The organism is Comamonas sp. 7D-2 (assembly GCF_022749555.1).
Lineage (GTDB): Bacteria > Pseudomonadota > Gammaproteobacteria > Burkholderiales > Burkholderiaceae_C > Comamonas > Comamonas thiooxydans.
Map to the genome: position 1 here is coordinate 4,678,438 of NZ_CP094238.1, position 227,472 is coordinate 4,905,909.

206 protein-coding genes, 2 tRNA genes, 1 other RNA gene and 1 pseudogene (1 of these 210 only partly in view) are annotated in these 227,472 nt (G+C 61.7%); 81 read left to right on the forward strand and 129 right to left on the reverse strand.

The genetic code is table 11. The annotated features are described in order from the left end of the window. Positions 1-8 precede the first annotated feature (8 nt). From ftsA to MPZ60_RS21655, 29 genes are all read right to left on the reverse strand, one after another. Positions 9-1,238 carry a cell division protein FtsA gene (gene ftsA / locus MPZ60_RS21515; protein ID WP_003051293.1) on the reverse strand — a complete coding sequence of 410 codons (1,230 nt, stop codon included), beginning with the start codon at positions 1,236-1,238 and terminating at the stop codon, positions 9-11. A gap of 72 nt (positions 1,239-1,310) precedes the next feature. Then, positions 1,311-2,120 carry a cell division protein FtsQ/DivIB gene (locus tag MPZ60_RS21520; protein ID WP_034354328.1) on the reverse strand — a complete coding sequence of 270 codons (810 nt, stop codon included), beginning with the start codon at positions 2,118-2,120 and terminating at the stop codon, positions 1,311-1,313. Next, positions 2,117-3,088 (reverse strand): D-alanine--D-alanine ligase, encoded by a 972-nt coding sequence (locus MPZ60_RS21525; RefSeq protein WP_034354331.1) that lies wholly within the window; start codon positions 3,086-3,088, stop codon positions 2,117-2,119. The genes MPZ60_RS21520 and MPZ60_RS21525 overlap by 4 nt, the downstream gene beginning before the upstream one ends. Next, on the reverse strand, positions 3,085-4,518 hold the full coding sequence (gene murC / locus MPZ60_RS21530; protein WP_003081129.1) for a UDP-N-acetylmuramate--L-alanine ligase: 1,434 nt from the start codon (positions 4,516-4,518) through the stop codon (positions 3,085-3,087). Before murC ends, MPZ60_RS21525 begins: the two co-directional genes overlap by 4 nt. After that, positions 4,515-5,600 carry an undecaprenyldiphospho-muramoylpentapeptide beta-N-acetylglucosaminyltransferase gene (gene murG / locus MPZ60_RS21535; RefSeq protein ID WP_034354334.1) on the reverse strand — a complete coding sequence of 362 codons (1,086 nt, stop codon included), beginning with the start codon at positions 5,598-5,600 and terminating at the stop codon, positions 4,515-4,517. The genes murC and murG overlap by 4 nt, the downstream gene beginning before the upstream one ends. After that, the gene (ftsW, locus tag MPZ60_RS21540) at positions 5,597-6,868 is read right to left on the reverse strand and encodes a putative lipid II flippase FtsW (RefSeq protein ID WP_012839829.1); all 1,272 of its coding nucleotides are present in this window, start codon (positions 6,866-6,868) and stop codon (positions 5,597-5,599) included. Before ftsW ends, murG begins: the two co-directional genes overlap by 4 nt. Continuing rightward, positions 6,865-8,769, reverse strand: coding sequence for a UDP-N-acetylmuramoyl-L-alanine--D-glutamate ligase (gene murD / locus MPZ60_RS21545; protein WP_034354338.1), 1,905 nt, complete (start codon positions 8,767-8,769; stop codon positions 6,865-6,867). Before murD ends, ftsW begins: the two co-directional genes overlap by 4 nt. Positions 8,770-8,774: 5 nt before the next feature. Further along, positions 8,775-9,953, reverse strand: a complete 1,179-nt coding sequence (gene mraY / locus MPZ60_RS21550) for a phospho-N-acetylmuramoyl-pentapeptide-transferase (RefSeq protein ID WP_012839831.1) — start codon at positions 9,951-9,953, stop codon at positions 8,775-8,777. Then, positions 9,944-11,371, reverse strand: coding sequence for a UDP-N-acetylmuramoyl-tripeptide--D-alanyl-D-alanine ligase (murF, locus tag MPZ60_RS21555; protein ID WP_034354340.1), 1,428 nt, complete (start codon positions 11,369-11,371; stop codon positions 9,944-9,946). The genes mraY and murF overlap by 10 nt, the downstream gene beginning before the upstream one ends. Further along, positions 11,368-12,873 (reverse strand): UDP-N-acetylmuramoyl-L-alanyl-D-glutamate--2,6-diaminopimelate ligase, encoded by a 1,506-nt coding sequence (locus MPZ60_RS21560; protein WP_034354343.1) that lies wholly within the window; start codon positions 12,871-12,873, stop codon positions 11,368-11,370. Before MPZ60_RS21560 ends, murF begins: the two co-directional genes overlap by 4 nt. Next, positions 12,870-14,618, reverse strand: coding sequence for a penicillin-binding protein 2 (locus MPZ60_RS21565; protein ID WP_003068995.1), 1,749 nt, complete (start codon positions 14,616-14,618; stop codon positions 12,870-12,872). Before MPZ60_RS21565 ends, MPZ60_RS21560 begins: the two co-directional genes overlap by 4 nt. Continuing rightward, the gene (gene ftsL, locus MPZ60_RS21570; protein WP_003068998.1) at positions 14,615-14,896 is read right to left on the reverse strand and encodes a cell division protein FtsL; all 282 of its coding nucleotides are present in this window, start codon (positions 14,894-14,896) and stop codon (positions 14,615-14,617) included. The genes MPZ60_RS21565 and ftsL overlap by 4 nt, the downstream gene beginning before the upstream one ends. A gap of 43 nt (positions 14,897-14,939) precedes the next feature. Then, positions 14,940-15,869 (reverse strand): 16S rRNA (cytosine(1402)-N(4))-methyltransferase RsmH, encoded by a 930-nt coding sequence (rsmH, locus tag MPZ60_RS21575; RefSeq protein ID WP_034354347.1) that lies wholly within the window; start codon positions 15,867-15,869, stop codon positions 14,940-14,942. A gap of 9 nt (positions 15,870-15,878) precedes the next feature. Beyond that, entirely contained in the window at positions 15,879-16,307 is a 429-nt protein-coding gene (gene mraZ, locus MPZ60_RS21580; RefSeq protein ID WP_003051254.1) for a division/cell wall cluster transcriptional repressor MraZ, read from the reverse strand. A 354-nt stretch (positions 16,308-16,661) separates the two neighbouring features. After that, positions 16,662-17,981: an ATP-dependent protease ATPase subunit HslU gene (gene hslU / locus MPZ60_RS21585; protein ID WP_003051251.1), complete on the reverse strand. Its 1,320-nt coding sequence runs from the start codon at positions 17,979-17,981 to the stop codon at positions 16,662-16,664. Positions 17,982-18,057: 76 nt separating this feature from the next. Beyond that, the gene (hslV, locus tag MPZ60_RS21590; RefSeq protein ID WP_003051248.1) at positions 18,058-18,603 is read right to left on the reverse strand and encodes an ATP-dependent protease subunit HslV; all 546 of its coding nucleotides are present in this window, start codon (positions 18,601-18,603) and stop codon (positions 18,058-18,060) included. Positions 18,604-18,750: 147 nt separating this feature from the next. Further along, complete coding sequence (locus MPZ60_RS21595; RefSeq protein WP_034354349.1) at positions 18,751-20,478, reverse strand: STAS domain-containing protein; 1,728 nt, start codon at positions 20,476-20,478, stop codon at positions 18,751-18,753. A 46-nt stretch (positions 20,479-20,524) separates the two neighbouring features. Further along, complete coding sequence (gene dksA / locus MPZ60_RS21600; RefSeq protein ID WP_187771826.1) at positions 20,525-21,268, reverse strand: RNA polymerase-binding protein DksA; 744 nt, start codon at positions 21,266-21,268, stop codon at positions 20,525-20,527. A 254-nt stretch (positions 21,269-21,522) separates the two neighbouring features. Beyond that, positions 21,523-22,638, reverse strand: a complete 1,116-nt coding sequence (locus MPZ60_RS21605) for a GTP-binding protein (RefSeq protein ID WP_034354351.1) — start codon at positions 22,636-22,638, stop codon at positions 21,523-21,525. A gap of 210 nt (positions 22,639-22,848) precedes the next feature. Then, entirely contained in the window at positions 22,849-23,895 is a 1,047-nt protein-coding gene (locus MPZ60_RS21610) for a tyrosine recombinase XerC (protein ID WP_034354353.1), read from the reverse strand. A 24-nt stretch (positions 23,896-23,919) separates the two neighbouring features. Further along, positions 23,920-24,633, reverse strand: coding sequence for a DUF484 family protein (locus MPZ60_RS21615; RefSeq protein WP_034354355.1), 714 nt, complete (start codon positions 24,631-24,633; stop codon positions 23,920-23,922). Next, positions 24,630-25,508, reverse strand: coding sequence for a diaminopimelate epimerase (gene dapF / locus MPZ60_RS21620; protein WP_034355269.1), 879 nt, complete (start codon positions 25,506-25,508; stop codon positions 24,630-24,632). The genes MPZ60_RS21615 and dapF overlap by 4 nt, the downstream gene beginning before the upstream one ends. A gap of 50 nt (positions 25,509-25,558) precedes the next feature. After that, positions 25,559-26,119 (reverse strand): MarR family winged helix-turn-helix transcriptional regulator, encoded by a 561-nt coding sequence (locus MPZ60_RS21625; RefSeq protein WP_034354357.1) that lies wholly within the window; start codon positions 26,117-26,119, stop codon positions 25,559-25,561. Between the two features lie 96 nt (positions 26,120-26,215). Further along, positions 26,216-27,979: an acyl-CoA dehydrogenase family protein gene (locus MPZ60_RS21630; RefSeq protein ID WP_034354358.1), complete on the reverse strand. Its 1,764-nt coding sequence runs from the start codon at positions 27,977-27,979 to the stop codon at positions 26,216-26,218. 151 nt (positions 27,980-28,130) lie between these two features. After that, entirely contained in the window at positions 28,131-29,138 is a 1,008-nt protein-coding gene (locus MPZ60_RS21635) for a Bug family tripartite tricarboxylate transporter substrate binding protein (RefSeq protein WP_034354360.1), read from the reverse strand. Positions 29,139-29,228: 90 nt separating this feature from the next. Beyond that, a complete protein-coding gene (locus tag MPZ60_RS21640) occupies positions 29,229-30,233 on the reverse strand; it encodes a Bug family tripartite tricarboxylate transporter substrate binding protein (RefSeq protein WP_034354362.1) in 1,005 nt (334 codons plus the stop codon). 96 nt (positions 30,234-30,329) lie between these two features. Continuing rightward, positions 30,330-31,097, reverse strand: coding sequence for an SDR family NAD(P)-dependent oxidoreductase (locus MPZ60_RS21645; protein WP_003081161.1), 768 nt, complete (start codon positions 31,095-31,097; stop codon positions 30,330-30,332). A 60-nt stretch (positions 31,098-31,157) separates the two neighbouring features. Continuing rightward, complete coding sequence (locus tag MPZ60_RS21650) at positions 31,158-33,062, reverse strand: feruloyl-CoA synthase (protein WP_034354364.1); 1,905 nt, start codon at positions 33,060-33,062, stop codon at positions 31,158-31,160. A 38-nt stretch (positions 33,063-33,100) separates the two neighbouring features. Next, positions 33,101-33,883 carry a crotonase/enoyl-CoA hydratase family protein gene (locus tag MPZ60_RS21655; protein ID WP_003069038.1) on the reverse strand — a complete coding sequence of 261 codons (783 nt, stop codon included), beginning with the start codon at positions 33,881-33,883 and terminating at the stop codon, positions 33,101-33,103. Positions 33,884-34,042: 159 nt separating this feature from the next. Here MPZ60_RS21655 and MPZ60_RS21660 point away from each other — a divergent pair, with 159 nt between their 5' ends. Further along, positions 34,043-35,737 (forward strand): MBL fold metallo-hydrolase, encoded by a 1,695-nt coding sequence (locus tag MPZ60_RS21660; RefSeq protein ID WP_034354367.1) that lies wholly within the window; start codon positions 34,043-34,045, stop codon positions 35,735-35,737. A gap of 66 nt (positions 35,738-35,803) precedes the next feature. Beyond that, positions 35,804-36,571: a pseudouridine synthase gene (locus MPZ60_RS21665; RefSeq protein ID WP_034354370.1), complete on the forward strand. Its 768-nt coding sequence runs from the start codon at positions 35,804-35,806 to the stop codon at positions 36,569-36,571. Positions 36,572-36,628: 57 nt separating this feature from the next. On the opposite strand, the gene MPZ60_RS21670 is transcribed toward MPZ60_RS21665, so the two are convergent. Together MPZ60_RS21670 and MPZ60_RS21675 are read right to left on the reverse strand one after the other, a co-directional pair. Then, on the reverse strand, positions 36,629-37,657 hold the full coding sequence (locus MPZ60_RS21670) for a tripartite tricarboxylate transporter substrate binding protein (RefSeq protein WP_187771827.1): 1,029 nt from the start codon (positions 37,655-37,657) through the stop codon (positions 36,629-36,631). 27 nt (positions 37,658-37,684) lie between these two features. Further along, a complete protein-coding gene (locus MPZ60_RS21675) occupies positions 37,685-38,170 on the reverse strand; it encodes a DUF3237 domain-containing protein (RefSeq protein WP_034354376.1) in 486 nt (161 codons plus the stop codon). Between the two features lie 136 nt (positions 38,171-38,306). Here MPZ60_RS21675 and MPZ60_RS21680 point away from each other — a divergent pair, with 136 nt between their 5' ends. Beyond that, the gene (locus MPZ60_RS21680) at positions 38,307-39,089 is read left to right on the forward strand and encodes a LuxR family transcriptional regulator (RefSeq protein WP_034354380.1); all 783 of its coding nucleotides are present in this window, start codon (positions 38,307-38,309) and stop codon (positions 39,087-39,089) included. Positions 39,090-39,130: 41 nt separating this feature from the next. Here MPZ60_RS21680 and rnpB read toward each other — a convergent pair. Both rnpB and MPZ60_RS21690 read right to left on the reverse strand, forming a co-directional pair. Next, an RNA gene (gene rnpB, locus MPZ60_RS21685) (RNase P RNA component class A) lies at positions 39,131-39,491 on the reverse strand. 21 nt (positions 39,492-39,512) lie between these two features. Beyond that, positions 39,513-40,337 carry a helix-turn-helix domain-containing protein gene (locus MPZ60_RS21690; protein WP_045838703.1) on the reverse strand — a complete coding sequence of 275 codons (825 nt, stop codon included), beginning with the start codon at positions 40,335-40,337 and terminating at the stop codon, positions 39,513-39,515. 91 nt (positions 40,338-40,428) lie between these two features. Between MPZ60_RS21690 and MPZ60_RS21695 the strand changes: the two genes are divergently transcribed. Then, entirely contained in the window at positions 40,429-41,343 is a 915-nt protein-coding gene (locus MPZ60_RS21695; RefSeq protein ID WP_034355274.1) for a DMT family transporter, read from the forward strand. On the opposite strand, the gene MPZ60_RS21700 is transcribed toward MPZ60_RS21695, so the two are convergent. Continuing rightward, positions 41,327-41,491 carry a hypothetical protein gene (locus MPZ60_RS21700; protein WP_223305621.1) on the reverse strand — a complete coding sequence of 55 codons (165 nt, stop codon included), beginning with the start codon at positions 41,489-41,491 and terminating at the stop codon, positions 41,327-41,329. The genes MPZ60_RS21695 and MPZ60_RS21700 overlap by 17 nt on opposite strands. A gap of 404 nt (positions 41,492-41,895) precedes the next feature. Between MPZ60_RS21700 and MPZ60_RS21705 the strand changes: the two genes are divergently transcribed. The 3 genes from MPZ60_RS21705 (at position 41,896) to MPZ60_RS21715 (ending at position 45,350) form a co-directional block, all read left to right on the forward strand. Further along, positions 41,896-43,215: an MFS transporter gene (locus tag MPZ60_RS21705; protein WP_034354383.1), complete on the forward strand. Its 1,320-nt coding sequence runs from the start codon at positions 41,896-41,898 to the stop codon at positions 43,213-43,215. 77 nt (positions 43,216-43,292) lie between these two features. Continuing rightward, positions 43,293-43,970, forward strand: a complete 678-nt coding sequence (locus MPZ60_RS21710; protein ID WP_034354386.1) for a DUF2848 domain-containing protein — start codon at positions 43,293-43,295, stop codon at positions 43,968-43,970. Positions 43,971-43,985: 15 nt separating this feature from the next. Beyond that, complete coding sequence (locus MPZ60_RS21715; protein WP_034354389.1) at positions 43,986-45,350, forward strand: amidase; 1,365 nt, start codon at positions 43,986-43,988, stop codon at positions 45,348-45,350. Positions 45,351-45,522: 172 nt separating this feature from the next. Here MPZ60_RS21715 and MPZ60_RS21720 read toward each other — a convergent pair whose 3' ends face one another. Then, positions 45,523-46,464: a LysR family transcriptional regulator gene (locus MPZ60_RS21720; RefSeq protein ID WP_034354390.1), complete on the reverse strand. Its 942-nt coding sequence runs from the start codon at positions 46,462-46,464 to the stop codon at positions 45,523-45,525. A gap of 156 nt (positions 46,465-46,620) precedes the next feature. Between MPZ60_RS21720 and cysK the strand changes: the two genes are divergently transcribed. From cysK to MPZ60_RS21735, 3 genes are all read left to right on the forward strand, one after another. Continuing rightward, positions 46,621-47,541, forward strand: a complete 921-nt coding sequence (cysK, locus tag MPZ60_RS21725; RefSeq protein ID WP_034354392.1) for a cysteine synthase A — start codon at positions 46,621-46,623, stop codon at positions 47,539-47,541. 256 nt (positions 47,542-47,797) lie between these two features. Beyond that, positions 47,798-49,642, forward strand: coding sequence for an ABC transporter ATP-binding protein (locus MPZ60_RS21730; protein ID WP_034354395.1), 1,845 nt, complete (start codon positions 47,798-47,800; stop codon positions 49,640-49,642). Positions 49,643-50,028: 386 nt separating this feature from the next. Next, on the forward strand, positions 50,029-51,270 hold the full coding sequence (locus MPZ60_RS21735) for a helix-turn-helix transcriptional regulator (protein ID WP_034354399.1): 1,242 nt from the start codon (positions 50,029-50,031) through the stop codon (positions 51,268-51,270). 78 nt (positions 51,271-51,348) lie between these two features. On the opposite strand, the gene MPZ60_RS21740 is transcribed toward MPZ60_RS21735, so the two are convergent. Both MPZ60_RS21740 and MPZ60_RS21745 read right to left on the reverse strand, forming a co-directional pair. Further along, complete coding sequence (locus tag MPZ60_RS21740; RefSeq protein ID WP_034354401.1) at positions 51,349-52,293, reverse strand: LysR family transcriptional regulator; 945 nt, start codon at positions 52,291-52,293, stop codon at positions 51,349-51,351. Positions 52,294-52,308: 15 nt separating this feature from the next. Next, positions 52,309-53,283, reverse strand: a complete 975-nt coding sequence (locus tag MPZ60_RS21745; protein ID WP_034354403.1) for a quinone oxidoreductase — start codon at positions 53,281-53,283, stop codon at positions 52,309-52,311. Between the two features lie 241 nt (positions 53,284-53,524). On the opposite strand from MPZ60_RS21745, the gene MPZ60_RS21750 reads away from it, so the two are divergent. From MPZ60_RS21750 to MPZ60_RS21765, 4 genes are read left to right on the forward strand one after another with little or no spacing between them, the layout of a single operon-like run. Next, complete coding sequence (locus MPZ60_RS21750) at positions 53,525-53,791, forward strand: DUF2164 domain-containing protein (RefSeq protein ID WP_012839864.1); 267 nt, start codon at positions 53,525-53,527, stop codon at positions 53,789-53,791. Position 53,792: 1 nt separating this feature from the next. After that, positions 53,793-54,071 (forward strand): hypothetical protein, encoded by a 279-nt coding sequence (locus MPZ60_RS21755; protein WP_034354406.1) that lies wholly within the window; start codon positions 53,793-53,795, stop codon positions 54,069-54,071. 30 nt (positions 54,072-54,101) lie between these two features. Next, a complete protein-coding gene (gene sbcD / locus MPZ60_RS21760) occupies positions 54,102-55,346 on the forward strand; it encodes an exonuclease subunit SbcD (RefSeq protein ID WP_034354409.1) in 1,245 nt (414 codons plus the stop codon). Then, complete coding sequence (locus tag MPZ60_RS21765) at positions 55,343-58,774, forward strand: SbcC/MukB-like Walker B domain-containing protein (protein ID WP_034354413.1); 3,432 nt, start codon at positions 55,343-55,345, stop codon at positions 58,772-58,774. The genes sbcD and MPZ60_RS21765 overlap by 4 nt, the downstream gene beginning before the upstream one ends. A gap of 8 nt (positions 58,775-58,782) precedes the next feature. Here the strand turns inward: MPZ60_RS21765 and MPZ60_RS21770 are convergent, their stop codons facing one another. Then, on the reverse strand, positions 58,783-59,748 hold the full coding sequence (locus MPZ60_RS21770) for an intradiol ring-cleavage dioxygenase (RefSeq protein WP_242607062.1): 966 nt from the start codon (positions 59,746-59,748) through the stop codon (positions 58,783-58,785). Positions 59,749-60,088: 340 nt separating this feature from the next. On the opposite strand from MPZ60_RS21770, the gene MPZ60_RS21775 reads away from it, so the two are divergent. The 5 genes from MPZ60_RS21775 to MPZ60_RS21795 all read left to right on the forward strand — a co-directional run bounded on the left by MPZ60_RS21775 (position 60,089) and on the right by MPZ60_RS21795 (position 66,602). Continuing rightward, positions 60,089-61,204 carry a TRAP transporter substrate-binding protein gene (locus MPZ60_RS21775; RefSeq protein ID WP_034354417.1) on the forward strand — a complete coding sequence of 372 codons (1,116 nt, stop codon included), beginning with the start codon at positions 60,089-60,091 and terminating at the stop codon, positions 61,202-61,204. A gap of 116 nt (positions 61,205-61,320) precedes the next feature. After that, positions 61,321-61,893, forward strand: coding sequence for a TRAP transporter small permease subunit (locus MPZ60_RS21780; protein ID WP_003068125.1), 573 nt, complete (start codon positions 61,321-61,323; stop codon positions 61,891-61,893). Beyond that, positions 61,890-63,854 (forward strand): TRAP transporter large permease subunit, encoded by a 1,965-nt coding sequence (locus MPZ60_RS21785; RefSeq protein ID WP_034354421.1) that lies wholly within the window; start codon positions 61,890-61,892, stop codon positions 63,852-63,854. Before MPZ60_RS21780 ends, MPZ60_RS21785 begins: the two co-directional genes overlap by 4 nt. 220 nt (positions 63,855-64,074) lie before the next feature. After that, positions 64,075-65,859, forward strand: a complete 1,785-nt coding sequence (locus tag MPZ60_RS21790) for an NAD(P)/FAD-dependent oxidoreductase (protein WP_034354424.1) — start codon at positions 64,075-64,077, stop codon at positions 65,857-65,859. Between the two features lie 173 nt (positions 65,860-66,032). Then, on the forward strand, positions 66,033-66,602 hold the full coding sequence (locus MPZ60_RS21795) for a hypothetical protein (RefSeq protein WP_034354426.1): 570 nt from the start codon (positions 66,033-66,035) through the stop codon (positions 66,600-66,602). An 18-nt stretch (positions 66,603-66,620) separates the two neighbouring features. Here MPZ60_RS21795 and MPZ60_RS21800 read toward each other — a convergent pair whose 3' ends face one another. From MPZ60_RS21800 to pyrC, 6 genes are all read right to left on the reverse strand, one after another. Beyond that, positions 66,621-67,415 (reverse strand): oxepin-CoA hydrolase, alternative type, encoded by a 795-nt coding sequence (locus MPZ60_RS21800; RefSeq protein WP_034354429.1) that lies wholly within the window; start codon positions 67,413-67,415, stop codon positions 66,621-66,623. Positions 67,416-67,501: 86 nt separating this feature from the next. Then, complete coding sequence (locus MPZ60_RS21805) at positions 67,502-67,870, reverse strand: YXWGXW repeat-containing protein (protein ID WP_003068115.1); 369 nt, start codon at positions 67,868-67,870, stop codon at positions 67,502-67,504. Positions 67,871-67,994: 124 nt separating this feature from the next. After that, complete coding sequence (gene htpX / locus MPZ60_RS21810; protein ID WP_003068113.1) at positions 67,995-68,867, reverse strand: protease HtpX; 873 nt, start codon at positions 68,865-68,867, stop codon at positions 67,995-67,997. A gap of 73 nt (positions 68,868-68,940) precedes the next feature. After that, positions 68,941-69,759: a DUF3025 domain-containing protein gene (locus MPZ60_RS21815; protein WP_080746139.1), complete on the reverse strand. Its 819-nt coding sequence runs from the start codon at positions 69,757-69,759 to the stop codon at positions 68,941-68,943. 14 nt (positions 69,760-69,773) lie between these two features. Then, the gene (locus MPZ60_RS21820) at positions 69,774-70,655 is read right to left on the reverse strand and encodes an NYN domain-containing protein (protein ID WP_034354431.1); all 882 of its coding nucleotides are present in this window, start codon (positions 70,653-70,655) and stop codon (positions 69,774-69,776) included. A 149-nt stretch (positions 70,656-70,804) separates the two neighbouring features. Continuing rightward, positions 70,805-71,851, reverse strand: a complete 1,047-nt coding sequence (gene pyrC, locus MPZ60_RS21825; protein WP_034354441.1) for a dihydroorotase — start codon at positions 71,849-71,851, stop codon at positions 70,805-70,807. A gap of 129 nt (positions 71,852-71,980) precedes the next feature. Between pyrC and MPZ60_RS21830 the strand changes: the two genes are divergently transcribed. Together MPZ60_RS21830 and rocF are read left to right on the forward strand one after the other, a co-directional pair. After that, complete coding sequence (locus tag MPZ60_RS21830) at positions 71,981-73,087, forward strand: ornithine cyclodeaminase (protein WP_034354445.1); 1,107 nt, start codon at positions 71,981-71,983, stop codon at positions 73,085-73,087. A 13-nt stretch (positions 73,088-73,100) separates the two neighbouring features. Then, entirely contained in the window at positions 73,101-74,054 is a 954-nt protein-coding gene (gene rocF / locus MPZ60_RS21835; RefSeq protein ID WP_034354450.1) for an arginase, read from the forward strand. A 71-nt stretch (positions 74,055-74,125) separates the two neighbouring features. Here the strand turns inward: rocF and MPZ60_RS21840 are convergent, their stop codons facing one another. The 5 genes from MPZ60_RS21840 to MPZ60_RS21860 form a co-directional block, all read right to left on the reverse strand. Further along, positions 74,126-74,863, reverse strand: a complete 738-nt coding sequence (locus tag MPZ60_RS21840; RefSeq protein ID WP_034354453.1) for an amino acid ABC transporter ATP-binding protein — start codon at positions 74,861-74,863, stop codon at positions 74,126-74,128. Between the two features lie 143 nt (positions 74,864-75,006). Further along, positions 75,007-75,678, reverse strand: a complete 672-nt coding sequence (locus MPZ60_RS21845; protein ID WP_003068096.1) for an amino acid ABC transporter permease — start codon at positions 75,676-75,678, stop codon at positions 75,007-75,009. Between the two features lies 1 nt (position 75,679). Further along, positions 75,680-76,432, reverse strand: a complete 753-nt coding sequence (locus MPZ60_RS21850) for an amino acid ABC transporter permease (RefSeq protein WP_003068095.1) — start codon at positions 76,430-76,432, stop codon at positions 75,680-75,682. Positions 76,433-76,545: 113 nt separating this feature from the next. Then, positions 76,546-77,445, reverse strand: a complete 900-nt coding sequence (locus tag MPZ60_RS21855) for a transporter substrate-binding domain-containing protein (RefSeq protein ID WP_003051113.1) — start codon at positions 77,443-77,445, stop codon at positions 76,546-76,548. A gap of 430 nt (positions 77,446-77,875) precedes the next feature. Then, on the reverse strand, positions 77,876-78,826 hold the full coding sequence (locus MPZ60_RS21860; protein WP_034354456.1) for a LysR substrate-binding domain-containing protein: 951 nt from the start codon (positions 78,824-78,826) through the stop codon (positions 77,876-77,878). 425 nt (positions 78,827-79,251) lie between these two features. Here MPZ60_RS21860 and MPZ60_RS21865 point away from each other — a divergent pair, with 425 nt between their 5' ends. The 3 genes from MPZ60_RS21865 to MPZ60_RS21875 all read left to right on the forward strand — a co-directional run bounded on the left by MPZ60_RS21865 (position 79,252) and on the right by MPZ60_RS21875 (position 82,331). Further along, positions 79,252-79,815, forward strand: a complete 564-nt coding sequence (locus MPZ60_RS21865; protein ID WP_003068089.1) for a TRAP transporter small permease — start codon at positions 79,252-79,254, stop codon at positions 79,813-79,815. Further along, positions 79,812-81,110, forward strand: a complete 1,299-nt coding sequence (locus tag MPZ60_RS21870) for a TRAP transporter large permease (protein WP_034354459.1) — start codon at positions 79,812-79,814, stop codon at positions 81,108-81,110. The genes MPZ60_RS21865 and MPZ60_RS21870 overlap by 4 nt, the downstream gene beginning before the upstream one ends. Before the next feature lie 183 nt (positions 81,111-81,293). After that, complete coding sequence (locus tag MPZ60_RS21875; RefSeq protein ID WP_034354463.1) at positions 81,294-82,331, forward strand: DctP family TRAP transporter solute-binding subunit; 1,038 nt, start codon at positions 81,294-81,296, stop codon at positions 82,329-82,331. A 288-nt stretch (positions 82,332-82,619) separates the two neighbouring features. Here MPZ60_RS21875 and MPZ60_RS21880 read toward each other — a convergent pair whose 3' ends face one another. The 9 genes from MPZ60_RS21880 to MPZ60_RS21920 form a co-directional block, all read right to left on the reverse strand. Beyond that, on the reverse strand, positions 82,620-83,561 hold the full coding sequence (locus tag MPZ60_RS21880) for a 2-hydroxyacid dehydrogenase (RefSeq protein ID WP_034354467.1): 942 nt from the start codon (positions 83,559-83,561) through the stop codon (positions 82,620-82,622). 93 nt (positions 83,562-83,654) lie between these two features. Further along, positions 83,655-84,623: a PDR/VanB family oxidoreductase gene (locus MPZ60_RS21885; RefSeq protein WP_034354470.1), complete on the reverse strand. Its 969-nt coding sequence runs from the start codon at positions 84,621-84,623 to the stop codon at positions 83,655-83,657. 30 nt (positions 84,624-84,653) lie between these two features. Next, positions 84,654-85,733, reverse strand: coding sequence for a Rieske 2Fe-2S domain-containing protein (locus tag MPZ60_RS21890; RefSeq protein WP_034354474.1), 1,080 nt, complete (start codon positions 85,731-85,733; stop codon positions 84,654-84,656). A 14-nt stretch (positions 85,734-85,747) separates the two neighbouring features. Further along, positions 85,748-87,106 carry an MFS transporter gene (locus tag MPZ60_RS21895; RefSeq protein ID WP_034354478.1) on the reverse strand — a complete coding sequence of 453 codons (1,359 nt, stop codon included), beginning with the start codon at positions 87,104-87,106 and terminating at the stop codon, positions 85,748-85,750. Between the two features lie 161 nt (positions 87,107-87,267). Beyond that, a complete protein-coding gene (locus MPZ60_RS21900) occupies positions 87,268-87,747 on the reverse strand; it encodes a MarR family winged helix-turn-helix transcriptional regulator (RefSeq protein ID WP_034354480.1) in 480 nt (159 codons plus the stop codon). Positions 87,748-87,854: 107 nt separating this feature from the next. After that, positions 87,855-88,931, reverse strand: coding sequence for an aromatic ring-hydroxylating dioxygenase subunit alpha (locus MPZ60_RS21905; protein WP_034354483.1), 1,077 nt, complete (start codon positions 88,929-88,931; stop codon positions 87,855-87,857). Between the two features lie 71 nt (positions 88,932-89,002). Then, on the reverse strand, positions 89,003-89,767 hold the full coding sequence (locus MPZ60_RS21910) for a GntR family transcriptional regulator (RefSeq protein ID WP_034354486.1): 765 nt from the start codon (positions 89,765-89,767) through the stop codon (positions 89,003-89,005). Between the two features lie 181 nt (positions 89,768-89,948). Next, a complete protein-coding gene (locus MPZ60_RS21915; protein WP_003081285.1) occupies positions 89,949-91,778 on the reverse strand; it encodes an ABC transporter ATP-binding protein/permease in 1,830 nt (609 codons plus the stop codon). After that, positions 91,736-92,122, reverse strand: coding sequence for a hypothetical protein (locus MPZ60_RS21920; RefSeq protein WP_242607063.1), 387 nt, complete (start codon positions 92,120-92,122; stop codon positions 91,736-91,738). Before MPZ60_RS21920 ends, MPZ60_RS21915 begins: the two co-directional genes overlap by 43 nt. A gap of 317 nt (positions 92,123-92,439) precedes the next feature. Between MPZ60_RS21920 and MPZ60_RS21925 the strand changes: the two genes are divergently transcribed. Continuing rightward, positions 92,440-92,907, forward strand: a complete 468-nt coding sequence (locus MPZ60_RS21925) for an acyl-CoA thioesterase (RefSeq protein ID WP_003068067.1) — start codon at positions 92,440-92,442, stop codon at positions 92,905-92,907. A gap of 67 nt (positions 92,908-92,974) precedes the next feature. Here the strand turns inward: MPZ60_RS21925 and MPZ60_RS21930 are convergent, their stop codons facing one another. From MPZ60_RS21930 to argB, 15 genes are all read right to left on the reverse strand, one after another. After that, positions 92,975-93,619, reverse strand: a complete 645-nt coding sequence (locus tag MPZ60_RS21930; RefSeq protein ID WP_034354490.1) for a polymer-forming cytoskeletal protein — start codon at positions 93,617-93,619, stop codon at positions 92,975-92,977. 241 nt (positions 93,620-93,860) lie between these two features. Beyond that, the gene (locus tag MPZ60_RS21935) at positions 93,861-94,373 is read right to left on the reverse strand and encodes a thioesterase family protein (protein ID WP_034354492.1); all 513 of its coding nucleotides are present in this window, start codon (positions 94,371-94,373) and stop codon (positions 93,861-93,863) included. Between the two features lie 19 nt (positions 94,374-94,392). After that, positions 94,393-94,779 (reverse strand): hypothetical protein, encoded by a 387-nt coding sequence (locus MPZ60_RS21940; protein WP_149353962.1) that lies wholly within the window; start codon positions 94,777-94,779, stop codon positions 94,393-94,395. A 22-nt stretch (positions 94,780-94,801) separates the two neighbouring features. Further along, positions 94,802-95,596, reverse strand: a complete 795-nt coding sequence (locus tag MPZ60_RS21945) for an enoyl-CoA hydratase (protein ID WP_003068064.1) — start codon at positions 95,594-95,596, stop codon at positions 94,802-94,804. Positions 95,597-95,642: 46 nt separating this feature from the next. Next, positions 95,643-96,476 carry an acyl-CoA thioesterase II gene (locus MPZ60_RS21950; RefSeq protein ID WP_034354498.1) on the reverse strand — a complete coding sequence of 278 codons (834 nt, stop codon included), beginning with the start codon at positions 96,474-96,476 and terminating at the stop codon, positions 95,643-95,645. Positions 96,477-96,513: 37 nt separating this feature from the next. Then, positions 96,514-97,479 (reverse strand): alpha/beta fold hydrolase, encoded by a 966-nt coding sequence (locus tag MPZ60_RS21955; protein WP_034354501.1) that lies wholly within the window; start codon positions 97,477-97,479, stop codon positions 96,514-96,516. Positions 97,480-97,493: 14 nt separating this feature from the next. Then, positions 97,494-98,690 carry an acetyl-CoA C-acyltransferase gene (locus MPZ60_RS21960; RefSeq protein ID WP_034354504.1) on the reverse strand — a complete coding sequence of 399 codons (1,197 nt, stop codon included), beginning with the start codon at positions 98,688-98,690 and terminating at the stop codon, positions 97,494-97,496. Positions 98,691-98,712: 22 nt separating this feature from the next. Continuing rightward, positions 98,713-101,136 carry a 3-hydroxyacyl-CoA dehydrogenase/enoyl-CoA hydratase family protein gene (locus tag MPZ60_RS21965; protein ID WP_034354508.1) on the reverse strand — a complete coding sequence of 808 codons (2,424 nt, stop codon included), beginning with the start codon at positions 101,134-101,136 and terminating at the stop codon, positions 98,713-98,715. Positions 101,137-101,218: 82 nt separating this feature from the next. Beyond that, on the reverse strand, positions 101,219-101,662 hold the full coding sequence (locus MPZ60_RS21970; protein WP_034354512.1) for a DUF2147 domain-containing protein: 444 nt from the start codon (positions 101,660-101,662) through the stop codon (positions 101,219-101,221). A gap of 87 nt (positions 101,663-101,749) precedes the next feature. Further along, complete coding sequence (locus tag MPZ60_RS21975) at positions 101,750-103,546, reverse strand: acyl-CoA dehydrogenase C-terminal domain-containing protein (RefSeq protein WP_034354516.1); 1,797 nt, start codon at positions 103,544-103,546, stop codon at positions 101,750-101,752. A gap of 77 nt (positions 103,547-103,623) precedes the next feature. After that, positions 103,624-104,418: a TetR/AcrR family transcriptional regulator gene (locus MPZ60_RS21980; protein WP_174447024.1), complete on the reverse strand. Its 795-nt coding sequence runs from the start codon at positions 104,416-104,418 to the stop codon at positions 103,624-103,626. A 187-nt stretch (positions 104,419-104,605) separates the two neighbouring features. Continuing rightward, on the reverse strand, positions 104,606-105,301 hold the full coding sequence (gene slmA / locus MPZ60_RS21985; RefSeq protein ID WP_034354520.1) for a nucleoid occlusion factor SlmA: 696 nt from the start codon (positions 105,299-105,301) through the stop codon (positions 104,606-104,608). A gap of 176 nt (positions 105,302-105,477) precedes the next feature. Next, positions 105,478-106,977: a sensor histidine kinase gene (locus tag MPZ60_RS21990; protein ID WP_034354523.1), complete on the reverse strand. Its 1,500-nt coding sequence runs from the start codon at positions 106,975-106,977 to the stop codon at positions 105,478-105,480. 130 nt (positions 106,978-107,107) lie between these two features. Continuing rightward, complete coding sequence (locus tag MPZ60_RS21995; RefSeq protein ID WP_003068054.1) at positions 107,108-107,827, reverse strand: response regulator transcription factor; 720 nt, start codon at positions 107,825-107,827, stop codon at positions 107,108-107,110. 157 nt (positions 107,828-107,984) lie between these two features. Further along, positions 107,985-108,884: an acetylglutamate kinase gene (gene argB / locus MPZ60_RS22000; RefSeq protein ID WP_003068053.1), complete on the reverse strand. Its 900-nt coding sequence runs from the start codon at positions 108,882-108,884 to the stop codon at positions 107,985-107,987. A 141-nt stretch (positions 108,885-109,025) separates the two neighbouring features. On the opposite strand from argB, the gene MPZ60_RS22005 reads away from it, so the two are divergent. Then, positions 109,026-110,135, forward strand: coding sequence for a glycosyltransferase (locus MPZ60_RS22005; protein ID WP_052057597.1), 1,110 nt, complete (start codon positions 109,026-109,028; stop codon positions 110,133-110,135). Here the strand turns inward: MPZ60_RS22005 and MPZ60_RS22010 are convergent. The 8 genes from MPZ60_RS22010 to MPZ60_RS22045 are packed head-to-tail and all read right to left on the reverse strand — an operon-like array spanning position 110,121 to position 118,488. Then, complete coding sequence (locus MPZ60_RS22010; RefSeq protein ID WP_052057598.1) at positions 110,121-110,621, reverse strand: WbuC family cupin fold metalloprotein; 501 nt, start codon at positions 110,619-110,621, stop codon at positions 110,121-110,123. The genes MPZ60_RS22005 and MPZ60_RS22010 overlap by 15 nt on opposite strands. 2 nt (positions 110,622-110,623) lie before the next feature. Then, entirely contained in the window at positions 110,624-111,814 is a 1,191-nt protein-coding gene (locus MPZ60_RS22015; RefSeq protein ID WP_034354526.1) for a glycosyltransferase family 4 protein, read from the reverse strand. Positions 111,815-111,829: 15 nt separating this feature from the next. Continuing rightward, complete coding sequence (wecB, locus tag MPZ60_RS22020) at positions 111,830-112,960, reverse strand: non-hydrolyzing UDP-N-acetylglucosamine 2-epimerase (RefSeq protein ID WP_034355292.1); 1,131 nt, start codon at positions 112,958-112,960, stop codon at positions 111,830-111,832. 4 nt (positions 112,961-112,964) lie between these two features. Continuing rightward, positions 112,965-114,008: a polysaccharide biosynthesis protein gene (locus MPZ60_RS22025; protein ID WP_034354530.1), complete on the reverse strand. Its 1,044-nt coding sequence runs from the start codon at positions 114,006-114,008 to the stop codon at positions 112,965-112,967. A gap of 24 nt (positions 114,009-114,032) precedes the next feature. Beyond that, positions 114,033-114,893, reverse strand: a complete 861-nt coding sequence (locus MPZ60_RS22030) for an SDR family oxidoreductase (protein ID WP_080746141.1) — start codon at positions 114,891-114,893, stop codon at positions 114,033-114,035. Continuing rightward, a complete protein-coding gene (locus MPZ60_RS22035; RefSeq protein WP_080746142.1) occupies positions 114,883-115,920 on the reverse strand; it encodes a glycosyltransferase in 1,038 nt (345 codons plus the stop codon). Before MPZ60_RS22035 ends, MPZ60_RS22030 begins: the two co-directional genes overlap by 11 nt. Next, a complete protein-coding gene (locus tag MPZ60_RS22040; protein ID WP_080746143.1) occupies positions 115,910-117,094 on the reverse strand; it encodes a glycosyltransferase family 4 protein in 1,185 nt (394 codons plus the stop codon). The genes MPZ60_RS22035 and MPZ60_RS22040 overlap by 11 nt, the downstream gene beginning before the upstream one ends. Continuing rightward, a complete protein-coding gene (locus MPZ60_RS22045; RefSeq protein WP_242881962.1) occupies positions 117,091-118,488 on the reverse strand; it encodes a hypothetical protein in 1,398 nt (465 codons plus the stop codon). Before MPZ60_RS22045 ends, MPZ60_RS22040 begins: the two co-directional genes overlap by 4 nt. Positions 118,489-118,511: 23 nt before the next feature. Here MPZ60_RS22045 and MPZ60_RS22050 point away from each other — a divergent pair. Continuing rightward, positions 118,512-120,064, forward strand: a pseudogene (locus MPZ60_RS22050) (IS3 family transposase). A 1-nt stretch (position 120,065) separates the two neighbouring features. On the opposite strand, the gene MPZ60_RS22055 reads toward MPZ60_RS22050, so the two are convergent. The 4 genes from MPZ60_RS22055 to glyQ form a co-directional block, all read right to left on the reverse strand. After that, positions 120,066-121,361, reverse strand: coding sequence for a lipopolysaccharide biosynthesis protein (locus MPZ60_RS22055; RefSeq protein WP_242881961.1), 1,296 nt, complete (start codon positions 121,359-121,361; stop codon positions 120,066-120,068). Then, positions 121,362-122,789: a mannose-1-phosphate guanylyltransferase/mannose-6-phosphate isomerase gene (locus MPZ60_RS22060; RefSeq protein WP_034355294.1), complete on the reverse strand. Its 1,428-nt coding sequence runs from the start codon at positions 122,787-122,789 to the stop codon at positions 121,362-121,364. It abuts the gene before it with no gap. A gap of 81 nt (positions 122,790-122,870) precedes the next feature. Next, positions 122,871-124,985: a glycine--tRNA ligase subunit beta gene (glyS, locus tag MPZ60_RS22065; protein ID WP_034354541.1), complete on the reverse strand. Its 2,115-nt coding sequence runs from the start codon at positions 124,983-124,985 to the stop codon at positions 122,871-122,873. Positions 124,986-125,072: 87 nt separating this feature from the next. Then, positions 125,073-126,011, reverse strand: coding sequence for a glycine--tRNA ligase subunit alpha (gene glyQ, locus MPZ60_RS22070; protein WP_034354544.1), 939 nt, complete (start codon positions 126,009-126,011; stop codon positions 125,073-125,075). A gap of 389 nt (positions 126,012-126,400) precedes the next feature. Here glyQ and MPZ60_RS22075 point away from each other — a divergent pair, with 389 nt between their 5' ends. From MPZ60_RS22075 to MPZ60_RS22085, 3 genes are all read left to right on the forward strand, one after another. After that, entirely contained in the window at positions 126,401-127,510 is a 1,110-nt protein-coding gene (locus MPZ60_RS22075) for an SPFH and helix-turn-helix domain-containing protein (RefSeq protein WP_012839909.1), read from the forward strand. A 29-nt stretch (positions 127,511-127,539) separates the two neighbouring features. Continuing rightward, complete coding sequence (locus MPZ60_RS22080; protein ID WP_034354548.1) at positions 127,540-127,917, forward strand: VOC family protein; 378 nt, start codon at positions 127,540-127,542, stop codon at positions 127,915-127,917. Between the two features lie 88 nt (positions 127,918-128,005). Beyond that, positions 128,006-129,100: a TFIIB-type zinc ribbon-containing protein gene (locus tag MPZ60_RS22085; RefSeq protein WP_034354551.1), complete on the forward strand. Its 1,095-nt coding sequence runs from the start codon at positions 128,006-128,008 to the stop codon at positions 129,098-129,100. 106 nt (positions 129,101-129,206) lie between these two features. Here MPZ60_RS22085 and MPZ60_RS22090 read toward each other — a convergent pair whose 3' ends face one another. The 4 genes from MPZ60_RS22090 to MPZ60_RS22105 form a co-directional block, all read right to left on the reverse strand. Beyond that, entirely contained in the window at positions 129,207-130,322 is a 1,116-nt protein-coding gene (locus tag MPZ60_RS22090) for a TIGR03364 family FAD-dependent oxidoreductase (RefSeq protein ID WP_034354555.1), read from the reverse strand. Positions 130,323-130,419: 97 nt separating this feature from the next. Next, entirely contained in the window at positions 130,420-132,177 is a 1,758-nt protein-coding gene (locus tag MPZ60_RS22095; RefSeq protein ID WP_034354558.1) for a putative 2-aminoethylphosphonate ABC transporter permease subunit, read from the reverse strand. 2 nt (positions 132,178-132,179) lie between these two features. Next, positions 132,180-133,256 (reverse strand): ABC transporter ATP-binding protein, encoded by a 1,077-nt coding sequence (locus MPZ60_RS22100; protein ID WP_034354561.1) that lies wholly within the window; start codon positions 133,254-133,256, stop codon positions 132,180-132,182. 187 nt (positions 133,257-133,443) lie between these two features. Next, positions 133,444-134,493 carry a putative 2-aminoethylphosphonate ABC transporter substrate-binding protein gene (locus MPZ60_RS22105; RefSeq protein WP_034354564.1) on the reverse strand — a complete coding sequence of 350 codons (1,050 nt, stop codon included), beginning with the start codon at positions 134,491-134,493 and terminating at the stop codon, positions 133,444-133,446. A gap of 346 nt (positions 134,494-134,839) precedes the next feature. Here MPZ60_RS22105 and MPZ60_RS22110 point away from each other — a divergent pair, with 346 nt between their 5' ends. Next, positions 134,840-135,706 carry a LysR substrate-binding domain-containing protein gene (locus tag MPZ60_RS22110; RefSeq protein ID WP_034354568.1) on the forward strand — a complete coding sequence of 289 codons (867 nt, stop codon included), beginning with the start codon at positions 134,840-134,842 and terminating at the stop codon, positions 135,704-135,706. Here the strand turns inward: MPZ60_RS22110 and rfbC are convergent. The 5 genes from rfbC to MPZ60_RS22135 all read right to left on the reverse strand — a co-directional run bounded on the left by rfbC (position 135,703) and on the right by MPZ60_RS22135 (position 140,017). Beyond that, positions 135,703-136,254 (reverse strand): dTDP-4-dehydrorhamnose 3,5-epimerase, encoded by a 552-nt coding sequence (rfbC, locus tag MPZ60_RS22115; RefSeq protein WP_034354572.1) that lies wholly within the window; start codon positions 136,252-136,254, stop codon positions 135,703-135,705. The genes MPZ60_RS22110 and rfbC overlap by 4 nt on opposite strands. Continuing rightward, positions 136,251-137,138, reverse strand: a complete 888-nt coding sequence (gene rfbA / locus MPZ60_RS22120) for a glucose-1-phosphate thymidylyltransferase RfbA (protein WP_034354574.1) — start codon at positions 137,136-137,138, stop codon at positions 136,251-136,253. Before rfbA ends, rfbC begins: the two co-directional genes overlap by 4 nt. 63 nt (positions 137,139-137,201) lie before the next feature. Further along, entirely contained in the window at positions 137,202-138,107 is a 906-nt protein-coding gene (gene rfbD / locus MPZ60_RS22125) for a dTDP-4-dehydrorhamnose reductase (RefSeq protein ID WP_034354577.1), read from the reverse strand. A 2-nt stretch (positions 138,108-138,109) separates the two neighbouring features. Further along, a complete protein-coding gene (rfbB, locus tag MPZ60_RS22130; RefSeq protein WP_034354580.1) occupies positions 138,110-139,174 on the reverse strand; it encodes a dTDP-glucose 4,6-dehydratase in 1,065 nt (354 codons plus the stop codon). A gap of 69 nt (positions 139,175-139,243) precedes the next feature. Beyond that, positions 139,244-140,017: a type III pantothenate kinase gene (locus MPZ60_RS22135; RefSeq protein ID WP_034354584.1), complete on the reverse strand. Its 774-nt coding sequence runs from the start codon at positions 140,015-140,017 to the stop codon at positions 139,244-139,246. A 170-nt stretch (positions 140,018-140,187) separates the two neighbouring features. Here MPZ60_RS22135 and lysM point away from each other — a divergent pair, with 170 nt between their 5' ends. After that, positions 140,188-140,658 carry a peptidoglycan-binding protein LysM gene (lysM, locus tag MPZ60_RS22140; protein ID WP_034354587.1) on the forward strand — a complete coding sequence of 157 codons (471 nt, stop codon included), beginning with the start codon at positions 140,188-140,190 and terminating at the stop codon, positions 140,656-140,658. A gap of 79 nt (positions 140,659-140,737) precedes the next feature. Continuing rightward, the gene (galE, locus tag MPZ60_RS22145; protein ID WP_034354590.1) at positions 140,738-141,760 is read left to right on the forward strand and encodes a UDP-glucose 4-epimerase GalE; all 1,023 of its coding nucleotides are present in this window, start codon (positions 140,738-140,740) and stop codon (positions 141,758-141,760) included. Positions 141,761-141,784: 24 nt separating this feature from the next. Here the strand turns inward: galE and MPZ60_RS22150 are convergent, their stop codons facing one another. The 10 genes from MPZ60_RS22150 to MPZ60_RS22195 all read right to left on the reverse strand — a co-directional run bounded on the left by MPZ60_RS22150 (position 141,785) and on the right by MPZ60_RS22195 (position 150,951). Continuing rightward, positions 141,785-142,201: a rhodanese-like domain-containing protein gene (locus MPZ60_RS22150; RefSeq protein ID WP_003068022.1), complete on the reverse strand. Its 417-nt coding sequence runs from the start codon at positions 142,199-142,201 to the stop codon at positions 141,785-141,787. Positions 142,202-142,227: 26 nt separating this feature from the next. Beyond that, positions 142,228-143,220, reverse strand: a complete 993-nt coding sequence (locus MPZ60_RS22155; RefSeq protein ID WP_034354593.1) for a M48 family metallopeptidase — start codon at positions 143,218-143,220, stop codon at positions 142,228-142,230. A 13-nt stretch (positions 143,221-143,233) separates the two neighbouring features. Beyond that, entirely contained in the window at positions 143,234-143,974 is a 741-nt protein-coding gene (locus MPZ60_RS22160; RefSeq protein ID WP_034354597.1) for a 1-acyl-sn-glycerol-3-phosphate acyltransferase, read from the reverse strand. Positions 143,975-144,104: 130 nt separating this feature from the next. Then, on the reverse strand, positions 144,105-144,692 hold the full coding sequence (locus MPZ60_RS22165) for an HAD-IIIA family hydrolase (protein WP_034354600.1): 588 nt from the start codon (positions 144,690-144,692) through the stop codon (positions 144,105-144,107). Positions 144,693-144,771: 79 nt separating this feature from the next. Continuing rightward, complete coding sequence (gene fabB, locus MPZ60_RS22170; protein ID WP_034354603.1) at positions 144,772-145,995, reverse strand: beta-ketoacyl-ACP synthase I; 1,224 nt, start codon at positions 145,993-145,995, stop codon at positions 144,772-144,774. Beyond that, positions 145,992-146,516, reverse strand: coding sequence for a bifunctional 3-hydroxydecanoyl-ACP dehydratase/trans-2-decenoyl-ACP isomerase (gene fabA, locus MPZ60_RS22175; RefSeq protein ID WP_003068017.1), 525 nt, complete (start codon positions 146,514-146,516; stop codon positions 145,992-145,994). Before fabA ends, fabB begins: the two co-directional genes overlap by 4 nt. 202 nt (positions 146,517-146,718) lie before the next feature. Continuing rightward, positions 146,719-148,380 (reverse strand): apolipoprotein N-acyltransferase, encoded by a 1,662-nt coding sequence (gene lnt, locus MPZ60_RS22180; RefSeq protein ID WP_034354607.1) that lies wholly within the window; start codon positions 148,378-148,380, stop codon positions 146,719-146,721. 152 nt (positions 148,381-148,532) lie between these two features. Continuing rightward, positions 148,533-149,414, reverse strand: coding sequence for an HlyC/CorC family transporter (locus MPZ60_RS22185; RefSeq protein ID WP_003068015.1), 882 nt, complete (start codon positions 149,412-149,414; stop codon positions 148,533-148,535). Positions 149,415-149,602: 188 nt separating this feature from the next. Then, positions 149,603-150,325 carry a GNAT family N-acetyltransferase gene (locus MPZ60_RS22190; RefSeq protein WP_034354611.1) on the reverse strand — a complete coding sequence of 241 codons (723 nt, stop codon included), beginning with the start codon at positions 150,323-150,325 and terminating at the stop codon, positions 149,603-149,605. A 143-nt stretch (positions 150,326-150,468) separates the two neighbouring features. Next, positions 150,469-150,951: an Lrp/AsnC family transcriptional regulator gene (locus MPZ60_RS22195; RefSeq protein WP_034354614.1), complete on the reverse strand. Its 483-nt coding sequence runs from the start codon at positions 150,949-150,951 to the stop codon at positions 150,469-150,471. 219 nt (positions 150,952-151,170) lie between these two features. Here MPZ60_RS22195 and hppD point away from each other — a divergent pair, with 219 nt between their 5' ends. The 4 genes from hppD (at position 151,171) to MPZ60_RS22215 (ending at position 157,296) form a co-directional block, all read left to right on the forward strand. Beyond that, on the forward strand, positions 151,171-152,292 hold the full coding sequence (hppD, locus tag MPZ60_RS22200; protein ID WP_012839929.1) for a 4-hydroxyphenylpyruvate dioxygenase: 1,122 nt from the start codon (positions 151,171-151,173) through the stop codon (positions 152,290-152,292). 301 nt (positions 152,293-152,593) lie between these two features. Beyond that, positions 152,594-153,628 (forward strand): tripartite tricarboxylate transporter substrate binding protein, encoded by a 1,035-nt coding sequence (locus MPZ60_RS22205; protein WP_034355296.1) that lies wholly within the window; start codon positions 152,594-152,596, stop codon positions 153,626-153,628. Positions 153,629-153,722: 94 nt separating this feature from the next. After that, the gene (phhA, locus tag MPZ60_RS22210; protein WP_052057599.1) at positions 153,723-154,607 is read left to right on the forward strand and encodes a phenylalanine 4-monooxygenase; all 885 of its coding nucleotides are present in this window, start codon (positions 153,723-153,725) and stop codon (positions 154,605-154,607) included. Positions 154,608-154,806: 199 nt separating this feature from the next. Continuing rightward, entirely contained in the window at positions 154,807-157,296 is a 2,490-nt protein-coding gene (locus tag MPZ60_RS22215; RefSeq protein ID WP_238585744.1) for a DUF3772 domain-containing protein, read from the forward strand. Here MPZ60_RS22215 and MPZ60_RS22220 read toward each other — a convergent pair. Then, complete coding sequence (locus MPZ60_RS22220; protein WP_052057600.1) at positions 157,236-158,219, reverse strand: triacylglycerol lipase; 984 nt, start codon at positions 158,217-158,219, stop codon at positions 157,236-157,238. The genes MPZ60_RS22215 and MPZ60_RS22220 overlap by 61 nt on opposite strands. Positions 158,220-158,423: 204 nt before the next feature. On the opposite strand from MPZ60_RS22220, the gene MPZ60_RS22225 reads away from it, so the two are divergent. From MPZ60_RS22225 to MPZ60_RS22245, 5 genes are all read left to right on the forward strand, one after another. Next, positions 158,424-160,133, forward strand: coding sequence for an AMP-binding protein (locus MPZ60_RS22225; protein ID WP_003067999.1), 1,710 nt, complete (start codon positions 158,424-158,426; stop codon positions 160,131-160,133). 66 nt (positions 160,134-160,199) lie between these two features. Further along, positions 160,200-160,274: transfer RNA gene (locus MPZ60_RS22230), tRNA-Val, on the forward strand. A 6-nt stretch (positions 160,275-160,280) separates the two neighbouring features. Continuing rightward, a tRNA-Val gene (locus MPZ60_RS22235) sits at positions 160,281-160,355 on the forward strand. Positions 160,356-160,515: 160 nt separating this feature from the next. Next, positions 160,516-160,968, forward strand: a complete 453-nt coding sequence (locus MPZ60_RS22240; RefSeq protein WP_034354624.1) for a bacteriohemerythrin — start codon at positions 160,516-160,518, stop codon at positions 160,966-160,968. Between the two features lie 94 nt (positions 160,969-161,062). Continuing rightward, positions 161,063-162,025, forward strand: coding sequence for an MBL fold metallo-hydrolase (locus MPZ60_RS22245; protein ID WP_034354627.1), 963 nt, complete (start codon positions 161,063-161,065; stop codon positions 162,023-162,025). Positions 162,026-162,032: 7 nt separating this feature from the next. On the opposite strand, the gene MPZ60_RS22250 is transcribed toward MPZ60_RS22245, so the two are convergent. Then, entirely contained in the window at positions 162,033-162,308 is a 276-nt protein-coding gene (locus MPZ60_RS22250; RefSeq protein ID WP_034354630.1) for a DUF2798 domain-containing protein, read from the reverse strand. Continuing rightward, on the reverse strand, positions 162,301-163,101 hold the full coding sequence (locus tag MPZ60_RS22255) for a siderophore-interacting protein (protein ID WP_034354633.1): 801 nt from the start codon (positions 163,099-163,101) through the stop codon (positions 162,301-162,303). The genes MPZ60_RS22250 and MPZ60_RS22255 overlap by 8 nt, the downstream gene beginning before the upstream one ends. A 67-nt stretch (positions 163,102-163,168) precedes the next feature. Between MPZ60_RS22255 and MPZ60_RS22260 the strand changes: the two genes are divergently transcribed. The 3 genes from MPZ60_RS22260 (at position 163,169) to MPZ60_RS22270 (ending at position 167,189) form a co-directional block, all read left to right on the forward strand. Continuing rightward, positions 163,169-163,612, forward strand: a complete 444-nt coding sequence (locus MPZ60_RS22260) for a MarR family winged helix-turn-helix transcriptional regulator (protein WP_034354637.1) — start codon at positions 163,169-163,171, stop codon at positions 163,610-163,612. Positions 163,613-163,950: 338 nt separating this feature from the next. Beyond that, positions 163,951-166,308, forward strand: a complete 2,358-nt coding sequence (locus MPZ60_RS22265) for a catecholate siderophore receptor Fiu (RefSeq protein ID WP_034354640.1) — start codon at positions 163,951-163,953, stop codon at positions 166,306-166,308. A gap of 200 nt (positions 166,309-166,508) precedes the next feature. Beyond that, entirely contained in the window at positions 166,509-167,189 is a 681-nt protein-coding gene (locus tag MPZ60_RS22270; protein ID WP_034354643.1) for a Fe2+-dependent dioxygenase, read from the forward strand. 27 nt (positions 167,190-167,216) lie between these two features. Here MPZ60_RS22270 and MPZ60_RS22275 read toward each other — a convergent pair whose 3' ends face one another. The 3 genes from MPZ60_RS22275 to MPZ60_RS22285 all read right to left on the reverse strand — a co-directional run bounded on the left by MPZ60_RS22275 (position 167,217) and on the right by MPZ60_RS22285 (position 172,528). Beyond that, the gene (locus MPZ60_RS22275; protein ID WP_034354646.1) at positions 167,217-167,789 is read right to left on the reverse strand and encodes a DUF4124 domain-containing protein; all 573 of its coding nucleotides are present in this window, start codon (positions 167,787-167,789) and stop codon (positions 167,217-167,219) included. A 208-nt stretch (positions 167,790-167,997) separates the two neighbouring features. Further along, positions 167,998-170,193: a TonB-dependent receptor domain-containing protein gene (locus MPZ60_RS22280; RefSeq protein WP_034355302.1), complete on the reverse strand. Its 2,196-nt coding sequence runs from the start codon at positions 170,191-170,193 to the stop codon at positions 167,998-168,000. Positions 170,194-170,548: 355 nt separating this feature from the next. Further along, positions 170,549-172,528, reverse strand: coding sequence for a lytic transglycosylase domain-containing protein (locus MPZ60_RS22285; protein WP_034354648.1), 1,980 nt, complete (start codon positions 172,526-172,528; stop codon positions 170,549-170,551). A gap of 15 nt (positions 172,529-172,543) precedes the next feature. Between MPZ60_RS22285 and MPZ60_RS22290 the strand changes: the two genes are divergently transcribed. Further along, positions 172,544-173,116 carry a 5-formyltetrahydrofolate cyclo-ligase gene (locus tag MPZ60_RS22290; protein WP_003067985.1) on the forward strand — a complete coding sequence of 191 codons (573 nt, stop codon included), beginning with the start codon at positions 172,544-172,546 and terminating at the stop codon, positions 173,114-173,116. An 18-nt stretch (positions 173,117-173,134) separates the two neighbouring features. Continuing rightward, positions 173,135-173,395, forward strand: coding sequence for a hypothetical protein (locus tag MPZ60_RS22295; RefSeq protein WP_034354650.1), 261 nt, complete (start codon positions 173,135-173,137; stop codon positions 173,393-173,395). A 117-nt stretch (positions 173,396-173,512) separates the two neighbouring features. On the opposite strand, the gene queC is transcribed toward MPZ60_RS22295, so the two are convergent. Beyond that, positions 173,513-174,277 (reverse strand): 7-cyano-7-deazaguanine synthase QueC, encoded by a 765-nt coding sequence (queC, locus tag MPZ60_RS22300; protein ID WP_034354653.1) that lies wholly within the window; start codon positions 174,275-174,277, stop codon positions 173,513-173,515. Positions 174,278-174,392: 115 nt separating this feature from the next. On the opposite strand from queC, the gene MPZ60_RS22305 reads away from it, so the two are divergent. From MPZ60_RS22305 to adhP, 3 genes are all read left to right on the forward strand, one after another. Further along, positions 174,393-175,073 (forward strand): glutathione S-transferase family protein, encoded by a 681-nt coding sequence (locus tag MPZ60_RS22305; RefSeq protein WP_003050937.1) that lies wholly within the window; start codon positions 174,393-174,395, stop codon positions 175,071-175,073. A gap of 59 nt (positions 175,074-175,132) precedes the next feature. After that, positions 175,133-176,395 (forward strand): multifunctional CCA addition/repair protein, encoded by a 1,263-nt coding sequence (locus tag MPZ60_RS22310; protein ID WP_034354656.1) that lies wholly within the window; start codon positions 175,133-175,135, stop codon positions 176,393-176,395. A gap of 237 nt (positions 176,396-176,632) precedes the next feature. Then, entirely contained in the window at positions 176,633-177,667 is a 1,035-nt protein-coding gene (gene adhP, locus MPZ60_RS22315; protein WP_034354660.1) for an alcohol dehydrogenase AdhP, read from the forward strand. A gap of 62 nt (positions 177,668-177,729) precedes the next feature. Here the strand turns inward: adhP and trxC are convergent, their stop codons facing one another. Continuing rightward, positions 177,730-178,164: a thioredoxin TrxC gene (trxC, locus tag MPZ60_RS22320; protein WP_034354663.1), complete on the reverse strand. Its 435-nt coding sequence runs from the start codon at positions 178,162-178,164 to the stop codon at positions 177,730-177,732. A 209-nt stretch (positions 178,165-178,373) separates the two neighbouring features. After that, on the reverse strand, positions 178,374-178,574 hold the full coding sequence (locus MPZ60_RS22325; protein ID WP_012839950.1) for a DUF2905 domain-containing protein: 201 nt from the start codon (positions 178,572-178,574) through the stop codon (positions 178,374-178,376). A gap of 208 nt (positions 178,575-178,782) precedes the next feature. On the opposite strand from MPZ60_RS22325, the gene MPZ60_RS22330 reads away from it, so the two are divergent. Continuing rightward, positions 178,783-179,769, forward strand: coding sequence for a tripartite tricarboxylate transporter substrate binding protein (locus tag MPZ60_RS22330; protein ID WP_034354668.1), 987 nt, complete (start codon positions 178,783-178,785; stop codon positions 179,767-179,769). A 20-nt stretch (positions 179,770-179,789) separates the two neighbouring features. Here the strand turns inward: MPZ60_RS22330 and MPZ60_RS22335 are convergent, their stop codons facing one another. After that, complete coding sequence (locus MPZ60_RS22335; RefSeq protein ID WP_242881960.1) at positions 179,790-180,917, reverse strand: class I SAM-dependent methyltransferase; 1,128 nt, start codon at positions 180,915-180,917, stop codon at positions 179,790-179,792. A 9-nt stretch (positions 180,918-180,926) separates the two neighbouring features. Between MPZ60_RS22335 and MPZ60_RS22340 the strand changes: the two genes are divergently transcribed. The 7 genes from MPZ60_RS22340 to MPZ60_RS22370 all read left to right on the forward strand — a co-directional run bounded on the left by MPZ60_RS22340 (position 180,927) and on the right by MPZ60_RS22370 (position 186,560). Beyond that, positions 180,927-181,712 carry an SDR family oxidoreductase gene (locus MPZ60_RS22340; protein WP_034354673.1) on the forward strand — a complete coding sequence of 262 codons (786 nt, stop codon included), beginning with the start codon at positions 180,927-180,929 and terminating at the stop codon, positions 181,710-181,712. 25 nt (positions 181,713-181,737) lie between these two features. After that, positions 181,738-182,109 carry a dihydroneopterin aldolase gene (locus tag MPZ60_RS22345; RefSeq protein ID WP_003050921.1) on the forward strand — a complete coding sequence of 124 codons (372 nt, stop codon included), beginning with the start codon at positions 181,738-181,740 and terminating at the stop codon, positions 182,107-182,109. Continuing rightward, positions 182,103-183,098: a tRNA 2-thiocytidine(32) synthetase TtcA gene (gene ttcA / locus MPZ60_RS22350; RefSeq protein ID WP_034354676.1), complete on the forward strand. Its 996-nt coding sequence runs from the start codon at positions 182,103-182,105 to the stop codon at positions 183,096-183,098. The genes MPZ60_RS22345 and ttcA overlap by 7 nt, the downstream gene beginning before the upstream one ends. 83 nt (positions 183,099-183,181) lie before the next feature. Continuing rightward, positions 183,182-183,913 (forward strand): DUF4136 domain-containing protein, encoded by a 732-nt coding sequence (locus MPZ60_RS22355; RefSeq protein ID WP_034354681.1) that lies wholly within the window; start codon positions 183,182-183,184, stop codon positions 183,911-183,913. A gap of 102 nt (positions 183,914-184,015) precedes the next feature. Further along, a complete protein-coding gene (locus tag MPZ60_RS22360; RefSeq protein ID WP_034354684.1) occupies positions 184,016-184,498 on the forward strand; it encodes a DUF2501 domain-containing protein in 483 nt (160 codons plus the stop codon). A gap of 252 nt (positions 184,499-184,750) precedes the next feature. Further along, positions 184,751-185,392, forward strand: a complete 642-nt coding sequence (locus tag MPZ60_RS22365; protein WP_034354687.1) for a histidine phosphatase family protein — start codon at positions 184,751-184,753, stop codon at positions 185,390-185,392. Continuing rightward, the gene (locus MPZ60_RS22370; protein ID WP_034354690.1) at positions 185,376-186,560 is read left to right on the forward strand and encodes a DSD1 family PLP-dependent enzyme; all 1,185 of its coding nucleotides are present in this window, start codon (positions 185,376-185,378) and stop codon (positions 186,558-186,560) included. Before MPZ60_RS22365 ends, MPZ60_RS22370 begins: the two co-directional genes overlap by 17 nt. 121 nt (positions 186,561-186,681) lie before the next feature. Here the strand turns inward: MPZ60_RS22370 and MPZ60_RS22375 are convergent, their stop codons facing one another. Genes MPZ60_RS22375 through MPZ60_RS22385 form a run of 3 tightly spaced genes read right to left on the reverse strand, consistent with a single transcriptional unit; the run spans position 186,682 to position 189,670 of the window. Further along, positions 186,682-187,437: a phosphoribosyltransferase gene (locus MPZ60_RS22375; RefSeq protein ID WP_034354693.1), complete on the reverse strand. Its 756-nt coding sequence runs from the start codon at positions 187,435-187,437 to the stop codon at positions 186,682-186,684. A gap of 7 nt (positions 187,438-187,444) precedes the next feature. Further along, a complete protein-coding gene (locus MPZ60_RS22380; protein ID WP_034354696.1) occupies positions 187,445-188,674 on the reverse strand; it encodes a M20 aminoacylase family protein in 1,230 nt (409 codons plus the stop codon). A 3-nt stretch (positions 188,675-188,677) separates the two neighbouring features. Beyond that, a complete protein-coding gene (locus tag MPZ60_RS22385) occupies positions 188,678-189,670 on the reverse strand; it encodes a tripartite tricarboxylate transporter substrate binding protein (RefSeq protein WP_187771830.1) in 993 nt (330 codons plus the stop codon). A 262-nt stretch (positions 189,671-189,932) separates the two neighbouring features. Here MPZ60_RS22385 and MPZ60_RS22390 point away from each other — a divergent pair, with 262 nt between their 5' ends. The 5 genes from MPZ60_RS22390 to MPZ60_RS22410 all read left to right on the forward strand — a co-directional run bounded on the left by MPZ60_RS22390 (position 189,933) and on the right by MPZ60_RS22410 (position 196,426). Further along, positions 189,933-191,735, forward strand: a complete 1,803-nt coding sequence (locus MPZ60_RS22390; protein ID WP_034354702.1) for a lysoplasmalogenase family protein — start codon at positions 189,933-189,935, stop codon at positions 191,733-191,735. A 389-nt stretch (positions 191,736-192,124) separates the two neighbouring features. Then, a complete protein-coding gene (locus MPZ60_RS22395; protein ID WP_034354705.1) occupies positions 192,125-192,322 on the forward strand; it encodes a hypothetical protein in 198 nt (65 codons plus the stop codon). A 237-nt stretch (positions 192,323-192,559) separates the two neighbouring features. Continuing rightward, positions 192,560-192,883 carry a hypothetical protein gene (locus MPZ60_RS22400; RefSeq protein ID WP_034354709.1) on the forward strand — a complete coding sequence of 108 codons (324 nt, stop codon included), beginning with the start codon at positions 192,560-192,562 and terminating at the stop codon, positions 192,881-192,883. A gap of 12 nt (positions 192,884-192,895) precedes the next feature. Next, positions 192,896-195,643, forward strand: coding sequence for a magnesium-translocating P-type ATPase (gene mgtA, locus MPZ60_RS22405; RefSeq protein ID WP_034354712.1), 2,748 nt, complete (start codon positions 192,896-192,898; stop codon positions 195,641-195,643). Positions 195,644-195,706: 63 nt separating this feature from the next. Further along, positions 195,707-196,426 carry an MgtC/SapB family protein gene (locus MPZ60_RS22410; protein ID WP_034354715.1) on the forward strand — a complete coding sequence of 240 codons (720 nt, stop codon included), beginning with the start codon at positions 195,707-195,709 and terminating at the stop codon, positions 196,424-196,426. 96 nt (positions 196,427-196,522) lie between these two features. Here MPZ60_RS22410 and ruvB read toward each other — a convergent pair whose 3' ends face one another. Beyond that, a complete protein-coding gene (ruvB, locus tag MPZ60_RS22415) occupies positions 196,523-197,617 on the reverse strand; it encodes a Holliday junction branch migration DNA helicase RuvB (protein ID WP_012839966.1) in 1,095 nt (364 codons plus the stop codon). Between the two features lie 141 nt (positions 197,618-197,758). Here ruvB and MPZ60_RS22420 point away from each other — a divergent pair, with 141 nt between their 5' ends. Then, the gene (locus MPZ60_RS22420; RefSeq protein ID WP_003068738.1) at positions 197,759-198,292 is read left to right on the forward strand and encodes a peroxiredoxin; all 534 of its coding nucleotides are present in this window, start codon (positions 197,759-197,761) and stop codon (positions 198,290-198,292) included. A 13-nt stretch (positions 198,293-198,305) separates the two neighbouring features. On the opposite strand, the gene MPZ60_RS22425 is transcribed toward MPZ60_RS22420, so the two are convergent. Together MPZ60_RS22425 and ruvA are read right to left on the reverse strand one after the other, a co-directional pair. Next, positions 198,306-199,856, reverse strand: coding sequence for a serine protease (locus tag MPZ60_RS22425; protein ID WP_034354718.1), 1,551 nt, complete (start codon positions 199,854-199,856; stop codon positions 198,306-198,308). A gap of 49 nt (positions 199,857-199,905) precedes the next feature. After that, positions 199,906-200,481 (reverse strand): Holliday junction branch migration protein RuvA, encoded by a 576-nt coding sequence (gene ruvA / locus MPZ60_RS22430; RefSeq protein WP_012839968.1) that lies wholly within the window; start codon positions 200,479-200,481, stop codon positions 199,906-199,908. A gap of 49 nt (positions 200,482-200,530) precedes the next feature. Between ruvA and MPZ60_RS22435 the strand changes: the two genes are divergently transcribed. The 6 genes from MPZ60_RS22435 (at position 200,531) to MPZ60_RS22460 (ending at position 205,492) form a co-directional block, all read left to right on the forward strand. Next, positions 200,531-201,541: a PhoH family protein gene (locus MPZ60_RS22435; RefSeq protein ID WP_034354721.1), complete on the forward strand. Its 1,011-nt coding sequence runs from the start codon at positions 200,531-200,533 to the stop codon at positions 201,539-201,541. 49 nt (positions 201,542-201,590) lie between these two features. After that, complete coding sequence (ybeY, locus tag MPZ60_RS22440) at positions 201,591-202,049, forward strand: rRNA maturation RNase YbeY (RefSeq protein ID WP_012839969.1); 459 nt, start codon at positions 201,591-201,593, stop codon at positions 202,047-202,049. A gap of 18 nt (positions 202,050-202,067) precedes the next feature. Continuing rightward, entirely contained in the window at positions 202,068-203,582 is a 1,515-nt protein-coding gene (locus MPZ60_RS22445; protein ID WP_034354724.1) for a sensor histidine kinase, read from the forward strand. A 7-nt stretch (positions 203,583-203,589) separates the two neighbouring features. Further along, positions 203,590-204,216 carry a response regulator transcription factor gene (locus tag MPZ60_RS22450; RefSeq protein WP_034354728.1) on the forward strand — a complete coding sequence of 209 codons (627 nt, stop codon included), beginning with the start codon at positions 203,590-203,592 and terminating at the stop codon, positions 204,214-204,216. A 91-nt stretch (positions 204,217-204,307) separates the two neighbouring features. Continuing rightward, positions 204,308-204,802: a heme-binding protein gene (locus tag MPZ60_RS22455; protein ID WP_034354731.1), complete on the forward strand. Its 495-nt coding sequence runs from the start codon at positions 204,308-204,310 to the stop codon at positions 204,800-204,802. 18 nt (positions 204,803-204,820) lie between these two features. Beyond that, a complete protein-coding gene (locus MPZ60_RS22460; RefSeq protein WP_034354734.1) occupies positions 204,821-205,492 on the forward strand; it encodes an outer membrane protein in 672 nt (223 codons plus the stop codon). Between the two features lie 65 nt (positions 205,493-205,557). On the opposite strand, the gene MPZ60_RS22465 is transcribed toward MPZ60_RS22460, so the two are convergent. Next, a complete protein-coding gene (locus tag MPZ60_RS22465; protein WP_242881959.1) occupies positions 205,558-206,541 on the reverse strand; it encodes a tripartite tricarboxylate transporter substrate binding protein in 984 nt (327 codons plus the stop codon). A gap of 192 nt (positions 206,542-206,733) precedes the next feature. Between MPZ60_RS22465 and MPZ60_RS22470 the strand changes: the two genes are divergently transcribed. After that, entirely contained in the window at positions 206,734-207,498 is a 765-nt protein-coding gene (locus MPZ60_RS22470) for a sulfite exporter TauE/SafE family protein (RefSeq protein ID WP_034354738.1), read from the forward strand. Between the two features lie 100 nt (positions 207,499-207,598). On the opposite strand, the gene dbpA is transcribed toward MPZ60_RS22470, so the two are convergent. Further along, positions 207,599-209,008, reverse strand: coding sequence for an ATP-dependent RNA helicase DbpA (dbpA, locus tag MPZ60_RS22475; protein ID WP_034354741.1), 1,410 nt, complete (start codon positions 209,006-209,008; stop codon positions 207,599-207,601). Between the two features lie 162 nt (positions 209,009-209,170). Between dbpA and MPZ60_RS22480 the strand changes: the two genes are divergently transcribed. Next, positions 209,171-210,496 (forward strand): amidohydrolase, encoded by a 1,326-nt coding sequence (locus tag MPZ60_RS22480; protein WP_242881958.1) that lies wholly within the window; start codon positions 209,171-209,173, stop codon positions 210,494-210,496. A 46-nt stretch (positions 210,497-210,542) separates the two neighbouring features. On the opposite strand, the gene MPZ60_RS22485 is transcribed toward MPZ60_RS22480, so the two are convergent. From MPZ60_RS22485 to MPZ60_RS22495, 3 genes are read right to left on the reverse strand one after another with little or no spacing between them, the layout of a single operon-like run. Then, on the reverse strand, positions 210,543-212,324 hold the full coding sequence (locus MPZ60_RS22485; RefSeq protein WP_034354748.1) for a dipeptidase: 1,782 nt from the start codon (positions 212,322-212,324) through the stop codon (positions 210,543-210,545). A 54-nt stretch (positions 212,325-212,378) separates the two neighbouring features. Continuing rightward, complete coding sequence (gene dtd, locus MPZ60_RS22490) at positions 212,379-212,828, reverse strand: D-aminoacyl-tRNA deacylase (protein WP_034354751.1); 450 nt, start codon at positions 212,826-212,828, stop codon at positions 212,379-212,381. Next, positions 212,825-213,799 (reverse strand): cation diffusion facilitator family transporter, encoded by a 975-nt coding sequence (locus tag MPZ60_RS22495; RefSeq protein ID WP_034354754.1) that lies wholly within the window; start codon positions 213,797-213,799, stop codon positions 212,825-212,827. Before MPZ60_RS22495 ends, dtd begins: the two co-directional genes overlap by 4 nt. Before the next feature lie 160 nt (positions 213,800-213,959). Here MPZ60_RS22495 and MPZ60_RS22500 point away from each other — a divergent pair, with 160 nt between their 5' ends. From MPZ60_RS22500 to MPZ60_RS22510, 3 genes are read left to right on the forward strand one after another with little or no spacing between them, the layout of a single operon-like run. Next, positions 213,960-216,038, forward strand: coding sequence for a bifunctional diguanylate cyclase/phosphodiesterase (locus tag MPZ60_RS22500; RefSeq protein ID WP_034354757.1), 2,079 nt, complete (start codon positions 213,960-213,962; stop codon positions 216,036-216,038). Between the two features lie 45 nt (positions 216,039-216,083). Further along, on the forward strand, positions 216,084-217,535 hold the full coding sequence (locus MPZ60_RS22505) for an AMP nucleosidase (RefSeq protein WP_034354761.1): 1,452 nt from the start codon (positions 216,084-216,086) through the stop codon (positions 217,533-217,535). 9 nt (positions 217,536-217,544) lie between these two features. After that, a complete protein-coding gene (locus tag MPZ60_RS22510) occupies positions 217,545-218,759 on the forward strand; it encodes a GGDEF domain-containing protein (RefSeq protein WP_034354763.1) in 1,215 nt (404 codons plus the stop codon). Position 218,760: 1 nt separating this feature from the next. Here MPZ60_RS22510 and MPZ60_RS22515 read toward each other — a convergent pair whose 3' ends face one another. Next, positions 218,761-220,353: a GMC family oxidoreductase gene (locus tag MPZ60_RS22515; RefSeq protein WP_242881957.1), complete on the reverse strand. Its 1,593-nt coding sequence runs from the start codon at positions 220,351-220,353 to the stop codon at positions 218,761-218,763. Between the two features lie 196 nt (positions 220,354-220,549). Between MPZ60_RS22515 and MPZ60_RS22520 the strand changes: the two genes are divergently transcribed. The 5 genes from MPZ60_RS22520 (at position 220,550) to MPZ60_RS22540 (ending at position 224,718) form a co-directional block, all read left to right on the forward strand. Further along, positions 220,550-221,398, forward strand: coding sequence for a 3-hydroxybutyryl-CoA dehydrogenase (locus MPZ60_RS22520; protein ID WP_003068696.1), 849 nt, complete (start codon positions 220,550-220,552; stop codon positions 221,396-221,398). A 75-nt stretch (positions 221,399-221,473) separates the two neighbouring features. Further along, positions 221,474-222,289, forward strand: a complete 816-nt coding sequence (locus MPZ60_RS22525; RefSeq protein WP_034354769.1) for a crotonase/enoyl-CoA hydratase family protein — start codon at positions 221,474-221,476, stop codon at positions 222,287-222,289. A gap of 21 nt (positions 222,290-222,310) precedes the next feature. Further along, entirely contained in the window at positions 222,311-223,636 is a 1,326-nt protein-coding gene (locus MPZ60_RS22530) for a serine hydrolase (RefSeq protein WP_187771831.1), read from the forward strand. A gap of 139 nt (positions 223,637-223,775) precedes the next feature. Then, complete coding sequence (locus MPZ60_RS22535) at positions 223,776-224,249, forward strand: MarR family winged helix-turn-helix transcriptional regulator (RefSeq protein WP_034354775.1); 474 nt, start codon at positions 223,776-223,778, stop codon at positions 224,247-224,249. A gap of 52 nt (positions 224,250-224,301) precedes the next feature. Further along, positions 224,302-224,718, forward strand: coding sequence for an organic hydroperoxide resistance protein (locus MPZ60_RS22540; RefSeq protein ID WP_034354779.1), 417 nt, complete (start codon positions 224,302-224,304; stop codon positions 224,716-224,718). On the opposite strand, the gene MPZ60_RS22545 is transcribed toward MPZ60_RS22540, so the two are convergent. Next, positions 224,715-225,380, reverse strand: a complete 666-nt coding sequence (locus tag MPZ60_RS22545; RefSeq protein WP_034354782.1) for a 2'-5' RNA ligase family protein — start codon at positions 225,378-225,380, stop codon at positions 224,715-224,717. The two genes, MPZ60_RS22540 and MPZ60_RS22545, sit on opposite strands and share 4 nt — an antisense overlap. A 176-nt stretch (positions 225,381-225,556) precedes the next feature. On the opposite strand from MPZ60_RS22545, the gene MPZ60_RS22550 reads away from it, so the two are divergent. After that, positions 225,557-226,591: a serine/threonine protein kinase gene (locus tag MPZ60_RS22550; RefSeq protein WP_034354785.1), complete on the forward strand. Its 1,035-nt coding sequence runs from the start codon at positions 225,557-225,559 to the stop codon at positions 226,589-226,591. 22 nt (positions 226,592-226,613) lie between these two features. Here the strand turns inward: MPZ60_RS22550 and MPZ60_RS22555 are convergent, their stop codons facing one another. Together MPZ60_RS22555 and MPZ60_RS22560 are read right to left on the reverse strand one after the other, a co-directional pair. Further along, positions 226,614-227,066 carry a hypothetical protein gene (locus tag MPZ60_RS22555; protein ID WP_165571702.1) on the reverse strand — a complete coding sequence of 151 codons (453 nt, stop codon included), beginning with the start codon at positions 227,064-227,066 and terminating at the stop codon, positions 226,614-226,616. A 20-nt stretch (positions 227,067-227,086) separates the two neighbouring features. Further along, positions 227,087-227,472: the 3' portion of a TetR/AcrR family transcriptional regulator gene (locus tag MPZ60_RS22560; protein ID WP_034354790.1), read on the reverse strand. Its footprint extends 322 nt past the window's final position; the window shows 386 of its 708 coding nt (coding positions 323-708); the start codon falls outside the window, past its right edge — the gene reads right to left on this strand; the stop codon is at positions 227,087-227,089.

Here is a 227,472-nt window from a genome sequence, read left to right on the forward strand (position 1 = left end):
TGCTCATATCAGAAGTTCCCCACGATGAAGTCTTTGAACCGGCCAAAAGCGGTCTTCATGGAACCGCTCTTCTGGGCCACCTTGTAACCACGCAGACGTGCCAGACGTGCTTCATCGAGCAGGCCCATCACCGTGGCGGCACGGGGCTGGGCGACCATGTCGGCCAGCGCACCGGAATATTTGGGAAGCCCGCGGCGCACGGGCTTGAGGAAGATGTCTTCGCCAAGCTCGATCATCCCGGGCATGACGGCGCTACCGCCCGTAAGCACGATGCCCGAGGACAGCACTTCTTCGTAGCCCGATTCGCGGATGACCTGCTGCACCAGCGAGAAGATCTCTTCCACGCGGGGCTCGATCACGCCGGCCAAGGCCTGCTTGCTGATCATGCGCGGGCTGCGGTCGCCCAGACCCGGCACCTCGACCTGGGCATCGGGATCGGCCAGCAACTGCTTGGCATAGCCGCTCTCGACCTTGATGTCCTCGGCATCCTTGGTGGGAGTACGCAGGGCCATGGCGATGTCGCTGGTGATCAGGTCACCGGCAATCGGGATCACGGCCGTGTGGCGAATCGCACCGCCGGTGAAGATGGCCACATCGGTCGCACCCGCACCGATGTCCACCACGGCCACGCCCAGCTCGCGCTCGTCATCGGTCAGCACGGCCTGGGCCGACGCCAGCGGGTTGAGCAGCAACTGCTCGACTTCCAGGCCGCAGCGGCGCACGCATTTGATGATGTTCTCGGCCGCACTCTGGGCGCCGGTCACGATATGGATCTTGGCTTCAAGGCGAATGCCGCTCATGCCGATGGGCTCGCGCACCTCGTGGCCGTCAATGACGAACTCCTGCGCCTCGACCAGCAGCAGGCGCTGGTCGGACGAGATATTGATGGCCTTGGCGGTTTCCATCACGCGAGCCATATCGGTGGATGAGACTTCCTTGTCCTTGATGGCCACCATGCCGCTGGAATTCAGACCGCGGATATGACTGCCCGTAATGCCGGTACACACTCGCTGGATCTTGCAATCCGCCATCAGCTCGGCCTCTTTGAGCGCCTGCTGGATGCTTTGCACGGTCGCATCGATATTCACGACCACGCCGCGCTTCAAGCCGTTGCTGGGGGCCACGCCCAGGCCCGCCAGCTTGAGCTCGCCATTGGACATGACCTCGGCCACCACCGCCATGACCTTGGCCGTGCCGATATCCAGCCCAACAATCACATCCTTGTATTCTCTTGCCATATCAGCTTCCGCCCCCGGTAGGTTCTGTCTTGTCTTTGTGTGCGCCTTGCATGTCTGCTCCCCTGCTCCTGCTCATCGTCTGGCCCTGGCAGCAGCTGCCGGCGCGGAGGTTCCAGTGGTCACGCCCTTGAGTCGCAAGGCATAGCCGTCTTCGTAACGCAGGTCTGCAGACTCCAGTGCCGCAGCCGAGCGCTTGTATTGAGAGGTGATCTGAGGCAGCGTGCGCACAAAGCGCTGCACGCGCTGCAATATGTCTTCGGTCGTGCCGCCGCCCAGTTCCAGCAGCGCATCGTTGTCCAGCACCAGCGTCCAACTGCCACGCGCATCCAGAGTCAGGCTGTCCAGCGCCACATCGAGCGGCTTCAAGGCCGGCTCCAGCGCTCGATACATCTGCAGAACACGCGGTGCCGAGCCCTCGGGGCCTTGCAGACGCGGCAGACCTTCGCGGTCCAGTTCGCCCAGATTGGCTTCAAACACTTCGCCGGCCTTGTTGACCAGACCGGTACCAGTCTCAGCCCCCCAGAAGGCTTCGGCCACATGCTCCTTGAGCGCAACGCGCAAGCCGTTCGGATATTCGCGGCGCACCTGCGCCTCCTGCACCCAGGGCACTTGCTCGAATGCATGCTGGGCCGCCTTCAGGTCCACCGTGAAGAAGTTGCCTTTGAGCACTGGCGCCACATTGGCGCGCAGCGTCACGGCGTTGTTATGCACCAGCTCGCCTTCCACCACGATGCGACCGATATTGAAGGCCGGAGTTCGCATCAACCACCACCCCACGGCCATCACGCACGCCGTCAAGCAGCCCATGAACATCACCGTGGCAGTGATGTTCATGAGCTTGACGTCGAACGGGACGACGGCTGTGGGCTGGTTGCGGTTCATGGCTGCTCCGCTTCTCCATCCAGCGTGCTCATGGCCAGGATGCCAAGGCACAGGTTTTCGTAGCTCACGCCGGAAGCGCGCGCAGCCATGGGGACGAGAGAATGCCCCGTCATGCCTGGCGAGGTATTGATCTCCAGCAAGAAAGGCTTGCGGTCGCTGGCGCGAATCATGATGTCGGCACGCGCCCAGCCACGGCAGCCCAGCGTGCGGAAGGCTTTTTCCACAATGCGCTGGATCTCGGCCTCCTCGACAGCCGGCAGGCCGCTAGGGCAGTGGTACTGCGTGGTATCTGTGAAGTACTTGTTCTGGTAGTCGTAGTTGCCTTCGGGCGCAACGATTCGGATCACCGGCAGTGCACCGGCATGGGCACCCGTGCCCAGCACGGGGCAGGTGGTCTCGTCACCGGCAATGAACTGCTCGCACAGCACTTCTGCGTCGTACTGGGCAGCCAGCTCGTAGGCCTTGGCGCATTCGTCGGCATTCATCACCTTGGTCAGGCCGATGCTGGAGCCGTCGCGTGCGGGCTTGACGATCATGGGAGCGCCCAGGGCTTCCAGTGCGGCGCGGGTTTCAGCGGCCGAGGCGACCATGCGCCAGTCCGGCGTGGGCAGGCCTTCAAAGCGCCAGATGCGCTTGGTCATGATCTTGTCCATGGCGATGCTGGAAGCCATCACCCCCGAACCCGTATAGGGGATGTCCAGCAACTCCAGTGCACCCTGCACCGTGCCGTCCTCACCGTAGCGGCCGTGCAGCGCGATGAAGCAGCGGTCAAAGCCTTGCACCTTGAGCTGTTCCAGCCCCTGTTCGGCAGGGTCGAACTTGTGGGCATCGACACCCTTGGACTGCAGTGCGGCCAGCACACCAGCGCCGGACATCAGCGAGACCTCGCGCTCGGACGAGCGACCGCCCATGAGCACGGCGACCTTGCCCAGTGCCTTCACGTCGATATTTGTACCAAACATGCTCATTGCGCGCTCCCTGCGGGCGCGGCCAGCTCTTGTTTCTGAAGCATTTCAACCAATTTCCCAGGCACGGCGCCAATCGATCCGGCCCCCATGCACAGCAATACATCGCCCGCTTGCGCATTGGCAGCGATGGCTGCCGGCATATCGGCAATGTTTTCCACAAATACAGGCTCGACCTTGCCGGCCACACGCAAGGCGCGAGCCAGGGATCGACCGTCGGCAGCCACGATGGGTGCCTCGCCCGCGGCATAGACCTCGGCCAGCAGCACCGAGTCGGCGCTGCCGATGACCTTCACAAAGTCCTCGAAACAGTCGCGTGTGCGGCTGTAGCGGTGTGGCTGGAAGGCCAGCACCAGGCGCTGCCCCGGGAAGGCACCGCGTGCCGCAGCCAGCGTGGCTGCCATTTCCACGGGGTGATGACCGTAGTCGTCGATGACGGTGAACGTGCCGCCATTGGCAGCCGGCAGTTCGCCATAGCGCTGGAAACGCCGTCCCACGCCCTTGAAGCCTTCCAAGGCGCGCAGCAGCGCCTCGTCGGAAATCTCGAGTTCCATGGCCACCGCCACGGCAGACAGGGCGTTGAGCACGTTGTGCTCGCCGGGCAGGCTCAGCACAACCTCCAGATCGGGGTAGCTCTGGCCGTTCTGGCGGCGCACGGTAAAGCGCATGCGACCGGCTTCGGCACGCACGTTCACGGCGCGCACCTGGGCATCTTCGGCAAAGCCGTAGGTCGTGACCGGACGCGCCAGCTTGGGCAGGATCTCGCGCACGGCAGGGCTGTCGACGCAGAGGATGGCGCGCCCGTAAAACGGCATGCGATGCAGGAAATCGACAAAGGCCTGCTTGAGGCGTCCGAAGTCATGACCGTAGGTTTCCATGTGATCGGCGTCGATATTGGTGACGACGGCCATCACAGGCAGCAGATTCAGGAAGGAGGCATCGGACTCGTCGGCCTCGACCACGATGTAGTCGCCCTGGCCCAGCTTGGCATTCGCACCGGCGCTGTTGAGCTTGCCGCCGATCACGAAGGTGGGGTCCAGACCGGCTTCAGCCAGCACACTGGTCACCAGGCTGGTGGTGGTGGTCTTGCCGTGCGCGCCAGCAATGGCGATGCCCTGCTTGAAACGCATCAGCTCGGCGAGCATCAGCGCACGGGGAACCACAGGAATCTTTTTCTCGCGCGCAGCCAGGACCTCGGGGTTGTCGCCCTGCACGGCCGTGGATGTCACCACGGCATCGCTGCCAACAACGTTCTCGGCCGCGTGACCGACAAAGGTCTTGATGCCCAGGCCCGCCAGGCGGCGCAGCGTGGCGCTGTCGGCCAGATCCGAGCCTGAAATGGCGTAACCCAGGTTGTGCAGAACCTCTGCAATACCGCTCATGCCGGCGCCGCCAATACCGACAAAGTGAATGTGATGAATGGCGTGTTTCATGCTGCCAACTCCTCACAAGCGGCGACCACCTTCGCGGTGGCATCAGTCTTTTGCATTTTCTTCGCGAGTTCAGCGCGCTCCAACAGCGTCGCACGCTGCATATTTTGTAGCATTTCCGCCAACCCTTGGGCGCTCAAAGTACTTTGCGGCTGTAACCAACCGCCACCGGCGTCCACCAGGAAGCGCGCATTGCTGGTCTGGTGGTCATCCACCGCAGCAGGGAAGGGCACATAGACCGCTGCCGCCCCTACAGCGGCTATCTCGGTCACGGTGCTGGCACCGGCACGGCAGACGACGAGATCGGCATCCGCAAAAGCCTTGGCCGTGTCATCGATGAAGGGAGTCAGCTCGGCCTGTACGCCTGCAGCCTGATAGTTGGCACGCAACGCATCGATCTGGGCCGTACCGCTCTGGTGCAGCACCACGGGGCGCTGATCGGCAGGCATCAGGGCCAGAGCCTGGGGCACGATCTCATTGAGCGCCCTGGCTCCCAGGCTGCCGCCCACCACCAGCAGCTTGAGCGGGCCGCTGCGGCCGGCAAAGCGCTGGGCGGGCTCGGCCTGCTCCAGGAAAGCCTGACGCAGCGGATTGCCCACCCATTCGCCCTTGGCAAATACCTTGGGGAAAGCCGTGAACACTCGCTTGGCCACCTTGGCCACGACCTTGTTGGCCATGCCGGCCACGGAGTTCTGCTCGTGCAGCACCACGGGCACGCCCGAAGCCGCAGCCATCAGGCCACCGGGCACGGTGAGGTATCCGCCCAGGCCGATGACCACATCGGGCTGCACGCGCTTCATCACGGCACGCGCCTGCGAGAAGGCCTTCGCCAGCCTGAACGGCAGTTGCACCAGGGTCTTGAGCCCCTTGCCGCGCACGCCGCCAAATTCGATCAGCTCCAGTGCAAAGCCCTGGGGCGGCACGATGCGCGACTCCATGGAGCCGGGCGCTCCCAGCCAGTGCACATTCCAGCCGCGCGCACGCAACTCCTGTGCCACGGCCAGACCGGGGAAGATATGACCGCCGGTACCACCGGCCATCACCAGTGCCGTGCGCGGCTTGCTTGGCTTGATGAGCAGGCTCATGCGTGGCCTCCCTTCATCAGCAGCTTGTTTTCGTAATCGACTCTGAGCACCACAGCTATCGCAATCAAATTCATCAAAATGGCCGAACCGCCAAAACTCATTAACGGCAGAGTCAGGCCTTTGGTTGGCAAGGCGCCCAGATTCACACCCATGTTGATAAAGGCCTGGAAGCCCATCCAGATCGCCACGCCCTCGGCCACCAGCCCGGCAAAGACACGGTCCAGCGCGATGGCCTGACGGCCGATCAGCATGATGCGGCGGGTCAACCAGAAGAAGACGGCAGCAATCAGCAGCAGGCCGACCAGACCAAATTCTTCGCCGATCACGGCCAGCAGGAAGTCGGTATGCGCTTCGGGCAGCCAGTGCAACTTTTCCACGCTGCGGCCCAGTCCCACGCCAAAGATCTCGCCCCGCCCGATGGCAATCAGCGCATGCGAGAGCTGGTAGCCCTTGCCCAGCGCATGCTTCTCATCCCAGGGATCAAGGTAGGCAAAAATACGTTCGCGGCGCCACTCCGAGGTGGCGATGATCATGCCGAAGGCCAGCACCACCAGCAGTGCGATGATGAAGAACATGCGCGCATTCACGCCGCCCAGAAACAGAATGCCCATGGAGATCACGACGATCACCATGAAAGCCCCCATGTCTGGCTCGGCCAGCAGCAGCACGCCCACCACGACCACAGCCAGGCCCATGGGCAGCACGGCGCGGAAGAAGCGCTCCTTGACCTCCATCTTGCGCACCATGTAGTCGGCCGCGTAGATCAGGATGGAGAACTTGGCCAGCTCGGAAGGCTGGAAGTTCATGATGCCCAGCGACAGCCAGCGCCGCGCGCCGTTGACCACCGTGCCCACATGCGGGATCAGCACCGCCACAAGCAACACGATGGAGATCAAAAACAGCTTGCGCGCCACCTTCTCCCAGACATTCATGGGCACCTGGAAGGCCAGCAGCGCGGCCACAAAGGCCATGCCTATCGACATGGTGTGGCGCAGCAGAAAGTGATAGGGCTCGATCTTGCCGAAGCGCGGGTTGTCGGGCATCGCAATCGATGCCGAATACACCATGACCAGACTCCAGGACAGCAAGGCGATGACGACCCAGATCAATGCCTGATCCAGCCCCAGTACGCTGGCCGGAGTACGGGTGGGACGGTCGTACAGCGGCCCGCCTACGCGCACAGGCAGCACGTCGATGGGCCTTTCCTCTGCGCTGCGGAACCACGAGCGCATGCGGCCGGAGAGGCTGGTCAGGAAGGCGGCTGTCATGCGCCGTCCTCCAGTTGCTGGCCGGCTTCAAGCGCCAGCTCACGCACCGCTTCCACAAACTGGTGGGCGCGGTCCGCATAGTCCTTGAACATGTCCATGCTCGCGCAGGCCGGCGAGAGCAGCACCGCATCATTGGCATGGGCCAGACGCGCGGCCTGCTGCACGGCGTCCTGCATGCTTGCGGCATCGACCAGGGTCACGCCTGTGTCGCCAAGCGCCTCGCGAATCAGCGACGCATCCTGGCCGATCAGCACGGCCGCGCGCACATAGCGCGAGACGGGAGCGGCCAGCGGCGTAAAGTCCTGGCCCTTGCCCAGACCGCCCAGAATCACCACGATGCGGTGGTCCGGCCCCAGGCCCATAAGGGCCGCCACGGTGGCGCCCACATTCGTGCCCTTGCTGTCATCAAAGTATTCGACATCGCCCACCCGGCCCACGGGCTGCACACGGTGCGGCTCGCCCCGGTATTCGCGCAGGCCGTAGAGCAGCGGTGCCAGCGTGCATCCCGCACCGGTCGCCAGCGCCAGGGCCGACAGCGCATTGATGGCGTTGTGGCGGCCGCGGATGCGCAGCGCATCGGCGGGCATCAGGCGCACGATGTGCAGATCGTCGGCGTTCTTGCCCTTGCTGGTTTCGTCGGCCTCATGGGCGCGCACCAGCCAGGTCATGCCGTTGACCACCTCCAGACCGAAGTCTCCGGGGCGGCGCGGCATGTCGCCGCCAAAGCTGACATGGGCACGCTGGAAAGTCTTGCCGCGCTTGCCGGGCACCGCCACGGGCGCTGGCAGCATGGCCATGACGACGGGGTCTTCGCGGTTGAGGACCATCAGAGCCTGCTCGCCAAAGACATGGGCCTTGGCATCGGCATAGGCCTGCATGCCACCATGCCAGTCCAGATGGTCCTGGGTGATATTGAGCACCGTGGCTGCCGTGGGCTCGAAGCCGCAGCAGTCGTCGAGCTGGAAGCTGGACAGCTCCAGCACCCAGGCCTGAGGCAGAGTCTCTGCATCGATGCGAGCGGACAGAGTGTCGAGCAGCGAAGGACCGATATTGCCGGCCACGCCCACGCTCAATCCGCCATGCTCCAGCAGCTGACCGGTCAGCGAGGTGACCGTAGTCTTGCCGTTGGTGCCGGTGATGCCCAGCACCTTGGGCGCATAGCCATGGGCTTCGCGCAGACCCTTGAGCGCAAAGGCAAACAGATCCAGTTCGCCGCCCGTAGGCAGGCCGATGCTGCGTGCTGCATCGAAGACCGGGGCAACGCTGGCCGGGCTCAGGCCCGGCGAACGATAGACGGAACTCAGGCTCTGGCCATCGACCAGAGCAGCCGTGAATGCGCCGGCAACAAAGCGCACGCCGGGCAGTTCGGCCTGCAGCGCAGGCAGATAGGGCGGGGCTTCGCGCGTGTCGGCCACCGTGACCTCGGCACCGGCACGCACGCACCAGCGTGCCATGGCGATGCCCGAGATGCCCAGACCCAGAATCAGCACGCGCTGGCCCTGCAGGTGCTGGGCCGCGCCTTGCGGCCAGTGCACGGGGACAGGTGGCAGCTCCACCACTGCTTCCAGCTCGGCTTCGGGCTGCGACTCGACCTCGGTCACTTCGGCATCGGCCGCATCGGAGATGCTGGGGTCGGCAAAAATCTGTGCCACGAAGGCGGCCGCGTCCCTGGCTGCCGTCAAGGTGGAGATATCGGGCACCGGCTCGGCGTCCAGCGTCTTGGCGATGATGGCAGGCGCTTGCATTTCAGGAGCTTCTGGCGCTTGCTCCTGAATCATTTCAGACATATTTCCATCTGAAATGCTTTGCATATCAGCGATAGGCGCTTGCGTTTGCATAGCATCCACAACCGCATCCGGCTGCAGAACCTGATCATCGAGCTTGAGGTCTTCGTCTTGCATGGCGACTACCTCAGCTTCAGGGTGGACAGACCCAGCAGGCACAGCAGCATGGTGATGATCCAGAAGCGGATCACGACCTGTGTCTCCTTCCAGCCGCTCTTCTCGAAGTGGTGGTGCAGCGGTGCCATCTTCAGCAGACGGCGGCCCTCGCCATAACGCTTCTTGGTGTACTTGAAGTAAGTCACCTGCAGCATCACCGAGATGGCTTCCGCCACAAAGATACCGCCCATCACGGCCAGCACGATTTCCTGGCGCACGATCACGGCAATCGTTCCCAGAGCAGCGCCCAGCGCCAGCGCGCCCACGTCGCCCATGAAGACCTGGGCGGGATGTGCGTTGAACCAGAGAAAAGCCAGACCGGCACCCGCCATGGCGCCGCAGAACACCATCAACTCGCCCGTGCCGGGGATGCTGGGAAACAGCAGGTAGCGCGCATAGGTGGCGTTGCCGGTCACATAGGCGAAGATGCCCAGCGCCGTGCCCACCATGATGACGGGCATGATGGCCAGGCCGTCAAGGCCGTCGGTCAGGTTCACGGCATTGCTGGCGCCCACGATGACCAGATAGGTCATGACGATGAAGCCCAGCACGCCCAGCGGGTAGCTGACTTCCTTGAAGAAGGGCACCATCAGGCCGGCCTTGGGCGGCAGATCCATGGAAAAGCCCGACTGCACCCAGGAGATGAACAGCGCGAAGACCTCGGCGTTGCTGTTCTCGGAGATGCAGAACACCAGATACAGGGCTGCCAGCAGACCGATGACGGACTGCCAGAAATATTTCTCGCCCGAGCGCATGCCCTCGGGGTCCTTGTTGACGACCTTGCGCCAGTCGTCCACCCAGCCAATCGCGCCAAAGCCCAGCGTGACCAGCAGCACGATCCAGACAAAGCGGTTGGACAGGTCGAACCACAGCAGGGTGGATACGGCAATCGAGAACAGAATCAGCACGCCGCCCATGGTCGGCGTGCCGCTCTTGACCAGATGGGTCTCCATGGCATAGCCCCGCACGGGCTGGCCGATCTTGAGCGCGGTCAGCATGCGGATGGCCTTGGGACCTATCCACAGGCCGATCAGCAAGGCGGTGACGGCAGCCAGCACGGCGCGCAGCGTCAGGTACTGGAAGACGCGCAGAAAGCCGAACTCCGGCGAGATACCCTGCAGCCATTGAGCCAGCATCAGCAGCATGCGGCCTCCTCGCAGTTGCCCTGCTTCTTGTCTGCACAGGCCTCAATGCTCTGCACCACTTGCTCCATCTTCATGAACCGCGAACCCTTGACCAACACGCTACCTACCTTGGGTAAAACTGCGCACACCGCCTGCTCAAGGGCGGACATGCTATCAAAATGCCGAGCTCCGCTGCCAAAGGCAGAGGCCGCAAACGCGCTCTGGTCACCCAGAGCAAAGAAATGGGCAATACCTGCCTGCTGCGCCAGCGCACCGGCCTCGGCATGGAACTGCGGGCCGTCATCGCCCACCTCCCCCATGTCGCCCAGCACCAGCAACTGCGGTGCGGGCAGCTCGGCCAGCACGGCAATGGCGGCGGCCACCGAGTCGGGGTTGGCGTTATAGCTGTCATCGACCACCGTGACGCCTTGACCATTGATCTGCACGGCCAGTGCACGCGAGCGGCCCGTCACAGGCTCGAAGCCCGAGAGTCCTTGTGCAATGGCAGGCAAAGGCACACCAGCGGCATGGGCGCAGGCAGCCGCAGCCAGTGCGTTACGCACGTTGTGGCGGCCGGCAATATGCAGCTGCACGGCTGCCACGCCTTGCGGGGTGTTCAGCGCAAAACTCCAGGCTCCGTTGGCCCAGACCACATCGCTGGCAAAAACCTGAGCCCCATCAGCGGCCTCGCCAAACATCAGGCTGGGGCGGCCAGCGCTCAGCTCGGTCCACAGCGGCGTGTATTCATCTCCGGCAGGGAAGATGGCCACGCCGTCCTTGGGCAGAAAGCCCAGCACCGATCCGTTCTCGCGCGCCACCGCCTCCACCGTGCCCATGAACTCCTGGTGTTCACGCTGGGCGTTGTTGACCAGGGCCACCGTAGGCTGACCGATGGCAGCCAGCTCGGCAATCTCGCCGGGGTGGTTCATGCCCATCTCCAGCACCGCAATGCGATGCGCGTCCGTCATGCGCAGCAGGTTCAGCGGCATGCCTATGGAGTTGTTGAAATTGCCGCGCGTGGCCAGTGCTGCCTCGCCCTGCCCGCCCACATGCGCGCGCAGGATGGACGCGATCATCTGCGTGACCGTGGTCTTGCCATTGCTGCCGGTCACGGCAATCAAGGGTAGATCGAACTGTGCACGCCATGCTCGTGCCAGCGCACCCAATGCCAGCAACGTATCCGGCACTTCGATGCCGGCCATGCCTGCAGCCTCCAGCCCATGGCTGGCAATGGCCGCCACAGCACCAGCGGCCTGCGCCTGAGGCAGAAAATCATGGGCGTCAAAACGCTCGCCCTTCAGGGCCACGAACAAGTCCCCGTTCTGCAACGTGCGCGTATCGGTGTGCACGCGTGTCAGCTCCAGCTGGCCGTTGCCGACCAGACGGGCTTGGGGGATATGCGTCTGGATCAGCTCCAGCGCTTTTGCCAGGGTCATCATGACCGAATCTTTCCTTCGCGGGCTGCGAGCGCCTTCTGCGCCTCAGCCATGTCGGAGAACGGATGGCGCACGCCCTTCGTCTCCTGATAGTCCTCATGTCCCTTGCCGGCAATCAGCACCACGTCGCGCGCATCGGCACGGGCAATGGCTTGGGCAATGGCCGCCGCGCGGTCGGCCTGAACATGCAATGCCTGGCCCGCCTGCATGCCGGCCAGGATCTGGTCGATGATGCTTTCGGGCACTTCACTGCGCGGGTTGTCGCTGGTGACGAAAACGCCGTCGGCATGCGCCTGGGCGGCCTGCCCCATCAGCGGACGCTTGCTGTTGTCCCGGTCGCCGCCACAGCCGAACACGCACCACAGCTTGCCCTGGCGCTGCCGCGCGGCGGGCTGCAGCGCGCGCAAGGCTTTTTCCAGCGCGTCGGGCGTATGGGCATAGTCCACGGCCACCAGAGGCTGACCGGGCTTGACGATCTGCTGCATGCGACCGGGCACGGGCTCCAGATCGGCGCAGGCCTGTACGGCCTGCTCCAGCGTCAGGCCCAGGCAGCGCAGGGTGGCCAGCACCCCGAGCAGATTGGAGACGTTGTACTGACCGACCAGACGCGTATTCATGCGCAGGCTGTGACCGGCTTCCAGCACGGTAAAGCTCAGACCCTCGTCGCCCAGACCGATGTCCTTGGCCTGCAGGCGAGCCGGTCCCTGGATGGAAACGCTCCACACATCCATGGCGCGGCCCTGCAGCCTGGCCCAGAGTCTGGCGCCATGCGCATCGTCGATATTGACCACGGCAGCCGGCAGGCCGGGCCAGTCGAACAGCTGGGCCTTGGCCTGCCAGTAGGCATCCATGCTGCCGTGGTAGTCCAGGTGGTCCTGCGTGAAATTGGTGAACAACGCCACGCGAATCTTGCTGCCGTCCAGACGGTGCTCGACGATGCCGATGGACGATGCCTCGATGGCACAGGCGGCAAGACCCTGGTCGGCGTAGCTGCGGAACGCACGCTGCAGCAACACCGGGTCCGGCGTGGTCATGCCTGTCGACTCCAGCGCAGGCGGCACGCCCACACCCAGGGTGCCCACCAGCGCACAGCCGGTGCGTGTGTTCAGCGTCACTTTCGAGAGCGCATGCGCCAGCCACCAGGCTGTGGTGGTCTTGCCGTTGGTGCCGGTCACGGCCAGCACGTCGAGCTCACCACTGGGATGTGCAAACCATTGGTCGGCAATCAGTCCCGTCGCAGCCTTCAGTCCCTTGAGCGCGGCAATGCTGTCGCCACTCAGATCGAAGGCCTGCAGACCATCGGCCTCCACCAGCACGGCGGCGGCGCCCTGCTCCAGAGCCTTGCCCACATAGGCTCGGCCATCAGTGGCAGCTCCAGGCCAGGCGACAAAGGCATCGCCGGCCTTGACCTTGCGGCTATCGGTCTGCAGGTCACCCTGCACGCGGCTGCGCAGCCAGGCAACGGCCTCGGCTGCATTGTTCAGGATTTGAATGGGGGTGCTCATAGCACAGGCTCCTCAGCGGGTGCAGCCACGATCTGAGGCTTGACTTCCTTGTCGGGCTGAACGCCCATGAAACGCAATGTCTGCTGGACCACGTCCGCAAACACCGGGCCGGCCACCGTGCCACCGTAGTAGGAACCTGCCGTCGGCTCGTCCACCATCACGGCCACGATGATGCGCGGCTTGTCGATGGGAGCAATGCCCGTGAACCAGGCCCGGTACTTGCCAGCGGCATAGCTCTTGCCCACCTGCTTGCGGGCAGTGCCCGACTTGCCGCCGATGGTGTAGCCCTCGGCCTGGGCCTTCTGGCCGGTACCGCCTGGGCCTGCAGCAAGACGCAGCATGTGCAGCACCGCCTCGGCGTTTTCCTTGGAGATCACACGCACGCCCACAGGAGGCTCGTTCGTTTTCAGAATCGTCGAGGGAATGACATTGCCGTCGTTGGAGAACACGGTGTAGGAACGTGCCATCTGGAACAGCGAGGCCGACAGGCCATAGCCATAGGACATGGTGGCCTGCTCGATAGGCTTCCAGGTCTTCCAGGCACGCAGACGACCCGAGACCGCGCCCGGGAATTGAATCTGCGGCTTCTGGCCGAAGCCCAGCGCACTGAAGTACTCCCACATTTCCTGAGGTGAGAGCTTTTGCGCCACCTTGGTCGCGCCCACGTTGCTGGACTTCTGGATCACGCCCTCCACCGTCAGCGCGCCGTAGTTGTGCGTATCGGTGATGGTGGAGCCCGTCACCGTGTAGCGGCCGGGTGCGGTATCGATGATGGTGCTCGGCTTGACACGTTTGAGCTCCAGGGCTGCGGCCACTGTGATGGGTTTCATGGTCGAACCCGGCTCGAAGGTATCGGTCAGCGCGCGGTTGCGCAGCTGCTCGCCCGTCAGATTCTTGCGATGCCCCGGGTCGTAGCTCGGATAGTTCGCCAGGGCCAGCAGCTCGCCGGTGTGCGCATCCATCACCACCACGCTGCCTGCCTTGGCCTTGAAGGTCTCGACCTGCTGCTTGAGTTTCTGGTAGGCGTAGTACTGGACCTTGCTGTCGATGGACAACTGAATATCTTGCCCATCCTGCGGCGGCACTTCATCGCCCACGCCCTCCACCACGCGGCCCAGACGATCCTTGATCACACGACGCGAGCCAGCCTTGCCGGCTAGTTCCTTGTCGAACGCCAGCTCCATGCCTTCCTGACCATGGTCTTCCACATTGGTGAAGCCCACGATATGCGCCGCAGACTCCCCTTCGGGATACTGGCGCTTGTATTCCTTGCGGTTATAGATGCCCTTGATATTGAGCGCCACGATCTTCTGGCCCACATCCCAGTCCAGCTGACGCTTTACCCAGACAAAGGTCTTGTCCTCGACATCCAGCTTCTCCATCAGGGAGCGCAGCGGCATGTCCATGAGGCGCGCCACTTCCTTGAGCTTTTGCTGGACCTCAGGGTCCTTCAGATCCACGTCCTCGGGAATGGCCCAGATACTGGCCGCAGGCACGCTGGACGCAAGAATCAGGCCATTGCGATCCAGCAAACGGCCACGGTTGGCCGGCAGCTCCAGAGTACGCGCAAAGCGCACCAGGCCCTGACGCTTGAAGAAGTCGTTGCCGAAGACCTGCACATAGGCTGCACGCGCGCCCAGGCCCACAAAACCCAGCGCCAGCGCAGCCACGATGAACTTGCTGCGCCACAGCGGTGTTTTCGAAGCCAGCAAAGGGCTGGTGGTATAGAGCACGCTGCGTGTCATTGCGCAGTTCCTGCAGCCGTTTCATGCACGTACTGCGTAATGGCCTGAGAAGCCTGCTTCATCTGCAGCTTTTCGCGCGCCAAGGTCTCGATGCGCTGAGGCGCGGCCTGGGCACGCTTTTCCACCTGCAGGCGCAGTTGATCCGTCGCCAGCCGACGCGCCTCTGCCTCGGCGCGGTCCAGCTCGGTGAACAGACGACGCGACTCATACTGGGTATGCACCAGAAAGATGGCGCTGGTCATGACCGCCAGCAGCAGCAGCAGGTTTATGCGCAGCATGGCAGCCCTCCCGCAGCCATGCTCGGAGCGGCATGGCGATGCATCATGCATGCACCTCGGTGCGCTCGGCGACGCGCATCACGGCGGAACGCGAACGAGGATTGGCATCCACCTCGGCAGCACTGGGCTTGATGCGCTCCAGCGCCTTCAGACGCATGGGCGTGGGAGGCGCAAACGGTGCACGGCGGTCGTAGACCTCCTTGGAATGCTTGGCAATGAACTGCTTGACGATGCGATCTTCCAGCGAATGGAAGCTGATCACGGCCAGACGGCCGCCGGGAGCCAGCACGCGCAGACTGGCTTCTAGCGCTTGCTCAAGCTCCTGAAGTTCGGCATTGATGAAAATCCGAAGAGCCTGGAAGGTCCGTGTTGCCGGGTTTTGCCCAGCCTCGCGGGTCTTGACCGCGCCAGCCACGAGTTGGGCCAGCTCGGCAGTGGTGCGTAATGGGCCCTGGCTTTCGCGCCGAGCAACAATCGCCTTTGCAATGGGGCCAGCAAACCGTTCTTCGCCGTAGTCACGTATCACCTCCGCAATCTGCTGCACTTCCGCATCTTCGAGCCACTCGGCCACGCTCTGACCACGCGTGGTGTCCATGCGCATGTCGAGGGGGCCGTCAAAGCGGAAGCTGAAGCCCCGGTCCGGGTTGTCGATCTGGGGCGAGCTCACCCCCAGGTCCATCAACACCCCCTGCACACTGCCTTCGGGCAGTTCGCCAAGATGGCGAAATCCTTCATGCCGAATCGAAAAACGCGCATCGGTGATGCGCGCCGCCTCAGCAATTGCGTCCGGGTCTTTGTCGAACGCGATCAAGCGCCCGTCCGGCCCCAGCCTTTGCAAAATGAGCCGGGAATGACCGCCTCGACCGAACGTCGCATCGACCCACTGGCCAGCGGGCGGCTCGGCGGCACCACCCAGCAGGGCGTCCACGGCCTCGTCCAGCAAGACGGTGATATGTTGCAACGGCTGATTCACAAGCACTTCCTACAAAACAAAATCCTGGAAAGCCGCCGGCATCGGTTGCTGGCGCGCTTCCGCTTCGCGCATTTCATATGTGGCCTTGTCCCAGACCTCGAAATGCGCCCCCATGCCCAGCATCAAGACCTCTTTGGTCAGACCTGTGGCCTCACGCAACTCGGGCGAAATCAGCAGCCGACCGGTTGCATCCATCTCCGCATCCATGGCATTGCCCAGAAAAATCCGCTTCCACCACTGAGCCGTGATCGGCAGTTGCGCGACGCGTTCGCGAAACTGCAGCCACTCGGGGCGCGGAAACAGCAACAGACAGCCATCGGGATGCTTGGTGAAAGTGACCTGCCCCTCCGCCAAGGACAAAAGGGCGTCACGATGCCGGGTCGGCACTGAGAGCCGCCCCTTTCCATCGAGATTCAGCGAAGACGCCCCTTGAAACACGGCAAGTTACTCCGGTCATCTGGAGCCGCTCGTTCCCCAAAAATGGGCACGAGGGCAGCTTTCACCACTTAATTGCACTTTTTTGCACTGTATCAGCAATTTAAGGTGAATCCAAACCCGAAGGAACAATTATTTGCAATGAAATCAAGCACTTAGAGAGAAAAAGAAAAGCCTTATTCTGAAAATACCTTTCCTTTACAAGCACTTAGCAAAGTCAATGCAAGTGGACTCTCATTAGGAGGCGTCAATTGCAACCATTCAATTCAATGGAAAGAACTGATTTAAGTCTCGACCTTCTCCTACAAACGCAAACTGCCCGCACAGGCGGGCAGCTCGCTTCAAGCGCTCGGTTCTTCAAAGGATGAAGCGCGACAGATCCTCATCCTTGCTCAGCACCTGCAGGCGCTGATCCACATAGGCTGCATCGATCACCACGGTCTGACCCGAAAGCTTGGCCGCATCGAAGCTGACTTCGTCAAGCAGACGCTCCATCACTGTGGACAGACGCCGTGCACCGATGTTTTCGGTACTCTCGTTGACGTCAAAGGCAATCGTTGCCAGACGCGTGATGCCCTCGGGCTTGAACTCCAGAGTCACGCCTTCGGTCGCCAGCAGCGCCTGATATTGCTTGACCAGGGAGGCGTGAGTCTGCATCAGAATCGCCTCGAAGTCCTGTACCGACAGAGATTCCAGTTCCACGCGAATGGGAAAGCGCCCCTGCAGCTCGGGAATCAGATCGCTGGGCTTGGACAGGTGGAAAGCACCCGAGGCGATGAACAGAATGTGGTCTGTCTTGACCACGCCGTACTTGGTCGAGACGCTGGTACCTTCGACCAAGGGCAGCAGGTCGCGCTGCACACCCTGACGCGATACATCGGAGCCACTGGTTTCCTGGCGCGTCGCCACCTTGTCGATTTCGTCGATGAAGACAATGCCGTTTTGCTCGGCATTGGCAATGGCGCGGGTCTTGACGTCTTCCTCATTGACCATCTTTGCTGCTTCCTCATCGGTCAGCAGCTTCAGGGCCTCGGCGATCTTGAGCTTGCGCGTCTTGCGCTTTTCCTGGCCCATATGGCTGAACATGCCACGCAGCTGCTCGGCCATCTCTTCCATGCCCTGGGGGCCCATGATCTGCACCTGAGGCATCTGCTCGGCGATGTCGATCTCGATCTCCTTGTCGTCAAGCTGACCTTCGCGCAACTTCTTGCGGAAAACCTGACGCGCCGTGTTGTCCGCGGGTACTTCGCCGGTGCGGGCCTGCGGGATCAGCACATCGAGAATGCGCTCCTCGGCAGCATCTTCGGCGCGGGCACGCATCTTCTTCATGTCCGACTCGCGCGTCTGCTTGACGGCAACTTCAGCCAGATCGCGGATGATGGCGTCCACATCCTTGCCCACATAGCCCACTTCGGTGAACTTGGTCGCCTCGACCTTGATGAAGGGAGCATCGGCAAGTTTTGCCAGACGGCGGGCAATCTCCGTCTTGCCCACGCCCGTGGGGCCGATCATCAGAATGTTCTTCGGTGTGATTTCCTGGCGCAGGCCCTCGGGCACCTGCTGACGGCGCCAGCGATTGCGCAATGCAATCGACACCGCGCGCTTGGCACCATGCTGGCCGACGATGTGCTTGTCAAGCTCGGAGACGATCTCCTGGGGAGTCATGGCAGAAGACATGTGAATTCTCAGTCAAATATGCCCCTAGCGCCCATCCATAAAGCGCCAGCAGCTATCAATTCGGATAGACGAGTGCTTACAGCGTCTCGATCGTGTGATTCATATTGGTGTAGATGCACAGCTCGCCGGCAATCGCCAGGGATTTGCGCACCACATCTTCGGCCGACAGCTCGGTGTTGTTGAGCAAGGCCTTGGCTGCGGAATGCGCATAGGCGCCGCCGGAGCCGATGGCCACAATGCCCTGCTCGGGCTCCAGAACGTCGCCATTGCCGGTAATGATGAGCGAGGTAGTCGCATCGGCCACGGCCAGCATGGCTTCAAGCTTGCGCAGCACGCGGTCGGTACGCCACTCCTTGGTCAGCTCGATCGCGGCGCGGGTCAGGTTGCCCTGGTGTTTTTCCAGCTTGGCCTCGAAGCGCTCGAACAGCGTGAAGGCATCTGCGGTTGCCCCCGCAAAGCCCGCCAGCACCTTGCCGTGATAGAGCTTGCGCACCTTGCGCGCCGTGCCCTTGATGACGATATTGCCCAATGTGACCTGACCATCACCGCCGATGGCGACTTGCACGCCCTCGGGAGTCTGGCGGCGCACGCTCAAAATGGTGGTGCCGTGAAACTGTTCCATCTGGAGCAGATGGGGACAGACAAGATCGACCTCAAGAGGCCCAGAAAAATTAAATTTGCAGCGCTTGCTGTGGACAAGGCCTCAAACGGCCCGATTCCAGCCGGAGACGCGGTCTCTTGGGGGAAGGCGGCATAGCCTCTCAGGGAGCTAGTCCCTCCTTGGGATCACCTGTGCATGTTCCTGAATGCCAACAACATTGAAGAACACCGCCAGCAACTGGTGCAACTGACTGAACTGCAACACATGACCCAGCTCCTGCATCTGCGCAGCCCAGTTCAGCACCGAGCCTGCGGCAGCAAAGTCCATGCGCACCAGGCGCGCACAGTCAATGGCGATGGCTTCGCCAAGCTTGGCCTTTTCCTGAACCTCGGCCAGCCAGGGCAATGCATCGCCGTCGATCACGCCTTGCAGAGCAAAACGCGGCTGATGCTCCTTCCAGAGCATGCCGGGCTGAATCGTCTCCGGCCCCAAGAGCCGGCTATCCTTGGCACGCAGGTTCTGCGCCTGCCCTTCATTCGAATACGCACAGACCGGATCGTCCCACGAGGGTGGCGACAGCTCGTAGGTCACGCAATAGTCCAGCGCCGTCAGCTCAAATTCGTCCTGCAGATGCATCAGGCGCTGCATGGCCAGACGCAAATACCACCAGTCCTGATCGACGGCTCGATCACCGGAAGGGGTGTGCTTGCTGAGCACGGCCTGCAATCTTTCATGACCGGCAAAAACCAGTGATCCCTTTTCGTCGGCCCATCGATGTGCCGCATCCAGCAGCGGCTTCTTCACGCCGGGGTCGAGGCTCTCCAGAACGCTCCAGTCCATGACCGAGCTGCCGACGCTGCGCGCCTTGCTGGCCAGCAGCGCCTTGAAGCCAGGCTCATCCAAATGCACAGGAGCCTGCCAGCGAAAACCGGTCTGCACTGCTGCGGCATCCGGCGCGGTTTCGCTAAGCCTGCCCGCCTGCTGCGGCATCACAAACCATTGCGGTGCCGAACGACCGAAGCGCGCCACAAAGTCCATGGCAGCGTCTTCAAACTGAGCCTGCATGCCTGCTGCGCGGTACATGTCCAGCAGTGCCAGCCAGACCTGCAACTGCGCCGGCGTATCCTGAGCACGCTCGGCAATCAAGGCCTTGAGGCTGGTCTCGGCTGCGACGCTGTCACCGCTGGCAAAGACAATCGCAGCATCCTCCAGCGCGGCATCATGCTCGAAGCGCGCAAAGGACGGCGGAACCATGTTGATATCGGTTGGAGCGGAGACCTCGGTCGTGGCAAACGCTGGTGAAAAGTCTGTCTCGCCACGCAGGCCCGGCAAAGCAACAGGATTGCCCTGCCGCCCCGATTGCGGCAGCTCCAGATCGCCTGGCAACACATCCTGAAGCAGCGGCAACGTGCTGATCGAAAGCGGCTGGCTTTTAAATACCGAAGGCATGCTGCCTCCGCCCTCGGGCAGTTGCAGCGGCATGGTGGCGGCATCAGCGGCCAGCTTGCCGCGCCACCATTGCTGGGCCATCTGCGCTTCGATCTCGTCGATCTTCTTGATGGTTTCTGCGCGCTCGCCCGGCACGGAACTTTGGGCAGTCTGCAAAAAAGAGGAAGGTGCCAGTGGGGTCGGCGTCTCGAGCGGAGCCCTGGCAGTCACCGCCGTCTTGGACAGCTGAGCCTGACGCAGCTTGCGCAGCTGGTCAAACTCGCGCTTTCGCACAAAGTCGTTCTGGCGCTTGCGCTCCAGCATCTCCTTTAGCGCCTGCTTGCTGTACTGGCTTTCTTCGCTTTCCTGGTTCAGATTCTCCAAATCGGACCAATTCACGGTCGGGTGGCGCACGAAACGCACCACCTTGGACAGCAACCCTCCCGACTTGTTTTCTTCTTTCACCATGGTCCTCTACTTTGCTGCCTGCAGCCCCGCCAACGCCTGACGCAGATCAATCGCCGTACATCTTCTGCTTGAGTTCACGGCGCTGCTGGGCTTCCAGCGACAGTGTAGCCGTGGGGCGAGCCAGCAGCCGTCCCACCCCGATGGGCTCGCCGGTTTCGTCGCAGTAGCCGTAGTCGCCGGCATCAATGCGGGCAATGGACTGGTCGATCTTCTTGAGCAGCTTGCGCTCGCGGTCACGGGTGCGCAGCTCGAGAGCGTGCTCTTCCTCGATGGTGGCACGATCAGCAGGATCGGGCACCACGACGGTGTCTTCACGCAGGTTTTCTGCAGTCTCACCCGCGTTCACATGCATATCGTTCTTGAGCGCGACCAGCTTGCGACGGAAGTAGGCCAACTGGGCGTCGTTCATGTAATCGTCATCAGACATGGCCAGCACTTCAGCATCGGTCAGCTCCTCTACCGACTTGGTCTTCCAGGCGTTGGCCAGCTTGGGATCTTTCTTGGGCACAGCTTGCTTTGTGTTGGTCATTGCTTTCGTATCTCTCATGGTTGCCGCAGCCTTGACTGCCGAAGCTGCCAAGGACGGAACATCTGTTTCAGGCTGCCGCGCTGGAGGCGATGCAGAACGCTTGGATCTGGACGATTTGGAAGATTCTCCCGCTGCTGCAGGTACCAGCACCGGGTTGTTCAACGCGGCGTCCACCAAAGAGGTCTCGACGCTGCGGGGGTGCACAGCCGCTGCCGCAGCTTTGGCTGCAGCCTTGGGCAGATTACTTTTCACAGCGGTCACGTCCTGTCTCCTTACAGTACAGAGCCCTTGCAGGGCCGGATTGCTCCAACACCCTCTTTAGGGCCGGCATTGTAGCCACGCCAGTCCCCCCAGCCCGGCTCCGTTGCACATACCCCACAATTTGCAACAAAGCCTGCGCCTGTTTCGGTCAGTTTGCGAGAAATAACAGACAAACAAAACGGCCTGCTTGGCAGGCCGTCAGTCATTGTCAGCAAACCGTTAGCTTTCGCCGAAACAGCCCCCAAACCCAGGGTTTACACCAAACATTGATCCAGTCCCTGGCGAAGAATGTCCTGCGGCAGGTCGATGCCGATGAAGACCATTTTGCTGACTCGCTTTTCATCGACTTCCCACTCGGGGCCCAGATCGCTGCCCATGAGTTGGTGCACGCCCTGGAAGATGACCTTGCGGCTGGTGCCCTTCATGTCGAGCACGCCCTTGTAGCGCAGCATCTTGGGGCCGTAGATATTGACGATGGCGCCCAGGAAGTCTTCCAGCTTGGCCGGGTCGAACGCGCGATCGGCGCGGTAGACAAAGCTCTTCACGTCATCGTCGTGATGATGGTGATGCGGGTGATTGCAGTGCTCGCCATGCTCGTGGTCATGGTGGTCGTGGCCGCAATGCTCGTCGTGCTGGTGTTCATGATCGTGTTCGCATTGGCCATGGTCATGGTCGCAAGCGCTGTGGTCGTGATGATCGTGGTCGTGATCATCTTCCTTGAGGAAATCAGGGTCGATGTCCAGCTTGGCGTTCAGGTTGAAGCCACGCAGGTCGAACACTTCGCTCAGGGGCACATCGCCAAAATGAACGGCACGGATGGGCGCGCGCGGGTTCATGTGCTTGAGGCGGTGGATCAGCGCCTCCTTTTCCGCATCCGTCACCAGATCGGTCTTGGACAGGAACATCTGGTCGGCAAAGCCCACCTGACGGCGCGCTTCCTGGCGATCGTCGAGTTGCTGATTGGCATGCTTGGCATCCACCAGAGTGATGATGGAGTCGATCAGGTAGGTCTCGGCGATCTCGTCATCCATGAAGAAGGTCTGGGCCACGGGACCGGGATCGGCCAGGCCGGTGGTCTCGATCACGATGCGGTCGAAGTCCACCTGCCCCTTGCGGCGCTTGGCGGCCAGCAACTGCAAAGCCTCACGCAGGTCTTCGCGGATGGTGCAGCAGATGCAGCCGTTGCTCATCTGCAGGATCTGTTCTTTGGATTCGGTCTTGAGAATGTCGGTGTCGATGTTCTCCTCGCCGAACTCGTTCTCGATCACGGCAATCTTCATGCCGTGGGATTCGTGCAGCACGCGCTTGAGCAGCGTGGTCTTGCCCGAGCCCAGAAAGCCCGTGAGGATGGTGACAGGAATGAGAGCCATGCGTTGAAACCTCTTGCTGCGGCCAGCCGCCACATGCGGCTGTCCAAAAAACACGGGCGGCGCATCCCTATGCGCGCTCCGGTGATAACAGCTGGGGAGTGTAGCGGTGCTTTCAAGCGCGCATGGGCAGCAGGGATGGCAGAAATTTCAGCAAAAAATCACCTCCATCACATACTCAACAATCACTTCAAGCTATCAAATCAGGACTCTTCAGTTTTGCTCTTCGTCGTCCGGCACGCGCAATGGAGCGGGCGTCTCTCCGACGCTGCTGCGCTGCGCACGCGGGTGGGCTTTTTCATAAGCCTGGGCCAGATGCTGGAAATCCAGCCGCGTATATATCTGCGTGGTGGCAATGCTGGAATGCCCGAGCAGCTCCTGCACGGCACGCAGATCGCCACTGGACTGCAGCATATGACTGGCAAAGGAGTGACGCAGCACATGCGGGTGCACGCCAGTCGCAAGCCCCGCCTGCTGGCCTCGCTGCTTGAGACGTGACCAGACCGACTGGGCGGCGAGCCGCTCGCCCCGGCGGCCGACGAACAAGGCCGCTTCATCTTGTGCCTTGAGCTGTGCGGTCCCGACCAGCGCGCTGCTGCGCAGCGCCAGCCAGCGCTGCAAGGCCTCGATCGCCATGCGCCCCACGGGCACAATGCGGCGCTTGCTGCCCTTGCCCTGAACATGGGCGTCACCCGCCTCCAGATCAATCCAGCCTCTGCCTTCATGCCGGCTCTGCTGGTCGGGCCGTAGATCCAGCCCCACCAGTTCGGCCACACGCAGGCCACAGCTGTAGAGCAGCTCGGTCATGGCGACGTCACGCGCCTCCATCCATGGATCAGCTTCGGGGTTCTGAAAACTGGCCAGTTGCACGGCATCGTCCACAGCCAGTGCCTTGGGAAGAGGCTTGGCAGCTTTGGGGCCGCGCACGCCCTCCACGGGGTTGAAAGGCACCAGCTCCCGCTGGGCCGCCCAGCGGAAAAAGCTGCGCCAGCCCGAAAGAATCAGTGCGATACCGCGTGCACTGCGGCCGGCGCCATGCATTTGCGCAGCAAAGCGGCGAATATGCGAGGGTTGCAGTGTCAAAAGCTCCTGAGCTGCCGCCTGTGCAAAGCTCTGCAGCTTGATCAGGTCCAGCGCATACAGCGTATGCGTGCGCTCGGCCAGGCGCTTTTGCACACGCACATGCTCCAGATAACTGTGGACAACTTCCGGAAGCTGCGCGTACTGCTCCTCAAAAGAGGGCTGCTCGCGCTCTTGCATCGGTATCTACCCCCTTTTGCAGCCTCAGCCGTGCGCCAGCGTCAGCGCAGGAGCGCGCATGCGCGAGAGCGAGGCACTGGCCAGCTCGGAGATGCGTGAAAGGAATTCAAGACCCATGGTGGCATCGAAGCGCAGCGGGTCGGGCGATCCCAGCACCAGCATGCCAAAGGCGTTGGAAGTGCTGTCCATGGCACCGTCATGCAGGGTCAGCAGCGCGACCGACTGCACCGCATTGGGGTTGGGCAGCCAGGTCACGGGTTCGAAGCCCATATTGGGGCCGCAGAACGGCATGGTCAGCGACGAAGCAAAGGCCTTGGCATCATCGCTCACTCCCATGGTGTAGACGGTGCCGCTGTGCGCACCCGCCACATTCCACAGACGCAGTGCGACCTGGGGGACATCAAACGTGTGCTGCAGGCTGGCGGTGAGCGCATGGGGCAGCTCGCGCAGGTCCTGCACCCTGACCAGGGCATGGGTCCACTGATGAATCTTGTTGGCGATGGAAGCGTTCTCGCTGCCATGGCGCACCATGTCCATGATGCGATGCTCCAGACCCTTGATCTTTTCGCGCAGCATCTCGGCCTGACGTTCCTGCAGGCTGACGGCACGTGGGCCATGGCCGCTGATCAAACGCACGCCTGTCAGCATCTCGGCATGGCGCTCGAAGAAATCGGGGTTTTCCTGGAGGTAGTCGGCAATCGACTCTTCGGTCATGGCGGTATCGGTCAAGCTGTTCATAAGGTATCAGGTATGTCGATCTGGCCTTCAAAAACAAATTCGGCAGGGCCGGTCATGCGCACGCGATCGTGCGCACCGCCAGTCCATTCAATGGTCAGCAGACCGCCGCGGGTATGCACATCGACGCGCTGGTCGAGCAGGCCCCAGCCAATGCCGGCCACCACGGCGGCACAAGCCCCCGTACCGCAGGCCAGGGTCTCGCCGGCACCACGTTCATAGACACGCAAGCGGACCTCACCGCGGTTGAGTATCTGCATGAAGCCGGCGTTCACACGCTGAGGAAAACGGGCATGGTTCTCGATCAACGGGCCATGCAACTCCACCAAAGCGGCATTCACATCGTCCACCAGCTGCACCGCATGCGGATTGCCCATGGAAACGGCTGCTATCCAGACTGTAGCCGGCTGCAAAGGCGTATCAAGCGTCAGAGGCCATTTTTGCGTCGAGCCCAGAGTCTCGGCCTGCAGACCGTCGGTCGTGAACGGCACCTTGGACGGATCCAGCTGAGGCGCACCCATATCGACCGTGACGCGGCCATTGCCATGAATTTCGGGGGCGATGACGCCCGAGAGGGTCTGTACGCGGATCACGCTCTTGTTGGTCAGACCCTTGTCATGCACATAGCGCGCAAAACAGCGTGCGCCGTTTCCGCACTGCTCGACCTCGCCACCGTCGGCGTTGTGGATGACATATTCAAAGTCCACGCCCTCTGCGGGTGCCGGGCGCACCGTCAGGATCTGGTCGGCGCCCACGCCAAAGTGACGATTGGCCAGGTAGCGGTACTGGGCGGTGCTCAAGCCCAGGCGAGCCTGGGTTTCGTCGAGCACGACAAAGTCGTTGCCCGCACCTTGCATCTTGGTAAAGCGAATCTGCATGATGCCGCACATTATCGCGCCGGGCGCAGGATCTGCGCCATGCCATGGGATCAGCGATACAGCTTTTGCAACAACTCCATGAGCTGCACCTGCTCGGCAGCACTCAGATGCCCGATGGCACGGGTCTCGCTGCTCTTGAGCTCGGGCTCGGCCGTATCCACCAGTTCGCGCCCTGCCCCGGTCAGGTACAGACCCGTGGCGCGGCCGTCTCGCGGGTGCGGACGCCGTTCCAGAAAGCCGCGTTTGCCCAGCGCATCGATCATGCCCACCATATTCGGCGGCAGCACGGCCAGTTGCTGACAGAGCTGGCGCGAGGTGATACCCGGATTGCTGCCCACCAGAGACAGCACGGAGAATTCGACGATCTTGAGGTCAAAACGCTCCATGCAGCGCATGAAAACACCCACCAGAGCCAGCGAGGCGCGCCTGGCGTTGTAGCCCAGCAGGGACTCCAGAAAGCTGGCATCGACCTGATCGACGGCAAAAACCTCGGCACTGTCCCTGGGCTCCTGCCCCGAGCCTGGGAGATCCAAGCCAGCTTCTCTGGAGCGCGTGCCGCGCAAAGAGCGTGCAGGTTTGGAGTCTGGTTCAGCAGTCTTGTGAGCGAGCATTGGCGATGTCAACTTCGAAGGCAAAAGAGCAATCCAGGAGCGCGATGAAAAGACCGCAATTGTGCCGGTATTGCTCGCATCTTGCAGCCATTTTGATCAATGCGCAGAGGTGAACAGCTGGTTGCCGTGTACGACGGAAGCCTGCGCCCACTGCGCCTTCATCAGAGTCAGACGCCAGTCCATTTCGGGCAATATGCGCTGCTGCACCTGCTTGCAGGGGCCTCGCCAGCGCTCACTATCGCCCCCCGCTGTGGCCGCAACACGTGCCCACGCCCAGCCCAGCAGCACCACGGCCACGCAGCGCAGATAGTCGTCGGCCACGCGCCAGGCCAGGGTGTCATCTTCCTTGCAGGCCTGCGCCAGCACCTTGGTGAAGTAGCGCAGCTGGGCCAGGCAGCGCAGCACTTCTGCATCCAGCGCCCGACCTGCATCCAGGCTGTTGCGCAAAGTCAGCAGCCATTGCCCCATGGCCTGACCACCGTCCGGCAGCACCTTGCGCACCAGCAGATCGATGGCCTGAATTTCATTCGTGCCTTCGTAAATCATGGCCACGCGCGAATCACGCACGATCTGCTCTATGCCCCACTCGCGGATGTAGCCATGGCCGCCGAACACCTGCAGGCAGGCGCTTGAGCCCTCGAACGCCTGCTGGGTCCAGGCGGCCTTGAGCACGGGCGTGATCAGGCTGCACCACTTCTGGGCCTGCTCGCGCTCGCGGGCGCTTTCGGCATGTCGCGCCACATCGAGATAAATACCGGTCTGGTAGGCGAGCACACGCCCCCCATCCACCCAGGCACGCTGCAGATCGAGCGTGCGGCGAATGGCCGGATGCTCGATGATCAGATCTGCTGCATCGCCTGCGCCACGCGAGGCCGGCACCGCCCCTGGCGCTCGCATCTGACGGCGCTCCAGCGCATAGGCATGGGCCCTCTGCCATGCCGCGTCCAGCAGGCCTATGCCCTGCAGCGCCACATGCAGGCGCGCGGCATTCATCATGATGAACATGGCGTTCAGGCCCGCTCCGGGCTGGCCTATCAACCAGCCTGCAGCCCCATCAAAGCGCATCACGCAGGTGGGGCTGCCATGCAGGCCCATTTTTTCCTCGATGCGCTCACAGACCACGCGGTTGCGCTCGCCGCCTGGCAGCAGCTTGGGCACGAGAAACAGCGACAGGCCCTTGGGCCCTGCCGGAGCCCCGGGCAGACGCGCCAGTACCAGATGCACGATGTTATCGGTCAGATCATGCTCGCCGCCCGAAATGAAAATCTTGCTGCCGCTGATCTCGAAGCGCTCGCCCTGCTCGGATTCGCCAACCGGAACGGCTTGCGTGCGCACCTGCCCCAGGTCGCTGCCCGCATGGGCCTCCGTCAGACACATGGTCGCCAGCCATTCACCGCTGGCAACCTTGGGCAGATAGGCGGCCTTGAGCGCATCGCTGCCATGGTGCTTGAGGCACTCATAAGCACCATGCAGCAAGCCCGGCGCCATGGTCCAGCCATGGTTGGCGGCACTCAGCCATTCGTACAGCACGCCTTCCAGCACCCAGGGCAGCCCCTGGCCGCCATCCTCCTCGGCACAGGCCAGTGCAGGCCAGCCGGCCTGCCAGAAGTCCTGATATGCCTGGGCAAATCCAGGCGGCGTGGTGACCTTGCCCGCTGCAAACTGCACGCCGACCTCATCGCCTTCGCGCGACAGCGGCGCCACCACCTCGCCCACCCATTTGCCGGCCTCCTCCAGCACCTGCTGCATCAGCCCCCGGTCCGTTGCCGCATGCGCCGGCAGGCGCTGCAATTGCTCATCGGCCTTGAGCACATCAAATAGAAGAAACGCGTTATCGGCACTGAGGGGCAAATAGGACATACAAAACCGGCTGCGTTTGCAGCAAAAACTCAACCAAAACGCGGGCTATGCAAGAAGCGCAACCCTATAGTCAGAGGCGCCCAGCAAGAGCCGCCTCGCGGCGATGGCGCCGTCCCCCTCAGGGGGAAACGGCGCAGCCGTTCAGGGGGTCTCAAGTATCCGCAGTAAAGCCAATCTGCTTGACCAGCGGTCCCCATCGCTCAAATTCGGACTGCTGCGAACGGGCCATCTCCTCAGGCGTGGAACTGGTGGCAATCAGGCCGACCACACCCACGCTTTCCTTGAGCGCGTCGCTCTTGAGCGCCGCCGTGATGGCCGCATGGGCGCGTGCACGCACATCGGCAGGCGTCTTGGCATTGGCATAGAAGCCAAACCACTCTTCGGCCGTCAAATCGGCAAAGCCCTGCTCGGCAAAGGTAGGGACATTGGGCAGATAGGGGTTGCGCTGCGGGCCGCTGGTGGCCAGCACGCGCAGCTTGCCGGCCTTGTAGTAGCTCAGGAAGTCGCCGCTGGGGCCCATCACGGCTGCAATCTGACCACCAGCCAGGTCGGACACCGCAGGCGCCGTGCCGCGGTAAGGCACATGGCTGAGCTTGATGCCCGAACGCAGGCTGAGCAGGGAGCCGATCAGATGCGGCTGGGTGCCCGCACCGGGGCTGCCGAAGCTGGCCTTGTCGGGGTTGTTCTTGCACCAGGCCAGAAAATCCTTGAGGGTCTTGACCTCGGCCGGCACGGCAGGGCCGACAGCCAGCCCATGGTGCATGATGGCTCCAATCGAAATTGGCTCGAAATCCTTGGCCTGATAGGTCAGCTTGCTATAGATATGCGGGTAGATGGAGAAGGCCGAAACCTGGGACAGCACGATGACCGAGCCGTCGCCCACGGAATTGCGCAGATTCTCCAGTGCGATGCGGCCGCCGGCACCAGGCTTGTTCTCCACCACGCCCATGTTCTTGGAGTAGCTGGTGCCGCCGATCTTTTCCGCCACACGGCGGGCCACCGAGTCACCGGCACTGCCTGCGGGAAAGCCGTAAAGGATGCGCACCTGCTCCAGTGGCCCGCTGCCCTGGGCATAGGCGCTACGGCCGGCGATGCCGCCGAATGCGGCCAGGGCGGCTCCAGCGCCCAGGCCTTTGACGAAATTGCGACGATCTTGCATGTTTGTCTCCTCTATTGTTCGATCGCTATGTGCAGGCTTGAGCCTGTCTGAAAAATCCCGACCCGAATGCTATTCGATACCGAGGGGTCATCAGGAATCGCCCGTAAAACCGATCTGCTTGACCAGCGGACCCCAGCGCTCGAACTCGGCCTGCTGCGAACGGGCCATTTCCTCGGGCGTGGAGCTGGTGGCAATCAGGCCGACCACACCCAGGCTTTCCTTGAGTGCCTCGCTCTTGAGCGCTGCCGTGATGGCCGCATGGGCGCGTGCACGCACGTCGACCGGTGTCCTGGCATTGGCATAGAAGCCAAACCACTCTTCGGCCGTCAGATCGGCAAAGCCCTGCTCGGCAAAGGTGGGGACATTGGGCAGATAGGGGTTGCGCTGCGGGCCGCTGGTGGCCAGCACGCGCAGCTTGCCGGCCTTGTAGTAGCTCAGATAGTCGCCGCACGTGCCCATGATGGCCGCGATCTGACCGCCCACGACGTCCGAGACGCCGGGTGCCATGCCGCGATATGGCGCATGGCTGAGCCTGACGCCGGAGCGCAGACTCAGCAGCGCCCCCAGCAGATGCGGCTGACTGCCGGCACCGGGGCTGCCGAAGCTGGCCTTGTCGGGGTTGTTCTTGCACCAGGCCAGAAAATCCTTGAGCGTCTTCACCTCGGCCGGCACGGCAGGGCCGACAGCCAGACCGTGGTGCATGATGGCTCCAATCGAAATCGGCTCGAAATCCTTGGCCTGATAGCTCAGCTTGCTGTAGATGTGCGGGTAGATGGAGAAGGCCGAGACCTGGGACAGTGCAATCACCGAGCCGTCCCCCACGGCATTGCGCAGATTCTCCAGTGCGATGCGGCCGCCGGCACCGGGCTTGTTTTCCACCACGCCCATGTTCTTGGAGTAGCTGCTGCCGCCCATTTTTTCGGCCACGCGGCGGGCAACCGAGTCACCAGCACTGCCTGCGGGAAAGCCATAAAGAATGCGCACCTGCTCCAGCGGGCCACCGCCCTGGGCATAGGCGCTGCGGCTGATACCACCGAATGCGGCCAGCGCTGCACCAGCGCCCAGGCCTTTGACGAAATTGCGACGACCTTGCATGACTTGTCTCCTGCTTGAAATACGGACTCTTCGGTCCTGTGGAATCAATACACGTCTCGATAGCAAACCAGCGGGCTGTCGCCAGCCCGCCCTGCCTCAGCGCGGAGCCATGCGCAGCGCGCCATCCAGGCGAATCACCTCGCCATTGAGATGATCGTTGTGCACGATATGCACGGCCAGATCGGCAAACTCGGAAGGCTTGCCCAGGCGCGAAGGAAAGGGAATGGATGCCGCCAGCGACTGCTGCACGGGCTCGGGCAGCTCCTTCATCAACGGTGTGGCGAACAAGCCTGGCGCCACGGTGCAGACACGAATGCCGTGCTGTGCCAGATCACGCGCCATGGGCAGCGTCATGCCGACCAGGCCGCCCTTGGATGCGCTGTAAGCCTGCTGTCCCACCTGGCCATCGAAGGCTGCCACCGAGGCGGTGTAAAGAATCACGCCGCGCGCGCCATCCTCCAGCGCCGCCAGCTTGGCGCAGCGTGCGGCAAACAGCCGCGTCATGTTGTAGCTGCCGACAAGGTTGACGCGAATCACTCGCTCAAAGTCTTCCAGCGGTGCGGGCTCGCCATCGCGGCCGATCACGCGCTTGGCCGTGCCGATGCCGGCCACATTCATGAGAATGCGCGCATCGCCGCCCCATTGCTCGCGAACGGCATCCAGCGCGGCCGTGACGCTGGCCGCATCGCAGATATCGCACTCCAGCGCCAGTCCGCCGATCTCGGCAGCCACCACCTTGGCCTTGTCGAGCTGGCGATCCAGCACTGCAACCCTGGCGCCTGCGGCAGCCAGCGCACGCGCCGTAGCTTCGCCAAGGCCCGAGGCTCCTCCGGTGACGATGGCAATCTGATCCTGAACTTGCATATCACTATCCTTTTAAAAGCTGCTTGCGCTTTCTGTCATTGGGCTCAAGCCTGTTCTGGCTCAGAGATTGGGCTTCAGGATCAGGGCCAGCGTTTCGTCATAGAGGCCTGCCACCACATCGGCGCGATGCTGGAGCACGGCACGCTGGTTGATGGAGCCCTTGTCCGTGACTTCGCCCAGGTCCAGCGAGGGCGGCCTGATCGCCGCCACTGCCCGCGCAATGCGAGTGGCACTGCCGGTGGCCGTCTGCGCCAGCTGGTTCAGAACCGTCTGCAGATGCTGCTGCACGGGTTGGCTGTGCATGATCTGCTCCAGCGTCGCCCCCGCGTCCAGGCCGCTTAAGGCCGCACAGGCCGGGGTCCCGAAAATGATGGCACCGACCTCCTTGCGATCCAGGCCGGTCAACACCACATCCTGGATATAGGGCGCGCCGGCATGGATGATCCTGGCCCGCAGCGGCCCCACGTTGACGAATGTGCCCGTGGCCAGCTTGAAGTCTTCGGCAATGCGGCCGTCAAAGCGCAGACCCTGGTTGCGATCCTGCGGGTCGCGCCACTGCACGGCGTCTCCGGTGCGGAAAAATCCGTCCTCGTCAAACGCCTCTGCCGTGGCTTCGGGCGCACGCCAGTAGCCGGGCGTGACGTTCGGCCCGCGGTAGCGCACCTCCAACTTGCCATCCACAGGCGCCAGCTTGAGCTCCAGACCCGGCACCGGTACGCCCAGGTCTCCCGAGCGCACGTCGGGACGGTTGATGAACAGGGCCGATGGCGAGGACTCGGTCATGCCCAGGCCCGTTCCCATCACGATGCGCTCGCCGCACTCGGCCTCCTGCGTGCGGTGCAGGCTATCCCAGACGGGCTGCGCCAGAGAGGCTCCGGCGTAGAAGAACATCTTGACGCGCTTGAGCAGGCTGCTGCGCAACTGCGCATCGCTCTCCATGGCACGGGCGATGTATTCGAATCCCGTGGGTACGTTGAAGTAAACGGTGGGAGAGATCTCGCGCAGATTGCGCAGCGTCTCGGCAATGCCCGCCGCCGTAGGCTTGCCCTCGTCGATATAGACAGTGCCGCCGTGATAGAGCGCGAGGCCGATGTTCTTGTTGCCTCCGAAAGTGTGATTCCAGGGCAGCCAGTCCACCAGCACGGGCGGGCCTTTGACCATATCGGGCATGGTCTGGGCAATCTGCTGCTGGTTGGCGCACCACATTCCATGGGTGTTGATCACGGCCTTGGGCAGCTTGGTCGATCCCGAGGTGAACAGGAACTTGGTGATGGTGTCGGGCCCGGTGGCCTGCATGGCGGCATCCACCGCAGCTGTAGGCTCGGTTGCCAGCAGGTCGGCAAACAAGGTGCAGGTCCGGGCATCGACGGCCGGCTTGCGGTAAACCACCTCACAGCCCTCGGGCAGCACGGCGCGTACCGCCTTGTCATAACGCGCCGCATCGGCAGCAAAGATCAGGCCTGGCGTGAGCGTATCGACCACATGGCGCAGCTTGGCGTAATCGGTGCTGACCAGTGAATAGGCCGTGGAAACCGAGCAATAGGGCACGCCTGCATACAGGCAACCCATGGCCAGCATGGCATGGTCGAGATCGTTCTCGCTGAGGATGATGACGGGACGCTCTGCCGAGAGCTTTCTGTCCAGCAAGGACTGCGCAATGCTGCGCGCCGCTGCCAGCGTCTGGGCATAGTCGATGCGTTGCCAATCACCGGTGCTGCCGTCGGCCAGTCGTTGCCGCTGGGCAATGAAGGTCTGCTGCGGCGTGGTCTGCGCCCAGTGCACCAGCCTGTCAGTCATGCGTGCTGCGTGCTCTGCCAGCTCCCGGTCGGAGCGCACGTAGAAAGTGCCGTCGCCTGCCTCCCTGACCTGGATGCTGCGCACGCCGAACTCCAGCTCACGGTAGCGAGGCCTACCCCCCTCTACCACCTGGCCGAGGGCCTGCATGGCTGTGTTTGTCTCCTGCATTGTCTTTGTCTCCACAGCGTTGTTTCTTGAGAGTGCTTTCAGTCCTTGCTGACCTTGGCGGCCCGCCCGGACAGAAACTCCTGCAAACGGAACTTGGCTTCTGGCGCGCTCTGCGCCACGGCAGCCATCAGAGCTTCTGTCATCAGCCCCTGATCGGCGGGCTGATCGGCAATCCTGGGCAACGCGTGCATCAGGGCGTAATTGGTCATGGGGGCGTTTTCGGCAATGCGCAGCGCCAGCTCCACGGCCTTGTCCAATGCATGTCCTTCGGGCACCAGATATTGCGACAGTCCAATGCGCTCACCCTCTTCGGCCTTGTACACACGGCCCGTGAACATCATGTCGGCCATGCGTGCGGCTCCGATCAGGCGCGGGATGCGCACCGAGCCGCCACCGCCGACGAAAATGCCGCGCGAACCTTCGGGCAAGGCATAGAAGGTACTGCTGTCGGCCACACGGATATGGCAGGCGCTGGCCAGCTCCAGGCCGCCCCCCACCACGGCACCATGCAGGGCGGCGACAACGGGCACCGCGCCGAACTGCACCTGGCGCAGCGCCTCATGCCACATGCGTGAGTGCAGAACGCCCTGGGCCGCATCGCGTTCGCTGAGCTCGCTCAGATCCAGGCCGGCGCAGAAATGCGGTCCATCGCCATCCACCACTGCAGCGCGCACGCTGGCGGGCAGATTCATGAACACATCGCGCAGACCCAGCACCAGCCCATCGGACAAGGCGTTGCGCTTGGCGGCACGCATCAGGCGAATGACGGCAACCTGTTCGGCTTCGCCACGGAACTCAACTGCAATTTCTTTATGAGTCATAACCATTCCTTTTGCATCATTATTGTTATTTAAAATAACTAAATGCAAGACATCCTCGGCCGTTTGCTCTCAGTGCTTTCCCCGATTCGCGCAGCAGGAGTGCACAACTAGTCCAGGTGTGACATTCACGAACGCGGCGACTTCGCATAATGTGACCTCATGACATCACCCAGCCAGCCCCGCCCCAGCCAGTTGCTTCAGCCCCAGCGCGCGCCAGTTCCCGCGCGCGATGCTTCCACGCTTTTGTTGCTGCGCGACTGCGCCGATGGCAATGGTTTTGAAGTGCTGATGACAAGGCGTGCAGATCAAGGCATCTTTGCCAATGCCTATGTTTTCCCCGGCGGCGGCCAGGAAGATGAAGATGCAGCCCCAGCCAGTCATGCGCTGGCGCGCGTGCGCCCCAGCATGATCGCCGAGGCGGGACATGAACGCATTACCCAGGCTCTGGCAGGCATTCGCGAGACTTTTGAGGAACTGGGCATCCTGCTGGCCTATGACCAGGCCGGCCAACCCGTTCCACCGGCCCAGGTTCAGCAACTGGACCGCAAGGCATCGCTGTATGAGCAATGCCGCGCGCGCGGCTGGACGCTGGCCGTGGACCAGCTCTGGTATCTGGCCCACTGGACCGCACCACTGGACCTGCCCAAGCGCTTTAACGTGCCGTTCTTTGTAGCCCGCATGCCCGAAGGCCAGACGGCGGTGGCCGACGAAACCGAGCAGTTCGAGCCCACCTGGATTTCTCCGCAGGATGCGATTGCGCGCTTTGAAGAGAAAAAGCTGTTCATCCTCTTTCCCACCCAGCGTACATTGCAGCGCATCGCTCACCAGCCCGATACCCAGGCCGTGATCAATGCCCTGCTAAGCGAGAAGCCGCTGTGGCAGGCCTGCCCCCGTGGCGGCCACCTGAAAGGCAAAGACACACGCCATACCGAAACCGATATGGCCTATGGCGAACTGGAAATGGTGCTGCCCGACGGCCACGGCATTCACCATCTGGACTGGCAGCCTGAAAAAGCCGTGCCGCTGCGCAAGAACCTGCTGCGCCTGACGGCCCCCAACTCCGGCATGATGACCGGCCCCGGCACCAACAGCTATCTGGTCGGCGATGCGCATACTGGCTATATCGCCATCGACCCCGGCCCGGACGATGCCGAACATCTGCAGCGCCTGCACGATGCCGCCGGCGGCGATATCCGCTACATCGTCTGCACCCATTCCCACCCCGATCACTCGCCGGGCGCCGCGCCGCTGCAGGCCATGGTCCTGCTCTCCGGCCATGCCAGGCCTCCCATCATGGGCCTGCCGTCGGCGCCCACAGCGCGTGCCAACAGTCGCTTTAGACCCGAGGTGACGCTACGGGACGGAGAGCGCATCACGCTTGCCGGACAAGGGGCAGAAGGCGAGATCACGCATACGCTGCAAGCCATCTTCACGCCCGGCCACGCGACCAACCACCTGTGCTTTCTGCTGGAGGAGGACGCGCTGCTATTCAGCGGCGATCACATCCTCAATGGCAGCACCACCGTCATCAGCCCGCCGGACGGCAATATGATCGATTACCTCGATTCGCTGGACAGGCTCCACTCCATGTGCCTGGAGCACGACATTCGCTACATCCTGCCCGCCCATGGCTATGTGCTGGGCTTTGCGCGACATCAGATCACCCGCCTCAAGGCCCACCGCCTGGCACGCGAGGCCAAGGTGCACCAAGCCATGCGCACCAAGCCGGACGGCAGCATTCAGGACTGGGTTGCGATTGCCTACGCCGACACACCGCAAGCCCTGTGGCCTGTGGCCCAGCAATCGCTGCTGGCGCATGTGGAGCGCATTCAAAAGCTCTGCCTTGGCAGATAGCGCGCCGTAACCGCCGCGCTAGACCTGTGGACAACTAGGACATGGCCGGAGCATTAAGCTCTCGCCATGTCTGAATCCCTGCCTGAACAAGAAAGCATCCGCCTGGCCAAACGCGTGGCGGAGCAAGAACAATGCTCGCGCCGCGAAGCCGAGCTCCATATCGTCGCGGGCAATGTCCAGGTGGACGGCAAAGTGGTGCAAGTGCCCGAAACCCGCGTGCGCCCCGACCAGGTAGTGATCCTGCGCAAGGATGCCAAGCCTGAAGCCATTCCGCCCGTCACCATCCTGATGAACAAGCCTGCGGGCATGACCCAGGGCCCGGCCTATGGCCGCGTGCGCAGCGCGCATTCGCTGCTGAGCGAGGACACCAAGGCCAAGCTGGATACGCCCATGCCCCAGCTGGTGCTGGATCATCACTTCAAGAATCTGGAGTCGTTTCTGACGATTCCCCTGCCTGCCAGCGGCCTCATCGTCTACACGCAGGACAAGCGCGTGGCACGCAAGCTGACCGAGGAAGGCATGTGGCTGGAGCAGGAAATCATCGTCGGCGTGGAGGGCCAGATCATTGAGGATGGCCTGGAGATCCTGTACGAAGGTCTTCCCATTCCCGGCGGCAACGGCCATCGCCGCATGCCCCCCTGCCATGTCAGCTGGCAAAGCGAAAACCATCTGCGCTTCGCTCTCAAGGGCATTGCGCCCGAAGAGATCGAGAAGATGTGCTCCGCCATCGGCCTGACGGTGGTCAGCATGCGCCGGCTGCGCCTTGGCCGCGTCTCGCTGGCCAAGGTGCCCGAGGGTCAGTGGCGCTATCTGATGCCCTGGGAAAGGTTCTGAACGGATCGACCTTCGCGCGCCTCGAGCCGGACTCGGCCGCGGCGCGCGCCGGTCCGCTCAATCCGCCTTGAAACCCGTCGCTGCCACCGCCTTGCCCCATTTGACGGTATCGGCAGCAATGATGTCGGCAAACTGCTGCGCGCTGGTGCCCGTGACTCTGAAGCCGGCCTCCTGGAGCCGCGCCTTGCCGTCGCCCGATTGCAGGACCTTGAGCAGATCGGCATTGAGCTTGCTCACCACTTCCGCAGGTGTCCTGGCTGGCGCCACGATGCCGAACCAGGAGCTGAACTCCAGGTTGCCAAAGCCCTGCTCCTTCATGGTCGGCAACTCGGGCAGTTGCTCCACACGCGCGCTGCCCGTGCTTCCCAGGGCCACCAGCTTGCCGGCGCGCACCTGCGGGATCGCCATGCCGGAGGAAGCGAACACCCCCTGCACATCGCCGCTGAAAATGCCGCTCAAGGCATCCGAAGTGCTCTTGTAGTGCACCACCTCGGGTTTGGACTGCACGGCATCGCCAAACATATAAGCCCCGAAATGCCCCGGCGTTCCCGCTCCGAAAGTGGCCATGAACAGGCCGTTTTGCTGCCGGGTCCAGGCCACGAAGTCCCTGACATTGCGCGCCTTGACCTTTTCGGGATTGACCAGCAGCACGAAGTCGGAACTCACCACCTGGCTGACGGGAGCAAAATCCTTGCGCGGTTGGTAGGCGAGCCGTTGATAGGTATTGGGCGCGATACTGAGCTGGCCGGTCTCGGCCAGCATGATGGTGTAGCCGTCGGCAGGCGCACGCGCGGCCTCACTGGCCGCGATCAGGCCGGCGGCACCGGGCTTGTTGTCCACCACCACGCCCACGCCACCCCAGGCTTCAGAGAGCTTTTGTGCCAGCAGCCGTGCCACTACATCGGGTCCCGTGCCCGCCGCAAAGCCCACAATCATGCGCACCGTCTTGCTCGGATAAGCCGTCTGGGCCTGCGCGACTCCTACGGCTGCGCCGCCGCCAGCCAGCAGCGCCAGGGCCATCAGCCGACGTCGCCAGGCCCGTGCAGAAACGGGTCCGGGCAGGTTCTGGGCTTGCAGTACTTTCATGTTTTGTCTCCTTGTTGCGATGCTGTTTCACAGCACTTCGAAAAACCGCATGACGACCTGCTCCGGAAAGCGCGCTCCCGCGCCCACGAACAGGCGCTGCCCCAGCCAGGCAAAACGCTTGGAGGCCGTTTCAAAGCGGGGCGCACAGCGAAAGTAGATCGCCGAGGGATCGACCGTCTCGCCGCGGCGCAGGCGCTGCATCAGCTCGGCCGGCCCGGTGCGCAAGGCCTGGTTGCTCACATAGATCAGGTCGCCGCCGTCGGTTTCGATGACATAGCGCGCGTCCAGCTCGGCCACTTCCTCGCTGACCAGCAGCTGAAAGTCGGCCCCGCCCGGAAGCACACGCGCCGACCAGTCCTCTGCCTGCACCTGGCCGCCAACGATTGGAATCACGCGCCGCAAGCCGCGTGTCGTTTCGCCCACCTCCTGCGCCGGCCCCACCTGCACGCGAAATTCGGCAAAGTGGCGCAGCCTTGGAGCGGCAATCTGGAAATCATGGTTTGGCGACAGCATTGCTCTCCTTGCGATGTCTATGCACAGGGACATGAGCGTAAGCACTGTTGAAGAAATCGCTGTCCCCCAAGAAGATGACAGCCCACGCCAAGACACACCGATGAGAACCTGGAAGCTACCTTCGACGACTGACACCATGCCGACCGGTGATATGGCCCAAGCCAGCGGCATGGCCCAGGCCAGCACCTTGCTGGCCGGTCTGGTGGAGCATCTGGGACAGAGCTGTTTTGCCCAGGCCGCACTGGAGCAGCTGAGCGCCATCGCGCCCACGGCCTCGCTGTCGGTGTATCGCATCGGCAGCTGCCGGCCGCGGCTGTTTCTATCGGCCTCCCAGGGCGTCCTGGACACCACGCGCCAGTGCTGGAGCGCCTATCTCTCGGGACCTCAGCACGAGGACAGAAGCTGGGGCCAGGAATGGCCCGGACATATGCGCATGCCAGGCGCGCGCAATCTGGTCCATGTGCAGGCCAACGAGGTCACGCCCTTGCATCGCCTGTGCGTGTATGACGCACATGGCGTGGCTGAGCGCATCTCGATTGCCGAGCCCGGTGCAGATGGCTCGGTGTTTGCCGTCAACCTCTATCGCCATGCGCACCAGAAACCCTTTGCCGACCGGCATCTGAGCGACTTCGCGGACCTGTCCAGCGCCCTGATGGCTCTGACGCACAAGCACCTGGCGCTGACTGCGGACATGGCTGGCGGCGATGAGAGGTGGCCGGCTCGCCTGCGGGAGCTGGCACCGGGTCTGACGGCGCGCGAACTCGAGGTCTGCCTGCACCTGCTGCGCGGCATGACCCAGGACGGCATTGCGGCCGATCTCGGGCTGAGCGCAGCCACCGTGAAGACCTATCGCAACCGCGCCTTTGCGCGGCTTGATATTCACCATCGCCATCAGCTGTTCGCGCTGATGGTGGAGTGAATGCAGTGGATTCGCCGGGCTGTGTCCGGCCGAGGAAGAAAGTGTGAAGTGCGCCGATAAGCCGGATTCTGTGCACAACGGTTGCCCGCCATGTGACCGCCATTAATCTTGGCCATCAGTCGCCTGATGGCTCGGTGCTACCTACCCGCACACTCCGGGGGCCCCGTCAACGTGTGCCTACTTGGTATTGCTGCGCGTAGAGATTGCCCGTTTCACCCTGGTTGGTCTGCCTTGCGGCACTCCTGCCAGACTCGTCTCTGTTGCTCTGATCCTCACCTCACGGTGGACAGCTGTTAGCTGCTACGCCGCCCTATGCAGTCCGGACGTTCCTCCAGTACGGTCTTTCGACCCAACGCAAGCGTTGGCCTTTCGGCTAGTACCAGCGGCGGTCTGGCGCACTTCACGGCGCGCATTATCCCGCGTTCAGAAAGAACTTGCACAGAACTCGCGCCTGAACTGCTCGGGCGGCAGGCCGGACTCGCGCTGAAACATGGCAATAAAGGCCGAGGGCGTGCTGTAACCCAGGTCGTAGGCAATGCGCTGCACGGTGTGGCCGGCCTCCAGCGCGTCGATGGCCTGCAGATAACGCATGCGCTGGCGCCATTCGCCCAGACTCATGCCCAGCTCGCGCTGGCAGTGGCGGGCCAGCGTGCGCTCCGTCATGTGCACGGTCTCGGCCCATTCGGCCAGGCTGCGGTGGTCGTCGGGGCGCGACTGCATGGCATCCAGCACCTGCACCAGCGCCGGATGCCGGGCCACGGGCAGAAAGCTCAACTCCAACGGCGTGGCTCGCAGCTGGTCATGCACCACCCGTGCCAGACGCAGGTCTGCGTCAGTCACCGGGATCTGCACGCCCCTGGCGCCGAAGTCCGCCAGCACGGCTTTGACAATCGGCCCCAGGCGCATGCAGCCCGCCGTCTGCGGCAGATCCGCACACAGATCAGGGGCCAGATAGACGGAGCGGTACTGCACCGCATGCTGCAGATAGCAGCTGTGCACCACGCCCGGCGGAATCCATACCCCGTGCTGCGGCGGGCACAGGATATGACCCGTGGGCACGTCCATGCTCAGACTGCCGTGGGCCGCATAGTTCAGATGCCCCCAGCGGTGGCTGTGCGGCGGAGCCTCGCTGTGTTCGCCGAACTCGTCATAACGGAAGTAATAGCTGCCAGGCACTTTGTCGGTGTCCAGTATCTGTACGGCATGGCGCTTGGCGACCGGGCCGGGAGTCGGGGCTGAGGCAGGCATGGGTTCGTCCGGCTTGAGTTATGAAATGTCTGAAATCAGCAATGCGCTTCAAATACGTCAAGCGCATCATAAGCACCTCAAGGAGTTTCATATGGGTGCATACCTATTACCACTGGGCGCGGTGCTGATCTGGTCGGTCAACACCGTGGTCAGCAAGTTGGCCGCAGACAGCATCAGCGCGGCAGAGATCGGGTTCTTTCGCTGGCTGGTGGCCGCCGTGCTGTTCACGCCCTTCGTCCTGCCCTCGATCTGGCGCCAGCGCGCCGACATCAAGCCCCTGCTGCCACGGATCTTCGTGCTGGGCGTGCTGGGCATGGTCATCTACCAAAGCCTGGCCTATTACGCCGCCCACTTCACCACGGCCACGCATATGGGCATCATCGGCTCGCTCACGCCCATGCTGGTGCTGGCCCTGGCCGTGTTCATGCTGGGCCAGCCACTCACGCATGGCGGCATCTGGGGCTCGCTGCTGGCAATTGCGGGGGTCGCGCTGGTGGTTTCATCGGGCCGGCTCAGCCATCTGGCGTCCGAGGGACTGAATCTGGGCGATGCCATGATGTTCCTGGCCATGCTGGCCTACGCGGTCTACAACATCCTGCTCAAGCGCTGGCCCATGCCGCGCCTGGCCACGGTGCAACTGCTGTATCTGCAGGTGCTGGTTGCCGTGGTCGTGCAACTGCCGCTCTATCTCTTCTCGCCCAAGACCGGGCTTGACGCCAGCAACCTGCCGCTAGTGGGCTATGCCGGCATCATGGCCTCCATCGCCGCGCCGCTGCTGTGGATGAAGGCGGTGCAGACGCTGGGGCCCGGGCGATCGAGCATGTTCTTCAATCTGATCCCGGTCTTCACCGCCCTGATCGCGGCTTTCGCCCTGAACGAGCCTCTGGCGGCCTACCACGCCGTGGGCGGCATCATGACGATTGCCGGTCTGCTGCTGGCCGAGCTGTGGAAGGCCCCGCTGCGCGCACGGCCTGCCCTGGCCTGCGGTGCTAAAGCAGCAGATTGAGAATCGCGTAGCTCATCAGCGACAGCAGGCTGACCACGAACACCAGCATGACCCAGGGGCCCCAGCGCTGCTCGCGCCAGGAAAAACCGACCAGCAGGCCTACGCAACAAACCCCCAGCAGCACCAGAATTGTGTTGAACGTGAGCAAGAGCAGTCCTCCCTCAAACAGACTCTGCCCCATTGTTCCCGATTGCAGGCCCAAGGGGAAACACCATCTCCCCTGGGCTTGACCTGAATCAAGCACAAGCCCTGCAGACCCGGGCCATCGGCCTGCCCGGCGCTGCCATCGGCCGCGCGCATCACCTAGGGTTTTCCCGCGTTTTATCGATGCACGCCTGCCTCATGCCGGTGCACAGCCCGCACCATCTCTGCTCATAAGAATTTGCATTCAGGGCCGCTCAGAATTTCTTGTTGGACAGCCCCTCGCTGCCTTTCGATACTGCCGCCACAGGAACACCGGCCCGCGCCGCACCCCCATGTTCCAAGACACACAGGAGCGCCGGCAAAAGCGCCCCATGTGCCCGCTGCACTTTCGCATACAGGAGACTCCCCATGAGCAGCCCGGCTTCCGCCACCCACCCTCTTGCCGGCCATGCCGGTGCGCACGCGCACCCCGACATGGACGCCACCTACCGCAAGATCACCTGGCGCCTGATCCCCTTTCTGGTCTTTCTCTTTGTCCTGGCCTGGATAGACCGCGTCAACGTCGGCTTCGCCAAGCTGCAGATGCTGCAGGACCTGCAGTTCAGCGAGGCCGTCTACGGCCTGGGCGCCGGCATCTTCTTCATCGGCTACTTCCTGTTCGAAGTGCCCAGCAATCTGCTGCTGGAGAGGATCGGCGCGCGCAAGACGCTGGCGCGCATCACCATCCTCTGGGGCGCGGCCTCCATGGCCATGGCCTATGTGACCACGCCCACCATGTTCTATGTGCTGCGCTTTATCCTGGGCGTGGTCGAGGCGGGCTTCTTCCCCGGCGTGGTGCTGTATCTGACCTACTGGTTCCCGGCCCGCCACCGCGCGCGCATCAACGGCTTGTTCATGACCTCGTTCGCCATCGCCGGCGCCGTGGGCGGCCCGATCGCGGGCGCCATCATGAACGGCATGCAGGACGTGGGCCATCTGGCCAACTGGCAATGGCTGTTCATTCTTGAAGGCATTCCCTCGGTGATCGCCGGCTTCTTCGTGCTGGCCTGGCTGCCCGAGAAGCCCGAGAACGCCAAGTGGCTGAGCGCCGCCGAGCAGCGCGCCGTCACCGCCGCCGTCGCCCAGGAGAGCCAGCAAGGCCACAAGCAGCACTCCTTCGCCGACGCCTGCCGCAACTACCGTGTCTGGCTGTGCGCCGCCGTGTACTTCTGCATCGTCAGCGGCAACGCCACGATCGCCTTCTGGTCACCGTCCATCATCAAGGAGATCGGCATCCAGAACAATCTGCAGATCGGCCTGATCTCGGCCATTCCCTTCCTGGCCGGCACGCTGGCCATGGTCTGGAACGGCATGCATTCGGACAAGACCGGCGAGCGCCGCATGCACAGCGCCATCCCCGCGCTCATCGCCGCCACAGGCCTGATCCTGACCGGCATGTTCCTGCACAACGCCGTGCTGGCCCTGTGCGCGCTGACGCTGGCCTCCATCGGCATCCTCGCCGCCTTCCCCGTGTTCTGGTCCATTCCCTCGGCCTTTCTGGCCGGCACGGCGGCCGCAGGCGGCATCGCCCTCATCAACTCCATCGGCAACCTGGCCGGCTTTGTGGCGCCCTACATGATCGGCGCGCTCAAGACCAGCACCGGCTCGCTGTCCTCGGGGCTGTACTTCGTGGCCGCGCTGGAGTTCCTCGCCGCCTTCCTGGTCGTGCTCTTCGTCAAGAAGCAGTGACCGCCTGACGCTGCCTGCGCAGCGCCGCTGTGCGGGGCCCAAGGCCCCGCCTTCCCCCCTTGTTGAGATTTCTTTCCATGCAACTGCAATTCACCACCCCCGAAGGCCAGACCCTGGCCCCCATCTTCGATACCCTGATCGTCGCCGGCTGGGCCGGACGCGACCATGCGGCCATCGAGCACCACATCGAGGAGCTGGCCGCGCTCGGCATTCCGCGCCCCAGCGCCGTGCCGCTGTACTACCGCATCGCCAGCAACCAGCTGAGCCAGAGCAGCACGCTGCAGGTGCTGGGCCCGGACTCCTCGGGCGAGGCCGAGGTCTTCGTCTTCAGCCATGGCGGCGAGATGTTCGTGAGCCTGGCCTCGGACCACACCGACCGCAAGCTCGAGGCCTATAGCGTGGCTTTCTCCAAGCAGGCCTGCATCAAGCCCGTGGCCACCCAGGCCTGGCGCTTTGCCGATGTGGCCGGCCACTGGGACGAGCTGATCCTGCGCTCGTGGATCGTGGAGGACGACCGCGAAGTGCTGTACCAGGAAGGCACGCTGGCCAGCCTGCGCACGCCCCAGGACCTGATCGCGGGCTACACCGGCGGCCAGAGCCAGCTGCCCGAAGGCAGCGGCATGACCTGCGGCACCATGGCCGCCATCGGCGGCATACGCCCTGCCACGCAGTTCGCCATGGAGCTGTACGACCCGCGCAGCCAGCGCAGCATCCGCCACCTCTACCGCAGCGAACTGCTGGATATCGTCGCCTGAACACCGGAGCTGCCCATGACTTCAGTCTCTCCCCGCCTGGACCAGGTCTCCCACCGCCTGGCCCAAGGCCAGACCAGCGCCGTGCAACTGGCCGAGCAGGCACTGGAGCGCGCCGCGCAAGGCGAAGGCCCGCGCGTTTTCACGCGCGTGCTGCGCGAGCAGGCCCTGGCCGAAGCCCGCGCCAGCGATGCGCTGCGCGCGGCCGGCCTGGCACGCTCGCCCCTCGAAGGCCTGCCCATCTCGGTCAAGGATCTGTTCGATATCGCGGGCCACCCCACGCTGGGCGGCTCCAGACTGCTGGCCGATGCCGCACCCGCCACGCAGACGGCCGAAGTCGTGCAGCGTCTGCGCCGCGCAGGCGCGGTCATCGTGGGCACGACCAACATGACCGAGTTCGCCTACTCGGGCCTGGGGCTGAATCCGCACTACGGCACGCCGCGCAATCCCTGGCAGCGTGAAAACGACGGCGGCCGCATTCCCGGCGGCTCGTCCTCGGGCGCGGCCATCTCGGTGACCGACGGCATGGCGCTGGCCGCCATCGGCTCGGACACCGGCGGCTCGGTGCGCATTCCCTCGGCGCTGTGCGGCCTGACCGGCTTCAAGCCCACGGCGCGGCGCGTTTCCATGCAGGGCGTGCTGCCGCTGTCAGCCAACCTCGACTCCATCGGACCGCTGGCGCCCAGCGTGCGCTGCTGCGCCGCGCTGGACGCAGTGCTGTCGGGCCAGTCGCATGGCGAGCTGCGCGCGGCCTCGCTGCAGGGCCTGCGCCTGCTGGCGCCCACGAATGTGGTGATGGACGGCATGGACAGCACCGTGGCCGCAGCCTGGCAGCGTGCGCTGTCGCTGCTGTACGCGGCCGGCGTGCAGATCACCGAGGCCGTGGTGCCGCCCTTTGCCGAGCTTGCGCAGATCAATGCCAAGGGCGGCTTCACCGCCGCCGAGGCCTGGGCCTGGCACCGCAGCCATATCGACGGCGCCGGCCGCCTGGCCGAATACGATCCGCGCGTGGGCACGCGCATTCTGCGCGGCAAGGACATCAGCGCGGCCGACTACATCGAGCTGCTGGCGCGCCGCCAGCAGTGGATTGCCCGCGTCCAGGCGCAGATGGCCGACCACGACCTGATGCTCATGCCCACGGTGCCCGTGATCGCGCCCAAGATTGCCGAGCTCGAGGCCAGCGACGAAGCCTATTTCGCGGCCAACGGGCTGATGCTGCGCAATCCCACGCTGATCAACTTCCTCGACGGCTGTGCGGTGTCCCTGCCCTGCCACCGCGCGGGCGAAGCGCCCGTGGGCCTGAGCCTGGCCGGCACGGCCGGTCAGGACCAGCGCCTGCTGTCGGTGGCGCTGGCCGTGGAGGCTTTGCTGGCCCAGGCCTGATTGCATAGAAAAAACAGGAGCTGCTAGCGCTTGACTGCAATTGATTTCAGATAGGAAACACTCTAAAATCGATATTCATCAGGCGCTAGCAGCTCCTTTTTTTTCAGTACTGAGGCACACCCCAATGCACGGCAGGCATTGGCGCCCGCACCGGCGGTGCCGGCTCCGCGCTTTATGCGTCCCCTGCCAGACGGGTGCCGGGCAGCCGCGCCACGGCCTGGCCATGGTTCAGCGCAAAGGCCGTGGCCACCTCTTCGGCGGCGCGCACCACGGTTTCGGCCAGCGGGTTCTGATGATCGTTGCGCCAGCAGGCCACCAGCGGCAGCGAGGGGAACTCGCGATCCACGCGCAGCAGGCGCAGGCGCTGCTCGGCCAGCTCGCGCTGGATGATGGCCGGCGGCACGGCCGCCACGCCCAGGCCGTCGCAGACCACGCGGATCATGGTCGCCACCGAGGCAATGCAGTTCATGTGCGGCGAGGCGCTGCCTTCGGCGCTGAACAGTTGCTCGATCACCGCATACGGCTCGGAGCCGCGCGCAAAGCTCATGATGGGAAAAGCCGCCAGCTCGGCCAGGCTCAGGGTCTCGTCGCCTATGCCCAGCTTGGGGCTGCCCACCCAGGCCATGGCGAACTCGCCCAGCGACAGATTCGCGATGGCACCGCTGGACACTGGTTTGGCCTGCAGCGAGACATCGAGCTGGCCCTTGAGCAACTGCTCCGACATATGGATGGTGGTGTCGCAGGCGATCTCCACCTGCAGGCGCGGATAGCGCTGCTGCAGCAGCGCGAGAAAGTCGGGGAACCAGCTGTGCACGATGGACTCGATGGCGCCGATGCGGATCACGCCCGCATAGGCCTGCTTGTCCAGCATGTCCTCGCGCATCTCGCGCATCAGCCGGAGCATGCGCTCGGCATGCACCAGGGCCTTGGCGCCGTCGGCCGTGAGCGTGACCTCGCGCACGCCGCGGTCGAACAGGCGCACGCCGAACTCCTGCTCCAGCGTGGCGATGCGGCTGGAGACGGCTGCCTGTGTGGTGAACAGCCGCTCGGCCGTCATGCGGAAGTTGCGCAGCTCGGCCAGCAGCACAAAGGTTTCCAGAAACCGTAGATTCATGGGCCGATGTTAATCATCGCCCGCGGCCTTGCCCACTTTTCGGGTCATATCGATATAGCCCATTCGCACAACGCTTGCGTGCACAATGCTCTGTGTCTGCGCAGACAGCCTGCGCTGCGATCCACTGTCCCACCATCCCTTATTCGCGGAGGTCCGATGAGAGCTGACAACATTCTGCAAACGATTGGCGACACGCCCGTCATTCACATCAACCGTCTGTTCGGCAGCAATACCAACGTCTGGATCAAGTCCGAGCGCAGCAACCCGGGCGGCTCCATCAAGGATCGTATTGCCCTGTCCATGGTGGAAGACGCCGAGAAATCCGGCGCGCTCAAGCCCGGTGGCGTCATCATCGAGCCCACCAGCGGCAACACCGGCGTGGGCCTGGCCCTGGTCGCGGCCGTCAAGGGCTACAAGCTGATCCTGGTCATGCCCGAGAGCATGAGCATCGAGCGCCGCCGCCTGATGCTGGCCTATGGCGCATCCTTTGACCTGACTCCCAAGGAAAAAGGCATGAAGGGCGCCATCGCCCGCGCCCAGGAACTGGCCGCACAGACGCCCGGTGCCTGGATTCCCCAGCAGTTCGAGAACCCCGCCAACGTGGCCGTGCATGAGGCCACCACGGCCCAGGAAATCCTGCGCGACTTCCCCGACGGCATCGACGCCTTCATCACCGGCGTGGGCACGGGCGGTCACCTCTCCGGCGTGGCCAAGGTGCTCAAGGCCAAGTTCCCCAATCTCAAGGTCTATGCGGTCGAGCCCGCGGCATCGCCCGTGATCTCCGGCGGTCAGCCCGCGCCCCACCCCATCCAGGGTATCGGCGCCGGCTTTGTGCCCAAGAATCTTGACGTCAGCCTGCTCGACGGCGTGATTCAGGTGGAGGCCGAGCCCGCACGCGAATACGGGCGCCGCGCCGCTCGCGAGGAAGGCCTGCTGGTCGGCATCTCCTCGGGCGCCACGCTGGCCGCCATTGCGCAGAAGCTGCCCGAGCTGCCACCCAGCGCCAGGGTGCTGGGCTTTGCCTACGACACGGGTGAGCGCTACCTGTCGGTGGAAGGCTTCCTGCCCAACGCCTGATCGCGCCGCGCGCTTTCCTGCCACGCCGCACAAGATGCGGCGTTTTTTTTCCGCGCAGGCCTCCGCAACAGCACGCTATATGGCCCGCCATAACCCGCTACAGCCCGCTATAGCCCGAGCGCGCCATGCGTTCATCAGGCCCGCACCAATGGCCCATGAGACAAGCGGTCATCCCGTACGCTTGACACCAATCCAGGGCACTCCCCTACCATGGGGACAAGATATGCCACAAGCATGAACCGGGAGAATTTCCATCTTGTTCCGATTTTTTGAAAAACAGGTTCCACCTTATCCAGCACAGGAGCCCAAGGTCCCGCCCAAAGGTTTTTTTGCCTTTGTCTGGGCCTGCACGCAAGGCATGCGCGGCTGGATTGGTCTGATGACCCTCACCTCGGCACTGCTGGCCGCCTACGAAGCAGTGCTGTTCGCCATCATGGGCCGCGTGGTGGATTGGCTGGGCACGGTCTCGCCCGCCAACTTCTGGGCCGAGCAGCAAGCCACGGTGCTGGGCATCGCCGCCATCCTGCTGGGCAGCGTGGCGCTGCTGGCCCTGCACACCACCGTCATGCACCAGGTGCTGGCCATCAACTTCCCCATGCGGCTGCGCTGGGTGTTTCACAAGCTGATGCTGGGCCAGAGCATGTCCTTCTATGCGGACGAGTTTGCCGGCCGCATCACCACCAAGATCATGCAGACCGCGCTGTCGGTGCGAGAAGTGGTGTTCATGGTGGTGGATGTGTTTGTGGGCGTGGGCGTCTACATGATCGGCATTCTGATTCTGGCCGCCAGCTTCGAGTGGCGGCTGATGATTCCGTTTGCGCTGTGGTTCATCGCCTATGCCGCTGCCTGCTTCTACTTTGTGCCGCGCCTGGGCCAGATCGGCAAGGAGCAGGCCGATGCGCGCTCCATGATGACGGGCCGCGTCACCGATGCCTATACCAATATCGCCACCGTCAAGCTGTTCGCCCACACGCGCCGCGAAGCCGAATATGCGCGCAATGCCATGGAAGCCTTCAAGGCCACGGGCTATGCGCAGATGCGTCTGGTCAGTCTGTTCGAGATCACCAACCACCTGATGATTGCCCTGCTGCTGCTGGCCAGCGGAGGCACGGCGCTCTATCTGTGGACGCAGGCTCAGGCATCTGCGGGCGTGGTGGCTGCCGTGATTGCCATGGCGCTGCGGCTGATGGGTTACTCGCACTGGGTGATGTGGCAGATGACGGGCCTGTTCGAGAACGTTGGCACCATCCAGGACGGCATCACCACTCTGACCAAGCCGCGCACCATCGTCGATGCACCCGACGCCAAGCCGCTGCAGGTCACGCGAGGAGCGATTGCCTTCGAGGATGTGAGCTTTGCCTACAAGACTGGCGGCAAAAAGGTGCTGGACCACCTGAACCTGCACATCCGTCCCGGCGAGCGCATCGGCCTGATCGGACGCTCGGGCGCGGGCAAGTCCACGCTGGTCAACCTGCTGCTGCGCTTTCATGAGCCCCAAGGCGGGCGCATCACCATCGACGGCCAGGACATTCGCAGCGTGACGCAGGACAGCCTGCGCAGTGCCATCGGCATGGTGACCCAGGACACCTCGCTGCTGCACCGCTCCATGCGCGACAACATCCTCTATGGTCGCCCCGACGCCAGCGAAGCCGAGATGCAGGCCGCGGCCGACAAGGCCGAGGCTTCGGACTTCATCGCCACGCTGACCGACCTCAAGGGCCGCAGCGGCTATGACGCCCAGGTGGGCGAGCGCGGCATCAAGCTCTCGGGCGGCCAGCGCCAGCGCGTGGCGATTGCACGCGTGATGCTCAAGGACGCTCCCATTTTGCTGCTCGACGAAGCCACCAGTGCGCTGGACAGCGAGGTGGAAGCCGCCATCCAGGAAAGCCTGGATTCGCTGATGGACGGCAAGACCGTGATCGCCATTGCCCACCGTCTGTCCACCATCGCAGCCATGGATCGCCTGATCGTCATGAACGAAGGCCATATCGTGGAGGAAGGCACGCACCAGCAACTGCTGCAGCGCGGTGGCATCTACGCCAAGCTCTGGGCGCACCAGAGCGGCGGCTTCCTGGCCGACCAGGACGAAGCCGTGCAATAAGCCAGTCTTGTCGTGAGTTCAAGCCACAATCGCCCATAGCGCCTGGCACAAGGGTGCACGCCGCTCATCGCATGCGTGCGCCAGAGATCACAGAAGGGGAGCATCGCTCCCCTTTTGCAGGCATCCATCCCACACGCAGCAATACGTTGCAGCTCCAGCCTGCAAGAGTGCGAGCCTCTCCGCCATGGACCGCATCACAAAGGGGCGCGTTGAACTATTGGCTGGACAGGTTCATTGCACATTCGATGCTCAGCTTGCTGAAGCAAGTACTGCACAACGGCCCGATCAAGAGCTGCCAGATGGCTTTGTGTCGTTCATACGACGGCATTGAACGAAGCAGGCCAATGAGGGGCACTGATAATGCGAGACAGCAAGAGGTCAACGCAATGAGCCCCACCTACGGCAAACTGAAACCCATCGATTACGCACAAGCCTCAATGACTTTTGCTCTCAAAGATGGCTCGACATCCGGAGTTCAGAACCCGGAGACAACAGAGCTGATCGGTGCGGAGCGCTTCAGCGAATTCATCAATCACCTCTACGACGCTGCTTCTTTGCCGGAGGCCTGGGTTCCCTGCCTGGAGGTGATTCGCACGCATATGCGCAGCAATTTTGCAGTGCTGATCATCCGCCAGACCGAGGGAGACAATATCGGCTTGGTGGTCACCGCATCCGGAGGGCTCGAAGGCTTGCTTACGCACGACGTCTACAGCGAGCACAGTCCTTTCCTTGGCATGCCCAAGGAGCAATTCAAGACCATTCCCGACCTGATGTCCGAAAGCGAATGGCGCAGCAGCGTCTATTACAAGGACTGGTGCCGTGTGCACAATATTTTCCATGTGATGGCTGCCGATATCGTGACTACCGATGGCAGTGTCTACGGCCTGCGGATCACGCGCCCCGAGTCGGAACCGGCCTTCAGCCAGCGGGATCTGGATCTGGGCCGCATGATCATGCCGCACATCCGCCGTGCGCTGAACATGCATCTGGCGCTGCACCATGATCGTCAGGTCATGTCGCTGTACAGCACCGTCACGGCTCGCTTGATGGTGGGTGTCGTCATCCTGGACCAGAATGGCCAAGTGCTGGAAAGCAATCCTGCGGCCAAAGGCATTCTCGATGCTCAGGATGGCATCCGGATCTCCGGAGGCATGCTGGAGGCTGAATATGCAAGCGACAACCGAAAGCTCCAGCGACTGGTCAAGGATGCCTTGCTGTCCTCCCTGGCATCCGCGTCCGTCATGACCGAAGGCATCTCGATTGCCCGTCCTTCGGGTCAGCTCAATTGGGGGCTTGTCGTCCAGAGCATTTCCTCGGGTGACAACGCAGAGGCCAAGAGCCGTCCCTGCGTCGCGGTGTTCATGCGCAACACCGATGGCAAGGCCGATCCATCCACACATCTGGCGCAGCAGCTGTTTCAGCTCACGTCTGCAGAGACCTCGCTGGTGATACAGCTGACCCATGGCTTGACGCTGGAGGAGGCAGCCAAAGAGCTGGGCATTCGCCTCAATACCGCAAGAGCTCACCTGCGCTCCATCTTCTCCAAGACCGGCGCCCGCCGTCAAAGCGAGCTGGTACGCTTTTTTCTCAATAGCGCTGCCTGGCTGGGAAGCAAGAGCGGCTCCTGATCCTCGCGCGGCAACCGAGTTCCAGGCCTTGAGCGACCTGTACTCATCGCCCTGAAGCAGCAGGGCAGGCAGGGCTCCTCAGCGGTCTGAGGGCCGCCAGGGAGCCGCCGCGAAAGCCTCCGTCACCCATTGCTTGAACGCCTTCATGGCGCCCGTGTTGTACTGCCCCGAAGGTCGTAGCAGGTAGATGCCCCCGGTATCTCCCAACGTCCATTGCGGCAATATGCGGACCAGCTCTCCAGCATGGATGGAGGGCATGAGGTGCCAGTCACTGCCGGCAATGATGCCCACCCCTTTGATTGCCGCATGAAGCAAAGCTTCGTTGTCGTTGCTGAGAATGGAGCCGCTGACGCGCACCGATTCGACGGTCTTCGCAGCCCTCTTTCCTGCCGACTGAACCAGTCGCCATTGCGGAAAATCCAGGAGGCCGGTGTAGCCCAGGCAGTTGTGATGAGCGAGATCCGCAGGCCTGTCTGGCGCTTCATGGCGCTCAAGATAGCTGGAGGATGCACACAGAAGGCGGTACTGATCGCATAGCCGCGTGGCAACCAGCCGGCTGTCCGCCAGATTGCCGATACGTATGGCGGCGTCAAAACGCTCTCCCACAATGTCCACGATGCGCTCGCTGTACTCCACTTCGAGCGCTACCTCCGGGTAGGCCAGGGAAAAATCCGCCAGCATGGGGCTGATCCACCGCCGCCCCATCGTCGCGGGCATGGACAAGCGCAGGCGCCCCCGTATTTCCTGCGCTCCCTGCGCCGCTTCCTGCTCTGCATCCCGAATCAGATGGGCAGCCTGTCGCAGCTTTTCGACAAGTCGCCAGCCCTCGCTGGTGAAATGCAGCTGGCGCGTGGTGCGCTCCACCAGACGCACGCCCAGTCTTCGCTCGAGCGCCTGCATGCGCTTGGAGAGCACCGAAGGGTGACGCGCCAGCAATCGTCCCGCAGCGGCAAACGAGCCCTGGTCTGCCAGTGCGACCAGCGTGGCGAGCTCATCCGTGTGCTGGCTGTCGAATATCTCCATGGTGTCTGTAGCGATTCAGCGGGTGAGGATGATCGAGCCTTGCGAGCGTCCTTGCTCCAGGTCTGCGTGCGCCAGGGCTACGTCCCTGAGCGCGTAGCTTTTCCATATGCGAGGCGTGAGTATGCCGGCTGCGATGGCGTCAAGCACGTCCTGCGCACGGCTCTGATATTCCTCTATCGTTGCCGTATGCGCGGCCAGAGACGGACGGGTCAGAAACAGCGAGCCCTTGGCATTGAGCACGCCGACCTCAATGGCAGGCGGCAGGCCCGATGTGGCACCAAACGACACCATCAGTCCTCTGGGTCGCAGGCAGTCCAGCGAAGCCAGGAAAGTGTCTTTTCCGATGGAGTCGTAAACCACGTCCACCTTTCGGCCCTGCGTGGCCTGCATCACCTGGGATGCCAGTGTCTGCGCATCAAAGACAAACACCTGATCGCAGCCTGCCGCCTTGGCTCGTTCCACGCTGGCGGGCCTGGAGACGACGCCCAGAACCTGGGCGCCCAGATGCTTGGCCCACGCGCACATCAGCTGTCCGAGAGCACCGGCAGCGCCATAAATCAGGACTCGGCTGTCTTGACTCACCTGGCCGGTGGTCTTGAGCAGGTACTGAGCCGTGATGCCCTTGAACAGGACCGACGCGGCGGCATCATCCGCGAGACTGTCCGGAAGCCGGATCAGACGATCAGCGGGGAACAAGCGCGCACTGGCATACGCGCCCAGCGGCCCGGTTGCGTAGCCGACACGGTCCCCTGACTTCAGGCCCGACACTCCCGAGCCCACGGCGGCCACTGTTCCCGCGCCCTCCAGACCCAGGCCCGAAGGCAATGCAATCGGCACTAGGCCCTTGCGCTGATTGACATCCAGAGGATTGACACCGATGGCGGTCTGCTCGAGCAGAACCTCGCCCGGCCCCGGTGACGGCAGATCCAGCTCTTCGAGCTGCATCACTTCGGGCGCACCTGAGCTGTAGATTCGAATGGCGAGGGCCATGACTTTTCCTTGTGAATAACGAAGAAACCATCGTATTCATGCCACCTGCGTGCATCAACATGAGCACATGCACATAATAAGTGCATGTGGTGCAGCAATCACCCTATGACGCTCCGTGCTTGGCCGAAGCCATGAAGCGGACTGCCACTGACACACCGCCAGTTGCGAGACAAGGTAGCCAGTCAGCTAAAGCGAAATCAGACGCTTGAAGCGAAAGAAGATTTACAAGAAAGCTTGATCAATGAGCATAGAACTCCCCAAACACGCGCAGCAGCAGGCCATTGCCTCCATAGAACGCTATTTCCGCGAAAACATGGACGAACCCATAGGCAATATGCAATCCGGTGCCCTGCTGAATTTCTTTCTCGCGGAAATAGGCCCCAGCATCTACAACCGTGCCGTGGCCGATGTGCAGGAAAACCTGCAGGCCAGGCTGCAGGAGCTGGACTATGAGGTCGGCAAGGAAGAATTCAGCTACTGGACGGCCAAGCGCGCTGGCAAGCGCTGAAATGCTTCCAGCCAGACGCCTGCAAACAGCTTTGCGGCCAGACCAGCCGGCACCGACTGCGGGGACGCTGGTGGTGCTGGCCCAGGCTCTCAGGGATGAAGGCATGAGCCAGGCCGCGCTCTACCGCCTGTTCCAGGCCGAGCATGCACGCTCGGACCTCGATGAACCGCGCCTGGAGGCGCTGGCCGGGACCATGGACCTGATCTGGGGTGGCGGCTGGGCCAAAGGCCATGCCTTGTTCGAGCAGGAGCTATCGCAAGAACGGCTGGACAGCGAGTAAGACGGGGGCCGGCTGGCATACCATCGCCGCATGCGTCTTCTCCATACCTCCGACTGGCATCTGGGCCAGCACTTTATGGGCCGCAGCCGTCAGGCCGAGCATCAGGCCCTGATCGACTGGTTGCTCACCCAGGTGCAGGCCCATGCCGTGGATGCCGTGCTGATCGCCGGCGACATCTTCGACACCGGAGCCCCGCCCAGCTATGCGCGCGAGCTGTACAACCAGCTCATCGTGCGCCTGCACGAAGCAGGCGCGGCCTTGCTGATCCTGGCGGGCAATCATGACTCGGTCAGCGTGCTCGATGAAAGCCGCGAGCTGCTGACCTACCTGGGCGCCCAGGTGGTCAGCTCGACCGGTGATGAGGCCCGGCATGTCGTCACGTTGCCGCGACGTGGCACAGCGCGGGAGCCTGGCTGCATCGTCTGCGCACTGCCCTTCATCCGCCCGCGTGATGTGCAGCAAAGCCAGGCCGGACAAAGCGCACAGGACAAGCAGCAGGCACTGCAAGCCGCGATTGCATCCACCTACCAGCGCGTGTATGCCGCAGCCCTTCAAACGCAGAATGAGATACAGGCCAGCCAGGGCGAACTGCTGCCCATCATTGCCACCGGCCATCTGACCACGGTGGGTGCCAGCAGCAATGAATCGGTGCGTGAAATCTATGTAGGCGCACTGGAGGCTTTTCCGACCAATGCTTTCCCGCCAGCCTGCTATATCGCCCTTGGCCATATCCACAAGCCGCAGCTCGTCGGCGGGCTCGATCACATCCGCTACAGTGGCTCGCCCATCGCGCTGGGCTTTGACGAAGCCAGGCAGACCAAGCAGGTACAGTTGGTGGAGCTCAATGCCGGCGGGCTGCAGGCCGTCACCGCCCTGCCCGTGCCGGTGTTCCAGCCCATGGCCTCCATCGCCGGCAGTCTGGCGCAGATGCCCGTGCTGCTGAAGTCTGCCGCCGCGCAAACCCGCAACAATCTGCCTGTCTGGCTTGAAGTCACGGTAGAGGAAGACGACTATCTCTCCGACCTCACGGCGCGCGTGCAGGCCCTGGCCGAGTCGCTGCCCGTGGAGATTCTGCGCATCAAGCGACAGCGCGGCCAGGCTGCGGCACAGCTGTCCGGCGAGGCCCGCGAGTCGCTCGATGAACTCACCCCGCTCGATGTATTTGCGCGCCGACTGGCCCAGGAGAGCCTGGAGCCGCCACTGCAATCGGCGCTGACCGAGCGCTATCGGCAGGTGCTGAACGCTCTCGACGACGAACGAGGAGCTGCGGCATGAGAATTCTCAAACTGCGGCTGAAGAACCTGAACTCGCTCAAGGGCGAGTGGAACATCGACTTCACCGCTGCCCCCTTTGCCGACAACGGCCTGTTTGCCATCACCGGATCCACGGGCGCTGGCAAGTCCACGCTGCTCGATGCCATCTGCCTTGCGCTCTATCACCAGACGCCGCGCCTCGACAGCATCAGCGGCAGCAACGACATCATGACGCGCCACACCGGTGAGTGCGAAGCCGAGGTGGAGTTCGAAGTCAAGGGCGTGGCCTACCGCGCCTTCTGGAGCCAGCGCCGCGCGCGCGGCAAGCCGGATGCCGCCCTGCAAACTCCCAGGGTGGAGCTGGCACTGGTGGCGGACGGCAGCATACTCACCACCCACGTCAAGGACAAAACCCGGCGCATCGCCGAAATCACCGGACTGGACTTTGCGCGCTTTACCAAGTCCATGCTGCTGGCCCAGGGAGGCTTTGCCGCCTTCTTGCAGGCCACGGCCAATGAGCGCGCCGAGCTGCTCGAAGAACTGACCGGCACCGATATCTACGGTCGCATCTCGCAGTCCGTTTTCGAAAGAGCGCGCGACGCCCGCCAGGCCCTGGAGAAGCAACAGGCCCAGGCACAGGGCATGCAACTGCTGGATGCAGGCACACGCGAGCAGCTGCAGTCCCAGGCAGTACTGCTGCAGACCGGCTTGACGGATCTGCAGGCACGCCACCAGCAACTGCAAACCGTACAACGCTGGCAGGCACAGACCATGCAGGCCATGGAGGACGTGGAGCAGGCACGCAATGCACAAGCAAACGCCCAGCAAGCGCTGAGTGATGCCGCGCACGATTTGCTGCGCCTGCAGGCCCACGGACCTGCGCAGGCAATCCAGCCCATGCACCATCGCTGGCAGCTGGCACAAGGCCAGCAAAGCGAACAGGCCGCGCAATTGCAGCAACTGCATACCCTGCGGCTGCAAGCCCAAAGCGCGCAATGGCATCAACACCAACAGGCCCGGCAACTGGCTGGCGATCAGCTGCAGCAGTCAAGGCTGCAGCTGCAGTCTGCACAGGCCCGGCAGGCCGACTTGACGGCATGGCAGCAAGCCCATGCCAGCCACGCCCTGCTGGGTGAAAACCTCAGCGGCTGGCGCGAGCAGCTGCAGCAAGGCCAGCAACTGCAACGGCAAACCGTCCAGGCAGAAGGCCAGATGACGCAGTTGCAGAAGCTCGCCCGGCAACTACAGCAGCAAGCAGATGCACAGACACAGCTATCCACACAGTCGACACGGCAAGTCTCCCAGACGCTGCAACAGCAGCAGGCCGCAGAGCAAGCCCTGCAGCAGCAGTTGGCCACGCACGGCAGCCTGCCTCAGCTGCGCAGCCACTGGCAAAACGCAGAGCGCCAGCTGCATCACTGGCAGCAGTTGCAGGAACATGCCGCACTGCGCCAGCCCCTGGACGTGCAGCAGCAGCGCAATTCGCAGGCGTTGAGCTCCGTTGATTCCCGCATTCAAGAGCAGCTGGCGCAACGCGATGACTTGCGTGCGCAGTACAAGGCGCTCAAGGAAAAGGTGGCCGACAAGCAAGCCCTGCTTGACCAGGAGCGCCTCATCCAAAGCCTGCAAGAGCACCGCGCCGCGCTGCAGCCCGGCGAAGCCTGCCCGCTGTGCGGGTCTCAGGATCACCCAGCCATCACCGAATACGCGGCGCTGGATGTATCAGCCACAGCCGCTGCGCTGCAGCAGGCACAGAGCGAACTCGAGTCGCTGCAGCGCCAGGGCGAGCAGCTGAACACCGCGCTGGCCACTGCCCAGGGTCAGCAGCAGCTGCAGAAGGAGCAGCACCAGGCCATTGCCCAGCAGATTGAAAAATGGCTGTCACGCTGGGCTGACTTGCGCGCACAGAGCGCTGTGCCGCTGGATGAGGCGGCATGGCAGCAGCCCGAAGCACTGCGCACCGCTTGCGCTGAAGCCGGGCAGCAGATTGCGCAGCTGCAGCAGAACCTGGCCGATGCCGAAACTGCCGAGCGCCAGCTGCAACAGTCCAAGGACGCCTGCCAGGCGGCTCTGCAACACCAGCAGCAGATCGAGCATGCACAGGCCAGCACCCGGCAGGCTCTGCAGAACAATCTGACGCAGCAGGAGCAGACCGCTCAGGCACTGCAAGCCTTGATGCAGCAGGCCGGCGACCTGCAAACTCGCTTGCAGCTTGCCCTGCAGACGGCAGGCTACGCATTGCCCGAGAGCGCGGACACCGCAGACTGGCTAGATGCGCGTCAGCAGGAATGGCAGCAATGGCAGCGCCAGCAACAGGCAATGCAAGAGCTGACCCAGCAGATCGACCTGCTGCAACGCCAGGTCGAACAAGCCGCAGAGGATGCCGAGCACTGGCTGCAACGCAGCCAGGCCCTGCCCGATCTGCCCGCCGACGCCACCGCCTGTACAGCGCCAGCCGCCGCCACGCTGCATGACTGCAAAACCCTGCTCGAGCAGACTGCGCAGCAGCTGGCCACGCTGCAAGGTCAGGCAAGCCAGGCACAAGCCACGCTCGAGCAGCTGCAGCAATCGACGCGGCAGGCCCAGGCCGAATGGCAGCAGGCGCTGCAGGCCAGCCCGTTCTCCGACGAAGCGCAGTACACCGCAGCCCTGCTGTCCGATGCCGAACAGCAAGGTCTGCAGGCACTGAGCAACCAGCTTCAGGGCGCGGCACAACGCGCAGCCGCCTTGCAGGCAGACGCCAGCCGGCGCCTGACCGCACTGCAGACACAGGCGCTCAGCGATGAAGCACCCGAAACCATTACCGAGCAGATTACCCAGCTGGAGACCGAACGCGCCCAGCAGGCCGAGCAACTGGGCGCCCACCGCGCCCGCCTCAAAGATGACGATGACCGCCGCGCGGGCCAGCAAGCCTTGCTGGCCCGGATTGCCGAGCAGGAACAGGACAGCGATCTCTGGCAACACCTGGACAGCCTGATAGGCTCCGCCAGAGGCGACAAGTTCCGCAAGTTCGCACAGGGGCTGACGCTAGACCATCTGCTGCATCTGGCCAACCGACACCTGGAGCGCCTGCACGGTCGCTATCTGCTGCGGCGCAAGCCCACGGGCGAGCTGGAGCTGGACATCGTGGACGGCTGGCAGGGCGATGTGGCGCGCGACACGCGCACGCTCTCGGGCGGCGAGGCCTTTCTCGTCAGCCTGGCGCTGGCACTGGCACTGTCCGATCTGGTCAGCAGCAAGACCTCGATTGACTCGCTATTCCTCGACGAAGGCTTCGGCACGCTGGACGGCGATACGCTGGAGATGGCCCTCGCCGCGCTCGATGCACTCAACGCCAGCGGCAAGATGATTGGCGTCATCAGCCATGTGGAAGCGCTCAAGGAGCGTATTCCGGCGCAGATCCGCGTGGAAAAAGCGGCCGGAATCGGCTACTCCAGACTGGTGATCTGAAGTCTGGTTCAGGTGCCAGGCGGAGGTGACGGCATCATGCCCGGGCGCGGCGGCCGCATGCCGCCGGGCCGCCCCGGACCTCCTGGCCCACCCGGGCCGCCTGGCGGCATGGAGCCCTTGACCTGGCAGAGCTTGTCGGCACTGTCGCTGCGCACCACCACGGTCTTCGATGCCAGCATCACCCCTCCCAGGTTCTGCACATCGAAGACATAAGGCGTCTTGTCCAGCTCCTGCCCGACCACGTTGTCCACATCCAGGCGGGTATCGGGCTGGCCCTTGTCCTTGTAAAGCGGCGCCTGCGCAAAGATCTCGCTGTTGAGCGCATCGCTGAACAACAGCTGGCTGGTCAGCCACGATGCAGCGCTGTCCGCCGGGTCGTAGCTACCTTGCAGAATGCGAAAGTGCACATGCACGGCACGGCCGCGATACCAGCCTGGGTAGCAGCTGTCGAAGCGCGCCACGCCATGGCCGTCGGTGCGCTGATAGCCGCGAAAGAACTGCTTGTTCACATCGGCGGCATCGTTGTTGCACATGCGGTGAATCTGGCCCGAGTAACCGCCCGTGTGATTGGTATGCCAGATCTCGACAATCGTGCCCGGCACCGGCTCACAGCGCTCGTTGACCACGCGGATCTGCATATGCAGCGGCAGGCCATCCCAGCCATCGCTGACATCCATGCGCTCGGGAGACAGCGTGTGGCAGGGGCCGATGGTGGCCTCGCAGGTCAGGCGGCAACTGCCCGCCAGCCCGGCACTGGCAAACGGGTTGATGCCGCGCACAGCGGCTGTGATGGCCGCCGTACCACCGCTGAGCCATGGAGCAGCCGCTTTCCCCACGCTCCTCACCGACTCCGCAGCGGGAGCTGCGCAGCCGAGCAAGGGAATGACGGGCAGCACCCCCAGCACAGCACCGGAATGCTGCAGCCAATGTCTGCGGGTAAGCGGCAGGAAAGAGTCGGAGGATGAATGAGGCATGGAGCTTTGGCGTCAAGTCAGACTGGCTGCATGCTAGTGCACGGCAAGTCATTCAGGCGCTTGCTTTGCGAGCTTTACCGCAACGATACATCTACGCAGCGCCCCCCCAAATTACCCTTAACCGGCAGATCTCCAGCACTGCCAAACACTCACCAATCCATAGCAAACACCACTTTAATTGCGGGCGTAATAGATTGATTTCACTAAAGAAACATCAAGACTTCAAGCCGCCATCCACCCATCAAGTCTGGTGTTAACCCTCTGCGCCGGCCTGTCACTCGCTTCAAAGATGCATGCACTGGCGGAAGGCCAGGATAACCACCCAGAGGAGATGAAGTAGATGACACAGGAGACCCAGAAAGCCGGCCGCCGCAACCTACTCAAAGGTGCCGCGGTGGCTGCTTCCGCCATGTCCGTGCCCATGATAAGCACGGCCCAGACCACGTCCTGGCGCTTTCAGAGTACCTGGCCGGCCAAGGACATTTTTCACGAGTTTGCCCAGGACTTCGCGAAGAAAGTCAACGACATGACTGGCAACCGCCTCAAGATCGAGGTGCTGCCTGCCGGCTCCGTGGTGCCAGCATTCCAGTTGCTGGATGCCGTATCCAAAGGCACGCTGGATGGCGGACACGGCGTGATTGCGTACTGGTATGGCAAAAGCCAGGCCGTAGCGCTTTGGGGGTCCGGACCGGCCTTTGGCATGGATGCCAATATGGTGCTGGCCTGGCACAACTATGGCGGAGGCAAGGAGTTGCTGGACGAGATCTACGGCGGCCTGAAAATGGACGTGGTCTCCAAACTCTACGGCCCCATGCCGACCCAGCCGCTGGGCTGGTTCAAGAAACCCGTGGCCAAGGTGGAGGACCTGAAGGGACTGAAATTCCGCACCGTCGGCCTTGCCGTGGATGTGTTTACGGAAATGGGTCTGGCAGTGAACCCGTTGCCTGCCGGTGAGATCGTTCCAGCCCTGGATCGCGGCCTGCTGGATGCCGCCGAGTTCAACAATGCATCCAGCGACCGCGTGCTGGGCTTTCCGGATGTGACCAAGAACTGCATGCTGCAAAGCTTTCACCAGTCGAGCGAGCAGTTTGAGGTGCTGTTCAACAAGACCAAGTTCAACGCCCTGCCGGCCGAGATCAAGTCCATCATCGAGTACGCCACCCAGGCCGCCAGCGCCGACATGAGCTGGAAGGCCACCGACCGCTATGCCAAGGACTATGCAGAGATGCAGTCCAAGCAGGGCGTGAAGTTCTACAAGACACCCGACGCCATCCTGCGCGCCCAACTGGCCGCCTGGGACAAGGTGACATCCAAGAAGGCCGCCGAGAACCCCATGTTCAAGAGGGTGATGGACTCCATGCGCACGTTTGCCCAGCGCAGCGGGCGCTGGCAAAACGATACCGACCTCGACTTCAAGATGGCCTGGAACCACTACTTCGCGCAAAAACGCAGTTGATGCCGACACAGCGCAGCCCAGAAGGGGCTGCGCCTGTCTGCCTCCCGCAACCCCGCCCCGGCAGGCGGGCATCCCATCCTCTTCGCACCTCGCTGCATCATGCAGCGGAGACTGCCATGCAAAAAATTCTGCTTGCTGTCGATGCGTTCTCGACCTTTATCGGCAAGGTGGCGGCCTGGGCCGTGGTGCTGTTGACAATGCTGATCAGCTGGGAGGTGTTCTCCCGCTACGCACTGAACAAACCTCACGCCTGGGTGCTGGATGCACAGATCATGCTCTACGGCACCATGTTCATGCTGGCCGGCGCCTACACCCTGTCCAAGAACGGCCATGTGCGCGGCGATGTGCTCTACGGCTTCTTCAGCCCGCGTGCGCAGGCTGCCGTGGATCTGTGCCTGTACATCCTGTTCTTCCTGCCTGGCGTACTGGCGCTGACCTGGGCCGGCTGGACCTATGCCCACGAATCGCTGGACATTCGCGAGCAGACCTTCTCTGCCCATCCGTTGCCGCTGTATCCATTCAAATTCATGATTCCGCTGGCTGGTGGCGTGCTGCTGCTTCAGGGCCTGGCTGAAATCGCCCGCTGCATGCTGTGCCTGCGCGACGGCCAATGGCCCCGTCGCGGCGCAGACGTGGAAGAAGTGGATGTGGAAAAGCTCAAGGAAATGGTGCAGGAGGGCAAAGCATGAAGATGCGCAAGGAACTGTGGTTCGGCTTTTCCATCATGGCCCTGGTCGTGCTCTCGGCCATCGTGCTGCTGCTGGGCGTAGAAAACATCACCAACGGCCATCTGGGCCTGCTGATGCTGTCGCTGGTGGTGGTCGCCATCATGCTGGGCTTTCCCACTGCCTTCACGCTGATGGGCATGGGCATGATCTTCACCTGGCTGGCCTATGAGCGAGATACCACACGCACACTGGATTTGATGGTGCAGTCAGCCTACAAGAGCATGACCAATGACGTGCTCATCGCCATCCCCCTTTTCGTCTTCATGGGCTATCTAGTCGAGCGCGCCAACCTGATCGAAAAGCTGTTCAAAAGCATGCACCTGGCCATGGCCCGCGTGCCGGGCTCGCTTGCTGTGGCCACGCTGGTGACCTGCACCGTGTTTGCCACGGCCACCGGCATTGTGGGCGCCGTGGTCACGCTCATGGGCCTGCTGGCACTGCCCACCATGCTGCGTGCCGGCTACAGCACGTCCATGGCGGCAGGGGCCATCACGGCGGGTGGCTGCCTTGGCATCTTGATACCGCCTTCGGTGCTGCTGATTCTCTATGGCGCGACAGCAGGCGTTTCCGTCGTCCAGTTGTATGCCGGCGCTTTCTTCCCTGGCCTGATGCTTGCCGGCCTGTACGTGGGCTATGTGATTCTCATGGCCAAGATCAAGCCGGCCTGGGCACCACCGCTGTCAGCCGCCGAGCGCCAGGTAGCTCTACCGCCCCTGACTCGCGAGCTGCCCGCCACCGCTCAGCAATACGCCCCCATGCGCCTGCTGGCCGCACTCAAAGGCCAGCGCAATGCACAGGTTCCCACGGGCTACCTGCTGCGCCAGCTAGCCGTGGTGGTTCTGCCCGGAATGCTGTTCCTGCTGCTGGCTGCCAGCAGCTGGCAGGCAGTGACGACGCCGAAGGTGCAGGAACAGTTCGAGATCCAGCCCATAGGCATGGAAAGCGGCAGCTCCTCCAGCTCCGGCACAGGCCTTGCCGAGCCGCCCATAGAAGGTGGCTTGCAGGAACCACCCACCGAAGGAGGGCTGCAGGAGCCGCCCACCGAAGGAGGGCTGCAGGAGCCGCCCGGCTCAGAGTCCTCCGCCCCGGTGGCAGCAACGGCGCCGGCAGAGCCTGAAACAGGCAGCAACGCACCGGGCGTGCCTGCTGCCAGCCAGGCTGAAACCCAGCCAGCCCCCACCTGGTGGTGGATTGGCTTTGCACTGCTGGGGACCTGCACCGCACTGTTCTATCTGTTTCTGAGTTTTGCGCGGCTGGAAATCTTCAAGATGCTGCTGGGCTCGTTCTTTCCGCTGGTGGTGCTGATCCTGACCGTACTCGGCTCCATTGTCTTTGGCCTGGCCACGCCGACCGAAGCGGCTGCCATGGGCGCCTTGGGCGGCTTTGTGCTTGCCGCTGCCTACAAGCGCCTGAGTATCGATGTCGTCAAGGAGTCCGTGTACCTGACTGCCAAAACCTCGGCCATGGTCTGCTGGCTGTTTGTGGGCTCGGCCATTTTCTCCGCCGCCTTTGCATTGCTGGGCGGGCAGGAGCTCATAGAGCGCTGGGTACTGTCCATGAACCTCAGCAAGATAGAGTTCATGATCCTCTCTCAGGTCGTGATCTTTCTGCTGGGCTGGCCGCTGGAATGGACGGAGATCATCGTCATCTTCATGCCCATCTTCATCCCCCTGCTCAACCACTTTGGCGTTGACCCGCTGTTCTTCGGCCTGCTGGTGGCGCTGAATCTGCAGACGGCCTTCCTCTCTCCGCCCGTGGCCATGTCTGCCTTCTACCTCAAGGGAGTGGCACCGCCTTCGGTGACGCTCAACCAGATCTTCGTGGGCATGATGCCCTTCATGGGCATACAAATCCTGGCCATCGTGCTGCTCTACATCTGGCCGCAGATCGGTCTGTGGCTGCCGCAACTGCTCTACAAATAACAAAAGGCCATCAGCACATCACTATCAAATGCATAGCTTGCTGCGCTTGCTACATAGTAACTTCGTGTTTATATAGATGAAAATATGAGATGGAGCAAGCGCAAGAAGCTATCTTTTTAGAATCGATAAGCACAACAAAGCTCGAGGTCACCATGGCCTTGTCGCGCAGTCATCAGGTCTTTGCCGTACCATCCAGACCCTTGCTTGATAGGTACAAGCCATGATCCGGATCGCAGAACTCAAACTCCCTCTCTCGGCGGTTGAATACCACCCCGAGAACCACACCGAATACCAGCCTACGGACAAGCTCACGCAGCTTGCGGCCGAGCGCCTGGAAATTGCGGCCGCCGCCATTGCAAAGCTGCATGTGCACAAACGCAGCTTCGATGCGCGCAAGGCGGAGCTGCTGGCCGTCTACATCGTCGATATCACGCTGGCCGACGAGAGCCAGGAGGCCGCGCTGCTGACGCAGTTTGCCGACCACCCCCATGTCAATCCCACGCCCGACATGAGCTGGAAACCCGTGGGCCAGGCCCCGGCGGATATGAACGAGCGCCCCGTGGTCGTGGGCTTTGGACCCTGCGGCATGTTTGCCGGACTGGTGCTGGCCCAGATGGGCTTCAAGCCCATCGTGCTGGAGCGCGGCAAGACCGTGCGCGAGCGCACCAAGGACACCTGGCGCCTGTGGCGCAAGCGCGAGCTGACGCCCGAGTCCAATGTGCAGTACGGCGAAGGCGGCGCCGGAACCTTCTCCGACGGCAAGCTCTACAGCCAGATCAAGGACCCGCGCCATCTGGGCCGCAAGGTGCTGACCGAGTTCGTGACCTATGGCGCGCCGCCCGAAATTCTCTACGCGGCTCACCCCCATATCGGCACCTTCAAGCTGGTCAAGCTGGTCGAAGGCATTCGCGAGGAAATCGTGCGCCTGGGCGGAGAAATCCGCTTCGAGCAGCGCGTGACCGATGTACAGATCGAAGAAGTCGACGGCCAGCGCCAGCTGGTCGGCCTGCAGGTGCTCGACCAGGCCACGGGCCAAAGCTATGCGCTGTCCACCCATCATGCCGTGATGGCGCTGGGCCACAGCTCGCGCGACACTTTTGCCATGTTCTACGAGCGCGGCGTGGCCATGGAGGCCAAGCCCTTCTCCGTGGGCTTTCGCATCGAGCATCCGCAAAGCGTGATCGACCGCGCCCGCTGGGGCAAGGATGCCGGCCACCCGCTGCTGGGCGCTGCCGACTACAAGCTGGTGCACCATGCCAGAAACGGCCGCGCCGTCTATAGCTTTTGCATGTGCCCAGGCGGCACCGTGGTGGCAGCGACCAGCGAACCCGGGCGCGTGGTCACCAACGGCATGAGCCAGTATTCGCGCGCCGAGCGCAATGCCAATGCCGGCATGGTCTGCGCCATCAGCCCCGAAGACTACCCGCAAGACGCCGAGAGCTTTGCCTGGGCCTTCGACGGCAAGACCTTCGGCGTCGAAAAGCTGCAAAAAGGCGAGCATCACCCGCTCTCCGGCATTGTGCTGCAGCGCCAGCTGGAGTCCCAAGCCTATGTGCTCGGCGGCCAGAACTACAGTGCGCCCGGCCAGCTCGTGGGCGACTTTGTGACTGGCAAGCCCTCCACCGAATTTGGCGAGGTGCAACCCTCGTACAAGCCCGGCATCAGCCTCGGCGATCTGCACCAGGCCCTGCCCGCCTATGCGATCGAAGCCATGCGCGAGGCCCTGCCCGCCTTTGGCAAGAAGATTCGCGGCTACGACATGAAGGATGCCGTGCTGACCGGTGTGGAAACCCGCACCTCGTCCCCGGTCAAGATCGGTCGCGGCGCCGACTTCCAGAGCGACAACACGCGCGGTCTGTACCCGGCTGGCGAAGGTGCCAGTTATGCGGGCGGCATTCTGTCGGCCGGTGTGGACGGCATCAAGGTCGGCGAGGCCGTTGCAGCCGCGATTCTCGGCGTCGAGGTGCCCTCCTCGGGCGCGCGCGGCTCGGGCGGCGCCCTCTAATCGGGGGCAGGCAGCCGCGCTGCCCCCCAGGCATGCCAGCCCTGCTGCTGGCTGCCTTTGATGGGCGCTTCCATACCAGACGTCATGGCTTCACAAGTTTTTGGACGCTGACTGACAATGCACCAGGTTTGGCATCGCTACGCTGGTGACTTCATTGCACGCCAAGCGTCTCCATGAAACCTCTGCGACCTGCCCCTGCCTCCGTGTCCCTGGGACTGGCCTGCTGGCTGGCAGCCGCCAGTGCCGGCGCACAAACCAGTGATCCCGCTGCTGCGGCGGACAAGAGCGCCGACAAGCCCTCGGCGCTATCGGGCTGGATGCTCGGCTACGCCCCCCTGGACTGGCATTTCTCCGATGCCAAAAAGGAAAACGATTTCGAGCCCGACGAACAAAAGCACGCCTATGTCTGGCTGATCCAGGCCGAGAAGGAGCTGGACGAGCGCCATATCGCGGGATTTGCCTATTTCAGGAACTCCTTCGGCCAGCCCAGCCAGTACGCCTATTACGGCTGGCGATTCAGGCCTTTTGACAGCGTGCCAGGCCTTTTCTTCAAGGTCACGGGCGGCATCATTCACGGCTACAAGTTTCCGTACAACAAGAAGATCCCGTTCAACAACAGGCATGGCTGGGGCATCACGGCCATTCCGGCCGTGGGCTATGACTTCAACAGCAACTGGGGCACCCAGATCAATGTGCTGGGCAATGCCGGCGTGATGTTCCAGCTCAACTACACGGTTCGCTAGGCCGCAGGAAACGACCTGTCAGGCTCCGCGCAGCCTGGCAAAATCAGGCGCACGCTTTTCCAGAAAGGCCGCAATGCCTTCGCGAGACTCCTCGCTGCCCTGGGCCTCGACCATATGGTCGGCCTCCAGCGCCAGCTGTTGCTCCAGGCTGTGGCGGTGTGCCACCCGGCACAGTGCCTTGATACGCGCGGTCGCCACTTCCGGCCCCTGGGCCAGTTGCCGCGCCAGCTCCAGCGCTTGAGCCAGGGCCTGGCCCGGCTCCGTCAAACGGTTGATGCAGCCATGCGCATGCATGCGCTCGCCGCTGATGCGCTCGCCCGTCAGGCAGAGCTCGGTCAGCAATTGACGGGACATGAACTCGGCCAGAAACGAAGTCGCGCCACCGTCGGGTGTGAGGCCGACCTTCACATAGGCCACCGAGAAAACCGCCGACCTTGCCGCCACCAGCATGTCGCATGCCATGGCCAGAGAAAGGCCTGCACCAGCGGCAGCGCCCTCCACCGCCGCGATCACAGGCTTGGGGCAGTCGCGTATGGCACGAATCAGATGGTTGAGATCCTCAAGCTTTAGGCGGCGTTCGGCCAGCGGCATCTCGCGCCTCGTTGCCAGCTGGTTCAGATCGCCGCCAGCGCAGAAATGACCGCCCTCGCCCGTCAGAATCACGGCGGCCACCGAGGCATCGGTGCCGGCCGCACGCAGCGCTTCCATGACCGCGTAGTAATACTCGGGCGACAGCGCATTGCGCGCTGCCTGGTTGTTATTGGAGAGGATGAGAACAGCGCCTTCGCGGCGGGTGACAAGAGCAGGATTCACGGCAAACCTCCTGCATCCGACTCTAGCGATGCAGGCACGGCCCGCCTAGCGGGCGGATGCCCTCTCTTGTCACCTAGCGGACGCCCTCAGCGGCGCGGTCCCCAATGGCCGCCGCCGTGATGCCAGCCGCCAGGACCATGATTCCACCCACCCTCATGCCAGCCGTAGCCGGGACGTGGCGGCATGGCCCAGCGGCCGGGACGCCAGTTGTAGCGCCCGCCGCCCCAGCCCCAGGAGCCGCCGATCCAGACATAAGCCGGCGAGGGAGCCACCGGGATCACCTCGTTGATCAGGGGAGGCGGGGCCATGGGTGCATAAACGTCGCCCGCAACCACCTCGGTTCCATAAGCCGGATAGGCCGGGGCCACCACACAGCCCGTAAGCAGGGCAGCAGAGCCGCCCAGCAGCAAGACCGGCAGCAGTCGGCGGGTCATGGTTTGAGAGATGAAGGACATCACAACTCCTGAAAGTCCGGGGACATGTATATGCTCCTACAACGCAAAAGCCCCTGCCGGTTGTTGACAGGGGCTTGTGAAGCAGCGGTAAAGACCGGCTACGGCCGTTTACACATGCGTACGCTTAGCGGGCGTTCTGCAGTGCAGCAATGCGCTGCTCGATGGGCGGGTGGGTAGAGAACAGCTGGCCGATGCCACCGGCAATGCCCATGGCCGCCACGCTCTTGGGCAGCTCGCCCGGATGCATGCCGCCCAGACGGGCCAGCGCATTCATCATGGGCTGCTTGCGACCCATGAGCTGGGCAGCACCCGCGTCCGCACGGAACTCACGCTGGCGCGAGAACCAGGCCACGATCATGGCGGCGACAAAGCCCAGCAGGATATCCAGCACCACGGTGGTGATCATGTAGCCGATGCCCGGGCCGGAGCTTTGCTCGTCGTTGCGGCGCAGGAAGGAGTCGACCGCATAGCCGATCACGCGCGAGAGGAAGACCACAAAGGTGTTCATCACGCCCTGGATCAGCGTCATGGTCACCATGTCGCCATTGGCGATGTGGGCCACTTCGTGACCGATCACGGCCTCGACCTCTTCACGCGTCATGCCTTCGAGCAGACCTGTGGACACGGCCACCAGGGCCGAGTTCTTGAAGGCGCCAGTCGCAAAGGCGTTGGGCTCGCCCTCATAGATGCCGACCTCGGGCATGCCGATGCCAGCCTTTTCAGCAAAGCCGCGCACGGTGTTGACGATCCAGGCCTCGTCGGCGTTGCGCGGCTCGTTGATGACCTGCACGCCCGATGTCCACTTGGCCATGGGCTTGGAGATCAGCAGCGAGATGATGGCGCCGCCAAAGCCCATGATGAAGGCAAAGCCCAGCAGGGCGCCCAGATTGAGGCCGTTGGCAGTGAGGTAGCGGTTGACGCCCAGCAGGCTGGCGACGATGCCCAATACCGCCACCACGGCGATATTGGTCAGTAGAAATAAGGCAATACGTTTCATCGAGGGTGTACTCCACACAGGGGACAAAATGACCAGAACCCCTGAGGCACCGCCTGTGCAGGACGAATGCGCATCAAGCCAGTTCTGTTTCTGGCAGTACCCGTTGTTGTGTTGTTTGTGCGGTACGTGGGGCTCGGAAAACTAGAGAGTCATCATAGAAGGAAAAGTTCTGGTTTTGCAGGCACCAGTCCGGGATTCCCAATATGGGAATTGGTAGATAGGGCTTGCTGGCCAGATTGCAAGACTGGGTCCGCAACTGATGGTCCAGCCAGCCGTCTGCCTCGGCCAGCGATGCCAGCCCTGGAGCCTGCCCCAGCGGCACGCAGATCACATGCGCGGTAATGGCCTTGCGCGGCTGAACCAGCTTTTCCAGCAGGGCATGGCCTATGGGAAGAAAGCGCGCCTGCGCCCACAGCACACGCCGGGCCACAAACAGCTCCTGCCAGCGCTTGTCGCGCAGCGCATCGCACAGTGCCTGCGGCGCGAGCAGCAAGCCGCCGTTCTCGTCCAGCACCGTGATCGAATCGCGCAGGCGCCCGCGCTGCGCCCCCACGCCCTGACGCTCTATCTCGGCCGCCTGCAGCGCGTTGAGCCGCTGCTTGAGCAACGGCCAGTGCAGCCAGATCAGGCCGTTAAAGAAGTCATGCAGATTGTCGCGCGTGGGAATGCTGCGCTCTCTGTGGATGAATGCTTCATAGGCCTGACCGGCAGGCAGCTGCAGCTGATCGACAAACTGCCAGCCCGGCAGCAGTCCGTGGGCGGCAGCCACTTCCTGCAAGGCCCGGGCCACGCCGGCACCGCCCAGCACCCGGTCATGAGCCTGACGTCCAAGCGCTTGCAGCGGTGCCAGCCAGGGCACCTGCCAGTCAATGGCCCAATCCACTGACGGCATTGCGGCTGGCTGCATCAAGGCAGCACCTCGTCCTGATGCCCACGCAGATCGCGCACCGCCACGCGGGCCGTGCCCTCGTCACGCAACTCGAACACCTGGGTCGCGGCCATGAGCTTGGTCAGCGAGGCATAGCCATAGTTGCGCGCATCAAACGACAGCTTGTTGCCGATATGCGTGCCCACCGCAGCCACACGTGCCCAGCCGGCTTCGTCCTGCGTCGCCTTGACGGCATCGCGCAGCATGGCAATGAGCTGCCTGTCTTCCTTGAGCATGTGCGAAGGCACGCGCAACGTGGTGCATGCCGGGGCCGCAGCGCCCGTGCCACCGGCCACCTTGCCATTGCTGACAGGGAGGGTCTGCTCGGATGGCTGGCTTGCCACAGGCACTGCACGTGGAACTGCCTCGGCCTCCAGCGCCTCGCGGCGTTCGCTGCGGCTGACAATGCCGTCGCCGAGTTCCTTGAGCGCATCGAAATACAGAAAGCGCGAGCAGGCATTGACGAAAGCCCTGGGCGTCTGCTCCGCGCCGAATCCATAGACCGCAGCGCCCTTGGCGCGCAAATGCATGACCAGCGGCGTGAAGTCGGCGTCCGAGGAAACGATGCCGAAGGCATCGGGCTTTTCGGTATAGAGCAGCTCCATGGCATCCACCGTCATGGCCATGTCGGTCGCGTTCTTGCCCTTGGAGTAGTCAAACTGCTGCATGGGCCGCACGGCGTACTCCAGCAGCTTGCTCTGCCAGCCATGCAGACCGGCCTTGGTCCAGTTGCCATAGGCACGGCGAATATTGATCAGGCCGAAGGTGGATAGCTCGGTCAATATCTCGTCAATCATCTCTGCGGGCGCGTTGTCCGCATCGATCAGCAAGGCAATCTTGGGCTGGACATCGTTGGGCATGCAATCTCCTGAGCGCTGTTTAGCCAAGCCTAACCGAGGCCTTGCGTAAAGCCAAACTAAAAAAGGAGCAGCTTGCGCAACTCCTTTATTGATTTCAGACCGAAAACACCTTTGATTCAAGTGAACACAGGCGCTTGCAGCTACTGTTTTTAATCCAGCATCTTCCAAGGCAGGGCTTCGCCAAAGCGCAGCGGCTTGAGCTGCGCCCCTTCGCCGTATGCAAAGCTCACGGGCGGTGTCCAGCTTTCCTTGACCAGGGTGATGGTGTCGGTGTTGCGGGGCAGGCCGTAGAAGTCGGCGCCGTTGAAGGACGCAAAGGCTTCCAGTTTGTCGAGAGCCCCGACGCCGTCGAACACCTCCGCATACATCTCGATGGCGGCGTGGGCGCTGTAGCAGCCGGCGCAGCCGGTCGCGGCTTCCTTCAGATGCGCTGCATGGGGTGCGCTGTCCGTGCCCAGGAAGAACTTGCTGCTGCCGCTGGTGGCGGCCTGCACCAGCGCCAGGCGATGGGTTTCGCGCTTGAGGACCGGCAGGCAATAGAAGTGCGGGCGCACGCCGCCCAGGAAGATGGCGTTGCGGTTGAACAGCAGATGCTGGGGCGTGATGGTCGCAGCCAGGAAATCGTCGGCTGCGGCCACGTACTCGGCGGCTTCCTTGGTCGTCACATGCTCCATGACGATCTTGAGCTCGGGGAAATCCTTGCGCAGAGGCTTGAGCTGCTGCTCGATGAACACTGCCTCGCGGTCGAACAGGTCGATGCTCTGATCGGTGACTTCACCATGCACCAGCAGCACCAGGCCTTCGCGCTGCATGGCTTGCAGCGTGGGATAGATCTTGCGCAGATCGGTCACGCCATGGTCGGAATTGGTCGTGGCACCTGCGGGGTACAGCTTGCAGGCCACCACGCCGGCCGCCTTGGCGCGCACGATTTCCTGAGGGCCCAGGTTGTCCGTCAGATACAGCGTCATCAGCGGCTGGAACTGGCTGCCTTCAGGCACGGCCGACAGAATGCGGGCGCGGTAGTCCGCAGCCATCTCCGCCGTGGTGACCGGGGGCTTGAGGTTGGGCATGATGATGGCACGGCCCATCTGGCGGGCAGTGTGCGGCACCACGCAGCGCATGGCATCGCCATCGCGCACATGCAAGTGCCAATCATCGGGGCGGGTAATCGTGATGGTCTGAGTCATGGCCGATATTGTCCCATCTTCGCTGGCGGCAAGGCCGCACCCGACCCCGCAAGAGCAGTGCTCCCACGGCGGTCACAGGCTCTTCTCTCTGGCATTTGGCGCAAAAATCCTCAAAAATGAAGCCAAGGAGGAGGTCTTATGTCTGTTCCTCAAGCTCTGGCCGGCACACCATTGCGCACCGACTTTCTCAGCGCCAGCGACGCAGCCCGGCTGGTCGCGCGCGTCGGCATCACCCAGGTGCTGCGCCTGATCAGCCAAGCCCTGGAGGCCGACTTCGGCCGCTGGCAGGACTTCGACAAAAGCGCGCGTACCGCAGCCCATTCCGCCAGCGGCGTGATCGAGCTGATGCCGGTGGCAGATGCGCGGGACTACGCCTTCAAATACGTCAACGGCCACCCGCACAATCCGCGTCTGGGCCTTCCCACTGTGATGGCTTTCGGCGCGCTGGCCGATGTCGCCACCGGCATGCCGCGCTTTGTCAGCGAGCTGACGCTGACCACGGCCTTGCGCACCGCCGCCACATCCGCCATGGCCGCGCGCCATCTGGCGCGCGCCGGCAACCGCAGCATGGCGCTGATCGGCAATGGCTCGCAAAGCGAATTCCAGGCTCTGGCCTTCATGGAGTTGCTGGGCGTGCGCGAGCTGCGCCTGTTCGACATCGACCCTGCGGCCTCGCAAAAGCTGCTGCACAACCTGCAGCCGTTCCTGCCCGATTTTTCCGCTACGGCCATCGTCTGCACCAGCGTGCGAGACGCCGTGGCCGGCACGGACATCGTGACCACCGCCACCGCCGACAAGACCCGCGCCACCATCATCCCCGGGCATTTGCTGGAGCCCGGCATGCATATCAATGCCGTGGGCGGTGATTGCCCCGGCAAGACAGAGTTCGATGCCAGCGCCCTGCAGCGTGCGCAGGTCTTTGTCGAGTACGAGCCGCAGACGCGCATCGAGGGCGAGCTGCAACAGATGCCGGCCGACTTTGCCGTGACCGAGCTGTGGCGCGTGCTGCAGAAGCTGGCGCCGGGCCGGACATCGGACGCCCAGATCACCCTGTTCGACTCCGTGGGCTTCGCGCTGGAGGACTACTCGGCGCTGCGCACCATGCATAGCCTGGCGCAAGGCGCAGGCCTGCTGTCACAGATCGAGCTGGTGCCGGAGCTCGCCGACCCCAAGGATCTGTTTGCCATGGTGAGACAGGCAGCCAGCCCCCAGATCATCAATCTTGCGGCCCGTAAGACGGCCTGAAGCGGAGCGGCTCATGGCATACACATCGTCCACACTAATAGGTCTGCCCACCGATATCGGTGCCTCGCGCCTTGGCGCGGCCATGGGGCCAGATGCCCTGCGTGTGGCCCAGCTCGGTCCAGCCCTTGAACGGCTGGGGGTGCAGGTCAACGATCTGGGCAATCTGAGCGGCCCCGCCAACCCGCGTGGCGCGCGCGATGCCCAGGGTCTGCGCAATCTGGCCGAATGCCTGAGCTGGAACCGGATCGCCCATGACGCGGTGCTGCAGGTGCTGCAGCAACACCGGCTGCCCATACTGCTGGGTGGCGACCATACGCTGGCCACAGGCTCCATCAGCGCCGTGGCCCGCCATTGCCGCGCCACGGGCAAGCAGCTGCGCGTGCTCTGGCTGGATGCCCATTCGGATTGCAACACCCCCGAAAGTTCGCCCACGGGCAATCTGCACGGCATGCCGGTTTCAAGCCTCTGCGGACTGGGACCGACGGAACTGGCCTCGCTGTCCGGCACGACTCCCGCCCTGCCCGCCTCATCGTTCTGCCAGATCGGCCTGCGCAGCGTGGACGAGAGCGAAAAGCACATGATCCGAGAGCTGGGGCTGGAGGTCTACGACATGCGGGCCATCGACGAACTGGGCATGCGTGAAGTGATGCGCCGCGCCCTGGTCAGCCTGCTGGGACGCAACGACAGGGACATCCACCTGCATCTGAGCTTTGACGTGGACTTTCTCGATCCTGACATTGCTCCCGGCACCGGCACACCGGTACGCGGCGGCCCCACCTATCGCGAGGCCCAGTTGTGCATGGAAATGATTGCCGACTCCGGCCGTCTTGCCTCGCTGGACATTGTGGAGCTCAACCCGGCGCTGGACCTGCGCAACCAGACGGCGGAGCTGGTGGTGGACCTGGTGCAAAGCCTGTTTGGTCAAAGCACGCTGATGCGCGCCCCCCGCGGCGTGCTGCAATGCTGACCGGCAGTCCGGCCCGGCCGCCATGAAAAAAGGCGCTCCTGCGAGCGCCTTTTTGCGGCTTGCCTGCGGTATCAATGCTGCAGGATCTTGTTGAGGAATTCCTTGGTACGCGGCTGGCGGTTTTCGGGATGGCCGAAGAACTCTTCCTTGCTGCAGTCCTCCAGAATCTTGCCGCCCACGTCCATGAAGATCACACGGCTGGCCACCTTGCGCGCAAATCCCATTTCGTGGGTCACGCACATCATGGTCATGCCTTCATGGGCCAGGCCCATCATCACGTCCAGCACTTCGCCCACCATTTCGGGGTCCAGTGCCGAAGTGGGTTCGTCGAACAGCATGACGATGGGATCCATCGACAGAGCGCGCGCAATGGCCACGCGCTGCTGCTGACCGCCGGAGAGCTGGCCGGGGAACTTGTCCTTGTGAGCGGTCAGGCCCACGCGGTCCAGCATCTTGAGGCCACGGGTCTTGGCGTCTGCAGCACTGCGGCCCAGCACCTTCATCTGCGCGATGGTCAGGTTCTCCGTCACCGACAGGTGGGGGAACAGCTCAAAGTGCTGGAACACCATGCCCACGCGGCTGCGCAGCTTGGGCAGATCGGTCTTGGGATCGTGCACTGCCGTGCCGTCCACAAAGATCTCGCCCTTCTGGAAAGGCTCCAGAGCATTGATGGTCTTGATCAGCGTGGACTTGCCGGAGCCCGAAGGGCCGCACACCACCACCACCTCGCCCTTGTTGATATTGGTGGAGCAATCGGACAGCACCTGAAAGCTGCCGTACCACTTGGAAACGTTCTTGAGTTCAATCATTTTTCACTCCGACTTTTGTCAGTGATCCATCGCAGCGCCTGCAGCGGGCTCGGTCAGGCCTGGGACAGCCAGCAAGGGCCGTCCCGCAGCCGAGGCCGTCGTCCCCCTTGAGGGGGAGGGCGCGAAGCGACTCAGGGGGTGTTTCATCGAATAATGGCGATCTTCTTGTGCAGACGCTTGACGAACCAAGACAGTGCAAAGCAGATCACAAAATAGGTCACGGCAGCCGCCAGATAGGATTCGATGGGTCGGCCGAAGTTCTTGCCGGCGATTTCGAAGCCCTTGAGCATGTCGTAGGCACCGATCGCATAGACCAGCGAGGTATCCTGAAACAGGATGATGGTCTGGGTCAGCAGCACGGGCAGCATGTTGCGGAAGGCCTGAGGCAGCACCACCAGACGCATGTTCTGACCATAGGTCATGCCCAGTGCCTGGCCGGCAAACACCTGTCCACGTGGAATGGACTGGATGCCGGCGCGCATGATTTCAGAGAAATATGCTGCTTCGAATGCCACAAAGGTGATGATGGCCGAAGTCTCCGCGCCGATGGGCTTGCCGATCAGCATGGGCATCAGCAGGAAGAACCACAGGATCACCATCACCAGCGGGATGGAGCGCATGCCGTTGACATAGATGGTGGCAGGCAGGTCCAGCCACTTCTTGCCCGACAGGCGCATCAGCGCCAGCAAGGTGCCGAAGAAGATGCCGCCCAGCGTGGCGATCACGGTCAAGGACACGCTGAAATACAGCCCCTTCAGCACAAAGTTGCTGAACAGGTCCCACGAGAAAAACGACCAGTCGAGGTTGAGATTCATATCAGTGGCCTCCACCGCTGGCTGCAATCAGACCGGGCACGCGAGAACGCTTCTCGATGAAGGCCATGATGCGGTTGATGATGAAGGCAGAAATCACATACAGACCTGTCACAGCCATATAAATTTCGACGCCACGAGCCGTCTCTTCCTGGGCCTGCATGGCGAACATGGTCAGCTCAGCCACGGACACGGCAAACGCCACGGACGAGTTCTTGAACACGTTCATGGCCTCGCTGGTCAGCGGCGGAATGATGATGCGAAACGCCATCGGCAGCAGCACATAGCGGTAGGTCTGGAAGGTCGTGAAACCTACTGCCATGCCGGCGTAGCGCTGGCCCCGCGGCAAAGCCTGAATACCGGAGCGCACCTGCTCGGCAATACGGGCAGAGGTGAAGAAACCGATCGCAAACACCACCAGCACAAAGCCCGGCAGGGACTTCATTGCGGGGAAGATGGCCGGAACCACGTGGTACCAGATGAACACCTGGACCAGCAAGGGAATATTGCGGAACAACTCCACCCAGGCATTGCCCAGGCGCACTATCCACGGACGATCGGGCAAGGTACGCAAGGTACCGATGACTGCGCCCAGCACCAGAGCGATGACCAGCGACAGCAATGCCACCGACACGGTCCAGCCCCAGGCCGACATCATCCAATCCAGATAGGTGATGTCACCGTTCTTGCCAAAACAACTCTGCCCGACCTCTTGGGTAATGGTGTCCTGACAGAACACCTGCCAATCCCAACTCATACGAGCACCTCTTTCATTCTTGGTTTATGAGGGCAAACGCTCACACCGGCCCTCGCAACAAAAAAGCCCCTTCTAACCGCTTGGCAGAAGGGGCGGTACACCTATAGGCGGGATTACTTGACTTCGTAAGCTTCCATGGGCTTGTCGTTGGGGTGAGCCCACGCATCCTTGGTCGCTGCCGACAGTGGCAGACCCACCTTCACGTTGTTGGGAGGAATGGGCTGCAGGAACCACTTGTCGTACAGCTTGGTCAGAGAACCATCCTTGATCTGACGCACGATGGATTCGTCCACAGCCTTCTTGAAGGCGGGATCGTCCTTGCGCATCATGCAGGCGATGGGTTCCACCGACAGCACTTCACCCACGATCTTGTAATCGTTGGGAGCCTTGGACTTGGAGATATTGGCAGCCAGGATGGAGCCGTCCATGATGAAGGCATCGGCGCGGCCGGTTTCCAGCATCAGGAAGCTGTCGGCGTGGTCCTTGCCCATGACTTCCTTGAAGGTCAGGCCGTCAGCGCGCTTGTTCTTGCGCAGGGTCTGCACGGAAGTCGTACCCGTCGTGGTCACGATGGTCTTGCCGTTCAGGTCCTTGATGCCGGTGATGCCGGAGTTGGCACGGGTGGCAATGCGCACTTCTTCCACATAGGTGGTGAAGGCAAAAGCTGCATCCTTCTGACGAGCCGTGTTGTTGGTGGTGGAGCCGCACTCGATGTCCACGGTGCCGTTCTGCACCAGAGGAATACGGTTTTGCGAGGTCACGGGCTGGTACTTCACTTCCAGCGCTGTCAGGCCCAGTTGCTTCTGGATGTCCTTGAGAATGCGCTCACCCATTTCGGTATGGAAGCCTACATATTTGCCATTGCCCAGCGTATAGCCCAGGCCGGACGATTCACGCACGCCCAGAGTGACGCTGCCGGTGGACTTGATCTTGGCCAAGGTGTCATTGGCCTGGGCAAACACGGTGCCAGTTGCCAGTGCGGTTACGGCGATGGCCAACAAATGCTTCTTCATACGGATCTCCTATTGGTAAGGACCAAAAACGCTTGCCACTCCTTAACGCATCGCCCTTTGTGAGGGTGGACAGGTTGCGTTAACAAATGTACTGCACACATTGTGCAGTCATGAAGATGGCTGAAATGCAATCATTTCTAAGACTTTTCCCGTAGGTGATTCAGGAAGGCAACCACCTACTTACCGCCTCAATCTTGTGTTGCAAAGCAGCACCTCTTTTTGTGCAAGCTGCGAACTCTAATGCTTTCGTGATTTCACAAGCCAATGCCGATGGCAAAAATCCTTATGCGCAACTTGCATATTCAGTATTAACCCGATGCATAACATTAGGGTTTTCACCAGTAAAACACCTGAAATCACGGCAAGCTGGTCACACAAGCAAAAAAAGGGCCAACTGGCCCTTTTGGAAGAAAAGCAACACTCGATCAGGTTACACAGCCTTGACCTCGCCACCCGCAATCTCGCCCTGCTCCTTGAGGAAGTTCCAGAGCGCGGCAGCTCCTCCCTGAGGGGCATCGCCCGTGGGTTTTTCCCGATAGGCCCGCACTTCCATGTCCATCTGAAAACCGGTCACGCCTTCGGGCACTGCACGCACCAGTCGACCGGACTCCAGATCGCCGCGTACCGCGCTGTAGGGTAGAAAGGCCACGCCATGACCTTCCAGTGCCATGGCCTTGAGGCCTTCGGCCATATCGGTTTCATAGACCCGCTCGAGGTGCACGGCCTCGGCCGCCTCCTTGAGGATCAGCTCCGTCACCCGCCCCAGATAAGCGCCAGCGGCATAACCCAGGTATGGCAAGGGCTGGCCCTGGCGGCCGGGCAGGGCAAAGATGGGGTTGCCGTTCTCGTCCGGCTTGGAGTACGGAGCCAGCACCTCATGCCCCAGGCTCACCATCTCATAGCGCGAAGGGTCCAGCTGGAAGGGCTGAGAAGAGTGGTAGTAGGCAATCAGCAGATCGCAGCCACCTTCCACGAGACGCATCACCGCATCATGCACATTAAGTGCGAACAGACGGCTGCGGAAGGGACCGAACTTCTCGTGCACGGCCGAAACCCAGTTCGGGAAGAACGTGAACGCCAAGGTATGCGGCACGGCAAAGCCCACCATGCCCTTGCCCGCACTGACGTGGGCACGCAACATGGTGCGGGTGCTCTGCAGGGACTGCAGTATCTCCAGCGCCTGCTCGTACATGGTCTTGCCTGCTGGCGTCAGTCGCGTCGGATACGAGCTTCTGTCGACCAGATCGGTTCCCGCCCAGGCCTCCAGCGCCTGGATGCGGCGCGAGAACGCAGGCTGCGTAACGTGGCGCAGCTGGGCCGAGCGGCTGAAACTGCGGGTTTCAGCAAGGCTGACAAAATCTTCAAGCCATTTGGTTTCCATAGACTCTCATTATCCGCTGCCCTGCACCAAAGCTGTGCAACGGAGGTAATCCTTGTTGGCTAGTAAACGGGACAAAGCACAGACTCGACGATGAGTCATGCCTTGGTCGCCAGACCCTAGGGTAATGCCTGCCGCCGGACGTAAGCCCTGCGACATAGATACCTTGATAATATTTGTTCACATCTATCCGGTGTGTCTACTCGCTCCAAGCCATCCCGGCGCACAACGCCGTGAAGGTCAAGGAACAACATAAGGACTTACGCAAACAAGAATGCAACAACGGCCTGCCTCCTGAGGCAATCGTCTTGCCTGAACCCGTTTTGCGTAAGTCGTGAACATAAGGGCATTCTCATCGAGTGCGCGCGGATCACGCCATTCAGGCGAGCTGCCCTGACTCCTGTGTGTTTTTCTGACTTTCCGCGTTCATGTCCTCCACTCCTCCCGAGACCGATGGTGCAGCCGATGCCGGCGCGCGCCCGGACGAGCCTCGTTCCCTGCGCATTGAAGACTGGCTGACCGTGATCATCATGGCCGCTCTGGCCCTGATCACGTTTGCCAATGTGCTGGTGCGCTATTTCACCAACTCCTCCTTTGCCTGGACCGAGGAAATCTCGGTCTTTCTGATGATCTTGCTGGCCCTGGTCGCAGGCTCTGCCGCCGTGGCCCGCAATCAGCATATCCGCATCGAGTTCTTCTCGGACAGCGGCTCCGTCCAGCGCCGCAAGGCACTGGCCCGGTTCGGCTCTCTGATGGTGGCATTGCTGTTTGCCATCATTGCCGTGCTCAGCGTGCGCGTGGTCTGGGACGACTTCCGTTTCGAGGAGACCTCGCCCGGCATCGGCCTGCCCCAATGGTGGTATTCGATCTGGCTGCCCGTGGTCTCGGCACTGATCACCGCACGCGCCATCGGCCTGTTCATCCGCCAGGGCAAGCCCGGCGCCTTCCCTGACGAACCCGTGGAAAAAGACCACAGCAAGGAGATCGCATGATCGCCACCTTGCTGTTCGTGGCCTTTCTGGGCCTGATGTTCATCGGCGTGCCCATAGGCGCCGCCCTCGGTCTGGCCGGTGCGGCCGCGATTGCCCTGGCCAATGCCGATACACAGTGGTTCGGTCTGCTGGCCGTGCCGCAGAATTTCTATGCCGGGCTGGGCAAATATCCGCTGCTGGCCATTCCCATGTTCGTGCTCGTGGGCTCCATCTTCGATCGCTCGGGCGTTGCCTTGCGGCTGGTGAACTTTGCCGTGGCCATCGTGGGCCGCGGCCCCGGCATGCTGCCGCTGGTGGCGATTGCTGTAGCCATGTTCCTGGGCGGCATCTCCGGCTCCGGACCGGCCAATGCAGCGGCCGTGGGCGGCGTGATGATTGCCGCCATGAGCCGCGCCGGTTATCCCAAGAGCTTCTCCGCCAGCGTGGTCGGAGCAGCCGCAGCAACGGACATTCTGATTCCGCCTTCGGTGGCCTTCATCATCTACTCGGTGCTGGTGCCCGGTGCTTCGGTGCCGGCCCTGTTCGCAGCCGGCATGATTCCCGGCGTGCTGGCGGGTATCGCGCTCATCATTCCCGCCGTGTGGATGTCGCGCAAGCACAAGATGGGTGCGCTCGAAGCCTCCATGCCCCGCCCGCCGTTCTGGAAAAGCCTGCGCGAGGCCTCCTGGGGCCTGGCCGCTCCGGTGCTGATCCTGGGCGGCATGCGCATGGGCTGGTTCACCCCCACCGAAGCCGCCGTGGTTGCCGTGTTCTACGGACTGTTCGTCGGCATGGTGATTCACCGCACCATCGGCCTGCGCGACCTGTTTCCGATTCTGCGCGAAGCGGGCGAGCTGTCGGCCGTGATCCTGCTGGTGGTGTCGCTGGCCGGCATTTTTGCCTTCTCGCTGTCCACCCTGGGCGTGATCGATCCCGTGGCCAATGCCATCGTGAACTCCGGTCTCGGCGAATACGGCGTGCTGGGCCTGCTGATCCTGCTGCTGATCACCGTGGGCATGTTCCTCGACGGCATCTCGATCTTCCTGATCTTTGTGCCGCTGCTGCTGCCCATCATGAACCACTACCAGTGGGACCCCGTCTGGTTTGGCGTGATCCTCACGCTCAAGGTGGCACTGGGCCAGTTCACACCGCCGCTGGCCGTGAACCTGATGGTCAGCTGCCGCATTGCGGGCGTGCGCATGGAGTCCACCGTGCGCTGGGTAGGCTGGATGCTGCTGTCCATGTTCGCCGTGATGATTCTGGTCATTGCCTTCCCGCAGCTGGCGCTCTGGCTGCCCGCAAGACTTGGCTATTGACCCCCTGAGCGGCTATGCCTAGGCGGCCCCACCACTTCCCCCCTCTCTCGCTTCGCGGGAGGGGGGCGGCGCGGCCAGCTTCGGCCCTTGCGCGGTGTCCGCTGAGATGGGCCGTATTGATTCCATGTGCAATGCATCCAACAAGCAAAGCATTTTTTCGTTTCTAAAAGGGAGACAAACCAAATGAAACTTCGTACCTTCCTCGCATCCGCCGTGGCCACTGCCGCCGCTCTGGCCTTTGCATCGCCCATGGCCATGGCACAGACCAAGTACAAGAGCGAATACCGCATGTCCCTGGTGCTGGGCACGGCCTTTCCCTGGGGCAAGGGTGGCGAGCTGTGGGCCGACAAGGTGCGCGAGCGCACCCAGGGCCGCATCAACATCAAGCTCTACCCCGGCACCTCGCTGGTGCAGGGCGACCAGACGCGCGAGTTCTCCGCGCTGCGCCAGGGCGTGATCGACATGGCCGTGGGCTCGACCATCAACTGGTCACCCCAGGTCAAGTCGCTGAACCTGTTCTCCATGCCTTTCCTCTTCCCCAACTTCAAGGCCGTGGATGCCGTGACCCAGGGCGAAGTGGGCCAGGAAATCTTCAAGACCCTGGAAAAAAGCGGCGTCGTGCCTCTGGCCTGGGGTGAGAACGGCTACCGCGAAATCTCCAACTCCAAGCACGCCATCAAGACGCCCGCAGACCTCAAGGGCATGAAGATCCGCGTCGTGGGCTCGCCCCTGTTCCTGGACACCTTCACGGCCCTGGGCGCCAATCCCACGCAGATGAGCTGGGCCGATGCCCAGCCCGCCATGGCCAGCGGCGCCGTGGACGGCCAGGAGAACCCCATCGGCGTGTACATGGCGGCCAAGCTGCAGTCCGTGGGCCAAAAGCATCTGACCATGTGGGGCTATATGAACGATCCGCTGATCTTTGTGGTGAACAAGGACATCTGGAACAGCTGGACACCGGCTGACCAGGCCATCGTCAAGCAAGCCGCGCTGGATGCCGCCAAGGAAGAAATCGCCATCGCTCGCAAGGGCCTGGTCGAAGCCGACAAGCCCCTGCTCAAGGACCTGGCCGGCCTGGGCGTGACCGTGACCACGCCTAACGCTGCCGAGCGCGAAGCCTTTGTGAAGGCCACGCGCCCCGTGTTCGACAAGTGGAAGAGCCAGATCGGCGCACCGCTGGTCGACAAGGCCGAAAAGGCCATTGCCGCTAGTCAGAAATAAACTCCCCCTGAGCCGCTACGCCTAGGCGGCCCCGCGGCTTCCCCCTCTCTCTTCGGGAGGGGGACGACACCCTCGCTGCGGGGCGGCCCTTGCTTGGTGTCACTGGTTTGGTCCGCGCCAGCTGCACGGCGCCGCAGATAGTAAAAATCCCCGCACGGCTTGCCGTGGCGGGGATTTTTATTGCTATGAATATCAAAGCTACAAGCGCTTGATATAAGGAATTTTCAATGCCAGATCGTATTGAAATACAACAACATCAAGCGCAAGAAGCTTTCAATTCAATAGCACTCAGATGGGCGAGACCAAGGGCTTGCCATCCAGATGGCAGCGCATATTGGCGATGAAGCGATCCACCGAGTTCTGCACCGCCTCGGGCGACCAGCCGCCCACATGGGGCGTCAGCACCACGGCGTCTAGATCGATGAGTTCCTGCGGCGGCAACGGCTCGCTTTCGTAGACATCCAGCCCGGCACCGGCCAGGCGACCTGCACGCACGGCGTCGGCCAGCGCCTGGGTATCGACCACCGAGCCGCGCGCGATATTCACCAGCACACCTTTCTCGCCCAGTGCATCGAGCACCTCGGCATTGATCAGATGGCGCGTGCCCGCGCCGCCCGGCGTGGCCACCAGCAGCACATCGGCCCAGGCAGCCAGCGCCAGCAGATCGTCGAAGTACTGGTGCTCGACTCCCTCGCGCGGCTTGCGGTTGTGATAGCCAACGGACATATCGAACGCGGCCGCGCGCCTGGCGATCTTGGCGCCGATCTGGCCCAGCCCCACGATGCCCAGGCGCTTGCCAGAGACATTGGCCGGCAGCGGCAGGGCCGAGCGCCAGATGCCGGCACGCGTGGCCTTGTCCAGCTTGACGATGCCGCGCACCGCGGCGATCAGCAGACCCATGGCGTGGTCGGCCACGCAGTCATCGTTGGTCCCCACACCGTTGCCGACGGCAATCCCGTGCGCCTTGGCATAGGCCACGTCGATGTTCTCGTAACCTGCGCCCATGGCGCAGACCAGAGAAAGCCCGGGCATGCGCTGCATCTGCGCGGCCGACAGGCCCGTCGCGCCGATCGTGCACACGCATTGCACGCGCGCGCCGTGGGCGGCGATTGCGGCCTCGGCCTGATCGGCCTCGGGCGCATAGATCACATCAAAGTCGGCAAAGATCTGCTCCATCTGCTGCAGATGGGCGGGGACCTGGAGATTCAGAACTAGCAGGGCAGGCTTCATGGCGGGAACGCGGCGCTTTCATGGAAAACGCCTATTTTGAGCAGGCTGCGCCAGCCCTGCCCGCGCATGGTCAAAGCCTGCCCGATCCGCTTCTCACAGATCCAGCACCAGACGGCCAGACCTGGCACGCGAGCAGCAAGGCAGGAACTGGTCGTTGGCCGCCTGCTCGTCTTCGGTCAGATACATATCGCGGTGATCGGGCTGACCCGAGATGACGCGTGTCAGGCAGGTGCCGCAGACGCCCTGCTCGCACGAGGTCTGGACGCAGACGCCAATGGACTCCAGCGCCTGCACCACGGTCTGCGCCGGCGTGACGCGCACCACCTGCCCGCTGCTGGCGACTTCCACCTCGAAGCTTTCGTCGTCGGCGCGGTGCTCCACTTCGGCGGCAAAGAACTCGTAGTGCAGCTGCTCGGCAGGCCAGCCAGCCTCTCGCGCCGTATCGAGCACGGCGTCCATGAAGCCCTTGGGCCCACACACATACAGATGCTGCCCCTGCTCTCTTTGCTGCAGCAATTCGCTCAATCCCAGCGAAGACTTTCCGTTCACGTCATCCACATGGATCTGCGCCTTGTCAGCCCATTGCGCAGTCTCGATGGTCTGGGCAAACGCCATGCGCTCGCGCGAGCGGCCGCAGTAGTGCAGTGCGAAATCCGCACCGTCGCTCGCCAGCTTGCGCGCCATCGCCAGAATCGGCGTGATGCCTATGCCGCCTGCCAGCAGCAGGTGTTTGCGGGCCGGCGCATGCAGCTCGAAATGGTTGCGCGGCAGGCTGATGGTGATCTGCTGGCCGGCCTGCAGCTGATCGTGCACGGCCGCCGAGCCACCGCGCGAAGCGGGCTCGCGCAGCACGGCAATCACATAGCGATCCAGCTCGGCGGGATCGTTGCTCAGCGAGTACTGGCGCACCAGCCCTCCGGGCAGGTGCACATCGATGTGCGAGCCGGCGCTGAACGGCGCCAGGCTGGCGCCTTCCAGAGCCCGCAATTCCAGGCTGCAGATACCGGCTGCCTGCTCCTGCTTGTGCGCAATGCGCACCTCGAACGTGGTTTCAGTCTTCATCTCGGGTACTTCTCTTTTGCTTGTGCGTCGCTAGGCCACCGCCTGCGAGGCCTGGGCGCCGGCCTGGCGCAAGCGCTCGATCACGCGCCGTGCGCGATTGGGACCCACATCCACGTGGATATCCACCACGGCGCGTGAACCAAAGCGTTGCTGGTTGCGGAACTGGGCTTCGATGACCACCTTGTCTTCTTCGAAAGTGGCCGCCGTCTGATCGATCACCAGCTGTGTCGTGTCCTGCATCTGCGGATGCGGATTGGTCGCAATCGTCCAGAAGTAATGCGCGCTGGTCTCCGTCTCCGGCGTCACGCCGTGAAAGCCGCGCATATGGAATCCTTCGCGCTCCGGGTTGTCCAGTCTGTCCTGGCCGGCATCCATGGCACCGGTCCAGATACGCACATGCGAGGGATGAAACTCCACTTCCTGCCAGCGGTCGATGCGGCTCTGAAAAGGCCAGGCCTGTGCATAAGTAGGTGGAGGGTCCGAATCCGGCATCCAGCGCACCACCTTCACGCTGTCCCCGTCCTGGCTGACCTTGAGATCCGCGTTCATATGCACGCGGGCGTTGCCGCCTATGGTCTTGAGGTGCACATAGCCCAGATGGCTCAGGTCCAACAGGTTGTCGTGAATCAGCTGATACGGAGCGTCGTAGTGATAGACGCCGCCGCCAAAACGATATTGCGGGTCGCTGTGCACGGCATAGGCCGGCGGCTCCGTGCCCGGCGCGGAATCCGGTGTCGCGCCCATCCAGATCCAGAGAATCTGGTCGCGCTCGCGCAGCTCGAAGGACTTCACGCAGGCCTTGGCCGGAATCCGTTCCTGGCCCGGTATTTCGAGGCACTGCCCCTCATGGCTGAAGAGCAGGCCATGGTAGCCGCAGCGCAGACCCGCAGCTTCCACCGTGCCGCAGGACAGCGGCAGCTCGCGGTGGCAGCAGCGATCCTCAAGCGCCGCGACCCGGCCATCTTCCGTGCGGAACAGGACCACCGGCTGGCCCAGCAAGGTACGCGCCACCGGCTGGTCCTTCAGCTCCCAGGCAAAGCCCGCTACATACCATTGATCCAGCGGAAAGGCCGGCAGGGCCGCGCTCATGGGTTGAGAAATCTGGTTCATCGAAGTCTCCCTGGTCAATGAGCGGCAGCCACTGTCTCGGATGCAGCGCGCCTGTCCGCAGCCTGCGGGCCTGCAATGCGATGCATGGACACGATGACGGCAGCCAGGACAAACGCCATGCCATAACCCAGGTACAGCTGATCGGGCGACCAGGCCGCATCCAGCAGACCGCCGGCCACCAGCGGCGACACAATCGCCCCGATGCGGCCGATGCCTATGCCCCAGCCCACACCGGTGGCGCGCACATCGCTGCCGTAGACCACCGGCGCAATCGCATAGAGGCCAGCCACGCAGGCATTCACAAACACGCCGATCAGGAAGGCCAGCGTGTATGACATCCACAGCGCACCGGAGCTACCCACCAGAAAGCACAGCAGCACTGCCGTCACCAGCATGAAGACCGCCAGCGCACGGTGAATCGCGAAACGCGCCGCCAGCAGGCCCAGCAAGGTCGCGCCCAGAATGCCGCCCAGGCTCAGCAGCACGCCCATGGTCACGCCCTGCTCGGGCGTCAGCCCCGAGGCCGCCAGCAGTTTGGGAGTCCAGCTCATCACGAAATAGAAACCGAACATCACCGAGAAGAAGGACAGCCAGACCAGCAAGGTGGGGCGCAGCAGCTTGGGAGACAGCAGCTGCAAAGGGCCCATGCGCTTGCCTTCACCGCTGCCTGCCGCCACGGCCTGAGGCAGGGAGTCCAGTGCCGGCAGGCCCATCTTGCGGATCAGTCCATTGAGACGCTGCAGCGCATTGGCGGGTCGCTTGACCAGCAGAAAGTCCAGGGACTCGGGCAAGGCAAACCAGGCCAGAACCAGCACCGCCAGCGTGGAGCAACCGCCGAACATGAAGACGGAACGCCAGCCATGGTGGGCCAGCAGCCAGACCGCAATACTGCCACCAATGGTCGCGCCCAGCGCATAACCAGTCGATTGCAGCGTGACCGCCAGACTGCGCCAGCGCAGCGAGGCATATTCGCTGGCAATCACATTGCTGCAGGCCAGAATTCCGCCCACGCCCAGACCCGTGATCACGCGCAGCACCGCAAGCTGCGTCGGCGTCTGGCTCCAGGCCGAAGCCAGCATGCCCAGCCCGGAAACGGCCAGGCACAGCAGGATCAGGGGACGGCGCCCCAGCTTGTCGGCCATGGGCGCCAGCAGCAGCGAACCTGCGGCCATGCCGAAGAGACCGGCACTGAGCAAAAAGCCCAGCTCCGATCCGCTGAGCTTCCAGTGCGCCGATACCGCGGAAGCCGTGAAGGCCATCACCAGCACGTCAAAGCCATCGATCATGTTCAGGGCCATGCATACCGCGATGACCGACCATTGGAAGGTCGTCATGGGCCGCTGGTCCAGATGCGCGCGCAAATCCTGTTCCATCGTTGTCTCCTTGTTTTTTATCATTCATTCAGCATACTGAATCACATTCAGTTTACTGAATGAAATCTTGATCCAGCACAAGTGAATTCCCTAGTCGTGCCGGTTCACAGCCGGCGCTGGCCGGCGTGATCGTGATGAAGCCGCCGCGTCAGGGCGAGCTGCTAGCCGTTGATCGCCGCTTGCTCGCCGGTTTCAGTGCTGTCGTGCAACTGCACGAACTTGCGCAGCAGACGCTTGAACTCCGTCTGCTCCTCGGGCTCCAGCGCCGAGAGCATGCGCTGCTGCAGCTCGTAGACATTGGGCACAAACGCGGCCAGCATGGCTTCGCCCTCGGTGGTCAGACTCAAACGGCGTTGACGCCTTGGCAGCAGCTCCCGATGAATCCAGCCCTTGCTTTCCAGACGCGCAGCGATATCGGCCGTAGTCGAGTTGTCCAGCGCGACAAGACGCGCCAGCGTCACCTGGTCGATGCCGGGAGACTCTTGCAGCATGCGCAGGATGGCGTACTGAACCGGCGTCACATCGGGGCCCAGCACTTCTCGAAACAGCAGCGCAGCAATCTGCTGGGCTCGTCGAATCAGGTGACCTGGCTGGTCGTAGAGATCCAGGGAAAGCGGGTTGGGTGTGGTGGGCGATTCCATGCAGCAGCGTAGCAAGGGCAGCGCTGCCTATGGGCATCGCTGACTCCGATTCGGGGAGCTGCAAGATTACTCCATCTACAGACATGATCTGCCCCGCCTGCGGCCGTTCAAGCCAGCGCCGCAACGCGCGACTCGCTTTTCTCTTCATCGATCAGGCGCTCGATGATCTTGCGCGACTGCACGCCGCCGGCATCGATATTGAGCTTGAGCAACTGACGCTGCGGATAGTCCTCGAGGTTGCGCTGCTGCAGCTCCAGCATCTCCAGGTCTTCGCTGAAGATTTTGTGCTGGCCTTGCTTGATAGCTGCCGTCACCGATGCATCGCCGGGATTGAACTTGCGCGCCATGCCCCAGAAGTACCACATGCTGCCGTCTGTCTCCGGAGTGATGAAGTCCACCACCATGCTGTAGACCTTGTGCTCGTCAGCGGCGTCATAGCCGCCCTTGCCGGCATGCGCCACACCGACCTCGATCAGCACATGGCTGGGAGGAGTGAAGCGGCAGACCTGCCAGCGGTCCACAGGCACGTCATCGGCCAGACCATTGCTGCGCAATGCCATCTTCCAGAACGGAGGTGCCTCGATGTTCTCCATGAAGCGGCTGGTGACCACCTCGCTGTCGCCCATGACCTCGGTCTTGCAGGGCGTCTCGTCGATCTCGGCCTGACCGATGCTGCTGGCATGCACATAGGTCTCATGGGTCAGGTCCATGAGGTTGTCTATCATCAGGCGATAGTCGGCCTTGATGTGGAACAGCCCGCCGTCATAGGCCCACTCGGGGTTGTCATGCCATTGCAGATCCGGGATCAGCGCTGCATCGGCTGCATCCTTGTCACCCGGCCAGACCCAGACAAAGCCGTAGCGCTCTTCCACCGGATAGCTCTTGATGGCAGGAAAGCCGCGCACGCGCTGACCAGGCATGGCAACCGTCTTGCCGTCACAGCCCATCTCCAGCCCGTGATAGCCGCAGACCAGCTTGCCTTCGCAGACGCGGCCCAGCGACAGCGGTGCGCCGCGATGCGGGCAGAAGTCCTCGACGGCGGCCATCTTGCCTTCCAGGGCGCGGTAGAAAACCATGCGCTCACCACAGATCTGGCGCCCCAGCGGCTTGTCCGTGACTTCGGCCGCAGTGGCAGCAACATACCAGGTGTTGCGAGGATAGGTGGGCTGTGCTTGCTTGCTCATCGTGGGTGTCTCCTTGTATTTATCGGTCGGGGTCTGGTCCGGGCAACGCCTGCTGCGCTACGGGCCGGCCATTAGCGGCTGGCGCGAATCAGTTGCGCACCGGGAACGCGCGTGGTCTCGGGCGAGCGCATGGCTTCGCGCAGGTTGCGCCGCGCAATGCGCGAGTGCTCTTTCATCAGCGCCTCGGCACGCGCGCCTTCGCGGTGCTCGATCGCGTCTATCACTTCGCGGTGCTGCTCCTGCGCGAGGATCAGGCTGCGAAGCGCGCGCGGCGACTCGGAGTCGGCCACCACAAAGCCCGAGGGGGACGCGAACGGCAGGCGCTTGACCCGGTCCAGCTCGCGCTGCATGAAGCTGCTTCCCGACATCTCCAGCAGGATGTCGTGAAATTCGGAGTTCAGGGCCACGTAGGCGGAAAACGCTTCGTCACCCCAGTTCTGGGCATCCAGCACACGGTCGATAGCATCCAGGCAGCGCGCGGCTCTCGCCAGCAGGGCTTCATCCACCCCGCGCTCTGCCGCCATGCGCGCCGCGAGGCCTTCCAGCGTGCCGCGCAGCTCGATGGCGTCCGAGACATCGGCTTCGGACAGCACGCGCACCTTGTAGCCGCGCCCGCCGGACGTGGCCTCCAGCATGCCCTCCTGCTCAAGTCGCATCAGCGCTGCGCGTATGGGGGTGCGGGAGATGCCCAGACGCTCGGCCAGCACCAGCTCGGAGATGCGCTCTCCGGCCGCCATCTCGCCGGCAAGAATCATTTCGCGCAGCTGCAGCTGCGCCTTCACGACCTGGGAATGGTTTTCTTCCGCTGCAGCAGCGGTGGCAATGGAGGGTGGCATGTCTCGCGGGTATTTAGTTCTTGGCAGACGGGAGAAATGTATACATAAAAATCAAAAAACAGCGAATTAATTGCAAATCCAAGGGTAAACACTTATCAATATGTATACATACAAGCAGAGCAGTCAAAAAGAAAGCCACCCGAAGGTGGCTTATCAAACGTCTGGCGAGAGGCGGCCGAACTCAGGCGGGGATCTCCGATGACTCCGCCTGGTTGAGCTGCATATTCCACATGCTGGAGTAACGCCCTCCAGCGGCCAGCAGCTCCTCGTGCGTGCCGCGCTCGATGATGCGGCCGCTGTCCATGACCAGGATTTCATGCGCTTCGACCACGGTGGACAGGCGGTGGGCAATGACCAACGATGTCTTGCCCTGCGCCGCGCTGCGCAACTCGTTCTGGATGGCGCGCTCGTTGGCGCTGTCCAGTGCCGAAGTCGCTTCGTCGAAGATCAGGATCGGCGGGTTCTTGAGCAGGGTGCGCGCAATCGCCACACGTTGCTTTTCACCGCCCGAGAGCTTGAGGCCGCGCTCGCCCACCCGCGTGGCATAGCCCTGCGGCGTGCGCTCGATGAAGTCATGGATGCGTGCAGCCTTGGCCGCTGCAACCACCTGCTCCTGCGTGGCGCCCGGTTGCCCATACGCGATGTTGTAGGCCACCGTGTCGTTGAACAGCACCGTGTCCTGCGGAACGATGCCCACGCAGTGACGTACGCTGCTCTGGGTCACCGTGCGGATGTCCTGCCCGGCAATGCGCACATGGCCGCCCTGCACGTCGTAGAAGCGAAACAGCAGACGTGCCAGCGTGCTCTTGCCCGAACCCGAGGGACCAACCACGGCCACGGTCTTGCCCGCAGGAATGGTGAAGCTCACGTCATGCAATATGGGCCGCGCGCTATCGTAGGCGAACTGCACGTTTTCAAAGCGCACTTCGGGCGGGGGATTGTCGATCTGCAAGGGCTGGGCACCGGGCGCATCGGCCACTTCCCGCTCCTTGTCCATGAGCGTGAACATGCGGTTCAGATCGGTCAGGCTCTGCTTGATCTCGCGGTAGATCACGCCCAGAAAGTTCAGCGGGATATAGAGCTGAATCATGAAGGCATTGATCATGACCAGATCGCCCAGCGTCAGCCTGCCGTCGACCACGCCCTGCGTGGCCCGCCACAGAATGGCCACCAGCGCCGCACCGATGATGAGCTGCTGGCCGCAGTTGAGCATGGACAGCGTGGTCTGGCTCTTGAGCCGCACGCGGCGCAGGTTTTCGAGGTTCTCGTCGTAGCGCGCTGACTCGAACTGTTCGTTGTTGAAGTACTTGACGGTCTCGTAATTGAGCAAGGAATCGATGGCCTTGGTATGGGCCGCCGACTCCTGGGCATTGGCCTCTTTTCTGAAGCGGGTGCGCCACTCCGTCACGGTGACCGTGAAGCCGATATAGAACACCAGCGCTGCCAGCGTGATGACGGCAAACCAGATGTCGAAACGCACGGCCAGAATGCCCAGCACCAGCGCCATTTCAATCAGCGTGGGCAGGATGGAGTAGAGCGAATACGAGATCAGCGACTCGGTGCTGCGCACGCCGCGCTCGATGTCGCGCGTCATGCCACCGGTCTGGCGCTCCAGATGAAAACGCAGGCTCAGTGCATGCAGATGCTCGAAGGTCGACAGCGCGATCGAGCGCGATGCCCCTTGCGTGGCCTTGGAAAAGACCAGATCGCGCAGCTCGGTGAACATGGTGGAGGAAAAGCGCAGCAGTCCGTAAGCAGCCAGCAGACCCACGGGGACCACCAGCACGGCCTGGGCCTGCCCGGGCTTGATATCCAGCGCATCGACCAGATGCTTGAGCAAGATGGGCACGCCCACATTGGCCAGCTTGGCGCAGATCATGAACGCCAGCGCCGCCAGCGCATGCCATTTGTAGCGCCAGATGTAGGGAAAGAGGCGACGCAGCGTGGCGCCGTCTGACTGGTTTGCCGCTACTGCGGCTTCTTCTGGGGTTGCAGGTAACTGTGAACGCATTGTGGGGCTGTGTCGCCCTGCAGGCAGTCGGAGCCGCGGTAGAGGGCGTCTATTTCTATGACGGGAATCTGGGTACCCACGAATTCTGCCTGTCCCGTCACTTTTGCGCTCACCCAGACCAGGGTGAAGGGCTGCAGCAACTGTCTGTCATACGGGCCTGCACCGCAGGCCTTGAAGAAGCTTGCCTCGCGCGGCCAGGACAGAAAGCCCTGTTCACTGAACTCGGCATGCATCAGAACCATGCAATCGCGCTGCTCGCCGACCGCCTCTATGCTGCGCAGCCCGCCAGCCCAGCAGACACGCGCATTCAGCGCACCGGCCTGCAAGGCCTGCATGGGATTCATTGCAGTGAAAGATCCGGCCAGCGCTGCCGCGCCGGTCAAGGGTTCCGGATGGCAAGAGGGCTGCACGGCCTGCATAGGCGGCTTGAGCGACCTTGCCGATATCACATCGTCTCTGCCCGATATTGGGGCTTTTACCGGATGGCTGCTGCAGGCCGCCAGCACGACACTCAGGCATCCACAGATCCACCACAAACACCGTCCCATAGTTACCCCCTACTTACTTGCCCGAACCGTCGTTAGTGGCTTTCTCTCGCCAACATGGTAGAAACCCGATATTGAGGGACAATTCAATCTTTCCATTCGTGTCACAGATTTCCATGCCCCCCCGTTCGCCCGACCTTCCCAGCGTTGCCCTGCCCGCCGACAAGGAACTGGTTCTCAAAGTCGTGCCCATGCCTGCCGATGTCAATGCCAATGGCGACATCTTCGGTGGCTGGGTCATGGCGCAGGTGGACCTGGCCGGCTCGGTGCTGCCTCAGCGCATCAGCCACACCCGCATGGTGACCGTGGCCGTCAACGAGTTCATCTTCAAGCAGCCCGTGCGCGTGGGCGACATTCTGTCCTTTTACGCGGGCGTACAGCATGTGGGTCGCACCTCGGTCGCCGTGGATGTGGAAGTCTTTGCCGAGCGCTTTTCCGACCAGGGTAAATATGTGAAGGTGACCGAGGCCCGCCTGACCTATGTGGCCATTGATGCCACCGGCAAGCCCCAGTCTCTGCCTGATACCGAGCAGACACGTGCCTGGCGCGAGAAACTCCAGGCTCAGGCGGCCGCCAAGAGCTGATCCACGCATCGAGCATGAAAAAAGCGACCTCTAGAGGTCGCTTTTTTCATGGGCTGTGCGCAGAGATTCAGGCGACTGCAGCGCTACCCGTGGTTTCACTGCTGCTGACTGCGGCCGTCGCCGTGCTGCTGCCGGCACTGCTCTTGCTCCAGGCGGAAGCAGAGGCATTGCTGGAACTGCTGGTGCCGAAACGGGTTCCCGCTTCGATCTGCCCCGTCAACTCGCCACCCTCTTCGATCACCACCTTGCCATAGCGGATCGTGCCGCTGACCTTGCCGGAGCCATAGATCACCAGCTTTTCGCGCACCGTGAGAGTGCCGTCGAACTTGCCGTGGATTTCTGCAATATCGATCTCGGCCGTACCGTGAAACGCCCCCTGCTCGGCAATCTTGATGACACGGGAGTTCATGGTCGCCTCAACCGTTCCTTCCACTACCAAGGTGTCGCAGTCCGTGATTTCCACGCCCTTGAGCTTGATGTTCGGGCCGACGGTCAGCTTGCTGCCGCCGTTTTCCTCCACAACAGGCGCGGTGGGAGCGGCAGTCGAAGCCGCACGCATGGTGCTGGATGGTGCCGTGCCAAGACCCGCGTTGCTCAGAGAGCTGGCGCCAGATGTCGCAGCAGTATTCGCTGTCGAAAGCCCGGTGACGGAACTGCGTGAAGGAAAGTTATCGTTATCGCGTTTGCCGAAGAACGGGTTTTGCACAGCCATGGCAGGAATCTCCTAGTCAGAAAGTGCCATCCTATGCAGCATAAGTAGCAACATTTACCGTCATCTCGCAATAACGGTAAGCAAAGCTTTCATAAGTTTCAGTTACTTGCATGCATTGCCTGATCTCACACAATGAAAGATTTGGCAGCATCCGGGCAAGCGTTCACTTGCCCGTCTTTGAGGCACGTTTTGCTGCCCGTCCATATTTCGCTGGCGCTTTATGCTCTCGTTTCAGAGATCGTCAAGAGACGATATAGGCCGCTGTGCCGGTAGAGAGCAGCTCGCCATCCACCGACAGAAACTCCATCTGGGTATTCGCCACCCGCGAGCCCAGGCGCAGCACTCTGGCAGTGAGCAGAAATTCCTTGCCGATGCCGGGGCGCATGTAGTCCACACGCAGATCGATTGTGCCCAGCCGGGAAAAACGATGCAGTCTTTGTGCGGGCGTATCGTCCATATGCTTGGCCGCAATGGCCGCCATCACAGCCAGCCCGCCCATGGAGTCCAGGCCGGCGCTGATCACGCCGCCATGAATGCGCTGGTAGGCCGAATGCCCGACCAGATCAGGTCGCATGGCGATATGTCCCTGCACCAGCGTGGGCGTGATCTCGCCGATCTTGAGCCCTATGGTCTGGTTGAAGGCCACGCGCGTTTCAAAGATCTCGCGCAAGCCGGAGATGAACTCAGGCTCGAACTGCACGGACTCGGCAATTTCCTGCGCTGAATTACGGGACGGTACGGACCTGGATGTCATGGGCAACCCTGAAAAGAGGTCAAAGAAAAATCGCCCGGCAAGGGGCGATTCTCAGATCGGCACTGGTACACGCTGGCGAAGCTGGTCCGGATTCGACACATGCCGAAATCCGGATGGTGCTTTGGGTAGCACCGCCACCCATCGCTGCGCTCATCTTGCTGCCGCAATGTCTGACTTCAGCACTGGCTGAAGTCGGGGTGGCGTTTTTGGCGAAATCGCCACCCATCGCTTCGCTCATCTTGCTTCCGCAATGTCTGACTTCAGCACTGGCTGAAGTCAGGGTGGCGTTTTTGGCGAAATCGCCACCCATCGCTTCGCTCATCTTGCTTCCGCAATGTCTGACTTCAGCACTGGCTGAAGTCAGGGTGGCGTTTTTGGCGAAATCGCCACCCATCGCTTCGCTCATCTTGCTTCCGCAATGTCTGACTTCAGCACTGGCTGAAGTCAGGGTGGCGTTTTTCCATGAAGGCCGTCAGTGCTTCCTTGGCCGCAGGCTCGCGCAGCATGCGGGCGAAGACCGCACCCTCTTCCACAATACGCTCGCCCACTGCCTTGGCCTGGCCGCCCTTCATCAGGCGCTTGGTCTCGATCAGAGAGGACAGGGGCTTGCGCGCCAGCTTCCTGGCCTGGGCCTGTGCCACGGCATTGCATTCACTGGGCGGCACCACGCGGTTGATCAGGCCCACCTCCAGCGCGGCTTCTGCCATGAAGGGCTCGCCCAGCAGCAGGGCTTCGGCGGCGCGGTGATAACCCAGCATCTGGGGCAGAAGCAGGCTGGATGCCGCTTCGGGGCATACGCCCAAGTTGATGAAGGGCAGCGAGAATGCGGCGTTATCGCCGGCATAGACCAGATCGCAGTGCAGCAGCAGCGTGGTGCCAATGCCCACGGCCGGACCACAGACGGCAGCAATCAGAGGCTTGGGGAAGGCCGAGACTTCCTGCAGAAAACGCCACACGGGCGCATCGGCCCCCATTGCACCGGGGGTTGAGGCCTGCTTCAGGAAGTCCGCAATATCGTTGCCCGCGCTGAAGATGGCGATGTCGCCCTGAAACACCACCACGCGCACGCCTGCGTCGACCTTGGCGGCGGCCAATGCATCCGCCATCTGGGTATACATGGCCTCGGTGAAGGAGTTCTTCTTCGCCGCACGGTTGAAGGTGATGGTGCACACGCCCTCTTCGGTGTGCACCAGGATGTCCTGGCTATCCTGGGTATTGCTCATGGTCTTGCCTTGTAAATGATGTGAACAGCTCGCTGGTTTCGGCGCGCTATTCCTTGTAGTAAACAATCTGGTGGCTGGTCGCCAGCATCTGACCGGACTGGCTCCACAACTGAGCCGTCTGGTCAAAAAAGCCGTTGCGGAACTCCTGCCCTCGCGCCTGCGCCAGCAGCAATCCGTCACCTGCTTCAGCCAGCTCCTCGCGTCCGGCATGGAAGTAGACAGTGATGGACACCGTACCCGCCGGCACGCGCTTGGCGCGGCGCAACCACGCCCGTGGAAAGAACACATCGGAGACCGCAGCCAGCGACGCGAAATCCAGCGGACGCGGCGGATTGTCTCTCACCCAGAGTCGCGTCAGACTGTCGCGCTCGGCACCGTCCTCATCACGCGGCAGGATGCCGTCCACAAATCGCATCTCGTAGCGGGTCAGCCACTCGGAGGCCTTGAACAACGGCGGCACGCGCTCCACCTCCGCAGCAGCCCGGACCTCGGGCATGGGCATATCGCTGACGCTCCAGGTCTGGCGACGCACCGCCGTCACGGCCGTGGCCGTGGTCACGATCTGCGGCTGGCCTTCGGCATCGGGCTGGGTGATGGTCAGCAGCCAGTGCTGGGTGGAGCGGTTGGTACGCACCGGCCTGGCCTCGATCTCGAAAGCGCCCGGCCCCACGGCTGCCGCATAGTTGACGGTGATGGACAGCGGATCGCCCAGGCACTGCGGGTGCTGCTGAATGGCCTGCACCAGGCTGGCCGCCGTGATGCCGCCATAAGGGCCGACCATATTCCAGTAATCGGGCGAAGCCGTTCCCTGGTACTGATTGGGCACGCCCGTAGCGCTCAGCGCCACGGCACGATCAAAGGGGTGGAGGTCTGTGCTCATGATTGGCAGTGTTGCCCAAGGGCGGGAATGAAAGCCGTCAAACAGGTGACTCAAGCGGCCCGAACAAGGGTTTGCCTGGGCCACGGTCACCGTCGCGCCAGCTCTGCAGCAAGGGCAACAGGGGCTGCCACAGTAGCTCACGCATCTCTTCCTTGAAATACCCCAGATGGCCTATGCGTCCGGACGGAGCCAGGCCCGGATCGACACGCTCCAGCGTGCTGGGCGCACTTTTGTACCAGTCCACCAAAGATTGCACGCTGGCCAGCGACATCATTTCGTCGTCCTCGAAATACAGCGCATGCAAGGGATAGTGGGCTGCCGCATAAGCCTCGGCCGCCCAGCGGCCTTCCGCGCCCATGGCGTACAGAGGATTCAGGCACCAGCGACGCCATTGCCAGATCACGCCTGCCGGCAGATCGCCCACAATGCCCAGCTTGCGCCCCGGAAACGCGCCGTACAACGCAGTGACCAGCGGAGCGACGCCCCACCAGAACAGCCTGACCATGCGCCTGGTTGGCGCAGCGTTATCGCGCCAGTAGCCGCTGCCGCTGCCAACAGACAGCAAGCCGTTGATGGGCAGGGGAATGGAGGCCAGGCCCGGCAATTGCGAGCCCACGCTATGACCGATCCAGATCAGCGGCTGCTGGGGAAACTGCTGCTTGAGATGCGCTGCCACCAGCTCGCAGTCCTTGGCCCAGTCCAGCAAGTCGGCCCTGGCGTCGCGCAGCGGCACTTGCAGCGACAGGCCATGGCCACGGTAGTCGAAGGTGGTGACGCCATAGCCCTGCTCCGCCAGCCAGCGGGCAAAGGCCTGGTAATAGCTTTGCTGCACGCCCATGGCGCCAGCCACCACCACCTGCGCCAGCGGCGCTGCCACCCTGGGCTGACACTGGCGCAGCACCAGATGGGCCGAACCCACGGAGATGGGCAAGGCCATCTCCGTCCATTGCACGGCAGCTTGCACCGGAACTTGCACGGAGGCTTGCGACTGGGCGGTCTGCATGGCGGCTGCGGCGCTCAGACGCGCTCGAAGATGCCAGCCGCGCCCTGACCCATGCCCACGCACATGGTCACCATGCCGTACTTGAGCTGCTTGCGTTGCAGCGCATGGACCACGGTGGCGGCACGGATGGCACCGGTCGCACCCAGGGGATGGCCCAATGCAATCGCACCGCCCATGGGGTTGACCTTGCTCTGGTCCAGCCCCAGGGTGTTGATGACAGCCAGGGACTGGGCTGCAAAGGCCTCGTTGAGCTCGTACCAGTCGATATCGTCCTGCTTGAGACCCGCATAGCGCAGCGCGGCGGGAATGGCCTCGATAGGGCCAATGCCCATGATGGCGGGCGGCACGCCCTTGCTGGCATAGCTGACGAAGCGCGCCAGCGGCGTCAGACCAAAGCGCTTGACGGCATCGCCGCTGGCAATGATCAGCGCGCCCGCACCGTCGCTGGTCTGCGAGCTATTGCCCGCCGTGACCGTGCCGCGCGCCGCAAAAACGGTGCGCAGCTTGGCCAGGCCTTCGATGCTGGTATCGGGGCGCGGGCCTTCGTCCAGACTCACGGTGCGCGTGCTGGCCACGGTCTCGCCGGTGGCGATGTTCAGCGTGCGGTCGGTGACTTCGATCGGCGTGATCTCGGCAGCGAAATCGCCGGCCTGCTGCGCGGCAATCGCGCGGCGGTGCGATTCGAGTGCAAACGCATCCTGCGCCTCGCGCGAGACCTTCCACTGCTGGGCCACCTTCTCCGCCGTCAGGCCCATGCCGTAGGCAATGCCCACATCGCCATCGCGCTCGAAGATGCTGGGCGAGAGGCTGGGCGCATTGCCCATCATGGGCACCATGCTCATGCTCTCCACGCCAGCAGCAACCATCACATCGGCTTCACCGACGCGGATACGGTCCGCCGCCATGGCCACGGCCGACAGGCCGGAGGCACAGAAACGGTTGACGGTGATGCCGCCGATGCTGGTGGGCAGTCCCGCCAACACGGCACCGATACGCGCCACGTTCAGGCCCTGCTGGGCTTCGGGAATCGCGCAGCCGCAGACGATGTCCTCGATCGCCTTGGGGTCCAGGCCAGGCACCTGGGCCAGCGCCGCCTTGAGCGTGGTGGCCAGCAGGTCGTCGGGACGGTAGTTGCGGAAAAAACCCTTGTGCGAGCGACCGATGGGCGTGCGCGTGGCAGCAACGATATAGGCGTCTTGTACTTGCTTCATTTTTGTTTCTCCTCGCTTCGCCTTAGTTGCGAACCGGCTTGCCGGTGTTCAACATGCCCAGGATTCGTTCATGGGTCTTGGGGTGGGCAATCAGATGACAGAAGGCCTTGCGCTCCAGTTGCATCAGATAGGCCTCATCCACCAGCGTGCCGGCATCGACATCGCCGCCGCAGACCACATTGGCGATCAGGCCCGCAATATGCTGGTCGAACTCGCTGATGAAGCCGCCGTCGCGCATATTGACCAGCGAGCCCTTGATCGTGGCCTGGCCGCTGCGGCCCGCCACGGGGAAGCTGCGCTTGTGCGGCGCACGCCAGCCGCTGGCTGCCATGGCCTTGGCCTCGTTGATGGCGATAAACAGCACCTCGTCCTTGTGGGCCACGACGATGTCGCTGTCCAGCAGATAGCCGAGCTTGCGCGACTCCAGCGCGCTGGTGCCCACCTTGGCCATGGCGGCAGCCGTGAAGCCTTCGGTCAGGAAGGGCAGCAAATCCTTGCCGGTGCTGGTGGCTGCATTTTCGGCAGCGCGGCGCGCGATATAGGTCAGGCCGCCGGCACCGGGCACCAGGCCCACGCCGACTTCCACCAGACCGATATAGCTTTCCATATGGGCCACGCGGCGCGCCGAATACACCGCCATCTCGCAGCCGCCGCCCAGCGCCAACCCGTGAATGGCAGACACCACGGGCACCTGTGCATAACGCAGGCGCAGCATCAGGTTCTGCAGCTCCTGCTCGATGCTCTCGATGGCGTCGGCACCACCGATCACAAAGGCAGGCATGGTGGCCTCCAGGTCGGCGCCCACGCTGAAGGGCGCATCGCCGGACCAGATGACCATGGCGTCAAAGTCGCTCTCAGCCGTATCCACCGCCTCCATCAGGCCTTCCATGACTTCGGGGCTGATGGCATGCATCTTGTTCTTGATGCTGGCAATCAAGACCCGCTTACCGGAGGAGCTTTCATCCTCGTCCAGCGTCCAGGTACGCAGAGCCCTGGTTTCGGCAATCGTCGTGCCAGCCGTCTGCCAGTCGGGCAGATCGGTTTCTCCGAGCAGTTTCTCAGGGAACAGCTGACGCTCGTACACGGGCAGCACACGGCGCGGCACGAATTGGTTCTTCGCGGGGCTCCACGAGCCATTGCCCGTGTGTACTCCGCCGGCCTCAGCCACCGGACCTTCGAAAACCCATTGAGGCAGCGGCGCCTTGCACAGCGCCTTGCCGGCATCGATGTCCTCCTGGACCATCTTGGCCACCTCCAGCCAGCCGGCTTCCTGCCACAGCTCGAACGGGCCCTGCTTCATGCCGAAGCCCCAGCGCATGGCCTGGTCCACATCGCGTGCGCAATCGGCAATGGATTGCAGGTGCACGGCGGCATAGTGAAAGCTGTTGCGCAAAATGGCCCAGAGGAACTGGCCCTCCTTGCCCTCGGCATTGCGCAGCAGCTTGAGGCGCTCTGCAGCGGGCTTTTTGAGCATGCGGCCGTAGACCTCGTCGGCCTTGCCGCCTGCGGGAATGTAGTCCTCGCTGTCGAGCTCGAACTGGAAGATGTCACGGCCGACCTTTTTGTAGAAGCCCTTCTTGGTCTTCTGGCCCAGGTTGCCCAGCTCGATCAGCTTGGCCAGCACGGGCGGCGTGCCGAAGCTGCCGTAGAAGGGGTCGGTCTCCAGGCTCAGATTGTCCTGCAGGGTCTTGACGACATGGGCCATGGTGTCCAGGCCCACCACGTCGGCAGTGCGGAAGGTGCCCGAGGAGGCTCGGCCCAGCTTCTTGCCCGTGAGGTCGTCCACCACGTCAAAGGACAGACCGAAGTTCTCGACCTCCTTCATCGTGGACAGCATGCCGGCGATGCCGATACGGTTGGCGATGAAGTTGGGCGTGTCGTGCGCACGGACCACGCCCTTGCCCAGCGTGCTGGTGACAAAGGCTTCGAGCTGATCCAGCACCTCGGCCTGCGTGGTGGGCGTGTTGATCAGCTCCACCAGCTGCATATAGCGCGGCGGGTTGAAGAAGTGGATGCCGCAAAAGCGCGGCTTGATGGCGTCGGGCAAAGCCTCGGACAGCTTGGTGATCGACAGGCCCGAAGTGTTGGACGCCAGCAGCGCGTGCTTGGCGACGAAGGGAGCGATCTTGTGATACAGATCCAGCTTCCAGTCCATGCGCTCGGCAATGGCCTCGATCACCAGATCGCAGCCCTTGAGCAGCTTCATATGCTCTTCGTAGTTGGCCGCCTGGATCAGCTCCACATCATCGGCCACACCGATAGGCGAAGGCTTGAGCTTCTTCAGATTGGCAATGGCACGCTCTGCAATGCCGCTCTTGGGGCCTTCCTTGGCGGGCAGGTCGAACAAAATGACCGGCACCTTGACGTTGACCAGATGGGCGGCGATCTGCGCACCCATCACGCCCGCGCCCAGCACGGCGACTTTTTTCACATTGAATCGGGACATGAGCTATGTTCCATTAAGGGCCAGCGGCCTTGCCACGGACAAAGCATGGGACTAAGGCGCTGGCTGTTTTCTGTCTTGAGATTTACTGAACGCGGATCCAGGTCTGGGTACGCCAGAAAGGACCGATGGAGCCGCGCACTTCCAGCTTCTGGCCTGCATCGACGGGCGTCAGGCGCACGGTATAGGTCTTGCCGTTTTCGGGATCGAGAATCTTGCCGCCCTCCCAGACCTCCTTGCCCTCGACCTTTTTGACGCCGCTGATCAGCGTCATGCCCACCACGGGCTTGTCCTTGAGCTCGTCCTTGCACTCGGTGCACAGCGCATTCGGGTCCGCACCCTTGCGCAGCAGGGCCTCGACCTTGCCCGTGACCACGCCGCCGGCCTCGGTGATCTTCACCTGCGCCTTGGGCGTATTTTCCTTTTCATCCATGCTGCGCCAGGTGCCCACGGGCGACATCTGCGCCCAGGCGGCCGACATGCTTCCCGCTATCAATACCAGAGCTGCTACCGCTTTGATCTTCTTCATTTCCTAGTCCTTTATATTCAAAACAAGGGATGAATAGGCGCATGCAGCTACTCTTTAAATAGCATCACAGCATGCGCCTGCGGAACATCAGGCCAGGGCCGCGTCGCTGTCCATCAGCGACTGGCTGCCGGCGCGCGCGGTGCGCATCAGCGTCGCCGTCTCGGGGAACAGCTTGGCAAAGTAAAAGCGCGCGGTCTGCAGCTTGCCCTGGTAGAAGGGATCGGCATTGCCGGCCGCGATCTCGCGCAGCGCCACCTGGGCCATGCGGGCAAACAGGTAGCCGAAGACCAGATGACCGGCCACACGCAGATAGTCCACGGCGGCTGCGCCGACTTCGTCGGGGTTCTGCATGCCCTTGAAGCCGATCTCGGTGGTGAACTTGGTCATCTGCTCGCCCAGCATGGCAATGGGCGTGATGAACTCACTCATCTTCTCGTTGACGCCTTCTTCCTCCACCAACTGGGCGATCAGCTTGCCGAACTTCTTGAGCGTCGCGCCCTGGTTGCCCAGGATCTTGCGGCCCAGCAGATCCAGCGCCTGGATGCCGTTCGTGCCTTCATAGATCATGTTGATGCGCGCATCGCGCACAAACTGCTCCATGCCCCATTCCTTGATGAAGCCGTGGCCGCCGAAGACCTGCTGGCTCAGGGTTGTCGCCGTCCAGCCGTTGTCGGTGATGAAGGCCTTGACGATGGGCGTCAGCAGCGCCACCAGCTCGCCGCTGTCCTTGCGCACCTTCTCGTCCGGGTGGTGCAGCTCCTTGTCCAACAGCAGGCCGCAGAAGGTGGACAGCGCGCGGCCGCCTTCGGCATAGGCCTTGGCCGTGAGCAGCATGCGGCGCACATCGGGGTGGACGATGATGGGGTCGGCCGGCTTGTCCTTGGCCTTCACGCCCGACAGGCTGCGCATCTGCAGGCGGTCCTTGGCATAGGCCAGCGCATTCTGGTAGGCCACTTCGGTCAGCCCCAGCGACTGGTTGCCCACGCCCAGACGGGCCGCGTTCATCATCACGAACATGGCCTGCAGACCCTTGTTGGGCTCGCCCACCAGGGTGCCGATGGCACCGTCGATATTGATCTGGGCCGTGGCATTGCCGTGAATGCCCATCTTGTGCTCCAGCGCACCGCAGAAAATCGGGTTGCGCTCGCCCAGCGAACCATCGGCCTTCACCTTGAACTTGGGCACGACGAACAGGCTGATGCCCTTGGAGCCGACAGGCGCATCGGGCAGACGCGCCAGCACCAGGTGCACGATGTTGCTGGTGAAGTCGTGCTCGCCGGCCGAGATGAAGATCTTGTTGCCGGTGATCTTGTAGCTGCCGTCCGCCAGCGGCTCGGCCTTGGTGCGCAGCAGGCCCAGGTCAGTGCCGCAGTGCGGCTCGGTCAGGCACATGGTGCCGGTCCACTCGCCGCTGGTCAGCTTGCCCAGATAGGTCTTCTTCTGCTCCGGCGTGCCGTAGGCATGCAGGGCCTCATAGGCTCCATGCGACAGACCGGGATACATGGTCCAGGCCTGATTGGCGCTGTTGAGCATTTCATAAAGCGCCGAATTGAGCACGAACGGCAAACCCTGGCCGCCATACTCCGGATCGCAGGACAGTGCCGGCCAGCCGCCCTCGATGAACTGCGCATACGCCTGTTTGAAGCCCTTGGGCGTGGTGACCTCGTGGGTCTCCTTGTTCAGCGTGCAGCCCTCTTCGTCGCCGGAGATATTCAAGGGAAAGGTGACATTGGCCGCAAATTTGCCCGCCTCTTCGACCACCGCGTTGATGGTGTCGGTATCGACCTCCGCGTACTTGGGAATCTGCTGATAGGTCTCGGTGACCTTGAAGACCTCGTGCATGAGGAATTGCATGTCACGCAGTGGCGGGTTGTAGCTGGGCATTTGTCGTCTCCTGTGATGGTTGCGCGTTGAACGGTTTGCTTTTTTGGGGTTGGAACTGACGCGGGTTGTGAATGGCGTCAGGCGGCTGGAGGCTCACTGGCATAGCGCGCCAGAATGTTGTTGAAGCCTGCATGAGCCCGCTCTATCGAGCCCTCGCTATGCAGAAAGCGCGCCTCGTAATGCAGGGCAAGAATCAGGCCGTGAATTTCAAACAGCAACTGGCTGGCATCGGCATCGGCACGCAGATCGCCGCATTCCTGGCTTTGCACAATGGTGCGGCGCATGGCAGCCAGCCAGGTGCCGACGGACTCGGCCAGCGCATCGCGCACCGGGCCCGTGCGATCGTCGAACTCCACTGCTCCGCTGATATAGATGCAGCCGGAGTCGATCTCTATGGAGGTGCGCTTCATCCAGTTGCCAAACAGCGCTCGCAGACGCGGAATGCCGCGCGGCGCCTCGATGGCGGGGTAGAAGACTTCCTGCTCGAAACGGTCGTGGTACTCGTGCACCACGGAAATCTGCAATTCCTCACGCGAGCCGAAATGGGCAAACACCCCTGATTTGCTCATGCCCGTGAGTTCGGCAATCGCGCCAATGGACAGCCCTTCCAGCCCGATATGGGTGGCCAGATTGAGCGCAGCCTCGACAATCGTGGCCTTGGTTTGCTGACCTTTTGCGAGCGATCGGCCCGCAGACTTGGTGGCAGCCCCCTCCACGGCCTTACTGGGGCTAACCGCAGCTTGCGCCTCGGCGTGCAGCTTGCGAGACTTTGCGCTGGTCTTCCTGCTCGCAGCACCCCCGCGGCCAGCCGGGTGTGCCACATCCCGACCTGCGGGCGAAGTTGAAGAACGGGAAGCGGAGGACGAGGCCATGAAACTCTCAATAAAACGAACGTTCGTTCTATTTTGCACAATTTCCGGCCGGTTTTGAATCCGTCAAGGGTAAATACTTAGCCTTTCCCCGCCAGGACTTTTGCCGACTCAGCTGCCTCGATGCGCAATAAAAAACGCCGCCAGTCCTGAGACTGCGGCGTTCCTGAAAGAGTGCCCGACGAGCGACTCAGACCACGACCATCATGGCCAGGCTGGCATCCAGGTGTTCGGTGGGCAGGCGGCGAAAGCCCGAGCGGGCATAGCGCTGCAGACGTCCCAGCGCAAACGAGGTCAGCACACTGGCAGCAACCGATGCTTCGGCCGTCGGTGCAGCAGAGCCCATGGCGCCAGCGGCAGGGCGCAGGCATTGGCGCAAGGTGGACTCGATGCGGTCAAAGAACTGGTTCATGCGGGTCTGCAGACGCTCGTGCTCGAAAACGATGGCGTCGCCGACCATCACGCGCACCATGCCAGGGTTTTTTTCGCCAAACTGCAGCAGCAATGCCACCACGCGGTTGGCATTGCGCACGCTCGTGACCGGATCATGCGCGACCTCGGGCACATCGCGGCCCACGATTTGCTGCACCAGCGTGAAGACGGACTGCTCGATGAACTCGATCAGTCCCTCGAACATCTGGGCCTTGCTGGCAAAGTGGCGGTACAGGGCCGCCTCGCTCACGCTCAGGTGAGCAGCCAGAGCTGCCGTGGTGATACGGTCGGCACCGGGCTTTTCCAGCATGGAGGCCAATGCCTGCAGGATTTGCTCGCGGCGTTCGCCGGGCTTGGGGCGCTTGCGCGCAGGAGCCATGGCAGGAGCGGCAGGACTGTCCTCCGCGGGATTTTCAATATTGGAAACAGGCGACAGGACTTCAGACTCAGACATAGGCGACTCAGTATTTATTAGCAATTTTCTCACAGCCAGTTGCACTGTTAAGCACACGACTATCCTTACCGGTAGGTGTCAGGTGCGTCAAACCAACCTTAATACACAGCAGGCTTGCGGTCTCCACCCCGAACTTTCACCCCCGCTCTCACCAACACGCAAGCGTAACCGAGAAATTAACCTTTGAGAGCTTCAGATACCTCATGACTGCCTTCTGAAACTGATTGAACCGGAATTTCAAGTCTTACTAATAGGCCTTTACCGAAACTTCCATCTGAAAAACTCAGTACACCTTGATGCAATTGCGTTATTTCATCGGCAATTGCCAGGCCCAGACCGGTTCCCTCTTCAATCACTCCCTGGGCGCGATAGAAACGCTGGGTAATCTGGCTGCGCTCTTCTTCGGGCACGCCGGGCCCGTCATCGTCAACCTCGACAAAAGCCCATTGCTGCACACCCGCCATCTGCAGCAGGGTTGCATCGTCCGTGCCCACAGGCCGGGGGCGCAGACCGCAGCGCAAGGTGACGCTGCCGCCTCTGGGCGTGTACTTGATGGCGTTTTCCACCAGGTTGGAAACCAGTTCGCGCAGCAACCAGCTATGGCCCCAGACCGATGCAGGCTCGACCTCGAGGCCAAAGTCCAGATGCTTGATCGAGGCACGATCGATAAAGGTCTCGAGCATGCTCTCGCAAAGTTCCTTGAGGTCCACCTCCTGCAGCGGCTGCACCTCGGCATTGCGCGCATCGGCACGCGACAGGGCCAGCAGCTGACGCGCCAGCTGGGAGGTGCGCCGGGTTGCATCGCGCAACTGCTCGATCTGCTCCACCGTGAGCACGACCTGCGCCTGCTCCCCTGTCCGCTTGGCCAGGCGCCTGGCCTCCTGCCCGCTCAGGGCCCAGGCCTCCACCTGGGTCTGCAAGGCCGCCAGCGGCGTGCGCAGCTGATGGGCTGCATCGGCGACGAAACGGCGCTGGCCTTCGGCCTGGGCATTGACCAGGGAGAACAGGCGATTGAGCGAGCGCACCAGCGGGCGGACCTCGGCTGGCGAGGTCTGCTCGTCGATCGGGCTCAGATCGCGCGGCGAGCGGCGCTCCACCGCCTGAGTCAGCTTGTGCAGCGGCTTGAAGGCCCGGCTCACCGACCAGTAAATGGCCACGGCCGCGCCCGCAATCAGCAGCAGATTGGGCAGCAGCACATGCATCAGCAGCTGGCGCACCCATTGCTGACGCACATCGCTGCTGTCGGCCAGCATGACGACCATCTCGCCGGCGCCATAGGTTTCGGCCTTGAGCACGGCAACGCGATAGGTCACACCGTCGTGCTCCTGGCTGTGGAATTCCGCCGTGCCGGTCGCCGGCACATCGAAGTTGATCCAGGTATCGCCTGCCACCACATTGCCCTGCAGATCGCCCACGGCATAGCCTGCTTCATCGCCCTGATTGCGCAAAAAGTCTTCAACGCTTGGCGTCAGCGACACCAGCGGCGGCGTGCCGTCCGCAATCGAGGGCGCGAGCACCGAATCGGCCAGGGCCGGCAGCAAGCGCAACAAACGCTGGTCATGCTGGGTGGAGGCCTCATCCGCGGCGCTGTAGCTGAACCAGCCACCCATGGCTGCCAACAGCATCAGCGGCACCAAAAGCAGAACCAGCAGCCGAAAACGCAGATTGGCGGTCATTAATGTTTATTGAATGAGAACTCGGAGTATTCAATTTTCATAGCTGCAAGCGCTTCATTAATAACCGATTCAGATATATAAATAACTGAATTCCATATCAATCAATCGCTGACAGCTATCAAATAGAGAATCAAACAGATTCAGGCATCAACTCCAGCCGATAACCGAAACCGCGAATGGAGCGCAGGGCCACGCCATGCGGCTCCAGTTTGCTGCGCAGGCGGGACACATAAACTTCCACGGCATTTGGCGTGATTTCACGGTCCCAACCGGTCAGGGCCTGCAGCAGCTTTTCTTTGCTGGCGGGCTTGGGGGCATTGAGCAAAAGATACTCCAGCACCGTCCATTCACGTGGCCCCAGATCGATGGGCAGCAGCTTGCCTTCAGTTTCGCCCTCCTGCGGCAGCTGGCGTGCGCCGGCGCGGCGGCCAGCCGTATCCAGTTCGATACAGCCAAAGTTCAGGACAGCAGAAGTTGCTGCCTGGGAGCGGCGCATCAGCGCACGCAGGCGCGCCAGCAACTCGGGCAGCTCGAAAGGCTTGACCATATAGTCGTCGGCACCCCAGTCCAGGCCTTGCACCCGGTCCTGCAGCGCATCGCGCGCCGTGAGGATCAACACCGGCATGGCCTTGCTTTCCACATCGCTGCTGCGCAGGCGACGCGTCAGCTCCAGGCCGTTGATGCCCGGCAGGCCGATATCGATCACCGCCACATCGAACGCTTCCTGGGCCAGCACTTCCAGTGCACGCTCGGCACTGCCCACCCAGTCCACGGCATAACCGGCATCGGAAAGACCCAGCTTGATACCGCTGGCCACCATCACATCATCTTCCACCAGAAGCAAACGCATAAAGTCCTACCTCGCTCAAAAACAAAAGCCGCCCAAAGGCGGCTTGCGGCGGAGTCCTGAGCGCGACTCCACCCGGGAAAGCCCTGCGGCGATGTTAACGCCATATGTGAAAAGTCACTCGAGAAGAGCAACCACATGTCAGGGCCAGACAGGCTCATCAATGGCTGCGAATCATCGTGCCATACGCCTGGTCCGTCAAAATTTCCAGCAGCATGGAATGCGGCACGCGTCCATCGATGATGTGCACCGCATTCACACCCGCCTTGGCAGCATCCAGAGCGCCCGAAATCTTGGGCAGCATGCCGCCGGAAATCGTACCGTCGGCAAACAGCGCATCAATCTCGCGCGCCGTCAGATCCGTCAGCAGATTGCCGGCCTTGTCCAGAACGCCCGGAGTGTTGGTTAAAAGCACCAGCTTTTCAGCTTGCAACACTGTTGCGAGTTTGCTTGCAACCACGTCGGCGTTGATGTTGTAACTTTCGTTCTCCTCACCAAAACCGATAGGGCTGATCACTGGAATGAAAGCATCGTCCTGCAGCGCCTTCACCACACTGGGATCGATGGCAACGATATCGCCCACCTGACCCACATCGTGCTCGATGCTCGGATCCTTGTTATCCAGCATCTTGAGCTTCTTGGCACGAATCAAGCCACCATCTCGCCCCGTCAGGCCCACGGCCTTGCCGCCGGCCTGATGGATCAGACCCACGATGTCCTGCTGCACCTCGCCGGCCAGCACCCACTCCACCACTTCCATGGTCTCTTCATCCGTGACACGCATGCCCTGAATGAATTCACCCTTCTTGCCTAGACGACCCAGCGCCGCTTCAATCTGAGGCCCACCACCATGAACCACCACAGGGTTAATCCCCACCAGCTTGAGCAACACCACATCTTCCGCAAAGTCCGCCTGCAGGGCAGGATCGGTCATGGCGTTACCGCCATACTTGATGACCATGGTCTTGCCATGGAACTTGCGGATGTAGGGCAGCGCTTGCGCGAGGATTTCGGCTTTGTCGCGGGGGGCGATCTGGGTGGTGGGGTCAATGGTGGTCATAGATCAAGGCTCTGTCCCATGGGACAATGTTCAAGTCAGATGGGCTGCATTGTGCCGCAAATGCTCTTGGAGACGAGCAAGATGCCAACTTCCCCGAGTCAGCCTCCCACGATATAAAACAATTCCACGTCCACTCACTCCATGAATTCGATTATTTTCTCTGTTCAAGAGTTATTCAGGTATGACGCGTTCCTTGCAGGTTTAGCCTCCTTTATCACCTGCGTGTTACTGGTTACCACCAAGAAATGGCATGGCAGCTTTTCCATGGACTCTAGTAGTGGTGTACAAAAAGTTCATACCACCCCAACGCCAAGAATCGGCGGCATCGGGATTGCGATAGGCGTATTTGTGGGTTTTGCGGCCTCGAGCCATGGTGCAGCTGCGGCAGAGAAGAGAATGATTCTTGGTGCCATCCTAATGGCTGGAATACCAGCTTTCATTTTTGGCCTTTTGGAAGATTTGACCAAAAAGGTATCGGTAAGAATCCGTCTTCTGGCCACCATGGCCTCTGGCATCCTGGGCTGGGGTATTACTGGCACATCACTCACCCACGTCGATATCCCCGGCCTTGACTTCTTACTGGGATTTACCATTATCTCCGTCATCTTCACAGCCGTGGCTGTTGGCGGTGTTGCCAACTCCATCAACATCATCGATGGATTGAATGGGCTGACTGCAGGCACTGCAATGATTATTCTCGCGGCCTTCGGCATCATCGCAAGGCTGGTAGGAGATATCCCTCTCGCATTTACCTGCTTGATTATTGCAGGTGCCGTCGCAGGCTTCTTCTTTGTCAACTGGCCAAAGGGCAAAATATTTCTAGGAGACGGAGGGGCCTACTTTCTGGGCTTCACACTGGCATGGATTGCCGTGCTGCTCCCCGAGCGCAATCACTCCGTTTCTCCATGGACCAGTCTGCTGATTTGCTCCTACCCCATTATCGAAGTAGGTTTTAGCATTTTGCGAAGATCTCTCCGAGAAGGCTATAGTCCAACTGAGCCGGACTTCTTTCACCTGCACTCTTTGGCCAACAAACGCTGGGCACGAAAAATATTCTCCAATTTTTCAAAGCCTATGCAAAACGGGCTAACCGCCCCTTTTCTCTGGATCTATGCAGCAATCCCCTGCACATTGGCAGTCCTGACCTATCAGAGCAAACTATTGACTGCTGCGTCTTTCATACTCAGCTCTTTATGCTATTTGATGTTCTATCGAAAGCTGGCATTCTTCAGATGGCTACCCAGGAAGTGACACATGCTTCTTCAAGGCCTCCAGATAAATCTGACCTTCTTGAGTCATTTCCTCGGGAGCCCAGGAAGCGAAATACTTAGGAGCCTCCGGATCGAAAGGGCCCCCCTTCATTTCAAGCAATATAGAGCCGCTTTCAAGTGAAATGACTGTGTGCCATTGCCCCGGCTGAACCTCGACCCCCACGGCCACGCCCTGCTCCTCTGCGTGATTTCCTGCGCCGAATAGTTGAACAGCCTGCACGTCCCCTTTGCTTCCAAAAACCATGAAAGCCAGCAAACCCTTGATGGCAATCAACGTTTCTGCCCCTTGGTAGGGGCCGTGGCAGTGAGGCCTTAGATAGCTATCGGGCTCAATCGCATTGAAAAACCGCTGGCATGCCTCTTGGTAGTCAGCATGCAGGTTCTTGTGTTTTCGCCTTCTGGGATTGGATTTAGCCTCATCTATCAATGAGCCCATAAAATCCCCAGAGAAAACTCGTGCCGACATTATTATCTTTCTAGTTCCTGAACGATTTGTTTCACAGCTTGCGAAGGCGAAAACATTCCTTCATATACGGCTCTGCATCTTTTCTGAAAATCGGCATCCGTCTCGACAGAATTGATCAAAGCATTAGTCTTTCGCTCCAGATCCCGGATGTCAGCGCTATCGCAAGCCACGCCAACACCCTCGCTCCTTATAAGCTCCGCAAGATCATTGCCAGGGTTTATGTTTGCCAGAACGGGAATGCCACTTTGCATATAAGAAAGAAATTTCCCGGGAATGTTGTGGGATTTATGCCTCTGATCCAAAGAGACAATACCTACGAAGCATTGTTCATAAAGTGCAGGAATCTCATCAGGGTGAATCTCATCCTTGAATTCCATGTTATCCAAAGACCTTCTGCGAGCTTCCTCAGCCAGCCTTTTGGCCTCGCTACCACGACCAACAAACAAAAATCCAATATCGCATCGATCTTTAAGCTTTTCTGCAAGATCTACCAGGATGTCCATGCCCTGAGCGACGCCCATATTTCCCGCATACACAAATATTTTTCGCCCGACCAGATTCGTCCTATTTATCGATATCGAGCAACTACTTGGCTTCGTATCCGCAAGCCAGTTCTGAAGCACCACCAGTTTTTTCCCCTTGCTCTTCTTCCAATCCTCAAAATATGAGAGATTCCCAGGAGTTTGAACGCCGATGATATCGGCCACGGAATATTGATAACGGGCCACTGCACTGAAGAAACGGTAAATAATCCCCCTTCCCATCAAGCCCATATCAACAGCCCACTCAGGGAATATATCTCTTATTATCAGATAACCTTTGCAATCACTGGTTTTCTTCAAGTCATTGACAAAAGGCGCATGAAATATGGAAGGTGCATACCAAGCAACGCCATCCCATTTTTCGTGACGCAAAGGAGACTTTTTATAGCCCCTTTTCATAAAAAATGGCATCAGGAATTCTGACAAGGTTCTTCTCGCGTAATTGACGTCCTTGGTTTTTGGGGACTTCAGCCTCAAGACCTGGAAACCTTCCATCTCCTCAAGAAGAAAGTCCTCCTTAATCTCCCATGATGGAAGAATTACCGTCAATTGATGGCCTTGTGCAGCAAACTCGCGCGACAAATCCCTGAGCTGAACAGCCCCAGAACTCCTCAACGGAGGAAAAGTGTCAGCGATCAGGGCTATTTTCATCAGTCAGAGCCAAATTTAGTATTTTTTCCAGATAACCCGATTTACATAATCGGTGTAGCTATGAATGATGCGGAGCACCTTGTCGCTCACATTCGGCATGCTGTAATCGGCCACTTGACGCAGCAGGCGCGCGCCCCCCCGTGGCTGGTTTTGCAAAATGGCTAACCCTTGTATCACACGCTGCTCTTCCAGACCCACCATCATCACAGCGCCCTCCTCCATACCTTCATGACGCTCCTGTGCTTCGCGCAGGTTCAATGCAGGAAAGTTCAGGATGGATGACTCTTCGGTGATCGTGCCACTGTCCGACAGCACTGCCTTTGCAGACATCTGGAGCTTGATGTAATCACTGAAACCAAGCGGCTTGAGCAACTGCACCTTGGAATGAAATGTCACCCCCATCGCGTCCACTCGTTTCTGCGTACGCGGGTGCGTAGAGACAATTACAGGCAATCCATAATTCTCCGCAACCGAATTCAACAGATTCACCAATTTACGGAAGTTAACATCGGAATCCACATTTTCTTCGCGATGCGCGCTAACCACAAAGAATTGATCCGCCGACAGGCCCAAGCGATCAAGCACATCAGATGCTTCTATCCGAGGCTGATAGTGAACAAGAACCTCAGCCATTGGACTACCCGTCTTGATCACAAGATCCGTTGGCAACCCTTCGCTCAAAAGGCACTCTCGTGCGATAGAGCTGTAAGTCAGGTTCACATCGGCCGTATGGTCCACGATACGACGATTAATCTCTTCGGGTACGCGCTGATCGAAACAGCGGTTACCGGCCTCCATATGGAATACCGGAATCTTGCGCCGCTTGGCGGGAAGCACCGCCATGCAGCTATTAGTGTCTCCCAACACCAACAATGCATCGGGCTTCTCCGCAGCCAACACGCTATCCACAGCAATGATCACCTTCCCGATGGTCTCTGCAGCACTGCCTCCGGCAGCGTTGAGGAAGTGATCAGGCTTGCGTATGCCCAAATCGTCAAAGAAAATCTGGTTAAGCTCGTAGTCGTAGTTCTGACCAGAATGCACCACCACATGCTCGCAATATTCATCGAGCCGCGCCATCACACGCGAGAGGCGGATGATCTCTGGGCGAGTGCCCACTACCGTCATCACTTTCAATTTCTGCATGCTATCAATCCTCCGCAACGGCCTGCTCGCCACGCGCAATGTGCTGCATGAAATCAAGCTTCAGCAGCAATGATTTCATACCATCCAAATCTAAGCGGGTAGTGTTATGCGAGTTGTAATCTTCACCGTGGGTGTTTTGCGTCAGTTTTAACTCCCCCTCGTCGAAATACTTGCCATAGTTCAAATCACGACCATCTGGTGAAACACGGAAGTATTCGCCCATGTCCTCCGCACAGATCATTTCTTCACGGCTAAGCAGTGCTTCGTACAATTTCTCACCATGCCGGGTGCCAATTACGTTGACTGGATAATTAGGCTGCCCCATGACCTCTAAGATCGCCTTCGCCAAAGTTTCGACTGTTGCAGCTGGCGCCTTCTGGACAAAGATGTCCCCATTATTGCCGTGCTCAAAGGCATAAAGCACCAAATCCACCGCATCCGCCAAGGTCATCATAAAACGCGTCATGGAAGGATCGGTCACAGTAATAGGACTGCCAGCCAGCACTTGTTCCACAAACAGCGGAATAACCGATCCGCGGGAAGCCATCACATTTCCATATCGCGTACCACAGATCACTGTGCCCGAGCCTTCTAGATTTCGACTAGCCGCGACCATCACCTTTTCCATCATTGCCTTGCTGATACCCATTGCGTTAATGGGATATACCGCCTTATCGGTACTAAGACAAACGACCCGTTTGACACGCGCCTGGATTGCAGCTTCCAGCACGTTTTCTGTACCCAACACATTGGTACGTACCGCCTCCATGGGGTGAAACTCACAAGAGGGAACCTGTTTAAGTGCTGCTGCATGGAAAACATAGTCCACGCCACGCATGGCCTGCTCTACACAACGAGCGTCACGTACATCGCCGATATAGAACTTTAGCTTGGGACTGTTGTATCGCTTTCGCATATCGTCCTGCTTCTTCTCATCGCGGCTGAAGACACGGATTTCCCGCAGATCAGAGCCTAAGAATCGACGCAACACCGCATTACCAAATGAACCGGTTCCACCGGTAATCAACAAGACTTTATCTTTGAACATAGACGTATCTTTTGAATATTGATATTAATGAAAATTGTGCATTGATTGCACTAAATCCTGCCAAGGAGCTGGCTGAAATCCTGTAGCCTTACGGAAGCGCGTGGAGTCCAATGAACGATCAATGATCAATTGATCATCTGGCTGGATCTCGATCTCCTTTCCATAAACCTTAGCCACTATTTCCAATAAGTCAAACTTATTGATCGGCTCCGCTGAAACATGATAAATACCATTAAGTTCTGGATGGGGAATAACGTTATTATGAACCAGACGTGCAATCTCTACGGTAGGAAGTCCAGAAAATACTGCTCGCCGAAATCCCTTTACAACCCCTTGCTGAGCAAGAAACCATCCGACAAGACTACGTGCTCCGCTCAATTCATGCCCTATTATCGAAGTTCTTAAAGTAATTGCATGGGGATAGTCAACCTCACCTAGCAACTTACTTCGACCATAAATATCCCTAGCGTCTGGGGCATCACTTTCAACATACATTCCTTTGCATCCCGAGAACACACAATCGGTACTAAAGTGTATTAATCTAGCTTGAGCCATCTCACACAAAGAAGCCAGGCGATGCGGGAGCAAAGAGTTTATTGGAATTGCAGCCAAAGCACTTTCCGACGCCGAAATCTGTTTTACCAAACCAACACAGTTAATAACCACCGATGGTCTAACAGACGAGAATAAACTGATTAATCCATCTAAGCTCTCGACATCCACCCCCGAAACAATCCGTGGCCTCATCGCATTGGGAAATAACAAAGAAGAATCTGAAGAGCGCACACTCCCCCAAACTTCATAAGAAGAAAATTGTGATAAGAATCTAAAAATAGAGCTCCCCAACATTCCGGAAGCTCCAATAACAAGAATTTTATGCATCATTTTTTACCTCAAAAACTTCATTCAAGAAATCGGAAGGAGGAGTAAAGAAAAAATTGGGATCCTTGTATTGCATAAACCTCTTAACTGCACGAGCTATTGACAAAGGAGACTCTGGATCAAAAGTTTGAACTGGAGCGCAGACATCTCGGACGTAGTCAAGCTCTGACGCGATTATAGGAATACTCAACATACTGGCCTCCACCAGAGGAAGACCAAAGGACTCTACCAAAGATGGGTATATCAAGGCTTTAGACGATTTATAAAAAGAACATATATCTTTGTGCGGCACATAACCTATGTCAAAAATTTTTACTTTATTTTTTTCCACAAACTCTTTGAGCAGAACCTTGACCTTCGAGTCTCTGTCACTTAATGTAATCGCCAAACTCGGATATATTCCCTCTTCACTCAGAATCTTCCAAGCAGAAAACAAATTCAAGTGGTTTTTATGCGCCTCACCATCGGCAACATAAATAAAATCCCACTTATCTTTACCACTCATCGACTCATCTAGGCTCAAAGAGCCAAAAGGAGAAATATTTACCCTCTGGCTTCTTCTATCAATCTTCCCCAAGAGAAGGTTTTTCATTGAAACCGTTTGCACAAAGAAAGTGCTGACTTTCTTCTTCAAAAGAAAGAATAATATTCTTTCAATCGAAATTCTAATCCTTGTCTTTAATTTAAAATTCTTTAACTCAACTTTATCTATGATAATTCTGTTTTGAATAAAAATTACAACATCAGAATTACTACTTATTAATGGAGGAATACCATTAAGACACAAAATTCGCGTCTTATGAGAAGATGACTTCCAAAGATCTATCTCCGAAAGGATCCGACCAACCACCCCCCCTCGCACCCAGAAAATGTCTTCATCATTTTCTTCAATACAACTTATTTTCTTGAACCGCAAATCCAAATAATATTTTACACCAGAGTTTCTTGAGCACCTTATTAAATCATTCAATAAAACAGCGCCGCCCCCGGCATGGATATTTGGAGCGAAAATTATATTGTTATTTTTCATAATCTTTAATTAACTCCAAGAACTTATCCACCCTACTGTCCCATGAAAAATTTTTTATCATTAAATCCCTTGAGTTTTCCCCAATATTTTTAGCGATATTCTTATTTTTCAAGACAAATTGAATTTTTTCAATAAATTGAGATTCGTTATTGGCAATCAATCCATGCGTAGAATCAATAAACCCTTCAATCCCATTGAAGGCGGTTTCATCCCCAATAACCACACATGCAGCAGCCATAGCTTCAAGTACTTTATTGATTGTTCCATAGCCCTTGAATATAGGAGCAACAAGTATCTTGGATTTAAAATAAAATGGATCTAACTCATCAACAAAAGGTATATATTTAATTGATAATTTTCCAAAGAGCTCAATATCTTTACTTGTTGCACCTTTACCAATAATAATAAAAGATGGACGAGGCTCACTCAATTTAATATAAACATTATTAATAAACCATTTTAAAGAATTTTTATAAAAATCATCTAGCGTTCCAACGAATATTAAATCATATTCCTTATCCGAACACCCTGTGAAGTAATTTTCAGAAACACCATTTTTTAGTTCTATTATATTGAGATTGTTATTCTTTTTGCTCTCGAAAAAATCCACTTCTTTCTGAGACTGAACAGCCACAAAATTCGCTTTCTCTAGCAAACCACTCTCGATAGAAGACATTGCAGAAGCTCTCATCCCATAAAGCTTCCGAAGCAGGAAATTGTTCTTTTTCTTTGATAAGGCACGCAATGTTAATTCATAGGAATCATTAACTGATGCAACTACATTTCCTGCATCTATACTAAAATCCTTCCTAAATTTCAACCACAAGGCAAAAGGACGAATTGGACTGGCCCATACCAAATCATAAGACTGTAGAAATTTGTACGAATCTTTGGAAGTAGCAGCAATTTCCCAGCTCTCAAAAATTGCTTCGTCACCACGCAACTCATTAAAGAGCCCCTTGAATTTATTCTTCCGACTCAAAGGAACTCTATGAACATAGTTAACAGACGACATCAAATTGGCATCAACGGGATAATTATCCCCTGTATCAAAATACAATAAATCGACCAAATGCCCTTTTGAATGAAATGACTTAATGAAGTTTGCAACCGGAATAGTCACACCATTTCTCGCCGGAAATGGAAATTCATCCACTACAAAAAGTATATTCATATCTTCCTCTGGCCTACAAGATAGCTAAATGCATATATTATTACAGAGAAAACAATCATTTTTTCAACTCCTCCATAATAGCCATCTGCGCACAGATAAATAATTAGCGCAGGAAGAGATCCTAGCAAACAGTATTTCAAAATAAAATTATTTGATTTATATGTCAATAATATAAGTAAATTAATAAAAAATCTAAAAGAAAATCCATAAAGAACACATAAAAATACATCATCTAAAATTGCAAGCATTCCTAGAACTCCAGGAGCAAATGTACTTTGCACCGAATCAGGCTGTCCTAGCAGTTCTTGAGCAATATAGAAATCTAAAGTCTTTTGATTAAATAAATTTCCAGGAAATATTCTATCCAGAAAATCAAAAAATAAATACCCAGAAGAAAAAGCACCTTTAACCAAATTATTTTCGATTAACGAAACACCGAAAAAAGTTCCCTCCGTCAATCTATTAGAAAATGGATTAATATCATAAATATTGGACGAAATTTCCCCTCCCCCCCCTCTGACATAATCCGCAATAGGATTCAAAACAAATACATAAATGAGTAATAGCAGCAGCAACGGGAAAACCAACTTATAAATTTCTTTATATTTTCTTCTTGATACATACCCAAAGAAAAAAGATAAAAATATATTCAATAATGGACTTTTCCAGCCGCATGTCAGTTTATATACTACATATCCAGCAATTAAAAATAATAGAGTTTTTTTGTACTTCAGAAAATACTCATCATCGAAACCTATAGCAAAACTAAAGAGGCATGCCAAATAATCTATTGGAAATGCATAATAATAAACACCGGAATTTTCAAGGGTGGTTGAACGCCCCGCTATATTATAATCAAACAAGAAACTAAACAAGATCATAAAAAACAACGAGGCAGAAAACCAAAAAATAGAACCTCTCACAACAAAATCCGAGCGCGAAGAATTAATATCAATTTTTTTTATTCTAAATTTCACTAAAGAGCCAACCCACCATCCCAGGATGCAGAAAATCACATAAGAGATAGACGAATTAACTGTTTTTGCTTCTACAAATACTTCTCGAAAATTACCATCCACAAAAGTATTAAAGCTACTCCACTTCAATAAAGAAATTAAAGGAACTCCAACGAACAAAGTTATACTTATATAAAATACAACATCAAATACATCACCTTTTTTTATTATGAACATTAGGAACAAAAGCAAAAAAACACCAAAAAAATACGAATTCAAATTGGCTGCATAAAAGGAAAATGAAAATACAAAAAAAATTGGGAGCAATAACGAAACAATGGCACCGCCATTATAATTAGCCTTTATTAATACTATTTTACTTTCCCCCGCTGTCAGAATAGTTGGAACCTCTACAGATGTTAGAGTTTGAATATCCAACCTGGGGCAGAGAGAAGGTTCCCATGAAGTATTCCCCCGAGCGGCGCGAAGCCATCTTGGCCAAGCTGGAAGCGCCGTATAACCGTACCGTCAATGATCTGGCTGGCGAGGAAGGTATCTCAGCTGCCACGATATACAACTGGCGAAAGCAAGCCCGTAGCACGGGCCGATTGCTTCCAAACGCCTCCCCCACCACGGAAGGCTGGACCTCGGCGCAGAAGTTCAATGCGGTACTGGAAACCGCTGCGTTGACCGAAGAAGAGCTGTCCGAGTACTGCCGTCGCCGTGGTCTATATCCTGAGCAGATTCGTCGCTGGCGCGCCAGTTGTGAACAGGCCAATGATCGGTCTGACCAAGCCGCCGCACGGCAATCAGAAGCGACCAAGGCCGAGCGCAAACGCATACGGGAGCTAGAGCGGGAGTTGCGTCGCAAGGACGCCGCCTTGGCTGAAACGGCAGCATTGCTGGCGCTGCGAAAAAAAGTCCAGGCGATCTGGGGGGACGAGGAAAAATGACCAATGCCACAGATCGCCGTCGGATTGTAGAGTTGGTCAACCAAGCCAGAGCGGCCGGTGCGCGCCTGCGTCATGCCTGTGGCGAGCTGGGAATCGGGCAGAACACCTACCGGCGTTGGTCGGCAGGTGGTGAAGACCAGCGGCCTCACGCGACACGGCCAAGGCCGGCTCATGCCCTGACGCACAAAGAACGCCAGGCGGTGCTGGATGTCTGCCACCGACCGCAGTTTGCCAGCTTGCCTCCGGCGCAGATTGTTGCGCGGCTGCTGGATGATGAGCAACGGTATCTTGCCTCGGAGTCGACCTTCTATCGCATCCTGCATGCGGCGGGAGAACAGCGCCGTCGTGGTCGCCAAGCCGCGCCCCAGCGCAAGGGCCCGCCACGGCGCCATCGTGCCGACCACGCCAACGCCGTGTGGAGCTGGGATGTGACTTATCTGCCGACCCGGGTTCGCGGCCAGTTCTTTTATCTGTACCTGATCGTCGACATCTACAGCCGCAAGATCGTGGGCCACGAAGTCTTTGAAGCCGAGAACATGGCCAACAGCGCGCAGGTCGTTCAACGAGCGGTACTGCGTGAGCAATGTGGTCACCGGCCGCTGGTCCTGCACGGCGATAACGGCTCGGCGATGAAGGGTTCGACCATCCATGCCAAGCTTGAAGAACTCGGCGTCACACCGTCGCACAGCCGTGCCCGCGTCTCGAACGATAACGCCTACTCTGAATCCTTGTTCCGTACCTGCAAATACCATCCCGCCTTCCCTGTGGCTGGCTTTGCCGACCTGACCGACGCCCGCAAGTGGGTGGGGCAATTCGTGTATTGGTACAACGAACAGCATCGCCATAGCGAGATCCGTTACGTCACGCCCGCTCAGCGCCACGCCGGCCAGGATCACGCCATTCTTGCCCGGCGCCATGCCCTTTATCAGATCGCTCGCGCTCAGCATCCTGCACGCTGGTCGGGCAATACTCGAAACTGGCAACCCGTAGGCAGCGTTTGGCTGAATCCAGAGAAGGAAACGACCGTTATCCATGTGCATAGTGAACTAGAAGCAGCATGACTCATGTTCCAACTACATTGACAGACGCCGCTTTCCATATTATATGTTTTCTCGCAAATAGAAAGGCAATAAGACACTGCGCCCCAAAATATATCGGAACAGCTAGCGCCGCTCCATTTAAGCCGTAACGATATATAAATATGATGCCTACACCAACAGATATCAGAGCACCATAAAATTCAGTCACCAAAATCGCTCTTGTATTTTTATGTGTATAGCAGATTCTATTAGCCACATAAGACAAAACAAGCAAGCCATTACCAGCAATAATCCAAGGGAGCAAATGCGAAACATCTCTGTAACTCTCACCAAGAAATACGCGCGCGATATATGACTGAAAAAAATATGCAACAAAAAAAGCAATAGATACTCCGACAATGATCAAGGCGCTCCAAGAAAGAATATATTTATTTTGCTGCCTAAAGTTTCTCTCAATTACAGCAGAAACATAAACAGGTCTGACTGCTGACTCAATTACCGACCCCATCATTAATATTGGTTTACTTGCCAAGCTGTAAATCGCAACATACAAACCAACGTCAGTTGCACTTAGCAAGCCTCCAATAATGTACCTGTCAGACATCCCTGAAATCCAACCGATTATCCCTAGAGGCAATAAAGGTAATGTATATAACCATATCTCTTTATTAAGAGAATTATCTTCATTTTTTGGCTTAACTATTCTCAGTTTGAATTCTTTATCTAAGAAGCTTTTCACGAAAAAATATGATATGACAGCCCCCGCCAAAGAGCCTGCCAGCAAAAAAGTCAAGCTGCTTTCAAAAATATATACAAATCCTGCGCCAAATAAAGGACGAAGCCATGAGTCTAATACAATCCAAATTGAGCTAACTTTATGAGACCTCTTTGCATTGAGAAAGGTCACGTGCTCAAGTCGTAAGACTTCAAAAAAAATCAAAAAAATGACAAAAAATAAATCAATTATCGTAAGATAATCAAATATCAAACACACTATTGCAATGATTAGCAATACAGGCGACAAAAAAAATAGCAATCTAGATACTTGACCTTGTGCTATTTCCCACAAATCATGTACTTCTCCGCTCTGAGAAAACTTCGGATAATACGTAAATACAGCTTGCATCGTTGGATTAACGAATCCATTCGCAATCAGTATAATAAGGCCAAGTATTAAGCTATACCTTCCAAATATTTCCGCAGGGGATATTTCAGTTAAAAATCTAATTCCTATTAACTGACCTATACCAGCAAATACACTTAAGATCAATAGCCAGAATCCATCAGAGATAACTGATTGCTTTATTTCTTTAGACACCTAATTAGCTCTTCCATACCGATCGAAAATTCTTACAATATCATCTTCTCCCAAATAGTCTCCACTTTGAACTTCAATTATTACCAAATCTAGCATGCCAGGATTTTCCAATCGATGCTGACATCCCGCCGGAATATAGGTGGATTCATTTGCGCGCACAAAAAACTCTTTTTCACCATTAACGACCTTCGCCATCCCACTCACCACAATCCAGTGCTCACTGCGATGATGGTGCATTTGCAGGCTTAAGCTTGCACCTGGTTTGACTTCAATGCGCTTCAGCTTAAAACGAGCACCTTCACCAAGCACTGTATAGCTCCCCCATGGGCGACTTACCGTGCGGTGCAATTTATAGGCTTGATGTCCTTTTGTTTTTAGATTAGCAACGACTTTTTTTACGTCTTGTGCATGCGAAGGGTCGACAACCAACAATGCATCAGGCGTATCGATAATCATGAGATCATGCACACCAACCGCAGCCACTAGACGCTCATCGCTACGCACAAAGGTGTTATGACTATCAACAAACACAACGTCATCACATGTTGAGCGGTTCCCATTTTTATCGGGAATGGACAAATCACTAACAGCAGCCCAGGATCCAATGTCACTCCAACCAATATTGGCAGGAATCACTACGACATTATCGGAGCGCTCCATGACCGCATAGTCAATAGAAATATCAGGGACTTGACTAAACACTTGGGCAGGAATTTCAAGCATCTCGCTGTGATTTTTTGCTTTTCCCATTGCATTCCAGCAGGCCTGAACTGCATTTGCAACATCGGGCGCATGCAACGCCAGTTCATCGAGCAATACGCCTGATTGGAAACAAAACATCCCTGAGTTCCACAGAAAATTCCCCGAGGCGACGTATTCAAGCGCGATATCCAAGGACGGCTTTTCAACAAAGCGTGCAGCTTTAAAACCAGCGGCACATGCCTCGCCAGTTTCTATGTATCCAAATCCAGTCTCTGGAGAGGTTGGAACAAGGCCAAAAGTCACAAGCTTTCCAGCCTCTGCGCTAATCCGCGCAGCAGAAACCGCTTCTGCGAAGCGCTCTTGATCTTGAATCAAATGATCTGCAGGTAAAACCAACATCACTGCATCTCGGCCATGATTCGCGGCAACAGCGCTTGCCGCCAAAGCAATCGCAGGAGCTGTATTACGCCCGACGGGCTCCAACAAGAATGTCCCAGTAGCTCCTTGTCCAAGCAAGGACAGTTCGTCCTTGCTCATAAAGTAGTAGTCCCGGTTGGTGACTGTCATCAGCACGCAGTCCTCCGCAACCGCTGCTGCACGCCGGTAGGTCTTCAGCAGCAAGCTCTCGCCATCTGCCAGTTTCATAAAGGGTTTGGGGAAGCCTTCACGAGAGACAGGCCATAACCTGGTGCCAGCGCCACCAGACAAAACAACGGGAACAATCATCTTTTTATCCATGAACAAATGCGTCACGTTGCATGTATCTAAAACTGTGCGACCACTAAAAAGTGGTCACTGCAACTTTTTTTAAGCAGCAATTCTTGCAAGATCCGCCACGCGATTCATTGCGATGTGCAAGCTGGCCAACAACCCCAGTCGATTGGCCCTGAGCGCAGGATCTTCGGCATTGACCATGACTTGCTCGAAGAACGCATCGACCGAGGCACGCAATGCTGCCAGGGTTTGCAGGCTGGCGGTGTAATCACCTGCTGCAAACTGTTGCAGGGCTTTGGGCGCCACTTGCTGCAGCACCGCATACAGGTCTTTTTCGGCTTGCTCTGCCAGCAGTACCTCATTCACATGGGGCTGAACGTCGGTCTCGGCCTTCTTCAGGATATTGCCCACACGCTTGTTGGCCGCGGCCAGGGCCGCTGCTTCGGGCAGGGTCGCAAAGGCGCGCACGGCTTCCAGGCGCTTTTGCACGTCGGACAGGCGCTGGGGTTGCAGGGCCAGCACGGCTTCCACTTCCTGGGCGCTGTAGCCTTGTTCGCGGAACATATTGGCCAGGCGGTCGTAGATGAATTCGACCAGTTGGGGCGTGGCGTCCTGGATCTTGTCGCCAAAGGCGGGCAAGGTGCTGACCAGCAGGGTTTCCAGATCCAGCTCCAGGTCCTTTTCGACCAGCATGCGGATCACGCCCAGCGCATGGCGGCGCAGGGCGAAGGGATCGCGGTCGCCGGTGGGCAGGTTGCCGATACCGAACATGCCGACCAGGGTTTCGAGCTTGTCGGCCAGGGCCACGATCACGCCAACATCGCCACGCGGCAGTTCGTCGCCGGCAAAGCGGGGCTTGTAGTGGTCTTCGATGGCATCGGCCACGGCCATATCCAGGCCGTCGTTCTGGGCGTAGTAGCGGCCCATGATGCCTTGCAGCTCGGGGAACTCTCCCACCATGTCGGTGACCAGATCGGTCTTGGCCAGCATGGCAGCCTGGTCGGCCAGACGGCCCAGCTCGGAGTTGCCCAGCTGCTGGGCGATGCTCTTGGCGATGGCGCGTACGCGCGCGATGCGCTCGCCCTGGGTGCCCAGCTTGTTGTGATAGACCACCTTGTCCAGTTGCTCTACGCGGCTGGCCAGGGTCTTCTTGCGGTCCTGGTCGAAGAAGAACTTGGCGTCCGCCAGGCGGGGGCGCACCACACGTTCGTTGCCGCCGACCACGGCCGACGCGTCCTGGGGCTGGATGTTGCTGACGATCAGGAACTGATAGGTCAGCTTGCCGTTGGCGTCCAGCAGCGGGAAGTACTTCTGGTTGGCCTTCATGGTCAGGATCAGGCATTCCTGGGGCACGGCCAGGAATTCCTTCTCGAATTCGCAGACCAGCACATTGGGGCGCTCGACCAGGGCCGTCACCTCGTCCAGCAGGGCCGGGTCGTCGATGGGGCGCACGTCGCCGCCAATGCGTTCGGCAGCCGCCTGCAGTTGGCGGGCGATATCGGCACGGCGCTCGGTAAAGCTGGCGATCACGGCGCCCTCTTCGCGCAGTTGCTCGGCATAGCTGTCGGCGTTCTGGATGACCACGGGGTCCACAGCTGCTTCAAAGCGATGACCATGTGTGGCAGCGCCGGCGGTCAGGCCCAGGGCCTTCACGCCGATCAGCACCTGGGTGCCATGCATCACGACTAGGCCGTGGGCCGGGCGCACAAAGTGCACGCTGGTCCAGCCGTCCTGCAACTGGTAGCGCATGACCTTGGGGATGGGCAGCTTGGCCAGCGCTTCGTCCAGCGCCTTTTGCACGCCGTCGGTCAGCAGCACGCCCTTGGCTGTGGATTCGTAGAACAGGGCTTCGGCCTTGCCTTCGCCCTGGCGCTTCAGAGCGGCCACTGCGGATTCGTCGGCCCCCAGGGCCGCCAGTTTCTTGAGCAGTGCCGCCGTGGGCTTGCCCTCGGCATCCAGCGCCACCGAGACAGGCATCAGCTTTTGCGAGACAGCCTTGTCTTCGGCCTGGGGCAGCACTTCGGTGATGTGCACGGCCAGACGGCGGGGCGACGCGTAGGCCGTCAGGCGCGACTCGGTCGATGCCAGCAGTCCCTGGGCCTTGAGCTGCTCGAAGATGACAGCGGCAAAAGCATCGCCGAGCTTTTGCAGTGCCTTGGGCGGCAGCTCTTCGACAAACAGTTCAACCAGTAGATTCGATGCGTTCATGATGATCTTGATAGCAGCCAGCGCTTGCTAGATCCAGGCTGGCCGCTGAAATTTGGGGATATGGGTCGAAATGAAGCCTGAAGCCGCTTATGCGGCTTTCTTGGCTGCCTGCTCTGCGGCCTTGGCCAGCTCGGCCAGCACCTCGTTGGCATGGGCCTTGGGCGCCATGGGGAAGCCCAGGCGCGCGCGGCTGTCCAGATAGCTCTTGCCCACGGCGCGGGCCAGGTTGCGGATGCGGCCGATATAGGCAGCGCGCTCGGTCACCGAGATGGCGCCACGGGCGTCCAGCAGGTTGAAGGTGTGGGCGGCCTTGAGCACCTGCTCATAGGCGGGCAGCGCCAGTTGGGCGTCGATCAGCTGATTGGCCGTACCTTCATGAGCTGCAAAGGCGCTGAACAGGAACTCGGCATTCGAATGCTCGAAGTTGTAGGTGGACTGCTCCACCTCATTCTGGTGGAACACGTCGCCGTAGGACAGGCCGTCGGTATAGACCAGGTCGTACACCGATTCCTTGCCCTGCAGATACATGGCCAGACGTTCCAAGCCGTAGGTGATTTCGCCGGTGGCAGGCTTGCAGTCGATGCCGGCGACCTGCTGGAAATAGGTGAACTGGGTCACTTCCATGCCGTTGAGCCAGACTTCCCAGCCCAGGCCCCAGGCGCCCAGCGTGGGGTTTTCCCAGTCGTCCTCGACAAAGCGGATGTCGTTCTTCTTCAGATCGAAGCCCAGGGCTTCGAGCGAGCCCAGGTAGAGCTCGAGAATATTGTCGGGTGCGGGCTTGAGCACCACCTGGAACTGGTAGTAGTGCTGCAGGCGGTTGGGGTTCTCGCCATAGCGGCCGTCCTTGGGACGACGGCTGGGCTGCACATAGGCGGCCTTCCAGGGCTCGGGGCCGATGGCGCGCAGAAAGGTCGCGGTGTGTGAGGTGCCGGCGCCGACTTCCATGTCATAGGGCTGGAGCAATGCACAGCCCTGTTCGGCCCAGTAGGACTGCAGTTTCAGAATGATTTGTTGGAAGGTCAGCATGACTTGTATACGTTCGCACGTCAGCAATCACTGGCGATTGCGGACGGCATCTTCATTAAGAGGTGTTCTGGGCGGTATCGACCGCATAAGCGGTAGATTCTAAGTCTGTGCCACTGATCACGGGCGTAGTCTGTCTGCGCGGCCCCACAGCGGGCATTTTCACGAAACGGCCCAGCCGGTGATTTCAAAATGTGAAAAGCAAAACGCTAGCACTTACCACCCATGAATAGACAGTTTCAGCATCAATTGACCATGAAACCATTGGATAGCGAGTGCAGTGCGCTCACTTTTTAACAATTTCCGCGCAACTGCCATGCATCCCGGAACCGGCTGCTGCGGTTTGCCTCCTAGAATGATTCCTTTCCCGTCATCCTCATTCGGAGCACGTCATGGATTTCATGAAAATCATCACCAAGCAACTGATCGAAATCATCGAATGGACCGATGATTCGCGCGACACGCTGTCGTATCGCTGGCCCGATGAAGACAAGGAAATCAAGAACGGCGCCCAGCTCATCGTGCGTGAGTCGCAGCAGGTGCAGTTCGTCTCCGAAGGCCAGTTCGCAGACCTGTTCAATCCGGGCCGCTATCTGCTGACCACGCAGAACATCCCTGTCCTGTCCACACTGCGCGGCTGGAAGTACGGCTTCAACTCTCCCTTCAAGTGCGATGTCTACTACATCAACACGCGCTTGTTCACGGGCAACAAATGGGGCACATCCAACCCCATCATGATGCGCGACAAGGACTTTGGCGTGATCCGTCTGCGCGCCTTCGGTACCTATGACTTCCGCATCACCAACGCCGCCCTGTTCCTCAAGGAAGTGGCGGGCACGGACCAGAACTTCCGCATCGACGAGTTTGCCGACACCATGCGCTCGCGCATCGTCAGCATCTTCTCCGAAGCCCTGGCCAAGGCCCAGGTGCCGGCACTCGATGTGGCCCAGCGCTACAGCGAGCTGGGCGACGCCCTGCTGCAGCTCATCAACCCGGCTGTCAGCGAGAAATACGGCCTGGAAATCACCAGCTTCCTGCTGGAAAACGTTTCCGTGCCGCCCGAGGTGGAGCAGGCCATCGACAAGCGCTCCAGCATGGGCGCCATCGGCAACCTCAACGACTATGTGAAGTACCAGATGGGCCAGGCCATGGCCAATGGCGGCGAAGGCGCTGCGGCGGCCACCATTCCGGCCACCATGGCCATGGGCTTCGGCATGGCCCAGGAAATGATGAAGGGCATGCAGGGCGGTGGCGCGGCAGGCGCCCCGGCCGCTGCTGTGGCAGACCCCTTCTCGCCGGCCGCGGCGCAAGCCGCACAGACGCCTGCCGCCCCGGCCGCCGCCGGCCTGCAGGTGCTGACTCCCGCCCAGGCGGCCCAGGTGCTGGGCGTGGCCGAGGCCGACGTACTGGCCGAAATCCAGGCCGGCAACCTCAAGGCCCGCCAGATCGGCAGCCAGTGGCGCATCGCCCAGGCTGCGCTGGACGAGTTCCTGCGCGGCTGATCCCCAATCCATGGCCTCGGGTGCACGTCATGAATGAACACAAACCGGTTTTCATCAGCACCACTCCGGTGCTGGCATCGCTGGACATGGCGCGCACCGTGGCTTTCTACGCCCGCGTGCTAGGCGCCAGAACCGTCCACGCCCAGCCCGGCAAGTACGCCATCGTCTCGCTGGGCGGGCTGGAGCTGCATTTCTGGGCCTGCCAGGACCCGGAGATTCCCAGGCAGACCAGCTGCCGCATCCAGGTGGCGGGAATTGCCGCCCTTCATGCGCAGTGTCTGGCCGAGCACGCGGTTCACCCCAATGGCGGTCTGCGCCAGCAGCCCTGGGGCACCCAGGAATTCAGTCTTCTCGACGAGGATGGCAACTGCGTGACCTTCTACGAAACCCATCCCGCTGCCGCCTGAACCCGTTTTTGCCGTGGCCACACCCGCTTCTTCCTCTCGCTCTTCCGGATCTGCATTCACCCCTGTCTCCGAGACGGCGCCTCCCTCCATGGTGGGCCGGCATGTCTGCCCCGAATGCGGCGGCAATCTGGAGTGGAATGCCAAGGCCCAGTCGCTCAGATGTCCTTACTGCGGCACCGTCGTTCCCTGGAGCGAGCAGACGCAGCCCGAGCCGGGGCGCTCCGTGGTGGAGCAGGATCTGGCCGATGCCTTGCGCAACCCGGCCAGCGGTCGCGGCTGGGGCTCGGACGAGCGCTATGAGGTGCAATGCCAGAACTGCCGTGCCATCTCGGTGTTTCTCGGCAAGAACGTGGCCCAGCGCTGCGACTTCTGCGGCTCGCCGGCCATCGTCGCCCATGAGGAGCGCAGCGACGCCATCACGCCGCAGAGCATCCTGCCGTTCAAGATCAGCGACGGCCAGATTCGCGACAAGATCCGCCAGTGGTATGGCAGCCGCTGGTTTGCGCCCAGCAAGCTCAAGAGCGCCGCGCTGACGGACACGCTGCACGGCGTCTATCTGCCCTACTGGACCTTTGACGCCCATGCCAGCGCCCAGTGGTGGGCAGAGGCCGGCTATTACTACTACACCACCGAGTCCTATCGCGACGGCAACGGCAATCTGCAGACCCGCCAGGTCCAGCATGTGCGCTGGGAGCCGGCATCGGGCAGCTTGCAGCATTTCTTCGACGATGAGCTGGTGCCGGGCACCGTGGGCGTGCACGCCCATCTGCTGCGCCAGGTGGAGCCCTTCCCGACCACCACCGACCTCAAGCCCTACAGCCCGGAGTTCGTGCGCGGCTGGACAGTGGAGCGCTACCAGGTGGACCTATCCAAGGCCGCCAGGATCAACGAGGAAGACATGGACAGTCAGTTGCGCAGCATGTGCTCGCGCGAGGTGCCGGGCGACACGCAACGCAATCTGCAGGTCCAGCGCCAATACTCGGGCCGCAGCTTCAAGCACACGCTGGTGCCAGTCTGGCTGGTCGGCTACACCTATGGCAGCAAGACCTACCAGATCGTGGCCAATGGCTATACCGGCCAGATTGCGGGCGAGCGGCCTTACAGCTGGGTCAAGATCATGTTTGCCGTACTGGCCGCCATCCTGCTCGTCATGCTGATTGCGCCGCTGTTCGTGCAGCAGTGATGCTCATTTTTTGATAGCTATTTGCGCTTAATAGATATAGCTTTTGATTTTATTTTCTTGAAATTCAAGAACCTACAAGCGCCAGCAGCTATTCAATCCGTAGCAGCTACCAGGCCTTCCACACCTCTTCGGCCAGACCAAACGCCGTGCTCGCGCCCGAGCCGCTGGTCACTGCCACCACACGTGTCGCGGCATCGGGCGCTTTGACAAAACAAGGGGCTTCGGCACTGGAGGGGTAGATGCCCGTCCAGCGCTCCACAACCTGGGCCTTGTCGATATGCAGCGCCTCGTGCATATGCCGCAGCATGAGCTGGTCGACAGCTTCGCTGGCAAAAGGCTGGGGCGCGCTGCCGTAGTGGTGCGAATCGCCGACCACCAGCGAACCATCGGCGCTTTGCACGGCAATCAGGTGGATGCCGTGCTTCAGGCTTTCGGTCTCCTCGCGCTCCAGCTCGGCGCGCAATGCAGTGGCTTCGGGCAGTGCGCTATAGCCTTCGTAGCGCACCAGGCTCAGATCCCCCATGACCGATCCTTCGAGCTTGAAGCCCGCTTGCGGCTTGACGCGCAGCATCTGCAACTGGCATAGCTGGACCTTGTTACTCGCCCATTCACCTGCAAACAAGCCGCCCGGATCGGCGTTATTGCAGACCACCACGCGCTCTGCGTGGTACTTGCCACGCGAGGTGGTCACGCGCGGCGTTGCCACCTCCGTCACGCTTTCGCTATAGGCGAAATCCACTCCCAGATCCTGCTGCAACCAAAGGGCCAGTTGCGGGATGGCGGTGCGCGACTCCACGCGCAGCTCGTGCGGGCTGTAGAGCACGGACTGCAGCCCGTCGGTGCGCAGCGCCGGATGGCGCGCTGCGGCCTGGGCTGGCGTCAGCAGCTCACAGCCTTCGCCCATTTCGGTGTGCATAAAGGCTTCAAGCACTGCAGCGGCAGCAGGACGGCGCGCCGTCAGCCACAGGCCGGCATGCAGGACATCGATACCGGCCTTGGGGGCAATCTCTGCCCAGACATCGCGTGAGCGCATGGCGCGCCGCCAATGGGCGCCAGCGCGCTGGCCCGTGATGGTGACAAAACCGAAGTTGCGAATCGAGGCGCCCAGGCAGGCGCCGTCGCGCTCTATCACCAGCACGGAGCGGCCGCGCGTGGCAGCGGTATAGGCATGGGCCAGGCCGACAATGCCGGCGCCGACGACGATCAGATCGTAATTTTTCATAGCGTTACAGAAAAAGCAGACAAGCCAAGTCCCTGCCACAGCGCCAAGGCGATGCAGCAAGAGACGTTCGGAGAATCAAGTGATGTGGAGAAAGTCCTCAGCGCTGGCGCCAGTGCTGGGTACGCCGCTGCAGCCAGGCATCCAGCAGCGCAATCAGCAGGCGACCGGCGGCTGCGGTCGCAAAGATCAGCGTGGCCATGGCGGCGGCGGGAGCGATATCGCCCGCGTCATCCATGGCCAGCACGGCCACCGAGGCCAATGTGGTTTCGGGCGAGTACAAGAAGACCACCGCCGACACCGTGGTCATGGCATTCACGAAGAAGTAGCCCGCCACCTGCATCACCGCAGGCAGGCACACGGGCAGGTGCACGCGCCACAGCAGCGTCCAGAACGGCAGGCCCATGGAATCGGCCACGCTTTCGTATTCGGCATCCAGCTGCTGCAAGGCGGTGAGCTGGGTGATGTGCGCCACCGAGAAAAAATGCGCGACCGTGCACAGCACCAGAATGCCCATGGACCCGTACAGAAAGTGCAGTGGATTGCTGCCCGCATTGAAGAACAGGATATAGCCCAAACCCAGCGCCAGCCCAGGCACCGCCATGGGCAGCGTGGCTACTGCGTGCAGCCACTGGCGCGCGCGGCCCCAGCCCGTGGGCCTGGCCACCAGATAGGCGCTCAGAAAGCTCATCAACGCACCGATCACTGCCGTGGCCACGGCCATGGTCAGCGAGTTGGCGTAACTGGCCCAGCCGCCGCCGTCCATCATGTCGAACTGATAGTGCTTGAAACTCAGGCTCAAGTTGTAGGGCCAGAAGCTGACCAGGGATGCCAGCACGGCCATGCCCATCATCGCCAGCAGCGCCAATGCCATCAGGCTGCAATACACCAGTAGCGCGCGGTCGAGCGCCGCACAGGGCTGCGGCACCAGAGGCACGGCCCGCACGCTTATGGCAGCGGCCTGCCGGGCACGCAGATGGCGCTCGGCAGCAAAGGCCAGGCCCGCAGGCACCAGCAGCAGCATGGCCACCACGGCACCCATGGACAGGTTTTGCTGGCCAATCACCTGCTTGTAGATATCGGTGGCCAGCATCTGCGTGTTGCCGCCAATCACCTTGGGCACGCCAAAGTCGGTGACCACCAGAACGAACACCACAATCCAGGCAATCATCAGCCCGTAACGACTGGCTGGCAGCGTGACCTGGCAGAAGCTGCGCCAACGGCCCGCGCCCAGCGTGGCGGCAGCCTCATACAGGCGCGCATCGCCCGAGGCCAGCGTGGTGCACAGAATCATCAGCGCATGCGGAAACGTCCACAGCACCGAGCCAAGAATGATGCCAAACGGGCCGTAGGCCGTGCCGCCCAGCAGCCAGCCCTTGAGCAGACCCTGCGCGCCAAAGAGATAGATCAGGCTGATGGCCATGAGCAGCGACGGCGCCAGCAGCGGCACCAGGGCAATGGCGCGAAAAAACCTGGCCAGCGGCATGCAGCTGCGCATCACACCATAGGCATAGCCATAGGCCAGGGCCACACACAAGGTGCTGCTGACGGCCGACAGCCACAGGCTGTTGAACAGCGACTGGCCTACGCCCGGCGTTTGCGCATAGGCGAGGTACTGGGCCAGGCCCGAGAACCTGCCATCGGCCGACACAAAGCTGTGGCCCAGCAGCGCTCCCACGGGCAGTGCAATGGCCACCAGCAGCGCGCTCAGCAGGCCCAGCACCAGCGCGCCCAGCCAGAGCTTTTCCCAATGGAAAAATCGCGTTTTCCGTGGCGCAGGGCTGATGCGGTGTTGTTGGCACGATGCCGCTACGGGCGCATAGCTCCGCACGGGCAGCGCAGAAGAAGAGACATCCATGCTTATGCCGCCTTTCGCAGAAGCTCGGGTGCTCCCAGCGCCTGCAGCGCAGCAGCCGGCAACTCCACCAGCACCTCGCCCCGCAGCCAGTCGGGCAGACGCGCGTCATGGCGCAGCGGCCATTGCACATCGATCTGGCATTGCAGCGTGGTGCTGAACACGCGCACCAGGACCAGCGAGCCCAGGAATGAGGTCTCGACCACCCGTGCGCGAAACAGATTGGGCAATGCTGCAGGCTGGGCCGGGTGCAGCACCACGCTTTCGGGCCTCACACCTACCAGCAAGGCATCACCGACCTCAAAACCGGCAGTACAGCATTCAAGCCGCCCCTCGCCCACGCGCACCGCGTCGCCCGACTCGGCCACGGCGGGCAGCAGATTCATGCGGCCCACAAAACCGGCCGCAAAGTGGCTGACCGGCTTGGCGTAGAGCTGCTCGGGCGAGCCCTGCTGCTCGATACGGCCCTGATGCATCAGCACCACCCGGTCAGCCATGGAGAGCGCTTCTTCCTGGTCGTGCGTGACCATCACGCAGGCAATGCCCAGCTGACGCTGCAACTGGCGGATTTCGCTGCGCAGTTCGGTGCGCACCTGGGCATCGAGCGCGGACAGCGGCTCGTCCAGCAACAGCAGACGCGGGCGCGGCGCCAGTGCGCGGGCCAGCGCAATGCGCTGCTGCTGGCCGCCCGACAATTGCGCCGGATAGCGCTGCGCCTGCGCACCCAGGCCTACCAGAGCCAGCATCTCCTGCACCCGGGCCTGCACTTGCGCCGCAGGCTGGCCCTTGAGACCAAACGCCACATTCTGGGCCGCCGTCAGGTTAGGAAACAGTGCGTAGCTCTGGAACACCACGCCAAAGCCCCGGCGCGCGGCAGGCCAGCGCGTGATGTCCTCGCCCTGAAACAGAATGCGGCCCGCGTCGGCCTGCTCGATGCCGCACAGAATGCGCAGCAGCGTGGTCTTGCCGCAGCCCGAAGGGCCCAGCAGACTGACGAACTCGCCCCCCTCCACCAACAGGTCAATGTCGCGCAGCACCGGCTGGTCCCTGTACTGCTTGGCGATATGGTCAATGCGCAGCATGTATCTCTTTCAACGTGCAAACAATCCGAAGGTCGTTCCGATCTGTATCGCTCGAAATGCCCACCGCTGCATGTGCAGACCCGTTTCGCCAGTGACAGCGAGCAAGGGCAGCCCCGCAGCGAGGCTGTCGTCCCCCTCCGGCGCTCAGCGCCAGAGAGGGGGAAGGCGCGAAGCGCCTCAGGGGGTGTTATTTCTTCTCCGCCTTGGCTTCGTACCGACGCGACCATTCGGCCAAGATACGATCGCGGTTAGCCGCTGCCCAGTTGAAGTCGTTCCTGGCCAGGCGCTTTTCCAGATCGGCCGGAATGAACTCGTGCTTTTCCTGGGCCTCGGGAAGGGCCAGCACGGCAAAGTTAGCGGCGTAGAGCTTGTTGGCGTCAGGCGTCACCGCCCAGTCGGCCAGGGCCTTGGCCGCGTCCTGCTTTTTGCTGGTCTTCAGAATGGCGGTGGCTTCCACATCCCAGCCCAGACCTTCCCTGGGGAAGACGATGTCTATGGGCGCACCATCCTTCTTGGTCTTGTTGGCCCGGTATTCAAAGCTCAGGCCCACAGGGAACTCGCCCGCGCCGGCCTGGCGGCAGGGCTTTGAGCCGCTGTGCGTGTAGACGCCGATGTTCTGGTGCAGCGCATCCATATAGGCCCAGCCCTTGTCCTCGCCCATCATCTGCAACCAGGCGGCCACCATCAGATAGCCCGTGCCGCTGGACGCCGGGTGGGGCATGGTGATCGAGCCCTTGAATTCGGGCCTGGTCAGGTCGGCCCAGCTGGCAGGCGTGGGCAGCTTGCGCCTCGGGCCTTCCACGGTGTTGAAGCAGACGGCGGACGACCACAGGTCCATGCCCACCCAGGTCGGCGTGGCTGCCGGATCGCGCATGGTGGAGCGCACCTTGGCCAGGTTTCTGGGCGCATAGGGCTGCAGCATGCCTTGCTTGTCCAGCAGCATCAGCGAAGTGGCGGCCACGCCCCAGATCACATCGGCCTGGGGATTGGCCTTTTCGGCCAGCAGACGGGCAGTGATGATGCCCGTGCTGTCGCGCACGAACTTCAGCTCGATCTCGGGATGGGCTTTTTCAAAAGCCGCTTTGTAGGCCTTGATCTGGTCGGCCTCCAGGGCCGAATACACCAGCAGATCGGTCCTGGCGTGGGCCGCGGAGGCCAGGCCCAGCAAAGCCGTGGCAACCGTGGCAAAGGCGATCAAGGTGAAGCGGCGAGTGGCGGGGGCAAAAGCGTGGCGCATGAATAACAGTCCCTTGGATTGATCGTTGCCGCCCGACCAACACGGCCGTTTGCGACATGAGGGAACTGTAGAAATTCACTGTGAAACGCCTGTGTCACAGAACTGAAATCTGGCAAAGGCGTCATCAGCAAACTTTGTAGTCATCGCGCTGCGCCAGCGTCCGCCATCGAGATGCTATTGATTCGAAAGCAACTTACGCCTTACCTGTCTCATATTTCTTTATAAAACCACCTAAAAGACATTGCTTATATGCGCAAGAAGCTATTGAAATAAAAGCTGCTCATCCGTATTACCGGCTGCAGCGTTCATGTTGAAATCCGGGCACCGCTTTCTTGAAGACCTTGTCATGTTTGCCACACAGCTCAAATCCTTTTTCTGGGTCGCCCGCCTCGGCAGCATCACCCAGGCAGCGCGCCAGCTGGGGCTGAGCCAGCCCACGGTCACGGCGCAGATCAAGGCCTTGGAGGAGCAATATGAAGTCGAGCTGTTCACGCGCCAGAGCGGAAGACTGGCCATCACCGATGCGGGCCTGAAGCTGCTGCCGGAAATAGAGAAGCTGCTGCTGCAGTCGGCCCAGATCGAATCGGCGCTGCGCCAGTCGGGCCATGTCAACCAGGGCCAGCTACGCATAGGTGCCACCGCCCCCTACTATGTGCTGGACATCGTCAAGCGCTATCAGCAGCAATATGCGCTGGTGGAAGTGAGCATCGTCAACGGCAATTCGCGCCAGATGATTCAGGCGCTGGCCGAGTACCAGGTGGATCTGGCAACCTCTTCGCACCTGGACACCGACCCGCGCCTGCTGCGCCTGGAGCTGGGGCGCGACCCGTTGGCCCTGGTCGTGCACCGGCAGCATGCGCTGGCCAGGCAGAAGTCCGTAGCCATCAAGGATCTGGCAGAAAACACGCTGATCCTGCGCGAGCGCGGCTCCATGACCCGGCAGCTGACCGAGCAGATGCTGGAAGCCGCCCAGGTCAGCCCGCAACGAGTGCTGGAAATTGCCAGCCGCGAGTCCATACGCGAAGCCGTGATCCGCCAGATGGGCATCAGCATTTTTGCGCGGCACGAAGCATCGGCCCACCCTGAACTCGTCGTTCTCGACCTGCAAGGCGAGGTTCCCTGTCTTCCCGAATACCTGTACTGCCTGCGCGAGCGGCGCGATGCGCAGCTGATTCAGCCGTTTCTGCACCTGGCCGAATCAGACCAGACTTAATCGAACAGTTCGGCCTGCGTGAATGCAGGCTGATGCTGATCTTTTTCGGACAAGGAAAAGTCGATGTCGAGCTGTGGCCAGGCAATAGCTATGTCGGGGTCATTCCAGAGCAGGCCCCGATCCGACTCGGGCGCGTAATAGGCTGTGGCCTTGTATACAAGGTCCGCCGTATCGCTGAGCACCACAAAGCCATGGGCAAAGCCCGGCGGAATCCAGAGCTGGTGGTGATTCTCGGCACTCAGCTCCGCTCCCACCCATTGGCCAAAGCTGGGCGAGCTGCGGCGAATATCCACTGCCACATCAAACACCGCACCGGAGATCACACGTACCAGCTTGCCCTGGGCATGGGGCGGCAGCTGGTAGTGCAGCCCACGCAGCACGCCCTTGCTGCTGCGACTGTGGTTGTCTTGAATGAACTCGTGGTTCATTCCCGTGGCCTGGTTGAAGATATCCTGGCGAAAGCTTTCCACGAAAAGCCCTCGCCCATCTCGATGAATCGTGGGTTTGAACAGCTTGATCTCGGGGATCGCAGTCGGAACGACCTTCATCGCACTCCAGCCTCCAGACATTGCATCAGATACCGCCCGTAGCCGTTCTTGAGCAACGGCCTTGCCAGTTCGGCGAGCTGAGCGGCGTCAATCCAGCCGGCACGAAATGCGATTTCTTCCGGGCACGCCACCTTCAACCCCTGACGCTGCTCGAGGGTGGCAATGAATTGACCTGCCTCCAGCAGACTGTCATGGGTGCCAGTGTCGAGCCAGGCATAGCCTCGCCCCATCAGCTTCACATTGAGCTGACCTCTTTCCAGATAAATACGATTGATGTCTGTGATTTCCAACTCGCCTCTGCCAGAGGGCTTGAGAGTCTTTGCAATCTCGACCACTTGCGAATCGTAGAAATACAGCCCCGTCACTGCGTAATTGGATTTTGGCTCGACCGGCTTTTCCTCTATCGAGAGCACCTGCCCTTGCTGGTCAAACTCCACCACCCCGTAGCGGCTGGGCTCCTGCACATGATAGGCAAACACCGTCGCTCCACCCTGGGTCTGATTGGCAACTTTGACCAAGGTCTGCAGATCATGGCCGTGGAAAATATTGTCTCCAAGCACCAGCGCGCAGGAGCCCCCTCCCAGAAAAGACTCGGCAATCAAAAAAGCCTGGGCCAAACCATCAGGGCTGGGCTGCACCTCATACTGAAGGTTCAGGCCCCACTGGCTGCCATCGCCCAGCAGTTGCTGGAAGCGCGGCGTGTCCTGCGGGGTGCTGATGATCAGAATGTCCCGGATGCCCGCCAGCATCAGCGTGCTCAGCGGGTAGTAAATCATGGGCTTGTCGTAGATCGGCAGCAGCTGTTTGCTGATGGCCAGGGTGGCGGGGTGCAGACGGGTGCCGGAGCCGCCAGCCAGAATGATACCTTTGCGCTGTGTCGTCATGATGAATCAATGGATGGCTTCCAACGCTTTACCGATAAGCCTTGGAAGCGAGTTATTTGAAAATTACAGAATTTCGCGCAGCATGCGCTCCACGCCTTGCTGCCATGCGGGCAGATGCAGTTGCATGGTCGCTTGCAGCTTTTGCGTATCCAGGCGCGAGTTCAAGGGCCGCGCGGCCGGAGTCGGGAAGGCCGTGGTCGGCACGGCGGCAATGCTTTGCACCTTCCAGCCCAGATCAGGACGCAGGCTTTTAGCGCGCTCAATCACATAGCTGGCATAGGCATGCCAGTTGGTCTCCCCTGCCGCAACCAGATGGTAGAGACCTCCATCGCCTTCGTGGGCGCTCACATGGCGCACTGCATGGGCCGTGACATCGGCGATCAGATCGGCGCCGGTGGGGGCACCCCATTGATCGTTGATCACGCTGAGCGCTTCGCGCTCCTGCGCCAGGCGCAACATGGTCTTGGCAAAGTTGCCACCACGCGCTGCATAGACCCAGCTGGTGCGAAAAATCAGATGACGGCAATGCGTGGCCGCAATCCGCTGCTCGCCCTCCAGCTTGGTGCGGCCGTAGACCGATAGCGGCCCGGTCGCATCACCCTCCTTGCGTGCCGCACTGCCGGAGCCGTCGAAGACATAGTCGGTGCTGTAGTGCACCAGCAGGGCTCCCAGGCTTTTGGCTTCCAGCGCCATGACTTCAGGGGCTTCGGCATTCAGGCGCAAGGCCAGATCCGGCTCGCTCTCGGCCTTGTCCACTGCCGTATGCGCTGCGGCATTGACGATCACATCCGGGCGTACGCTGCGAATGGTCTGCGCCAGTGTCTGCAGATCGCCGACATCACCGCACAGGCCATTCCCATCCACATTCACGCTCTGGCGATCCAGCGCAATCACCTCACCCAAAGGGGCGAGACTGCGCTGCAGCTCCCAACCGACCTGACCGTTCTTGCCCAGCAGCAGCAGCTTCATGTTTAAGTCTCGCCGGTGTATTGCTTCTGCACCCAGTCACGGTAGGCGCCCGACTGCACATTGGCCACCCACTCGGGGTTGGCCAGATACCACTGCACGGTCTTGCGAATGCCGGTCTCGAAGGTCTCGGCAGGCTTCCAGCCCAGCTCGCGTTCCAGCTTGCGCGCATCGATCGCATAGCGGCGATCATGGCCGGGACGGTCGGTCACATAGGTGATCTGCTCGGCATAGGCCTTGCCATCGGCGCGCGGGCGCAACTCGTCGAGCAAGCTGCACACGGTCTTGACGACATCGATATTGGCCTTCTCGTTCCAGCCGCCCACGTTATAGGTCTCGCCCAGTTGGCCGGCCTCCAGCACACGGCGGATGGCGCTGCAATGGTCGCGCACATACAGCCAGTCACGCACCTGCATGCCGTCGCCGTAGATGGGCAGCGGCTTGCCGGCCAGCGCATTGACAATGACCAGCGGGATCAGCTTTTCGGGGAAATGCAACGGGCCGTAGTTGTTGCTGCAGTTCGTCGTCAGCACCGGCAGGCCGTAGGTGTGATGCCAGGCTCGCACCAGGTGGTCAGAAGCCGCCTTGCTGGCCGAGTACGGGCTGTTGGGCTCGTAATTGTGCTCTTCGGTAAATGCAGGATCGGTCGGCGCAAGCGTGCCATAGACCTCGTCGGTGGAGACATGCAAAAAGCGAAAACCGGACTTGGCCTCGCCTTCCAGGCCATTCCAATAGGCACGCACCGCCTCCAGCAGGCGGAAAGTGCCCACCACATTGGTCTGGATGAAATCCTCGGGGCCATGAATGGAGCGGTCCACATGCGACTCTGCCGCAAAGTTCACCACGGCGCGAGGCTGGTGCTGCGCCAGCAATTGCGCCAGTTGTGCACTGTCGCCGATATCGGCCTGCACAAACACATGACGGGCATCACCCTTCAAGCTGGCCAGATTCTCCAGATTGCCCGCATAGGTCAGCTTGTCGATATTGATCACGGGCTCATTCACATGCGCCAGCCAATCGAGAACAAAGTTGGCGCCGATAAAGCCTGCACCGCCGGTTACGAAAATCATAGAGAGCTGCCTCTAAATTTCAGTGATAGCGATAGAAGAGCCCAACCCACGGCCATCAAGCCAGCACACTCAACCCCAGCGCTTTTCAGCCATCACCAGCAGGCCATCAAAGATCAGGTTGTTGATCAGCTCAAAAGGCCTGGTCATGCTGGGAGACATTTTCCAGCCGGCGCCGCCCGCCATGATGCACATCGGCTCTGCACCGCAGTGTTCTGCCAGATGCTGGTACATGCGCTCCACCGCACCTGCGATGGCATAGGTACCGCCGCTGGTCAGCGCATCGCTGGTGTTCTTGGGAAAGCACCTGACTTCACCCGTAGGCACGTGCAGGCCCGCAGTGCCGCCTTCCAGGGCCCTGAGCATGATGCCATGCCCGGGAATGATCAGGCCGCCCAGAAATCGGCCTTGCGCATCCATGGCATCGACCGTCACTGCCGTACCCACCATAACCGTGATCAAGGGCCGGGCATCGCCCAATTGCAACATGTGGTGACGTGCACCAATCATGGCCACCCATCGGTCCGCACCCAGCCTGGAAGGATGGTCATAGCCATTGGTCACCCCTGCTTCTGCGATGGAGGGGACTACCCATTGAGGCTCGAGATTCCATCCCAGCATGAGTTCGATCTGCTCGTGCACCCTGCGCCTTGCCGTCTCACCAGCAACCACGCAGCCCAGCATGCGCTCGGGAGCTGGCAGCCCGGCCCAGGCACCTTCTGCCAGGCGCTCTATATGCTCCAGGAACTCCGCTCCATGGGCCAGCAAGGCAGCACCAGGGCGATGATCTTCATACATGGCCCACTTCAAACGGGTGTTGCCAATGTCTATGGCCAAAAATGTCATGCGGCGGATTATCAGCACTTTTCTCTGTGACAGACAGCCGCTTGTCACATTCATTACAAGTGCGCAGGAAATTGTCAAAGAAAGCGCTCAGTCCATCTCCTGCAAGAAATCATTTCGATTTCCCGTTAAAGTGAACTGCTTTCTTCCACTACTTTTGAGGAGTCGAAACCATGGGTCTGTTCAGTTTCATCAAGGAAGCCGGAGAAAAACTGTTTGGCGGCAGCGACGCACATGCAGCCGCACCGGCCGAAGACTTGAATGCCAAGGCGGCTCAGGCGATCGCCAGCTATATCAACACCCAGAATCTGGGCGTATCCGATCTGCAGGTTCAATTCGATGCTTCTCAAGGCAAGGTAACAGTCAATGGCACGGCTCCCACTCAGGCTGTCAAGGAAAAAGTGACGCTGTGCTGCGGTAATGTGGCCAATGTCCAGTCCGTGGACAACCTGATGGCGGTCACCAACCCCGAGCCAGAAGCCCAGTACCACGATGTGGTACGCGGTGACACCCTGTCGGCCATCTCCAAGAAGTACTATGGTGATGCCAACAAGTACAACGTGATTTTTGAAGCCAACAAGCCCATGCTCAGCAACCCGGACAGGATCTATCCTGGCCAGAAACTGCGCATTCCGGCTCTCTGAATCAGGCTCTGTAAATACAGCCGCAAAAAGCGCTCGCATGAGCGCTTTTCTCATTTGACTCGAAGTTAGACTGCAGCTTATGAAAACTCTGCTCACAGGCGGTGCCGGCTATATCGGCAGCCATACAGCCATCGAACTGATCAGCCACGGTCATGAAGTCGTGATTTTCGACAACTTCAGCAACAGCCATCCTGAAGCAATCCGCCGCGTGGAGCAAATCACTGGACGCACCATTGCCGTGATCAATGGCGATGTCCGCGATCAAGCTGCGCTTGAGCAGGCCTTGCAGGAGCATGGCATTGACAGTGTCGTGCACTTTGCCGGCAAAAAAGCAGTGGGCGAGTCCGTTGCCCAGCCTGTGGACTACTACGACAACAACGTCAACGGCACCCTGGTGCTGCTGCGCGCCATGAAAAAGCACAATGTGCGCAATCTGGTGTTCAGTTCTTCGGCAACAGTCTATGGCTCGCCACAATATTTGCCTCTCAATGAGGTACACCCTACTTCGGTCACCAATCCCTACGGCCGCAGCAAACTCATGGTGGAAGAGATTCTGTCGGACCTCTACCACTCCGACTCCCAATGGTCGCTGGCCGTGCTGCGCTACTTCAATCCCATTGGTGCCCATGCCAGCGGCCTGATTGGTGAAGACCCTTCGGACATTCCCAACAACCTGCTGCCTTTTGTGGCACAGGTCGCCGTGGGCCGTCGTGAAAAGCTGCAGATCTTTGGCGGCGACTACGACACCGTGGACGGCACCGGCGTGCGTGACTACATCCATGTCGTCGACCTGGCCCGAGGTCATGTCAAGGCACTCGAGAAGCTGGCCGGCCTGGCCAAGCCCGAGTTGCTGACCATCAACCTGGGCACAGGCAATGGCTACAGCGTGCTCGAAGTGCTGCATGCCTTCGAAAAAGCCTGCGGCAAGACCCTGCCCTATACGATTACAGACCGCCGTCCAGGGGATGTGGCCAGTTGCTATGCAGACCCCGACCACGCCCTGAAAACCCTTGGCTGGCAAGCCGAGCATGATCTGAACACCATGTGCGCCGACACATGGCGCTGGCAAAGCCAGAACCCCAACGGCTATCGCTCGGTCTAGAAGCTGCAGGCCAAGCCCTGCGCATTACTGATGCCAGGGCAGGCCGCGCTTGCGCCAGCCACCCAACTGGCCTCGCTGGCCGTTGGCGTCAACGTCGCCTTCGAAACCTTCAAGAATGTTGTAGGCCTCGATTCCCAGGCCCGCAGCACGCTGGGCAGCCGCAACAGAGCGCACACCGCTGCGGCATAGCAGCACCACTTTCTTGCCCTCGGGTACCGCTGCTCGCAGCTCGGCGTCAAAGTTCTGGTTGGCTGCCATGCCGGGCCACTGCTTCCAGGCCACGGCAACAGCGCCTGGCACCTTGCCCACCCACTCGCGCTCGGCATCGGTGCGCACATCGACCAGAACCGCTTCACCAGCCTGCAGCCATTGCCAGGCCAGCTCCGCCGGCACATCGCCGGCATAGCCGGCAGCGGGTTGGATTTGGGTTGTATTGCTCATTTCATTCCTCGTCTCGATCATTGCCGCTATTCCCAAGCGGGCAAGGGCCTGTCTCTCAATGCTCTGCGCAAATGCTTCCAGTCGGGCAGCACCTGAGCCACCACAGCCCAGAACTGCGGGCTGTGATCCATATGATGCAGATGGGCGAGCTCATGCACCACCACATAGTCGATGATTTGCGGGCTGTGCTGCATCAACCGCCAGTTCAGACGAATGATCCCGCTGCTGTTGGCACTGCCCCAGCGCGTGCTGGCACTTGTCAGGCGCAGCGCATTCCAGCGCACGCCCATGAGTGCGGCATAGTGCAGCATACGGGCCGTGAAATAGCTGCGCGCCTCCCGCAGTATCCAGGCCTGAACGGCCGCGCGCACCTGGGCAGGCGGTGTCCCTGTCGGCAAGGGCAGATGCAGGCTTTGCGGGCCATCGCCCCCCTGCTCTCTATGCGTCTGGCGCGTACGCAGCAGTTGTGACCCATCCCCGGTCAGCCGCAAACTCATGGGCTGGCCCAGATAGTCCAGCACGCCTCCATCCTGCCAGAGAATGCGCGCTTCCTGCTTGATCTGCTGTCGCTGTCCGGCTTCCTGCAGCTTGCGCACAATCCAGCCGGCCTTGGTCTGCAGCGCTGATTCGATCTCGCGCATGGCCACCCATTGCGGAGCGGTGACTTCAAGCCCTTGCAGCCCTACGCTGAAGCCTATGCTGCGGCGCGCCGAACGGCGCAGCAGATAAGCCACCTCACGCCCTTGCAAGCGGGCGCTGTGGCTAGCTTCCGGATGCACCAGAAGTGTGGGCTCTGCAGGCAGCTCATTCTCTTCAGAATCAATAGCACCCACTGAAATATTGACGGGTGCTACAAGCTGACTATTCTCAAATTCCAGCTCGGATTGATCCAAACGCTGCTCAATGGCTTCAGGGCCGCTGCGCCGGCGCTTGCGCGGCATCAACCCGCCCCGCCCATCCCCCACCACAGGCGGCACCAGCCATTGCCAAGCTTGCTGCAAGCTATCGCCTGTGGACATGGGCAGTTTTGCCTTATCTGCGATAAGCCTCTGGGTCCAGGCGCTGCATTTCGGACTCGATCCATGCCTCGACCTCGACCATCAGCTCGTCATGCTTGCGGCCCACCGAAGAAATGGGCTTGCCAATGGAAACATCCACCACGCCGGGCTTTTTAATGAAGGCCTTGCGCGGCCAGCACTTGGCCGAGGTAACAGCGATGGGTACCACGGGCGCACCCGTCATGATGGCCAGACGGGTGGCGCCGGTCTTGTACTCGCCCACCTCTCCACGATTCACACGTGTACCTTCGGGAAACATGATGACCCAGATGCCTTGATCGAGCAGGCGCTTGCCTTGCTCCACCACCTTGTGAAAGGCGCGCGAGCGCTGGGCCCGGTCTATGTGAATCATGTCCAGTGCACCGATGGACCAACCGAAGAATGGCACCTTCAGCAGCTCCTTCTTGAACACATAGGCCAGCGGGCGCGGCATGATGGCAGGCATGAGAAAGGTCTCGTAAGTGGACTGGTGCTTGACCAGCAGCACCACCCCCTGATTCGGGTCCGCAGGCAGGTTCTCCATGCCCTGCACCTGATACCGGACCCCCATGATCACGCGGGCGCTGTCCACCGAGAGCTTGAGCCAGGCGCGGGCAGCACTGTATGCCTTGGCCGATGAGCCGCTGGTCCACTTGGCCAGCAGCACCGCGAAAGTGTAGGGAATGACGGTAATAGCCATCCACAACATGTGGAGGACGGAGCGAATCAGGGACATGACAGCAATCGAATGACGTGAGCACAGACCTGAAGTCTGGCCCATGATTTGGCACGGTTATCAACAAGAAACATAGCAGCTTGCGCTGCTCTTTCAAGCAGTTGAGTCTATTTTGACCTGAAACCCGAGCTCAATGCGGGGCAGGCGCCGAATCCAGGGGTTGAGCATCCTCATCGCCTCCCAGCGGCAACAGCATATTCACCACGGCCTCCAGATCCGGATAGCGCTCGCTGCCTTCAGGCAGGTCGGCATCGCTGCTGCACTCGGGCCTGGCGGTGGACTCCACGAACACCAGATGGGCGCCAAGAGCCTTGCCCGCCTGCAAATGTTCGACGCCGCTGCCGATGGCCCAGATTTCATGGCCTTCCGCACCGTAGCGATCGGCAATCTGCTCGAACAGCGCTGCGCCGGGTTTGCGGCACTGGCAGTCTTCATCGGGAGCGTGCGGACAAAAAAACACGGCCTCCACCCGCGCGCCGACAGCGGCCATCTCCCGGTGCATCTTGGCGTGCACGGCGTTGAGCTCGATCACATCGAACAGCCCGCGACCCAGCCCAGGTTGATTGGTGGCGACCACCACATGCCAGCCGGCACGGTTCAGGCGCGAAACCGCCTCCAGCGCACTGGGGACTGCAACCCACTCATCGGGCCGGCCAATGAAACCTTGAGCTCCCCACTGGTTCAGGGTGCCATCACGGTCAAGAATTGCGATCTTCATGGGGGAGACAGTAGTCGACGACAGAAAAAAGCCCGCTTACCTCAAGGCCAAGCGGGCTCGCGATCCAAGACTCCGGCGCTTACTGCCCTTCCCAGCGCTTGAGCACCAGGGAGGCATTGGTGCCGCCAAAGCCAAAGCTGTTGGACAGCACGGTCTTGAGTTCGGCATCGCGGGTCTGGGTGACCAGAGGCATATCGCCCAGCAGCGGATCGGGCGTCTCCACGTTCACGGACCCTGCGATGAAGCCCTTGTTTAGCATGATCAGGCAGTAAATCGCCTCCTGCACACCGGTCGCGCCCAGCGAGTGGCCGGTCAGCGACTTGGTGGACGAGAACGGAGGCACCTGGTCACCGAACAGCTCGCGCATGGCACGCACTTCCTGCATATCGCCCACGGGGGTCGATGTGCCATGGGTGTTGATGTAGTCAATGGGCGCATCCACGGTTTCCATGGCCTGCTTCATGCAGGCAATGGCGCCGTCGCCCGAAGGAGCGACCATGTCCTCACCGTCGCTGGTGGCACCAAAGCCCACCACTTCGGCCAGGATGTTGGCACCGCGTGCCAGCGCATGGTCCAGGCTTTCCAGCACCACGGCACCGCCGCCGCCAGCGATCACGAAGCCGTCACGGTTGGCATCGTAGGCACGCGAGGCCTTATCAGGCGTCTCGTTGTACTTGCTGGACATGGCACCCATGCCGTCGAACAGCAGCGACATGCCCCAGGACAGCTCTTCGCCGCCGCCGGCAAACATCACATCCTGCATGCCCCAGGCGATCTGCTGGGCCGCAGCACCGATGCAGTGGGCCGAGGTGGAACAGGCCGAGGTGATGGAGTAGTTGATGCCCTTGACCTTGAAGTTGGTTGCCAGGCAGGCCGACACCGTGGAGCTCATGCATCGTGTGACCTGGTAAGGGCCGACGCGGCGGATGCCTTTTTCGCGCAGCGTATCGGCTGCCTCGATCTGGTTGGCGGGCGATCCGCCGCCCGAGCCCATGATCAGACCGGTGCGCGGGCTGCTCACCTGCTCGGGCGTGAGGCCCGCTTGCTTGATCGCGTCTTCGAGGGCGATCTGCGAATAAGCCGCAGCATCGCCCATGAAGCGTAACTGCTTGCGGTCGATGCGCGCCTCAATATCGATCTCGGGAATGCCTGCCACCTGCGAGCGCATGCCCAGCTCCGTGAACTGGGGCATGGCCTTGATGCCGCTCTTGCCCTCGCGCAGCGAGGCCTCCACGGTTGTCAGGTCATTGCCGATGCACGAGACAATGCCCGCGCCGGTGATCACTACCCGCTTCTTGCTCATGCTGCCGTTCCCTTGGCATCACCTTCACGCAGGAACAGACCCACGCGCAGGTCATTGGCCACGTAAATTTCCTTGCCGTCGGCCAGCAGACGTGCGTCGCCGATGGCCATGTTCAGCTTGCGCTTGATTACTCGCTTGATATCAATTTCATATGTCACGAGTTTGACATCGGGACCTACTTCACCTGTAAACTTGACTTCGCCTGCACCCAGGGCACGACCACGACCCGGCAAACGCAGCCAGGTCAGGTAAAAGCCGATCAGCTGCCACATGGCGTCCAGGCCCAGGCAACCGGGCATGACGGGATCGCCCTGGAAGTGGCAATCAAAGAACCACAGGTCGGGCTTGACGTCCAGTTCCGCAACAATCTTGCCCAGACCGTGGGCACCGCCGTCCTCGGAGATATGTGTGATGCGATCGAACATCAACATGGGAGGCAGGGGCAGACGTCCGCTATCGGCACCAAACAGCTTGCCTTCGCCGGACGCGATCAGTTGTTCGTAGGAAAAAGATTCAGCCATTCTCTCAATTGCTCCGCGGCAGCCTGTGCAAGCTACCTGTTACTCTGTATTTTGGGTGACGGGACCCGCGCCCGCTGCGCGCGCCCACTGCGGGCGGTACAACCAGGGATTATCAAGGCTCACGCCCCTACCCGGGACACAATACCCGTTTTCAGGCCCAAGACTCTGCCACAAATGCCACAGCCGCTGATGCCGAGGTGGCTTATTCCGTGCGGGACACTACGCCTTCCTCGGTCTTTCTCAAGGAGATCCAGGCCAGCGCGCAGAACACGAGGCACAACAGAGTCAGAGGCAACAGACCCAGAGCATGCACCCAGCGCGCATAAGGCGTCAGCCCGTCGCGCCCCTGAACCCGGCCCTGCAGCACCGCGCGCTCGAAAGGCGCCAGTGCTTTCACCACTTGCCCTTTGTGATCGATCACCACCGTGGCTCCGGTGTTCGTTGCGCGCAACATGGGGCGCTCGAACTCCAGCGCGCGCATGCGGCTGATGGACAGATGCTGATCAATGGCCACGGAGTCGCCAAACCAGCCGATATTACTCAGATTGACCAGCACCGTGGGTGCCGTCGCCGCATTGCCGAAATGGGCCGCAAGCTCTTCGCCGAACAGGTCTTCGTAGCAGATATTGGGCGACAGGCGCTCACCCGCCCAGCTCATGGAAGGCTGGCCCAGTGCGCCACGATTGAAGTCGCCCAGCGGAATATTCATGAGTTCGGTGAACCAGCGGAACATGGGCGGAATGAACTCACCAAACGGTACCAGATGGTGCTTGTCGTATTGATAGGCCTGGGTCTGCCCCGGCAGCCAGCCTTCGACCGTATTGGTGAAGCCCTTGTCCCAGTTGCCCAGCGGAAGGCCCACCAGAGCCGCGCGGCTGGATTCCTTGGCGACAAAAGGTGCGCGCACAAAGTCCAGATAGCCTTCAGGAAGCTGCTGAGGCAGCAGTGGAATGGCTGTCTCGGGTGCCACGACCAACTGGGCCCTGGCGTCATGCAACTGCTGGGCATACCAGCGCAGTGCCACCACCACGCCCGAACCCATTTCAAACTTTTCATCCTGCGGAATATTGCCCTGCAGCAGCTCTACGCTCATGCCGGGCAGCTGACCAGGTGCTTCAATGGCGGCATCACGCGACCACCACAGCCCGCCCCAGACCAGACCCAGGGCTACAGCAGATGCCAGGGCCGGCTTGAATTTCAGCAACGCCGACCTGGTCTGCATACGCCAGACCAGCAGCGCCAGCCAGGCTACAGCCCAGGCCGCCACAAACCCCGTGCCGTAGACGCCAATCCAGCGCGGCAGCACGGCCAGCGGGCCTTCCACATGGGCATAGCCGCCTGCGCCCCAGGGAAAACCGGTCCAGAGCCAGCCACGCGCCAGCTCGGCCAGCGTCCAGAGTGCAGCAAAGACCAGCGCTGACAATGCATCCGGCGCCTTTGCCAAACGCTTGAAGCACCATGCAGCCACGGCGTAATAGCCACCCAGAAAGCCCGCCAGTGCCAACACGGCTGCCACCGCCAATGGCGCCGCCAATCCGCCATAGGTGTGCATGGAGATGAAGAGCCACCAGAAGGTGGCCGCCAGCCAGGCCGTGCCGAACAGCCAGGCCCGGCCTGCCGCCTGAGCGGCGGTACGGGCAGCCAGCAGCGCATGAACCAGCACCGCCAGCGACAGAATCTGCAGCCACCACAGCGGACGGCCATAGCCTCCGGCCAAGCTCAGCCAGCCGTCGCCCTGGCCGCGAGCCCAGGGCCAGGCCAGAGAGAAGGCCTGCAGCCCGCCTGCAATCAGCATCAAAAGCCAGCTCATCCAGCATTTGGGCCTGGCAGCAGCGGTCTGAACGGTAGAGGCAGTGGTGGTCATAGGAATCAGCAGGCACTAACAAAACACCCAACCGGGCGGTTGGGTGAATTCAAGCATACGAGGTATCGCCAAGATTTGTGCAAACCAAGAGGCACAACCAGTATTTCCACCGGCATCACACCAGGCCTGACCCGGATTTGCGCAAGTCGCGATCAGTTGCGAACCAAGCTGTCTGGCGACGGATCGCGCACCACCTTGAACCAGCGCACCGCGCCGCCCTTGGTGTGGAGCACGGTGAACTCCAGCCCGCCCAGATGAATCTGCTCGCCGCGCTTGGGCACATGGCCGATTTCATGGGCAATCAATCCACCGATGGTATCGAACTCGGCATCGGGGTCGCTGGCATGCAGCGAAGTCTCGAACTCCTCGCTCACATGCTCGATGCTGGCATCGCCCGCCACGCGGTAGCTGTTGTCGGCCAGAGCAAAGATATCGCCCTCGTCCTCGGGGATGTCAAACTCGTCCTCAATCTCGCCGACGATTTCTTCCAGCACATCTTCAATCGTCACCAGGCCGGCCACACGGCCGAACTCGTCGATGACAACGGCCAGATGATTGCGATTGGCGCGAAACTCACGCAGCAGGTCGTTCAGGCCCTTGCTCTCGGGCACAAAGACGGCCGGGCGCACCAGAGCACGAATATTCAGGGTGGGAGAGCGCTGCAGCTTGAGCAAATCCTTGGCCATGAGAATGCCAATGATGTTCTCGCGCTCGCCCTGGTAGACCGGAAAGCGCGAATGCGCCGTAGTCAGAACCTGGTGCAGGATTTCTTCATACGGAGCATCGATATTGATGAGATCCATGCGTGGCGCAGCCACCATGACTTCTCCGGCGCTCATGTCGGCCATGCGAATCACGCGCTCCAGCATGACACGCGACTCGGTGCCGATGACCTGGTTGTCTTCGGCTTCGGCCAGGGTTTCGATCAGTTCATCGGGAGACTCCGGTGCCGGATGGATGAACTCAGCCACCTTTTGCAGGAAGCTTCGCTTGTCTTCCTTCTCGGGAAGTCGCGCAGGATGGGGGTCAGACACTGTCTTGGAGTGCAGGACGTGCGGTAGTCGAACAAGTCCCCAAGAATAACGGATTGTGTTGACAGACGGCTTGCTAGCTCACAAAAGCCATGAGCGGCGGTCTCCGAGCGCACTCAGCCAAAGCTATTTTGATATCTGCTTGCGCCTGTCTTTATTGGGCTGCAGCCTTGCTGGCTTCACAAGACGATTTACTCGCCTGATTTATGGCGGCCTTCCTGCACACCCTTGCGCACTTCCTGCACGCCGGCCAGGAAAGCCCAGAAATTGACGGCCTGCTTCTTGAGCTGATAGTCCATCTCGCCCAGATGCTCCGTCACCAGCTCGCTGACATGGGTCTCGAAGTCGGCAGGCGGCAACTCCAGATAGGCTTCGGATTCCGAGCCCTCTCGCTTGACCGTGGCACCCGCGTTGCGCGCAATCTTGAGCATGGCCGTGTTCTCGGACAGCGCATGGATGAACATCATGCTCACGTTCTTGCTGCGCGCATGCAGCACTGCACGTGCAAACAGACGTGCCCCCAGCCCCTTGCCACGTGCACTCTTGAGCACGGAGACGCCGAATTCCGCGCATTTCTCATGCTCGGGATGGCCGGCAAAGGCCAGATGCGCCATGGAGATCAATTCCAGGCGGCGGTTGAAGATGCCGAAGATATCGTCGCGCTCGAAATCGAGCTGCTCGACATAGCGGCGCACCTGCTCGTCGTTGGCCGCATAGCCAAAGCGCAGATAGCGATCACGCGCATCCAGCTTGAGCAGATGCTTGATGATGCGGTCGCGATGGCGCGGGCTCAGCGAACGGATGGGGACCAAGGACGGCGAGCGACGCTCGGCGCCATGGGACTTGCCCATGTCTCGCAGCCAGCCGGAGCCGGCCTGCCAGGGCGATGTCAACCAGTCTTTGGGGAGGTTCATAGCCTGAAATATAGGTAAAAACCCGAGGTTTCACAAGCCGCATGTTGCATTGCAACAATCCTGTAAGGATTTTCCGCTAATTCAACACCTTAGCTTCTGTTTCCGGCTAGGTCATGGTCCGTATGAAGGACCTCTACGAAGGCTTAGAGCGGCACGGCCGTCGTGACCTTGACCCGGTCCATGACAAAGCTGGTTTTGCAATCCTGCACACTGGGGTGTTTGAGCAGCGTGTCCATGATGAAACGACTGTAATGCTGCATGTCTGCCACCACCACCCGCAGCAGATAGTCCATCTCGCCAGTGAGGGAGACGCACTCCACCACCTCGGGCCAGGTCTGCACGCTGGCGCGGAACACATCCATGGGATTGCGCTTGCTGGTTTCGGTGTATTTTTCCAGACGCACATTGATATAGGCGGTCAGCCCCAGGCCCACGGTCTCGGGCTGCACCAAAGCCACATAGCGGTCGATGACACCGTTTTCCTCCAGCCGCTTGACACGGCGCAGCACGGCGCTGGGCGACAGGCCGACCTGCTCCCCGATGACGTCATAAGTTTCTCGGCCATTGGCCTGCAATCGGCGCAAAATTGCCTTATCCAGTTTGTCGATGGTGTGCATGGAACTCATGGCGGCAGATTATAAAAAAATCGCAGTTTTTATTAATGGTTAACCCTTGATAACCATTTAAATTGCATGAAATCAATTTTTTATGCAATTTTCATGCATTGAGCTGTTTGCAGCCAAGGCATTTTTGCATGAAGCTTGTCCACGCCCTGTCCTACAGTGCATCCATCGTCGACACCTGTTCTTCATGTGTTGCGCCCCTACCCGATGGAGACCTCTGCCATGAACGCCCCACTGACTCAAAGCAACGCCAGCCAGTTCCAGACCTGGGACAACCCCATGGGCACGGACGGCTTCGAGTTCGTCGAATACGCGGCCCCCGATCCCGTGGCCATGGGTCAGCTGTTCGAGCGCATGGGCTTTCAGGCCATCGCCAAGCACCGCCGCAAGAACGTGACCCTGTATCGCCAGGGCGAGATCAACTTCATCATCAATGCAGAGCCCGACAGCTTTGCCCAGCGCTTCGCGCGTCTGCACGGCCCCAGCGTCTGCGCCATCGCCATCCGCGTCAACGACGCCAAGTACGCCTATGAGCGCGCCACCTCGCTGGGTGCCTGGGGCTATGCCCAGCAGGCCGCCCCCGGCGAACTGAGCATTCCCGCCATCAAGGGCATTGGCGACTCGCTGATCTATTTCATCGACAAATGGCGCGGCAAGAATGGCGCCAAGGACGGTGACCTGGGCAATATCAGCTTCTTCGACGTGGACTTCGAGCCTCTGCCCGGTGCCGATCTGCACCCCGAGGGCCTGGGCCTGACCTATATCGACCACCTGACCAACAACGTCTACCGCGGCCGCATGGCCGAGCTGGCCGAGTTCTACGAGCGCATCTTCAACTTCCGCGAGATCCGCTACTTCGACATCGAAGGTCAGGCCACAGGCGTCAAGAGCAAGGCCATGACCAGCCCCTGCGGCAAGATCCGCATTCCCATCAACGAGGAAGGCAACGACAAGGCCGGCCAGATTCAGGAATATCTGGACATGTACCACGGCGAAGGCATACAGCACATCGCGCTGGGCTCGACCAATCTCTACGACACCGTGGACGGTCTGCAGATGAACGGCATCAAGCTGCTGAACACCAGCGAGACCTATTACGAGCTGCTGCCCAAGCGCATCCCGGACCTGCAGGAACCCATTCCCGAGCTGCTGGCGCGCAACATCCTGGTGGACGGCCAGCCCGGCGAGCTGCTGCTGCAGATCTTCAGCGAAAACCAGCTGGGTCCCATCTTCTTCGAGTTCATCCAGCGCAAGGGCAATAGCGGCTTTGGCGAGGGCAATTTCAAGGCCTTGTTCGAGACCATGGAACTCGACCAGATGCGCCGCGGCGTGCTCAAGACCTGAGCCAGATTAACGGAGCCTGCCATGCGCCACCTCGGCCTTCACCCGCCTCGTCTGCTCGCTTGCAGCATGGCCGGCGTGGGCTCCGGCGCTACGCAGTACATCAAAAAGATACCAATGGTTACCACTCCATCAAACGGACCATGTGGCGACCGATTTCCGTCCCTATACTTCCCGCCATGCTGCACTGCCGCATCCACGCCTGACGTGAGTCGGCGCAGCCAGCTTCAACGCCCGGAAGGATCCAGTGTCGCGCCCCCATCAGCCCCCCGCTACAGCCCCCGAGGACTGCAGAGCACCGAGGCTGGACGCGCCTGCCGACACCTGGCGCCTTTCCCGCCGCCAGGCCATGACCCTGGCGGTGGCTTCGGCGACCTCCCTGATCGCGGACAGCGCGCATGCTGCCCGGGATGCGAGCGACCTGCCGTCGAATTCCAGCCGCAGCCGCAACGAACTCTCGCTGGTCGTTCCCTATGCGGCGGGCGGACCGCTGGATCGGGCGGCTCGCAAGCTGACGCAGGAAACCACGGCCCTGGGCAATATCAATGTGCTCAATGTCGCAGGCGACGGTGGCGCCACGGGTGCAGCCATGGTGGCCAGAGCAGGAGCGCGCGAGCCCATGCTGCTGATGGGTGCCGTGGCCACACATGCCATCCTTCCCTGGCTCAACCCCCAGTTGCCCTACGATCCGCTGCGCGACTTTCAGCCGCTGACACTCGTGGCCCGCATGCCTCATGTGCTGGTCATGCGCAGCGAACTGGCCATGCAGTGGCGCATCTACACGCCCGAGGATTTGCTGCGCTTCATGTCCAAGCACCGGCAGCCCCTGCGCTATGCCTCGGCGGGCAACGGCAGCATCGGCCATATCGCGGGCCAGTGGTTCCAGTCGCTGACCCAGGTTCCGCTCCAGCACCTGCCGTTTGGCGGGGCCAGACCGGCTCTGTCGGCCTTGCTCGAGGGCACGGCCGATCTGATGTTCGACAACATTGCCTCGGCTCTGCCTCATCTGCGGGCCGGCAGGCTCAAGGCCATTGGCGTGACCTGGCGCTCGCCGCTGCCGGCTCTTCCGGAAGTGCCCAGCCTGGACGACAGCATCAAGGGCATGAATCTGACTACCTGGTTCGGCATCTTTGCCACTGCCGGCATCACGGACAGCCAGGCCAAGCGCTGGTCGGAGACTTTTGCCCAGACGCTGCAAAGGCCCGATATACAGCAGTACTTCGACGCCATGGGCGTGGTGCGCGACGACCTGCGTCTGCAGGACTTTGCCCGCCTGGTGCAGGCCGAGCATGCGCGCTACGGACAGCTCGTCAAGCGCGCCCAGATACAGATGCACTGAGCCAGCTTTCGGCTCGCTTCTCCTTTTCCCTGCTGCGCCCCGGCCACGAGCTCTGGCCGCAGCCTTCGCGACCCCTCATCTCAGGGAGTACCTTATGAACAGCATCCAGAACAGCACCGCCATGACCGGCGGCATCGGCGCGGCCCCCGTCGTCTATGGCCAGTCCGATCGCCCTCCACGCGGCGACTACACGCGTGCCCATGCAGACTACACCTGCACGCAAGACTATGCCGCCTATACCGAGGCCGAGCATGACACCTACCACCGCCTCTACGAGCGCCAATCCGCGCTGCTGCCGGGCCGCGCCAGCCAGCATTTCATCGACGCCCTGCCGTCGCTGGGCGCCAAGGAGCGCATTCCGCGCTTCGAGGAAATCAACGAGCGACTATTCAAGGCCACGGGCTGGGAGATCGTCGGCGTTCCAGGACTGATTCCCGAGGTACCGTTCTTCTCGCTGCTGGCCCAGCGCAAATTCCCGGTCACGGACTGGATACGCAAGCCCGAGGAGTTTGAATACATCGTCGAGCCCGACATCTTTCACGACCTCTTTGGCCATGTGCCGCTGCTGTTCAACCCCGTCATGGCCGACTTCATCCAGGCCTACGGACAGGGCGGCCTCAAGGCCGCCGAACTCGGCGCCTGCGAGATGCTGTCGCGCCTGTACTGGTACACGGTGGAATTCGGTCTGATCCGTGAGAGTGGCGGCGTGCGCGCCTATGGCGCAGGCATTCTCAGCTCTGTGGGCGAGCTGGAGTACAGCGTCAACAGCCCGCAGCCGCACCGTTTGCCGCTGCAGCTGGAGCGCACCATGCGCACGCTCTACAAGATCGACACCTATCAGCAGACCTATTTCGTGATTGACGACATGCCCCACCTGCTGAACCTGGCCGATACCGACTTTGCACCTCTGTATGAGCAGCTGCGTCAGTTGCCCACCATTGGCGCCAAGGAGTTGCTGCCCGGCGAGCAGCTGATTTAGTCAGCGGATGTATACCGGCACGCGCCTTGGCAAGCGCGAGGTCAAGAGCCGAATTGTCAGAGGAGAATTCGGCTCTATTCCTTTCCAGAAAAGCGCATAAAGCTCCATTTTCAATAGCATCCGACGCCGAATATCCAGGCTGCAAGCCCTGTATGACTTGGCTGCGCCCTGAAACCCTGACCGCAGCATTGCACCTATAGTGAGCGCCAGAGGCAAACTGCCGCCCACTCACTTCTTCACAATGCATTACCGCTGCAACCAACTGCTGCGCTGGCTTTTAGCGCTCCAACTTTGCATAGGTCTGGCCGTCGCGGCCGAGCTGCCTGCCAATGGCGATATCCAGACCACCTCCATCGCCCAGATTCAACAAGCATCGAACACCCTGGACAAGGTACGCCAGTCGCTCGATGACGCCGACACCTCCGAAACGCTGCAGGCACTGTCCGAAAAAGCCCTGCAGTCCAAACGCGATGCCGACAATGCCGTCACGGCGCTGGAGCCGCTGCTCAAGCAAATCGACGCTCGCATTGCCCAGCTGGGTCCGGTGGCCGAAGGCAGCGAGGAATCCCCCGAACTGAGCCTGCAGCGCAAGGATCTGGCGCAGCAGCACAGCGAGCTGGACTCCGCGCTCAAGCGCGGCAAGCTGTTGTCCATGGAGGCCAAACAGACCACGGACAGCATCGAGAAAATCCGCACCCAGCAGTTCAACGCACAGATCGCCCGCAAAGTGGCATCGCCGCTGTCGCCCTCGCTGTGGAAGCAGTTTGCCGAACATCTGCCAACCGACCTGCAGCGCATTGCGGCCCTGACACGCCAGGGCCAGGCCAGCTTTGCGGCAGCCATTGCCGAACATGGCTGGTCGGCCACGCTGACCGGCATCGCCCTGGCGCTGTTTGTGATGTTTCCGCTGCGCATCGGCCTGCGCTATGCAGGCCGCAAATTTGCGGCCTCCGAACGCGCACCCAACGGACGGCTGCGCCGCACAGGTCTGGCTGTCTGGATGCTGGTAGTGGGTACGGCCCTGCCCGGCCTGGCCAGTCTGATATTCATCGAGAGCCTGCGCTCCATAGACGCGATTGCACCGCGCCTGCAGACCGTGGCCGATGCCTGGATTCAATCCTCATTTGTCGCCGCCTTCTTCCTCTCCGTCAGCGCCTGCCTGCTGGTGCCCAAGCGTCCGACCTGGCGACTGCTCAACATCGACGACATCGCCGCCCCTGCGCTCACACGCTTTGCCTGGGGAGCCGCCGGTCTGACCTGGTTCTCCATGATGCTCAACGCGGTAGACATTGCCGCACGCACCAGTGCCGTCAGCAGCGTGGCCCTGGACGGACTGATTGCGCTCGTCTATGCCTTGCTCATCATGTCGGTGCTGATGGTCATCAACAAGCAACGCAAGCGCCAGCAACTGGCCGAGCGCGAGAAGGCTGCTCATCATGGTGACGATTACCGGCCTGCGGCAACCAGTCGCTGGCTGATGCTGGCCTGGCTGGGCGGGCATCTGACGGTGCTGGCCGCGCTCATCGCAGCGCTGATCGGTTATCTGAACTTTTCGGTATTCGCAGCCACGCAAATGGTCTGGATCACCGTGGTGGTTCTGGCCACCTCGCTGCTGATGAAGTTTGCCGACGACCTCTTTACCTGGCTGTGCTCCAGCGAGAGCCGTATCGGACAGGGCTTCGCTGCCGGCACGGGGCTCAAGCCCTCGCGCCTGGAGCAGGTCGGCGTGCTGTTGTCGGCTCTCACGCGTGTCTGTCTGTTGCTGCTGGGGCTGATGGCGCTGATCGCGCCCTTTGGCAACTCCAGCAGCCTGATCGTGCTGGCCGATACGCTGACCAACGGTCTGCCCGTGGGCGACTCCTTCCTGCGCCCCATGACGATCTTGCGCGGCCTGCTGGTGCTGGTTGCAGGCCTGACCGTGTTTGGCGCCCTGCAGCACTGGCTGGTGGAAACCTATCTGCCCAAGACCGAGCTGGATATAGGCGCACGCAACTCCATCAGCACCGTGGCCCGCTATATGGGCATTTTGCTGTCCGGCCTGTGGACGCTGGCGGCCCTGGGCATAGGCTTTGAAAAAGTAGCTCTGCTGGCCAGCGCCTTGTCCGTCGGCATCGGCTTCGGTCTGCAGGCCATCACGCAGAACTTTGTCTCGGGCCTGATTCTGCTGGCCGAGCGCCCCGTGAAGCTGGGCGACCGCGTGCGTATCGGCGATCAGGTCGGCGACATCCGCCGCATCAGCGTGCGCGCCACCGAGATTCAGACCGATGACAAATCCACCGTCATCGTGCCCAACTCGGAGTTCATCACCAAGTCCGTGCAGAACCTGACCATGGATGGCGCGCTGGGCCGCATCTCGATCGCGTTCTCGGTGCCGCTGAACACCGATATCGTCAAGCTGCGCGAGGTGCTGCTGGGCCTTTATGCCGAGCATGAGGCCGTGCTGAGCACCCCTGCTCCTTCAATGTATGTGGACTCCATCAATGGCAGCGTGGTCAACATCACCAGCTTCGGCCATGTCTCCAGTTCGCGCAATGTCTACAGCACGCGCAGCGACCTGCTGTTCGGCCTGCTGCAGCGCTGCGCCGAGCAGCAGATCGCCCTGGTTTCCGCCACCGACATCCACCTGATTCAGGACCCGCAGGCCCGTGCCCCGGCGTCGGCTGCGGAGGCGCCCACCTCGGCTGCCTGATGCCCGCTCTGCAATTGCGTCTGCAACTGCAGGCAGTGCTGCCAGACCCGAGGATCGAACAGCAGCTGCATATGCGCTGCATCGTCGACCTGATGACACTGCGCATTCGGCAAGATCGCAAGGTCGGGGGGGAAGACGATGTTGTCGCTGCTGCTGCACCAGCAGCTGAATGACACATCCTGGGGCGGCGGCCCCAGCCGCTGCAGCCAGTCGCTGCCTTCGCGCATATCCACGGCCGGCAGGCGCTGCGCAAACCGCGCCAGCCAGGCTCCGCCATGCGGCGTGGCCACGGTGACCACATGGGCCGCATGGCGCGCACGCTCATCAGCATCGAGCCGATTGAGCCAGGCCCGCACCACCAGACCGCCCATGCTGTGCGCAACCAGAAGAGGGGCACGGCCGGTTTGCTGGACCATGGCTTTCACGCATCTGTCGAGATCGTCCACCATGGCATCGACTGGACTGCCATGAGCCGGCTCCAGCGTCACGGCCATGCAGGGAATACCGCGTGCCTTGAGCCTGCGCAGCCACACGGTCCACACGCCACGGTTGCAGAAATAGCCATGCACCAGTACCACGCCCACCTGCCCTTGCACCTGCTTGCCCTCGCGATCCACAGGCACTCCATCGGGCTCTGCATGCTCGCCAAAAGGAATCTGCCAGCCGAACAGCCGCCAGGCCCAGCGCCACTCGGCAAACCAGGCCCGCAACGCGACCATGGCAGGCGGCAGTGGCAATCCACGACCGCGCAGCACCGCACGCATCATCAGCATCTGCGTGCCCAGCTGCAGCCCGGCTCCGCTCGCAATCAGCCCCGCGCCCAGCAATGCCACAGCCACTGAGCGCGGCCACCAATAGCTGCACCAGAGCAACAGCGCCAGCCAGCTTCCCATCACCACACAGCGCCAGAACCAGGTATTCAAAGCTGCTCCTCCTCAGAACGTGTTTGCGTTCTCGGACCCAGCGTAGCAAGCATGCCGCTCCACGCCTAGGACAAGCCCCCGTAGACCCTGACAGACCGCATCCGCAGAATCAGCCGCAGCGCAGGTTTTGCACGCTGGCCTTCTTTGTTCAACCCGCCGCCCTCTTCCCTGGACGACGAGCGGCTTCTGCAAGGTACCTCTTCTATGGACGCTGCCGCTCCCTGGTTCAAGAACTATCCGCCCAATGTGCCGCACGATGTGCAGCCCGAACAGTACCGCTCGCTGGTGCACCTGCTCGAAGAAGCCTTCAGCCAGCATGCAGAGCGGCCGTTTTCGGTCTGCATGGACCGCTGGATGAGCTATGCCGAGCTGGACAGGCTATCCGCACAGATGGGGGCCTGGCTGCAGAGTCTGGGTCTGGAGCCAGGAGCGCGCGTGGCCATCATGCTGCCCAATGTGCCGCAGTTCGCCGTCAGCATGGCCGGCGTGCTGCGTGCAGGCTTTACCTGCGTCAACGTCAACCCGCTCTACACCGCGCGCGAGCTAGAGCACCAACTCAAGGACTCGGGCGCTACGGCCATCATCATCCTGGAGAACTTTGCCCACACCCTGGCCCAGGTGCTGGAGCGCAGCCATATCCGCCATATCTGCCTGACCAGCATGGGCGATCTGCTCGGCGGCCTGTACGGCAGCTGGATCACCTTTGCCGTGCGCCACCTGGCCAAGATGGTGCCGGCCTTTGACCTGCCCCTTGGCTCGGATTCAGGCGCCGGCAGCCAGCAGCGCCAGGTCACCCAGTTCAGCAAGGCGCTGACCGAGGGCGCAGGACGCAAGCTCATCCCCAGCACGGCCACGCTGGACTCGATTGCCTTTCTGCAATACACGGGTGGCACCACGGGCCTGTCCAAGGGGGCGGTACTGACCCATCGCAATATCGTCGCCGCCACGCTGCAGGCCCATACCTGGTTCACCCCAGCGCTGGAAGGCAGGGTCAAGGCCAATGAAACCCATATCGTGGCGGCCTTGCCGCTCTATCACATCTTCGCGCTCACCGTGAGCCTGTTCGCCATGCGACTGGGCGGCAGCCTGAGTCTGATTCCCAACCCGCGCGATATTCCGAAATTTGTGAAGGTGCTCAAGAAGCGGCCCTTCCATGTGCTGCCAGCCGTGAACACCTTGTTCAATGCGCTGCTCAACAACCCGGAGTTCCGCCAGCTCGATTTCTCGCAGTTGTTCATCTCCCAGGCCGGCGGCATGGCGGCGTCCGAAGGCACGGCGCGTCAGTGGCAGCAGACCACGGGCTGCGCCATGATCGAAGGCTGGGGCATGAGCGAGACCTGCGCCATAGGCACGAACAATCCCGTGACCAACAAGGAGTTCACCGGCACCATAGGCCTGCCTCTGCCCGGCATCTCGATCGCCATCAAGGACGATGAAGGCCACGACCTGCCAAACGGCCAGGCGGGAGAGCTCTGCATCAAGGGCCCCAACGTCATGCACAGTTACTACAACCAGCCTGCAGAGACCGCCAAGGCCTTCACGGCCGACGGCTATATGCGCACCGGCGATATCGGTGTGCTGGACGACGAGGGATACACCCGCATCATCGACCGCAAAAAGGACATGATGGTGGTCAGCGGCTTCAACGTCTATCCGAACGAGCTGGAGAACGTCATCTCCATGTGCCCCGGCGTGCTCGAATGCGCAGCCGTGGGCGTCAAGGACGATCAGCAGGGCGAATCGATCAAGGTCTATGTGGTGCGCAGCGACCCCTCGCTGACGGAAGACCGGGTCATGCGCTACTGCCAGGAGCAGTTGACGGGCTACAAACGGCCACGCTATATCGAGTTCCGCGACGAGCTGCCCAAGACCAATGTGGGCAAGATCCTGCGGCGCGAGCTGCGCTCGAACTGAGTTTTTTCAGAAAATTTACGAGTTTTCCCGAAGACTTCCAAAGTTGCTGCTAGAATTGCGGTCTTCGGGTGATTAGCTCAGCGGTAGAGCACTGCCTTCACACGGCAGGGGTCACATGTTCGATCCATGTATCACCCACCAGTTAAAGCGCGATTAGCTCAGCGGTAGAGCACTGCCTTCACACGGCAGGGGTCACATGTTCGATCCATGTATCGCGCACCAGACAAAGCCTCTTGAATTTCGGTTCAAGGGGCTTTTTCTTTGCCCGCACGGCAGACCGCCCCCCCTCTTTTGGAGGATGCCTGCCCACCGATACGGCTTGCATAATGGTCTTCAGAGACAAGCTGCGCGCACTCCGAAGCATTCACAAGAAGACATTGCCATGAGCCACACCGCCACCCTGGTCTGGGGAGACCATCTGCTCATGGGCCACGGGCCCATGGACGAATTGCACGAGGAATTCGTCGAGCTGATTGCCCTGCTGCAAACCGCCGAAGACAGCGAGCTGCCCAGTCTGCTGCAAGCCATGGAAAGCCATCTGCAGCACCACTTTGCCGAAGAGGACCAGTGGATGCTGAGTACCGGCTTCCCTCCACGCGGCTGCCATATCGACGAACATGCGGCCGTGCTCAAGTCGGTGGCAGAGGTTCGCGTCAAGCTCGCCGAAGGCAATATCCTCCTTTGCCGCGATCTGACCAAGGCCCTGGTGGACTGGTTTCCCGGCCACGCCACGCATCTCGACTCGGCCCTGGCGCACTGGCTGTCCAAGCAGCGCTTTGGCGGCAAGCCTGTGGTGATTCGCCGCAACATCCTGCCTTCGGCCGAATCGCACTGAGCAGCACTGAGCAGCTCGCCCGCGCGACAGCTGCGTAATGAGCGGTCTGCTAGGCTTGTGCAAAACACAAAGCACCGCACAGGAGACCAGTCCGATGAATGCATCCCCGGCAATGCATGTCCCACTGCCGCCCGGCATGACCGTGCTGGAGCGCGGCTGGCTGTCGGCCAACAATATCGTCTTTGCCGCGCAGGCCGGCGATGCCGAAGGTGCTGCCGTCATCGACACCGGCTATGTCACGCACTCCGCACAAACACTGGCGCTGATCGAAAGCACGCTGGAAGGTCAGCCGCTGGCGCGCATTCTCAACACCCATCTGCACAGCGACCATTGCGGCGGCAATGCCGCACTGCAGCAAGCTTATCCACAGGTGCAGACCTTTATCGCACCGGGCCAGGCCGAGCAGGTGCGCAACTGGGACGAAGCCGCCCTCAGCTATGCCCCCACGGGCCAGGAATGCCCGCGCTTTGCCATCACGGGCCTGCTGCAGCCAGGCAGCGCGGTACGCCTGTCGGGGCGCGACTGGCAGATCCATGCAGCCCCCGGCCATGATCCCCATTCGGTGATTGTGTTCGAGCCTGACAGCCGCATCCTGATCTCTGCCGATGCGCTATGGGAAAACGGCTTTGGCGTGGTCTTCCCCGAGATCGAAGGCATTGCCGCCTTCGACGAGGTCGCCGCAACACTGGACGTGATCGAGCGGCTGAAGCCCCGCCTCGTCATTCCCGGACACGGCGGCTTGTTTGGCGATGTGCAGGCGGCTCTGGGCATTGCCCGCAAGCGGCTGGCAGGCTTTGTCCAGTCTCCGCAACGCCATGCCAGCTATGCCGCCAAGGTACTGCTCAAATACAAGCTGCTGGAGTGGCAAAGCATCAGGGTGCAGGATCTGCAGGACTGGGTTTGTGCCACCCCCTATTTCGGCATCCTGCACCAGAGCTACTTTGGCGCGCAGACCGCGCAGCAATGGCTGGAAAGCCTGATCGAGAGTCTGCTTGCCAGCGGCGCGGCCGAGCTGCGGCGCGATGCAACCGGTACTCCCATCCTGCTCAATCAGTGAGGAGCGCTCAGTGCTGCACGGTGGCGGCAACCAGCCGCATGACCAGCGGACGCACCAACACCACGCAAGCAAAGGCCGAAGGCATGGCCAGCGCATAGGCCTTGAGCACTCGCCATCCATAGCCCTCCCCCAGGCCGCCGTTGGCAGCCACGATGATGCAGCACATGAAGAACGCCATGATCAGCGCCATGTAAAAGGCAAACACCAGGGGTGTGTAGCGCTTGTGCAGCTTGCGACGCAGTATTGCAGTGAGTCGTGAAGGCGGACTTGGCTCTTCAGTCATTCGCGCTCAGTTCCTCGTGGTGGGCGGCCTCGCCCTGCTTCCAGTAGGACGCAATCCGCATGCGCTTGGGATTGGCTCCGGGCTTGGCCAGGATGCGCTTGCGCAGATCGGCCATGGCACGATTCTCGCCTGCAGCCCAGACAAAGCCCTCGCCTTCGGGCAGTTCCAGAGCATCCACCGCATCGGCCAGCGAACTCACCCACTGCAGGTCCAGCGCTGCGGCGCTGCTCCAGTGGCGTTGATCGACCTGATTGCCGATCTGCACCCGCACGATGGCGCGGCTGCCGGCCGGCAGCTCCGCCAGACGGCGCTCCATCGCGGGCATGGCGCTTTCATCGCCCAGCAGCACATGCCAGTCCAGATCGGCGGGCACGACCAGGCTGCCGCGCGGGCCGGCCAGACCCAGCCACTGACCAATGGGGGCTGTGCGTGCCCATTCCACGGCGGGGCCCGAGCCATGCTCGGCGAACTCCAGCTGCAGCGTGTTGCGGGCGGCTTCGTAGTTCAGCGGCGTGTAGTCGCGCATGGTGGGGCGCTCGCCGGCTATATGCGGGCGACCGTCGACCATCTGCGGCAGATTGGGCCTGTCCATCCCGGCCTGGGGCAGGATGAGCTTGGTATGGTCGTCAAAGCCCGCGCTGACAAAGCCTGCCAGTTCGGGGCCGCCCACGGTCAGGCGGATAAAGCCGGGGCTGAGCTGCTCGCGCGCCAGCAACTGCACATGGCGCGAGCGGAATTCGTGGCGTACACGCTGCATGATGGACACTGTCTCGGTGTTGGACATGATTTTCATTAAGTTGATAAAGTCCACGAAATATCCATTAATAAGTTGACTAAGTCAACAAACAACCTTTCCCACCATGAGTTCATCCATCGCTGCCGAAGTGTTCGAGGTGCTGCACGATCTGCTGCACCTGTTTCGCGCGCGCCTGCTTGAGTCGCTTGAAGCGGTGCAACCGGGGCTGACCTTCAACGAATTCCGCATCCTCATGCACACCGGTCGCCACCCCGGCATCACGCAAAAGGAACTGGTCGAGCACAGTCACACCGACAAGGCCCAGATGGCGCGCACCCTGGCCCAGTTGCAGGACAAGGGCTGGCTGGAGCGCTCTGCCAGCGAAGCCGACAAGCGCGTACGCTGCCTGCAGCTCAGCACCAGGGGACAGCAGTTGTTCGACCAGCTCAGAAGCCGGCGCGAGCAGATAGCCACCGAGCTGCTCAGCGACTTTCCTGCGGCCCAGCAGGCCTTGTTGCATGATTTGCTGCTGCAGGCCAGGGACAGCGCCCAGGCTACGCGACCGTAAATACTCTAAAAAAGAAGCAGCCAACGCATGCTGCTCGATGATTTCAATGCTCTAGCACCTTGAAATACAGATAGAAAAGGCGGTAGTAGCTCTCATATTCGAAGTGAAGCGAGCGCCCGCCTATCCCGACCATGTTGCTATGCAACAACGCCGAGCATGATTCTCCGTAAACTTTCGCAAAGTTATATTAAGAATCATTATCATTCGCTGCATTCGTACCCGAGTACGCTTTAGCCAGCCAGGACTTCGCCCGGACGCCACCCGCGTCTGCGCTCGCATCACAAGTGCAGACAGCCAGTACCAGCCAGCCAACTGTCTTCACTTCCAGTCCTTTCAACATGGCTCAATCCAACATCTATATCCAAAGCCGCAAGCATTCCGCGGGCCGCTTGCCTTCCTCCGCCGGCCTGGTCGCCTGCGCTACCGTGCTGGCCGGCGCCACGCTGGCACTGCCAGCGCAGGCCCAGTCCACAGAAACCACGCTCAAGGAAGTCAAGGTGGAAGGCAAGGCCGACACCGGCTACACGCCCGGCCAGCTGTCCTCGCCCAAGTTCACCCAGCCGCTGGTCAACACCACGCAGACCGTCAACGTCATCAAGGAGCAACTGCTGCAGGAGCAAGGCGCCACCACGCTGACCGAGGCACTGCGCAATGTGCCCGGCGCCGGCACCTTCTACGCGGGCGAGAACGGCAACACCAGCACGGGCGACGCCGTCTATATGCGCGGCTTCGACAGCTCCAGCAGCATCTATGTGGACGGCGTACGCGACATAGGCTCGATCTCGCGCGATATGTTCAACATCGACCAGGTCGAAGTCACCAAGGGCCCGGCCGGCACGGACTACGGTCGCAGCGCCCCCACGGGTGCCATCAATCTGGTGAGCAAGCAGGCCAATCTGAACAACAGCTTCGGCGGCTCCCTGGGCCTGGGCTCGGCCAGCTACAAACGCGCCAGCATCGACCTGAACCGCGTCATCAATGCCGAGACCGGCACGGCCGTGCGCCTGAACGCCATGGCGCAGGACGCCAATGTGGCGGGCCGCAACGGCATCGAGAACAACCGCTGGGGCATTGCGCCCTCGTTCGCCTTCGGCCTGAACTCGCCCACCCGCGTGTTCGTGAACCTGTTGCACATCAAGCAGAGCAATGTGCCCGATGGCGGCGTTGCCACCATCGGCCTGCCTGGCTACACCTCTCCCGACGCTGCGGGCTATGCGGGCCGCCGCGCCTTTCTGGATTCTGCAGCACGCGTCAACAGCAAGAACTTCTACGGCACGGCCTCCGACCATGACGATGTGACGGCCAATATGGCGACGCTGAAGGTAGAGCATGACTTCTCGTCCACCACCAAGCTGCGCAACACCACGCGCTGGGGCGAGACCAAGCAGGACTATCTGCTCTCGGCCATCATGGGCCAGGGATATTCTGCGGGCGGCGTGCTTGGCAGCAATGGTCTGCAGACTCCCAATCCCGCCGATCCATCCACATGGTCGATGGCGCGCCTCATCAACACCAAGGATCAGGTCAACCGCATCCTGACCAACCAGACCAATCTGAGCACCAGCCTTGCCACCGGCAGCGTGCAGCATGATCTGAGCCTGGGCCTGGAGCTGACGCGCGAGGAACAGACCAATTACGGCCTGGCCACCTCGGGCTCGGTACCCAGCCGGGTCAGCGTGTACAACCCCGACGCCAGCGTCACGCTGCCTGCCTATGTACGCAACGGCGCCGACAGCAAGGGCAAGACCGACACCGTGGCGCTGTATGCCTTCGACACGCTGAAGTTCAACGACCAGTGGCAGGCCAATCTGGGCCTGCGCCTGGACCGCTACAAGACCTCGTACAACGCCATGGCGGTCTGCACGGCCACCTCGACCACCCAGCCCTGCGGCAGCAACCCTGCTGGCACCGTGGTGCCCACCACCTCGGACGGCCTGAGCAAGTCCGGCACCTTGCTGAGCTGGAAGGCCGGCCTGCTCTACAAGCCCGCGCCCAATGGCAGCGTGTACATGAACTACGCTCTCTCGCAGCAGCCACCGGGCGGCAGCAACTTTGCGCTGTCGGCCGCCGTGAACAATGCCGCCAACCCCAATATGGACCCGCAGAAGGCCAAGACGCTGGAGCTGGGCAGCAAATGGGAGCTGATGGAAAAGAACCTGATGCTCAGCGGCGCGCTGTTCCGCACCGAAGTGACCAACGAGATCGTCACCAACTCCGACGGCACCGTGGGCCAGACCGGCAAGAAGATCGTGCAGGGCCTGGAGCTGGGCGTGATCGGCCAGATCAACAAGGCCTGGGGCGTGAGCGCGGGCTACACCGTGCAGAACACCAAGGTCGACACCGGTGCCCTGGTGGCAGCCGACGCCAGCAACGGTCTGACCTATACGCCCAAGAATGCCTTCAGCCTCTGGAGCACCTATCAGTTGCCCTTCGGCCTGACGATTGGCGGCGGCGCGCGCTATGCGGGCGGCCTCAAGCGCGGCACCGACGGTGCCGTGGGCACGCCCAGCCACACGGACTCCTACTGGGTGTTTGACGCCATGGCCAGCTACCGCGTGAACAAGAATCTGGACATCCAGCTCAATGTCTTCAATCTGTTCGACAAGGACTATGTGGCGGCCATCAACAAGAGCGGCTACCGCTACTTCCCCGGCATTGCACGCTCGGCCCGTCTGACGGCAAACTTCAAGTTCTGATTGGAAGTTCTCCCCCTGAGGCGCTGACGCGCCTTCCCCCTCTCTGGCGCTGAGCGCCGGAGGGGGGCGACATCTTCGCTGCGGGGCGGCCCTTGCTTGATGTCTCTTACCTGGGTCGCGCCGTCTTCAGCGACAGCGATCCACTTTCCGACTTGCAGCCTCGCCCAAGCGGGGCTTCTCCATTTCAAAAGATTCTCACCATGATGCTGCACATCCCCAATGTCCTGAGCCGCGAGCAGGTCGCCAGCATGCGTGCCGCCATAGCTGCCGCCGACTGGGTCGACGGCCGCGCCACCGTGGGCAGCCAGGGCGCCCAGGTCAAGCGCAACCGGCAGCTGCCCGAGCACTCGCCCGTGGCCCAGGAGCAGGGCCGCATCATCTTGCAGGCGCTGGCCGCCAGCCCGCTGTTCTTCAGCGCCGCCCTGCCCGCGCGCACCATGCCGCCGCTGTTCAACCGCTACAGCGACAGCGAAACCTACGGCCTGCATGTGGACGGCGCGGCGCGCCGCGTCGCGGGCTCCGAGCAGTGGCTGCGCACCGATGTGTCCTGCACGCTGTTTCTCTGCGAGCCCGAGGACTACGAGGGCGGCGAGCTGGTCGTGGTCGACACCTACGGCACGCACGAGGTCAAGCTGCCCGCGGGCGACCTCATCCTCTACCCGTCAACCAGCCTGCACCGGGTCGAGCCAGTGACACGCGGCGAGCGGGTCTGCTCCTTCTTCTGGGCCCAGAGCATGGTGCGCGACGATGCACGCCGCGCCATGCTGTTCGAGATGGATCAGGCCATCACGGGCCTGCGCGGAAAGTTCGGTGAAACCGAGGAAACCGTCAGCCTGACCGGCCACTATCACAACCTGCTGCGCATGTGGGCCGAGACCTGAGAAGTGTTCTGAAACCGGCCGAGCTGCTCAGGGCCTGTGCTTTTCGGCGCAGCCGACCAGATGGTTGTGCATACTGGTCATGCACTGGTACATATCGCGCGAGCGTCCCGTGGCGGCCTTGCAGTCGCTGACCGTGGCCTGGGAGCGCAGCTTCACGAAGTTGCCCGCCGAGCTGTCGTACTGGGCCTGGGTGATATAGCCGCCCCTGAGGTTTTTCTGGCCGTTTTCCAGCATGGTCTCGATCTGGCTGCGGATGTTGTCCACCGCCAGCGCGCAGTTCAGCGCCACCTCCTTGCCGTCGACCTTTCTCAGGCCCTGGGCCAGGCCGTCGGCCATTTCCTGAGCGCCCTTGGGCAGCTTCCTGGTGCCGTCGGGATTGCGTGCCTCAGGTCCTTCGCCAAAGCGCCCCGCGCCCGCCCCCGAGCTACCGTTGGGAGAGACCTTGACCTGCGATGCATCCGCCTGCTGTGGCGGCAGCTGCGAGCCGTAATGCGTCTGCCCTTGCGCATCCACCCATTTGTAGACGGGCTGTGCCACCAGGGCACCGGCCCAGACCAGTCCCAGCGTGGCGATGAGCACGCGGCCTCTTGCTGTTGACATTGCGACTTCCCCCTCACTCAGTGCTGGCCAGCCATGCGCAGAACCAGTATTTGTAAAGAAGTGTAAACAATAATCAGAAATATGAAAACAGGAGCTGCCTGCGCTTTTTCATCAATGGTTTCAGACATAAAACAGTTTGAAACCGATGAGTGAACTGCGCTGACAGCTCCTGATTCAGAAGCTCATGCCGCTTGTGAGGCGCTCAGCATCAGAACTTCATGTTCGCAGTGATCCAGAAGGTACGACCGGCCTGGGTCACGCCCGACACACTCTGGCCGCCCTGGAAATAGCTGTTCACCCAGGTCGGCGTGCCGTTGACGCTCACCTGCTGATACTTGCGGAAGTCCTTGTCGAACAGATTGAAGATGCTGGCGTTGATGCTCAGGCTCTTGTTGACCTGATAGCTGCCGCCCAGATGGAACAGCGCATAGCCCTTGATATCGCCCACGGCGTCATACACGTCCCTGTTGGCCTTGCTCAGATTGTCGTAGGAGCCGCTGAAGCGCGGGCTCTTGCCACGGTACTCGCCGCGCGCCCACAGGCGCCACTGGCCGGTTGGCGTCCAGTCCAGCTGCACATTGGCAATGTGCTTGGCGGTGTTGGCGAGCTGGCCGTTCTTGACGCCGCTCTCGATCACCTCGCTATTGGTCCAGGTGTAGCCGGCCTTGACGGCCCAGTCCTTGGCCAGCTGGGCGCGGCTGCTCAGCTCCAGACCCCAGGTCTTGGCCTTGTCCACATTGATGGAGTAATCGGCCGTGGGGTTGTAAGCGCAGCTGGAGATGGCTGCCGTGGCGCAGGAGCCGCCCGAGGCGATCTTGTCCTTGACATCGTTATGGAAGAAGGTGGCCGCGCTGGTCCAGCCCGCCTTGTTGTCATACAGGGCCGACAGCTCCACATTGGTGCTGGTCTCGGGCTTGAGATTGGGGTTGCCGATGCTGATGGTCTTGCCCTGGCCGGTCACGCCGCTGACACCGTCGATCAGCTGATTCAGGCGCGGCGCCTTGAAGCCCTGGCTCACGCCGCCCTTGAAGGTCCAGTTCGTCGTTGCATCCCAGACCAGATAGGCACGCGGGCTGAACTGGCCGCCAAAGGCGTCATGGTGGTCATAGCGGCCCCCCAGCGTGGCCGTCAGGCCCTCACGCAGACGCCATTCGTCTTCCACGAACAGCGACCACATGGTCTGCTTGTGGCTTTGCGGCAGCAGCCCGTCCTTGAGCTTGGCATCCCAGAACTGGCCGCCCACGGTCAGCATATGGGCATCGCCCACGGGCGCCACCAGCTTGCTGTCCAGCACCAGATTGGTGGTCTTCAGTTCGCGGTCTGTACCTGCACGCGGATCACCCGATGGAACGGCCGCGCCGGGGATGGTGCGACCTATGGTCTCGGTTTCGGTATGCATCAGGCTGCTTTCCAGCGTGCCGAAGCCCAGGCGGCCGGTATGGCCGATGCTGACCTGATCGCGGTTGAAGCGCAGCGCATCTCGATAGCCGGTGGGAGCGGGATTGCCATTCCTATCTGGAGGTGCAATAGCATCACGATTGCCTAGGCGGCCATCTTCGTTGTTGTACCAGGTGCGGCCCTGGTCCACATCCAGCCAGAGATCGTGATAGCGATTGGGCGTCAGCGTCAGGCGGGCACCCAGATTGTGCTGGCGGCTTTGCGCAGGCGCGGGGTTGCGTGCACCGGCGGGCTGGGCCGCACCGGGCGCCAGCACCCAGTCGGCGGCATCGCGGTTGAAGGTGCTGCCACGCACGGCCAGGCCCAGCAGATCCTGCTTGATGGGGCCGTTGATGTAGAAGCTGCTCTTGTACTGGTTGCCCCATTCGCTGTCTTGTGGAATGCCGGCGCCCACGCTGACTTCGCCGCCCCACTCCTTGCTGACCTTGCGCGTGATGATGTTGATCACGCCGCCCATGGCGTCCGAGCCATAGAGCGTGGACATGGGGCCGCGAATGACCTCGATACGCTCGATGGCCGACATGGGCGGCATGAAGCTGGTCAGTGCGGCGCCGAAGCCGTTGGGCGTGACGTCGCCCGCCACGTTCTGGCGGCGCCCGTCGATCAGGATCAGCGTGTAGTCGCTGGGCATGCCACGGATGCTGATGTCGAGACCGCCGGTCTTGCCGGTCCCGCCCATCACATCAATGCCTTCCACGCCCTGCAGGGCTTCGGCCAGATCGCGGAAGTTCTTGGTCTCAAGCTCCTGGCGCGTCACGACGGAGATGGAGGCCGGGGCATTTTTCAGCTCCTGCTCGAAGCCGGAGGCAGAGACCACCACCTCCTCCATGGTGGACTCCCTGGCTTGTGCAAAAGCATTGCCGGCGCATGCGGCGGCAGCGGCCAGGGCCAGTAAACGGGGTTGCCAGCGAATGTGGCGGGCACGGCTGAGAGCTGCGTTGGACATGATGACTCCTCGGCCTGCCTTGGGCAGGTCGTTCACAGATACGGGTAGGAAGCGGCGGCCCGGTGGGCCTTCTGGACAGCTGGCAGGCAGCTAATGGGAGACAAAGCCGAGGTTGTATGTGACGTTATGGGCTCTGACGGTTGCAATTATGTACTTTTGTAAACGCAAACCAGTCTCATTCGCCATCTGTTTGTAGGTTATTCACCTACAAGGGGCTTTGCATGCTATTTCACGCGCGCCTCGGCGCGGGTCTTGTTTGAGCACTTGAAGCGTTCAATAAAAAAGCGCTCCACACCTTTCGGGCAGAGCGCTTTTCACTATCATTAAATGAGCATCAGCTCATCAAAACACCCGCTTATGGCAAGTCCTTCATGGTTTCGGGATCATTGGCCGGGCGCGGGCCTACGGTGCCCAGTCGGCTTTTGAGCGACTGAGGCTGGCCGGTGATCAGCGCCGCATAGTTGGTGGTGTTGGAGAGCACCTTCTTCACATAGTCGCGGGTCTCGCTGAAGGGCACGTTTTCGGCCCAGATGGCGGCATCCAGCGTGGGTCCGTTGCGCCAGTTGCGCGGGCGTCCCGGGCCGGCGTTGTAACCCGCGGCAGCCAGCGCCATCGAACCTTCGAAGTCATCCAGCGCCAGCTTGAGATAGGAGGTGCCGATGGTGATATTGGTGTCGCGGTCGTTGATCATGTCGGGAGTGAAGCCCGTCATGCCGATCTTCCTGGCCGTCCAGCGCGCCGTGGCCGGCATCACCTGCATCAGCCCCGAAGCGCCCACACCCGAGCGTGCATCCATGATGAAGCGGCTCTCCTGGCGGATCAGGCCATAGACATAGGCCGGGTCCAGCCCGATATTGCGCGACTTGGCCAGCACCGTGTCGTGATAGGGCATGGGAAAGCGCTGCTTCCAGTCGGCAAAGGTCTTGGTGCGCTCGCTGGTGTTGATGCAGCGATCCCAGACCTGGCGCTCGCAGGCCAGATCGGCGGCCGCATACAGTTCGCGATCTTCCATGCCTCCCGGCTGGTGCAGATTGGTGGAGTAGTTCCACTCGCGCACGCCTTCGCTGCGCAGCCCCATGCCAATCGCATACAGGCTGCGGCTCAGGCCGGGGTTGCTACGCGCCGCCGCCTTTTCCTGCGCCGTCAACGGCGCGGGCGCGGGCGGCACGGTGATGCGCTGGCCGATTTCCTCCAGCGCCAGCTGCTCGTAGAAGCTGCTGCTGCCGGCCGTGTCCTCCAGCAGTTGGCGGGCTTCGGCCTTTTCCTCGGCATTGGGGCGGCCCGCCAGCATGGCCTTGGCCTTCCAGTAGGCCCAGGTCGGGTCGGTGCGCTCCGGCCCCATGGCGTCGATGGCACGGCGCACGGCCTTCCAGTCGCCGGCGCGCAAGGCGGCGCGGGCCTTCCAGCCCAGCAGATCGTCGCTCAGATCCTCGTTGCGGCGCACCTTGCCAAAGTAGCTATTGGCATCGGGCGAGAGCTTGAAGGCGGCCTGCTTGCCGGCCACGGCCCAGGCCCAGTTGCGCTCCTCGCCGTTGAGCTGGGCACCCCAGCCGCCGTCGATCTGGGTGGCAGCCGCATCGGGATCGCTGGCCGCCATGCGGATCAGGGCCAGCAGGGCCAGTTCCTTGCGCTCGCGGCCGCGCGCCTTGCTCTGGCCTGCCAGGTATTTGGCGGGCGAGGCAAACACCTGCGCCACCTGGTCGGCGGCCTCGGGGGCGACGATGGCCACCGCATCACGGGCCGCCTTCTGGCGATTGTTTTCGGTGGCCACACGGGCACGGCGCCAGACATCGGCGTCGGTGATCAGTTTGTTCGCATACAGCTGGCCGGCGGCCGTGGTGCAGCCGTCATCGGCATCTTTTTGCGCCATCCACAGATCGCGCACCTGCTGGCCCACATTGGGCGCGCCCCGGCCTTGCAAGGCGTCGGCCAGCAGGGCGTAGCAGGTGACGGACTTGTCGTCGCGCATGCGGAACTTGGGATAGACCTGGCCGAAGGTACTCCAGTCACGCTGCTTGCCCAGCAGCAGCAGCCAGTCGTTGCGCAAGCGGTCTTCGTGGTAGGTGCCGGCATAGCGGTTCAGAAAGCCCTGGATTTCATCGGGCGACGCGGTTTCCAGGCGGTTCTTGAGTTCCCAGTAAGCGGCCCAAGGTTCGAGGGGGTGACCGGCAGCCTGTGGCAGGAGCTGGGTAAGCGCCGTCTGATTGCGGCTGCGGAATGCTTTTTGCATATCCAGCAACACGGCGTCGCCCGGGTTTTGTGCCTGCGCAAACGGAGCAGCTACAGTCAACAGGGAAGCCGCACAAAGCGGTGTCAAAATCTTCAGCCAGTGCATGGAGGAAATTATCCGATGGACAAAGCAGCGTTACGCCGCAAGTTGATTGAACTGCGCCTCAACCTTCCAGATCGCCTGCAACGCGCCGATGCGCTGCAGCAGGTGATGCGCTTTTGGCTGATGGAGCGGCCCGATACCGTGATTGGTGCCTACTGGCCCATCAAGGGTGAATTCGATCCGCTGCCAGCCCTGCATCGCTGGAAGGAAGATGGCGAGCTACAGGGTACTCCACAAAGGCGCAGGATCGGGCTGCCGGTGATAGACAAACAGCGCAAGACGCTGAGTTTTCACGCCTGGTACCCCGGTTGCCCGATGGAGGAGGACGCCTATGGCATTCCCAAGCCCAAGGATACCGAACTGCTGGTGCCTACGCTGCTGTTTGTCCCCTGCGTAGGCTATGCGGCCGGCGGCTACCGCCTCGGCTATGGTGGCGGTTTCTATGACCGCACGCTGGCCGAGCTGAGCCCACGCCCCTTCACCGTGGGTCTGGGCTACACCAATGGCTATGTCGATGACTTCCAGCCCGAGGCCCATGACCAGCCGCTGGACGCTATCCTCAACGACAACGGCGTGGTCTGGCCCGTCTAACCCTTGAATCGCTTTGCCATGAGTCGTCCCCGCAAGAACATTCCCCAGCGCCGCTACCGCCAGCGCCCACCACTGACCGTGATGCAGCTGCCGCTCACGCACCCCGAGGTGCTGCGGCTGCAATCCCATATGCGCCGCCATGGCGCGCTCGGACTGACACCGCGCCAGCACGATGCCATCTGGGACTTTCTGTTCGAGCGCCCCGAGAGCCAGGCCTGGCTCAGCCAGATGACGGCGCAGATTCAGGCCGGGCAGATCGCCACGCGGCCCAGCGCCTGAATCGGGCCGATCGAAAAAATGCTCCTTATTAAGGAGCATTTACCGCTTTAAATCAAAGGACTTCAGCGCTATATCAGCCTGAAGTCCTTTTTTGTCAAGCGTAAGAGGCTATCAATTTCAAGCTGCGGACTGGCTGGCGCGCCAGTTGCGCCAGCCCGATGCACGCAGCTCGCAGGCCGGGCAGCTGCCGCAGCCATAGCCCCACTCGTGCAGCGCATCGCGCGTGCCCTGATAGCAGGTATGGGTCTCGGTGCGGATCAGCTCCACCAGATCGCTGCCGCCCAGATCATGGGCCAGCTGCCAAGTCTGGGCCTTGTCCAGCCACATCAGCGGCGTATCGATGCGCAGCCGGCGCTCCAGGCCCAGGTTCAGCGCCAGTTGCTGGGCCTTCATGGTGTCGTCGCGGCAATCGGGGTAGCCCGAGTAATCGGTCTCGCAGACGCCGGTGACGATCACCGTCAGACCGCGGCGATAGGCCAGCGCGCCGGCCAGCGTCAGAAACAGCAGATTGCGGCCCGGCACAAAGGTGTTGGGCAGGCCGTCGGCCTGCATGGCAAAAGCCACATCCTCGGTCAGGGACGAGCCGCCAATCTGCTTGAGCACGTCGAGCGACAGCACATGGTCCTCGCCCAGGCGAGGCGCCCACAGGGGAAAACGCTCAACCAGCTGCTCGCGCACACCGGCGCGCACCTGCATCTCCACGCTGTGGCGCTGGCCGTAGTCAAAGCCCAGCGTCTCCACGCGCTCGAACATGGCCAGGGCCTGGGCCAGGCAGGTGGTCGAGTCCTGGCCGCCCGAGAACAGCACCAGCGCGCCCTTGTGGTGACCGGCCCCGGCCACCTGAGCGGCCGGGCTTGCAGAAGAAGTCGAAGTATTTGCCATAGTGCTGCAATTACATCATCCGCCGCGCCGCCGAGACATGACTGTGGAATCAAAACACACAGACCGTCAGGCCCAAGCTTGATAAGCTGCTCGACAAACCACACAGGAGTCCGCCATGAAGCTCTATATCGGCAACAAGAATTACTCGTCCTGGTCCATGCGCCCCTGGGTGCTGATGCGCCAAAGCGGCATCAGCTTCGAAGAGCTCACACTGCGCTTCGACAGCTTTGCGCCCGACTCCAGCTTCAAGCTGCAGGCGCTGGCACTCGCACCAACCGGCAAGGTGCCGCTGCTGGTCGACGAGGGACTGATCATCTGGGACAGCCTGGCCATCTGCGAATACCTGGCCGAGCGTTTTCCCGACAAGCATCTGTGGCCGCAGACCGTGGCCCAGCGCGCCCGCGCGCGCAGCCTGGTGGCGCAAATGCACAGCGGCTTCGGCGCGCTGCGCAGCTTCTGCCCCATGAATATCGAAGCCCAGTTGCAGGAAACCGGAGCCCGGCTCTGGGCCGAGCATGCCGATCTGCGCAGCGATGTCCAGCAACTCGAAGAGCTCTGGACCCCGCTGCTGAGCGCAGCCAGCGGCCCCATGCTGTTTGACCAGTTCAGCATTGCCGATGCCTTTTTTGCGCCGGTGTGCATGCGCATCAACAGCTACGGCCTGCCGACCTCGGCCCCTGTGCGCGCCTATGTGCAGCGCGTCACCCAGTTGCCAGCCACCCAGGAATGGATTCAGGCCGCGCTGGCCGAGCAGGACTTTCTGCAGTTTGAAGAGCCCTATCGCCAGCAGCGCTGAGGCCTGGCTCCCGCGATTGCGGTATCTGCAGGCCCGCTCGCAGCCACTACCATTGCAGCATGAGTGAATTCAAGGTTTTCAAGGTAGGCGGTGCGGTGCGCGATGCATTGCTGGGCCTGCCCGTCAACGATACGGACTGGGTGGTGGTTGGCGCCACGCCGGAGCAGATGAGCGCGCGCGGCTTCGTACCCGTGGGGCGCGACTTTCCGGTGTTTCTGCACCCCCGGACCCATGAGGAATATGCGCTGGCACGCACCGAGCGCAAGAACGGCATGGGCTATCGCGGCTTTGTGGTCCACACCGCCGCCGATGTGACGCTGGAAGAAGACCTGGCGCGGCGCGATCTCACCATCAACTCCATCGCTGCTCCCGCAGACTGGACAGGCAACGGCAACCTCGAAGACCTGGTGGACCCCTACCACGGCCAGCAGGATCTCAAGGATCGCGTGCTGCGCCATGTGACCGATGCCTTCCGCGAAGACCCGGTACGCATTCTGCGTCTGGCCCGCTTTGCGGCGCGCTTCACCGATTTTTCCGTCGCGCCCGAGACCATGGAACTCATGCGCGAGATGGTGGCGGCCGGAGAGGTCGATGCCCTGGTGCCCGAGCGCGTGTGGCAGGAAATCAGCCGCGGCCTGATGGAGGCCCGGCCCTCGCGCATGTTCGAGATCCTGCGCGAATGCGGAGCGCTGGTCCGGCTGCTGCCCGAACTCGACAAGCTCTGGGGCGTGCCCCAGCGCGCCGAATACCACCCCGAGATCGATTGCGGCGTGCATGCCATGATGGTGCTGGACATGTCGGCCCGCTTGCAGGCACCGCTGTCCGTGCGCTTTGCCTGCCTGTGCCATGACTTCGGCAAAGGCACCACTCCAGCCGATGTGCTGCCCCGCCATATCGGCCATGAGCAGCGCAGTGCCCGCCTGCTGCTGCTGGTCTGCGAGCGCTGGCGCGTGCCCAACGACTGCAAGGAGCTGGCCGAGGTCGTGGCGCGCGAGCATGGCAACATCCACCGCAGCCACGAACTCAATGCCGCCGCCCTGCTGCGCCTGCTCGAGCGCTGCGATGCCATACGCAAGCCCCAGCGCTTCGAGGAAGCCCTGCAGGCCTGCGAATGCGACGCGCGCGGACGTCTGGGCTTTGAAGATGCGGCCTATCCGCAGCGCCAGCGCCTGGGCAATGCCCTGAAAGCGGCGCTTGCCGTGGAAACCGGCCCGGTCGCCCAGACCGCAGCGCAGCGCGGCCTCAAGGGCAAGGCCATCGGTGACGCAGTGAGCAAGGCGCGCGAGCAGGCGATTGCCGCCTATCTGGAAGACGGTGCCTAGCCGTCCGCGCGCCAAGGCCCAGAAGGCAGGGATGGGCGCGGCTTGAGTTAAGTCAAAGAAGCTATGCTGCAGCCATTGCACAGTACGAGACGGCTGCGGCGGTTCGCTCCGCCCGGGCCATGCGGCGGGTCACGAAGCCCGCTGCAACACCCATTCCATACCGGTATGGTTCTTTGACGGGCAAGTGTCCGGCCCACAGGCCGCGGCCTTGCCCTCTTGCTTCAAGGAGGTGCTCTGATGTCCTTACCCCAGACCATGAAAGCCGCCGTGGTGCGTTCCTTCGGGAAGCCGCTCACGATCGAAGAAATGCCGGTACCCCGACCGGCAGACGATCAGATCCTGGTCAAGATTGCCGCCTCCGGCGTCTGCCACACCGATCTGCATGCGGCCGAAGGCGACTGGCCCGTCAAGCCTCATCCGCCCTTCATTCCCGGCCATGAGGGCGTGGGCCATGTGGCAGCGGTGGGCAAGAACGTCAAGCATGTCAAGGAAGGTGATCGCGTGGGCGTGCCCTGGCTGCACAGCGCCTGCGGCTTCTGCCGCCACTGCATAGGCGGCTGGGAAACCTTGTGCGAATCTCAGACCAATACCGGCTATTCGGTCAACGGCGGCTTTGCCGATTACGCACTGGCCGACCCCAACTATGTGGGCCATCTGCCGTCCAACGTGAGCTTTATCGACGTCGCTCCCGTGCTCTGCGCCGGGGTCACGGTGTACAAGGGCCTGAAAGTCACCGATGCCAAGCCCGGCGACTGGGTGGTGATTTCCGGCATCGGCGGCCTGGGCCATATGGCCGTGCAATATGCCAAGGCCATGGGCTTCAATGTCGCGGCGGTCGACATCGACGACAGCAAGCTCGCACTGGCACGCCAGCTGGGCGCCACCGTCACCGTCAACGCCATGAACACCGACCCGGCGGCCTATCTGCAAAGAGAGATCGAGGGCGCCCATGGCGTGCTGGTCACGGCCGTGTCGCCCAAGGCTTTCGAGCAGGCTCTGGGCATGGTGCGTCGCGGCGGCACGATTTCGCTCAACGGCCTGCCACCTGGCGATTTTCCGCTGCCGATTTTCTCCATGGTGCTCAAGGGCATCACGGTGCGCGGCTCCATCGTCGGCACGCGCCTGGACCTGCAGGAGTCGCTGGACTTTGCTGCTCAGGGCAAGGTCAAGGCCACCGTATCCACCGACAAGCTGGAAAACATCAACGACATCTTTGCCCGCATGCACGAAGGCAAGATCGAAGGCCGCGTGGTGCTGGACATCGCCGCCTGAGCCAGGCTAACCGGCCCCGAACCGGGGCCGGGTGAGCGGGCCGGCTCGCGCGAAGCCGCCGCTCAGATCACAGAGCGCACCCAGCGCACGATCTCCGAGGCAGGCAGTGCCCCGGAGATGCGTGCCAGTTCCTTGCCTTCCTTGAAGACCACCATGGTCGGAATGCTGCGAATGCCCAGCGGTGCTGCAGCCTGTGGATAAGCCTCGGTATCGAGCTTGGCCAGTTGCGCCTGCCCCGCCAGTTGCTGGGCCGCCTGGGCAAAGGCTGGCGCCATCATGCGGCAGGGGCCGCACCAGGGGGCCCAGAAATCCACGACCACGGGCAACTGGCTGCGGCCGGTGTGCCGGGCAAAGCTGTCGTTGTCCAGGGCCACGGGCTCGCCCGTCACCAGCGGCTGGTGGCAGCTGCCGCAGTCAGGCTGATTGCTCAGCTGCTCTTTGGCGATGCGATTGGTGGTGTGGCAGTGAGGGCAGACGTAGTGCAGGGATTCGGACACAGGGGCAACCTTTCTAGGATTTACGCAAAAAAGAATGCGACAACGGCCTGCCTCCTGGGACAGTCGCCTTGCCTGAACCCGCTTTGCGTAAGTCGTACTTTCTTTGGCAATACCTGACGGTGCCAGCAGGCACTGCTCGGGCTCAGGTCCGTATGTGCAGCCAAAGCCTGCAGATTCAAGTCGGCCCGACTCAGAACGTGTTTACGATCTCAGAGCTTCACAAAGCGGGCAATCAGCGCCGCCACCACGCTGAGCAGCACGGTGCTGGCCACAGGCAGGAAGAACTCCTTGCCGAACAGCCGAAAGCGGAAGTCGCCGGGCAGACGCCCCAGCCCTATGCGCTGCAGCCAGCCGTGCAGCCCGTTGACGAGCAACAAGGCCAGAAAAATGACGATCAACCAGCGAATCATGAGACCGCAAGTATAGGGGCGCACTGTCCTGACGGCCTGCGCGCCCATGCTGTCAGGCAGCCATTCCGTTTATGCATGACATGCTTCCCAAAGATTGATTGACCTCAATTCCCCCCTCTGCCCATGATGTCCAAGCCCAGCGCCATGCAGGGCCCGGGCCCATGCGTCTGCCGTCACGGCCCGCCAACAACAAACAACGAGACATACCGTGCCCCAGACCTTTTCACGCAAACAGTTTCTTCTGACCGCAGCGCTGCTGGGCGCCAGCCTGGCCCTGCCGGCGGCTGCCGACAGCTTCCCCAATCGCCCGCTCAAGCTGGTCGTGCCTTTCTCGCCCGGCGGCAATACCGATGTCGTGGCGCGCCTGGTCGGCCAGGGCCTGGCCGAGGCCCTGGGACAGCCGGTCGTGGTGGAGAACGTCCCCGGAGCCAACGGAGCCATCGGAGCCAGCCGCGTCGCGGCTGCCGCCAATGACGGCTACACCTTGCTGTTCGGCACGGCGGGCACGCAGGCCATCAATCCCGGCCTGTACCGCAATCTCAGCGAGAAAAGCCTGGACGACTTCGAGTACGTAGCTCTGGTGACCTCGATTCCCAACGTGCTGGTGGTCAACGAATCGAAAACACCGGTCAAATCTGTGGCCGAGCTGGTGAGCTACGCGCGCGAGCGCCGCACCGGCATGAGCTATGGCTCGCCGGGCATGGGCTCCACCGTGCATCTGTCGGGTGAGCTGCTCAAGAGCGCCGCCAAACTGGACCTGGTTCACGCGCCTTACAAGGGCAGCGCTCCGGCACTGACCGATCTGATCGGCGGCCAGATCGATTTCATCTTCGAGAACATCACGCCGGCACTGCCCTTCATCCAGGGCGGCAAGCTCAAGGCGCTGGCCGTGACCTCGGCCGAGCGTCTGCCGCAGCTGCCCCAGGTCCCGACCATGAAGGAAAGCGGCTTTCCGTCCTTTGTCACCGCCACCTGGAACGGCGTGCTGGCCCCCAAGGGGACACCACGCGCCGTGGTCCAGCGCCTGGAAGCGGCCACGCTCAAGGTGGCCAGCAGCCCCGAGTTCAAGGCCAGGGTCGCGGCCCTGGGCGGCGAACCTCGTCTGCTCGGCTCAAGCGCGTTCCGCGACTTCACGCGCACCGAGTACAAGCACTGGGGCAGCATCATCCAGGCCGCCAAACTCGAAAAGCAGTGAGCTCGGCGGGCACGCAGACGCTATAGCCGGTGCGTGCGGTCACCCTGCACAAAGCCCAGCGGCGTCCAGGGTTCCACGCCCTTGGACAGGGCAACAACCTTGAACAGCTCACCCATCTCGTGCTCCATGACCAGCTTGGAGGCCATGGAGCGGGCCTTGATACCGACCGCATCGAGCTTGGGCGCAAGCCCACAGTTGATGAGAAAGTGCGCCTGATTGGTATAGCCCAGCACGTCGAAGCCCGCATCCTGGGCCGCCACGGCGGTGCCCGTGAAATTGACGTGGGCGGTGATGTCCTTGAGGCCGACCAGCACCAGAGGGTCGTTGTCCACCTGATGCTGGTAGTGGCAGACCAGGGTCCCCATATGGCGCTGCTCGTGGTAGTACTCGCTCTCGCCAAAGCCGTAATCGATAAAGAAGGCGGCACCGCGAACCAGACGCTCGCCCAGGGTGTGGATAAATGCCTCGCCCTGGCGGTGGATTTCGGTCAGAAAATCATGCGGACCACCGATATCCACAGGCGGGCGCAGTTCGGTGGGACGGTCTTCCCAGGCAAAAACCGCCTCATCGCCGCCTGCGCCGAGCACCACGCCGCGCTCATGCCATTGGCCTGCGGTGCGCTGCAGCAGCTGCACCGGCATGGCATCCAGCACCTCGTTGCCGACGATCACGCCCTCCATGGTGTCCGGCAGCGCATCCACCCAGCGCACCAGATGTTCGTACTTGGCCAGCGCCAGCTTCTGGCGCGCGCGCAGCGTTCCCGAGAGATCGACGATGGTGTAGCGCTCGGGCAACGCACCCTGAGCCGCCAGCTCGTCGAGGATCTGCAGCGCCAGCGCGCCGGTTCCCGCGCCGAACTCCCAGATCTCGCGGGTATTCGTTTTTTGCAGCGCTTCCCGTAACTGGGACGCCACCAACTGGCCAAAAATAGGCGAAATCTCCGGCGCCGTCACAAAGTCGCTGCCCGACTCCGGCATGGCTCCGAACTTGGCCGTCTCATTGGCGTAATAGCCCAGGCCCGGTGCATAGAGCGCCAGCTCCATGAAACGGTCGAAAGGCAGCCAGCCGCCCACGGCGGCAATCTCCTTGGCAATGCGGGATTGCAAGGCGCTCGTTAAACTTGAGGGTTCTGTCGTCACAACCCGCATTTTCCACGAATGTCCTCACCCGCCCGACCACGCACAGTATTGGTGACCGGTTCCGCCCGTCGCCTTGGACGTGACATGGCCCTGGCCCTGGCCCGCGCGGGCTGGCAAGTGGCTGTGCACTATCGCGACTCCCGCGAGCAAGCCATGCAGACCGTGGCTTCCTGCGCGCAGCTGTCGGGCGACAGCGCGGCTTTTGACGCGGACTTCTTTGACGAGGAGTCGGTACGCTCGCTGGTGCCGCGTGTGGTGGAGCGCTTTGGCCGCATCGACGCCGTGGTCAATAACGCCTCGCTGTTCGAGCATGACGATGCCCAGAGCTTCAGCTATGTGGCGCTGGAAGCGCATATGCGCAGCAACACGGGTGCGCCTATATTGCTGTCCCAGGCTCTGCACGCCCATGTGCAGGAGCGTGCGGCGGCGGGCGAAGAGTCGGCCCAGGGCGCCGTGGTGAATGTGCTGGACCAGAAGCTCTGGAACCAGAACCCCGATTTCCTGAGCTACACCCTCTCCAAGGCGGCTCTGGAAGCCGCCAACACCATGCTGGCCCTGGCGCTGGCTCCACGCGTGCGCGTGGTGGGCGTGGCGCCGGGCCTGACGCTGACCAGCCATATGCTGAGCCAGGAAAAGTTCGAGGCCCTGCACGCCATGAGCCCGCTGGGACGCTCCTCCTCGTCCGAGGACATTGCCGCCGCCGTGTGCTTTGCACTGGAAAACCGATCCATGACGGGCACCACCATGCTGGTCGATGGCGGCCAACATTTACAGCGCTTCGAGCGCGATTTTTCGATGATGTGAGCTCACCGAGGCCGCACCCTTTTCCATGACTTCCACTTCCGGACAACAGATTCTCACGCTCACCGGGCTGCGCTTTGATGCCAGCCTCGGGATTCTTGCGCATGAGAAACAAGAGCCCCAGCCGATCCAGGTCGACGCCGAACTCAATCTCGGCCCCCAGCCCCTGGCTCCGCGCGATGACGACATCCTCCATGTGCTGGACTACCGCAAGGTGCGCCAGATCATCATCGACGAATGCACCTCCGAGCATGTGAACCTGCTCGAGAGCCTGATCGGCAAGCTGGCCCAGCGCCTGCTGCAGCTGCCCGGCGTGCGCGGCGTGCGTGTGAAAATTGCGAAGCTGGAAATTTTTGACGACTGCGAAGTAGCCATTCGCATCGAAACCGGACAATGGTGAACCCCATGAATGCAGTAAACGACAACCCCTGGATTGCCGAAGAGGCAGAAGCCGCCGATGCTGCGGCCGCAGAGCACGCCAACGGCGAAGAAGCCGCCAAGCCCGGCAAGATCAAGATCGAGCGCGAACAGATCAAGCTCGAAAAGCGCCTGTGCCGCGAAGTGGGCAAGGCCATCCTCGACTACAACATGATCGAGGAAGGCGACAAGGTCATGGTCTGCATGTCCGGCGGCAAGGACAGCTACACCCTGCTCGACATCCTGCGCAAGCTGCAAAAGCGCGCGCCCGTGAAGTTCGACATCGTGGCCGTGAACCTGGACCAGAAGCAGCCCGGCTTCCCCGAGCATGTGCTGCCCGAGTACTTCCAGAGCATCGGTGTGGACTACCACATCGAGAACCAGGACACCTACAGCGTCGTCAAGCGAGTCGTGCCCGAAGGCAAGACCACCTGCGGCCTGTGCTCGCGCCTGCGCCGCGCCATCCTGTACAAGGTGGCCGACCAGCTGGGCTGCACCAAGGTGGCCCTGGGCCATCACCGCGACGACATCGTGCAGACCATGATGCTCAACATGTTCTACGGCGGCCGCATGAAGGGCATGCCGCCCAAGCTGGTCAGCGACGACGGCAAGCATGTGGTGATCCGCCCCCTGTGCTATGTGCCCGAGAAGGACACGACGCGCTGGGCCCAGTACCAGAACTTCCCCATCATTCCCTGCAACCTCTGCGGCAGCCAGGACGGCCTGCAGCGCGTGGCCGTGGGCAATATGCTGCGCGAGTGGGACAAGAAGTTCCCCGGCCGCATCGAGAGCATGTTCCGCGCCATGGGCAACATTGTCACCACGCACATGATGGACCCCCAGCTGCACGACTTCAGGAACGCCAAGGCCACGGGCATTGCCGATCCCAACGGCGACATGGCCTTTGACCATGAAGAGCTGCCAACCATGGCCGCCCTGCCCGGCGGGGTACAAGTGGTACAACTGTCCTGAGCGGACTTTTGAACTAAAACCGGACCCTGCTGTCCAATCAAAGGCCCATCCCATGGGCCTTTGTCGTTTTCAGAGAAATCATCATGAACCTGCGCAAAACCTCCTTACGCTGGATCGGCCTTGCGGCCCTGACTGCGACGGCCCTGCTGGCCGGCTGCAGCACGGTGCGCGAGGTCAACAGCACGGTGCAGAGCTTTTCCGCACTGAACACCATCCCCGTGCCGGCCACCTACCGGCTGGAGACCCTGCCCTCGCAGCAGGGCCAGGTGAACTTCGCGGCCGTGGAAGCCCAGGCCCAGCATGCGCTGGCCCGCGTCGGCCTGACACGCGATGACTCGCACGCCAGCCTGGTGGTGCAGATCAGCGCCATGGCACGCTATGCGCGCGACTACGCCAGTTGGCCCTATTACGACCCCTACTGGGGCCCGCGCTGGGGCTGGGGCATGAGCTACGGCCGCGGTTTCGGCTGGGGCTTCGGCGGCGGCATGATGTTCAACGAGCCGCCGCTGGAGTACTACCGCGCCGTGAGCATCGTCATGCGCGATATCAAGACCCAGCAGATCGTCTACGAAACCTCGGCCCAGCGCCAGGATGTGTGGACCGACGACCCGGCCATCTTCGGCATTCTGTTTGATGCTGCGCTGACGGGCTTCCCCAAGCCGCCGCAGGGCCAGCGCAATGTGCGCACCGTCATCCAGCCGCAGGCAGCGCAGCCTGCCAACGGCGCGCCTGCAGCACCCGCACAGCCCGCCGCATCGGTCACGCCAGCCGCCCCGGCCAACGTGGCACCGGCCACCGTGGCTCCGGCACGTTGATTTGCAATCTTCAACAGTTGCCGGGCCTGCCGCGTGCTAACGTGCAGCTCGCTTTGAACCAGGGCCTCCTGCCTGGGCCCTCGCCATGAAAAGGATGAAGTCATGAAGAAATTTGCTCTCTCCAGCCTGCTTTGCGCCACAGTGGCTGCGGGCGCCTTCAGCGCCCATGCCAGCGGCCTCGGCGACGCCTTGCGCGGTCAGCTGGGCGGCGGCGCGGCCGAGAGCAGTTCCAGCGCCTCCGGCCTGGGCGGCATGCTCGGCGGCTCCGGAGGCTCTTCGGCACTGTCGGCCCTGGGCCTGGACAACCTGAGCTCCGGCACGGCCAGCAATGCCGCAGGCGTCCTCACCTACTGCATGAAGAACAACTACCTCAACGCCGACAAGGCCGCCCAGGTCAAGAATCAGCTGCTGGGCAAGCTGGGCCTGGGCCAGAAGGAAGAACCCAAGGATCAGGGCTACCAGAACGGGCTGATGGGCATGGTCACGGGCGCCGACGGCAAGAGCTTCAGCCTGGACAAGGTCAAGAGCAACCTCAAGGAAAAGGCCTGCGACTTTGTGCTGGACAATGCCAAATCGCTGATCTGACACCGAAAAACATGGCAGCCGGCGCTTGAAACGCAAGTGCTGGCAAGTGCTGGCAAGTGCTGGCAAGTGCTGGCAAGTGCTGCAATGCCCGAAAGGCCTGCAACCGTGGTTGCAGGCCTTTTTTCTTGCCGGCTGCGCCACGATGCAGGCCGAGCGTCGAAAAGTCCGTAACAACAGACCGGGGTACAGGCACACTTTGTTTGCAAGACAATGACTGTTCAATAAAACAACCTACGCTGAACGAGCCAAGACATGCACGCCACGCGCATCATTGCCATCCGGCACGGAGAGACAACCTGGAATGTCGATGGACGTATCCAGGGGCATCTGGATATCCCCTTGAACGACACCGGCCTGTGGCAGGCCGAGCAGGCGGCCCAGGCACTGGCCGACGAGAGCATTGCCGCCATCTACAGCAGCGACCTGCAGCGTGCCCATGTCACTGCGCAGGCGATTGCCCAGAGATCCGGTGCACCTCTGCACACCACCGCCGGCCTGCGCGAGCGCTGCTTCGGCGATTTCCAGGGCCGCACCTTCAAGGATGTGGAAGCCACCCAGCCCGAGGACGCCCAGCTCTGGCGCACGCGCAACCCGGCCTATGCCCCGCCCGGAGGTGGCGACTCGCTGCAGGCCTTGCGCGAACGCATCTTTGCCACCGTGGACCGGATTGCACGCAAGCATGAGGGCGAGCAGATCGTGCTGGTCGCCCATGGCGGCGTGATGGATGTGCTCTACCGCCTGGCCACGCGCCAGGATTTCCAGACGCCACGCACCTGGGAACTGAGCAACTGCGCCATCAATCGCCTGCTCTGGACGCCTGACGGCCTGTCTTTGGTAGGCTGGGCAGATACCGCACACCTTCAGCAAGGCAGCCGAGATGAAGCACATTCCTGAGCATTTGCAGACCCTGGTCGGCCAGGCCGTCAAACGCATAGACACGCCCGCCCTGGTCATCGACCTGGACGCCATGGACCGCAATATCGAGCGCATGGCCCGCTTTGCCCAGCAGCATGGCGTGCTCTGGCGTCCGCATGCCAAGCTGCACAAGAGCGCGCATATCGCCCATCTGCTCGAACATGCCGGCGCCTGCGGCCACTGCGTGCAGAAGGTCAGCGAGGCCGAGGCACTGGCCCAGGGCGGCATCACCAATATCTTCATCAGCAACGAAGTCATCTCCCAGACCAAGCTGGCGCGCGTGGCGGCTCTGGCCAGGGCACTGAATGCCCAGGGCGGCCGGCTGGCCCTGGCCGTGGATTGCGAGGAAGGCATCACCCGGCTGGCGCGGGCCCTGCAGGATGCACAGGCCGGCGATGCAGCCATGGATGTGCTGGTGGAAATCAATGTCGGCCAGAACCGCTGCGGCGCAGAGCCCGGCGAAGCCGCCCTGGGCCTGGCACAGGCGATTGCAGCGCAGCCCGTGCTGCGCTTTGCGGGTCTGCAGGCTTATCACGGCGGCGCCCAGCATCTGCGCAGCGCCGAGGAGCGCAAGACCGCCATCGAGCAGGTGCTCAAGCTCGTCAACCGCACGCGCCATGAGTTCGACCGCGCCGGCCTGGCCATTCCGCTGATCACGGGTGCCGGCACGGGCACCATGGTCAACGAGGCCGCCAGCGGCATCTATGGCGAAATCCAGCCCGGCTCCTTCCTCTTCATGGACGCCGACTACGCGGCCAACCAGCGCGACCCGGCCCAGCCCCTGTTCGAGCATGCGCTCTACGTCAAGACCCAGGTCATGTCGCTCAGCGGCGACCATGCCGTCTGCGACGCCGGCCACAAGGCCCATGCCATAGACTCCGGCCTGCCGAAGCTGCATGCGCTGGCGCCCGAAAATGCGCTGCGCTTTGCCAATGGCGGCGACGAGCATGGCGTGCTGCACCCCGATGCCGACGCGGGCAACCACAGCGGCTGGCTGCCCGCGCTGGGCGAGAGCCTGTGGCTGATTCCCGGCCACTGCGACCCCACGGTCAATCTGCACGACCATCTGATCGGCGTGCGCGGCGGCCGGCTCAAGGGCGTGGTCGAGCGCATCTTCACGGTCGACGGGCGCGGTGCGCTGACCTGATGCGCTCTTGCTCCGGGCCTTGAATGCTATACAAACAATAGCTTACAACGCATTTCATACAATGATTTCAAGGCATAAACAGCCTGAACTTCATGCATGAAAGACGCCAGTAGCTCTCTTTTTATGAGCCTTCAGGCCACCAGCCGTCGGCCCGGCGCTCCATGCGCGGGCAGTCGTAGGCCGCGACCACGGGGATGGCGCTGCCATCTGCACGCACCAGCTTTGGCTGCCACTGCGTGCCCTGGCGCATGGCCACGGCAATGGCGGCCACTTCGGCGCCGCAACGCTCCAGCAGCTTGAGGCCGGACACCATGGTCGTGCCCGAACTCACGGCATCGTCCACCACCAGCACGCGCTTGCCGGCAATCAGGCCCAGCTGATTCGGGTCGATATAGAGCAGCTTGCCCTTGCCCGGCGTGGTGATGGAGCTGACGGGCTCGGAGAGCTCGTCGCGATACCAGTATTTGCGCGAGTAACCAAGCGGCACATAGCGGCTGCGACCCAGGTGGCGCGCCACCAGTGGCGCAAAAGCCAGGCCCAGCGTGGGCAGACCGACAACCACATCGAAGTCATGCGCCCCGGCGCCTTGCGCCATGTGCAACGCCAGTTGCTCGACCACTTCAATGGAAGCCTGGTTGGCAATCAGCGACGCCACGCAGCGGTCCGGCGCCGAGCCATCGGCTGTCGGCATGCCGCGCAGCGGAAGCAGCAGATAACGGCCGTCGGGCAGTCTGGCCGGGTAGCTCTTCGCATAGGGCGGCAGCGGCGACTGGCTCAGCTCGGCCTCGGTGACGATGGCTTGCCAGTAGTCGGTCGTGGCGTCGAAGCCGGGCAGGTTCTGGCCGCAAAGATCGGCCACGGATGCAATTTCACTCATACAAAACTCAGTCGCGGCGCAGATAGCTCTCGGCCAGCTTCACCCAATACGAGGCAGTCACGGGCAGCAGGTTGTCGTTGAAGTCATAGGCCGCGTTGTGCACCATGCAGCCACCTTCGCCCATGCCGTTGCCGACGATGAAATAGTTGCCGGGGACCTGGTTGAGCATGATGGCGAAGTCGTCGCTGGCCTGCAGCGGCTGCAGATCGGGAATCAGCCATTCCTCGCCCAGGAATTGCCGCGCCACCTCGACGGCAAACTCCGTCGCGGCCTTGTCGTTCATGACGGGCGGATAACGCCATTTGTAGTCCACCTCGGCCGTGGCGCGGTGCACGGCAGCCTGGGCATGGGCCATGGCCGTGATGCGCTCGCGCAGCTGCTGGCGCACCTCGGGGCATCGCGCGCGGATGGTCACGCGCAGCTCGCAGGTTTCCGGAATCACATTGGGTGCATCGCCGGCATGGATGGCACCGATGGTGACGACGGCCATGTCGTTGGGGTCGATCTCGCGCGAGCGAATGGTCTGCAGCGCCAGCACCAGATGCGAGGCCACGACGATGGGGTCCACGGCCACATGGGGCATGGCTCCATGGCCGCCCTTGCCGCGGATGGTGATGATGGCCGTGTCCGAGCTGGAATACATCACGCCCGGGCGAAAGCCGAACTGCCCCGCCGGATAGCCGGGCTCGTTGTGAAAGGCGTAGAGCGCATCGCAGGGAAACAGCTCGAACAGGCCCTGCTCCACCATCTTCTGCGCACCGCCATGGCCTTCCTCGGCTGGCTGGAAGATCAGATTGAGCGTGCCCTGGAGCTGGTTCTTGCGCCCGGCCAGCACCCTTGCTGCGGCCAGCAGCGTGGCCGTGTGCCCGTCGTGGCCGCAGGCATGCATCTTGCCGTCGTGACGACTGGCATAGGACAGGCCCGTGGTTTCACGGATCGGCAGCGCATCCATGTCGGCGCGCAGGCCAAGACGTTTGCCGATGTGCTTGCCATTGGCATGGTCGCCGCAGCGCAGCGTCCCCACCACGCCGGTGTCGCCCAGACCGCGATGGACCTCGTAGCCCCATTCGGCCAGCCTGGCGGCCACGATATCGCCGGTGCGATGCTCTTCGTAGGCCAGCTCGGGATGGGCATGCAGATCATGGCGCAGGGCCAGCATCTCGTCCGCGACGGCAGCCACTTCGGGCAGCACGGGCGGATGGATCTCGGCATGCACCGGGTTCAGAGGCGCGGCCATGGCTTATTCCGCCTGGATGTTGGCCGACTTCACGATCTGGGCATAGCCGGCTTTTTCCTTCTTCAGGAACTGGACAAAGCTCGCCTGGGTGCCAGAGCCGGGCGTGGCGCCGCCATCTTCCAGGCGCTTGCGCACATCGGGCATCTTGAGCACGGCATCGAGCTCGGTAGCCAGACGCGTGACCACGGCCTGAGGCGTCTTGGCGGGCACGAACAGCCCCGTCCAGGTGTTGAGGTCAAAGCCCTTGAGTTCGGCCGTCTCGCCAAAGGTGGGCACGGCGTGGATGGCATCGATGCGCTTTGCCGATGTCACGCCCAGACCTTCGAGCTTTTTCTGCTGGATCATGGGCACGGCGCTCACGGTGGTGAGCATGCCCACATCGACCTGACCGCCCATCACGTCGCTGGTGATCTGGGCACCGCCGCGATAGGGCACATGCACCAGCTTGATCTTGGCGCGCTCCTGCAGCATTTCCATGGCCAGATGCAGCATGGTGCCCACGCCCGAAGTGGCATAGGTCAGCGAGCCGGGCTTGGAACGCGCCAGGGCAATCAGCTCGTTCAGATTGTGCGCCGGCAGGCCGGGACGGGCCACGGCGACCACGGGGGCGATGGTGGTCAGCCCCACAGGGGTCAGATCCTTTTCGGCGTCGTACTTGACGGCGGAATTCACCAGCTGGGCAATGCTGATGGGGCCGTCAAAGCCCATGAGCAAGGTGTAGCCGTCGGCCGGTGCCTTGACGGCCTTGCTCACCCCGAGCACGCCGCCGGCGCCGGGCACGTTGTCCACCACGATGGACTGGTGCAGGCGCTCGCCCAGCTTCTGGCCGATCAGGCGCGCCGTGGTGTCCACATTGCCACCGGCACTGAACGGCACGATCAGCGTGATGGGCTTGGCGGCGGGCCAGGCATCGGCGGCGGCAAGAACGGCAGGGGCGGTAAAGCCTGAGGCCAGCAAGGCAGCGGCGGCAACAAAGGAGCGGCGGGATGTGGACATGGGCATGCAGCAAGAATGCGGACAGGCTGACGGCTCCAGGCCCATCCCGGGGTCGCCGCGTCGCTGTACTGGCCGGTAAATTTGAGTGTGCCCTCCGGCGGACGGGCAAGCCCGCAATTATCCCAGAGCACCTTGCTGACTGCCATAACAGGAAATACTTAGCAATCCTGATTCACCCTTGAAACTTCGTGAAGCCTGCAGCGCCGAGCGCTAGGGTTCATGCCAAGCCGCCGGACAACGAGCCGCTCCAGAATCGGAGCCCATGCTCTCCCCCAGCCAAGTCATCGTTCTTGCCACGCCGGTCTTTTTCGCACTGATTGCCGTGGAATGGGCCATCAGCCTAAAACGCGGGCGCAATGCCTATGCGCTGGCCGATGCCATCAGCTCGCTGAACCTGGGCGTACTGAGCCAGACCAGCGCCGTCTTCACCAAGCTGCTGACGCTGGGCATCTACACCGTCGTGGCCAGCCATGTGGCTCTGATCGAGGCCGATGCCTTCTGGCTCAGCCTGCCGGGCTGGCTGCTGGCCCTGCTGTTCTACGACCTCTGCTACTACTGGCTGCACCGCATGGGCCATGAAGTGGGCGTGCTCTGGGCCGCCCATGCCGTGCACCACCAAAGTCAGGCCTACAACCTCTCCACCGCGCTGCGCCAGACTAGCTCCGGCGCGCTGCTGGGCTGGATCTTCTATCTACCCATGGCCCTGGCCGGCGTGCCGCCGCTGGTGTTTGCCGTGGTCGGGCTGATCGACCTGCTCTACCAGTTCTGGGTGCATACCGAGCAGGTCAAGAAGCTGGGCTGGTTCGACCGCTGGTTCTGCGCGCCCAGCAATCACCGCGTGCACCATGCCGTCAACGAGCGCTATCTGGACCGCAACTACGGCGGCATTCTCATCGTCTGGGACCGGCTCTTCGGCACTTACAAGACCGAGGACGACGAGGAGCCCTGCGTCTACGGCACGCGCGGCCTGCTCAAGAGCTGGGACCCGCTCTGGGCCAACTTCAGCGTCTACCGCCAGCTGGCGCATGACAGCTGGCATGCACGCAGCTGGCTGGACAAGCTTCGCGTCTGGTTCAAGCCGCCGGGCTGGCGGCCAGCCGATGTGGCGCAGCGCTTTCCCAAGCCCGCCTTCGACATGGACGAGCACCGCATCATCTATGCCCCGCCCATGGGCACTGCGCTGCGCTGGTTTGCCGGCCTGCAGTTTGCGGCGCTGGTTGCGGGCACTTCGGTCTTTCTCTGGCATGCCGACCAGTCGCCGCTGGCCACCAATCTGATCTGGTTCGGCGTGCTGCTCACCGGGCAATGGGCTCTGGGCGCTGCCATGCAGGGACGCATCAGTCTGTGGCTGGCGCTGATGCTGCAAAGCGGCGCACTGGCCACGGCCACGGCAGCACTCGGTCTGCAGCCATGGCATTGGCTGTTCAAGCCTGCCACCATGGTTTTTGCTCTTATATGCGTAGCTTCTTGCGCAAAGCAGAACTCAAAAACTATACAAAACCTGCCTCAAAAGCATGTTCATCTGCTGCTGGCAGCTATTGTTTTTTCCATGGCTGGCGATGTATTCCTGATGCTGGACGGACAGCTGCCCACCAGTCTGTTCATTCCCGGCCTGGTCAGCTTTTTGCTGGCCCATGTCTGCTACGTTGCGCTATTCAAGCTTGATGTTGCCTGGTTTGCCGATCGCAGCGCACTGATGCTGGTGGCTGCGATCGGCGCCGCCATGTATGTCTTTCTCTGGACCCATGGCCTGCCCGCCGCCCTGCGTCTGCCCGTGGCCGCCTATGTCGGCGTCATCGCCCTGATGGCGGCCCAGGCCTGGGGACGCTATCGTCAACTGCGCAGCCGCGCCGCACTGCTGACCGCCCTGGGCGCCAGCTTTTTCATGCTCAGCGACTCCATCCTGGCCATCAACCGTTTTGTGCAGCCGCTGCCCTGGTCCGCAGTGAGCGTGCTCGGCAGCTATTACGCCGCACAGGCCCTGATCGTCTGGGGCTGTGTGCGCCCATGGGCCGAGCCTGCAACCCACCAGGCCCCGGCGCAATTGCAACTGAAAACCACCTAGGGTTGACCCTGAACCCGGTCTCGACCGATAATCGACAGATCGCAATTTCAGGAGTCCCCACGTGGACAGTGCCAGTTCAACCAGTGATTTATCGCACGCCGCAATGGCTGCGAAGCTGGCCGACTGACAGACTCCCCCGGATCGGGAGTCGTCATCGACCGCCCCGCATCCCTCGCCCTCGCGATCCTCGCAACTTGCTGTTTGGCTTCCCGACCTTCGGGCCGCCCTGCCGTGCGCAGCACGGCTAGAGGCTTCAAGCTCGCAAGCTCTGCTCCTCACTGAGTTTTCGCGCCGCCATTCGCTCTGGTTTACCCCGGCTCGTGGCTGCGCCAAAACGTTTGTGCCGCGCTGCCGCCTGGCCCGCTCCCTCAACCGATGAGGAGAACGCCATGAGCAACCGCCTGACCCGCTCTCTGCACCAGCTGCGCCCCCTGCTGCTGCGCGCCCGCGCCATGCCCCGCCAGGCAGCGCCCGCCGCACCGGCAGCCTTGCCGCAAGCGCTGGAGCAGACGCTGGAGCTCGATGCACTGACCAGTTGGCCTACGCATCGCATCCGCAGCTTTCTGAGCAGCCGCAGCGTACGCTGAGCAGCCTCGTCGCGGACCGGCTCCGGCCCGCATTTCATTCACTTTCAACCAAGGAACACGTATGGATCCCGACCCTAGTCGATCTTGCAGCGCGCCCCGTGCGGCGCACTGCCAGCCCATTGCCGTGCGTGTGACCCTCTTGGCTGCGCGCACGAACTGGAACCCCGTCCCGGGGTCGCGCGCCTGATGCCCTAGCAGCGGCGGGCAGCTCCCGGGTCACCCCCAAGGAGTATGCCCATGCAACGCCTCACTTGGCTGCGCGTGCTGCAACGCAGCCGCCCCGCATCCCGCTTCAATGACTCTACCCGCCACCATGGCCTGACCCATGCCGTGATCTCGGCACTGAACGAGCGCCGCACCGATGTGCTGCGCCACCTGGTCGACCGCCATGCCGCGCCCCTCATGGCCAGCGCCATGGCCAATCTCAGCATCCGCCAGCGCGCCGATGCCCTGTCGCTGCTGACCCAGGAGCAGCGCAGCCGCATCGACAACCAGTTTCGCGCCAGCCAGGCACAGCAGCCCTGGACACGATTCGGCACCTCCGGCAAGACGCTGCACTGACAGGAGGCCGTGATGCAGACTCTCAAAAATCTGTTCCGGGCCTTTTTGCGCAGCCACCGCATGGCCGGCCTCTTCGGCCGCCAGCCCATGCCCGCTGGCGGCCCCTCCACCGCCGTCACCGTGCCACCGGCACAGGTACAGGCCCTGCAATCCGCCGCCTGTAGCCCCTTGGCTGCCCTGCTACAGCAGCTGGACACATCGAGCCGGGGCCTGAGCACCGAGCAGGCCCGGCAGCGCCTGCTACGCCATGGGCCCAACGAGGTGGCGCATGAAAGACCGCTGCCCGCATGGCAACACCTGTGGCATTGCTACCGCAACCCCTTCAACCTGCTGCTGACGCTGCTGGCCGTGGTCTCCTATGTCACCGAGGACGAAAAAGCCACCATCGTCATCGCCAGCATGGTGCTGCTGTCCACGCTGCTGCGCTTTGTCCAGGAAGGGCGCTCGCGGCGCGCCGCAGCACGCCTGCAGGCCCTGGTCAGCAACCGCGTCACCGTGCGCCGCAAGACCGATGCACCGGCCGCAGACTTTCGCGACAGCGGCGGAGGCCATGACACCTCGCTGTCCGAGCTGCCCATGCGCGAGCTGGTGCCCGGAGACATCGTGGCCCTGTCGGCCGGCGACATGATCCCGGCCGACTGCCGCCTTCTGTCCGCCAAGGACCTGTTCGTGAGCCAGGCGGCCATGACGGGCGAATCGCTGCCCGTGGAAAAGGATGCTCGCACCCTCGCCGCCCTGCAGGCCGGCCAGTTGCTGGAAGCCGGCAACCTGCTCTTCATGGGCACCAATGTGGTCTCGGGCTCGGCCATGGCCGTGGTCGTCGCCACCGGCAACCAGAGCTATTTCGGCACACTGGCAGCGCGCATCACCTACCAGGACCGCACGGCCACCGCCTTCGAGCAAGGAGTGAACAGCGTCAGCTGGCTGCTGATCCGCTTCGCGGCCGTGATGGTGCCCGTGGTGCTGTTCATCAACGGCTACACCAAGGGCGACTGGGGCGAGGCCTTTTTGTTCGCGCTGTCGGTGGCCGTGGGCCTGACACCCGAGATGCTGCCCATGATCGTCACCTCCACGCTGGCCAAGGGCGCCGTGGTGCTGTCGCGCCAGAAGGTGATGGTCAAGCGCCTGGACGCGATCCAGAACTTCGGCGCCATGGATGTGCTGTGCACCGACAAGACCGGCACGCTGACGCAGGACCGCATCGCACTGGAGCGCCACACCGATGTGCAGGGCCGTCCCAGCGACGAGGTGCTGCAGTTCGCCTACCTCAACAGCTACTACCAGACCGGGCTCAAGAACCTGCTGGACCGTGCCGTACTCGAGCATGTGGAGCTGCACACGCGGCTGCATGTCAACGAGGACTACCGCAAGGTCGACGAAATTCCGTTCGACTTCCAGCGCCGGCGCATGTCCGTGGTGGTGGCCGAGCGCAATCACCACCACGAGCTGATCTGCAAGGGGGCGGTCGAGGAAATCCTGGAGGTCTGCACACATATTCGAGACAGCGGGCGCGACGGAGACACGCGGCTGCCGCTCACGCCCGAGCGCCGCGAGCAGGTGCGCGCCGTCACCGAGGGCCTGAACAGCGAGGGGCTGCGCGTGGTGGCCGTGGCCATGAAGGAAGTGCCGCCCGACAAGAACACCTACGGCATCGCCGACGAGGCCGGACTGACCCTGATCGGCTACGTGGCCTTTCTCGACCCGCCCAAGGAATCCACCCAGGCCGCCATTGCTGCGCTGCTGCAGCACGGTGTGGCGGTCAAGGTACTCACGGGCGACAACGAACTGGTGGCACGCAAGGTCTGCCGCGACGTGGGTCTGCAGGTGGACGAGGCGATTGTCGGCAACGACATCGAAGCCATGGACGAGGAGCAACTGCGCCGCACCGTGGAGTCGCACCTGCTGTTCGCCCGCCTGACGCCGCTGCACAAGGAGCGCATCGTGCATGCGCTGCGCGCCAACGGTCATGTCACGGGCTTTATGGGCGACGGCATCAACGACGCGCCCGCGCTGCGCGCCGCCGATATCGGCATCAGCGTCGACAGCGGCGTGGACATCGCCCGCGAGGCGGCCGACATCATCCTGCTGGAGAAAAGCCTGATGGTGCTGGAGCAGGGCGTGCTCGAAGGACGCCGCACCTTCAGCAATATGCTCAAGTACATCCGCATGACGGCCAGCTCCAACTTCGGCAACGTGTTCTCGGTGCTGATCGCCTCGGCCTTCATCCCGTTCCTGCCCATGCTGCCCATGCAACTGCTGATGCAGAACCTGCTCTACGACCTGTCGCAGATCGCCATTCCCTTCGACAACGTGGACGAGGAAATGGTCGCGCGGCCGCTGCGCTGGAACCCTCAGGACCTGGGCTGCTTCATGCTCTTCTTCGGCCCCATCAGCTCGCTGTTCGACGTGCTCACCTTCGCGCTGATGTGGTTCGTCTTCCATGCCAGCACGGCCGCAGAGCAAAGCCTGTTCCAGTCTGGCTGGTTCGTGGTGGGGCTGCTCACGCAGACGCTGATCGTGCACATGATCCGCACGCCGAAGATCCCGTTTGTGCAAAGCCGTGCCTCCTGGCCCTTGCTGGCCGCCACGGCGACCATCATGGCCATAGGCATCTTCCTGCCCATGGGCCCGCTGGCCGGACATTTCAAGCTGCAGGCCCTGCCGCTCGGCTATTTCCCCTGGCTCATCGTCATATTGCTGGCCTATGCTGTGCTGACCACGCTGCTCAAGCGCGTCTATATCCGCAAGTACGGCTGGTGAGCTCCGGGCCGCATATTTCATGAACCCAAGCACCTGTCCATAACCAATAACAATCAGAACTTCATGCAATCCCTACAGAACTTCAATCTGCTCGCCACGCTGAACACGGTGCTGTGTCTTCTCGTGGCCTTTGTCTGCGGCAGCATCATCGGCCTTGAGCGCCAGATACGCCAGCGCACGGCGGGCCTGCGCACCAATACCCTGGTCGCCGTGGGCGCGGCCGTGTTCGTCGACCTGGCCATGCGCGTCTCAGGCGCGGACGGCGCCACGCGCGTCATCTCCTATGTGGTTTCGGGCGTGGGCTTTCTGGGTGCCGGCGCCATCATGAAGGAAGGAGCCAACATCACGGGGCTGAACACCGCCGCCACGCTATGGGGCTCGGCCGCCGTGGGCGCCTGCGCGGGCGCGGGCCTGCTGCCCGAGGCCGGCCTTGCCACCCTGTTCGTGCTGGCCAGCAACACCTTGCTGCGCCCCGTGGTCAACTACATCAACCGCCATCCCGTGGCCGAGCATGCCAGCGAGGCCACCTACTATGTCTATGTGATCTGCGGCCAGCAAGCCCAGGCCGATGTGCGCGAGGGCATGCAGGAGCTGCTGGAGGCGGCCAACTACCCGGTGCGCGCAGTCGAAAAGCACGAGATTCCGCCGCACAACACCGAAATCGAGGCCGAGCTGTTCGCCACGGCCGTGCATGCCGAGGAGCTGGACCAGGTGGTCACGCAGATCGAAGCCCTGCCCGGCGTGCTGCAGGCCTTCTGGAACGCCGGACCGCAGAGCAATTGATCCCCCCTGAGCCGCTGCGCGGCTTCCCCCAGGGGGACGACATCTTCGCTGCGGGGCGGCCCTTGCTCGATGTCTCTGGTTTGGGTTGCGCCAGTTTTATGCTGCATTGTCTCCGGGGGGCTGCAGGCCCAGGTGCCGGTAGGCGGCCTGGGTGGCCATGCGGCCGCGCGGGGTGCGCTGCAAAAAGCCCTGCTGGATCAGATAGGGCTCGATCACATCCTCGATGGTGCCCGACTCCTCGCCGATACTCGCCGCGATATTGTCCAGACCTACCGGGCCGCCGTCGAAACGATGCACCACGGCTTCGAGCAGCTTGCGGTCCATGATGTCAAAGCCCTGGGGGTCCACATCGAGCATGGCCAGCGCCTTGTCGGCAATCTCGCGCGTGATGCGGCCGTCGCCCTTGACATCGGCATAGTCGCGCACGCGGCGCAGCAGGCGGTTGGCAATGCGCGGCGTGCCGCGCGAGCGGCGCGCGATCTCGAAGCAGCCTTCCGCGTCAATCGGCGCATTGAGCAGTCCGGCGCTGCGCCTGACAATGCGCGAGAGCTCCTCCGAGGTATAAAACTCCAGCCGCGCCACGATGCCGAAGCGATCGCGCAGCGGGTTGGTGAGCATGCCGGCGCGCGTGGTCGCGCCCACCAGCGTGAATGGCTGGAGATCGAGCTTGATGGAGCGTGCAGCCGGGCCTTCGCCGATCATGATGTCTATCTGATAGTCCTCCAGCGCCGGGTAGAGGATTTCCTCGACCACCGGGCTCAGGCGGTGAATCTCGTCGATGAACAGCACATCGTTGGGCTCGAGATTGGTGAGCAGTGCCGCCAGATCCTTGGGTTTTTCCAGCACCGGGCCGCTGGTCTGGCGCAGGTTCACGCCCAGCTCGGCTGCGATGATGTGGGACAGCGTGGTCTTGCCCAGGCCCGGCGGGCCGAACAACAGCACATGATCGAGCGCCTCGCTGCGCTTCTTGGCAGCGCCAATGAAGATCTCGAGCTGCTCTCGCGCCTTGGCCTGGCCCACATATTCGTCGAGCTGCTTGGGGCGCAGGGCACGCTCCAGCGCCTCTTCGCCCTGGGACGAATGCCCGGCCGAAACCATGCGCGGCGCAGCCGCCTCGGGGTCGGCGGCCGCGCTTCTGGCCTTGCGTGCAGGTGCGGGACTGGCCGCAAATTCGTCCACATGAATCGTCATGGCGGTGATTGTGCCCCAAGCATGACAGGGACACTGATTAAAAATACAGGGAAAACAAAATCCCACAGTTGCAGTGCCCCACATTGACGGCCGGCCCCTGGCTTTGCGCACAATGACGGCAAAGATCCGAGGAGCTTTTTCATGCGTATTCACACCCTGGCCTGTACGGCCGCCCTGCTTTGCCTGTCCGTCGCTGCCCAGGCTGCGCTCAAGGCCGGCGATGCAGCACCTGGCTTCAAGACGCCCGCGGCCGTTGCCGGCAAGGCTTTTGACTTCGATATGGCCGAGGCGCTCAAGAAAGGGCCGGTGGTGCTGTATTTCTTCCCCAAGGCCTTCACCCAGGGCTGCACGCTGGAAGCCCATGCCTTTGCCGAAGCCACGCCCCAGTTCGCGGCCATGAAAGCTACGGTGGTGGGCATGTCACATGACGATATCGACACCCTCAAGCGCTTTTCCACCGAGGCCTGCCGCGACCAGTTTGCCGTGGCATCGGACCCTCGGGCCGTCACCATCAAGGCCTATGACGCGGGTGCTGCCGCCAACCCTGCCAGGGCCGACCGCATCTCCTATGTGGTGGGCCAGGACGGCAAGGTAAAGTTCGCCCTTGTCAGCAGCGACCCGCTGGCCCATGTGGAGCAGACCAAGGCGGCCGTCAGGCAGTTGCAGGGGAAATAGGCCCGGCCCTCGGTCACTGCGCCAGCCAGTTCCCGATCTGGCTGCTGAAGGTCCGGTCGAAGCGGCTGTAGACATCGGAGCCGCCGCTGACCGTACACGAGCTGCTGCCGCCGGACAACGTGCCCACGACGCGTCCGCCCGCAAACATGGCCGAGCCACTGCTGCCGCCTTCGGTCACGCCCTTGCTCCAGCCGACGTTCACAAAATCGCTCTGGGCATTGCCCGGGCTGCAGGTGATGCTGCCGGCGCCCAGACTGCAATTTCTGTAGCTTTGCACCTGGCCTTCGCTGTATTTGAGCAAATCGCCCTGCGGGTGATGCAGTCCGTAGATGGCCGTCCCCGTCACCGCCGTTCCTCTCGCATCCCAGCCGGCCAGCGTCGCGCCGGCAGGTGGCACCTCATTGAGTCGCATCAGCGTGGCATCGGTCACAGCGGTCGAATACAGCAGCGTGGCACCGCGCTGCAGCGCCGAGGTACTTGCATTCGGCTCGAAGCTATTGCAGCTTGCCGAGCGGAAAAACCAGTCTGTGCGCAGCGAAGTGGCGGCTGCCTGCGTCGAGATGCAGTGACTGGCCGATAGAAAGTACGGCGTGTAGTCCCGCTTGGTATTGTTCAGCAGGGAGCCCGTGCAGTAGTAGTAGCGGTTGTCGGGGCCCACATACGTCATGCGCGCCACGGCATTGCGCTCGACCGCGTACTGATCGGCGCAGCTGGCATCGAGCTCGCAACCCGCGGCATCGCCCACATTTCTGGGCACAAGGCTATCGCGCAGCTCCAGCTCCACGGGCAGGGCCAGGTTGACATAGGCATGGGTGAGTGTGGGAATGGCAATGCGCAGCTGCGATGTCGACAGTCCCGCAGGCAGTGCAATCTCCAGCGTGACCTCATCGGCGCCCAGGTCGGGGGTCCACCAGATGCCAGCCGCCCGGGTATCGCCGTCGACACGACGGTTGCGCGCAATGGCCTCGTTGATGGCCTTGCCCGTGGTCTCGAACCCGGTCTTGCTGCGATCCTTGCGGTACAGCCTGAGCTCGGCGGCATCGGGCATGGCATCGACCACCAGCCCCAGCCGCAGGCCATGGGCGCCGGTCGATGTGATGCTTATCGCCGCCACCTGTCCGCCATCCGGTGCCCCGGCCCATCGCAACGTACGTGCCATGTCGCCAGTGGACTGCAGCGAAGACAGCGCCCGCGGCGCCCCTATTTGCATGGGCACACCAGGCATGGGCATGACCGGCAAAGGCGCGTCGTTCCACTGCGGCAAAGCCAGATCGACGGCCTTGGGTCGCACGGCCACGGATGCCACGGCCACGCCTCTGGCCGAAGCCGCAGTCTGGGCGACAGGCACTATCAGCGAATCCAGCACATAGGCCGTGGGCGGACCCGGCGGAGGACTGGTCTCTGCGACGCCCGCACCATTGCCGCCGTTACCGACACCTGCGCCGCCAGGGCCCGGGTCCGGAACACTGCCTCCGCCCCCTCCGCCGCCGCAAGCGGTCAGCACCACCAGCATCAGGCTTGCGCATAGAGAGGGAATGCGCCTGCCCTGTATCCACCAATGCATATCGTGTTCTCCTGCAGTTCACGATCGGACTGGCACAGGGCCAGCGAAGCTATTTGGTCAAAGCCTTGAGCGCGAGCTTAATGCCCTCGCTCACCCCTACATCGGGTGGGAGTTTCTTGAGGGCGGCCGATGCTTCCTTGTCCGAGTAGCCCAGCGCCATCAGTGCCTGCTGAATATCGTTCTGGTCGTTGTTATTGGCAAACAGCGACTGCGCACCGGTATCCGCGCCGATCTTGCCCTTGAGCTCCAGCAGCAGACGCTCGGCGGTCTTCTTGCCGATGCCGGGCACCTTGACCAATCGCCCTGCTTGCTGCTGCGATACCGCGTCCGCGAGATCATCGATGCTCATGCCGCTGAGCACGGCCAGTGCCATGCGCGGTCCTATGCCGGTGATCTTGATGAGTTCGCGGAAGGTCTGGCGCTCGCGGGCCGTACCGAAGCCGAACAGCAGCTGGGCGTCTTCCCGCACCACAAAATGGGTCAGCAAGGCTACCTTGGCACCATTGGCAGGCAGGTTGTAGAAGGTGCTCATGGGCACCTGCACCTCATAGCCCACACCGGCACAGTCCACCAGGACTTCGGGCGGGTTTTTTTCCAGCAGCGTTCCAGTCAATTTGCCTATCATTGAAATCCTTTGCCGCACCGTGCGGCGATTCTTTTGAGAAATTATCCGCGTGATCCTGCGCCATACCTTCACACCCCATAACAATACGCGCCTGACCCATCTCTGCGGCCCGGCAGATGCGCATCTGCGCACCATCGAAATCGCGCTGGGCGTCAAGATCGCTCACCGCCACGAGCAGTTCAAGATCGACGGCCCCAAGGCCAAGGCCAATGAGGCGCTGGAGCTGCTTCAGGCTCTCTATGAGATCGCCGACTACGTGATTGCGGAAGATACGCTGCAGCTCATGCTGGCCGGCGATGTCGAGATGCTGGAGGCCGACCTGACGGCTCCGCAATTGACTACGCGCCGTGCCGATCTGCGCGCCCGCACGCCCAACCAGGCGCTGTATCTGGAAAACATCGCCAATCACGACATCAGCTTCGGCATCGGCCCGGCCGGCACGGGCAAGACCTATCTGGCCGTGGCCTGCGCCGTGGACGCGCTGGAGCGCAGCGCCGTGCAGCGCATCGTGCTGACCCGGCCCGCCGTGGAAGCCGGCGAACGCCTGGGCTTTCTGCCCGGCGACCTGACGCAGAAGGTGGACCCCTATCTGCGCCCGCTGTATGACGCGCTCTACGATCTGATGGGTTACGAGAAGGTGCAGAAGGCTTTCGAGCGCAATGCGCTGGAGATCGCGCCGCTGGCCTTCATGCGCGGACGCACGCTGAACAACGCCTTCGTGATCCTGGACGAGGCGCAGAACACCACGCCCGAGCAGATGAAGATGTTTCTGACCCGCATCGGCTTTGGCGCCAAGGCCGTGGTCACGGGCGACGTGAGCCAGGTCGACCTGCCCAAGGGAGCACCCAGCGGACTTGTCGATGCCGAGCGCGTCCTCAAACGCGTCAAGGGCATCTCCATCAACCACTTCACCAGCGCCGACGTGGTGCGCCACCCGCTGGTGGCCCGCATTGTGGACGCCTATGACGCACGCGGCCGCGTGTCCGAAGGCACTTCGGCGCCCAAGCACCGTAGCAGCCCCCGAACGGCCCGCCCGCTGCCAACAGCAGACGAACTTTAATCAAAATCAATAGCTACTAGCGCTTACCTCATAAGGGCTAAAAGCCAAAATGACCTTAAATCAACTGCAACTATCGCTGCAATTCGGTCCCAGCGCAGAGGCCGCCGCCCATCGCGAACTGCTGAGCCGCAGCCGCGTCACGCGCTGGATCCGCCATGCGCTGGCCGTGGATGCCGAGATCACGGTGCGCATCGTCGATGCCGAGGAAGGCCGCAAGCTCAATCGCGAGTACCGCAAAAAGGACTACGCGACCAATGTGCTGACCTTCGACTATCAGCAGGAGCCGACCGTGATGGCCGATCTGGTGCTCTGCGCCCCCGTGGTGGAGCGCGAGGCCCAGGAGCAGAACAAGAGCCTGGAAGAGCATTACGCCCATCTGCTGGTGCATGGCACGCTGCATGCCCAGGGCTGGGACCACGAAACCAGCGAGGAAGACGCCGAAGAGATGGAGGCTTACGAGACCGACATCATGAAGGAGATGGGTTACGAAGACCCTTACGCCAAATAATCCGCGACAACACCGGCCATGATCATCCCCCACTGGCGCCGCCCCCTGGCCTGGCTGATGGCCTGGGCCCTGGTGGCCATTGCAGGCGCAGGCTGGCTCGTGAATGCGCGGTTGCAGGCCCTGGAGGATGCATTCGTGACGGATGCGCGCATCGTGCACCGGCTGCTGAGCCAGCGTGCCGTGCAGCACGATGCGGTAATGGCCATGCTGCCCCTGCTGCAGCCACCTGCGGAAGGCCGCGGTGCCAAGGTAGCCTTGCCGCTGCCGCGCCTGCCCGCCGCCTATCCGCAGATCATCGAGGTACTGCGCCGCCTGCCGGACAGCAGTTGGCCGGCTGACTGGCCCCATGACCTGGGTGCCGCGCTGGATATGGCAGAGGCCCGCTCGCTGCAAAGCGGCCATGCCGAACTGGCCTGGGCCGACCTGCCCAAAGGCCGGGTATGGCTGGCACTTGCCGGCCCAGCCGCCGACCACGCCCTGCTGCTGGATCTGCATGCCACCATTCCCTGGGACGAGTGGCCCATGGATGCCCGGACCAGTCCAGTGCGCGTGCGGCTTCAGTATCAGGGCCAAGCCTTTACCGTGCAGGCCGGACGGCAACTGGAGCGCGGCTGGAATTACGACTTTCACAAGCTGCTGGCCTCGCAGAGCCAGCCCTTCGATGTGGTGCTGGAGCGCGACGTGGGCTGGAGCGAGTTGCCCTGGGCCACCATGCTGGCCTGGGCGGCGGCCAGCGCTGCAGCACTGGCCGCACTGCGCACCCTGCTGCGCCAGCGCGTGGCCGCACGCCGGGCAGAAGAGCTGTTGCGTCTGGGCCAGGTCGCCCGTCTCAACCAGCTCGGCGAACTGGCTGCGGGCATGGCACATGAAGTCAACCAGCCGCTGACCGCGCTGCTGGCCAATACCCAGGCGGCGCAGCGCCTGCTGGGCGATGAGGAGCCAGATCTGGACATGGCGCGCCATGCCATGAATCAGGCCGTGGCCCAGGCAAGGCGCGCCAGCACCGTCGTGGGACGCCTGCGCCGCGTGGTCGAGCGGCCCGACCTGTCACGTCAGGTCCAGACTCTGCCCCTGTCCACCGCCGTGCATGATGCACTGCACCTGCTGGAGCCCGAGCTGCGCCGCCGCAGCATTGCCGTGCAGGTGGATGCTCCCGCAGACCTGCCGGCCGTGCGCGCCGAGCCTGTGGCCCTGCAGCAGATCATCCACAACTTGGTGATGAACGCGCTGCAGGCCATGGAGCAGACCGAGCCCGGCCGGCGCCGTTTGCGCCTCACCCTTAGCCCCCAGGGCGCGCGGGTCCTGCTGAGCGTGCGCGACACCGGACCCGGCGTGGCGCCCGAGGCGCGAGCGCGCCTGTTCACGCCGTTCTACACCACACGCTCCGGCGGCCTGGGATTAGGCCTTTCGCTGTCGGAAAGCCTGGCGCAGGCGATGGGAGGCGAGCTCACTTTGGCTCCATCCTCTCCTTCGCCTGCCGATGGGCCTGGGGCCGAATTCCATCTGCAGCTCCCGCTGGCACACCAGCCTTGAACGCGACATGACCTCTTCCCTCTCGCCCCTGATTCACCTTGTGGACGACGATGCCGCCGTGCGCGACAGCCTGGCACTGCTCATAGGCACGGTAGGCCTGCGCGTCCAAACCTGGTCCGACCCGCATGTCTTTCTCGCCGAGTTCGACCGCAGCGACGTGGGCGCCATCGTGCTCGACGTGCGCATGCCTGGCATCAGCGGGCTGGCGGTGCTGGACAGGCTGGTGGCGCAAGGGGTGGATCAGCCTGTGATCATGCTCACGGGCCATGGAACCGTGGAGATGTGCCGCCGCGCCTTCAAGGCCGGGGCTGCGGAATTCCTTGAGAAGCCGGTCGATGACGAGCTGCTCATCGAAGCACTGCAGGCCTCCGTGCGCCAGCATGTACGCTCGCGCGAGCGCCACCAGGCCGACCGGCAGGCGCGCGAGCGTTATGCACAGCTCTCGAGCCGCGAATGCGAGGTGCTGGGCCTGATCGTGGAGGGGCTCACCAACAAGGAGATCGGCCGCGCGCTGTCGCTCTCGCCGCGCACGGTGGAGACCCACCGCGCCAACCTGTTCGCCAAGCTGGAGACCGACTCGCTGGCCATGCTCATCCGGCGCTACGCGGCCCTGGTCGAGGACGCCGCTCCGTAGTTCTACGGAGGTAGGCGCGTAGCCTGCCGCATGGACGCCCGGGTGGCGTTTTTCTACAGTTGCGTTCATACCCATCCACCCGGAAAAACGTATGAAACGCACTCTGACACTCGCCGCCCTGACTCTGGCCACCCTGACCGCCGGCACCGCCAACGCCCAGGCCGTGCGCACGGAAAAGAATATGTCGCTGGAGCTGGCCAACCAGATCGCCGCCCAGTCCGTCTCGGCCTGCACCGCCAACAGCTATGCCGTGACCGCCACCGTGGTCGATCGCGCCGGCAGCGTGCGCGCCGTGCAGCGTGCCGACAACGCCGGCCCACACACCGTGGAAGCCAGCCGCGAAAAGGCCTTCACCTCGGCATCGGCCAAGGCGCCAACGCTTGCCATCATGGAGAACTCCCAGAAGAACGCCGGCGCAGCCAACCTCAAGGACATCCCCGGCTTCCTGCTGCTGGGCGGCGGTGTGCCCGTGAAGGTGGGCAATGAGGTGATCGGTGCCGTGGGCGTGGCCGGTGCGCCCGGCGGCCATCTGGACGACCAATGCGCACAGGCCGCCCTGGCCAAGGTGCAGGACCTGCTGAAGTAATCGGATCTAGGATTTTTCGTGAAATTTCAACGCCTTGCCCCCCTGCTGATCCTGGCTGCCGCAGGCAGCGCTTTTGCCGACGATAGCTACTACGGCGCCCTGCGGATCAATTCCGCACGCTACCAAGCCCACGACATGGACTCCAGCGCCCGCCCCGGACTGGGCCAGTTCGTGCCTGGCGACGAGTCGAATACCGCCACAGGGGGCTCCCTGGCCCTTGGTTATCAACTCCCGTCGAACTGGCGCGTGGAAGCCGAGTACACCCTGCCCAAGAACAACGAGTTCACCAGCGGCTCCACCCGCTTCCCAACCAGCTTCAACCACCACCAGATCCGCTCGCAGCGCCTGATGGTCAATGCATACAAGGATTTCCCCCTGAACGCCCGGTTCTCGCTGTACGGAATGGCCGGCCTGGGCCTGGCACGTCTGGAGTCCAGCGGCTGGCAGGGCAATCCGGGCCGTCAGTACATCAGCGACACCCAGAACAATCTGGCGTATTCCGTGGGTTTTGGCGTCAGCTATTCGCCTATCCAGAAGCTCAGCATCGACCTGGGCTGGCGCTATGTCGACATGGGCAAGGCCAAGAGCGGTGCCAACAACTTCGCCAACGTCCGCGGCCTGCAGGACGAGCAGATGCGTGCCAAGCTGACGGCCAGCGAAATCTCGATCGGCCTGCGCTACAGCTTCTGACCCAGTCCTCTAGAGCAAAGGGAAAGCGGCCCTCGGCCGCTTTTTCTGCTGGTGCGTAAAGCCGTTTACTCGACGCTCAGGCCAATGCTGCGCACCAGTTGGGCAACGCGCACATCTTCGGTCTTGATCTGCTTGGCAAACACTTGTTGGCCCTCCCCCACGGGGGTGATGCCCTGCTGCAGCAGACTCTTGCGCAGCTCGGGGTCCTTGAGCGCCTTGTCTGTGTCCTGGGCGATGGCCTGGACCACGGCAGCGGGCGTGCCCTTGGGTGCGAACAAACCGAACCAGGCACCAGCCTCAAAGCCCTTGTAACTCTCGGCCAGGGTCTGCACCTGGGGCAGCAGTGCATGGCGCTGCAGGCCGGACACGGCCAGCGCCGTGAGCTTGCCGCTCTGGATCTGGGTAAGCGCCGGAGCAATCGCAATCAGCATCACATCGACCTGGCCGGCCAGCACATCCTGCAGGCCCTGAGGGCCGCCACGATAGGGAATATGCGTGGCGAAAAAGCCTGCGCGCTGCTTGAACTGCTCCATGGCCAGATGCTGGGCGCCGCCCGTGCCCGAGGAGGCATAGTTGATCTTGCCCGGGTGGGTCTTGGCATAAGCCACAAAGTCCTGCAAGGTCTTGAAGCCCTTGCGGGGATTGGCCACCAGCACGAAGTCGGACTGGCCCAGCTTGGTCACCGGCACCAGGTCGTTCTTGACATCATAGAGAAGGTTGCGCTGCACATTGGGCATGATGGTGATGGCGCTGTCGCCGCCCACCAGAAGGGTGTAGCCATCGGGCTGGGCCTTGACCACGGCATCCACAGCCGAGACACCGCCAGCCGCGCCCTTGTTTTCCACCACGATGGCCTGCTTCCAGTCCCTGCCCACCAGATTGCCCACCTGACGGGCCAGCAGATCCGGGACGCTGCCGGGGCCGTTGGCCACCACCAGCCTGACGGAGCGCGCAGGAAACTCCGGCTGCTGAGCCATGGCTGCGCCCGATACACAGCTTGCAGCCAGCATGGCCCAGGCGGTGCGGGAAAGGAAACGGGGCAGATTCACGGCAAAACTCCTTAACTAAGGAGTTGATTGTCAAAACAATCACTTATTCCTCAAAATACTGTTTTCATATTCTTTTATTTCCAAAAATAATTAACCACACAAGAAAAAGAAAAGAGGCGACGCGGGCCAGCGCCTAAGATCGACCCCAACCACAAGGCGCAAAGCCGATAGAGAAAATCAGGAGACAAGAACATGGAGAACCTGGGCCACCTCGCCCTTTTGCTGGCCGCAGCTTTCACGGCCGGCGCGCTCAACGCCGTCGCCGGTGGCGGCAGCTTTCTGACCCTTCCCGCGCTGGTCTTCACCGGCGTGCCACCCGTGATTGCCAATGCCACGGGCACCGTGGCCCTGCTGCCAGGCTATATGGCGGGCGCCTGGGGCTTCAAAGACGATATGCAGTCCCCGCCGGGCCTGTCCATGAAACAGGTGGTGGCGCTGTCCCTGATCGGCGGCTCCGCCGGTGCGGCGCTGCTGCTGTTCACGCCCGACGCCACCTTCCGCAAGGTCGTTCCCTGGCTGCTGCTGGCCGCCACCGCCATGTTCGCCTTCGGGCCGCAGCTGCGCGCCTGGACCTCGGGCAAGAATGCCGCCCATGCCACCCCATCGGCGGCCAAAGCCGCTGCTGGCATGCTGATCGTGGCCATCTATGGCGGCTACTTCAACGGCGGCCTGGGAATTTTGCTGCTGGCCTTGTTCGGCCTGCTGGGCCAGACCTCGCTCAACGCCATGAACGGCATGAAGAACCTGGTCTCTGCCCTGCTGACGGCCATTGCCGTGGTGATCTACGCCGTGGGCGGCATTGTGGAATGGAAGCAGGCCATCGTCATGATGGTGGCCGCCACCCTGGGCGGCTATCTGGGAGCCCGCGTGGCGCGCAAGATTGCACCCCATGTCCTGCGCTGGGGCATTGTGGCCACGGGGCTCGTGATGGCAGGGCTGTTCTTCGCCAAAGGCTGAAGCGCTGCCCAAAGCAAAAAGCCTTCTCGGTCCGAGAAGGCTTTTTTGTGAGCACGCAGCGCTTGATAGATAAGCGTCAGAGGCCAATTTGACGATATTTTCAGAGCAGACGAGCCTTGACCGTCTTGCCCTTGACCTTGCCTGCATTGAGCTTGGCGCAGGCCGCCGAGGCAATCTTGCGATCCACGGCCACATAGGTGGAAAAGTCGTTGACGCTGATCTTGCCGATCTGCTCGCGGCTATAGCCGAAGTCGGCGCACATGGCGCCCATCACATCGCCGGCGCGGATCTTTTCCTTGCGCCCGCCAATGATCTGGATGGTCATCATGGGTGGCAGCAGCTCGCCACCGGCGGCAGGCGTGAGTTCGTCAACGGGGAAGAATTGTGAAGCACGGCCTTGCAGCTGCTCGATCTTGCCCACGCTGCCCATCTCGTCCATGCTTACCAGATTCAGCGCCAGGCCTTCGGCATCGCCACGGCCCGTGCGGCCGATACGGTGGATATGCACCTCGGGGTCGGGGGTGACATCCACATTGATGACTGCAGACAGATCGGCGATGTCCAGACCGCGCGCCGCCACATCGGTGGCGACCAGCACGCTGCAGCTCTTGTTGGCAAACTGCACCAGCACCTCGTCGCGCTCGCGCTGCTCCAGCTCGCCGAACAGGGCCAGAGCGCTGAAGCCCTGGGCCTGCAGCTCGCTCACCACGTCGCGGCATTGCTGCTTGGTATTGCAAAAGGCAATGCTTGATTCGGGACGGAAGTGTGCCAGCAGCTTGGCCACCGCGCTCACTTTTTCTCTAGCACCGACTTCGTACCAGCGCTGCGCGATCTTGCCCGCGCTGTGCTGGGTCGCGACCTTGACGGTCTGCGGATCGCGCATGAAGCGGCTGGCCAGCGAGGCAATGCCATCGGGGTAGGTGGCCGAGAACAGCAAGGTCTGACGGTCCGCCGGGCATTGGCGCACCACGGTTTCAATGTCGCCGAGAAAGCCCATGTCCAGCATGCGATCGGCCTCGTCCAGCACCAGGGTCTTGAGGTTGCCGATGTCGAGCTTGCCGCGCTCCATCAGATCCATCACGCGTCCGGGCGTGCCGACGACGATGTGCGCGCCGTTTTCCAGCGAGGCGATCTGGTTGCGCGAGGGCACGCCGCCATAGACGGTGACGACCTTGATATTGTCCTGCGCGCGCGCCAGGCGGCGGATTTCGGTGGCGACCTGGTCGGCCAGCTCGCGTGTGGGGCACAGCACCAGGGCCTGGACGGCAAACCAGCGCGGGTTCAGGCGGTCGACCATGGGCAGGCCGAAGGCAGCCGTCTTGCCGCTGCCGGTGCTGGCCTGGGCGATCAGGTCCTTGCCCTGCAGGGTCAGCGGCAGACTGGCGGCCTGGATGGGCGTCATCTGCGCATAGCCGAGCTGCTGGAGGTTGGCCAGCATTTCGGGGGACAGGGGCAGCGCCGAGAAAGCGGTGGAATCAGAGGCCTGGGCGGCGCTGGTGGAGGTGTTCATGGGAGCGGATTATCCCGGGCCTGCGCCGCAAAAGCCTTGAGCCATCGCTATTCACGGTGCCATTTGCGGGTTGCCCCTCTTCAATCCGGTCCGGCCATGCTCCTAGTCTGAAAGCGCGCTCTCCATGAGCCGCTTCTGTTTGACGCCAACCACAGACCCAATATGCACCCAAGCCTCACTCGCAAGTTCTGCATCGCCGCCGCGCTGGCCGCCAGTCTGACCTCGACCCAGGCCGCAGAGCTGGATCCCCAGCCGCTCAAGCCCCAGCTGCAGCAGCTGATCGCCAAGATGTATCCGCAGCTGCGCGGCGTCTACGAAGACCTGCATGCCAACCCCGAGCTGGGTTTTCAGGAAACGCGTACCGCCGCCAAGCTGGCTGCCGAAATGCGCAAGCTGGGCTTCGAGGTCACCGAGGGCATTGGCAAGACCGGCCTGGTCGCCATCTATCGCAATGGCGCAGGTCCCACCGTCATGGTGCGCACCGAGCTGGACGCCCTGCCCATGGAGGAAAAAACCGGCCTGCCCTATGCAAGCAAGGCCAAGGCCCAGTACAACGGCAAGGAGAGCTTTGTCGCCCATAGCTGCGGCCACGACATGCATATGACCAGCTGGCTGGGAACGGCCCAGGCACTGCTGGGCCTGAAGAATCAATGGAAGGGCATGCTGATGTTCGTCGCCCAGCCTTCCGAGGAAACCGTGACCGGCGCCAAGGCCATGCTGGCCGACGGCCTGTTCAAGAAGTTCGGCAAACCCGATTACGCCTTTGCGCTGCATACCGGCTCCATGCCTTATGGCATGGTGGGCTATGTGGCCGGGCCGGCGACCTCCAATTCGGACTCTCTGGACATCACTTTCCATGGCCGTGGCAGCCACGGCTCCATGCCGGACAAAGGCATTGACCCGGTGCTCATGGCCTCGCGCTTTGTGGTCGACGTGCAGGGCGTGATCAGCCGCGAAAAAGACCCCATGGAGTTCGGCGTGGTCACCGTGGGCGCCTTCAATTCGGGCAGCGCGGGCAATATCATTCCCGACCAGGCGCGGCTGCTGGGCACCATCCGCAGCTACAAGAGCGAGGTGCGCACCAGAATGCACGAAGGCATAGAGCGCACAGCCAAGGCCGAAGCCGCCATGTCGGGCGCTCCTGCCCCCGAGATCAAACTGACCAAGGGCTCGGATGCCGTGGTCAACGACGCGGCGCTGGTAGGCAGCACGGTCAGGCTGTTCAAGGCCGCGCTCGGCGACCGCAATGTGATCCCCATCCCGCCCATCACGGCCAGCGAAGATTTCTCGGACTTCATCAACCAGGGCGTTCCATCCATGTTCTACACCCTGGGCGTGTTCGATCCCCAGAAGGTGGCGCAGGCCAGCCAGCCCGGCGGCAAGCCGCTGCCCTTCAACCACTCGCCCTTCTTCGCTCCCGAGCCAGAACCCACGCTCAAGACAGGTGTGGAAACCATGACGCTGGCGGTCATGAACGTGATGCAGTAAGCGCAAGCCAGCCCCGCCATCGGGGCTGCGCCTTGCCTTCAGCGCGTCACTGCATCTGCTGCAGATTGCCGATGCGCACCAGCATCTCGGTGAACATCTGCATATCCGTGCGCAGATCCGGCAGCTCCTGGTACTCCAGCGCATTGTGGGCCGTGTACTTCTTGCCTGGCATCGCCGGACCGAAGTTGATGGCATTGGGCATGAGCTTGGCCGTGGTGCTGCCTGCGGTAGGCACGGGCCTGGCATCCAGCCCCGTGGTGTCGCCAAAGATATTGAGCAAGGTGCTCAGCCACGCGCCCTTGGGATCGCGGGCCATCCAGTTGCCCTGTGTGTACTGCACGCTGACCGGTACCTTTGCCGCATCGCTCCAGCGGGCAATACCCTGCTCCACCTCGGCGCGCAACTGCTCCGGCGTCTTGCCCCGCGGCATGCGCGCATTGGCCGTCACCTCCAGCTTGCCGTCCGCGGATTTGATGAGATTGGGCGACAGCGTGAGCGGCCCCATGAAATCATCGGCATAGGCGATGCCCAACTGCCGGCCCAGATAGTCCAGGCCAAACACGCCATTGATATAGCGCACGGCCTGGCTGTACTGATTGGGCTGCAGCAGCGCCACGCCCTGCTCCGGCATCAGGCTCTGCTGCAGGAACAGCGCCAGGCGCGGCACGGGATTCACCCCTTCCTCGGGGCGCGAGCCGTGAGCGGAAGCGCCGCTGACCTTGACCGTGACCTGGCCCTCGGCGCGCTGCACATCGATGGAGAACTTGCCCTGGGCCTCGTGCCTGCGCACAAACTCGTCCTTTTCCTGAGACAGGCGCTGCGCAATCTGATCCAGCGCAGCTGCATCGGTGGCGGAGACGGTAGCGGAAGCCGTCTGCGCAATGGAGTTGGCCGAGGCGGCGCCGCTCATGGCGGTGATGGCAGGCTTGGCTGCATCCACGGTGACATCCGCAAACAAGGCCTTGAGCGCGCCCGTGCCCTTTTCAGCGACCACGGCCGGGTACTTGCTGTCCAGCACGATGTTGTACTGCGGCAGCGCGGTCTTGCTCTGGTAGTACTTCATGGCATCGCCGCCGGTTTCCTCGGTGGTCTCTATCATCAGGCGAATGCTGCGCGACAGCGGCAGACCGCTGTCCTTGACCGCCTTCATCGCATACAGCACGGTGGCGATGGAGCCCTTGTCGTCAATCGTGCCGCGCCCATAAAGCCGATCGCCCACGCGGGTGACCTGAAAAGGGTTGATCTGCTTGCCGTCCAGCACCCACTCGGCAGCCACCACCGGCACCACATCGGCATGGGTCAGGATGCCGAACTCGGTGGCCTCGCTGGCGCGGCTCGCCGCATTGGCTGGCAGCGTCACTTCAAAAATGCGGTTGTCCACATTGCGAAAGCGCAGCCCGAATTCGGTGGCCATGGATGCAACGAGCTTGCCGAAGTCCAGGATGGCCGGACTCTCATGTGGGGGCACCTTGGGATCGCGCACCGTGGGCAGCGCCACCATGCGCTGCAGGCTCTCCAGCACCGCTGTCTCCTGCGTCAGACGGTTGTACACACCCAGCAATCGCGCGATATCCGCGAGCTCGCCATCCGACAGCGTCTGGCCGCGCATGTATCGCTGCACGGCTGGCGCCACACCCGGCTCGGCCCTGGCAGCCTGCTGCGCAAAGGCCTTGAAGGATTCGGGCGGGGTCGGGGCGGACGATGCGATCAGTGCGTCCAGCGCGGGTTTCTTCAAGGTCTGCGCCTGGATTGGCAGACTGGCGCCTGCCAGACCCAGAATCAGGCCGGCGGCTATGAGGGACAGAGAGGAATTGCAGGATTGCTTCATGAACAGCTCTTGTAGGAATCGTGGTGACGGATGGGGTCGCAGGCCCGGCTCTGCCTAGGTCTGCGGCTCCATGCGCATGGGAATGGTGACGGGCCCGTCATTGACCAGGTGCACCTGCATATCGGCGGCGAACTCGCCGGTCTGCACCTGAGCGTGGGCAAGCCTGGCCTGGTCCACAAAGTATTCGTAGAGGCGTCGGCCTTCGTCTGGCGCGGCGGCGGCGGTAAAACTGGGGCGATTGCCGCCTCTGGTGTCGGCCGCCAGCGTGAACTGGCTGACCACCAGCAGCCCCCCGCCAACGTCCTGCAGGCTTTTGTTCATCTTGCCGGCCTCATCGCTGAAGATGCGCAGCTTCAGCATCTTGGCCAGCAGCTTGTCGGCCTCGGCCTCGGTATCGCCGCGCTCGGCACAGACCAGCGCCAGCAAGCCCTGGTCGATCTGGCCCGTAATACGGCCGTCGACCTCCACGCGCGCCTGCTTGACGCGCTGAATCACACTCATCATGTACTCAAACCTTCCTTGGCCGCGCCCTGTGCTTCGCCGCCCTGCTCTCCATCGGCCACTTCACTGACCGTGTTCATACCCATGGGCAGCAGCTCGATGCGGGCATACAGGCCTGGAATGGCCTGCAGCAGCGCGGCTTCAATCTCCGAGCGCAATTGTGCCGCTCGCTGCACGCTCCACTGGCCGGGAACATGCATGTGGAAGTCCACAAAGCTGCGCTCCCCCGCCTGACGGCTGGAGATATTGTCAAAGCTCACCCCCTCGTTGCGCTTGGCATAGCCGTCCAGCAAAGTGTCAATCTTGAGACGCTGCGGCGCGTCCAGCGCCTGATCCATCAGTCCTTGCGAGGACTGCCAGACCAGTTGCACCCCTTGCACGCAGATATGCACAGCCACTGCCAGAGCCACCAGTGCATCCATCCACAGCCAGCCTGTCAAGGCGGCGGCCAGCAGACCCACCACCACGCCCACCGAAGTCCAGACATCGGTCAGCAGATGCCGCGCATCGCCCTCCAGCGCCATGGAGCGGTATTTGCGTGAAGAGCGCAGCATGACCCAGGCCAGCAGCCCGTTGAAGACGGTGCTGAGCAGCGACAGCATCAGGCCCCAGCTCAATTGCTCCAGTGGTTGCGGGTTCCACAGCCGCGACAGCGCCGCCCAGGCAATCGCCAGGCTCGCGCCTATGACCAGCACGCCTTCGAAACCGGCCGAGAAGTACTCCGCCTTGTAATGTCCATAGGGGTGCTCGGTATCCGCCGGTCGCTTGGCCACGGTCACCATGGTCAGTGCAAACATGGCTCCGGCCAGATTCACAAAGGACTCCAGTGCATCGGACAGCAGGCCTACCGAACCGGTCAGCCACCAGGCCAGAGTCTTGAGCACAATGGTGAGCAGCGCCACCACCACGGACAGGCGCAGCAAATTATGCGGCTGCAGCCATTGTGAATATGTTGAGACGTCAGATTTGGACATGTTCAGGTTCTACAGCCTCTATATCACCAAGTGCTTTGATGCTTCAATAGTCTTTGCAAGTTGTCTATAAAGCAACCCAGAATCCCTTATCGTGATGGACATGTCATGGTCGAGGCTGACCTGATTCCTATATAAATACTCCCAGAAAAAAGGGAGGCGCATGCCTGATACGTTGATAGCACAGCAACCGAGGGATGAGGACGCCATTCTTCGACTGGTGGCCGATACAGCGCCCGCTATGCTGGCCTATTTTGATGCCGACACACGCGCCTGTCGCTTTGCCAACGCGCGCTATGCAGAGCACTTTGGCCACACCATGCAAACCATAGTGGGCATGGATGTGCGTGACATTGTGGGCGAGCTGGTCTGGACACAGATCGAACCTTATCTGGACTCCGTGGCCGTCGACAACACTCAGACGCTGCGCTACACCCGCCAGGTCGAAAACGAGACTGGTCGGCTGCAACACATCGAGGCAGTGCTGCGCCCTCATGAGGAAAAAGGCGTACTCAAGGGCGTTGTGGCGCTGATGACCGATGTCAGCCACCACCATCTGGCGACACAGCAGATACGCGACAGCGAAGAGCGCATGCGCAAGTTCGCTGCCATCACCACCGAGGCCATCGTGCTGCATCGTGACGGCATCATCACGGACGGCAATGACGCACTGGCCCGGCTGGTTGGCTACTCGCTTGGCGAACTGCGCGGCACGCCGGTTCTCGATTACGTGGCACCTGAAGCGCGCCTGCGGGCGCTGCAGAACATGCGCAGCGAGCGAGAGGATCGCCTCGAGTCCGTGATCATTCACAAGAACGGCCAGCTAATCCCCGTAGAGATCGAGGCCTGCACCATGCCTGGAGAAAAGGACAGGCATCGCATCGTCCTGCTGCGCGACCTGACCGCAAGCCTTCAGACCCGACAGCACATGGACTATCTGACCCAGCATGACCTGCTGACACATCTGCCCAACCGAGCGCGTCTCAACCATCTGCTGGCCGATGCCATCGCCAGGGCTGCCGGCGAGCAATCACGATTGGCGGTGCTGTCACTGGACCTGGACCAGTTCAAGGCGGTGAACGATTCGCTCAGTCATCAGGCAGGGGATCTGCTGCTGTGCGAGCTTGCGAAGCGGCTCCGAAGCACTGTGGGTGCTCAGGACATCGTGGCCCGCACCGGCAGCGACGACTTTGTGGTCGTGCTGCCCGACAACCCCGGCCTGCTCGAGACCGAGGCCCTGCTGACGCGACTTCGGGCCACAGCTGAGGCGCCCTATCTGATCGAGGGTACCCAACTGGTGATTTCCGTGAGTGTCGGCATCGCCATGTATCCCAAGGACGGGAAATGTCCGGCGTCCCTGCTGAGCAATGCCGAGGCCGCCATGCAGATGGCCAAGAGTCGCGGCCGCAGCTTCTCCCAGTTCTACACTCCTGCGCTCGAAAGCCGGGCCACACGCATGCTGATGCAGGAGCAAATGCTGCGCAACGCCGTGGAACGCGGTGAGTTCGAGCTGCATTACCAGCCGCAGACCCTCATGCAGACGGGCGAGCTTTCAGGCTTCGAAGCCCTGGTGCGCTGGAAGCACCCGCACCGCGGCCTGGTCTCGCCCGACGAGTTCATCGGCTTTGCCGAAAACCGGGGGCTGATCGCAGCCGTGGACCGCTGGGTGCTCTATCAGGCCTGCCGTCAAGCCCGTGCCTGGCAGCAACAAGGCTTTCCCGCCATCCCCGTGGCCGTCAACCTGTCGGCACAGGAATTCCGCCAGCGCGATGTAGTCAAGGAAGTGGCGCAGGCACTGGCCGACACGGGGCTGGACGCCTGCTATCTGCACATCGAGGTCACAGAAACCACGCTGATGCTCTCGGGCAACCAGATGCAGCAGACTCTGCATGCCCTCAAGGCACTGGGCGTGGGACTGGCGATCGACGATTTCGGTACTGGCTATTCGTCTCTTGCCTACCTGCGCAAGCACCCCATAGACCGGCTCAAGATCGACCGCTCATTCGTGACCGATCTGCCCCACAACCCGGATGCGGCCGCCATTGTCAATGCCATCGTGCAGATGGGCCGTAGCCTGCATCTGGAGATTCTGGCCGAAGGTGTGGAAAGCACTGAACAGCTGCAACTTCTGAGAGAGATGGGCTGTGCCATGATGCAAGGGTTTCTCGTGTCAGCGCCATTATCTGCCGAGCAAGCCTCGGCATGGATGTCGCAACACTGTCAACTGCTACAAAGACAATAGTGCATGGCCTCGAATACACCGACACCCTCTCATAAAAGCAGCAGCATGTTTCATACGGATGCCCCTCAGGCATTGGCCCATGTGCAGCAGCTGTACCGCGAGCAAATCGACCATCTGCGAGCTGCCATGCAGCGTTTCGTGGCAGGTGAAACTCCGGCCGCGCCCATTCATGCCTACTACCCGTTTGTACGCATCAAGACCACCACGGTGGCGCAAGCCGATACCAAGCTGACCTACGGCTTTGTGGAAGGCCCAGGCACCTACGAGGCCACGCTGACCCGGCCCGACCTGTTTGCCAGCTACTTCGGCGAGCAACTGCGCCTGCTGATCCTGCACCACCAGGTCCCCATCGAAGTAGGCCTCAGCGACAAGCCCATCCCGATTCATTTCTCGTTCGCCGACAACGACCATATCGAAGGTTCGCTCTCGCCAGAACGCCGCATGCTGATGCGTGATGTGTTCGATCTGCCCGACCTGGAATCCATGGACGACGGCATCGCCAACGGCACCTGGCGCGCGGCGGCCGGCGAGGCCCTGCCTCTGTCGCTGTTCACCGCCCCGCGCGTGGATTACTCGCTGCATCGCCTGCGCCACTACACAGGCACGGCCCCCGACTGGTTTCAGAACTTCGTGCTGTTCACCAACTACCAGTTCTATATCGACGAATTCATCCGCCTGGGCCACGCCGAAATGGCCAAGGAGGACAGCGAATACATTGCCTTTGTCGAACCCGGCAATGTGGTGACCCGCCGTGCCGGCCTGCCCGCGGAAGCCGTCGACGAACTCGGCACGGCGCCGCCGCGCCTGCCGCAGATGCCAGGATACCACCTGGTGCGCGCAGACAATAGCGGCATCACCATGGTCAATATCGGAGTGGGCCCGGCCAATGCCAAGACCATCACCGACCACATCGCCGTACTGCGCCCTCATGCCTGGATGATGCTGGGCCACTGCGCGGGTCTGCGCAACAGCCAGCAGCTGGGCGACTATGTGCTGGCCCACGCCTATGTGCGTGAAGACCATGTGCTGGACGAAGAGCTTCCTCTATGGGTGCCGATTCCTGCGCTGGCCGAGATCCAGGTCGCGCTGCAGCAGGCCGTGGCCGATGTCACGCAGATGGAGCGTGCCGATCTCAAGCGCATCATGCGCACCGGCACCGTGGCCAGCACCGACAACCGCAACTGGGAACTGCTGCCTGACAACCTGCCCCAGCGCCGCTTCAGTCAGAGCCGAGCCGTGGCGCTGGATATGGAGTCGGCCACCATTGCCGCTAACGGCTTCCGCTTCCGCGTGCCCTATGGCACCTTGCTGTGCGTGAGCGACAAGCCGCTGCACGGCGAGATCAAGCTGCCTGGCATGGCCAACCATTTCTATCGAGAGCGTGTGGACCAGCACCTGCGCATCGGCATGCGTGCCGTCGACATACTGCGCGAAGGCGGCTCCGACCGCCTGCACAGCCGCAAGCTGCGCAGCTTTGACGAAGTGGCCTTCCAGTAAAGCCCAGCCATGCCGGAAACCGACCAGTTTTCCATGACATTGATGGTGGCCGTCAATTTGATGACGGTCGCTTTTGCACTGCCATGGTTTATGGGTCAGCAAATGAGCCGGGCGACCAGAAATGCTCAGCAATTCCTGCTTTTGCAGGGGCTGGCCTGGTTGCTCGTCTTCTGCGCCGGGCATGTACTCCCCTTCACATGGAATGCGCTGCTGTCGATATCCAGTGCCGCGGCTGCAACCGGCGCACTGTGGCAGCTGCATAAAGCACTCAAGGGTTGGCTTGGACCTCGCAACAAGATACTCACCCGCTCCCTGGCCTTGCTGTGCCTGCTGACACTTGCGGGCGTGCTGGTTCTGATCGAAAGCAAGCCCTACCGGTTGGCTTGGTTCAATATCAGCTACGGCTTGAGCCTTGTCACTCTGGTCTGCCTGACCTTATCGCCGCAAACCAACTCGGCCACGGCCTGGCGTTATCTGCTATTGGGTGCTGGCCTTTGCATCGCAAGCATTCTGCTCATACGCGGCTACTTCACCTTGAACGCTCCTTGGCTGCGCAGCTTTGCAGAGGAACCCAGCCCACATATGCTGCTTTCGTGGCTGATCCCCATAGGTTCCGCCATTTTTTTCGTATCGATCCTGATGGCCTGCCGTGACGAAGAAGTCCGCCAGCGATCCGCAAACGCACCAGAAGACAGTCTGACCGGCCTGCCGCTGCGCCAGGCCATCAAGAACCAGGCCCGCTTCATGCTGAACAGAGCTCGACGCGAAGGCCTGCCGCTGGCCTTGATTCTGATCGACATGGATCACTTTTCGCGGGTCAACAGCCGCCATGGCTATCAGGCCGGAGACGCGGCGCTGCAGCTCATGTCACGCACTCTGCGAAAGCAGATGCGCGGCGACGAGGTCGTGGCCAGATGGCAGGGTGAATCCTTTTGCCTGCTGATTCACGCCGATCAATTGGGTGTCAGGTCGCTGCTGACTCGCATCCAGTCCGCATTCCAGATCGGCGCGCAGTACGAACTGCAGATGGACCTGGACTTCAGCGCGGGTTGCGCCCTGGTCCCCTCGGCCTGGAAGAGCCTGAGCCTCAACGAGCTGGCCAGCCATGCCGACACCGCCCTGCAACAAGCCAAGAATCAGGGCCGGGGAAGGGTCGAATGCACCACTCTGACGCCTCCGCCCGGCGAGGATCATGCCCCCTCCGACCTGGCTCCGCTGACCTGAGTCAGCACTCGGCCTTGATCAGATCTGCCGCCTTCTCGGCAATCATGATGGTCGGCGCATTCGTATTGCCGCTCACGATGCGCGGCATGACCGATGCGTCGACCACGCGCAGCCCTTGCACGCCATGCACCCGCAAGCGTGCATCGACCACATCCTTCACGCCAGGCCCCATGCGACAGCTTCCCACAGGGTGATAGATGGTGTCGGCGTAATTGCGGATGAACTGCTCGATCTCCGCATCGCTGCGCGCCTGTGCCGAATACTCCAGCTCCCGTCCCTCGAAACGAGCCAGCGCAGGTTGCCCGAGAATTTCGCGCATGCGGCGTACGCCGCGCACCAGGCGCTGCATATCGTCGGCCTCGGCAAAGAAGGCAGGGTCTATGAGCGGCATGGCTCTGGCATCGGCAGAGGCCAGCTTCACGCTGCCCCGACTCCTTGGCTGCAGCAGACAGACATGGCAGGAGTAACCGTGGCCCAGCATCGTCTTGCGACCGTGGTCGACCAGCTTGCCCACCACAAAATGCAGCTGCAGATCGGGCGCACGCTCCTGCGGCCCGCTGCGGATAAAGCCGCCGGCCTCGGCAAAGTTGCTGGTCAGCATGCCCCGGCGCTCACGGCGCCAGCGGCCCATGCCCTGCCAGACATTCCTGAGGCCGGCAAACGACAGGCCAAAGCTGTCCATCATCTGCGGGCCGTCCACCACCTGCACCACATCGGGGTGGTCATGCAAATGCTCGCCCACACCGGGGAGGTGATGCACGACATCAACGCCTGTTTGCTGCAGATGCTCGCCCGGCCCTATGCCCGAGAGCATCAGCAGCTGCGGCGACTGCAGCGCCCCGGCACAAAGCAAGACCTCGCGCCGGCAGCGTAGCTGCCGGGTCTGACCACCCTGCACATACTCCACTCCGACAGCTCGGCGACCTTCCATCAGTACCCGCAGCACCTGCACACCGGTCAGGATTTCCAGATTGGGCCTGCTGCCGCGCACCGGCTTCAGATAAGCCTTGGCCGCACTGCAGCGCTCGCCCTTGTGATGCGTGACCTGATACAGACCCACGCCCTCCTGAGCGGTGCCGTTGAAGTCGAGGTTGTGCGCATGACCGGCCTGCACGCCTGCGCGCACAAAGGCCTGGGCCAGCGGGTTCGGATCGCAGAGATCGGAGACATGCAAAGGGCCGCTGGCACCATGCAGCGCATCCGCGCCGCGCGTATTGCATTCGGCCTTCAGAAAATAGGGCAGAACATCGCTCCAGCCCCAGCCTGGATTACCCTGGGCGCTCCAATATTCGTAATCCGCAGGCTGGCCGCGCAGATAGATCATGGCATTGATGGAGCTGGAGCCGCCCAGCACCTTGCCGCGCGGCTGGTAGCCCCGCCGGCCATTGAGGCCGGTCTGCGACACCGTGCTTATGGCCCAGTTGAAGTTTTTCTGCTTGGCCATCAGCGCCAGCCCTGCCGGGCAGTGGATCAGCACGCTTTTGTCTTCGCCACCCGCCTCCAGCAAGGTCACGGTGACCTGCGGGTTCTCGCTGAGCCTGGCTGCCAGAACCGCACCAGCGGAGCCGCCTCCCACCACCAGATAGTCACGCACCTCCGCCCTCCTTTTGCCGCAAATTCTGACCAGAGGTCTGCAGCAGCGAAACGAGGAAAAACACGGTCGTGCAGAAAAAACTGTCATCGTGATGACTCCTAACACGCCAACCATGCCCGACTAGGGTCAAACCCGGTCAGAACCGGGATAACATTTTCCTGTTCAACCGCGCACTCAACTGAATGGAGACAAAAAGATGGCAATCCAAACCGTAGGCATCATCGGCGCCGGCACCATGGGCAACGGCATCGCGCAGGCTTGCGCCGTGTCGGGCATCGACGTGGTGATGGTGGATATCTCCGAGGCCGCCGTGCAAAAAGGCCTGGCCACCGTGGCCGGCAGCCTGGACCGCCTGATCAAGAAGGAAAAGATCAGCGAAGCCGACAAGAACGCAGCGCTGGCACGCATCAAGACCTCGACCAGTTACGACGATCTGAAGTCGGCACAGCTGGTGATCGAAGCCGCCACCGAGAACTACGAGCTCAAGGTCAAGATCCTCAAGCAGCTCGATACCCTGCTGGCACAGGACGTGATCGTTGCAACCAACACCTCGTCCATTTCCATCACCCAGCTGGCAGCTGCCACGCAGCGTGCCGACAAGTTCATCGGCATGCATTTCTTCAACCCCGTGCCCATGATGGCCCTGGTGGAGATCATCCGCGGCCTGCAGACCAGCGACGCCACCCACGATGCCGTCAAGGCCCTGTCGGAAAAACTGGGCAAGTCGCCCATCACCGTCAAGAACGCTCCCGGCTTTGTGGTCAACCGCATTCTGGTGCCCATGATCAACGAGGCCTTCCAGGTGCTCAGCGAAGGCACGGCCTCGGCCGAGGACATCGACGCCGGCATGAAGCTGGGCTGCAACCAGCCGATTGGCCCGCTGGCCCTGGCCGACATGATTGGTCTGGACGTCTGCCTGGCCGTGATGGAGGTCTACCTCAAGGAATTCGGCGACAGCAAGTACCGCCCCTGCTTCCTGCTGCGCGAAATGGTGGCCGCCGGCCGTCTGGGCCGCAAGACCGGCCAGGGTGTTTACACCTACTAAATCGCCGGCCTTCAGGTCTTGTGCGCGACTGCGGCGGCTGCGACAGCCGTCTAAGGTTGCAGCAGGAGACCTGCCATGCAAATCGACCATCCCAGCCCTCCGCCCGAGGGCTGCATTTCTTGTGAAGTCCGCGGCCATGTGCTGCTGATAGGCATCAACCGCCCGGCCAAGCGCAATGGCTGGACGCCGGCCATGTTCCAGCAACTGGCAGAGGCCTATACCCGGCTCGACGACGAGCCAGAGTTGCGCGTGGGCCTGCTCCATGCGTTCGGTGAACATTTCACGGCGGGACTGGATCTGCCTGTCATCGCCGAGTTCATGAAAAGCGGCCAGAAGGTCATCCCTGCAGGTCTCGTGGAGCCTCACGACTATGGCCTGCCCGGCTACCGCCGCCGCACCAAGCCCATGGTCGCCGCCGTCAAGGGCATCTGCTTTACCGTCGGCATAGAGCTGATGCTGGGCGCCGATATCGTCGTCGCTGCCGACAGCAGCCGCTTTGCACAGATGGAAGTACAGCGCTGCATCATGCCCACGGGCGGCGCCACGCTGCGCATGCCCGAGCGCGCCGGCGTGGGCAATGCCATGCTGCATCTGCTGACCGGCGACGCCTTCGATGCAGCCGAAGCCTTGCGCTGCCACTTTGTGCAAAAAGTCGTGCCTGCAGGCCAGGAACTGGAAGAGGCTTTTCGCATTGCCGAGCGCATTGCCGCCCAGGCGCCGCAGGCCGTGGTGGCCACACGCCTCAATGTCCTCAAGGCCATAGAGCTGGGCCAGGCCGCCGCCGTGGCCGATTTCATCCCCGTGCAGCAGCGCCTGGCCAGCAGCGAGGACGCTGCCGAAGGGGTGTGTTCCTTTATCGAGAAACGCCCAGCACGTTTTACCGGTCGTTAATCCCAAGTCCAAGAGGTGATGATGAGTTTGAAGTCTTTTACGCGCAAAACGCTTGTGCCACTTGCGCTAACAGCTATGGTTTCTGCAGTCCATGCACAGGCTGCCGCTCCCGCATTGCCCGACCCGGCCAGCACCAGCGTGCAGGCCATGGGCTGGATGCAGGGCTTTCCGCCCGCAGCCGACAAGCTCATCACCTTCGACAACCCCCTGGGCAATACCTTTCCACGCAATCGCTGGACCTTCTCGCATATCCGCGAAATCACGCCCACGGCCAATGTCTGGCGTGGCCCTGGCTCGCCCAGCGCCCTGCGCTCGGCTCCGGTCGACATCGAGCAGGTGCGCTTCAAGGTCATGGGCACCGGCGAGGAACTGAGCTTTGTCCAGGCACTGGATCGCAACTACACCGATGGCATTCTGGTCATGCACAAGGGCCGCGTGATCTATGAGAAATATCTGGGCGCGCTGGAGCCGCAGCGCCCGCACCTGGCCATGTCGGTCACCAAGTCCTTTGTCGGCACCCTGGCCGCCCTGCTGGCCCATGAAGGCCTCATCAAGCCCGAGGCACCGGTGACCGACTATCTGCCCGAGATGAAGAACACCGCCTATGGCGACGCCACGGTGCGCCAGGTGATGGACATGACGATTGGCGTGAAGTACTCCGAGAACTACGCCGATCCCAAGGCCGAAGTCTGGGACTACGCCCGCGCCGGCGGCATGATGCCCCAGGGCAAGGACTATGCAGGGCCCAGGAGCTTCTATGAATTTCTGCAGACCCTGCAGAAAGAGGGCGAGCATGACCAGGGATTTGCCTACAAGACAGTCAACGCCGAAGTCCTGGCCTGGATCGTGCGCCGCGCCAGCGGCAAGCCTCTGGCCCAGTTGCTGTCCGAGCGCATCTGGAGCCGCATCGGTGCCGAGCAGGACGCCTACTTCATGGTGGATCGCATAGGCACGGAATCGGGCGGCGGCGGGCTCAACACCACGCTGCGCGACCTGGCCCGCTTCGGCGAGCTGATGCGCAACGAAGGCCGCGCCACCAGCGGCCAGCAGGTGCTACCCAGGGCCGTGGTTCAGGACATTCGCCGCGGCGCCGACCCCGCCAAGTTTGTGAAGGCCGGTTATGCCACGCTGCCCGGCTGGTCGTATCGCAATATGTGGTGGGTCTCGCACAATCCCAACGGGGCCTATATGGCGCGCGGCATTCACGGTCAGGCCATCTACATCGACCCCAAGGCCCAGATGGTGGTGGTGCGCTACGCCTCCCACCCGATTGCAGGCAACGCAGGCATAGACCCGACCAGCCTGCCCATGTACCAGGCTCTGGCCGATGCACTGACCACCCGTTAGGCTCGAGACAGCTTCAGCCGCGACAGGCTCCGTGAGCGGAGCCTGTTTGCATTGCTCCGGACCTCTGCACTGCCTCCTTTGGCTTGGTTGCTTGCAAATTAAATTGCACACAATTTAATTGTCTGCAATAATTCAACACATGCGATCCGATGACAACCTTCTCCCCGACAGCTCCGAGCTGCTGCGCCTGGACAATCAGGTCTGCTTTGCGCTGTACTCGGCATCGCTGGCCATGACCAAGCTCTACAAACCCTTGCTGGATGCCATAGGCCTGACTTACCCTCAGTACCTGGTCATGTTGTTGCTCTGGGAAGGCGACCAGCTCACGGTCTCGGAACTGGGTGAACGTCTTTACCTGGATTCAGGCACGCTGACGCCCTTGCTCAAGCGACTGGAGAGCGCAGGCCTGCTGGCACGCCAGCGCGATGCACAGGACGAGCGCCGCGTGCGCATCGCCCTCACGGATACCGGCCGGGCACTACGCGCCGAAGCCGAAAAAATACCTGCCTGCGTGCTTCAGAGCACGCAGTGCACCCTGCCCGAACTGCAGGCCCTCACGGGCCAGCTCGGCACACTGCGCGCACGGCTTGCGCCGCGCCGCAGCCACTCCTGACGATTTCCTCCACCCGCCCGCATTGCCGGGCAATCTCGCAAAGGAAGACACCATGGCCCAACTCGACAAGGTTCTCTACACCGCCCACGCCCACACCACCGGCGGCCGCGAAGGCGCTTCGCGCACCGATGATGGCCGCCTGGACATCCAGCTGAGCTCGCCCGGCGGCGCCGGCAAGGGCACCAACCCTGAGCAGCTGTTTGCTGCCGGTTACTCCGCGTGCTTTATCGGCGCCATGAAGGCCGTGGCCGCTCGCCAGAAGCTGACCCTGCCTGCCGACCTGTCGGTAGACGCAGAAGTCGATCTGGGCCCCGTGGGCGAAGTGTTCGGCATCGCCGTGCGCATGAAGATCAGCCTGCCCGGCATGGACAAGGCTGCGGCCCAGCAACTGGTGGACGCCGCTCACAAGGTCTGCCCCTACTCCAACGCCACGCGCGGCAATATCGGCGTGACGCTGACCATCGCCTAAAGCGGCTCAGGCCACAGGGCACCGGGCGCTGCAACATAGCGCCCGGTGTCCAGTTCGAAGACGCCTTCAAGCGTCAGCGGCCCGGCAATATCGGCCGCCGCATAGCGGGCCAGCGCCAACTCCCTTACCTCGAAGACCGGCAAGTCCTGGATCAGTGCCAGCAACTTGTCCACAGCCTCTCGCAGTGGCAGCCGTCTCGCATAGTGGCCCAGGGTCACATGGGGTACATAGCGCCAGCCCGGCGCGGGCTCCATGGGCACCAGCGCCTTATGCAGGCGCTGCAAGCATTCCTGCCCCCGGCCGACGCCCAGATAAGGCACGGTGGTGAAGCTGCCAGCCCCCGCGACTTGCACGGCAAAAGGGCGCAGCCGCAGGCTTTGCAGCATGGCGACATCGGCGCGCAGCGCCAGCCGGTCATATTCCCGCGCCACATGCTCGTCCCCTCCCCCACACAGCCCCCTATAGGCCAGCGTGATATGCGGCTGGCGCGCATGGCGCGGCAACAGGGCATCACCGAGTCTGGATCTGGCGTGCTGCAGCAAGGACTCCAGGTCAGGGCCTTGCAGCATCACCACCCAGACGGCGCACCAGGGGCAGCCTTTGTGCCACTCGGCAAAATCCCGGTCCTCACAGGGCTGTGAAAGTTCTTCGCTCTCTTGCATGCGGGCAGTGTGCCAGCTTCGGCCACATGCACGGCACCAGGACAGTTTTCCCATTTTTCAGACCACCAAGCCTGGCCTGTCAAATGGATACCGCTATCAGATCAAAAGCAATCTTGTCGGCGTATGCGCAACCCCGTCCGACCCGGACTGGCCTGTTTGGGCCTGACAATGCAGGGATGAGCGATACACAAGACCCCTCTCACCCCTATGCGGACCTCACGCCGGACTGCGTGATCGATGCGCTGTGCAGCACGGGCCTTGTGCCGGACGGACGGCTGACGGCGCTGAGCTCCTATGAAAACCGCGTCTATCTGGCCCATCAGGACGAGGGCGACAAGGTCGTCGCCAAGTTCTACCGCCCCGGCCGCTGGAGCCGCATCCAGATCGAGGAAGAGCACGCCTTCTCCCAGGAGTTGGCGGACGGGGAAGTTCCCGTGGTTGCGCCGCTGGTGCTGCAAGGGCAAACCGTGCATGAGCATGCGGGCTTTCTGTTCAGCATCAGTCCCTGGCGCGGCGGGCGCCGCCCCGAGCTGGACGACTGGGAGGTGCTGGAATGGACAGGCCGCTTTCTGGCCCGCATCCACACCGTGGGTGCCGCTCGGCCCTTTGAGCATCGTCCGGCGCTGAACCTGAAAAGCTTCGGCTACGAATCCATGCACTATCTGCTCGAACATGAGGTCGTGGCGCTCGAAGTGCGCAGCCGCTGGCAGCAGGCTTGCGACAAAGCTCTCTCATTAATAGCACCATCCGCTGACGGATTAAGCGCTGCAGGCCATTTTGGCCTGCATTCTGCAACGCAGATTCGCCTGCATGGCGACTGCCACCCGGGAAACATTCTCTGGACGCCACTGGACGACGAAGGCCATGGCGGCCCGCATTTCGTCGATCTGGACGATGCGCGCAGCGGTCCAGCCGTGCAGGATCTGTGGATGCTGCTCTCGGGCGACCGGGGCCAGCAGACGCAGCAGCTGTCGGCCCTGCTCGAAGGCTATGAGCAGTTCCGTAGCTTCGACCGGCGCGAGCTGGCGCTGATCGAGCCGCTGCGCACCTTGCGCCTGCTGCATTACAGCGCCTGGCTGGCGCGCCGCTGGCAGGATCCGATCTTTGCCATCAACTTCCCATGGTTTGGCAGCACCGACTACTGGCAGGGTCAGGTGGACATGCTGAACGAACAGATCGAAGCCATGCAGCAGGAGCCGCTCTACGCCTAAGGCGGTCCATGCCTGCAAAGAGCTAGCAGCGCCCCTGCAAACGGCATTCGGGCACGAGCTGCCCACGTGCATCGCGCCATTGCACGGCATCGCCGCTCTGTGCGGGGGCCGGCGGCGGCGCGGGCTGCGCCTCTGGTGTCTGCGGGCGATTGGGGTCATGCAGCACGGTGGAGGACCCCACCCCGACACCCACGCTGGCACCGCCCACACCGGTGGAAGCGCCGACACCGGCACTCCCCAGCACCTGCCCGCGCTGATTGACGCCTACGCCCACACCGACAGGCCCGACGCCCGTGCCGACGCCTGCGCTGAGACCGCCGCTGCCAAGGCCCACGCCCACGGAAAACGGCCCCACCGGAATCCCGACGCCCACGCCAGCTCCTACGGAGCCGCAGGCGGGCAAGGCCAGCACCAGAGCAGCGGCACAGACCGTGCTCAGGATTCTGTGATGACCGGGTTTTATGGTGACTGGCATGGAATTCATCTCACTGACTCTCACTGACGTTTGACAGCCGCATTGTCACCCGCCGTGACCGCAAAAAGGTTATCAATCAGTAGCTCGACCAGTGGCTTGAGTGCCAGCTTCTGCGAGCCCTCGGAAGCCAGCAGGTTGTTGTGCACCAGCGCCATCCAGAACGGGCTGGCCAGCAACTGGGCACTGCGGCTGACCGAGCGGGTCTTGAGCTCCCCCTCTTTCACGGCCAGCGCCAGCAAGTCCTGCACATAGTTCTGCCAGGCATCAAAAGCCAGCTCTTTGTACAGTCTGGCCAGCTCGGGCGCATGCCGTGCCTCGCTGAGCACCAGACGTGCCAGCATGCCGCGCTCGCTGCTCTCGACCGCCTCCAGCGTCGGCAGCAGACTGCGGCGCAGAAAGGCACGCA

Bases quoted from the DNA above. Each gene is read 5' to 3' on its own strand.
- ftsA (WP_003051293.1), bottom strand. From the start codon at position 1,238: ATGGCAAGAGAATACAAGGATGTGATTGTTGGGCTGGATATCGGCACG.
- MPZ60_RS21520 (WP_034354328.1), bottom strand. From the start codon at position 2,120: ATGAACCGCAACCAGCCCACAGCCGTCGTCCCGTTCGACGTCAAGCTC.
- MPZ60_RS21525 (WP_034354331.1), bottom strand. From the start codon at position 3,088: ATGAGCATGTTTGGTACAAATATCGACGTGAAGGCACTGGGCAAGGTC.
- murC (WP_003081129.1), bottom strand. From the start codon at position 4,518: ATGAAACACGCCATTCATCACATTCACTTTGTCGGTATTGGCGGCGCC.
- murG (WP_034354334.1), bottom strand. From the start codon at position 5,600: ATGAGCCTGCTCATCAAGCCAAGCAAGCCGCGCACGGCACTGGTGATG.
- ftsW (WP_012839829.1), bottom strand. From the start codon at position 6,868: ATGACAGCCGCCTTCCTGACCAGCCTCTCCGGCCGCATGCGCTCGTGG.
- murD (WP_034354338.1), bottom strand. From the start codon at position 8,769: ATGCAAGACGAAGACCTCAAGCTCGATGATCAGGTTCTGCAGCCGGAT.
- mraY (WP_012839831.1), bottom strand. From the start codon at position 9,953: ATGCTGCTGATGCTGGCTCAATGGCTGCAGGGTATCTCGCCGGAGTTC.
- murF (WP_034354340.1), bottom strand. From the start codon at position 11,371: ATGATGACCCTGGCAAAAGCGCTGGAGCTGATCCAGACGCATATCCCC.
- MPZ60_RS21560 (WP_034354343.1), bottom strand. From the start codon at position 12,873: ATGAGCACCCCCATTCAAATCCTGAACAATGCAGCCGAGGCCGTTGCC.
- MPZ60_RS21565 (WP_003068995.1), bottom strand. From the start codon at position 14,618: ATGACACGCAGCGTGCTCTATACCACCAGCCCTTTGCTGGCTTCGAAA.
- ftsL (WP_003068998.1), bottom strand. From the start codon at position 14,896: ATGCTGCGCATAAACCTGCTGCTGCTGCTGGCGGTCATGACCAGCGCC.
- hslU (WP_003051251.1), bottom strand. From the start codon at position 17,981: ATGTCTTCTGCCATGACTCCCCAGGAGATCGTCTCCGAGCTTGACAAG.
- hslV (WP_003051248.1), bottom strand. From the start codon at position 18,603: ATGGAACAGTTTCACGGCACCACCATTTTGAGCGTGCGCCGCCAGACT.
- MPZ60_RS21595 (WP_034354349.1), bottom strand. From the start codon at position 20,478: ATGGTGAAAGAAGAAAACAAGTCGGGAGGGTTGCTGTCCAAGGTGGTG.
- MPZ60_RS21605 (WP_034354351.1), bottom strand. From the start codon at position 22,638: ATGGCTCTCATTCCTGTCACCATCCTCACGGGCTTTCTGGGCTCGGGC.
- MPZ60_RS21610 (WP_034354353.1), bottom strand. From the start codon at position 23,895: ATGCAAGAGCGCGAGCAGCCCTCTTTTGAGGAGCAGTACGCGCAGCTT.
- MPZ60_RS21615 (WP_034354355.1), bottom strand. From the start codon at position 24,633: ATGAACAGCTTGACCGATACCGCCATGACCGAAGAGTCGATTGCCGAC.
- dapF (WP_034355269.1), bottom strand. From the start codon at position 25,508: ATGCAGATTCGCTTTACCAAGATGCAAGGTGCGGGCAACGACTTTGTC.
- MPZ60_RS21625 (WP_034354357.1), bottom strand. From the start codon at position 26,119: ATGCTCGCTCACAAGACTGCTGAACCAGACTCCAAACCTGCACGCTCT.
- MPZ60_RS21630 (WP_034354358.1), bottom strand. From the start codon at position 27,979: ATGTCCTATTTGCCCCTCAGTGCCGATAACGCGTTTCTTCTATTTGAT.
- MPZ60_RS21635 (WP_034354360.1), bottom strand. From the start codon at position 29,138: ATGCAAGATCGTCGCAATTTCGTCAAAGGCCTGGGCGCTGGAGCCGCC.
- MPZ60_RS21640 (WP_034354362.1), bottom strand. From the start codon at position 30,233: ATGCAAGGTCGTCGCAATTTCGTCAAAGGCCTGGGCGCTGGTGCAGCG.
- MPZ60_RS21645 (WP_003081161.1), bottom strand. From the start codon at position 31,097: ATGCAAGTTCAGGATCAGATTGCCATCGTCACCGGAGGAGCCTCGGGC.
- MPZ60_RS21650 (WP_034354364.1), bottom strand. From the start codon at position 33,062: ATGCAGGAGACAAACACAGCCATGCAGGCCCTCGGCCAGGTGGTAGAG.
- MPZ60_RS21655 (WP_003069038.1), bottom strand. From the start codon at position 33,883: ATGACTCATAAAGAAATTGCAGTTGAGTTCCGTGGCGAAGCCGAACAG.
- MPZ60_RS21660 (WP_034354367.1), top strand. From the start codon at position 34,043: ATGACATCACCCAGCCAGCCCCGCCCCAGCCAGTTGCTTCAGCCCCAG.
- MPZ60_RS21665 (WP_034354370.1), top strand. From the start codon at position 35,804: ATGTCTGAATCCCTGCCTGAACAAGAAAGCATCCGCCTGGCCAAACGC.
- MPZ60_RS21670 (WP_187771827.1), bottom strand. From the start codon at position 37,657: ATGAAAGTACTGCAAGCCCAGAACCTGCCCGGACCCGTTTCTGCACGG.
- MPZ60_RS21675 (WP_034354376.1), bottom strand. From the start codon at position 38,170: ATGCTGTCGCCAAACCATGATTTCCAGATTGCCGCTCCAAGGCTGCGC.
- MPZ60_RS21680 (WP_034354380.1), top strand. From the start codon at position 38,307: ATGCCGACCGGTGATATGGCCCAAGCCAGCGGCATGGCCCAGGCCAGC.
- MPZ60_RS21690 (WP_045838703.1), bottom strand. From the start codon at position 40,337: ATGCCTGCCTCAGCCCCGACTCCCGGCCCGGTCGCCAAGCGCCATGCC.
- MPZ60_RS21695 (WP_034355274.1), top strand. From the start codon at position 40,429: ATGGGTGCATACCTATTACCACTGGGCGCGGTGCTGATCTGGTCGGTC.
- MPZ60_RS21705 (WP_034354383.1), top strand. From the start codon at position 41,896: ATGAGCAGCCCGGCTTCCGCCACCCACCCTCTTGCCGGCCATGCCGGT.
- MPZ60_RS21710 (WP_034354386.1), top strand. From the start codon at position 43,293: ATGCAACTGCAATTCACCACCCCCGAAGGCCAGACCCTGGCCCCCATC.
- MPZ60_RS21715 (WP_034354389.1), top strand. From the start codon at position 43,986: ATGACTTCAGTCTCTCCCCGCCTGGACCAGGTCTCCCACCGCCTGGCC.
- MPZ60_RS21720 (WP_034354390.1), bottom strand. From the start codon at position 46,464: ATGAATCTACGGTTTCTGGAAACCTTTGTGCTGCTGGCCGAGCTGCGC.
- cysK (WP_034354392.1), top strand. From the start codon at position 46,621: ATGAGAGCTGACAACATTCTGCAAACGATTGGCGACACGCCCGTCATT.
- MPZ60_RS21735 (WP_034354399.1), top strand. From the start codon at position 50,029: ATGAGCCCCACCTACGGCAAACTGAAACCCATCGATTACGCACAAGCC.
- MPZ60_RS21740 (WP_034354401.1), bottom strand. From the start codon at position 52,293: ATGGAGATATTCGACAGCCAGCACACGGATGAGCTCGCCACGCTGGTC.
- MPZ60_RS21745 (WP_034354403.1), bottom strand. From the start codon at position 53,283: ATGGCCCTCGCCATTCGAATCTACAGCTCAGGTGCGCCCGAAGTGATG.
- MPZ60_RS21750 (WP_012839864.1), top strand. From the start codon at position 53,525: ATGAGCATAGAACTCCCCAAACACGCGCAGCAGCAGGCCATTGCCTCC.
- MPZ60_RS21755 (WP_034354406.1), top strand. From the start codon at position 53,793: ATGCTTCCAGCCAGACGCCTGCAAACAGCTTTGCGGCCAGACCAGCCG.
- sbcD (WP_034354409.1), top strand. From the start codon at position 54,102: ATGCGTCTTCTCCATACCTCCGACTGGCATCTGGGCCAGCACTTTATG.
- MPZ60_RS21765 (WP_034354413.1), top strand. From the start codon at position 55,343: ATGAGAATTCTCAAACTGCGGCTGAAGAACCTGAACTCGCTCAAGGGC.
- MPZ60_RS21770 (WP_242607062.1), bottom strand. From the start codon at position 59,748: ATGCCTCATTCATCCTCCGACTCTTTCCTGCCGCTTACCCGCAGACAT.
- MPZ60_RS21775 (WP_034354417.1), top strand. From the start codon at position 60,089: ATGACACAGGAGACCCAGAAAGCCGGCCGCCGCAACCTACTCAAAGGT.
- MPZ60_RS21780 (WP_003068125.1), top strand. From the start codon at position 61,321: ATGCAAAAAATTCTGCTTGCTGTCGATGCGTTCTCGACCTTTATCGGC.
- MPZ60_RS21785 (WP_034354421.1), top strand. From the start codon at position 61,890: ATGAAGATGCGCAAGGAACTGTGGTTCGGCTTTTCCATCATGGCCCTG.
- MPZ60_RS21790 (WP_034354424.1), top strand. From the start codon at position 64,075: ATGATCCGGATCGCAGAACTCAAACTCCCTCTCTCGGCGGTTGAATAC.
- MPZ60_RS21795 (WP_034354426.1), top strand. From the start codon at position 66,033: ATGAAACCTCTGCGACCTGCCCCTGCCTCCGTGTCCCTGGGACTGGCC.
- MPZ60_RS21805 (WP_003068115.1), bottom strand. From the start codon at position 67,870: ATGTCCTTCATCTCTCAAACCATGACCCGCCGACTGCTGCCGGTCTTG.
- htpX (WP_003068113.1), bottom strand. From the start codon at position 68,867: ATGAAACGTATTGCCTTATTTCTACTGACCAATATCGCCGTGGTGGCG.
- MPZ60_RS21815 (WP_080746139.1), bottom strand. From the start codon at position 69,759: ATGCCGTCAGTGGATTGGGCCATTGACTGGCAGGTGCCCTGGCTGGCA.
- MPZ60_RS21820 (WP_034354431.1), bottom strand. From the start codon at position 70,655: ATGCCCAACGATGTCCAGCCCAAGATTGCCTTGCTGATCGATGCGGAC.
- MPZ60_RS21830 (WP_034354445.1), top strand. From the start codon at position 71,981: ATGTCTGTTCCTCAAGCTCTGGCCGGCACACCATTGCGCACCGACTTT.
- rocF (WP_034354450.1), top strand. From the start codon at position 73,101: ATGGCATACACATCGTCCACACTAATAGGTCTGCCCACCGATATCGGT.
- MPZ60_RS21840 (WP_034354453.1), bottom strand. From the start codon at position 74,863: ATGATTGAACTCAAGAACGTTTCCAAGTGGTACGGCAGCTTTCAGGTG.
- MPZ60_RS21845 (WP_003068096.1), bottom strand. From the start codon at position 75,678: ATGAATCTCAACCTCGACTGGTCGTTTTTCTCGTGGGACCTGTTCAGC.
- MPZ60_RS21850 (WP_003068095.1), bottom strand. From the start codon at position 76,432: ATGAGTTGGGATTGGCAGGTGTTCTGTCAGGACACCATTACCCAAGAG.
- MPZ60_RS21855 (WP_003051113.1), bottom strand. From the start codon at position 77,445: ATGAAGAAGCATTTGTTGGCCATCGCCGTAACCGCACTGGCAACTGGC.
- MPZ60_RS21860 (WP_034354456.1), bottom strand. From the start codon at position 78,826: ATGGAAACCAAATGGCTTGAAGATTTTGTCAGCCTTGCTGAAACCCGC.
- MPZ60_RS21865 (WP_003068089.1), top strand. From the start codon at position 79,252: ATGTCCTCCACTCCTCCCGAGACCGATGGTGCAGCCGATGCCGGCGCG.
- MPZ60_RS21870 (WP_034354459.1), top strand. From the start codon at position 79,812: ATGATCGCCACCTTGCTGTTCGTGGCCTTTCTGGGCCTGATGTTCATC.
- MPZ60_RS21875 (WP_034354463.1), top strand. From the start codon at position 81,294: ATGAAACTTCGTACCTTCCTCGCATCCGCCGTGGCCACTGCCGCCGCT.
- MPZ60_RS21880 (WP_034354467.1), bottom strand. From the start codon at position 83,561: ATGAAGCCTGCCCTGCTAGTTCTGAATCTCCAGGTCCCCGCCCATCTG.
- MPZ60_RS21885 (WP_034354470.1), bottom strand. From the start codon at position 84,623: ATGAAGACTGAAACCACGTTCGAGGTGCGCATTGCGCACAAGCAGGAG.
- MPZ60_RS21890 (WP_034354474.1), bottom strand. From the start codon at position 85,733: ATGAACCAGATTTCTCAACCCATGAGCGCGGCCCTGCCGGCCTTTCCG.
- MPZ60_RS21895 (WP_034354478.1), bottom strand. From the start codon at position 87,106: ATGGAACAGGATTTGCGCGCGCATCTGGACCAGCGGCCCATGACGACC.
- MPZ60_RS21900 (WP_034354480.1), bottom strand. From the start codon at position 87,747: ATGGAATCGCCCACCACACCCAACCCGCTTTCCCTGGATCTCTACGAC.
- MPZ60_RS21905 (WP_034354483.1), bottom strand. From the start codon at position 88,931: ATGAGCAAGCAAGCACAGCCCACCTATCCTCGCAACACCTGGTATGTT.
- MPZ60_RS21910 (WP_034354486.1), bottom strand. From the start codon at position 89,767: ATGCCACCCTCCATTGCCACCGCTGCTGCAGCGGAAGAAAACCATTCC.
- MPZ60_RS21915 (WP_003081285.1), bottom strand. From the start codon at position 91,778: ATGCGTTCACAGTTACCTGCAACCCCAGAAGAAGCCGCAGTAGCGGCA.
- MPZ60_RS21920 (WP_242607063.1), bottom strand. From the start codon at position 92,122: ATGAATCCCATGCAGGCCTTGCAGGCCGGTGCGCTGAATGCGCGTGTC.
- MPZ60_RS21925 (WP_003068067.1), top strand. From the start codon at position 92,440: ATGCCCCCCCGTTCGCCCGACCTTCCCAGCGTTGCCCTGCCCGCCGAC.
- MPZ60_RS21930 (WP_034354490.1), bottom strand. From the start codon at position 93,619: ATGGCTGTGCAAAACCCGTTCTTCGGCAAACGCGATAACGATAACTTT.
- MPZ60_RS21935 (WP_034354492.1), bottom strand. From the start codon at position 94,373: ATGACATCCAGGTCCGTACCGTCCCGTAATTCAGCGCAGGAAATTGCC.
- MPZ60_RS21940 (WP_149353962.1), bottom strand. From the start codon at position 94,779: ATGAGCGAAGCGATGGGTGGCGATTTCGCCAAAAACGCCACCCTGACT.
- MPZ60_RS21945 (WP_003068064.1), bottom strand. From the start codon at position 95,596: ATGAGCAATACCCAGGATAGCCAGGACATCCTGGTGCACACCGAAGAG.
- MPZ60_RS21950 (WP_034354498.1), bottom strand. From the start codon at position 96,476: ATGAGCACAGACCTCCACCCCTTTGATCGTGCCGTGGCGCTGAGCGCT.
- MPZ60_RS21955 (WP_034354501.1), bottom strand. From the start codon at position 97,479: ATGCAGACCGCCCAGTCGCAAGCCTCCGTGCAAGTTCCGGTGCAAGCT.
- MPZ60_RS21960 (WP_034354504.1), bottom strand. From the start codon at position 98,690: ATGAAGCAAGTACAAGACGCCTATATCGTTGCTGCCACGCGCACGCCC.
- MPZ60_RS21965 (WP_034354508.1), bottom strand. From the start codon at position 101,136: ATGTCCCGATTCAATGTGAAAAAAGTCGCCGTGCTGGGCGCGGGCGTG.
- MPZ60_RS21970 (WP_034354512.1), bottom strand. From the start codon at position 101,662: ATGAAGAAGATCAAAGCGGTAGCAGCTCTGGTATTGATAGCGGGAAGC.
- MPZ60_RS21975 (WP_034354516.1), bottom strand. From the start codon at position 103,546: ATGCCCAGCTACAACCCGCCACTGCGTGACATGCAATTCCTCATGCAC.
- MPZ60_RS21980 (WP_174447024.1), bottom strand. From the start codon at position 104,418: ATGGCCTCGTCCTCCGCTTCCCGTTCTTCAACTTCGCCCGCAGGTCGG.
- slmA (WP_034354520.1), bottom strand. From the start codon at position 105,301: ATGTCTGAGTCTGAAGTCCTGTCGCCTGTTTCCAATATTGAAAATCCC.
- MPZ60_RS21990 (WP_034354523.1), bottom strand. From the start codon at position 106,977: ATGACCGCCAATCTGCGTTTTCGGCTGCTGGTTCTGCTTTTGGTGCCG.
- MPZ60_RS21995 (WP_003068054.1), bottom strand. From the start codon at position 107,827: ATGCGTTTGCTTCTGGTGGAAGATGATGTGATGGTGGCCAGCGGTATC.
- argB (WP_003068053.1), bottom strand. From the start codon at position 108,884: ATGACCACCATTGACCCCACCACCCAGATCGCCCCCCGCGACAAAGCC.
- MPZ60_RS22005 (WP_052057597.1), top strand. From the start codon at position 109,026: ATGAATTCGATTATTTTCTCTGTTCAAGAGTTATTCAGGTATGACGCG.
- MPZ60_RS22010 (WP_052057598.1), bottom strand. From the start codon at position 110,621: ATGTCGGCACGAGTTTTCTCTGGGGATTTTATGGGCTCATTGATAGAT.
- MPZ60_RS22015 (WP_034354526.1), bottom strand. From the start codon at position 111,814: ATGAAAATAGCCCTGATCGCTGACACTTTTCCTCCGTTGAGGAGTTCT.
- wecB (WP_034355292.1), bottom strand. From the start codon at position 112,960: ATGCAGAAATTGAAAGTGATGACGGTAGTGGGCACTCGCCCAGAGATC.
- MPZ60_RS22025 (WP_034354530.1), bottom strand. From the start codon at position 114,008: ATGTTCAAAGATAAAGTCTTGTTGATTACCGGTGGAACCGGTTCATTT.
- MPZ60_RS22030 (WP_080746141.1), bottom strand. From the start codon at position 114,893: ATGATGCATAAAATTCTTGTTATTGGAGCTTCCGGAATGTTGGGGAGC.
- MPZ60_RS22035 (WP_080746142.1), bottom strand. From the start codon at position 115,920: ATGAAAAATAACAATATAATTTTCGCTCCAAATATCCATGCCGGGGGC.
- MPZ60_RS22040 (WP_080746143.1), bottom strand. From the start codon at position 117,094: ATGAATATACTTTTTGTAGTGGATGAATTTCCATTTCCGGCGAGAAAT.
- MPZ60_RS22060 (WP_034355294.1), bottom strand. From the start codon at position 122,789: ATGATTGTTCCCGTTGTTTTGTCTGGTGGCGCTGGCACCAGGTTATGG.
- glyS (WP_034354541.1), bottom strand. From the start codon at position 124,985: ATGAACGCATCGAATCTACTGGTTGAACTGTTTGTCGAAGAGCTGCCG.
- glyQ (WP_034354544.1), bottom strand. From the start codon at position 126,011: ATGCTGACCTTCCAACAAATCATTCTGAAACTGCAGTCCTACTGGGCC.
- MPZ60_RS22075 (WP_012839909.1), top strand. From the start codon at position 126,401: ATGGATTTCATGAAAATCATCACCAAGCAACTGATCGAAATCATCGAA.
- MPZ60_RS22080 (WP_034354548.1), top strand. From the start codon at position 127,540: ATGAATGAACACAAACCGGTTTTCATCAGCACCACTCCGGTGCTGGCA.
- MPZ60_RS22085 (WP_034354551.1), top strand. From the start codon at position 128,006: ATGGTGGGCCGGCATGTCTGCCCCGAATGCGGCGGCAATCTGGAGTGG.
- MPZ60_RS22090 (WP_034354555.1), bottom strand. From the start codon at position 130,322: ATGAAAAATTACGATCTGATCGTCGTCGGCGCCGGCATTGTCGGCCTG.
- MPZ60_RS22095 (WP_034354558.1), bottom strand. From the start codon at position 132,177: ATGGATGTCTCTTCTTCTGCGCTGCCCGTGCGGAGCTATGCGCCCGTA.
- MPZ60_RS22100 (WP_034354561.1), bottom strand. From the start codon at position 133,256: ATGCTGCGCATTGACCATATCGCCAAGCAGTACAGGGACCAGCCGGTG.
- MPZ60_RS22105 (WP_034354564.1), bottom strand. From the start codon at position 134,493: ATGCGCCACGCTTTTGCCCCCGCCACTCGCCGCTTCACCTTGATCGCC.
- MPZ60_RS22110 (WP_034354568.1), top strand. From the start codon at position 134,840: ATGTTTGCCACACAGCTCAAATCCTTTTTCTGGGTCGCCCGCCTCGGC.
- rfbC (WP_034354572.1), bottom strand. From the start codon at position 136,254: ATGAAGGTCGTTCCGACTGCGATCCCCGAGATCAAGCTGTTCAAACCC.
- rfbA (WP_034354574.1), bottom strand. From the start codon at position 137,138: ATGACGACACAGCGCAAAGGTATCATTCTGGCTGGCGGCTCCGGCACC.
- rfbD (WP_034354577.1), bottom strand. From the start codon at position 138,107: ATGAAGCTGCTGCTGCTGGGCAAGAACGGTCAGGTCGGTTGGGAGCTG.
- rfbB (WP_034354580.1), bottom strand. From the start codon at position 139,174: ATGATTTTCGTAACCGGCGGTGCAGGCTTTATCGGCGCCAACTTTGTT.
- MPZ60_RS22135 (WP_034354584.1), bottom strand. From the start codon at position 140,017: ATGACATTTTTGGCCATAGACATTGGCAACACCCGTTTGAAGTGGGCC.
- lysM (WP_034354587.1), top strand. From the start codon at position 140,188: ATGGGTCTGTTCAGTTTCATCAAGGAAGCCGGAGAAAAACTGTTTGGC.
- galE (WP_034354590.1), top strand. From the start codon at position 140,738: ATGAAAACTCTGCTCACAGGCGGTGCCGGCTATATCGGCAGCCATACA.
- MPZ60_RS22150 (WP_003068022.1), bottom strand. From the start codon at position 142,201: ATGAGCAATACAACCCAAATCCAACCCGCTGCCGGCTATGCCGGCGAT.
- MPZ60_RS22155 (WP_034354593.1), bottom strand. From the start codon at position 143,220: ATGTCCACAGGCGATAGCTTGCAGCAAGCTTGGCAATGGCTGGTGCCG.
- MPZ60_RS22160 (WP_034354597.1), bottom strand. From the start codon at position 143,974: ATGTCCCTGATTCGCTCCGTCCTCCACATGTTGTGGATGGCTATTACC.
- MPZ60_RS22165 (WP_034354600.1), bottom strand. From the start codon at position 144,692: ATGAAGATCGCAATTCTTGACCGTGATGGCACCCTGAACCAGTGGGGA.
- fabB (WP_034354603.1), bottom strand. From the start codon at position 145,995: ATGAGCAAGAAGCGGGTAGTGATCACCGGCGCGGGCATTGTCTCGTGC.
- fabA (WP_003068017.1), bottom strand. From the start codon at position 146,516: ATGGCTGAATCTTTTTCCTACGAACAACTGATCGCGTCCGGCGAAGGC.
- lnt (WP_034354607.1), bottom strand. From the start codon at position 148,380: ATGACCACCACTGCCTCTACCGTTCAGACCGCTGCTGCCAGGCCCAAA.
- MPZ60_RS22190 (WP_034354611.1), bottom strand. From the start codon at position 150,325: ATGAACCTCCCCAAAGACTGGTTGACATCGCCCTGGCAGGCCGGCTCC.
- MPZ60_RS22195 (WP_034354614.1), bottom strand. From the start codon at position 150,951: ATGAGTTCCATGCACACCATCGACAAACTGGATAAGGCAATTTTGCGC.
- hppD (WP_012839929.1), top strand. From the start codon at position 151,171: ATGAACGCCCCACTGACTCAAAGCAACGCCAGCCAGTTCCAGACCTGG.
- phhA (WP_052057599.1), top strand. From the start codon at position 153,723: ATGAACAGCATCCAGAACAGCACCGCCATGACCGGCGGCATCGGCGCG.
- MPZ60_RS22225 (WP_003067999.1), top strand. From the start codon at position 158,424: ATGGACGCTGCCGCTCCCTGGTTCAAGAACTATCCGCCCAATGTGCCG.
- MPZ60_RS22240 (WP_034354624.1), top strand. From the start codon at position 160,516: ATGAGCCACACCGCCACCCTGGTCTGGGGAGACCATCTGCTCATGGGC.
- MPZ60_RS22245 (WP_034354627.1), top strand. From the start codon at position 161,063: ATGAATGCATCCCCGGCAATGCATGTCCCACTGCCGCCCGGCATGACC.
- MPZ60_RS22250 (WP_034354630.1), bottom strand. From the start codon at position 162,308: ATGACTGAAGAGCCAAGTCCGCCTTCACGACTCACTGCAATACTGCGT.
- MPZ60_RS22255 (WP_034354633.1), bottom strand. From the start codon at position 163,101: ATGAAAATCATGTCCAACACCGAGACAGTGTCCATCATGCAGCGTGTA.
- MPZ60_RS22260 (WP_034354637.1), top strand. From the start codon at position 163,169: ATGAGTTCATCCATCGCTGCCGAAGTGTTCGAGGTGCTGCACGATCTG.
- MPZ60_RS22265 (WP_034354640.1), top strand. From the start codon at position 163,951: ATGGCTCAATCCAACATCTATATCCAAAGCCGCAAGCATTCCGCGGGC.
- MPZ60_RS22270 (WP_034354643.1), top strand. From the start codon at position 166,509: ATGATGCTGCACATCCCCAATGTCCTGAGCCGCGAGCAGGTCGCCAGC.
- MPZ60_RS22275 (WP_034354646.1), bottom strand. From the start codon at position 167,789: ATGTCAACAGCAAGAGGCCGCGTGCTCATCGCCACGCTGGGACTGGTC.
- MPZ60_RS22280 (WP_034355302.1), bottom strand. From the start codon at position 170,193: ATGTCCAACGCAGCTCTCAGCCGTGCCCGCCACATTCGCTGGCAACCC.
- MPZ60_RS22285 (WP_034354648.1), bottom strand. From the start codon at position 172,528: ATGCACTGGCTGAAGATTTTGACACCGCTTTGTGCGGCTTCCCTGTTG.
- MPZ60_RS22290 (WP_003067985.1), top strand. From the start codon at position 172,544: ATGGACAAAGCAGCGTTACGCCGCAAGTTGATTGAACTGCGCCTCAAC.
- MPZ60_RS22295 (WP_034354650.1), top strand. From the start codon at position 173,135: ATGAGTCGTCCCCGCAAGAACATTCCCCAGCGCCGCTACCGCCAGCGC.
- queC (WP_034354653.1), bottom strand. From the start codon at position 174,277: ATGGCAAATACTTCGACTTCTTCTGCAAGCCCGGCCGCTCAGGTGGCC.
- MPZ60_RS22305 (WP_003050937.1), top strand. From the start codon at position 174,393: ATGAAGCTCTATATCGGCAACAAGAATTACTCGTCCTGGTCCATGCGC.
- MPZ60_RS22310 (WP_034354656.1), top strand. From the start codon at position 175,133: ATGAGTGAATTCAAGGTTTTCAAGGTAGGCGGTGCGGTGCGCGATGCA.
- adhP (WP_034354660.1), top strand. From the start codon at position 176,633: ATGTCCTTACCCCAGACCATGAAAGCCGCCGTGGTGCGTTCCTTCGGG.
- MPZ60_RS22325 (WP_012839950.1), bottom strand. From the start codon at position 178,574: ATGATTCGCTGGTTGATCGTCATTTTTCTGGCCTTGTTGCTCGTCAAC.
- MPZ60_RS22335 (WP_242881960.1), bottom strand. From the start codon at position 180,917: ATGCGGGTTGTGACGACAGAACCCTCAAGTTTAACGAGCGCCTTGCAA.
- MPZ60_RS22340 (WP_034354673.1), top strand. From the start codon at position 180,927: ATGTCCTCACCCGCCCGACCACGCACAGTATTGGTGACCGGTTCCGCC.
- MPZ60_RS22345 (WP_003050921.1), top strand. From the start codon at position 181,738: ATGACTTCCACTTCCGGACAACAGATTCTCACGCTCACCGGGCTGCGC.
- ttcA (WP_034354676.1), top strand. From the start codon at position 182,103: ATGGTGAACCCCATGAATGCAGTAAACGACAACCCCTGGATTGCCGAA.
- MPZ60_RS22355 (WP_034354681.1), top strand. From the start codon at position 183,182: ATGAACCTGCGCAAAACCTCCTTACGCTGGATCGGCCTTGCGGCCCTG.
- MPZ60_RS22360 (WP_034354684.1), top strand. From the start codon at position 184,016: ATGAAGAAATTTGCTCTCTCCAGCCTGCTTTGCGCCACAGTGGCTGCG.
- MPZ60_RS22365 (WP_034354687.1), top strand. From the start codon at position 184,751: ATGCACGCCACGCGCATCATTGCCATCCGGCACGGAGAGACAACCTGG.
- MPZ60_RS22370 (WP_034354690.1), top strand. From the start codon at position 185,376: ATGAAGCACATTCCTGAGCATTTGCAGACCCTGGTCGGCCAGGCCGTC.
- MPZ60_RS22375 (WP_034354693.1), bottom strand. From the start codon at position 187,437: ATGAGTGAAATTGCATCCGTGGCCGATCTTTGCGGCCAGAACCTGCCC.
- MPZ60_RS22380 (WP_034354696.1), bottom strand. From the start codon at position 188,674: ATGGCCGCGCCTCTGAACCCGGTGCATGCCGAGATCCATCCGCCCGTG.
- MPZ60_RS22385 (WP_187771830.1), bottom strand. From the start codon at position 189,670: ATGTCCACATCCCGCCGCTCCTTTGTTGCCGCCGCTGCCTTGCTGGCC.
- MPZ60_RS22390 (WP_034354702.1), top strand. From the start codon at position 189,933: ATGCTCTCCCCCAGCCAAGTCATCGTTCTTGCCACGCCGGTCTTTTTC.
- MPZ60_RS22395 (WP_034354705.1), top strand. From the start codon at position 192,125: ATGAGCAACCGCCTGACCCGCTCTCTGCACCAGCTGCGCCCCCTGCTG.
- MPZ60_RS22400 (WP_034354709.1), top strand. From the start codon at position 192,560: ATGCAACGCCTCACTTGGCTGCGCGTGCTGCAACGCAGCCGCCCCGCA.
- mgtA (WP_034354712.1), top strand. From the start codon at position 192,896: ATGCAGACTCTCAAAAATCTGTTCCGGGCCTTTTTGCGCAGCCACCGC.
- MPZ60_RS22410 (WP_034354715.1), top strand. From the start codon at position 195,707: ATGCAATCCCTACAGAACTTCAATCTGCTCGCCACGCTGAACACGGTG.
- ruvB (WP_012839966.1), bottom strand. From the start codon at position 197,617: ATGACGATTCATGTGGACGAATTTGCGGCCAGTCCCGCACCTGCACGC.
- MPZ60_RS22420 (WP_003068738.1), top strand. From the start codon at position 197,759: ATGCGTATTCACACCCTGGCCTGTACGGCCGCCCTGCTTTGCCTGTCC.
- MPZ60_RS22425 (WP_034354718.1), bottom strand. From the start codon at position 199,856: ATGCATTGGTGGATACAGGGCAGGCGCATTCCCTCTCTATGCGCAAGC.
- ruvA (WP_012839968.1), bottom strand. From the start codon at position 200,481: ATGATAGGCAAATTGACTGGAACGCTGCTGGAAAAAAACCCGCCCGAA.
- ybeY (WP_012839969.1), top strand. From the start codon at position 201,591: ATGACCTTAAATCAACTGCAACTATCGCTGCAATTCGGTCCCAGCGCA.
- MPZ60_RS22445 (WP_034354724.1), top strand. From the start codon at position 202,068: ATGATCATCCCCCACTGGCGCCGCCCCCTGGCCTGGCTGATGGCCTGG.
- MPZ60_RS22450 (WP_034354728.1), top strand. From the start codon at position 203,590: ATGACCTCTTCCCTCTCGCCCCTGATTCACCTTGTGGACGACGATGCC.
- MPZ60_RS22455 (WP_034354731.1), top strand. From the start codon at position 204,308: ATGAAACGCACTCTGACACTCGCCGCCCTGACTCTGGCCACCCTGACC.
- MPZ60_RS22470 (WP_034354738.1), top strand. From the start codon at position 206,734: ATGGAGAACCTGGGCCACCTCGCCCTTTTGCTGGCCGCAGCTTTCACG.
- dbpA (WP_034354741.1), bottom strand. From the start codon at position 209,008: ATGAACACCTCCACCAGCGCCGCCCAGGCCTCTGATTCCACCGCTTTC.
- MPZ60_RS22480 (WP_242881958.1), top strand. From the start codon at position 209,171: ATGCACCCAAGCCTCACTCGCAAGTTCTGCATCGCCGCCGCGCTGGCC.
- MPZ60_RS22485 (WP_034354748.1), bottom strand. From the start codon at position 212,324: ATGAAGCAATCCTGCAATTCCTCTCTGTCCCTCATAGCCGCCGGCCTG.
- dtd (WP_034354751.1), bottom strand. From the start codon at position 212,828: ATGATGAGTGTGATTCAGCGCGTCAAGCAGGCGCGCGTGGAGGTCGAC.
- MPZ60_RS22495 (WP_034354754.1), bottom strand. From the start codon at position 213,799: ATGTCCAAATCTGACGTCTCAACATATTCACAATGGCTGCAGCCGCAT.
- MPZ60_RS22500 (WP_034354757.1), top strand. From the start codon at position 213,960: ATGCCTGATACGTTGATAGCACAGCAACCGAGGGATGAGGACGCCATT.
- MPZ60_RS22505 (WP_034354761.1), top strand. From the start codon at position 216,084: ATGTTTCATACGGATGCCCCTCAGGCATTGGCCCATGTGCAGCAGCTG.
- MPZ60_RS22510 (WP_034354763.1), top strand. From the start codon at position 217,545: ATGCCGGAAACCGACCAGTTTTCCATGACATTGATGGTGGCCGTCAAT.
- MPZ60_RS22520 (WP_003068696.1), top strand. From the start codon at position 220,550: ATGGCAATCCAAACCGTAGGCATCATCGGCGCCGGCACCATGGGCAAC.
- MPZ60_RS22525 (WP_034354769.1), top strand. From the start codon at position 221,474: ATGCAAATCGACCATCCCAGCCCTCCGCCCGAGGGCTGCATTTCTTGT.
- MPZ60_RS22530 (WP_187771831.1), top strand. From the start codon at position 222,311: ATGAGTTTGAAGTCTTTTACGCGCAAAACGCTTGTGCCACTTGCGCTA.
- MPZ60_RS22535 (WP_034354775.1), top strand. From the start codon at position 223,776: ATGCGATCCGATGACAACCTTCTCCCCGACAGCTCCGAGCTGCTGCGC.
- MPZ60_RS22540 (WP_034354779.1), top strand. From the start codon at position 224,302: ATGGCCCAACTCGACAAGGTTCTCTACACCGCCCACGCCCACACCACC.
- MPZ60_RS22545 (WP_034354782.1), bottom strand. From the start codon at position 225,380: ATGCAAGAGAGCGAAGAACTTTCACAGCCCTGTGAGGACCGGGATTTT.
- MPZ60_RS22550 (WP_034354785.1), top strand. From the start codon at position 225,557: ATGAGCGATACACAAGACCCCTCTCACCCCTATGCGGACCTCACGCCG.
- MPZ60_RS22555 (WP_165571702.1), bottom strand. From the start codon at position 227,066: ATGCCAGTCACCATAAAACCCGGTCATCACAGAATCCTGAGCACGGTC.